At 51.9% G+C, this 230686-nt stretch carries 213 protein-coding genes, 1 tRNA gene, 2 pseudogenes and 1 riboswitch (1 of these 217 cut by a window edge); of the genes and pseudogenes, 106 read left to right on the top strand and 110 right to left on the bottom strand.

Annotated features, from left to right (window positions below):
• Positions 1-5: 5 nt before the first annotated feature.
• From R2K28_RS11525 to R2K28_RS11515, 3 genes are read left to right on the top strand one after another with little or no spacing between them, the layout of a single operon-like run.
• Positions 6-311: a PepSY domain-containing protein gene (locus tag R2K28_RS11525; RefSeq protein ID WP_316364476.1), complete on the top strand. Its 306-nt coding sequence runs from the start codon at positions 6-8 to the stop codon at positions 309-311.
• 2 nt (positions 312-313) lie between these two features.
• A complete protein-coding gene (locus R2K28_RS11520) occupies positions 314-982 on the top strand; it encodes a response regulator transcription factor (protein ID WP_316369727.1) in 669 nt (222 codons plus the stop codon).
• Positions 963-2303, top strand: coding sequence for a sensor histidine kinase (locus R2K28_RS11515; RefSeq protein ID WP_316364475.1), 1341 nt, complete (start codon positions 963-965; stop codon positions 2301-2303). Before R2K28_RS11520 ends, R2K28_RS11515 begins: the two co-directional genes overlap by 20 nt.
• 74 nt (positions 2304-2377) lie before the next feature.
• On the opposite strand, the gene R2K28_RS11510 is transcribed toward R2K28_RS11515, so the two are convergent.
• Together R2K28_RS11510 and R2K28_RS11505 are read right to left on the bottom strand one after the other, a co-directional pair.
• Entirely contained in the window at positions 2378-2926 is a 549-nt protein-coding gene (locus R2K28_RS11510) for a helix-turn-helix transcriptional regulator (protein WP_316364474.1), read from the bottom strand.
• A gap of 124 nt (positions 2927-3050) precedes the next feature.
• The gene (locus R2K28_RS11505; RefSeq protein ID WP_316364473.1) at positions 3051-4163 is read right to left on the bottom strand and encodes a hypothetical protein; all 1113 of its coding nucleotides are present in this window, start codon (positions 4161-4163) and stop codon (positions 3051-3053) included.
• A 422-nt stretch (positions 4164-4585) separates the two neighbouring features.
• On the opposite strand from R2K28_RS11505, the gene R2K28_RS11500 reads away from it, so the two are divergent.
• The 5 genes from R2K28_RS11500 to R2K28_RS11480 all read left to right on the top strand — a co-directional run bounded on the left by R2K28_RS11500 (position 4586) and on the right by R2K28_RS11480 (position 10952).
• Positions 4586-5728 (top strand): LbtU family siderophore porin, encoded by a 1143-nt coding sequence (locus tag R2K28_RS11500; RefSeq protein ID WP_316364472.1) that lies wholly within the window; start codon positions 4586-4588, stop codon positions 5726-5728.
• 210 nt (positions 5729-5938) lie between these two features.
• Positions 5939-8014: an EAL domain-containing protein gene (locus tag R2K28_RS11495; protein WP_316364471.1), complete on the top strand. Its 2076-nt coding sequence runs from the start codon at positions 5939-5941 to the stop codon at positions 8012-8014.
• A 186-nt stretch (positions 8015-8200) separates the two neighbouring features.
• Positions 8201-8785 (top strand): EF-hand domain-containing protein, encoded by a 585-nt coding sequence (locus R2K28_RS11490; protein ID WP_316364470.1) that lies wholly within the window; start codon positions 8201-8203, stop codon positions 8783-8785.
• A gap of 441 nt (positions 8786-9226) precedes the next feature.
• Positions 9227-9688, top strand: coding sequence for a protein YgfX (locus R2K28_RS11485; protein ID WP_316364469.1), 462 nt, complete (start codon positions 9227-9229; stop codon positions 9686-9688).
• Between the two features lie 112 nt (positions 9689-9800).
• The gene (locus tag R2K28_RS11480) at positions 9801-10952 is read left to right on the top strand and encodes a hypothetical protein (protein ID WP_316364468.1); all 1152 of its coding nucleotides are present in this window, start codon (positions 9801-9803) and stop codon (positions 10950-10952) included.
• 72 nt (positions 10953-11024) lie between these two features.
• Here R2K28_RS11480 and R2K28_RS11475 read toward each other — a convergent pair whose 3' ends face one another.
• The 5 genes from R2K28_RS11475 to queF form a co-directional block, all read right to left on the bottom strand.
• On the bottom strand, positions 11025-12431 hold the full coding sequence (locus R2K28_RS11475; RefSeq protein ID WP_316364466.1) for a phospholipase effector Tle1 domain-containing protein: 1407 nt from the start codon (positions 12429-12431) through the stop codon (positions 11025-11027).
• 21 nt (positions 12432-12452) lie between these two features.
• A complete protein-coding gene (locus R2K28_RS11470; protein WP_316364465.1) occupies positions 12453-14393 on the bottom strand; it encodes a CHAT domain-containing protein in 1941 nt (646 codons plus the stop codon).
• Positions 14390-15487 carry a ComEC/Rec2 family competence protein gene (locus R2K28_RS11465; RefSeq protein WP_316364464.1) on the bottom strand — a complete coding sequence of 366 codons (1098 nt, stop codon included), beginning with the start codon at positions 15485-15487 and terminating at the stop codon, positions 14390-14392. The genes R2K28_RS11470 and R2K28_RS11465 overlap by 4 nt, the downstream gene beginning before the upstream one ends.
• 492 nt (positions 15488-15979) lie before the next feature.
• Complete coding sequence (locus R2K28_RS11460) at positions 15980-17287, bottom strand: FGGY-family carbohydrate kinase (RefSeq protein WP_316364463.1); 1308 nt, start codon at positions 17285-17287, stop codon at positions 15980-15982.
• Positions 17288-17321: 34 nt separating this feature from the next.
• Complete coding sequence (gene queF / locus R2K28_RS11455; protein WP_316364462.1) at positions 17322-17711, bottom strand: preQ(1) synthase; 390 nt, start codon at positions 17709-17711, stop codon at positions 17322-17324.
• Positions 17712-17884: 173 nt separating this feature from the next.
• Between queF and smc the strand changes: the two genes are divergently transcribed.
• From smc to R2K28_RS11430, 5 genes are all read left to right on the top strand, one after another.
• Positions 17885-21394 (top strand): chromosome segregation protein SMC, encoded by a 3510-nt coding sequence (smc, locus tag R2K28_RS11450; RefSeq protein WP_316364461.1) that lies wholly within the window; start codon positions 17885-17887, stop codon positions 21392-21394.
• Positions 21395-21407: 13 nt separating this feature from the next.
• Entirely contained in the window at positions 21408-22247 is an 840-nt protein-coding gene (gene zipA, locus R2K28_RS11445; RefSeq protein ID WP_316364460.1) for a cell division protein ZipA, read from the top strand.
• Positions 22244-24271 (top strand): NAD-dependent DNA ligase LigA, encoded by a 2028-nt coding sequence (ligA, locus tag R2K28_RS11440; RefSeq protein ID WP_316364459.1) that lies wholly within the window; start codon positions 22244-22246, stop codon positions 24269-24271. Before zipA ends, ligA begins: the two co-directional genes overlap by 4 nt.
• Before the next feature lie 79 nt (positions 24272-24350).
• Positions 24351-24644, top strand: a complete 294-nt coding sequence (locus R2K28_RS11435) for a segregation and condensation protein A (protein ID WP_316364458.1) — start codon at positions 24351-24353, stop codon at positions 24642-24644.
• Positions 24645-25105: 461 nt separating this feature from the next.
• On the top strand, positions 25106-27001 hold the full coding sequence (locus R2K28_RS11430; RefSeq protein ID WP_316364456.1) for a hypothetical protein: 1896 nt from the start codon (positions 25106-25108) through the stop codon (positions 26999-27001).
• Between the two features lie 27 nt (positions 27002-27028).
• Here R2K28_RS11430 and R2K28_RS11425 read toward each other — a convergent pair whose 3' ends face one another.
• A complete protein-coding gene (locus R2K28_RS11425) occupies positions 27029-27622 on the bottom strand; it encodes a DUF3592 domain-containing protein (protein WP_316364455.1) in 594 nt (197 codons plus the stop codon).
• Between the two features lie 531 nt (positions 27623-28153).
• On the opposite strand from R2K28_RS11425, the gene R2K28_RS11420 reads away from it, so the two are divergent.
• The gene (locus tag R2K28_RS11420; RefSeq protein WP_316364454.1) at positions 28154-29011 is read left to right on the top strand and encodes a carbonic anhydrase; all 858 of its coding nucleotides are present in this window, start codon (positions 28154-28156) and stop codon (positions 29009-29011) included.
• 25 nt (positions 29012-29036) lie between these two features.
• Positions 29037-30716, top strand: coding sequence for a methyl-accepting chemotaxis protein (locus R2K28_RS11415; protein WP_316364453.1), 1680 nt, complete (start codon positions 29037-29039; stop codon positions 30714-30716).
• 64 nt (positions 30717-30780) lie between these two features.
• Here R2K28_RS11415 and R2K28_RS11410 read toward each other — a convergent pair whose 3' ends face one another.
• The 4 genes from R2K28_RS11410 to R2K28_RS11395 all read right to left on the bottom strand — a co-directional run bounded on the left by R2K28_RS11410 (position 30781) and on the right by R2K28_RS11395 (position 33771).
• Positions 30781-31131, bottom strand: a complete 351-nt coding sequence (locus tag R2K28_RS11410) for a glutaredoxin family protein (RefSeq protein WP_316364452.1) — start codon at positions 31129-31131, stop codon at positions 30781-30783.
• 28 nt (positions 31132-31159) lie between these two features.
• A complete protein-coding gene (locus R2K28_RS11405) occupies positions 31160-31696 on the bottom strand; it encodes a GNAT family N-acetyltransferase (RefSeq protein WP_316364450.1) in 537 nt (178 codons plus the stop codon).
• 349 nt (positions 31697-32045) lie between these two features.
• The gene (locus R2K28_RS11400; protein ID WP_316364449.1) at positions 32046-32315 is read right to left on the bottom strand and encodes a hypothetical protein; all 270 of its coding nucleotides are present in this window, start codon (positions 32313-32315) and stop codon (positions 32046-32048) included.
• A gap of 85 nt (positions 32316-32400) precedes the next feature.
• Entirely contained in the window at positions 32401-33771 is a 1371-nt protein-coding gene (locus R2K28_RS11395; protein WP_316364448.1) for a hypothetical protein, read from the bottom strand.
• Positions 33772-34096: 325 nt separating this feature from the next.
• Between R2K28_RS11395 and R2K28_RS11390 the strand changes: the two genes are divergently transcribed.
• Together R2K28_RS11390 and R2K28_RS20450 are read left to right on the top strand one after the other, a co-directional pair.
• Complete coding sequence (locus tag R2K28_RS11390; RefSeq protein ID WP_316364447.1) at positions 34097-34753, top strand: IS110 family transposase; 657 nt, start codon at positions 34097-34099, stop codon at positions 34751-34753.
• On the top strand, positions 34754-35047 hold the full coding sequence (locus tag R2K28_RS20450) for a transposase (RefSeq protein WP_442871395.1): 294 nt from the start codon (positions 34754-34756) through the stop codon (positions 35045-35047).
• Positions 35048-35080: 33 nt separating this feature from the next.
• On the opposite strand, the gene R2K28_RS11385 is transcribed toward R2K28_RS20450, so the two are convergent.
• The 6 genes from R2K28_RS11385 to R2K28_RS11360 all read right to left on the bottom strand — a co-directional run bounded on the left by R2K28_RS11385 (position 35081) and on the right by R2K28_RS11360 (position 40520).
• Positions 35081-36031, bottom strand: a complete 951-nt coding sequence (locus R2K28_RS11385) for an HNH endonuclease signature motif containing protein (protein WP_316364445.1) — start codon at positions 36029-36031, stop codon at positions 35081-35083.
• 122 nt (positions 36032-36153) lie between these two features.
• Positions 36154-37095 (bottom strand): hypothetical protein, encoded by a 942-nt coding sequence (locus tag R2K28_RS11380; protein WP_316364444.1) that lies wholly within the window; start codon positions 37093-37095, stop codon positions 36154-36156.
• Positions 37096-37603: 508 nt separating this feature from the next.
• On the bottom strand, positions 37604-38638 hold the full coding sequence (locus R2K28_RS11375) for a peptidylprolyl isomerase (protein ID WP_316364443.1): 1035 nt from the start codon (positions 38636-38638) through the stop codon (positions 37604-37606).
• A 55-nt stretch (positions 38639-38693) separates the two neighbouring features.
• Positions 38694-38996: a YciI family protein gene (locus tag R2K28_RS11370; RefSeq protein ID WP_116446950.1), complete on the bottom strand. Its 303-nt coding sequence runs from the start codon at positions 38994-38996 to the stop codon at positions 38694-38696.
• Positions 38997-38998: 2 nt separating this feature from the next.
• Positions 38999-39658 (bottom strand): septation protein A, encoded by a 660-nt coding sequence (locus R2K28_RS11365; RefSeq protein WP_316364442.1) that lies wholly within the window; start codon positions 39656-39658, stop codon positions 38999-39001.
• Positions 39659-39773: 115 nt separating this feature from the next.
• Positions 39774-40520, bottom strand: a complete 747-nt coding sequence (locus R2K28_RS11360; protein ID WP_316364441.1) for a hypothetical protein — start codon at positions 40518-40520, stop codon at positions 39774-39776.
• Positions 40521-40590: 70 nt separating this feature from the next.
• Between R2K28_RS11360 and R2K28_RS11355 the strand changes: the two genes are divergently transcribed.
• From R2K28_RS11355 to R2K28_RS11320, 8 genes and pseudogenes are all read left to right on the top strand, one after another.
• Positions 40591-41460 (top strand): PHP domain-containing protein, encoded by an 870-nt coding sequence (locus tag R2K28_RS11355; protein WP_316364440.1) that lies wholly within the window; start codon positions 40591-40593, stop codon positions 41458-41460.
• Between the two features lie 16 nt (positions 41461-41476).
• Positions 41477-42100, top strand: a complete 624-nt coding sequence (locus tag R2K28_RS11350; protein WP_316364439.1) for an L-threonylcarbamoyladenylate synthase — start codon at positions 41477-41479, stop codon at positions 42098-42100.
• 86 nt (positions 42101-42186) lie between these two features.
• Positions 42187-42879, top strand: a complete 693-nt coding sequence (locus tag R2K28_RS11345) for a site-2 protease family protein (protein ID WP_316364437.1) — start codon at positions 42187-42189, stop codon at positions 42877-42879.
• A gap of 41 nt (positions 42880-42920) precedes the next feature.
• Positions 42921-44105 carry a tryptophan--tRNA ligase gene (locus tag R2K28_RS11340; RefSeq protein WP_442871438.1) on the top strand — a complete coding sequence of 395 codons (1185 nt, stop codon included), beginning with the start codon at positions 42921-42923 and terminating at the stop codon, positions 44103-44105.
• Between the two features lie 70 nt (positions 44106-44175).
• Complete coding sequence (locus tag R2K28_RS11335; protein ID WP_316364436.1) at positions 44176-44994, top strand: segregation and condensation protein A; 819 nt, start codon at positions 44176-44178, stop codon at positions 44992-44994.
• A gap of 1 nt (position 44995) precedes the next feature.
• Positions 44996-45554, top strand: a pseudogene (scpB, locus tag R2K28_RS11330) (SMC-Scp complex subunit ScpB); the annotation flags it as partial.
• Between the two features lie 255 nt (positions 45555-45809).
• Positions 45810-46799, top strand: a complete 990-nt coding sequence (gene rluB, locus R2K28_RS11325) for a 23S rRNA pseudouridine(2605) synthase RluB (RefSeq protein WP_316364434.1) — start codon at positions 45810-45812, stop codon at positions 46797-46799.
• The gene (locus R2K28_RS11320; RefSeq protein WP_442871394.1) at positions 46760-47476 is read left to right on the top strand and encodes an endonuclease III domain-containing protein; all 717 of its coding nucleotides are present in this window, start codon (positions 46760-46762) and stop codon (positions 47474-47476) included. The genes rluB and R2K28_RS11320 overlap by 40 nt, the downstream gene beginning before the upstream one ends.
• Here the strand turns inward: R2K28_RS11320 and R2K28_RS11315 are convergent.
• Positions 47440-48363, bottom strand: coding sequence for a GGDEF domain-containing protein (locus R2K28_RS11315; RefSeq protein ID WP_316364433.1), 924 nt, complete (start codon positions 48361-48363; stop codon positions 47440-47442). The genes R2K28_RS11320 and R2K28_RS11315 overlap by 37 nt on opposite strands.
• Positions 48364-48641: 278 nt before the next feature.
• Here R2K28_RS11315 and R2K28_RS11310 point away from each other — a divergent pair, with 278 nt between their 5' ends.
• Both R2K28_RS11310 and R2K28_RS11305 read left to right on the top strand, forming a co-directional pair.
• Positions 48642-49682 carry a thioredoxin family protein gene (locus R2K28_RS11310; RefSeq protein WP_316364432.1) on the top strand — a complete coding sequence of 347 codons (1041 nt, stop codon included), beginning with the start codon at positions 48642-48644 and terminating at the stop codon, positions 49680-49682.
• A gap of 144 nt (positions 49683-49826) precedes the next feature.
• A tRNA-Lys gene (locus R2K28_RS11305) sits at positions 49827-49902 on the top strand.
• 388 nt (positions 49903-50290) lie between these two features.
• Here the strand turns inward: R2K28_RS11305 and R2K28_RS11300 are convergent.
• The 4 genes from R2K28_RS11300 to R2K28_RS11285 all read right to left on the bottom strand — a co-directional run bounded on the left by R2K28_RS11300 (position 50291) and on the right by R2K28_RS11285 (position 54104).
• Entirely contained in the window at positions 50291-50572 is a 282-nt protein-coding gene (locus R2K28_RS11300; protein ID WP_316364431.1) for a hypothetical protein, read from the bottom strand.
• A 539-nt stretch (positions 50573-51111) separates the two neighbouring features.
• Positions 51112-51918 carry a hypothetical protein gene (locus R2K28_RS11295; RefSeq protein ID WP_316364430.1) on the bottom strand — a complete coding sequence of 269 codons (807 nt, stop codon included), beginning with the start codon at positions 51916-51918 and terminating at the stop codon, positions 51112-51114.
• 169 nt (positions 51919-52087) lie between these two features.
• Positions 52088-53026 (bottom strand): HEPN domain-containing protein, encoded by a 939-nt coding sequence (locus R2K28_RS11290; RefSeq protein ID WP_316364429.1) that lies wholly within the window; start codon positions 53024-53026, stop codon positions 52088-52090.
• A 142-nt stretch (positions 53027-53168) separates the two neighbouring features.
• Complete coding sequence (locus R2K28_RS11285; protein ID WP_316364428.1) at positions 53169-54104, bottom strand: FRG domain-containing protein; 936 nt, start codon at positions 54102-54104, stop codon at positions 53169-53171.
• A gap of 796 nt (positions 54105-54900) precedes the next feature.
• Positions 54901-54989, top strand: a riboswitch (cyclic di-GMP riboswitch).
• Between the two features lie 108 nt (positions 54990-55097).
• Here R2K28_RS11285 and R2K28_RS11280 point away from each other — a divergent pair.
• Positions 55098-55484, top strand: a complete 387-nt coding sequence (locus R2K28_RS11280; RefSeq protein ID WP_316364426.1) for a hypothetical protein — start codon at positions 55098-55100, stop codon at positions 55482-55484.
• A 51-nt stretch (positions 55485-55535) separates the two neighbouring features.
• On the opposite strand, the gene R2K28_RS11275 is transcribed toward R2K28_RS11280, so the two are convergent.
• The 8 genes from R2K28_RS11275 to R2K28_RS11245 form a co-directional block, all read right to left on the bottom strand.
• On the bottom strand, positions 55536-56693 hold the full coding sequence (locus R2K28_RS11275; RefSeq protein WP_316364425.1) for a c-type cytochrome: 1158 nt from the start codon (positions 56691-56693) through the stop codon (positions 55536-55538).
• A 73-nt stretch (positions 56694-56766) separates the two neighbouring features.
• On the bottom strand, positions 56767-58560 hold the full coding sequence (locus R2K28_RS11270) for a cytochrome c3 family protein (protein WP_316364423.1): 1794 nt from the start codon (positions 58558-58560) through the stop codon (positions 56767-56769).
• Position 58561: 1 nt separating this feature from the next.
• Entirely contained in the window at positions 58562-59569 is a 1008-nt protein-coding gene (locus R2K28_RS11265) for a hypothetical protein (protein ID WP_316364422.1), read from the bottom strand.
• A complete protein-coding gene (locus R2K28_RS11260; protein ID WP_316364421.1) occupies positions 59566-61563 on the bottom strand; it encodes a hypothetical protein in 1998 nt (665 codons plus the stop codon). Before R2K28_RS11260 ends, R2K28_RS11265 begins: the two co-directional genes overlap by 4 nt.
• A gap of 22 nt (positions 61564-61585) precedes the next feature.
• A complete protein-coding gene (locus R2K28_RS20445; RefSeq protein WP_442871393.1) occupies positions 61586-61930 on the bottom strand; it encodes a c(7)-type cytochrome triheme domain-containing protein in 345 nt (114 codons plus the stop codon).
• Between the two features lie 52 nt (positions 61931-61982).
• On the bottom strand, positions 61983-62651 hold the full coding sequence (locus R2K28_RS11255) for a c(7)-type cytochrome triheme domain-containing protein (RefSeq protein ID WP_316364420.1): 669 nt from the start codon (positions 62649-62651) through the stop codon (positions 61983-61985).
• A gap of 47 nt (positions 62652-62698) precedes the next feature.
• Positions 62699-63325 carry a cytochrome c3 family protein gene (locus R2K28_RS11250; protein WP_316364419.1) on the bottom strand — a complete coding sequence of 209 codons (627 nt, stop codon included), beginning with the start codon at positions 63323-63325 and terminating at the stop codon, positions 62699-62701.
• A 453-nt stretch (positions 63326-63778) separates the two neighbouring features.
• Positions 63779-64870, bottom strand: coding sequence for a 6-bladed beta-propeller (locus R2K28_RS11245; RefSeq protein WP_316364418.1), 1092 nt, complete (start codon positions 64868-64870; stop codon positions 63779-63781).
• 289 nt (positions 64871-65159) lie between these two features.
• On the opposite strand from R2K28_RS11245, the gene R2K28_RS11240 reads away from it, so the two are divergent.
• Positions 65160-65909, top strand: a complete 750-nt coding sequence (locus R2K28_RS11240) for a hypothetical protein (RefSeq protein ID WP_316364417.1) — start codon at positions 65160-65162, stop codon at positions 65907-65909.
• Positions 65910-66369: 460 nt separating this feature from the next.
• On the opposite strand, the gene R2K28_RS11235 is transcribed toward R2K28_RS11240, so the two are convergent.
• Together R2K28_RS11235 and R2K28_RS11230 are read right to left on the bottom strand one after the other, a co-directional pair.
• Positions 66370-66687, bottom strand: coding sequence for a hypothetical protein (locus R2K28_RS11235; protein ID WP_116448199.1), 318 nt, complete (start codon positions 66685-66687; stop codon positions 66370-66372).
• Between the two features lie 1103 nt (positions 66688-67790).
• Complete coding sequence (locus R2K28_RS11230; protein WP_316364416.1) at positions 67791-68297, bottom strand: PEP-CTERM sorting domain-containing protein; 507 nt, start codon at positions 68295-68297, stop codon at positions 67791-67793.
• 271 nt (positions 68298-68568) lie between these two features.
• Here R2K28_RS11230 and R2K28_RS11225 point away from each other — a divergent pair, with 271 nt between their 5' ends.
• Positions 68569-71352: an SPOR domain-containing protein gene (locus R2K28_RS11225; protein WP_316364415.1), complete on the top strand. Its 2784-nt coding sequence runs from the start codon at positions 68569-68571 to the stop codon at positions 71350-71352.
• A gap of 299 nt (positions 71353-71651) precedes the next feature.
• Here the strand turns inward: R2K28_RS11225 and R2K28_RS11220 are convergent, their stop codons facing one another.
• Positions 71652-73298 (bottom strand): hypothetical protein, encoded by a 1647-nt coding sequence (locus R2K28_RS11220; protein WP_316364414.1) that lies wholly within the window; start codon positions 73296-73298, stop codon positions 71652-71654.
• Between the two features lie 442 nt (positions 73299-73740).
• On the opposite strand from R2K28_RS11220, the gene R2K28_RS11215 reads away from it, so the two are divergent.
• Positions 73741-74100, top strand: coding sequence for a GFA family protein (locus R2K28_RS11215; protein ID WP_316364413.1), 360 nt, complete (start codon positions 73741-73743; stop codon positions 74098-74100).
• A 32-nt stretch (positions 74101-74132) separates the two neighbouring features.
• Positions 74133-74867 (top strand): monofunctional biosynthetic peptidoglycan transglycosylase, encoded by a 735-nt coding sequence (gene mtgA / locus R2K28_RS11210; protein WP_316364412.1) that lies wholly within the window; start codon positions 74133-74135, stop codon positions 74865-74867.
• Between the two features lie 44 nt (positions 74868-74911).
• Here mtgA and R2K28_RS11205 read toward each other — a convergent pair whose 3' ends face one another.
• From R2K28_RS11205 to R2K28_RS11195, 3 genes are all read right to left on the bottom strand, one after another.
• Complete coding sequence (locus R2K28_RS11205) at positions 74912-76498, bottom strand: SulP family inorganic anion transporter (RefSeq protein WP_316364411.1); 1587 nt, start codon at positions 76496-76498, stop codon at positions 74912-74914.
• Positions 76499-76569: 71 nt separating this feature from the next.
• On the bottom strand, positions 76570-77415 hold the full coding sequence (locus tag R2K28_RS11200) for a c-type cytochrome (RefSeq protein WP_316364410.1): 846 nt from the start codon (positions 77413-77415) through the stop codon (positions 76570-76572).
• Between the two features lie 130 nt (positions 77416-77545).
• Positions 77546-77962 carry a DUF3617 domain-containing protein gene (locus R2K28_RS11195; protein WP_316364409.1) on the bottom strand — a complete coding sequence of 139 codons (417 nt, stop codon included), beginning with the start codon at positions 77960-77962 and terminating at the stop codon, positions 77546-77548.
• A 158-nt stretch (positions 77963-78120) separates the two neighbouring features.
• Between R2K28_RS11195 and R2K28_RS11190 the strand changes: the two genes are divergently transcribed.
• The 3 genes from R2K28_RS11190 (at position 78121) to R2K28_RS11180 (ending at position 81073) form a co-directional block, all read left to right on the top strand.
• A complete protein-coding gene (locus R2K28_RS11190; protein ID WP_316364408.1) occupies positions 78121-78939 on the top strand; it encodes a motility protein A in 819 nt (272 codons plus the stop codon).
• Positions 78940-78953: 14 nt separating this feature from the next.
• Positions 78954-79709 (top strand): OmpA/MotB family protein, encoded by a 756-nt coding sequence (locus tag R2K28_RS11185; RefSeq protein WP_316364407.1) that lies wholly within the window; start codon positions 78954-78956, stop codon positions 79707-79709.
• 209 nt (positions 79710-79918) lie between these two features.
• Positions 79919-81073, top strand: coding sequence for a cytochrome-c peroxidase (locus R2K28_RS11180; protein WP_316364406.1), 1155 nt, complete (start codon positions 79919-79921; stop codon positions 81071-81073).
• A gap of 12 nt (positions 81074-81085) precedes the next feature.
• On the opposite strand, the gene R2K28_RS11175 is transcribed toward R2K28_RS11180, so the two are convergent.
• The 4 genes from R2K28_RS11175 to R2K28_RS11160 form a co-directional block, all read right to left on the bottom strand.
• Positions 81086-81352, bottom strand: coding sequence for an RNA recognition motif domain-containing protein (locus tag R2K28_RS11175; RefSeq protein WP_116445404.1), 267 nt, complete (start codon positions 81350-81352; stop codon positions 81086-81088).
• Between the two features lie 118 nt (positions 81353-81470).
• Positions 81471-81680: a cold-shock protein gene (locus tag R2K28_RS11170; RefSeq protein WP_116445403.1), complete on the bottom strand. Its 210-nt coding sequence runs from the start codon at positions 81678-81680 to the stop codon at positions 81471-81473.
• A gap of 363 nt (positions 81681-82043) precedes the next feature.
• On the bottom strand, positions 82044-83468 hold the full coding sequence (locus R2K28_RS11165) for a DEAD/DEAH box helicase (protein ID WP_316364404.1): 1425 nt from the start codon (positions 83466-83468) through the stop codon (positions 82044-82046).
• Positions 83469-83683: 215 nt separating this feature from the next.
• On the bottom strand, positions 83684-85396 hold the full coding sequence (locus tag R2K28_RS11160; RefSeq protein WP_316364402.1) for a DEAD/DEAH box helicase: 1713 nt from the start codon (positions 85394-85396) through the stop codon (positions 83684-83686).
• Positions 85397-85517: 121 nt separating this feature from the next.
• On the opposite strand from R2K28_RS11160, the gene R2K28_RS11155 reads away from it, so the two are divergent.
• On the top strand, positions 85518-85967 hold the full coding sequence (locus R2K28_RS11155; RefSeq protein ID WP_316369722.1) for a YaiI/YqxD family protein: 450 nt from the start codon (positions 85518-85520) through the stop codon (positions 85965-85967).
• A gap of 37 nt (positions 85968-86004) precedes the next feature.
• Here the strand turns inward: R2K28_RS11155 and R2K28_RS11150 are convergent, their stop codons facing one another.
• On the bottom strand, positions 86005-86220 hold the full coding sequence (locus R2K28_RS11150; RefSeq protein WP_316364400.1) for a YgaP family membrane protein: 216 nt from the start codon (positions 86218-86220) through the stop codon (positions 86005-86007).
• 184 nt (positions 86221-86404) lie between these two features.
• On the opposite strand from R2K28_RS11150, the gene R2K28_RS11145 reads away from it, so the two are divergent.
• The 8 genes from R2K28_RS11145 (at position 86405) to R2K28_RS11110 (ending at position 94446) form a co-directional block, all read left to right on the top strand.
• On the top strand, positions 86405-87109 hold the full coding sequence (locus R2K28_RS11145) for a DNA alkylation repair protein (protein ID WP_316364399.1): 705 nt from the start codon (positions 86405-86407) through the stop codon (positions 87107-87109).
• Between the two features lie 75 nt (positions 87110-87184).
• Positions 87185-87628, top strand: a complete 444-nt coding sequence (locus tag R2K28_RS11140; RefSeq protein WP_316364397.1) for a hypothetical protein — start codon at positions 87185-87187, stop codon at positions 87626-87628.
• 28 nt (positions 87629-87656) lie between these two features.
• The gene (locus R2K28_RS11135; protein ID WP_116445397.1) at positions 87657-88298 is read left to right on the top strand and encodes an energy-coupling factor ABC transporter permease; all 642 of its coding nucleotides are present in this window, start codon (positions 87657-87659) and stop codon (positions 88296-88298) included.
• Positions 88295-88846 carry a hypothetical protein gene (locus tag R2K28_RS11130; RefSeq protein ID WP_316364396.1) on the top strand — a complete coding sequence of 184 codons (552 nt, stop codon included), beginning with the start codon at positions 88295-88297 and terminating at the stop codon, positions 88844-88846. The genes R2K28_RS11135 and R2K28_RS11130 overlap by 4 nt, the downstream gene beginning before the upstream one ends.
• Positions 88839-89615 carry an energy-coupling factor ABC transporter ATP-binding protein gene (locus R2K28_RS11125; RefSeq protein WP_316364395.1) on the top strand — a complete coding sequence of 259 codons (777 nt, stop codon included), beginning with the start codon at positions 88839-88841 and terminating at the stop codon, positions 89613-89615. Before R2K28_RS11130 ends, R2K28_RS11125 begins: the two co-directional genes overlap by 8 nt.
• Positions 89616-89623: 8 nt before the next feature.
• On the top strand, positions 89624-90046 hold the full coding sequence (gene nikR / locus R2K28_RS11120) for a nickel-responsive transcriptional regulator NikR (RefSeq protein ID WP_316364394.1): 423 nt from the start codon (positions 89624-89626) through the stop codon (positions 90044-90046).
• 211 nt (positions 90047-90257) lie between these two features.
• Positions 90258-93167: a proline dehydrogenase family protein gene (locus tag R2K28_RS11115; protein ID WP_316364393.1), complete on the top strand. Its 2910-nt coding sequence runs from the start codon at positions 90258-90260 to the stop codon at positions 93165-93167.
• Positions 93168-93414: 247 nt separating this feature from the next.
• Positions 93415-94446, top strand: coding sequence for a GGDEF domain-containing protein (locus R2K28_RS11110; protein ID WP_316364391.1), 1032 nt, complete (start codon positions 93415-93417; stop codon positions 94444-94446).
• Positions 94447-94498: 52 nt separating this feature from the next.
• Here R2K28_RS11110 and R2K28_RS11105 read toward each other — a convergent pair whose 3' ends face one another.
• The 3 genes from R2K28_RS11105 to R2K28_RS11095 are packed head-to-tail and all read right to left on the bottom strand — an operon-like array spanning position 94499 to position 97481.
• A complete protein-coding gene (locus R2K28_RS11105; protein ID WP_316364390.1) occupies positions 94499-95440 on the bottom strand; it encodes an aldo/keto reductase in 942 nt (313 codons plus the stop codon).
• On the bottom strand, positions 95424-96749 hold the full coding sequence (locus R2K28_RS11100; RefSeq protein ID WP_316364389.1) for an NTP/NDP exchange transporter: 1326 nt from the start codon (positions 96747-96749) through the stop codon (positions 95424-95426). The genes R2K28_RS11105 and R2K28_RS11100 overlap by 17 nt, the downstream gene beginning before the upstream one ends.
• Before the next feature lie 48 nt (positions 96750-96797).
• Positions 96798-97481 carry a hypothetical protein gene (locus R2K28_RS11095; RefSeq protein ID WP_316364387.1) on the bottom strand — a complete coding sequence of 228 codons (684 nt, stop codon included), beginning with the start codon at positions 97479-97481 and terminating at the stop codon, positions 96798-96800.
• Between the two features lie 182 nt (positions 97482-97663).
• Here R2K28_RS11095 and R2K28_RS11090 point away from each other — a divergent pair, with 182 nt between their 5' ends.
• Complete coding sequence (locus R2K28_RS11090) at positions 97664-98374, top strand: hypothetical protein (RefSeq protein ID WP_316364386.1); 711 nt, start codon at positions 97664-97666, stop codon at positions 98372-98374.
• A gap of 13 nt (positions 98375-98387) precedes the next feature.
• Here R2K28_RS11090 and R2K28_RS11085 read toward each other — a convergent pair whose 3' ends face one another.
• From R2K28_RS11085 to R2K28_RS11065, 5 genes are all read right to left on the bottom strand, one after another.
• Positions 98388-99110, bottom strand: coding sequence for a GDSL-type esterase/lipase family protein (locus R2K28_RS11085; protein ID WP_316364385.1), 723 nt, complete (start codon positions 99108-99110; stop codon positions 98388-98390).
• Positions 99111-99267: 157 nt separating this feature from the next.
• On the bottom strand, positions 99268-99921 hold the full coding sequence (locus R2K28_RS11080; RefSeq protein WP_316364384.1) for a glutathione S-transferase family protein: 654 nt from the start codon (positions 99919-99921) through the stop codon (positions 99268-99270).
• Positions 99922-100082: 161 nt separating this feature from the next.
• Positions 100083-100562: a rhodanese-like domain-containing protein gene (locus tag R2K28_RS11075; RefSeq protein ID WP_316364383.1), complete on the bottom strand. Its 480-nt coding sequence runs from the start codon at positions 100560-100562 to the stop codon at positions 100083-100085.
• 451 nt (positions 100563-101013) lie between these two features.
• Positions 101014-101997, bottom strand: a complete 984-nt coding sequence (locus R2K28_RS11070) for a toll/interleukin-1 receptor domain-containing protein (protein WP_316364381.1) — start codon at positions 101995-101997, stop codon at positions 101014-101016.
• Complete coding sequence (locus tag R2K28_RS11065; RefSeq protein WP_316364380.1) at positions 101990-103090, bottom strand: hypothetical protein; 1101 nt, start codon at positions 103088-103090, stop codon at positions 101990-101992. Before R2K28_RS11065 ends, R2K28_RS11070 begins: the two co-directional genes overlap by 8 nt.
• 168 nt (positions 103091-103258) lie before the next feature.
• Between R2K28_RS11065 and R2K28_RS11060 the strand changes: the two genes are divergently transcribed.
• Entirely contained in the window at positions 103259-104254 is a 996-nt protein-coding gene (locus R2K28_RS11060) for a transposase (protein WP_316364379.1), read from the top strand.
• A gap of 412 nt (positions 104255-104666) precedes the next feature.
• Here R2K28_RS11060 and R2K28_RS11055 read toward each other — a convergent pair whose 3' ends face one another.
• Positions 104667-105029: a hypothetical protein gene (locus R2K28_RS11055; protein WP_316364378.1), complete on the bottom strand. Its 363-nt coding sequence runs from the start codon at positions 105027-105029 to the stop codon at positions 104667-104669.
• Positions 105030-105879: 850 nt separating this feature from the next.
• On the opposite strand from R2K28_RS11055, the gene R2K28_RS11050 reads away from it, so the two are divergent.
• Positions 105880-106881: an integron integrase gene (locus tag R2K28_RS11050; RefSeq protein WP_316364377.1), complete on the top strand. Its 1002-nt coding sequence runs from the start codon at positions 105880-105882 to the stop codon at positions 106879-106881.
• Here the strand turns inward: R2K28_RS11050 and R2K28_RS11045 are convergent.
• The 12 genes from R2K28_RS11045 to R2K28_RS10990 all read right to left on the bottom strand — a co-directional run bounded on the left by R2K28_RS11045 (position 106878) and on the right by R2K28_RS10990 (position 118130).
• Complete coding sequence (locus R2K28_RS11045) at positions 106878-107501, bottom strand: V-type ATP synthase subunit D (RefSeq protein WP_316364376.1); 624 nt, start codon at positions 107499-107501, stop codon at positions 106878-106880. The genes R2K28_RS11050 and R2K28_RS11045 overlap by 4 nt on opposite strands.
• Entirely contained in the window at positions 107498-108877 is a 1380-nt protein-coding gene (locus tag R2K28_RS11040) for a V-type ATP synthase subunit B (RefSeq protein ID WP_316364374.1), read from the bottom strand. Before R2K28_RS11040 ends, R2K28_RS11045 begins: the two co-directional genes overlap by 4 nt.
• Positions 108874-110673, bottom strand: coding sequence for a V-type ATP synthase subunit A (locus tag R2K28_RS11035; RefSeq protein ID WP_316364373.1), 1800 nt, complete (start codon positions 110671-110673; stop codon positions 108874-108876). Before R2K28_RS11035 ends, R2K28_RS11040 begins: the two co-directional genes overlap by 4 nt.
• Before the next feature lie 2 nt (positions 110674-110675).
• Positions 110676-111308 (bottom strand): V-type ATP synthase subunit E, encoded by a 633-nt coding sequence (locus R2K28_RS11030; protein WP_316364372.1) that lies wholly within the window; start codon positions 111306-111308, stop codon positions 110676-110678.
• A 15-nt stretch (positions 111309-111323) separates the two neighbouring features.
• Positions 111324-111647, bottom strand: a complete 324-nt coding sequence (locus R2K28_RS11025; RefSeq protein ID WP_316364371.1) for a V-type ATP synthase subunit F — start codon at positions 111645-111647, stop codon at positions 111324-111326.
• Between the two features lie 2 nt (positions 111648-111649).
• Complete coding sequence (locus R2K28_RS11020) at positions 111650-112087, bottom strand: ATP synthase subunit C (protein WP_316364370.1); 438 nt, start codon at positions 112085-112087, stop codon at positions 111650-111652.
• A gap of 167 nt (positions 112088-112254) precedes the next feature.
• Positions 112255-114132, bottom strand: a complete 1878-nt coding sequence (locus R2K28_RS11015; RefSeq protein WP_316364369.1) for a V-type ATP synthase subunit I — start codon at positions 114130-114132, stop codon at positions 112255-112257.
• On the bottom strand, positions 114125-115186 hold the full coding sequence (locus tag R2K28_RS11010; RefSeq protein WP_316364368.1) for a V-type ATPase subunit: 1062 nt from the start codon (positions 115184-115186) through the stop codon (positions 114125-114127). The genes R2K28_RS11015 and R2K28_RS11010 overlap by 8 nt, the downstream gene beginning before the upstream one ends.
• A 9-nt stretch (positions 115187-115195) precedes the next feature.
• Complete coding sequence (locus R2K28_RS11005) at positions 115196-115522, bottom strand: ATPase (RefSeq protein WP_116444530.1); 327 nt, start codon at positions 115520-115522, stop codon at positions 115196-115198.
• 240 nt (positions 115523-115762) lie between these two features.
• Positions 115763-116149, bottom strand: coding sequence for a DUF971 domain-containing protein (locus tag R2K28_RS11000; protein ID WP_316364367.1), 387 nt, complete (start codon positions 116147-116149; stop codon positions 115763-115765).
• Between the two features lie 15 nt (positions 116150-116164).
• The gene (gene hemH, locus R2K28_RS10995; RefSeq protein WP_316364366.1) at positions 116165-117202 is read right to left on the bottom strand and encodes a ferrochelatase; all 1038 of its coding nucleotides are present in this window, start codon (positions 117200-117202) and stop codon (positions 116165-116167) included.
• A gap of 4 nt (positions 117203-117206) precedes the next feature.
• Positions 117207-118130, bottom strand: coding sequence for a hypothetical protein (locus R2K28_RS10990; RefSeq protein ID WP_316364365.1), 924 nt, complete (start codon positions 118128-118130; stop codon positions 117207-117209).
• A 108-nt stretch (positions 118131-118238) separates the two neighbouring features.
• On the opposite strand from R2K28_RS10990, the gene nth reads away from it, so the two are divergent.
• The 4 genes from nth to R2K28_RS10970 are packed head-to-tail and all read left to right on the top strand — an operon-like array spanning position 118239 to position 120033.
• Complete coding sequence (nth, locus tag R2K28_RS10985; protein WP_316364364.1) at positions 118239-118871, top strand: endonuclease III; 633 nt, start codon at positions 118239-118241, stop codon at positions 118869-118871.
• 54 nt (positions 118872-118925) lie between these two features.
• A complete protein-coding gene (locus tag R2K28_RS10980; protein ID WP_316364363.1) occupies positions 118926-119384 on the top strand; it encodes a DUF302 domain-containing protein in 459 nt (152 codons plus the stop codon).
• Positions 119385-119395: 11 nt separating this feature from the next.
• Positions 119396-119818: a DUF1841 family protein gene (locus R2K28_RS10975; RefSeq protein ID WP_442871392.1), complete on the top strand. Its 423-nt coding sequence runs from the start codon at positions 119396-119398 to the stop codon at positions 119816-119818.
• 5 nt (positions 119819-119823) lie between these two features.
• Positions 119824-120033: a hypothetical protein gene (locus R2K28_RS10970; protein WP_316364362.1), complete on the top strand. Its 210-nt coding sequence runs from the start codon at positions 119824-119826 to the stop codon at positions 120031-120033.
• A gap of 11 nt (positions 120034-120044) precedes the next feature.
• Here the strand turns inward: R2K28_RS10970 and R2K28_RS10965 are convergent, their stop codons facing one another.
• Positions 120045-120413 (bottom strand): PilZ domain-containing protein, encoded by a 369-nt coding sequence (locus tag R2K28_RS10965; protein ID WP_316364361.1) that lies wholly within the window; start codon positions 120411-120413, stop codon positions 120045-120047.
• A 28-nt stretch (positions 120414-120441) separates the two neighbouring features.
• Positions 120442-121074 (bottom strand): FHA domain-containing protein, encoded by a 633-nt coding sequence (locus R2K28_RS10960; RefSeq protein ID WP_316364360.1) that lies wholly within the window; start codon positions 121072-121074, stop codon positions 120442-120444.
• Between the two features lie 399 nt (positions 121075-121473).
• Between R2K28_RS10960 and R2K28_RS10955 the strand changes: the two genes are divergently transcribed.
• From R2K28_RS10955 to fliJ, 9 genes are all read left to right on the top strand, one after another.
• Positions 121474-122949: a sigma-54 dependent transcriptional regulator gene (locus R2K28_RS10955; RefSeq protein ID WP_316364359.1), complete on the top strand. Its 1476-nt coding sequence runs from the start codon at positions 121474-121476 to the stop codon at positions 122947-122949.
• A 114-nt stretch (positions 122950-123063) separates the two neighbouring features.
• Positions 123064-124296, top strand: coding sequence for a sensor histidine kinase (locus R2K28_RS10950; protein ID WP_316364358.1), 1233 nt, complete (start codon positions 123064-123066; stop codon positions 124294-124296).
• The gene (locus R2K28_RS10945) at positions 124293-125633 is read left to right on the top strand and encodes a sigma-54-dependent transcriptional regulator (RefSeq protein ID WP_316364357.1); all 1341 of its coding nucleotides are present in this window, start codon (positions 124293-124295) and stop codon (positions 125631-125633) included. The genes R2K28_RS10950 and R2K28_RS10945 overlap by 4 nt, the downstream gene beginning before the upstream one ends.
• Before the next feature lie 68 nt (positions 125634-125701).
• Entirely contained in the window at positions 125702-126010 is a 309-nt protein-coding gene (fliE, locus tag R2K28_RS10940; RefSeq protein WP_316364356.1) for a flagellar hook-basal body complex protein FliE, read from the top strand.
• A gap of 23 nt (positions 126011-126033) precedes the next feature.
• A complete protein-coding gene (gene fliF, locus R2K28_RS10935; RefSeq protein ID WP_316364355.1) occupies positions 126034-127713 on the top strand; it encodes a flagellar basal-body MS-ring/collar protein FliF in 1680 nt (559 codons plus the stop codon).
• A complete protein-coding gene (fliG, locus tag R2K28_RS10930) occupies positions 127700-128752 on the top strand; it encodes a flagellar motor switch protein FliG (protein ID WP_316364354.1) in 1053 nt (350 codons plus the stop codon). Before fliF ends, fliG begins: the two co-directional genes overlap by 14 nt.
• Positions 128736-129416 (top strand): flagellar assembly protein FliH, encoded by a 681-nt coding sequence (locus R2K28_RS10925; RefSeq protein WP_116476223.1) that lies wholly within the window; start codon positions 128736-128738, stop codon positions 129414-129416. The genes fliG and R2K28_RS10925 overlap by 17 nt, the downstream gene beginning before the upstream one ends.
• A gap of 6 nt (positions 129417-129422) precedes the next feature.
• Entirely contained in the window at positions 129423-130838 is a 1416-nt protein-coding gene (gene fliI / locus R2K28_RS10920; protein ID WP_316364353.1) for a flagellar protein export ATPase FliI, read from the top strand.
• Positions 130839-130854: 16 nt separating this feature from the next.
• Positions 130855-131283, top strand: a complete 429-nt coding sequence (gene fliJ / locus R2K28_RS10915; protein WP_316364352.1) for a flagellar export protein FliJ — start codon at positions 130855-130857, stop codon at positions 131281-131283.
• A 261-nt stretch (positions 131284-131544) separates the two neighbouring features.
• Here fliJ and R2K28_RS10910 read toward each other — a convergent pair whose 3' ends face one another.
• The 3 genes from R2K28_RS10910 to fliK form a co-directional block, all read right to left on the bottom strand.
• Positions 131545-131820, bottom strand: coding sequence for a hypothetical protein (locus R2K28_RS10910; RefSeq protein ID WP_316364351.1), 276 nt, complete (start codon positions 131818-131820; stop codon positions 131545-131547).
• 75 nt (positions 131821-131895) lie between these two features.
• A complete protein-coding gene (locus tag R2K28_RS10905; RefSeq protein ID WP_316364350.1) occupies positions 131896-132189 on the bottom strand; it encodes an EscU/YscU/HrcU family type III secretion system export apparatus switch protein in 294 nt (97 codons plus the stop codon).
• A complete protein-coding gene (gene fliK / locus R2K28_RS10900) occupies positions 132186-133346 on the bottom strand; it encodes a flagellar hook-length control protein FliK (RefSeq protein ID WP_316364349.1) in 1161 nt (386 codons plus the stop codon). Before fliK ends, R2K28_RS10905 begins: the two co-directional genes overlap by 4 nt.
• Positions 133347-133799: 453 nt before the next feature.
• Here fliK and R2K28_RS10895 point away from each other — a divergent pair, with 453 nt between their 5' ends.
• Complete coding sequence (locus R2K28_RS10895; protein WP_316364348.1) at positions 133800-134549, top strand: pentapeptide repeat-containing protein; 750 nt, start codon at positions 133800-133802, stop codon at positions 134547-134549.
• Positions 134550-134572: 23 nt separating this feature from the next.
• On the opposite strand, the gene amrA is transcribed toward R2K28_RS10895, so the two are convergent.
• Positions 134573-135160, bottom strand: coding sequence for an AmmeMemoRadiSam system protein A (amrA, locus tag R2K28_RS10890; protein WP_316364347.1), 588 nt, complete (start codon positions 135158-135160; stop codon positions 134573-134575).
• A gap of 183 nt (positions 135161-135343) precedes the next feature.
• On the opposite strand from amrA, the gene rdgC reads away from it, so the two are divergent.
• On the top strand, positions 135344-136258 hold the full coding sequence (gene rdgC, locus R2K28_RS10885; RefSeq protein WP_316364346.1) for a recombination-associated protein RdgC: 915 nt from the start codon (positions 135344-135346) through the stop codon (positions 136256-136258).
• 230 nt (positions 136259-136488) lie between these two features.
• On the opposite strand, the gene R2K28_RS10880 is transcribed toward rdgC, so the two are convergent.
• The 3 genes from R2K28_RS10880 to tviB all read right to left on the bottom strand — a co-directional run bounded on the left by R2K28_RS10880 (position 136489) and on the right by tviB (position 139914).
• Complete coding sequence (locus R2K28_RS10880) at positions 136489-137496, bottom strand: NAD-dependent epimerase (protein ID WP_316364345.1); 1008 nt, start codon at positions 137494-137496, stop codon at positions 136489-136491.
• Between the two features lie 112 nt (positions 137497-137608).
• Complete coding sequence (locus R2K28_RS10875) at positions 137609-138640, bottom strand: SDR family oxidoreductase (RefSeq protein ID WP_316364343.1); 1032 nt, start codon at positions 138638-138640, stop codon at positions 137609-137611.
• On the bottom strand, positions 138637-139914 hold the full coding sequence (gene tviB, locus R2K28_RS10870; protein ID WP_316364342.1) for a Vi polysaccharide biosynthesis UDP-N-acetylglucosamine C-6 dehydrogenase TviB: 1278 nt from the start codon (positions 139912-139914) through the stop codon (positions 138637-138639). Before tviB ends, R2K28_RS10875 begins: the two co-directional genes overlap by 4 nt.
• 301 nt (positions 139915-140215) lie before the next feature.
• On the opposite strand from tviB, the gene R2K28_RS10865 reads away from it, so the two are divergent.
• Entirely contained in the window at positions 140216-141892 is a 1677-nt protein-coding gene (locus tag R2K28_RS10865; RefSeq protein WP_316364341.1) for a B12-binding domain-containing radical SAM protein, read from the top strand.
• Positions 141893-141898: 6 nt separating this feature from the next.
• Here R2K28_RS10865 and R2K28_RS10860 read toward each other — a convergent pair whose 3' ends face one another.
• Positions 141899-144103: a tRNA(Met) cytidine acetyltransferase TmcA gene (locus R2K28_RS10860; protein WP_316364340.1), complete on the bottom strand. Its 2205-nt coding sequence runs from the start codon at positions 144101-144103 to the stop codon at positions 141899-141901.
• A 241-nt stretch (positions 144104-144344) separates the two neighbouring features.
• Between R2K28_RS10860 and hypF the strand changes: the two genes are divergently transcribed.
• From hypF to R2K28_RS10840, 4 genes are read left to right on the top strand one after another with little or no spacing between them, the layout of a single operon-like run.
• Entirely contained in the window at positions 144345-146693 is a 2349-nt protein-coding gene (hypF, locus tag R2K28_RS10855) for a carbamoyltransferase HypF (RefSeq protein ID WP_316364339.1), read from the top strand.
• A gap of 37 nt (positions 146694-146730) precedes the next feature.
• Positions 146731-147804: an AmmeMemoRadiSam system radical SAM enzyme gene (amrS, locus tag R2K28_RS10850; RefSeq protein ID WP_316364338.1), complete on the top strand. Its 1074-nt coding sequence runs from the start codon at positions 146731-146733 to the stop codon at positions 147802-147804.
• Between the two features lie 42 nt (positions 147805-147846).
• A complete protein-coding gene (amrB, locus tag R2K28_RS10845) occupies positions 147847-148647 on the top strand; it encodes an AmmeMemoRadiSam system protein B (protein ID WP_316364337.1) in 801 nt (266 codons plus the stop codon).
• Positions 148644-149333 carry a DNA-primase RepB domain-containing protein gene (locus R2K28_RS10840; RefSeq protein ID WP_316364336.1) on the top strand — a complete coding sequence of 230 codons (690 nt, stop codon included), beginning with the start codon at positions 148644-148646 and terminating at the stop codon, positions 149331-149333. The genes amrB and R2K28_RS10840 overlap by 4 nt, the downstream gene beginning before the upstream one ends.
• A gap of 34 nt (positions 149334-149367) precedes the next feature.
• On the opposite strand, the gene nadB is transcribed toward R2K28_RS10840, so the two are convergent.
• Positions 149368-150987, bottom strand: coding sequence for an L-aspartate oxidase (gene nadB / locus R2K28_RS10835; protein WP_316364335.1), 1620 nt, complete (start codon positions 150985-150987; stop codon positions 149368-149370).
• A 180-nt stretch (positions 150988-151167) separates the two neighbouring features.
• On the opposite strand from nadB, the gene rpoE reads away from it, so the two are divergent.
• From rpoE to pdxJ, 13 genes are all read left to right on the top strand, one after another.
• A complete protein-coding gene (gene rpoE / locus R2K28_RS10830) occupies positions 151168-151746 on the top strand; it encodes an RNA polymerase sigma factor RpoE (protein WP_116447274.1) in 579 nt (192 codons plus the stop codon).
• A 16-nt stretch (positions 151747-151762) separates the two neighbouring features.
• Positions 151763-152353, top strand: a complete 591-nt coding sequence (locus tag R2K28_RS10825; RefSeq protein WP_316364334.1) for a sigma-E factor negative regulatory protein — start codon at positions 151763-151765, stop codon at positions 152351-152353.
• A gap of 25 nt (positions 152354-152378) precedes the next feature.
• On the top strand, positions 152379-153380 hold the full coding sequence (locus R2K28_RS10820; RefSeq protein WP_316364333.1) for a MucB/RseB C-terminal domain-containing protein: 1002 nt from the start codon (positions 152379-152381) through the stop codon (positions 153378-153380).
• Entirely contained in the window at positions 153373-153858 is a 486-nt protein-coding gene (locus tag R2K28_RS10815) for a SoxR reducing system RseC family protein (protein WP_316364332.1), read from the top strand. Before R2K28_RS10820 ends, R2K28_RS10815 begins: the two co-directional genes overlap by 8 nt.
• Positions 153859-153937: 79 nt before the next feature.
• Complete coding sequence (locus tag R2K28_RS10810) at positions 153938-155374, top strand: DegQ family serine endoprotease (RefSeq protein ID WP_316364331.1); 1437 nt, start codon at positions 153938-153940, stop codon at positions 155372-155374.
• On the top strand, positions 155371-155613 hold the full coding sequence (locus R2K28_RS10805; protein ID WP_316364330.1) for a glutaredoxin family protein: 243 nt from the start codon (positions 155371-155373) through the stop codon (positions 155611-155613). Before R2K28_RS10810 ends, R2K28_RS10805 begins: the two co-directional genes overlap by 4 nt.
• 92 nt (positions 155614-155705) lie before the next feature.
• A complete protein-coding gene (gene lepA / locus R2K28_RS10800) occupies positions 155706-157511 on the top strand; it encodes a translation elongation factor 4 (protein ID WP_316364329.1) in 1806 nt (601 codons plus the stop codon).
• A gap of 26 nt (positions 157512-157537) precedes the next feature.
• Entirely contained in the window at positions 157538-158383 is an 846-nt protein-coding gene (lepB, locus tag R2K28_RS10795; protein WP_116444380.1) for a signal peptidase I, read from the top strand.
• An 80-nt stretch (positions 158384-158463) separates the two neighbouring features.
• Complete coding sequence (locus tag R2K28_RS10790; RefSeq protein ID WP_316364327.1) at positions 158464-158838, top strand: DUF4845 domain-containing protein; 375 nt, start codon at positions 158464-158466, stop codon at positions 158836-158838.
• Positions 158835-159512 (top strand): ribonuclease III, encoded by a 678-nt coding sequence (gene rnc / locus R2K28_RS10785; RefSeq protein WP_316364324.1) that lies wholly within the window; start codon positions 158835-158837, stop codon positions 159510-159512. The genes R2K28_RS10790 and rnc overlap by 4 nt, the downstream gene beginning before the upstream one ends.
• On the top strand, positions 159505-160407 hold the full coding sequence (era, locus tag R2K28_RS10780) for a GTPase Era (RefSeq protein WP_316364323.1): 903 nt from the start codon (positions 159505-159507) through the stop codon (positions 160405-160407). Before rnc ends, era begins: the two co-directional genes overlap by 8 nt.
• A 7-nt stretch (positions 160408-160414) precedes the next feature.
• A complete protein-coding gene (gene recO, locus R2K28_RS10775) occupies positions 160415-161116 on the top strand; it encodes a DNA repair protein RecO (protein WP_316364322.1) in 702 nt (233 codons plus the stop codon).
• Between the two features lie 43 nt (positions 161117-161159).
• Positions 161160-161900, top strand: coding sequence for a pyridoxine 5'-phosphate synthase (gene pdxJ, locus R2K28_RS10770; protein ID WP_316369719.1), 741 nt, complete (start codon positions 161160-161162; stop codon positions 161898-161900).
• A 13-nt stretch (positions 161901-161913) separates the two neighbouring features.
• Here pdxJ and R2K28_RS10765 read toward each other — a convergent pair whose 3' ends face one another.
• The 3 genes from R2K28_RS10765 to R2K28_RS10755 all read right to left on the bottom strand — a co-directional run bounded on the left by R2K28_RS10765 (position 161914) and on the right by R2K28_RS10755 (position 164604).
• Positions 161914-162897, bottom strand: a complete 984-nt coding sequence (locus tag R2K28_RS10765; protein ID WP_316364321.1) for a TIGR00341 family protein — start codon at positions 162895-162897, stop codon at positions 161914-161916.
• Between the two features lie 367 nt (positions 162898-163264).
• Positions 163265-164104 (bottom strand): methyltransferase, encoded by an 840-nt coding sequence (locus R2K28_RS10760; RefSeq protein WP_316364320.1) that lies wholly within the window; start codon positions 164102-164104, stop codon positions 163265-163267.
• A 71-nt stretch (positions 164105-164175) separates the two neighbouring features.
• On the bottom strand, positions 164176-164604 hold the full coding sequence (locus tag R2K28_RS10755; protein WP_316364319.1) for a CBS domain-containing protein: 429 nt from the start codon (positions 164602-164604) through the stop codon (positions 164176-164178).
• 141 nt (positions 164605-164745) lie between these two features.
• On the opposite strand from R2K28_RS10755, the gene cysM reads away from it, so the two are divergent.
• The 7 genes from cysM to R2K28_RS10720 are packed head-to-tail and all read left to right on the top strand — an operon-like array spanning position 164746 to position 171197.
• Entirely contained in the window at positions 164746-165639 is an 894-nt protein-coding gene (cysM, locus tag R2K28_RS10750; RefSeq protein WP_316364318.1) for a cysteine synthase CysM, read from the top strand.
• A gap of 1 nt (position 165640) precedes the next feature.
• Positions 165641-166975, top strand: a complete 1335-nt coding sequence (rlmD, locus tag R2K28_RS10745) for a 23S rRNA (uracil(1939)-C(5))-methyltransferase RlmD (RefSeq protein ID WP_316364317.1) — start codon at positions 165641-165643, stop codon at positions 166973-166975.
• Between the two features lie 33 nt (positions 166976-167008).
• Positions 167009-167476, top strand: a complete 468-nt coding sequence (locus R2K28_RS10740) for a CYTH domain-containing protein (RefSeq protein WP_316364316.1) — start codon at positions 167009-167011, stop codon at positions 167474-167476.
• An 8-nt stretch (positions 167477-167484) separates the two neighbouring features.
• Positions 167485-169014, top strand: coding sequence for an ABC transporter substrate-binding protein (locus tag R2K28_RS10735; RefSeq protein WP_316364315.1), 1530 nt, complete (start codon positions 167485-167487; stop codon positions 169012-169014).
• Positions 168989-169474: a L,D-transpeptidase gene (locus R2K28_RS10730; protein WP_316364314.1), complete on the top strand. Its 486-nt coding sequence runs from the start codon at positions 168989-168991 to the stop codon at positions 169472-169474. Before R2K28_RS10735 ends, R2K28_RS10730 begins: the two co-directional genes overlap by 26 nt.
• A 44-nt stretch (positions 169475-169518) precedes the next feature.
• Positions 169519-170403, top strand: coding sequence for a nickel ABC transporter permease (nikB, locus tag R2K28_RS10725; protein WP_316369717.1), 885 nt, complete (start codon positions 169519-169521; stop codon positions 170401-170403).
• Positions 170400-171197, top strand: a complete 798-nt coding sequence (locus R2K28_RS10720) for an ABC transporter permease (protein WP_316364313.1) — start codon at positions 170400-170402, stop codon at positions 171195-171197. The genes nikB and R2K28_RS10720 overlap by 4 nt, the downstream gene beginning before the upstream one ends.
• Here R2K28_RS10720 and R2K28_RS10715 read toward each other — a convergent pair.
• Positions 171191-171607, bottom strand: a complete 417-nt coding sequence (locus R2K28_RS10715; RefSeq protein ID WP_316364312.1) for a flagellar basal body-associated FliL family protein — start codon at positions 171605-171607, stop codon at positions 171191-171193. The genes R2K28_RS10720 and R2K28_RS10715 overlap by 7 nt on opposite strands.
• A gap of 216 nt (positions 171608-171823) precedes the next feature.
• Between R2K28_RS10715 and nagZ the strand changes: the two genes are divergently transcribed.
• The 5 genes from nagZ (at position 171824) to R2K28_RS10690 (ending at position 175268) form a co-directional block, all read left to right on the top strand.
• Positions 171824-172873: a beta-N-acetylhexosaminidase gene (nagZ, locus tag R2K28_RS10710; protein ID WP_316364311.1), complete on the top strand. Its 1050-nt coding sequence runs from the start codon at positions 171824-171826 to the stop codon at positions 172871-172873.
• Between the two features lie 54 nt (positions 172874-172927).
• On the top strand, positions 172928-173479 hold the full coding sequence (locus R2K28_RS10705) for a hypoxanthine-guanine phosphoribosyltransferase (RefSeq protein WP_316364310.1): 552 nt from the start codon (positions 172928-172930) through the stop codon (positions 173477-173479).
• A 227-nt stretch (positions 173480-173706) separates the two neighbouring features.
• Positions 173707-174147: a hemerythrin domain-containing protein gene (locus R2K28_RS10700; RefSeq protein ID WP_116446854.1), complete on the top strand. Its 441-nt coding sequence runs from the start codon at positions 173707-173709 to the stop codon at positions 174145-174147.
• Positions 174148-174320: 173 nt separating this feature from the next.
• The gene (locus R2K28_RS10695; RefSeq protein WP_316364309.1) at positions 174321-174518 is read left to right on the top strand and encodes a hypothetical protein; all 198 of its coding nucleotides are present in this window, start codon (positions 174321-174323) and stop codon (positions 174516-174518) included.
• Positions 174519-174521: 3 nt separating this feature from the next.
• Positions 174522-175268, top strand: a complete 747-nt coding sequence (locus tag R2K28_RS10690; protein WP_316364308.1) for an S-methyl-5'-thioinosine phosphorylase — start codon at positions 174522-174524, stop codon at positions 175266-175268.
• Between the two features lie 129 nt (positions 175269-175397).
• On the opposite strand, the gene R2K28_RS10685 is transcribed toward R2K28_RS10690, so the two are convergent.
• Entirely contained in the window at positions 175398-175547 is a 150-nt protein-coding gene (locus tag R2K28_RS10685) for a hypothetical protein (RefSeq protein ID WP_316364307.1), read from the bottom strand.
• Between the two features lie 84 nt (positions 175548-175631).
• Positions 175632-176117, bottom strand: coding sequence for a hypothetical protein (locus tag R2K28_RS10680; protein WP_316364306.1), 486 nt, complete (start codon positions 176115-176117; stop codon positions 175632-175634).
• Between R2K28_RS10680 and R2K28_RS10675 the strand changes: the two genes are divergently transcribed.
• Positions 176095-176682, top strand: a complete 588-nt coding sequence (locus R2K28_RS10675; protein WP_316364305.1) for a hypothetical protein — start codon at positions 176095-176097, stop codon at positions 176680-176682. The two genes, R2K28_RS10680 and R2K28_RS10675, sit on opposite strands and share 23 nt — an antisense overlap.
• A 66-nt stretch (positions 176683-176748) precedes the next feature.
• Here the strand turns inward: R2K28_RS10675 and tpx are convergent, their stop codons facing one another.
• Together tpx and R2K28_RS10665 are read right to left on the bottom strand one after the other, a co-directional pair.
• Positions 176749-177249 carry a thiol peroxidase gene (gene tpx, locus R2K28_RS10670; protein ID WP_116446850.1) on the bottom strand — a complete coding sequence of 167 codons (501 nt, stop codon included), beginning with the start codon at positions 177247-177249 and terminating at the stop codon, positions 176749-176751.
• 156 nt (positions 177250-177405) lie between these two features.
• Positions 177406-178197, bottom strand: a complete 792-nt coding sequence (locus R2K28_RS10665) for a hypothetical protein (RefSeq protein WP_316364304.1) — start codon at positions 178195-178197, stop codon at positions 177406-177408.
• Between the two features lie 223 nt (positions 178198-178420).
• Between R2K28_RS10665 and R2K28_RS10660 the strand changes: the two genes are divergently transcribed.
• The 3 genes from R2K28_RS10660 to R2K28_RS10650 all read left to right on the top strand — a co-directional run bounded on the left by R2K28_RS10660 (position 178421) and on the right by R2K28_RS10650 (position 182192).
• Positions 178421-180199, top strand: a complete 1779-nt coding sequence (locus tag R2K28_RS10660; protein ID WP_316364303.1) for a serine/threonine protein kinase — start codon at positions 178421-178423, stop codon at positions 180197-180199.
• Positions 180200-180297: 98 nt separating this feature from the next.
• Positions 180298-181272 (top strand): polysaccharide deacetylase family protein, encoded by a 975-nt coding sequence (locus R2K28_RS10655; RefSeq protein WP_316364302.1) that lies wholly within the window; start codon positions 180298-180300, stop codon positions 181270-181272.
• Positions 181269-182192, top strand: a complete 924-nt coding sequence (locus R2K28_RS10650; RefSeq protein ID WP_316364301.1) for a tetratricopeptide repeat protein — start codon at positions 181269-181271, stop codon at positions 182190-182192. Before R2K28_RS10655 ends, R2K28_RS10650 begins: the two co-directional genes overlap by 4 nt.
• A 1460-nt stretch (positions 182193-183652) precedes the next feature.
• Here the strand turns inward: R2K28_RS10650 and R2K28_RS10645 are convergent.
• A complete protein-coding gene (locus R2K28_RS10645) occupies positions 183653-183961 on the bottom strand; it encodes a ComEC/Rec2 family competence protein (RefSeq protein WP_316364300.1) in 309 nt (102 codons plus the stop codon).
• A 140-nt stretch (positions 183962-184101) separates the two neighbouring features.
• Between R2K28_RS10645 and R2K28_RS10640 the strand changes: the two genes are divergently transcribed.
• Positions 184102-184869: a fumarylacetoacetate hydrolase family protein gene (locus R2K28_RS10640; protein ID WP_316364298.1), complete on the top strand. Its 768-nt coding sequence runs from the start codon at positions 184102-184104 to the stop codon at positions 184867-184869.
• 15 nt (positions 184870-184884) lie between these two features.
• Here R2K28_RS10640 and R2K28_RS10635 read toward each other — a convergent pair whose 3' ends face one another.
• The 21 genes from R2K28_RS10635 to R2K28_RS10535 all read right to left on the bottom strand — a co-directional run bounded on the left by R2K28_RS10635 (position 184885) and on the right by R2K28_RS10535 (position 211822).
• On the bottom strand, positions 184885-185619 hold the full coding sequence (locus R2K28_RS10635) for a sulfite exporter TauE/SafE family protein (RefSeq protein ID WP_316364297.1): 735 nt from the start codon (positions 185617-185619) through the stop codon (positions 184885-184887).
• A 552-nt stretch (positions 185620-186171) separates the two neighbouring features.
• A complete protein-coding gene (locus R2K28_RS10630) occupies positions 186172-187044 on the bottom strand; it encodes a PA2778 family cysteine peptidase (RefSeq protein WP_316364296.1) in 873 nt (290 codons plus the stop codon).
• Positions 187045-187218: 174 nt separating this feature from the next.
• Entirely contained in the window at positions 187219-187602 is a 384-nt protein-coding gene (locus R2K28_RS10625; RefSeq protein WP_316364295.1) for a PA2779 family protein, read from the bottom strand.
• Between the two features lie 251 nt (positions 187603-187853).
• Entirely contained in the window at positions 187854-189215 is a 1362-nt protein-coding gene (locus tag R2K28_RS10620) for a LysM peptidoglycan-binding domain-containing protein (protein WP_316364294.1), read from the bottom strand.
• 78 nt (positions 189216-189293) lie between these two features.
• Positions 189294-190049 (bottom strand): PP2C family protein-serine/threonine phosphatase, encoded by a 756-nt coding sequence (locus tag R2K28_RS10615; RefSeq protein WP_316364293.1) that lies wholly within the window; start codon positions 190047-190049, stop codon positions 189294-189296.
• On the bottom strand, positions 190046-190846 hold the full coding sequence (tagF, locus tag R2K28_RS10610; protein WP_316364292.1) for a type VI secretion system-associated protein TagF: 801 nt from the start codon (positions 190844-190846) through the stop codon (positions 190046-190048). Before tagF ends, R2K28_RS10615 begins: the two co-directional genes overlap by 4 nt.
• Positions 190828-194397 carry a type VI secretion system membrane subunit TssM gene (gene tssM, locus R2K28_RS10605; protein ID WP_316364290.1) on the bottom strand — a complete coding sequence of 1190 codons (3570 nt, stop codon included), beginning with the start codon at positions 194395-194397 and terminating at the stop codon, positions 190828-190830. Before tssM ends, tagF begins: the two co-directional genes overlap by 19 nt.
• A gap of 27 nt (positions 194398-194424) precedes the next feature.
• Positions 194425-195747, bottom strand: coding sequence for a type IVB secretion system protein IcmH/DotU (icmH, locus tag R2K28_RS10600; RefSeq protein ID WP_316364289.1), 1323 nt, complete (start codon positions 195745-195747; stop codon positions 194425-194427).
• Positions 195748-195749: 2 nt separating this feature from the next.
• Positions 195750-197048: a type VI secretion system baseplate subunit TssK gene (tssK, locus tag R2K28_RS10595; protein ID WP_316364287.1), complete on the bottom strand. Its 1299-nt coding sequence runs from the start codon at positions 197046-197048 to the stop codon at positions 195750-195752.
• A 58-nt stretch (positions 197049-197106) separates the two neighbouring features.
• Positions 197107-197571: a type VI secretion system lipoprotein TssJ gene (gene tssJ, locus R2K28_RS10590; protein ID WP_116447304.1), complete on the bottom strand. Its 465-nt coding sequence runs from the start codon at positions 197569-197571 to the stop codon at positions 197107-197109.
• Between the two features lie 15 nt (positions 197572-197586).
• Entirely contained in the window at positions 197587-199098 is a 1512-nt protein-coding gene (gene tagH / locus R2K28_RS10585; RefSeq protein WP_316364285.1) for a type VI secretion system-associated FHA domain protein TagH, read from the bottom strand.
• 58 nt (positions 199099-199156) lie between these two features.
• Positions 199157-201919: a type VI secretion system ATPase TssH gene (tssH, locus tag R2K28_RS10580; RefSeq protein WP_316364284.1), complete on the bottom strand. Its 2763-nt coding sequence runs from the start codon at positions 201917-201919 to the stop codon at positions 199157-199159.
• Positions 201916-202956, bottom strand: coding sequence for a type VI secretion system baseplate subunit TssG (gene tssG, locus R2K28_RS10575; RefSeq protein ID WP_316364283.1), 1041 nt, complete (start codon positions 202954-202956; stop codon positions 201916-201918). Before tssG ends, tssH begins: the two co-directional genes overlap by 4 nt.
• The gene (tssF, locus tag R2K28_RS10570; protein ID WP_316364282.1) at positions 202920-204791 is read right to left on the bottom strand and encodes a type VI secretion system baseplate subunit TssF; all 1872 of its coding nucleotides are present in this window, start codon (positions 204789-204791) and stop codon (positions 202920-202922) included. Before tssF ends, tssG begins: the two co-directional genes overlap by 37 nt.
• A gap of 4 nt (positions 204792-204795) precedes the next feature.
• Complete coding sequence (gene tssE, locus R2K28_RS10565) at positions 204796-205311, bottom strand: type VI secretion system baseplate subunit TssE (RefSeq protein WP_116445325.1); 516 nt, start codon at positions 205309-205311, stop codon at positions 204796-204798.
• 67 nt (positions 205312-205378) lie between these two features.
• Positions 205379-206191, bottom strand: a complete 813-nt coding sequence (locus R2K28_RS10560; protein ID WP_316364281.1) for a type VI secretion system accessory protein TagJ — start codon at positions 206189-206191, stop codon at positions 205379-205381.
• Positions 206192-206472: 281 nt separating this feature from the next.
• A complete protein-coding gene (locus R2K28_RS10555) occupies positions 206473-206961 on the bottom strand; it encodes an Hcp family type VI secretion system effector (protein WP_316364280.1) in 489 nt (162 codons plus the stop codon).
• A gap of 29 nt (positions 206962-206990) precedes the next feature.
• On the bottom strand, positions 206991-208490 hold the full coding sequence (gene tssC, locus R2K28_RS10550) for a type VI secretion system contractile sheath large subunit (protein ID WP_316364279.1): 1500 nt from the start codon (positions 208488-208490) through the stop codon (positions 206991-206993).
• Between the two features lie 3 nt (positions 208491-208493).
• Positions 208494-209027 carry a type VI secretion system contractile sheath small subunit gene (gene tssB / locus R2K28_RS10545; protein WP_316364278.1) on the bottom strand — a complete coding sequence of 178 codons (534 nt, stop codon included), beginning with the start codon at positions 209025-209027 and terminating at the stop codon, positions 208494-208496.
• An 80-nt stretch (positions 209028-209107) separates the two neighbouring features.
• Complete coding sequence (gene tssA / locus R2K28_RS10540) at positions 209108-210130, bottom strand: type VI secretion system protein TssA (protein ID WP_316364277.1); 1023 nt, start codon at positions 210128-210130, stop codon at positions 209108-209110.
• A 279-nt stretch (positions 210131-210409) separates the two neighbouring features.
• The gene (locus R2K28_RS10535; protein WP_316364276.1) at positions 210410-211822 is read right to left on the bottom strand and encodes a type VI secretion system contractile sheath domain-containing protein; all 1413 of its coding nucleotides are present in this window, start codon (positions 211820-211822) and stop codon (positions 210410-210412) included.
• Between the two features lie 430 nt (positions 211823-212252).
• Here R2K28_RS10535 and R2K28_RS10530 point away from each other — a divergent pair, with 430 nt between their 5' ends.
• From R2K28_RS10530 to R2K28_RS10500, 7 genes are all read left to right on the top strand, one after another.
• On the top strand, positions 212253-214445 hold the full coding sequence (locus R2K28_RS10530; protein ID WP_316364275.1) for a type VI secretion system Vgr family protein: 2193 nt from the start codon (positions 212253-212255) through the stop codon (positions 214443-214445).
• Positions 214446-214507: 62 nt separating this feature from the next.
• A complete protein-coding gene (locus tag R2K28_RS10525) occupies positions 214508-215536 on the top strand; it encodes a PAAR domain-containing protein (protein WP_316364274.1) in 1029 nt (342 codons plus the stop codon).
• 80 nt (positions 215537-215616) lie between these two features.
• Positions 215617-216129, top strand: coding sequence for a hypothetical protein (locus R2K28_RS10520; RefSeq protein ID WP_316364273.1), 513 nt, complete (start codon positions 215617-215619; stop codon positions 216127-216129).
• A 26-nt stretch (positions 216130-216155) separates the two neighbouring features.
• The gene (locus R2K28_RS10515; RefSeq protein WP_316364272.1) at positions 216156-216659 is read left to right on the top strand and encodes a hypothetical protein; all 504 of its coding nucleotides are present in this window, start codon (positions 216156-216158) and stop codon (positions 216657-216659) included.
• 24 nt (positions 216660-216683) lie between these two features.
• Complete coding sequence (locus tag R2K28_RS10510) at positions 216684-217322, top strand: hypothetical protein (RefSeq protein ID WP_316364271.1); 639 nt, start codon at positions 216684-216686, stop codon at positions 217320-217322.
• An 88-nt stretch (positions 217323-217410) separates the two neighbouring features.
• Entirely contained in the window at positions 217411-218523 is a 1113-nt protein-coding gene (locus tag R2K28_RS10505; protein WP_316364269.1) for a DUF2169 family type VI secretion system accessory protein, read from the top strand.
• 6 nt (positions 218524-218529) lie between these two features.
• Positions 218530-218715, top strand: coding sequence for a hypothetical protein (locus R2K28_RS10500; protein WP_316364268.1), 186 nt, complete (start codon positions 218530-218532; stop codon positions 218713-218715).
• Here R2K28_RS10500 and R2K28_RS10495 read toward each other — a convergent pair.
• Entirely contained in the window at positions 218704-219189 is a 486-nt protein-coding gene (locus tag R2K28_RS10495) for a GNAT family N-acetyltransferase (RefSeq protein WP_316364267.1), read from the bottom strand. The genes R2K28_RS10500 and R2K28_RS10495 overlap by 12 nt on opposite strands.
• 187 nt (positions 219190-219376) lie before the next feature.
• On the opposite strand from R2K28_RS10495, the gene R2K28_RS10490 reads away from it, so the two are divergent.
• Positions 219377-219982, top strand: coding sequence for a YkgJ family cysteine cluster protein (locus R2K28_RS10490; RefSeq protein WP_316364266.1), 606 nt, complete (start codon positions 219377-219379; stop codon positions 219980-219982).
• On the opposite strand, the gene R2K28_RS10485 is transcribed toward R2K28_RS10490, so the two are convergent.
• The 4 genes and pseudogenes from R2K28_RS10485 to R2K28_RS10470 all read right to left on the bottom strand — a co-directional run bounded on the left by R2K28_RS10485 (position 219979) and on the right by R2K28_RS10470 (position 228521).
• Positions 219979-221601, bottom strand: a complete 1623-nt coding sequence (locus tag R2K28_RS10485) for an autotransporter domain-containing protein (RefSeq protein WP_316364265.1) — start codon at positions 221599-221601, stop codon at positions 219979-219981. The genes R2K28_RS10490 and R2K28_RS10485 overlap by 4 nt on opposite strands.
• Positions 221602-221652: 51 nt before the next feature.
• A pseudogene (locus R2K28_RS20440) lies at positions 221653-222327 on the bottom strand (choice-of-anchor D domain-containing protein); the annotation flags it as partial.
• A gap of 394 nt (positions 222328-222721) precedes the next feature.
• Entirely contained in the window at positions 222722-225391 is a 2670-nt protein-coding gene (locus R2K28_RS10475; RefSeq protein WP_316364263.1) for an autotransporter domain-containing protein, read from the bottom strand.
• 58 nt (positions 225392-225449) lie between these two features.
• Entirely contained in the window at positions 225450-228521 is a 3072-nt protein-coding gene (locus R2K28_RS10470) for a caspase family protein (RefSeq protein WP_316364262.1), read from the bottom strand.
• A gap of 104 nt (positions 228522-228625) precedes the next feature.
• Between R2K28_RS10470 and R2K28_RS10465 the strand changes: the two genes are divergently transcribed.
• The gene (locus tag R2K28_RS10465; protein WP_316364261.1) at positions 228626-229459 is read left to right on the top strand and encodes an alpha/beta hydrolase; all 834 of its coding nucleotides are present in this window, start codon (positions 228626-228628) and stop codon (positions 229457-229459) included.
• A gap of 34 nt (positions 229460-229493) precedes the next feature.
• Here R2K28_RS10465 and R2K28_RS10460 read toward each other — a convergent pair whose 3' ends face one another.
• Positions 229494-230686, bottom strand: the 3' portion of a protein-coding gene (locus R2K28_RS10460; RefSeq protein WP_316364260.1) for a serine/threonine-protein kinase. The gene runs 286 nt beyond the window's last position; the window shows 1193 of its 1479 coding nt (coding positions 287-1479); its start codon lies beyond the right edge, outside the window; its stop codon occupies positions 229494-229496.

The following is a 230686-nucleotide window of genomic DNA, read 5'->3' as shown; positions in this document are numbered from 1 at the left end:
AAAGCATGATTGGTAAAACCACAACAAACATATTGCTCATGATGGCGCTGGTGATATCCGGTCTATCTCTGGCCGAGGAGGGCTATGAAGAGGCGCGACGCCTGACCGAATCTGGTGCCATTCTTCCCCTTGAGGAGATTATCCCACTCATTCAGGCGAAACAGCCGGGTAGGATTCTGGAACTTGAGTTGGAACGTGAAAGAGGGCTATATCTATATGAGATAGAGATTCTCGATGGGAGGGGAGCGGTATGGGAGATCAAGGTCGATGCCGCCTCAGGGAAGATTCTGGAACATGAATTGGAGGATTGAAGTTGCGTCTGCTGCTGGTTGAAGATGACAATCTCCTCGCCACATCACTAAAGCACGACCTGGAACAGCAGGGGTATGCCGTTGATTGTGCCGAGGAGGGTATTGAAGCTGAGTTTATGGGCGATAACATGGCATATGATCTTATCGTCCTGGACCTGGGTCTACCTAACCGGTCCGGTCTGGAGGTGTTGAAGAACTGGCGCAAACGGGATAATCGTACTCCGGTGATCATATTGACCGCCCGGGATGCCTGGCATGAACGGGTTGAGGGGTTCAAGGCCGGTGCGGACGACTATCTGGGCAAACCGTTTCATATTGAAGAGCTGGTGGTACGCCTGCAGGCATTGGTGCGTCGCAGTCACGATCTGGTGGGGGCCAGCCTCAAGTCTGGTGGCCTGGAGCTCGACGAGGAGAGACAGCAGGTGATATTGCCCGATCAGCAGAGACTCGATCTCACCGGAACGGAATTTCGCCTGTTACGCTGCTTCATCCTCAACAAAGACAAGATACTCTCCAAAACCCGTTTAACGGAACATGTTTATGAACAGGATTTCGATCGTGACAGCAATCTGATTGAAGTCTATATTCGTCGTTTACGTGACAAGTTGGGCAAGCAGGTGATCGAGACACGCAGAGGACAAGGGTATATCTATGTCGGTGTTGAGAACTAACTCTCTCGAACATCGACTGCACCTGGGGTTGGCGCTCAGCCTGATCGTATTGATGGGATTGCTATGGTTATTCGGCGCACAATCCATTCAAGAGCTGACAGAAGATTTTATCGCATCCCGCCTGGAACATGACAGCGAGGCCTTGCTCGCAGCGATGGCCGTTAAACATCAGCAGTTCAAGGTTCGGCCCGCCCGCGTCAACCAAATCTATCGACGTCCCTATTCCGGACACTACTATCTTATTCGTCATCAAGACGGCACTGAGACCCACTCACGATCACTTTGGGACTTTAAACTCCATATTCCTATGCTGCCGGTCGGTGACAGCAGGCGTATGCATATGCTCGGTCCTGAAGCGCAGCAGCTGTTGGTTTATGTTGCCGGATTTAAAAAACAGGGGCGGGAACTTACCGTTGCAGTGGCGGAGGATCTGCAACCGATAAAACAGCAACGGGATCTGTTTCTACGTAATTTTGCATTGTTGGCGCTACTCGGCCTGGTCGCATTATTGTTGGTCCAGGGTATGGTTGTCAGGCACTCGTTCCGTCGTCTCGAACCCTTGCGCGATGATGTGAAGAGTCTGGCTACAGGGGATGAGAAACTGTTGTGCGAAGATGTCCCGGATGAGATGTCTCCCTTGGTCAAGGAGATCAATCACCTGTTGCAGCTCCTTACAAGAAGGAATAAACGATCGCGTAACGCCCTCGGTAATCTTGCCCATGCCTTGAAAGCGCCCATGAATCTGCTGATGCGCTACTTCGACACAACTGCCACGGCTGAAAATCAGATAGACCGGAGTTTGGCAGGACAACAGGTGGAAAGGGTCAGATTGTTAATCGACCGAGAACTCAAGCGTGCCCGTCTGGCGGGTAGTGGAACCATGAGTCAGAGATTTGATCCACACATCGATCTACAGGATCTGTTGAATGTATTGAAACAGATTTACCAGGATAAGCAGTTATCGATAGAGGCGGTCGTGGCAATGGACCAACCCCCCTTCGGTGACCGGGAGGATATTCTTGAGTTGTTGGGTAACCTCCTTGATAACGCATGTAAATGGGCGAACAAAAAGGTACGCTGCACGCTTTCCGGAGAGGATCGTTTGCAGATCCTTGTGGAAGATGATGGTGAGGGGTTGGGTGATGAAGACGTCTCCAGATTGACACGCCGTGGCAGTCGATTGGATGAGAATATGGAAGGACAGGGACTTGGGCTGGCGATCGTATCTGATGTCGTCACTCTCTATGAGGGAGAGTTGAAGTTTGACCGATCACCAGAGTTGCGTGGACTTCGTGTCAGTGTGGTTTTGAATCGTATCTGACTACACATTTAAATCCCAAGGTAAACCATGACAGCTCGGCAGCTGTAAACAATACCGACCAGGCATAAACCCTATCAGGTTTCATTGGAATTGTTCATCGCCGGCGGCAGTAGCAGGTCTTCCAGAAAAAAGGCGGAGAGAGCAGCCCGGCCACTCAATTTGGCCTTACGATAGATGGAATGGGCCTGTTGCCGGACAGTCTTTTCGCTGACATCACGCATCACAGCGATCTCCTTGTAGCTCATGCCTTTGAGTATCAGTAAGCCCACTTCCCGTTCTGCCGCGGTCAGGGACCATTCGCTGAATTGTCTTGCGATGCCATCGCTCAACCCTTTGATCAAGTCACTCATGCCACTTCGCCATTGCATACCCTCGACACGGGCTGTTTCCAAATCCCTGATCAACAGCATTTGTGTCTCATGTTGCATCTTGAACTGTTCAGTCAAACGTACCATCCCTACCGCGATAATGACGATTAAGGTGGGTTGAATCATTTCCAGGATTATTTCACCAAGGGTTAGGTCAGGGTCCTCGAGTATCTCAAGGGCAATGAGGAAGATACTACCCATGACTATCAACAAAATATTTCTCCAACTACCCATCTTTTTCATAAAACTGTTCATGATTAACCTGATTAAGTTGATGTCGTCCATACAATGAGCACGCTCATAGTGACCGCGCTCATTGCTTACTATTACCCTTTGTCAGACTTACAATTCAAAGCAGTTGTTTATGTTACCACCAGAATCAATCACAAAAGGCCTCTGCTGCGAGTTCACACAACTCCTCTAGCAACTCTTCGGGATCCTCGATCTCACAAGCCGGATCTTCCAGGATATCCAGGGAATCGCCGACACAGAGCAACTGCTCTGTCTCACCGGTGAATTCACCATCCTCCATCGCTTCAGCAAGCACAAATCCGATACCAGGACTATAGTACTTGAATTCAGAGGATTCAGGCTCCAGAGGTGCGAAGTCATAGGTCATCAGGCAACCACCGCTATCGGCACAGGGAAAGTTCTCGTTTTCGACTGATGGTATCCCTGCCAGATCTACGTATTGCACGATATCCTCGGCTTCACCCAGGGAGAATTCCTGACGATGGGCAATGCCTACCTCAGGCATTCCACTGATCAGAAGACCAGCTTTGGCAAACTCTCTTCCTGATTCGAATGATCCATCGAGATCAACCAGTGCGCCATCCTCGAAGTTGCGTGATATTTCACCGCAATAGTAGACATTGCCTTCGGTATCCTGGGCAAACCAGTCATCTGTAATTTCCACCGGTACATAATCTATCTCGCCGGTGGTTTCATCCTCTTCCACAACAACCACAGCATCAGTCACGACACGGCAGGGAACGCCCTGTATCTCACGGGATTCATCTGTCACATGCACCACCACTGTCTCTTCCCCTTCCTCGCCAGCACGCAGGACATAGGTGTGCCCCGACACAATAGAGACATAGGGATTGGCACTGGATTGATCCACATCGTCAGGATCGACAAAGGCGATGGTCGGATCGAGCAGGGGGTCTGAATCATAGCGATGCTCACCGAGCACTTCACAGGCATTGACCCGGGCATCGAGCTGATCTGTACAATAGTCTGCCTCCTCCATACGCACCATCTTCGCCTCATCACGACAGGCCACCCTTTCACTGCGGGTTGCCAGGTTTATACAGTTCGCCAGGGTGGTTTTGTAATCATCTTTGACGTCGGCGTGGCACGCCTGAAATATCTGCTTAGCGGTATTCTCACAGGGTGAGTGCCCATTATCTCCGGCCAGGAGTTCATAGGGTACGATCAGAAATGGCACAGAGAATAACAACGAGTACATCTTCAAGGATCTATTTTTCATAGGTTTCGCTCCCGATCTGTTTCTATTCTTTCAAAAGGGTTGTGGATAACTCCTCCTCACCAAGCGTTCATTACAATCGTTTTATCAAGTGCTTTGGAAATGTGGTGCGAGGTATTAAAAAGTTATGTACTAGCAAGCCAATGCACCATAGAATTGATGTCATACAACCTGTCGAATAATTTATAATAAACTGAATATAAAGGATTAATTGTGGATTTATCGACATGAATCAGACACGGATCGAGTGCCTTACCTGGGATATTTCGGAGACAATCTTGCGCCGATTGAGAGGGCAATGGGAACTGTCTGCCGTTTATAGGACATATGTCCTATAAAAATTTCCAGAATAGCCGCGATCCCGGCTTGCACTAAGCCAGGTACGGGGTTTCAATAATCTAGAATAAAATATGGAGTCTCTCGCCATGCCCCTGCGTTCCCAAAAGGTTTTGCTCAGTTTGGTCACACACTCTCTCTGTTTATTGCTGGCAGTTTCGCCAACTCTGGCGGCACAGGAGATGAGTGAGCCCGAGCAGGACGAAAAGTTCACGGCTGATGCAGTGGAGGAGAGTGGTCCCACAAGAATCTACCGTACCAGGGAAGAGCAAAGAGAGGCGGGATTGGAGACTGAGATCACCCCATGGCTTACCCTGTCAGGGCTCCTGGAGGGTGAGGTACTGACCGATCGTTTTATCCCTCAGGACAGGGATGGTGCCATCAAGGCGAGAGAGCGCAATGCGACCCTGCAGTTTGCGCTGACTGTCGATCTGTTTGGTCTGGCAGAGGGTGAAATGGTGGTTGAATACGATTCCGATCCAGACAAATTCTTCTCCGAAGAGGCCTTCATCACCTTTGAATACGAGCCAATGGAATTGAGTCTGGGGAAACAGTTCACCCCCCTTGGCCTCTACTTCAGCCGTTTTATAACCGGACCGATGCTGGAGTTCGGAGAGACAAGTGCCAGGCAGGCTGTACTTCTTACTTATGGGCCCAGCGACGAATTCGATCTTACCCTGGCGGCCTATCGAGGCCGGGTCAGTGAAGTGGGCGAGGATGAGGAGTGGGACTGGGCGATCGGATTTGAGGCATGGTCATCTGACCATTTTTCATTCGGCTTGAGTTATCAGTCCGATCTCGCAGACAGCGATGAAAGAGTGCTGGAAGATGATCATTCTATCAAGCGTGTACCTGCCATAAGTGCATATCTGCTGGGAATAACCGACAGCTTCGAGTTCTCTTTCGAGATTGTGGCCGCTTTGGATGATTTTCGCGAATTGGATAAAGAGATCAACAGGCCCATGGCTTGGAATGCGGAGGTCGCCTATTTTTTCCCGAGTTCCGACTTTGATCTGGCGTTGCGGATTGAAAGCAGTACCGAGTTGGAGGATGAGCCGGAATACAGGTACGGAGCTGCTATCACATGGTATATGGATAGGCGGGTTAATCTGTCCCTGGAGTATTTACGCGGACAGTTTAATACAGAGTCATTTGCCATAGAACGCAACGAAGATGAAGTTCTCATTCAACACGTCAATACCATGAGCGCAAAAATATCCATACTGTTTTAGGAACACTAAAATCAGCATGCGATTACCATTCCTAAACATATAAAAGCGCCATGTATTTAAAAATATTGCTTGTCACTCATAGCAGTATTTTATTTCACAGGATGAGGAAAATGGGAAGTAGCGTCTAAAGTTGTTGTTGCTTAGGTCGCCACTGGTTTGTATGTCAATTACCAACCGCTTTACTCTCATAACGTTGATGAAAGGAACGCTGTGAATAGGGTTCCCATACTCAACACCCAACGCGACGAAAAGCGATTGCAAATCCTTTTATGGATTGCTGCTGTTTCCTGGACACTGTTGGTTGTGGCATTGCTCTACTTGGCAATCAGTAATGAGAATTCCGATATGCTGGAATTGGCTCGCCAGGAGGCAGTGGCAAACTATCACAAGGATCAGGCCTTTCGTGTCTGGGGCACCAAGCATGGCGGCGTCTATGTGCCGGTCAGTGAACAGACACCGCGGAACCCCTATCTTGCGCACATCCCTGAACGTGATCTGGTTACCCCATCGGGACGTGAGCTGACCCTGATGAATCCAGCCTATATGCTGCGGCAGATGATGGGAGACTACAATGAACACTATGGGGTCAAAGGTAAGATCACCAGTCTGAATCCCATCAATCCCATCAATACGCCTGACGAGTGGGAGATTGCGGCCCTGAAGGGATTTGAAGCCGGTGAAACGGAGCGCATCGATGTTAGAGAGATAGATGGACACCCCTTTTTGCGTTTGATGCGTCCCATGATCATGAACGAAGGTTGCGTCAAGTGCCATGGCGAATATGGTTACCAGGTGGGTGATGTGCGTGGCGGGGTGGGTGTATCGGTACCGCTTGCAGGTTATATCGAAGTGACCAATGAGCATAAGCAAAATTTACTGGTCGGCCTCGGCTTGATATGGGTCATAGGCATGGTCAGCATCCAAGTGGTCGGCAGGAACAGTAAGCAACGGGTTAAGGAACGCAAGCAGTATGAAGAAAAAATCTGGCACCAGGCAAACTTCGACACCCTGACCGGTCTCTCCAACCGTAGCCTGTTTTTGGATCGACTGGAGCGCGCCCTGGCGTATGCACGGCGGCATGATTATAAACTGGCCCTGCTGTTTATCGATCTGGATGGTTTCAAGGATGTCAATGATACCCTGGGGCATGCCCATGGTGACCTGCTGTTGCAGGAGGCTGCAAAGCGCCTGCAGGCTTGCGTCAGGGAGATGGATACAGTCTCCCGCCTGGGGGGTGACGAATTTACCGTGATCCTGCCGGAACTGGCCGAGAGCATATCAGCGGCAACCGTTGCCGGTACTATCCTGACATCCTTGGCGCGCCCGTATGTGATCGAGGGGCATGAGACGCAGCTTACGGCCAGCATAGGTATCACAGTGTATCCGCAGGATGGTGATGATCCGGGCATGTTGTTGCAGAATGCGGATACCGCCATGTACAGGGCCAAGGCGGAGGGGCGCAACACCTTCCGCTATTTCACCTGGGAGATGAACAAGGAGGCGGGTGGGCGCGTGGCAATGGAGGCTTCGCTGCGCCGTGCCTTGAGGAATGGTGAGTTTGAACTCCACTACCAACCTATATTGAATGCCAGGGATGGTGGTCTGATCGGAGCTGAGGCGTTAATACGCTGGATTTCTCCTGAAAATGGAATAGTGGGGCCCAGTGAATTTATTCCCTTGGCGGAGAAGAGTGGCCTGATCATACCAATAGGTGAATGGGTAATGCGGCAGGCTGCATCGGATTTGGCGAAGTGGGATGCAATGGGACTGAAAATAGAGCATTTGTCAGTCAATGTATCGATGCTTCAGTTCCAGGCCATGGGGTTTACCAAAAAGATGCTGGAGTTCCTTGCCAGCCAGCCCCATTTGCAATCCCGTCTGTTGTTCGAGATTACCGAGAGTGTGTACATGGATGAAAGCAGAGATCCGGGGGCACGTCTGGATACTCTTCGCAAGGAGGGTGTCGGTATCGCTATTGACGATTTCGGTACCGGTTACTCCTCATTGGGCTATCTGAAGCGCTTTCCGGTGGACAAGATCAAGATCGATCGTTCGTTCATCCGCGATGTGATCAACGATCCGGATGATGCCTCGCTTTGCGAGGCAATTATCGCAATGGCCCACCATCTCAAGCTTCGGGTGGTTGCGGAAGGTGTGGAGACGGAACAGCAGCTACAGTTCTTGCAAGAGAGAGGTTGCGACTTCGCCCAGGGTTTCCTCTTCAGCAAGCCCATACCGAATGCACAATTTACTGACTATATGAAAAACAATCTGGAGATTAAATAGGCGACCAATGTGTAGAATTCATACCTGCCTCTCTAACCAGTTCCTGTTCCTATCGATCTGATTTTCAGCCTGAATTAATCTTGCCTGCCTAAACTGATAATAGAGGGTGGCATGGAGGCCGCGCTGGACTCGGATGCAAGGCATCGGGAGTGATGCCGAGGTACTGAATCAAAGAGGATTGCAGTCATGATGAAGTTGGAGAGATCGATACTAATGGGTTTGTTGTCAATAATCCCCGGGTTTCTGGTTGCGCAAACAGAGCTGACGGCAACAGGACCGATCCCATTTGCTGTGTTCGATAGCGATAACAACGGTTTTATCAGTCAACAGGAGTTCGCGTCGACCCATGCTCAAAGGAGGGTGTTGCGGACTCAAATGGGTTATCCCATGGGCAGGGCGGCGAATCCGGTATTTCGTAGCTTTGACAGCAATGATGATGGTCAACTGTCTGAAAAGGAGCTGCTTGCCGGTCAACACAAGAATCGCATGATGGGTGGAGGTGGACCAAGAGCTGGCAGGATGGGCATGGGTGGCCGAAATATGCCCGCATTCAGCGATTTCGATATGAACAAAGATGGTGTATTGGAACAGGATGAGTTTCAACAGGCGCGGGCAAAGCGGATCAGTGAAAGGGCCAGTCAGGGCTATATGATGAGGAATCTGGCGAATGCGCCCAGCTTCGCTTCAATCGATAGTGATGGCAATGGAGCTGTGACCCCGGAGGAGTTTCGGGCCGCACAGATTGCCCATCGTCAGCAGCGACTGCGCTAGTATCTCTGAGCTGAAGTAATCACCCTGGTTCGCTGGCCAGAATCGGCGGGTGGACCGGGGGCGGCAGGTTAATGTTAGACTAGGGCCTGTTAACACTAATCCAATGCACTCTGCTGGGACTGTTTTTGCGCCCAGCAAGGCAGAATGAGCGTGGTGTAGCCCGGCTACATGAGCGAATGATAACGCCGCTGGGCGCAAAAACAGCCCCAGCCCTTCGGGTTGCGCCCCGTAGGAAGTGCCCTTGGGGTGCGCCTGAAAAAGCGCCACTCAGCGTTGCTCGTCGTTCATTTGGAGTGACCAAACTTCTCTCCTCGCGCCCCGAAGGAAGTGCCCTTGGGGTGCGCCTTGATTGGCGTTTTTTCAGGCACAACAGAGTGCATTGGATTAGTGTTAACAGGCCCTAGCTGCCAGATGACCAAATCGCGCAAGGAGGCGTACACAATGTCAGGGACGCTCCAATCCATAACCCTGCAACCAAAGCCATCCAGACATCTCCATGCCTGGCGTGTGACTATCCATCTGTTGGCCCTGTTTACGACCCTCCTGGCGCCCCTGATCCTATGGCAGAAACTGTTACTGTTGTCGGCATTGGCGCTGCATGGCTATTTCTCATTTCAACAGGGTCGCAGGGGTAGAGGCAAAGCGATCATGAAAGTGATGCTTGCAGCTGGGGGCAGGGTAAGATTGATCATGGATGATGGCCGAAAACAGATGGCGCGCATTCGCAAGGATAGCCTGGTTACACCCTGGCTGGTTGTGATGCGCTTTGACCTTGATCGCGGGTGGTTGCCTATCTCCCTGGTTTTGACCTCTGAAACCATCAGTGAGGAGCAGATGCGACAATTGCGGGTTTTGCTAAGATTCAGTGAGATCAGGCACATCGATCCAAGCGTCAATCGCTAGCCGGGTTTATTATCCTCTGTGAGCGTGCAAGAGGTCCTGGCTAGTGATTGTGTCATCCACATCCACAGCAGCAGGACAGTGCTGGCGGGATAGAGTTAACAGGTGAATAACCATGGTCGGTAGCGTTCAAATAGAGAATGATTTCATCATCGGGGGTGGTGCAAATGCCCGCGTGACACCCAACTTCCGCCTCAAAGAGTTCTATCGCTCGAACCGGAAGGTGCGTGTGCATCGGGAGCTCGCGGCGGCCTTGCAGATTCTGCGCGAGAATCTTGCCGCATCCATCAAGATCGATCCCCGGCGGCCCGCCACAATACCCAAGCCGGCTGATGATGGCTTGTATGTTGTGATAGGGGCAGACGATCCGGAGCATCTCCGCAAACAGGCCATGAAACTCCTCCGGCAGGGCTACTTCAGTCGCTGTGAACCCCTCGATGATCAACTCTATGTGGAGATGCCCGATCCCGCGAAACTTCCACAGATATCACCCAAGACCGCATTCGACTGCGGGATGAAGGTGACCGCGGCCTTTGAGACCAGCGGTGATCCCTACCAACAGGTGACGGGCAATTTCGACAAGGCCGGTCTCTCCTTCGGACCCATCCAGTGCAATCTTAAAACCGGCACCCTGCAGGAGCTGTTCAGATACTTTCGTGGCGAGGATGAATCCCGATTACGGCGCTGTTTTGCTGATCCACAAGACTACATCGCCTTTTGGAAGGTGCTCGATGGCTCCAGAAGCAAGGCCGTGGCCTGGGCGGACGACCTCAGCCTGGGTTCCGGTAAACACGGTTTTGCCCAACCCTGGAAGGGCTATCTGCAAGCGGTTGGCCGAGAGCCGGTGTTCCGCCAGGTGATGTTGCGCTACGCCTATGACAAGTACGGCAAACTGCTGATGTCCGCACTCGCCTTTCTGCATGGCGTCTCTCCGGTGAAGATCCGCAACCTGCGCTGCCTCGCCGCCCTCTACGACATGGGCGTGCAGCAGGGGAGCCTGAAGAAAGCATACACCGCCATCAAGCGTCGTGTCGTCAGGGAGCAGCCAGAAGATGAGTTCGCCCTGACCCGGATTGCGGTGGAGGAGCGGGCGAAAAAGGCCAGCCCGCGCTGGCGTGCCGACTGTCTGAGTCGCCGCTTGTGCATTCTCGAACGGCAACCGGTTTCGGTCACCTTGAATGGGCAGCGGGCGCGGCGCAGCAATCGAAGTAGTTACCTGTTGAGGAATAGTTGGGTGAAGGGGTTGGATCGGTATTTAGTGGGTTGAAGTAGGAATGAAAAATGCTGATGCTGTAAAATCGGATTTATTTTAATTTCGTGTACTGTTCAACTCATCAATTCATATCTTTTTGAGGTTACTGGGTGAATAGTCAGACTGCTGTATTCTTTTCTCCACACTGGGATGCAAAATTGCACCTTTTGGAATCTTGCGAGGGTGGCTTGGGAAAAAACGCAATGCTCCGACTCTAGAATTATGCATCTTTGTTAATGGGTCGGGCTGAAGCCGTTCATACTGCTCTTGATCTATGAGCATGCCGGCGTCATTGGCTTTGTTCAACATCCATTGCAGTGGGATATCCGACAGACCTCTTTCACGATAGCCGCCACTTATGTCAGCGTGCACGCCAGCGAACCAAGTTTGCTCCAGAGTCTGGCCCTGAGCGGTAGTGTTGTCCCAGAGCACCGGCTGGAAGAACTTGCGGGTTTCATCGATGGCCAGCGCATGATAGCCAAACACAGTCTTGTCCGACAGCTGTGGATTGTTCCGACGCCGGCTAAAGGCTCCAATAACCCTTACACAGTCCCACATACCAATAAAGTATGGCGGGCACTCACGAGATAGGCTCGATTTGAACTCTTGTGCTTCAAGGTCAGTGACCCGGCCCATGCCATGGATCGCGTAAGGTACAACTATGGTCCCGGCCTTATCCAGAAGGCCGAATGTTTCGAGTATCTCCGCAAGTGCAATCGCCATCGGACCACCTGCGCTGCTTCCAAACAGGAATAGACGGTCGCCCTCTCGATAGTTATCCATCAAAAATTTATATGCGTACTCAACATGATCCGCTATGTCATGTCTTGTCCATACCCTTAGACCAGCCCTTAAGTTCTGCCGCAAGGCGGAAAGAAATCCTGCACCTTCACGCATCTGAACGCCTGGATCGTAGTAGACAATCTGGCGCTCCGACGCCGAGTAAGCCATGCGTGTCAGGTAATAAGCGTTGCTGTTTAACTCAAAGGTAGGAAATTGCTGAAAGTCAAAGCAGACAACCAGGTTCCGGCTGGAGGCCTGCCGTGGCGTCGCCATGGCAGCGCTTTCCATTTTAGTCGGTAGTATGGCAGTGCGAGGTTGATTGCTTAGTTCGGCATACAGCTTGGTGAATGCCTTATCGTAACTACTCTGGAAATCGACATATTCGATACGCCACAACCAGAACGGTAGACTGCAATCGTGGTAGAGCACGAGAAATATCGATTTACCATGGTCTAGAGCATAGCGTGTTTCATCGAGCACGTTTTTCGATTCAACGGCATGGGGTGAGAGTATCAGGATCAACCGTGAACATGACTCCAGAGCGGATTGGATCGAACGGGTCCAATCTTCACCAGCAGGGATACTGGTCTGGTCAAAAAAAACGTTATGAGCACGTTCGGACAGATCACCCGCCAATCGTCGGGCGAAATCCTGATCGTGCCGCGAATAGCTGATAAAGGAATAGTTATTCTTGTTGGATCGATCATTCATATCACTTTATTAAGATTCAATCTATTCCTGACAGCATAGAGGGATCAGCTCCCTGGCTTCATCGGCAAGCCCGGCATCATCGGCAAAGAATCCATTGGCCGGCAACCACCACTCCACATAACGGCGCAGCTGCAGTTCTGTGGATAGGAACGGGCTATCCGCCCCGGGATCTTCCGATTGCACGACAGCAAAGTTATCCTTCATCTCTTGCAGATAGGTTGCGGCTGGTTCATCCGTCGACTCGCCGATGAGTCTGCCCAACAGTGCGAGTTCCGTCAGTGAGCCCTGAGCCCAATATTCATTCGGTCGTACCCGGTCGACCTCAGCGGCGCGGTAGGCGGTCTTCCACTTTTTACGATCGAGTTTTCCAGTCATCACGGCCTGCAGGGCCAGGTACTGGACACCGCTCCAATGGTGCGAGGGATTGGCATCGAACGCTTCTTTATACCATTTGGAGGCGCGACTGAGTGCCTCACGGGAGGCTGCTTTGGCCCTGTCATCACCGATGTGCTTGAAGAGCAACTCCGCCAGTCTCTTTTCCGCGCTTCCCAGCAGGCCCCGATTCTCATCCAGGGCTCGCTTGTCTTTGGTCTGAGCGAGCAGTTTATTCAGCGCCTCGATCTCTCTTTTCAGATCAGCCCCGATGGTCTCAAACTCCTCTCGACTGGCGCCATTCTGTGCCAATGTCTCGGACCGATCCCGTAGGTTCTTCAGTGAATTGAGATGGGATTTCAGCCGAACCTCTTCGAGGAAATCGCTATAGCCCTCGGGTAGCTGCACATAACCCACCAGGCTGACCCAATCGTGCCCCGCATTGGACTGGTTGTCGTAGAGTTCCACCCTGGTATGGTGGAGTGCCTCGCGTACATCGAGACCGTTCAGCAGCTCCCCATAGAAACGCCGGGTAAAGATTTCTGAACCGAACATTGTCAACGGTAACTGGGATGCGATCACCACGGGGAAACCGCTGGTATGGAGTAGATGGGCCAGGCTTTTGTCGGGATTGATGACATCGGTCTCGTTACCCGCATCGCATGCGGCCAGGGTCACCACCACGGCGCTGGAGCGTATACCCGCCAAGGCCTTGCACAGGTCATCGGGAGTGATCACATCGGCACCCTCGATACGATGGTTCAAAGCAATACCGAATCGATGGTCATTTTTCTTGTCTATCTGCTGTCCGTGAGCCAACAGATGACAGTGGGTGAATCCATCCTCGTGGGTTATCTTTTCTATATCACTGTATTTCGCATTGCCGATCTCAACAAAGACCTTTTCTCTATTTTTTGGTGGTAGCCAGGGTTTAAGGGCATTCAGTAGTGCCTCCCTGTGTTTTTTGTGGGGGACGCTGCCACCGGCCGCGGACCAGATGAATAAAACCTTTGGCGTGGCAGGCCAGTGCGGTGAGGAATCTCTGAATACACCACGCACGCGGCGGGTAAGTACAACGCCTTTGCCGTTAAGAAACAGTGGTTTCTCATCATCGGCCATTGCGGCCTCGAAGGGGAGTGCCGAGAGTTCTGCGGCATTGGTTACAAGATCGATCTGTTGCAGTTCATTGTTATACTTTTTGATCTCTTCAAGCAGTGGACCCTCCTCAAGCAAACTCTCCTTATCGTGTTGTTGCAGCAGTTGAGCCACATGCTGTATCAAGGCCTCATTTCCCTCATCGTGGCTGGATTTGAGTCTATCAAGCAACTCACCTACATCCATATAGTCCTGGCGCCGCAGAAGATTGGTTACCAGTGAGGAGAGACTGTGAAAAGCATCATCGTATTCATGCCTATCCTTGTAGACATAGCGCAGGCTGTTCATCAACTGATTGAAAGGTCTCTGATCGATGGGAATACGAACCTGATGTACACGATGACTCGTGATGCTTCGCAAATAGTCGTCGCCATCCCGTAGAATCCCGGTCCCCAAATTCTTGAATCGAGCGAACTCGACCAATATCGATTTCATTCGTCAGTCCCTTTTACGAACAACAGTCCGGCCTGCTCATGTTTCGGATAATGGGTCTCAAAAGCGTAGGCCTTGCGCAGTTTTTCATCATCCCAGAGGAGGGATTCATCACTGCTATAGTTGAACCACAGTTTGGGCTTGTCACCACCATACTCGATCACCCGTGCAACCGCCTCCGGATGGGGGTGCTGAAATTGGTCGCCGTTGCTGGAGAAGATATAGTTTTCGCAATCCAGGTGTTGTATCAGTTCGCTGCTTACACTGCCCCTGCTGCCGTGGTGGGGGAGCTTGCATAGGTCGAGTTTGAGTTTCTGCTCGCCAAGTCGTTTGATCGATTCCACCAGGGTACTGGGATGGGAATCACCAGCAAGCAGTACCCGGTAATCACCATATTGAATGAGGAAAGCAATGCTGCTGCCATTGGCGGATGAATGATCCTCTGAATAATCCTCCCTCAGCAGCTGCTCGATGTCCGGGCGTTTTATTTCCGGCGGGGGCTCTTCATCCCCTAACAGGGCGAAGCGTCCCTCTGCTCTGGCTTCCTCCAGTTCTTGGGGGGTGATATTGATATCCCGGCACGACTTCTCCCAATCCTTTCGCAGATCAGCCAGCATTGGAATCGTGGGACCCATCAGGGTGATGGTCAGGCCGTCGTCGAACTCGATCCGGGGAAGTGCTCCGGATTCGGGAATGACCACCGCATCGCCATTGAAACCATGGCTGTTCCAGCTATGGCCATTCTTCAAGATGATGTCCGTGAGGAGTTCCCCATGCTTGCCGGCAAGCACTTTAGGGCCGGGGGGTTCGGGGAGGTGGCGATAGCCGTTAAACCAGATGTCCCTGGCCTTGAAGGGAAGCGTGTCGTCCTGGGCCAGTTCGATGATGCCGCGGATGTGGTCATAGTCCACATGGGTGACGACCAGCAATTCGAACTCACGCTCTGCATCCGTCAGCTGCTGCAGTCTGGGTTTGAGTGCTCTTTTATAGACACCGGGTGCGCCACCGTCGATCAACATCCGGCGTACCGGATTCGATCCATATTCGAGCCAGATACAATCACCGTAACGTGCCGGGAGGACTTCGAGTCTGAACATATTTAAGTTGTCTCTTCTCGTACCAACTCCATGGTTGGTTTTTTTAGTTTATTACACTGCTGTCCCGTTAACTTTCGTTTACTCCAGAATCAGTCGTAAACGCCCCTCTCCCTTGACGGGAGAGGGGTTGGGGAGAGGGTGTGCGTCAAGCGCTTGATAAAATTGAAGCGTAAACAGCATTCACCCATCAATACCTATGATGCTGATTATTGAAGCAGATGATGGTATTGATTATACCCCCTCTCCCCCGGCCCCTCTCCCGCCAGGGGGAGAGGGGTGTTACTTTCCCCGTGTGTTTCCCATCCTGATGTTTTTATGTTTTCTTCAGTCCATCATCTTGTCCTGCCTACTGTTTTTGATGTCTCAAACCTCACTCGATAAGAGAAATCAAGTAGGATTAACCTGTTAACACCATAATGGCCGAAGTTAACGGGACAGCATTGAGTTTATTATTCAATGCTCCTCTCTATATAGACCAGGGCCAGGCCATTGTCAGCCGTCTATTCCTCTCATCGCCAGCAGGGCAGTGCCGTAGGCGGCTTCCTGTTGTGGTGCCAGGATCACCGGTAGCGCCAACTGCTTTTGCCGTATTTGGCGCCAGACTTCATTGCGCGCCCCGCCACCGACGGAATAGACGCGGCTGGGTTTTGGCGCCCCCAGTGTTTGCAACAGCGCATAACCGCTTGCTTCGATCCTGGCGATTCCCTCCAACATGCCTTGAAAGAAGTGCCGGTTCTCCTCAGGGCGGGGCTGTAGACGGGGTGGGTAGTCGGGATCGTTGAGGGGGAAACGTTCGCCGGGTGAGAGCAGGGGATAGTAGTCGAGGCCGGTGGGTCGATCCGGTTGCAGATCCCTGCTCATGCGTGCCATCTCTTCCCTGCTGAAATAGTGGGCCAGCACCGCGCCGCCACTGTTTGAGGCGCCACTCACCAGCCAGCGCTCTCCCAGGTGATGGCTGTAGACGCCAAATTCGGCTGCGAAAATGGGTTTATCGGCGAGGACCTTGAGCACCAGGGTGCTGCCGAGGGAGCTTACCGCCTCACCGATCTGGTTGGCGCCGGTGGCTAGAAAGGCTGCATTGCCATCCGTTGTGCCGGCGATGATAGGTATCCCAGGGGAGAGGCCGGTGGCTTCAGCAACCTGTCGGCAGAGCTTACCCACGGGAGTGCCACAGGGAACCACATCGGGTAGCACAGCAGCAGGAAACGGCAGTCGCGCCAGCCAGGAAGGCCACTGACGCTGGATAGGGTCATAGCCCAGCTTCAAACCATTGTTTTCATCGCTATAGCGGTAGTCGTCACACAGCCTGCCGAGGATCCAGTCGGCCTGGTGACGGGCCAGGTAGCGATCGGTGGTGAGGTCTTGCGACAGATGGAGCAGCTTTGCCAGACTGGATGTGGCGCTCAACACAGGATTGCCATCCGGTGCGACGCTGCGCAACAGGGGCAGCTGCTCCAGGCTGCTACTGTCGTTGTACATCAGGGCGGGGGTCAGGGGTTTACCCTGTGGATCGCACAGCAGCAGGGTGGAGGAGGTACCATCCACGGCAATCCCTTTGACCCTGTCGTTGACACGGGACGTGGCGATCTCTGCCAGCACCTCCAGCAGGGTCCGCCACCAGATTTCCGGGTCTTGCCGGCTCTGTTGCGGTTGCTGTGTCTGCGGTCCCGGCAGGGGTCTGCTTGCGGATGCCTGGATGGTGCCTGTTGTATCGATGGCGATGGCCCGACAGCCGGAAGTACCCAGGTCGATGCCGATATAGAGATCCATTACTGACCGGTTTGGTGCAGACTCAGGCAATGGTTTATATCTGCGCAACAGCTGCTCGAGGCTATCAAGGGAGCTTTACCGCCGCAGGCGCGACCCAGCTCTCGGCCCGGTGCTCGGCCACAACCGTGGTGTAGATTCCGCCACGCACATTGAACTCCGCACTCAGGCGCATGAAGCGGGGCTGGGTGGCGCGTACAAGATCACTCAGAATCTCATTGGTGACTGCTTCGTGGAAGGCCCCCTGGTCACGGAAAGACCAGATATACATCTTCAGCGCCTTCAGCTCGACACAGAGTTTTTCGGGGACATACTCCAGGGTCATCTCGGCAAAGTCGGGCTGTCCGGTCTTGGGACAGAGGCAGGTGAACTCGGGGATATTGATACGGATCGTATAGTCTCTGTCCGGCTGGGGATTATCAAAGGTTTCAAGATCTTTGCTTGGTTGACTGGGCATGGTCTTCTTGTCTCAACGGTAAATTGGCAAAGAATTATACTCGAGCCGCAACCCAGTCAAAAGCATTCCTTCTATAAGCCATTTAAAACAATAAGTTATAGTAAATAGTTAATGTGTAAAAAATTGAACTGTACTCTGTAACAATCCCCCTCTTTGGTGTATCTTAGCCGCCCATGCGTCTGGAGAAAATCAAGCTCGCCGGGTTTAAATCATTCGTCGATCCAACCACTGTACCGATCCCTAGCAATCTGGTCGGAATCGTTGGGCCAAATGGATGTGGCAAATCCAATGTCATCGATGCCGTGCGTTGGGTCATGGGCGAAAGCTCGGCCAAGATGCTGCGCGGCGAGTCGATGGCGGATGTCATCTTCAACGGCTCGAGTGTGCGTAAGCCGGTAGGTGCCGCAACCATTGAGCTGCTGTTCGACAATGTGGATGGCAGGGCGGGCGGTCAATATGCCCAATACAATCAGATCTCGGTGAAACGTCAGGTCTCCCGAGACGGACAATCCCTCTACTTTTTGAATAGTGTGCGTTGCCGGCGCAGGGATATCACCGATCTGTTTCTCGGTACCGGCCTCGGACCGCGCAGCTACTCCATCATCGAACAGGGAATGATCTCGCGCCTCATCGAAGCACGGCCGGAAGATCTGCGCAGTTTCCTGGAAGAGGCGGCGGGCATCTCAAAATATAAGGAGCGGCGCCGCGAGACGGAGAACCGAATCCGCCATACCCGGGAGAACCTGGAACGTCTTACCGATCTCCGTGAAGAGGTGGCCAAACAGCTACAACATCTCAAACGTCAGGCCGCCACCGCGGAAAAGTATCAAGGGCTCAAACAAGAGGAGCGCCAGGTCAAGGCGGAGTTGCTGGCCCTGCGCTGGCGCAGTCTGCATCAGGATCTGGAACAGTGCCAGAGACATATCGCTGAATTGCAGAACAACCTGGAAGCGGCCATTGCGGAGCAGCGCAAGTTGGAATCGGTGATCGAATCGGACCGGGACAAACATACGGAAGTCAACGATCAGTTCAACGAGGTGCAGGGTAAATTCTACAGCCTGGGGGCAGAGATCAGCGGCTTGGAGCAGGCGATACAGTTCGCCCGGGATTCCCAACGTCAGCAGCAACAGGATCTGGATCAGGTTGAACAGGCCCTGCAAGAGTCTGAAGCCCATAAGTCCCAGGATGAGGCGCGCCTGTCTGAGCTCAATACCACACTGCAACAGGAGCAGCCAAAGCTGGATGAGGCGCAGGCAGAGGAAGCGCAGCATGCAGAGGCCTTACAGCAGGCCGAGCAGGCGATGCAGGCCTGGCAGCATGAGTGGGAGCAGTTCAATCAGAAGGCCGCGGAGCCGGCCCAGACCGCCCAGGTGGAGCGTACCCGGATCAACCATCTCGAGCAGCAGGGGGGCAACCTGGAACGGCGCCTGCAACGCCTGGATGAGGAGCTGGGACGCCTGGATGACAGCCAACTGCTGAGTGAAATCACCGCCCTCGAAGGGGATGAGAACCGGCAGAAGGGCGAGGCCGATACCCTGCATGTTCAGCTTGACCAGGCCGTGGAGCTGATCAATCAGCAGCGTGAGAAGAACAGTCAGACCGCCAACCGCCTGGATCAGGCGCGTGCCGATTTTCAATCGAACAAAGGTCGTCTGGCCTCCCTGGAGGCACTCCAGCAGGCAGCCCTGGGTCAACAGGGCAACCAAGGGGTGGAGTGGCTTGAGAAGAGCCAGCTGAGCGATGCCAAACGCCTGGCCCAGGCGATCGAGGTGGAGCCCCGTTGGCAGCAGGCGGTGGAGCTGGTGTTGGGATTTCATCTACAGGCCGTGTGCGTGGACGATATCGGTCAACTCCAGGAGCAGTTGCCTCAGCTGGAGAAGGGTGTGCTCAGCTTTTGGGATACCCGCACCCATGCGGTCGATGATTATCCCGTCGCAGCGGATAGCCTGCTTGAGCAGGTCAGATCGCCCTGGAATCTGGGATCCCTGCTCGGCGGGGTGAAGCTGGCAGACAACATCCACGATGCCCTCGCCCAGCGACAGGGGCTGAAGGCAGGCGAGACGCTGGTTACCCCGGATGGCTGTTGGCTCGGTCCCGACTGGTTGCGAGTGAGTCGTGAATCCGACGAAAACGCAGGTGTACTGGCCCGTGAAGAGGAGCTGCGCAGCCTGAAGCAGACCCTTGTGGAGCAGCAGCGCAATGTCTCTGAACTCGCGGCCACCCTCGAACAGGGCAGGGAGAGCCTCAAACAATCCGAACATAACAGGGAGCAGGCCCAATCCAGCTTCAATAAACTCAATCGAGTGCTCTCGGAGATACGCGCCAGCCTGAGCGGTAAACGCACCCGGGCCGATCACCTGCGGCAGCGCCGTGAGCAGCTGCAACACGAACAGCAGGAGATCGGTGAGCAGATCAGCAATGACAAGGAGTTGATGGAGGAGACCCGGTTGCGACTGCACGAGGCGTTGGAGTCGATCGAGAATCTGGGCAGCCGCCGTGAATCCCTGGTGAAGCAGCGGGATGAGTTACGTAATCAGGTTACACAGGCGAGAGAGCGCCTCAATCAACAGCGCGCCTCCACCCACGAGGTCGCACTGCGGGTCGAGTCGATGCGCACCGCCCATACCTCACTGACACAAAACCTGGAACGGGCGAGCAGCCAGCTGACTCAGCTGTCCCATCGGCGGGAGGAGTTGAAATCCACCCTGGATAACAGTGAGGCGCCCCTGCAACAACAGCTGGGGATGTTGAATCAGAAACTCTCGGAACGGACAGACATCGACAAGGCGTTGAACGAGGTGCGTCGCAATCTTGAGGACGTTGATGGCCATCTGCGCAAGAAGGAGCAGGAGCGCCATCTGGCCGAACAGCAGGTACAGGAGCGACGGGACAAGCTCAACCAGGCGCGTCTGCAAAGCCAGGAGGTGAATGTTCGCTGCATGACCCTGCAGGAACAGCTGCATGAGGGTGGACTGGATGCGGAGGAGTTGTTCAAGAGCATGGACGAGGATGCCAGCGAGGATGCATGGCAGCAGCAGGTGGAACGACTGGCGAATCGCATTCAACGCCTGGGGCCCATCAACCTGGCGGCGATCGATGAGTTTCAAGAGCAGTCGGAGCGTCTGAACTACCTGGATGAGCAACACGAGGATATTTCCCGCTCCCTGGAGACCTTGGAAAACGCAATCCGAAAAATCGACCGGGAGACCCGTACCCGCTTCAAGGAGACCTTCGATAAGGTCAACTCAGGGATTAAAGAGCTGTTTCCCCGGCTGTTCGGGGGTGGCCACGCCTATCTGGAATTGACCGGTGAGGATCTGCTGGATACCGGTGTGACGGTCATGGCGCGTCCCCCTGGCAAACGCAATACCAACATCCATCTCCTCTCCGGTGGGGAGAAGGCACTCACGGCCGTGGCCTTGGTGTTCGCAATCTTTCAGCTCAATCCGGCCCCATTCTGTATGCTCGACGAGGTGGATGCACCGTTGGATGATGCCAATGTCGGGCGATTTTGCGATATGGTGAGGGATATGTCAGACCAGATACAATTCATCTTTATCACCCACAACAAGATCACCATGGAGATAGCCAACCAGCTTTCGGGGGTCACCATGCATGAACCGGGTGTGTCACGCCTGGTCACCGTCGACGTGGAGGAGGCGGCTCAACTCGCCGCCATTTGATCTCATGGATGCCATGACACTGCGCATCGTGCTACTGGTACTCGGCTGTATCTTCCTGGCCGCGATCTACCTGTATGAGACCAAGCGGCGCAAGCGTGAGTCCGCCCAGGCGCGCAGACGCAGAGCCGAGTCGATAACCGTTGCGCGAGAGAGTGTAGCGGAGGAGGTTGTTGCGGATGAACCCCAAGCTCAGGATGAAACAACAGTCGCATCCCCGGAGGGTGACGATACCTGGGTCAACTGGGACGAGGACGATACCGAACTCCTGGGTCAGGAGTTGAACGAGATCGGCAGCGCGCAAGGTGAGGATGAGGAGACCCCCGAGCTTGGGCTGTCCGCCGATAGCGAATCGGCGACCGCGGAACCGGAGCAGCAGGATCTGTTCAGTTTCAGCGCCCAGGAGGAGTCTCCGGTGGATGTACCGGTGCTGATTATCCAGATCAATCTGCGTGCCCGCTCCAAGCCGTTTACCGGACCGGCGATCCAGAAGGCGATGCAGGAGACCGGGCTTATCCTGAGTGAACTGTCGATCTATCAACGCATCGCCGGCGACGGCAGCAATCAACCCCAGTTCAACCTGGCCAGCATGGTGGAGCCCGGGGTGTTTCCGAAGCAGGATGTGGAGGGGTTCTCCACCCCGGGGGTGACCCTGTTTACCCAGTTGCCCGGTCCTGGTGACAGCATGGCGATCTTTGCGGATATGCTGTTCACTGCGGAACGTCTGGCTGCCATACTGGATGGGGAGTTGCAGGACGAAACCCATAGCGCCCTGACCAAACAGACCATCGAGCACCTGCGCGGTCAGATCATGGAGCACCGGCGTCAGATCCAATTGGCCCGGAGCAAGGGTTGAACACAAAGCGCGATGCGGCGCAGCGTATCCAGACCCTGCGCAAGGAGATCAACTATCACAACCGGCAATACTATGTCTTCGACGAACCGAAGATAGCGGATGCCGCCTACGACCGCTTGCTGCGTGAATTGCAGCAGCTGGAGTCGGAATACCCCCAACTCATCACCCCCGACTCTCCCACCCAGCGGGTTGGGGAAAAGCCCCTGGAAGGTTTTGATGAGGTGGTCCATCGACTGCCCATGCTCTCCCTCGACAACGCCTTCGATGAGGCGGAGATGGGGGAGTTCGAACGCCGTATCCGGGATCGGCTGAAGCTGGATGGCGAGCAGGCCGTCCACTACCTGGCGGAACCCAAACTGGACGGTCTGGCGGTCAGTCTTCGCTATGAAAAGGGCAGGTTGGTGCAGGGCGCCACCCGGGGCGACGGTAGCCGGGGTGAAGATGTCACCAGCAATGTGCGCACCATCAAGGCCATCCCCCTGTCACTCGAGGGCGATGACTGGCCCGAGGTCCTTGAGGTAAGGGGTGAGGTCTTCATACCCCACGAGGGATTCGAGGCATTGAACAAGCGTGCCCGGGAAAAGGGTGAAAAGAGTTTCGTCAATCCCCGCAATGCCGCCGCCGGTTCACTGCGTCAACTCGATCCCCGCCTCACCGCCCAGCGTCCCCTCTCATTCTATGCCTATGGCTTTGGCGAGGTGGTACCTTCACCCATCGCCGAGAAGCAAAGTGCCAGCATTGGCAGATTGCAGCAATGGGGCTTGCCCGTATCGCCCTTGCATCAAGTGGTAACAGGTGTGGAAGGGTGTATCGACTATTTTCAGCGCATGCTGCAGCAGCGGGATGCATTGCCCTATGAGATCGATGGGGTGGTGTTCAAGGTCGATAACCTGGATCTGCAGCAGCAACTCGGTTCTGTGTCCCGGGCCCCACGCTGGGCGATCGCCTACAAATTTCCCGCCCAGGAGGAGATGACCCAGGTGGAAAGCATCGAGTTTCAAGTGGGCAGGACAGGCGCGATCACGCCGGTGGCGCGCTTGACCCCGGTGTTTGTCGGCGGGGTCACGGTGAGTAATGCCACCCTGCACAATATGGACGAGGTGATGCGTAAGGATGTGCGCCCCGGCGACACGGTGATCGTCAGGCGGGCGGGGGATGTGATCCCTGAAGTGGTGAGTGTGGTAGCGGATCGACGTCAGTCGCATGCGGACAGGGTCAAGCTGCCAAGCGCCTGCCCGGTGTGTGGATCTGACATCATCAAACCCGAGGGGGAGGCGGTGGCACGCTGTAGCGGCGGACTCTACTGTCCGGCGCAACGCAAGCAGGCACTTAAACATTTCGCCTCCCGCAAGGCGATGGATATCGAGGGATTGGGTGACAAGCTGGTGGACCAACTGGTGGAGCAGGCACTGGTGGATAACCCGGCTGACCTGTTCAAGCTGAGCCTGGAGCAGCTGAGCGGCTTGGAGCGGATGGCCGAAAAGTCGGCGCAGAATCTGTTGCAGGCCCTGGACAAGAGCAAGTCGACCACCCTTGACCGCTTTCTCTTTGCCTTGGGTATAAGAGAAGTAGGGGAGGCGACAGCGCAGTCCCTGGCCAGCCAATTCGCCACCCTGGAGGCCCTGGAACAGGCCGATGAAGAGGCGCTGCAAGAGACCCCGGATGTGGGTCCCATCGTCGCGGCGCATACCCATTCATTCTTTCGCCAGCCACACAACAGGGAAGTGATCGAGCAACTGATCGATGCAGGCATTCAATGGCCGGCGGTGGAGGTACAACCTGCCGTGCAGCAACCCTTGTCGGGTAAGACGGTGGTCATCACCGGCACATTGAGCAAACCACGGGATGAGATCAAACAGACCCTGCAGGCCCTCGGAGCGAAGGTGACCGGCAGTGTCTCGAAAAAGACCGACTACCTGTTGGCGGGGGAGGAGGCCGGATCGAAACTGGCCAAGGCGGAGAAGCTGGGTGTCGCTGTCCTCGACGAGGCGAGCCTGCAGGATCTGCTGGCGCAAAACCAATAACGCTTCCGCACACGCGTTTATTCAGCCCATCATTCGTGGTAGCTTCTACCGATTGATTTACAAGGTTGCAGGAAAAGCAATGAACGACGAAACCGCAAAAGAACGGGAAATCATGCTGGTGATGCGTAAGCTGCTAACCACCATCGTGCGCGAGGTGACACCGGAACACAAAAGCCTGAGACATCCGCTTTCAGAACAGACCATTCAAGATATCCGCGCCTGTCTGGGCCTGATCACCGCCCGGGAAAAGGAGCTGGCCGACGATGCGGGGCGAACCGCCCAGGAGCGCCCCTACTTCGTCGATGAACCCCCTGCCACGAAGGTGGTGTCGATCGCCGAAATCGCAAAACCCAAGCAGGACGAGGAGAAGTGAATTAACCGCGGACGATTAAATCCGCATCTAGCTACCGGATCCCTGTCCGCTCTACACCTTTTTATTGGATCCCCCGTCGATTCACCATTTGCCTTCCGGCAATTTTCCTGACGAAGATTGATTGATCACTGTGCCATCAGTGGCGTGATAGCTTTTGATAGGGCCGAGTTTATGGTGCGTTGCATGGAAAATACGACCATGGGTTGAAGAGCGATCCCAACAAGCCAGATGCTTTTTCACTAATTCATCAGTAGTTATGAGGTAAATAGGGTGGATTTCTTCCTATACTTTTTTAGAAGGACCCGAGAAGCGGCAAACAGAGTTGCTACAAGATTATAAAAACCACCCTTGACTCGGTCGATAAAAAAATGAAACCAAACGGGAATCCTCAAACCAAGACAATTTCATAACAGCATATCTGGATTGTTGAACCAGGTTTGCTGGAACCAACGGGGAAATTCATGATGACTGCATGGCTTAAGGCTGTTCTAGTAACCTGCATGGAGGTACTGGTTGTTTCACTGCTATTGTCGAATGCCTCTGCACAGGATTCAGAGCCATCAGTCGAACCTGCCGCGGTGGATGTATGGGAGGGGGAGTTGCCCGCCTACACAAGGATTGCCGTATCACCTGGTAAAGAGTGTGATTGGGTGGTCAAGGATCGCAACAGAATTGCCAGGGAGATGAACGATCTGGTTGGACGAGCAAGCGGATTGAAGCGGGATTCAGTGGATTTTGCCACAACCCTGGGTGACTGGAATGAGTTGCGTCAGGAGTTGCTGGTTGCAAACGGCCGTCTGCGCTACTGCCTTGGGGATCGGAAATCTGGGGGTGATTCCGATTCAGCGATCGATCAATATACCTGGAGTCTCAATTATGTGCTGTATTCTGAGTCACCGCCGCAGGTATGCCCAGAGTGCCAGGATTTGGTGAACAAATATTATGAACTGCGTAACAAGTATTATGAAACCCGCATCCCGGTGAACGAGATAGCGGATGAACTGGTTTCCATCGACAAGCAGATCAAAGGACTACCCAAAGAAGAGGCGCGGTCTAAACAGCAACGGGAAAAATACAACCAACTCAAGAAACGCAGTGAGGAGTTGGAGTCAGAGAAGAAAAAGATTTATAAAAAGTCTTTCGTTATCTGGGACAAGATAATTGCACTTAAGACCCAGTTGTACCTGTGTCTGTTTGAGCATTGCCCGGGATTCACTGGCATGCCTGCTGCAACGCTCGATCAACACATTGAGAATCAAACAAACGATGATGATTGGATGGCTGTTAAATTGCCATGGTTCTTTTTCGTCAGTACCTCATGCGATGATGCGCGTTGCAAACGAATGGCAAAGGAAATCAATGAATGGATAATCAAGGCCCGCAAGGTGATCAATAATAGCCTTGAAGATGCCTTTAAAGAGTTAGAGAGAAATGAGGCCTCCTGGATTAAGAATCGGGATCAGCTCAGTGAAGAACAGCTACAAAAGGCGCGTGGTGAGCTGGTATTTCCTTTGGCAGAAAAGTTGAGAAAACAGCGCGTGCAAGATTTTTTTACCGAACTCAAAAATCGCCGTGCGGAACTCAAGGCATGTGAGTTGAAGTATTGCGGGACATCCTCTGACTATTTGGCAATGAGTACAATGCCACCCCCCGTTGATGGCGTCGACATCTCAGGTGAGCAGCCGATGATGGAAAATGCCTCTACCGGGTGGCGGGTCGATGTCGGTCTCGAATTGGGGCAGCTTGGGTTTGGCAACCTTAATGAGAATGTGGAACAGGGCGGTTCCGATGCAATCGCCAGTGGTATTACCGCCAATGTCAGGACTGAAGCCGATGATAGCAGTAATATGACAGGAATCGATATTGGTGTTTCAAGAGAGCTATCGGGTGGCCAGATACGTTTCGGTATGCTGTATGCTGAGGCCGACACCATGGAGGGTAGTATTCAAGGTGATTTCACAACAGCCCCGGCCAGTTTTCTGATAACAGGAGAGTCGGACACTTCCCTGCTAGGTCTCGAAGTCAGCTGGACCCAGCCACTCTCCAGGGAGTTCGCGCTAAAGGGCAATTTTGGTATTGGCTATCTCTCCATGGATATAGATGACACCAGTACCACTTATCAGATAGACGCCACAGGTGGGAGAACACTGGTCAGCAGGGTCAAGGAGAGCGATTCGGATGAATCTGCCTATTGGAGTGCAGGTCTGACATACGACTTTCCTGGCATCAAAGCGGAAGCACATGGCATCAATATGCAACTGGGCGCGGGTTATCGGCGGACATTTGGCGGAATCGGGCCCAATGATGAACGCCTGGATAGTGCTTATGTAAGATTTGGTGTGCAGCTTATACGATAGTGACGATGTAAGGATGCTTGTTTCAGGTCACCTGAGTGGCAGGGTATAGTTTAAAACAACCAGGGTCAGCCATATCAGTCCTATCAGGATGCCACCCGTCAGCAGCGCAAGGTGATGAGAGCGACGCGCCTTTGTCATATCCTTCACCAGCACCGCCTCACTGTGATCCTGAGGATTGATGTAGACAGGAATATGGTCTCCCGGTTCGAACCACAACCACCAACGATCTGTTGCCGGAGTGGGGTCGCCCCAATGATTCACCTCGGGTACCCACAGATTCTCTTTTTCATGGGATAGGGTATGTCCGGTGTAGGATATGCCGTTGGCTGAATAGGCATATTCAATGACTGGATAGTAATACTTGAGTTTTGAGTATTGAGATACAGCAATCTCTTCCTCCTGCTCCTCACTGCTGAGTAATTTTGCCTCGCTCTCTATCCAGTTCCGCTGCGACTTGTATTTGAGGAGTGATCCGGCGCCAATAACAACCAGTGCCAAGGCTATCACCAGCAATAAGTGATGGGCGTATTGAGGGAAAAAAGCGAGGGTCAGGTAAGCGAAACAGAGAAAAGCGATAAGTTTCGCGGTGAATATTATTAATTTGGTTTGTCTGGGTTCCATTCAATGCTGCCTGAAGGAGTCATGGCATGGACAAGATGACCATGTCCGAGTCTGTTTGCGCTGCTGCCTTTGAGATACAAATTATAATGATTTTTCTGTGCCTTTCGTAATCCATGCAGATAATTATTGCTGAGTGATTCTCCATGCAAATAAAGGAACTAAATTCCTCGGGTGATGCCGGTTAAAAACCACAAAAAATGGCAACGCAGCAATTGAATATTGCACATGAAGTATTCGATAAATGGGTATCTTGCCAGCCCTGCCAATTCCTTGGTATTTCCCTTGGTAATCCACGACATAATCAAAGATTGTAATTGAGTAAAAAATATACAATTATTCTTAAAGATTGGTTTAGTCCAGCCGCTGTGAATACCAGATCACAGGAAAAATAGAGGAGATTGATCACAGGATTCAGATAGGATGTCGCCCCCTCATCACGCCAGTTTGTTAATTGAAATCAGGGTGATGGGTTGTGTTGTAAATGATCTTCGGATGTCCCGATGATTTCATTACACTTTTGAGGGCTCGGCAATGAGTACGAGTAAACATATTTTTTCTGGAATCATATTCCAGACCCTGCTGTTATTCGCCTTACCTTTCAGTGGCCTCATCGCCGCGACCAACCTGCACGCCGCAACTGGACACACCTCGCACTGGGGATATTCGGGGGCTACCGGTCCCGACGAGTGGGACAGCTTATCTAAGGAGTACGCTCTATGCGGCAGCGGTAAGCGCCAATCCCCGGTGGATATCTGGAATGAAACCCCATCAGACCTGTATCCTCTGCAGTTTCAATACCAGCCCATTCCCCTGCTTGTGTTGAACAATGGTCATACCCTGCAGGCCAACTACAACACTCTGGGTCAGGAAGAAAAGGTCACTATTGGCGGTAAGTCATACCCGGTACAACGCAAGCCCGTGCATAACAGCACATTGATGCTGGGTGATGTCCCCTACAAACTGCTTCAGTTCCATTTTCATACCCCCAGTGAGCATGCTCATGAGGGTGAGCGCTACGCAATGGAAGTCCATCTTGTGCACAAGAGTGCCGATGGCAACCTGGCTGTTATCGGTGTGTTGCTCAAAAGGGGTAAAGAGAATCCAACCCTTAGGAAAGTGCTCGATAATGTTTCGGGTAATATTAATGAGGTCAAATTAGCTCAAGGAGTCACGATCAACGCTGCCGATCTGCTCCCCGCCGATCGCCAGCTATTTCACTATAGTGGATCATTGACCACTCCCCCCTGCAGCGAAAACGTCAACTGGTTTGTAATGAAAACCCCGGTGGAAGTATCGGATGCGCAAGTCAAACAGTTCGCAAGACTTGTTGGTAAAAATGCCCGTCCGCTTCAGCCCATGCATTGGCGTTCAATGCTGACCTCCGATTAAGACTCAAGTCAATGAGAATATCACCATGAAAAATCTACTTAACAATATGTCGTTAAAAGCCAAGTTAATGGGCTTTGCCAGCATTCTGCTCGGCTTGCTGATTGTCAGTTCAGTGTATGCCATCTACTCCATGAACAGCATAGGCAAAGAGTTGGTCACCATTGCCGAAGAGGATATACCACTCACGGAAAAGATTGCCCAGATCACCGTTCATCAACTGGAACAGGCAGTGCAATTCGAACGCGCTTTGCACTATGGCAGTACCTTGAAAACAGAAGATACGGCTTTAGCTCGTTTTCGCGAGTCGATCAAGGCCTTTGATGAAGGCACAGAGGGAATAGAGGCTGAACTCCACGAAGCAGAGCAATTGGCCCAAGAGGCCATGGCGCATAGCTCAGGCGATGTTAAAAGTGAGTTTGCCGCCGTAAATAATCAGCTGAAAGCCATTGAAGCGGCGCACGTGGAGTTTGTAGGACATGCCCACGAGGTGTTTGTCGCCTACACAGAGGGAAAGGCGCATCATGCGGAAGAACTGGCCGAAAAAGTGGAACAAGAAGAGGAGAACCTGGACAAGTCCCTTGAAGCCCTCTTGGTGGAGATCGGACATTTCACCGAGGAGAGCGCCAAGCGTGCCGAGGCCCACGAACATACAGCCGTTGCTACCCTGACTGTTATCGCGTTGGTAAGCGTCGCCATTGGTTTCGTTGTCAGCACTATATTCGCTACATTCATCGTAAGCGCAATTCGCAAGGCGACGGTCATTGCATCCGGTGATCTGACTCAGGATCTCGAAGTTACCAGCCGTGATGAAATAGGTGAGTTGCTCACGGCAATCAACGGCATGCGCAGGAATCTGCTCGACATGCTGGCGGATATTTCTGAAACCACCGAACAGTTGTCAACCGCATCGGAAGAGATGTCGTCGATAACCACCCAGACCAGCGAGACCATTCATACTCAGCGTTCAGAGACTGAGCAGGTGGCAACCGCCATGAATGAAATGACCGCCACGGTTCAAGAGGTTGCAGTTAACATCAATCACACGGCCAGTGCCGCTGATGATGCCTTCGATCAGACCCGGCAAGGTTCCGAGATCGTGCAAAAAGCGGTCACCCAGATCAACAAGCTGGCCGACCAGGTGGAGAGCTCTTCCCAGACCATCAACGATCTGGAACACCACAGTGAAGCCATCAATACGGTGCTGGATGTGATTAAGGGTATCGCGGATCAAACCAACTTGTTGGCCCTGAATGCGGCAATAGAAGCGGCACGCGCCGGTGAGCAGGGGCGGGGGTTTGCCGTGGTCGCCGATGAAGTGCGCACCCTGGCTGGCCGCACACGCCAGTCGACCGACGAGATCAATGACATGATCGAAAAACTCCAATCGGGTTCCCGTCAGGCGGTGACAGTGATGGATCAGAGCCGGGAAGAGGCGCAATCAGCGGTTGAATTAGCCACCCAAACCGGCACCGCCTTGGCCACCATCACCCAGGCCGTGGAGAAGATCAACGAGATGTCCACCCAGATCGCCAGTGCCGCGGAAGAGCAGGGATCAGTGGCTGAAGAGATCAATCGCAATATCGTCAAGATCAATGACATGTCGACCCAGACTGCCGATGGCGCAGGCGAGACAGCGGAGGCGAGTCAGAACCTGGCCCATATGGCGACTGAACTGCAGGGATTGGTTGCGCGGTTTACTATCTGATGAGGTCAAAAGGCAAGGGTGAGGGCAGATTATAGAGCTGCCCTTGCCCTGCTTTCAATCACATTCACAGGGATGCCTGATATTCCGAAATAATCCCTCCACTATCTGGCCTGACACTTAACCTGCCATTCACATCAACCACCGGGAGATTATATCTCCTGGTGCTGATTCCCGACTGCTGCATCCTGGCATGGAGTAAATCAGCGACTTCCCGCTTATCCACAATATGATATTCATAGGGAATGTCAGAAGTCTTCAACTCTTTAAGCATCTTCTTGGTCCAGCCGCATGAATTACGCCCGTATACCGCAACATAGGGTGTTGCATAGAGTGGCTCGACACTCTCTTTGGTGAGGTAATTCCAACCTTTGTAGGCTGCAAAACAAAACAGGATAATAAGCAGATAATTTTTCATGATCTATTACTTCGATGACTGATATCTATTACCAATATTCAGGTTTATTGAGTGCTGTAACGCAAGTTGATTTACCCGCTATAGGCGCTGTTTCACCACCATCCAGGGATTGGCAAAGCCATCCTTCCGGTTGAGTTAATTCCAAAGGTGCTTTTACGATCTCTTCGGTAATGCTTCGGAACCCCACTTTTGAGTAGAAATTTGGATCGCCATAGGTAAATAGCAGTTTAACTCCCATATCCCTCATTTGTTCAATTCCATAATTAATCAATTGTTGCCCAACACCTTTTCCCTGTTGGTTTGTCCGGATCGCCACGGGTGACAGAATAAAAGCCTCAACAGGGGTATCAAAAATCAATCTTGTAAAGAAAATGGATCCAATGATTTGTTCCTGTTCAGTGACGACGAACCCAAAAATATCGTCAGGCTCGGTAGTGTTGATTAAATCAGCCACCAGGTTCCCGATCAGTACACCCTCCGGCTCTCCTTCAGCATCAGAGAATACCTCAGTAAATAGCTGCTTGATTTCCACTTCATCAGATTTATCGTAAGGCGTTAATTTCATATCTTCATCAAGGATGCGTAATCAAGGGGATTATCAGCTAACCTCGCTTTATCGGGGCCGTCCAGTAGGCAAGCAGGACAACGATGACGCAAGCAACCAGGAGACTTGATGCGAGACTCAGCCAACTGTTGGGCAGAAAATCGCCTAGCAGCTGGCCCCAGAAATAGCCACAGATGCCGCCGCCACCAATCAAAATCCCGAGTTTAGCGCTTCCCGACTGGGAGATGGAAGAGCCACATTTATCACAGATCAGTGCTGCACTCTCTTTTGCGAAAAGCCGTTGCTTGATAAGCGGTATAAAGCCTAATGGTTTAGTACAGTATGGGCAGTATTTGAGCATGATATCTTATTATATACTTTGTGATAGCCAAAGAATCAGCATGAGCATAAATATGACAAGTGCAACAAAAAAGAATACCTTGCCGAGCTGTTTATTACCTTGATGCTCACGTTTCCGCTTTTCAATTAGCGCTTCCAGCCCTTTTTGATCAAGGTGGTCACAATGGGGGCATCTCTTATCTTTTGTTGGGTCGTATAGCAGGCCACAGCGCTTACAGGGCCTTTTTTTCATTTGCTCTTTGAGCAATGCAGCTCTTGCTACGATACCGCCGATATTCATATCACTTGTTAATTTTATGAACGATTAAGGCCAGGCGCGCGGCTCTGCCGCGTCGGACTGGGCCGCATTGTATGGTTGCTATTCACTAAGACTCCAATCCAAGCGTCATTTGGTTATCATCGTTAAGCGCGGACTCTGCCTCGTCTAAAATACTGTCCGGATCGTTATGGTAACGGACTTGATCAAATGCGTTTTTCAATTGCTTGTGCGTAATTAGTATTGTCTTATATGATGCTAAATCTTCAGCGTGAGCCGCAATTTGATCTCTCGGAAGCCTACAAACGAGTACCGTTGCTATTGAGCTAGAATGCCCACTTTTTTCTAGCTCTTTAATTAACTTACCCCTTCTATCGACGAGCTTACCGACTTTCGCTGAGAAATCTGCGATTCGCAATGTGCACTCAATAAGAATAAGCCGGCCATTAGGCGTTTGAACAATTAAATCCGGAGAATCTGTTTCAAGTTGAACACAAGGAGAAAAACCTAAGATGAATAACAGAGCAGCTATCCCATTTTCGAATCTGGATGAATCCGGTGTTTCTAATACTGCATTTTTTATCATTTTCAGTTCACTATCAAAACTTTGAACTGCTAGCAATCGATTGTTTCTGGCCTTGCTTGGGTCTAAAAACCACTGCCTCCGGACAATTGAGTTTCCAATCATTAGCATGACAATAACACTGTCTGAATTACTTAACTCAACAGATGCTGTACCTAGAACCAGGTTATCTTCTCTCTGCTCCCATATTATCTCAGAGGCGATTTGAAGGCGTGTCTTTAAGTTGTCTCCAGGCGCGCCTCTAACTGCCACATGAAGAAGACTTGTATCGAACCCAGGAAGGGCATGTAATGCCAAGCTAAATGTGTCGTCAACTAGCGCGCACTTTTCGAAGAATAAATCGACGGGAGGACTAATTCTTAATTCTATTACCGAATTATTGTGGCCCTGAATCGCGCCACCCAGACCCAACCATGTAGCGGCATCGTAAATACCATCGAACGGAGGCGTGGAAAGACGCAAAATATTATCAATCTGCGCCAAGTCATGCCCTGATACTGGGTTATTGACACTCCCTCTCACAGACAGATGCAAGTCATAATACCAACGGTCTCTGTGGCTTGTCTCTGAGTAACAGCTGTAACCTGTTTCCGTAGCAAGCGTCACCACACCATCTGGGGTATCGATAACGCCGCGCATTGCTTTCTCAAAAATATCTAAACAATTTTGTTTTGTCGCTAGATTAAGATCTATTTGCCCGACAAGTATTTTTTCCGATTTTATTGAAAATGAATTATCTTCTTTAAGTAGCAGCGGCGTAAACCCTATCGCGGCTTCCCAAAGCCTAAAGCCCTCCACGTCAACTTCCGCAATAAATCTTACTCGTACTGAGTAGTTATCGCAGATCCACTCCCGGACGGACTCCAATAATGATTTTTCAACTTGATCGTTCGACAACCTACACGTTCCTTGCTTCGAGTAAATTTACGTGACTAATAGGGCAGAAAAGCAACCTAACGTTTAAGCTTAGCCGCGCCGCTTTTTGGCGTCGGCTGGAGTACCTTGTATGGTTGAATGTGGATATCAATAGCCGATCCTTGCCTTCATTAAGAAGTGTTAAAATGAAGCCCGTAACTTGCACCACCAAGTTACCGGTGGCCTAGCCCGATGAGCGATAGATCATTAAAGATCGTTAATAAGCATGGGCAGGTCGCCGACCCGATTTACTAACTCGAACAGTCGAATGGGCTTCTAAGCCCGAATTTAGCAAGGAAGAGTTCTTATGGCAACGATCCAAAAGCGAGTACCGGGCGTCAATATTGGTGTAAATGTAGGCAAGTACACATTAGATATACATATTTATGAGAGAGGGGTTTATTGGCAAGTTGATAATTCTACAGAGGGAATTCGCGCGGCACTCAATCGGATTGGCCGGTACAAGGTATCTCGGTTAGTGGTTGAAGCGACCGGTCGTTACGAATTTGACCTGGTCTATGCAGCCTACGACCGAGGCATTCCGGTCGTTATTGCCAAACCTTCTGCTGTTCGGCAGTTTGCTCGTGACACCGAGCAGTTAGCCAAGACCGATAAGATTGATGCACGCGTGATTGCTGAGTATGCGGCTACTGTAAAACCCAGAATTCGATCGAAGATATCGGAAAATATACGAAATCTTAAGGACCTATCGGTGCGACGGCGACAATTGATGGAGATGAGGACCAAAGAACTTAATCGCCAGGGCATTATGGGTATGAGGCGCTTGGGAGCCTCATATCGGCGACACCTGAAACAGCTGGACAAGGAAATCACCTGGGTTGATCAACAGATAGATAAGGCCATTGATAAAGAGTCAGAGTGGGCTGATCGCAAGGAGGTCCTATCAACAGTACCGGGTGTTGGAAACGTACTCATTTACACACTGCTTGGGGATCTACCCTAATTGGGTACATTGAACAACAAACAAATCGCTGCGCTGACTGGACTCGCCCCTATCAACAGAGATAGTGGTCGGACTAAAGGTAAGCGAAGGATACAGGGTGGTAGAAACACTATCCGAGTGATCCTCTATATGGCAACTGTGAGTGCGATTCAATGCAATCCAGTGATTAAGGCCCAGTACGATCTATTGGTAGCAAAAGGCAAGCATAAGAAAGTTGCTATTGTCGCTTGCATGCGAAAAATGATTACGATTTTGAATGCAATGGTGCGGGATAATTGCGTATGGGCTTACTAGGCTGGGTGATGCTATTGACACCACAGTCGCTTGTTAGATGGCCTGTATATCGTTCGCATCTCTAAATCCTACTCCTAGAGCGAGTGGCGTACAGTTCAGTAATATATCACCATCTTCGTTTTCTGATAATGACTTTACGAGTAGCAAAGCAGCACATGATTGGTGGCCTTGGAACGATACGGTCATTGATGTGGTTCCAAACATATCAATGGTGTCTACGTAGAATTCGACATGGACCTTATTTTTAAAAGTTTGGCACCTTCTATGGTTGTTTTCCTTTGTTTCGTTAATCGACTTAAAATAAATGCCCTTATTTAAGAAAATGAAGCTTCCAGGGCTTACTAAGCTTTTAATTCTTGTTTTTGTCCATGCAGATGGTTCTAAATGGATCACGTTTGTGTCTCGACCAACTTGATCAACCATCTCCGAGTATAATGCGTGTAACCGTTGGTCATCCCCGAAATCGAACCAATCATAAACACTATTGCTACTAAACGAACTGCTAGCCGATATGTTACTGGGCTTAATAATGATCGCATCATCATCAACCATGTTTTTATTGCGACAATAATCTAGGAATCCCAGCCCTTTGCTAGATAGCTTTTCTAAATGCGACATTTGCGCGACACGTTTGTGATTGATATAGCCCCAAGATACTCCTGAGGATAGCCACTCGTTCTCGGCAGTTTGAGTTTGACCTTCTAGTGTTGCGGCCAATGTTCGTGAATTTTGTACCTGTTCAGTCCACTCATTTTTAGCGTGGCGTAAAGCCCGTGCATCCAAATTATTCGACATTATCCGTGTTGTGTGAGCTTCATCGTGGTGAGCGGCGCACAGGACAATTAGATTCCCTTCGGAGTTGTTAGAATGGTCTTGATCAATATGGTGAATTTGGCATCCGCTTTTCTGGCATATAGCGCAGCAATACCGACTCTCATAGAGCAGTTTATTATTAAGTGCGGGTGCAATTGCTTTTCTTGCCATTAGAACTCACTACTTGAAAGATATATCGGTTGCTTTGGCCATCTAACGGCCAAAATCACTGGGAAAACAAAGCGGAAGGAGGAACGACTGTAGCTTTGTTTTTTCCGAGTGCATTTTTATTGTTATGCGTTTTTATCATTTTTAGAAACAGGTATTGCTTTACCAATATTTTCAATGGCACTAGTTAGTTTTTCTAAAGCAGTAACATCTAGATTTACCTCTGCAGGTTTCGTAAACGTATTTACTCCGGCAATATTCCAATGCTCAAATGCTTCCTTTATCTGCTCCCATTCTGCAGATGCGCCATAAGATTCTAAGTAGAATTTACCAAAATTTATTGCATGGCGCCTATCTGCATTTTTTAAAGCTTCTCGCATGTAAGAATTACTGAATATAAGGGAATATTTAGCTAGTGCAGCAAAAAGAATAACTACAATCAATCCTTTAAATACGGCAAATGTTATAAACTCCCATGTAACTGGATTTGGTATTAAGGAAAATGAAGTTATAGTTACATACCCAAAGAAAACTAACCCACAAACAATTGCTCCTGCGCCAATAGCTGCCCAAGATTTAGATCTAGTATGAAACTCAGACTCTTTTTTTCCAAGTAATTCTAATGCTTCAGAAACGTAGTCCTTAGAAGTGCGCTCAATTTTATTTCGACTTTCTTCGTTATAACGTTCTTTCTCTTTTTCTAAATTATTCCTTATTTTATGTAATTCTTTCTCCTTTTTTATTACCTCCATTTTAAGCTGATTCTTCAATTCTTCATTTTCCATCTGCTTAATTTGAACAGTCTCTTCGAACTTCCTTTGACGTTCTGCGAAACTTTTTTCCCGTTCAGAAAAGAACTGCTCTCTTTTGATTAGTTCATTTTGAAATTCTCTTTCACGATTTAACTGATCGTTTTTAAGTTTAGCCCTGTATTCATCAAGCTGTTTTTCCTGTTCCTCGATATGTTCTCGAAGCGAAAGCAGTTCCATCTCTCGCTGATTAATACGTTCTATTTCTTTAGGAGAGTATTGCTGCCTTTTTCGGCTTTCTTCCATTTTGTCTTGCATAATGTTGATCTCCTATTTACGCATAACAGCGGATTATGTGGACGTCACAAATAATGTCTTATGCCGCTAAAAGTACCCGAAAAGTTCTCTATTTTGTTGTCAAACTGCAAATAACACAAACAAAGAGGAATTCTGAGCATAAATATCACCCCAAGGATTCTAGAATTGGGTGTTTGCTTGAAGTGGGGACGGCGATGGAGGTCTGGCTCGACTTGATAAATAGCTTCCTTCGTATCCATGGTGACAGACATCCTTCTGATCGCGCCGAGACGTAATTAGCACCATTTTTAGAGTATTTGCTCAGGAAAGGCAAGCAATCAGGGAATTCACGGAGGGAGATAAATGGCTTTAGTATTTTTCTTCGTATTTTTAGTGGATTTGTATATCGGATATAAATGTTGGGAATACGGCAGCGTCTGATCGCTGATCAGCGCAGTTTCGTAAATCAGAGCGGCAGTGGATGGAAAGGGTGCCCGCCTGGAGCGACGGGCACCGTGCTACTAGTGGGTTACTCTTTGGCTTCCTTCGCTTCTTCTGCCGGTTGTTCCATGGCGGGCTTTTCTTCCATTGTCGTGCTCGCGGCATCAGCAGCTGGCGCCTCTGTGGCAGGTGCGTCAGCGGCGGGGGCCGCAGCATCGGCAGCCGGGGCGGGCTTGGCGTTCTTCTCATTGAAGACCAGCTTGCTGGAGTCGCGCAGACCCTGCATATAGTCGGAAAGGGCACTCTGCTTCAGCTTGTTGACGATCTTATCCTTGACGCTGTCCAGGGCCGGGGCCTCTGACTGACGGGAGTCTTCCAGCAGAATGACGTGCCAGCCAAACTGTGTCTCAACCGGGGCTGAGCTGTATTTGCTTTTCTCCATGGCGAGCAGGGCATCACCGAAAGGTTTTACCATCTGTGTTGCGTCGAACCAGCCCAGGTCGCCGCCATTCTTGCCGGTGGGGCCGGTTGAGTGCTCTTTGGCGAGTTCGGCGAAGTCGGCGCCGCCATCGAGTTTTTCAATCAGTGCGGTTGCCTCCTGCTGCTCTTTCACCAGGATATGTCTGGCCTTGAATTCGGTATTGGATTGCCCGGCATAATCCTCCTGGTAGGACTTCTGGATCTCCTCTTCGCTGGGCTCGTGGGAGCTGGCGAAATCCTGAATCGCGATCTGGGTCAGCAGCTTGGCCTTCAGCAGGTCGATGGAGGCCGAGACTTCAGGGCGATTCTGGATGCCTTTTTTCTCCGCGTCCTGCGCCACGATGATGATGTTGGATAGCTCGTTGAGCACACTCATCTGCATCTCTGGGGAGTTTTGCGCCTCGGGCACATTACGCATGCGATCCTGGAAGTAGAGGCTGTACATGGTGCGGGTGATGGCTTCGCCGTTGACGGTGAGCAGGGTCTCAACATCCATATCGGCGGAAGCGGGTTCGTTCATTTCAGGCACGGTGGCTGAACGTTCGCTATCCGTTTTGGCTGCGGTAGCCTCATCCGTAGTCTGGTTGCAAGCTGTCAGCAGTCCTGCGCTGCAAACCGCAGCTAAAAAGATCTTCATATTCATCGTTGAACTTACCTAGTTGTGATTGATTGGTTGAATGGCTATGGTACTGCCCCTGTCAGGCCGGCAGTACCTTCTTAAAGGGTTTTACATGCACTCGGGCATAGACGCCTGCCTCGATGTAGGGATCGGCATCCGCCCAGCCCTTGGCGCTTTCCAGGCTGTCGAATTCGGCCACTATAAGACTGCCGGAGAAACCGGCGGGACCTGGATCCTCGCTGTCGATCATCGGGTGGGGGCCGGCCAACAGGAGACGTCCTTCATTCTGCAGCTGTTTGAGTCTTGCCAGGTGATCGTCCCGCGCCTTGAGACGTTGCTCCAGGCTGTCATCCCGATCCTCTGCAATGATTGCGTAGTACACGATTACGCCCCCTCCAATTCGTTTTCAGTGATATGGCGCGCCAGATAGAAGGCCTGCAGGACGATGAATCCCAGGGTCAGCCCCATCATGCCGAACAGTTTGAAATTGACCCAGTCCTCTTCAAGGGTATGCGCAGTATTACACATCTCCAGCTCACTCCCCTGAAAATGCTGACCGCAGTTGTCGAAATCGATCTGCTGCAGGCCTGTGATTTCGATCAGCTGCTGTTCCGCGATGAAGAAATCGTTGGCCACATAGAGGTTGAGAAATCCCAGCAGGATAAAAAACAGGCTCCAGGTCAGGTTGAGCTTTCTCCAAACGGGATAGGGCACGGAGATGCTGCTCTCCATCATGCGTTGTACCAACGGTTTTTTTCCGATGTATTGGCTGGCCAGAAAGACGGCGCCGAACAACCAGTTGATCACGGAGGGCTTCCACATGATAAAGGTGCGATCCTGCAGCAGGATGGTCAGGCCGCCGAAAACCAGCAGGATGCCGAATGTAATCAGGTGCATCTTCTCCACGTGCCCCTTGCGCAGCCAGCCGTAGGCAACCTGAACCACGGAGGATGCGATGGCCACAGCCGTGGCGATATAGATGCCGTAGAGCTTGTAAGCTACGAAAAAGAGTATGACGGGGAAAAAATCAGCGAGAAATTTCATTATGTGATCAATATCTTACGATAAAAGCATAGTATCGATGGCAGGCTGCATAGTACACCATGTTTTCATCTGATTTAGTGACCGCCTATATAAAGATGGCTATTTATTCGGGCAATTAGTGAAGCGTCCTGGGCTGACCCCAAAGATTATAATACTTTTCAACAACTTCCTTGACTAGCTGTGGATAATTCTGGGCATCCATCTGTTCCATGCCTTCGCGAAAAAAATCGGGCGCCTGATCGGGAAGCAGGCGACACAGGGTCTCATAGGCCTGCTCAATCAGCTCGGGCTGATAACTGCGGGTGGCGATTATGGCCTGATTCATCACCAAAATGCTCCAGGGGTGGGCCAGTTCAATGCGCGTGGGTTCCTGTTGCATCAGGGGCTCCATGGCCTGGATCAACTCCACAGACAGGTCATAGAGTTGCTGTAGCTGGGAAGGTTCCCTGAATCTGTTGGCCAGGCGGGCAAGGGAGTTGATCACCGGTTCAAGGGTACGCAGCTCTCCCTGGTGGCGAACGATCCAGAGTGCCATGGGCAGGGTCAGGTCTTCCATCTCCTCACTCTCCCGGGGCATCTCCAGGCCAGCGGCGATAGTGGAGAAGTCGACCAGCAGCTTGATGCCGTAATCCCCCAGCTCGCTCAGCTCATCCAGCGAGGTATGAGTGGCCTCGTCGGCCGACTCGACCTGGTCAATCAGGATCTCCAGCAGTTCCATCAGCCGATGCATCGCCTGTTGCAGCGCCGTGGGTGAGTTGTCCGGGTCCTTGACTCCGGCCTGCATACCGGCCGACACCACCGCCGGAGCGATAGCGTCAAATCGTTGTCCAATATAACTGAGATCGAGGATCGGAAATAACATATGCGATATTGTATCAGCATATCAACACAAGCCTATCGGTTTGACCTCACTATGGGTACAATCCGCCCCCATGTTTTGCGAATACGATCTGCACAGTCACTCAACCGCTTCCGATGGAACCCTCGCGCCACGGGAGCTGGTCTGCCGTGCTGCGAATGCGGGGGTGCGGGTATTGGCCCTGACCGATCACGACACCACCGCCGGTATCGAGGAGGCGCAATCCGCCGCCGCCGACTGTGACCTGGTGTTGATACCCGGTGTGGAGATCTCGGTCACCTGGAACAAGCAGACGGTGCATATCGTCGGTCTGAATGTGGATCCCGAAAACCGGGCGCTGCAACAAGGATTGAGGGAGATGCGGGCGTTTCGCGATTGGCGTGCGCTAGCGATTGCCGAGAGACTGGAAAAGGCCGGTATCAGCGACGCCTATGAGGGCGCGCTCGCCCACTCCAACGGCACCCTGGTAAGCCGCACCCATTTCGCCCGCTATCTGGTTGAACAGGGCGTGGTGAGTGACGAGCGCAAGGTCTTCAAGCACTACCTGGTGAACGGAAAACCAGGATTCGTGCCTGGTCAATGGGCCGAATTGGCCCAGGCATTGGCATGGATACACGGCGCCGGGGGCGTGGCCGTGGTGGCCCATCCCGCCCGCTACAGAATGACCCGCTCCAAGCTGAGACGCCTGTTCAGGGAGTTTGTGGAACTCCAGGGTGAGGCGATCGAGGTGGTCTCCGGCAGCCATAGCCGTGACGACTACTTCACCATGGCCAGGCATGCCAGTGATTTCGGTTTGTTGGCTTCGGCGGGTTCCGATTTCCATTCCCCGGACAATCCCTGGATCGAGTTTGGACAGCTGCCCCTATTGCCCGACAGCTGCAGGCCCCTGTGGTCGGAGTGGGCAATCGATACAGCAAGGTCGAATATCCTCAAGGCCGTATAGTTGTCAGGCAATCCCGATGGCCCAGTTTCTCCAGATACATCCGGACAATCCCCAGCCGCGGCTGATCAGTCAGGCGGTGGAGATCATCCGCGAGGGCGGCCTGGTGGTCTACCCCACCGACTCCAGCTATGCCTTTGGCTGCCATATCGGTGACAAAGGGGCGATGGAGCGTATTCGGCGCATCCGCAAGGTGGAGCAGTCCCACAACTTCACTCTTGTATGCCGGGATCTGACCGAGATTTCCAACTACGCCAAGATCGATAATCGGGACTACCGTCTGTTGAAGGCCCTGACGCCGGGACCCTATACATTCATCCACAAGGCGACAAAACAGGTGCCCAGGCGACTGATGCATCCTCGACGCAAGACCATCGGCATCCGGGTGCCGGACAATGCCATCGTCAGTGCCCTGCTGGAGGAGCTGGCGGAACCGATCATGAGCACCACCCTGATCATGCCGGGAGAGGAGATGCCCCTGACCGATCCCTATGAGATGCGGGATCTGCTGGATCATGAGGTGGATCTGATCATCGATGGGGGTTATTGCGGCTTCGAACCCACCACCGTGGTGGTGATGACGGAAGAGCTGCCGGAGGTGGTGAGGGCCGGTAAGGGCGATACATCCATGTTCGAGGTATAATCCACGGTTTGCCTTATTCAAGTACCGTTACGACTGTCTCAACTCGTTGAGTCGGTAGTGAAATTCACTTTTTCAGGACACACTAAATGCAAGGGCTTACCCTGATTCAAAAGCTGGCAATCTTCATTCTGCCCTTGATTTTCGCGATTACGGTGCACGAAGCGGCCCATGGTTGGATGGCCAAGCGCCTGGGGGACAAGACCGCGCAGATGTTGGGGCGGGTCACCCTGAATCCTCTCAAACACATCGATCCGGTGGGTACCATCCTGGTGCCGTTGGGTCTCTATCTCCTGACCGGTTTTATGTTCGGTTGGGCCAAGCCGGTGCCGGTCAACTGGAACAATCTACGCAAGCCGAAGCGGGATATGGGACTGGTTGCCCTAGCGGGGCCGGGCGCCAACCTGATCATGGCCCTGATCTGGTCGATCCTGGTCTACGCCGGCGCCCTGGCACTGGAGGACTTCGCCTGGCTGGGGGTGCCGTTGGTATTGATGGGGGTTACCGGTGTGCTGATCAATGCCATCTTGATGGCGCTCAACATGATGCCGGTGCCGCCGCTGGATGGTGGGCGGGTGGTCTACTCCCTGTTACCGCCGAAACAGGCCCATGCCTACTCCAAGCTTGAGTCCTACGGCATCATTATCGTACTTGCTCTACTTATGACAGGACTATTGGGTTTCATCCTCGAGCCTATCGTTGCATTGACCATCATGATCCTGCCGGCCAGTGATATAGTTGCCAATCTTATACCTGTGATTCTCAGCCCTGCGAGGAGTTAATTTTGAATCAGTCGTCAAGCCCATCCCGCGTGCTCTCCGGCATGCGTCCCACAGGTCGGCTACATCTTGGCCACTACCATGGTGTGCTGAAGAACTGGGTGGAGCTGCAGCACCGGCATGAGTGTTTCTTCTTCGTCGCGGATTGGCACGCCCTGACCACCCATTATGACGACCCGAGTGTCATCCCGGAGAGTATCTGGGATATGGTCATCGACTGGCTGGCGGCCGGTGTCGACAGGGAAAAGGCGACCCTGTTCGTCCAGTCCCTGGTGCCTGAGCATGCGGAACTGCATCTGCTGCTCTCCATGATCACCCCCCTTGGCTGGTTGGAACGGGTTCCCAGCTATAAGGATCAGCAGGAGAAGCTGAAGGAAAAGGATCTCGCCACCTATGGCTTCCTTGGCTATCCGTTGCTGCAGTCAGCGGACATCCTGATCTATCGTGCCTCCCAGGTGCCGGTGGGTGAGGATCAGGTGGCCCACGTGGAGCTGACCCGGGAAGTGGCCCGCCGTTTCAACCATATCTACGGACGCGAGCCCGATTTCGAGGAGAAGGCTGAACAGGCGCGCAAGAAGATGGGTAAAAAGGCGGCCAAGCAGTTCACCCAACTGCAACGGGCCTATCAGGAGCAGGGCGATACGCAGGCCCTGGAAAGCGGTCGCGAACTGTTGCAGGCACAGCAGAATATCAACACCGAAGAGCGTGAACGTCTGCTCGGTTATCTGGAAGGCAGCGGACGTATGATTCTGGTGGAGCCACAACCGTTACTGACCAAGGCCTCGAAGATGCCGGGACTGGACGGGCAGAAGATGTCCAAGTCCTACCAGAACACGATCTCCCTGCGGGAGAAGCCGGAGGATGTGGAGGAGATGCTGAAGCGCATGCCCACCGACACCAACCGGGTCAGGCGCACCGACCCGGGGGATCCGCAGAAGTGCCCGGTGTGGCAGTTCCATCTGGTCTACTCCGATGAGGGCACAAAACAGTGGGTCGAGGAGGGGTGCCGTTCCGCTGGAATCGGTTGCCTCGACTGCAAGGGGCCGGTGATCGAGGCGGTACTCAACGAGCTGAAACCGATGCAGCAGCGGGCCGCCGAATTCGAGGCCCAGCCCGATCTGGTGCAACGCATTATCAGCGAGGGATCCGAAAAGGCCCGTGTCGTGGCCCAGGAGACCATGCGGGAAGTGCGTGAGGCGATGTCTTTGCGGGTTTCCAATCATGAGTGATGGTTTTTTTGTATGATGATGCAACACCACTGTTGCGCAACCCCTGTATCCACCTCCACTAGGATCTGACATGGAAGAAGCTGAACAACATCCGCACTACCATCCGGAGCAGGAGGAGATGCCATTCGCCATGGTCATGGGCGAGCCTCTGGCGACGCCCCCCACCGATCTCTACATCCCCCCCGATGCGCTGGAGGTCTTTCTCGATGCCTTCGAGGGGCCGTTGGATCTGCTGCTCTATCTCATCCGACGTCAGAATCTGGATATTCTCGATATCCCCATCTCGGACATCACCGATCAATATGTCCAATATATCGAGATGATGAAGGATCTGCGCCTCGAACTGGCGGCGGAGTATCTGGTGATGGCGGCCATGCTGGCGGAGATCAAGTCCCGCATGCTGCTGCCCAGGCCAACCAGCGAGGAGGAGGAGGGGGATGATCCCAGGGCCGAGCTGATCAGGCGTCTGCAGGAGTACGAGCGCTACAAGCAGGCGGCGGAAGACCTGGACGGCCTGGAACAGATGCATCGGGATACTTTCCAGGGGCATGCGGAGTTGGTGGAGCGGCATGTGGAGACCAAGGATCCCGATGTGGATCTGCGGGAGATCCTGCTGGCCCTGCAGGATGTCATGACCCGTGCGGATATGTTCAGCAGCCACCGGGTGGAGAGGGAAAAGCTCTCGGTCAGAGAACGGATGTCCCATGTCCTGCAGGTGGTGCATGGCAAGGATTTTCTTCCGTTTACTGAACTGTTCGATATTACCGAGGGTCGCCTGGGTGTGGTGGTGACCTTTCTTGCGGTGCTGGAGCTGTTGAAGGCCTCCCTGCTGGAACTGGTCCAGACGGATGACTTTGCCCCCATTCATGTGAAAGCGAAAACAGCCTGATATGACAGATGAAGATAGCTTAAAAAAGATAGTCGAAGCCGCCTTGCTGGCTGCGGGACGCCCCCTCAACCTGGATCAACTGCAGTCCCTGTTTCCCGAGCGCGAGGAGCCTGACAAGAAACAGCTGCGGCAGGTACTGGCCGAACTCACCGATGACTATCAGGGCAGGGGCATAGAGGTTACCGAGGTCGGCAGCGGCTTTCGTATCCAGGTGCGGGCGGAGTTCTCTCCCTGGGTCTCCAAGCTCTGGGCGGAGCGGCCGCCCAAATACTCCCGCGCCCTGTTGGAGACCCTGGCCCTGATCGCCTATCGCCAACCCCTGACCCGGGGCGAGATCGAGGATGTGCGCGGGGTTTCGGTCAGCACCAACATCATCAAGACCCTCACCGAACGGGAGTGGGTCAGGGTGGTCGGCCACCGGGACGTGCCCGGCAAACCGGCCCTATATGCCACCACCAAGGAGTTTCTCGACTACTTCAATCTCAAGAGTCTGAACGAGTTGCCGACCCTGGCCGAGATCCGCGATCTCGACTCCATCAATCGGGAACTGGAACTGGTCGACCCTGAAAAGCAGGACACCCAGGGAGAGGCGGAGGCAGAGGTAGAATCAGAGGCAGAGGTAGAATTAGAGGCAGAAGCAGAAGCAGAGCAGGATCTGGATGAAGACCCCGAAGGGCTTGCATCCGTGGAGGGTGAAGACACCATCCCCATTCATGATGAGCCGTCCGGTGTAGAGCCCGTGGAGGAGGATGCATCAGCGACTGCCAGGGACGAGACAGCACCAGAGGAGCGGATGAATCAGACCGATTCCGAGGATGAACCCCCGTCCAAGCCCGCTGCCCATGAAACAGAGTAGCGAGAGAACCGGCGAACGCCTGCAGAAGGTCCTGGCCAATGCGGGCATGGGTTCACGGCGTCAGATCGAAGGCTGGATCGTCGAGGGGCGGGTGGAAGTGAATGGTGTGGCTGCCGTATTGGGGCAGCGGGTGAGCCCGGACGATGTCATATTCGTGGATGGAAAACGGGTGGCTAAACGGCTGCTCGAGGCCCCGGTCAGGGAGGTCATTGTCTACAACAAGCCGGAAGGTGAGTTGGTGACACGCAAGGATCCCGAGGGTCGGCATACCGTCTTCGAACGCATGCCCAAGCTCAAGCACGGGCGCTGGATACCCGTGGGGCGTCTGGATATCAACTCCTCCGGCCTGCTGCTGCTCACCACCGATGGTGAACTGGCCAATCAACTCATGCATCCCAGCCGTCAGGTGGAGCGTGAATATGCGGTGAGGGTGATGGGCGAGGTCACGGAAGCCCAGTTGAAGGAACTCACCCATGGGGTGGAGCTGGAGGATGGACCGGCCCGTTTCGAGGAGATCGTCGAATCCGGCGGTGAAGGCATCAATCGTTGGTATCACGTGGTGATCATGGAGGGCCGCCAGCGGGAGGTCAGACGCATGTGGGAGGCGGTGGGCGCCCGGGTCAGTCGTCTCAAACGGGTGCGCTACGGCAGTGTGATACTGGAGAGCGCCCTGAAAGTGGGACGCTGGCGTTACCTGAGTGAGCAGGAGGTGAATGATCTGCTCAATATCATGGGGCATAGGGTGGCCAAGCAGAAAAAGCCCCAGCGGGCCAAACCCCCGCGTAGTGAAGCTAAGGGCCGTACCGTGGCCAAGCCGGAGAAGTCCCATCAGACCAGGGGCCAGAAAAAACCGGGGCCCGGGGGTAAAAAGCAGACCCGCAAATCATCCGACACTGCCACCGACACCATATGGAAAGGCAAGCGGGGCGGAACAAGACGCTCGCGCTGACACTCTCGACTGCCCGGCTGATGGCGGTCTATGGGCGTCTGTTCGATCGTTATGGACCCCAGCACTGGTGGCCGGCGGACACCCCGTTCGAGGTGATGGTGGGGGCGGTGCTGACCCAGAACACCGCCTGGTCGAATGTGGAAAAGGCGATCCATAATCTCAAAGCCGTAGAGGCACTCAAGCTCGAATCCCTGCTCGCCCTGCCAGGGGATAGATTGGCCATGCTGATCCGTCCGGCCGGCTACTACAATATCAAGCGCAAACGGCTCCAAAGTCTGTGCCGGTTTCTGCAACAGAATCCCGCCCTGGAGCAGCTGGATACCCAGGCGTTGCGCGAGCGGCTGCTGTCGGTTCACGGCATCGGGCCGGAGACGGCGGATGATATTTTACTCTATGCCTTCGAGCGGCCGGTGTTTGTCATCGATGCCTATACCCGGCGCCTGTTCGGCCGCTTGGGATGGATAGCGGATGATTGTGGTTATGAGACGTTGCGTGGGGGATTTGAAACGGCATTGGCGAGTGATGCCGCACTCTTCAACGAATACCATGCATTGATCGTGAAACATGTAAAGGTGCATTGCAGCAAGAGACCCCTTTGCGACAACTGCCCGCTGGTCGAATTATGCGCCTACCCGGATGATCAACTGGCCAGTGGGATCTCCGCGGTGAAGACCTGATTGCGTCCATTCTGTTTGGCCTGATAGAGTGCGGCGTCGGCACGTTCGAACAGGCCCTGGGGGGTGTCCTGCTCAAGCAGGGCGCTGACGCCCACGCTGAGGGTGATGCGCACGTCCTTCAATGACTTGATACGCAGATTTTCAACATTGTGACGGATACGCTTTGCCAACAGCTTGGCCCCGGCAATGTTGGTATCGTTCAATACCACCACGAACTCTTCACCGCCATAGCGGTAGAGGGCGTCACTGCTACGAATGGTCTGTTCCACTGAGGCGGCGATCTCCTTCAATACCATGTCACCCACCGCGTGACCATATTGGTCATTGATCTTCTTGAAAAAGTCGATATCCAATACCAGCAGCGACAGATCACTCTGTTTGCGACGATTGAATTCGATATCGCGACTGAAATTTTCATCGAAGGCACTGCGGTTCTTTACCCCGGTCAGTGAATCGATGAAGGCGCTCTGAATGGCGGCCCGGTAGAGCAGCGCATTACGTAGGGGGTAGAGCAGGGCGGCAAGCAGATTCTCGATCTGCTCAATCTCACTCTTCTTATAGCGCTTGGTGCGGCTGATGATGATGTGGCCGAGGGCGGTATCCAGTACATTCAGGTCATACTTGAGCCTGTTTCGGCCCGGATCCTCACCAAATTGGATATCGATATCCCCATCCTTGCTACGATATTCAAATGTGTCATAGTGAAATTGAGTCTGCACGGCATTGGCGAATAGCTCAATCACCGCATCCACCTCGAGGGTGGTCTGCAGCTTCCCGCTCAGTTGCAAAACCAGGCCCAGGGTGTTCTCCATCACCGATGATGACTGAGAGACCTGCATGGGATTGGCTGCAGATTGGTTTTGAGGTGTGCTATAGATGCCGCTCATTGTAAAAGCTCACTCAGGGTTAAATCCTACCCTTGTTTATGCTAAAGCTATGCCAATGTTAAAAAACATAACAAAAACAATAAGTAATAAATGTTAAATTGGGTGTGTGCCAAAATTACGACGCAGGATTCCGGGGTGTCTGCCAGGATTGGAGGTGATAATTCGACAAAATTTTGTCACCTGTCAGCCCCCTTATCCATACGGATATGAGGTGATCGGCACTCTCGGTGAAAATTAACCTCTATCTCTACATATCAGGTATACAAAGAGAACAACAGATGATGAAAGCCACCACACTATCGATTCTACTGCTGTTTGGCCTATCTCATTTGCATGCCGCAGAGAGTCAGGAGGGATTGGGCAAGGGGCTGGTGAATCCGGGATTTCATGACAAGCCGGCCTGGTTCAAAAACTCCTTTCTCGATCTTCAGGAGGATCTGCAGGAGGCGACGGATGAGGGTAAACGCCTGATTCTCTATTTCCATCAGGATGGCTGCCCCTATTGCGCCAAACTGCTGAATGAGAATTTTTCCATCAAGGAGATCGTGGATAAAACCCAGCAAGGCTTTCAACTGGTGGCGATCAACATATGGGGAGACAGGGAAGTCAGCGGATTGGATGGGGAGAGTATCACCGAAAAGGCGTTCGCCGCATCGATGAAGGTCATGTATACCCCCACGCTGCTGTTTCTCGATGAACAGGGGCGCAAGGTACTGCGTGTCAATGGCTACTACGCACCTCACCGCTTCATGGCCGCACTCGACTATGTGGCTGGCAGAGAGGAGCGCAAACTCTCCTTCCGGGATTATCTGGCGCGCATCCAGCCCGTGGCCTCGACAGGCAAATTGCATCGTCAGCCGGACTACCTGCAGCCACCCATGGATCTACGCCGCTCCGCAAAGGGTAACGATAAGCCCCTGCTGGTGCTGATGGAGATGAAGCAGTGTCCTCCCTGCGATGAACTGCATCAGGAGATCCTCTCCCAACCCGAGCTGCAGGCGAGCCTGGGAGGGTTCGATGTGGCACTGGTGGATATCTGGTCCGGCGAAGCATTGATCACTCCCGACGGTAAATCGATGAAGGCGACTGATTGGGCCGAGGGCCTGGGGGTCCAGTATGCACCGAGCATGCTGTTCTTCGATGCCCAGGGCAGGGAGGTATTCCGCTCCGAGGCCTATCTGCGCAGCTTCCATACCCAGGCCGCGATGGATTACGTAAGCTCGGGCAGTTACCGGGATCAGCCCAATTTTCAGCGTTTCGTCCAGGCCAGGGCGGAAGAGATGCGGGAGCGAGGAGAGGTCGTTGACCTGATGAAATAGCCCCCTGGGAAAATGGGCGGTTTTGATACAAGATGGGGTTCACTCGGGGATGATTCTAGGGTAGTATTGCGCGTTCGAATTTTCGGGTCATTGGCTCGATCGGTAGAGCATCTGACTTTTCATCAGGTGGTTATTCGAAATTTCGGGTCGTTAGCTCAGTCGGTAGAGCATCTGACTTTTAATCAGGTGGTCGCAGGTTCGATCCCTGCACGACCCACCATATAAAACAAAGGCTTAGGGTTAATTCTAAGCCTTTGATTCATCATTTACCGTCAATCATACCGTCAACATCACCCCCTAGTTCAGGCTTTTAATGATTTTCCAGTAAAAATGTTTAGCTGACTAGGAAAGACAATTCTTTTCTTTATGTTTTGCCTGGCATTGATTGCAAAGTTCACCATTTGTTGGCTTAGTTGCTCTTTCTACGTAGTTGTTCACAGGCCAATTTGAGCAGTTGTGGCACCAATGCCATGTATCACTGCCATTTCTCTTTCTATATGCCATGTTCCTTGTCTCCTTGGCTGATTGTGGATGTTCATGGGGCGCTTTCTAAATAATAGTAGAAAAAAAAGGGAAGCAGTTACAAGGCACTGATTATTTGAAGCAAATTACCTGATGTTGAATAACTTTTTAGGTCTCCGCCGATTATGTCGGCGTGTTACCTGCTTGCCAGACTGCATCAGTTGTTCTGTGGCGTCGTCGTCAGATTCCAGATCCGATGCGTGCTTGGCGCGGATGTCTTTGAATTGGAATGGTGTGCTGCCTGCTGCCTTAATTCGTGCTCTGAGCCGTTGCCAGGCTGTATTGAATGCGCTGTCGGTTATCCATTCATTGGGTGATCCTTGGCGCGGGAATAGCAGCAGGGTGTCACCTGCAGTCTCGATGGTCATTCGGAATTGTATCTGCCCTTAAAGCCCTGGTCGAATTTGACAATCGAAGTAATAAGAATAGCTGCTGTCTTAAATGTGGTCAGCCGAAATTCAAGGTAAGAAAAAAGTTTCTTGACTTTGCTACCACATACGGTTCACAGGAAGAGGAGTTCAAGAAACTTGCTGATCGTCTTTATAATCGCCGTTCTGGATTTGTCCATCATGGAAAATTGATGTCGGAAGATATTGCAGGACAATTGCTAACACCAAGGGAAGAAAGTCAGGACTTCTTAGAACTATTGACATTAAGTCAAGTCGGCCGTATATGCATTGTAAACTGATTGTAACATGATATAAGTCATTGAAACGAACAATGTCCGCTATGGGCCGGTTTCAGGTTGTCCATCTTAAACTACTCGAACGGCTGCTATCTAGGCAACTCGTGGAACTAAATCTGACATTGTCTGTACGATCGAGTCTGAGCTATTACAGATTAAAGTGCTCCGGTCGAAGTTAATGTAGATGTAGCTTTTTGAAAATGCTTATCTGAATTTGCATTGTCAATTACTATTTGATTGCTCTGGATCATTTTCTAATAGCTTATTATTTTTGTAGGTGAGTGTGTTCTGGATTGTAACCTTGTATTTGGATTTCATCTCATCTGCAATTTTCTTGTGAAGTTCTTTCAGCTCAATATCGGTGTCTGCCATTGTTTTCTCAAAAGCCTTTTTTATTGGCTTTATTCCTGGAATACTATCAAGTTGCTCCCATATCAAGTTACAGGTAAAGCTTTTTACGAACTCCCAGGAGGCCATAGTAGAGAAATAAGATGAAGATTTATTTTGCTCTAAAATGTCAATTAATTCTTTTAGTGAATTTATAGCTGTGATGCTGTCAATTTCACCGCTGCTTACCATTGTTTCGAGTGTGTTAATCAAGGTGTTGAAAAGCGTTTCTAAATCGCTTTCTTCCCTGTATTTTTGATATATCGAATCAAAGTTATAATGATGTTTTCCTTCCTGGGTAGAGAAATTCCAATTATGATTCAAAGCTGGCTTATATATTTCCATTAACGCTTGAAGTAGCGCCCAACTGCTACCTGAAACAATCGAATCATTATCTTTATGTTTTGAAGTAAACTCCTCTGTACGTACAATAATTTCATTTAGCCAGATTGGTCGATCTTGTGTAGCAAGGATATTCGCTAAGTCCATAGCAGACTCATGAAGAGTAGAGCTTTCGATAAGCTTCGCTTTATGATTGTTTTCGCTCAATGTTTTTAAGAGTGAAGGCAGCTGTGATTTTATAACGTTGTACTTTTCATTAACAAGATTAAATAACAAAGTAGCACTTATGTTTTGATTCATTTCTTTAATTACCCTCTTAATTACAATTGATATCGGCTAAGCTAAGTATTACAAACAGAATGCTGTATTGCGTTCATTAGTTAGAAATATTGCAGGTATATTTTTATAAAATACGCTAAAAAAAGTGTGGCGTATTATTCTGTCCAGTGAAGTCAATTGTTAACTGTATCTATTTGCCTACTATCTTGGTAACCATGTCTTTAAGATATGCTGAAAGATTTGCTGCAAGTAAGTTAATATCATATTCATCTTCTTGAACATAGCCTTTATGTACTAAATCGCATCTGGCCGTGTAACACTTAATAATAAATTTAGGCGCTTTTAAATCACTATAAGTATTATCAGGTAAGTGAATTTCTGCCATCTTCTTTAGGCTACGAGATATGGACTCATCGAGTAACCACTTAAGTGAATTAATTATTGAAGACTTTTCAGAATCCGGCAGTGTAGAGTTTTTTGTTAGATCTATTAATTGATTTACATGGGCTATAGACTCTCCGGTGCGACTGCATGGCTCAATCAGAGATTCAGTAGCCGATATCAGTGTTAAGAACTTTGATCTAGAGGACCTGTCGAAAAATGAAAATGAAAGTAATTCCATTGCTAATTTTACTTTAGCATTTATGCTCTTGTGTCTAGTGATTGTTCTGTTTAACTCATTTGAAAAGAATTCCATGTCTCGCGGATTTACTATACCTGCACCATGAACACTAAAGAAATAAGTGGGTACATCTTGAGGATAAACACACAAACCATGTATATCATCTAATATTCTTTCGCCTTTCTTTTTTAATATTTTATCTTTTATTTCCTCATTAAGGGAAGCGCTAGCTACATCTTTTCCGAGGTTTATGCCCATGGAGTTATCGACTGCATAATATAGTAGTGATTCTTTGGCTATTTCACCTTGTTTCATTGCTGTTGAGAAGTCTTTATATCCACAGGATCGCAATGAAAACCTTGATCCGGTAGCTATTGAATCTGTATCTTCTGATATGAGTCTTGCGTCATATCCATTAGCAAGCTTAAAGTTGAAATCCTTGTTTTCAGCATTAAGCTTTCCTTTGTGAGAGATATTGAATCGTATCCTAAAACAGTAGGTAGTCATTGAATTAATTCGCTTAATATTGCAAATCCATGGGTAAAATACCGAACTCCGATAAATCATTTGTTGCAAGCATGGGCTACTTTGTGAAGCATGGTAGTGATGCCCAGGTTGTCTATACTAACCCAATACTGGTAGGTTATTATCAGTAACTCCATCGATCTAGTAGGGTCTGTGTTATATTGTCCATTGATGGCATTAATGCAGCTTCGTTGATTCCCTCTCTATCGAGTAGGGTCATCAACCTTGGTACTTGCTCGATAGTGAGGCGTATTTGAATTAATAATGGCGATTCAGGTCTATGAATGTATTTTTCATCTAGTATGTCTTCGAGTGAAGGCCACTTACCATGAATCGAGTAGTATCCCTCTCCACCTCTAATTTCGGTGAACAGTCCTTGCTGTGCGTGTAAATAGTTATTTTTATATGAAGGCTGGTTGTGAATCTGAACTCTTCCGTGACTATCATTATTAATTGCTACGATTTTTTCGATATTTCTACAATGGAGTGCCCAAACGCAAATATTTGATGCTGTGTTATTACGATATCTTGGGGAGGCCGCAAAATATGCAGCAAATAATGGATTGTTTGTCCAGTCTAGTAGTCGTGTTGGAATACCGTGATGTTGCGCAAGCGGTGCGTTATAGATGTTGTGAATGATAACATCTCCATTCAACCCAAATAAATTACCCTCAAGAATCGGTGAACCTCCAATATCATCAATATGATGTCCGTTGCTGTTTGCTAAATGAGAGAATTGATATATTGCCTCACATTCAGCGTTCGCCCATAAAAAGGCATCTTTCCCGAACTGATTATTCATCCATGATTGGGGATTTTGAGGGTATTCTAATTTTTTTATTTGCTCCAAGAGTGGTAGAAGTTTATTCTTGTTTCCTGGGCGCCAAGCGGCAGGAAGTAATTTCCATGAATCTGCGTCTCCTACACCACGGAAAACCCAAGGTGAACTCCTAGTTTTATTGTCCCACCAATGGTCATTGGATCTTCTTAAAAATGAAAGAAACCGAGACGCATCAAATGGCCTATTATTGTCAGAATCAATGACTTTGAAGTATTGCATGAGAAATATGAAGTTGCTTCTTGATAGAAAGATTCATAAGGGTAAAAGATAATTGGTGCGGATTAAATGTGGAGCAGTGGATATGGGTAGATAGTTGCTTATGAGGGAATTATTACAGATATTTGCCTAAATTGTTGAAAAATATAGCTATCCCTCATAATTATGGAGTTCACACAGGCTTTCTTACTGGCTACGATTTAATCAGGTTGAGTTGTTTTTTGTGCAAAAGTTATTAGAAAACTTACCGTCAACATGGTTATAAGATGTTGTTTTATAAAGGTTTGAAACAACCAACTACCGTCAACATATCTTTGTAACCAATAGATTATGAATGGAAGTAATGGAGACTTTTAATCAGGTGGTCGCAGGTTCGATCCCTGCACGACCCACCAATCAAATCAAAGGGTTACGTTGTTTTTCCACCCCTTCATTTCAGCTTTCTGAAAACCTTTCCGAATAAAATTCTCGGAATTCGTACTAAGAAAGTTCTCCATTCATCGAGGATCTCTCCTCTTCGGTGTAGTGGTTACTGACAGCCATCCCCATCGCTGAGGCGTACTTTATCCGAGAGACATTATTCGACCCCTCTGAAGGCATCAGCGGTTTTGGCGGTACTGTAAGATGCTGCCGCCATTCCAAATAAGTAGATTAAAGATTATTTCACCATATACGACATTTAATCAGGTAGGCGAAGGTTTGATTCCTGAACAATCCACCATCTTCAACAATCGCTAAAGTTTACACAGAAGTGGGTCGCTACAGGCTATAGAAGCAAGTGATGACTTGTTTCTATACGTGTTCGAAAAGGCAAACCTGCTGAAAGGCAGGGACGCAAAATCACAGTCTAAGGGCAGCTCTACCGCCTATGACCGATGGATTACCGAAACCGTAATATGCACCAATTAAAAGGAATTGGTGACATATTCAGGCCGATATACCAAGTGTTGTGTGTCTTGTCGTTTCGAACTCCTATGGCAAGGTAGGAGATGTAAGATGCACAGGCCGTTCAAAGCGCAATTAATCCTCCACGGTTTGGCAGTGTTGCTTTTCACTATGGCATTCAATGCAATGGCGAGTGATCAGTATCTTACTGCAGTGAGTACCGGTGAGAACCAGAAGCAATGGGTATGCGATTACGCTAGAGCACATGACAATGTGTTGTATCTACGCTGTGAAGATCTGGCAAGCCTTTATAATGACCCTCTGATCATGGAAGGGGATTATGAGGAAAATTCCACAAAATTAATTCCTATCTGGCGCAGGCCCAGTAGTAATGAAGGCGCAGTGGCACTTGTCAAAGCGGTAATCTGTGATCAGAAGACTGAATGCAGTGTTCAGATGAAGTCCCTGTCTGATGCCAGGCGAATTGTTCAACGCTAATAAGGGATTGACAAACTGAATCCCACTTGGCGTCGTAAGTGGGATGGTCAGTTACTTGTTCAGCTTATAGATCCCAAACTCTTCAAATTCGTTATCACCCATGGGTTTTAATACAAGAAAATATCCATCCTTTAGCTGTTGAAAGGACAGGTCTTTGATATTAGATTCATGGGTAAAGATAACTAAATTGCCTTTTCCTTTATAGCTGCCGATGCGATGTTCCAGTTGTGTAGCATAGGAGTCTGTCTGTTCGTCAGAGAGCTTATCGTGAGATGCCAGATAATCAAATGTTTCAACACCCCCGAATGCGGATCGTGCGGTCTCATGTGCAAGGCAGTGGGGACTGGCTAAGACTTTGTCTATTGCGATACCCCTGGATTTGAATAGCTTTCCTAGTTTAACTGCCTCGGATTTGCCTTTTTCAGACAAGTTGACTTTGCCTGAACAGGATGAGTCACGCAGTAAAGGGTGCGCTGTGTTTTTATCGTTATCAACGGTTGGCGATTTCAGAATGACAACCAGTCCACCATCTTCCAAGTGTGCCCATACTTGGTAAAGCAGTCTGATATAACTTACTACGCCTTCGACCTCCTTTGCGGTGAGTATGCCTTCCCACGCCGGCATATAATCTCCCTTTCCTTCCAGAATCTCTTTGGCGAGAGATCTATTGCTTATACTATCTGTCTTATGCGGATTGCTAAGGTCGATAGGTTTAATACCGATGAGTTTGGTTAAAGCTCCATTACCGTCACCATCACGACCATGGCATACGGAGCAATAACGCTGAAAAACCTCATAACCGAGATCAGGGTCCCCGGGCAGTGTGTGTTTGGTAGTGCTGAGAAAACGTAGATAAGCGATCAAAGCGGTGATTTGGCTCTGTTTAAGAACATCCTTCCACTTTGGCATGTCTTCACTGATTTTACCGTGACCTGAACGTAAAGACTTAGGGGCTGTCTTGTTACCGGTAATTATTTTTTGCAGGGCGTAGTCGCTTTTAGATGGTACATAGCTAATGAGATCTTCCGGCTCGATCTTTAATTTCCTTGCTAAAGGTCCGTTGCCTTTTCCATCCAAACCATGACAGATCAAGCAGTGAGAGATATAGAGTTTTCTGCCTTCAAAAGCAGGGGAAGGGTTGGCCATACTGCTAAAATTAACAGATATGAGAAGTGTGAATAAAACCAGTGCCTGAGTGACAAGTTTCATAGGTTAACCCCAAGTAAAATTATGTGAGGATATAGTCACGTAATTTTTACAAACATGGTGTGAGATTAGATCATTAATAATCAAAACCATTATGTACTTCTCCATGACAAGTGAGCCAACAGCTACCGTTGTGTACTCCCGCATCTATCCAGGTAGGCTCGACATAGTCTCCAGCGCCAGTGATTACCCTGACCTGACCCGCGATGTTGGACGATGTAAGGAAGTTGATGAGGTGTGGACTGGATGCAGAACCATGTGGGTCATGGCAATTGATACAGCCAAGATTGTTATTTATCACATGTTCATTGTGAGGGAAGGATTGATCGGTGTACAAATTACCGGAGTCATGGCATTTAAAGCATAGATCGTTTGAGAGCGTTGTGGCATTCACCGGATCAAAGTCATATGCTTGTGCCAGGATGCCCTCATAGGTTGAACCATGTGGACCAGTAGGATCCACCCCGCCAGCAGCAGGAGATGAATTGCTACTGTGACAGTCGTTGCAATAGATCTGACCGCTGATGGTGGTCAGGGGAATGTCATTGCGGAGGCTGGGTACCTCACTATTGTTTAGCGGATTGTTGATCTCGATTGGATGATAGGAAACGAGAGATGGATTGCCTGAATTCACTTTATCACGAATGTTATAAATGCCGTCTGCCCGTACCATATTGTAACTGTTTGCCGTGGAGCAGCGCTGTGTGTCGCAAGCGCTTTTACCAGGTATGCCATGGCACTTGAAACAGACTTCATATTCATAGTCCGCCTCTGGTTTAAAACCGCCGTTAATGTCAATGCCTGTAACACCGGCCATACTGCCGTTGATAAAAGGTGCTGTTGAATGATTACCCCCAAGCGGATTGTTGGGATTGAATGAGATCATGGGTGGAGAGCTGAAACTGGCATGTGGGTTATGGCAATCTTCACACTCCACATGCAGTGACATTGTCAAAGGGTTTTCTATACGTGCGGAGTCATGATCTATATTAGGCGTCTGCTCTACAGGGTGGTGATAGAATTTCTGCTGCTCAGCCAATATATCAGCCTGACTAACAGTTCCATTATGGCAGAGGTAACAGGTATCTTCTTCGCTGTCTTTGATAAGTCGTTCAGGTGTTGTTGCATTGTGAGGCGCGTGACAATTCATACACGCGTTCTCCTGTACTGTCAGACCTGTCCACTCAGGTTTGCGCTCAGGCCAGGGATTCGTCCCTTGAGGTGTCGCGTTTGAAGTGGCATGTGAACTGCTAGTCCAGTTCCAGCCAGTGCCTGAGGGTAGATGACAGGTGGTGCACAATTCACCATTTAATGTGGATTTGTGAAGAAAGGGTGGGTGAATATTTTCATGTGCGTCATGACAGGATGAGCAGTGAAGTTCATTGTTTCTGAGTGGCAGATCAACGTTATTGGGATGAGCCAGGTCTGGATCCGTCGTTAAAAGACCCGGGTTATAAAAAATAGATACCGGATGATCATCGGACAAGTCGGTACCGACCAGTGAACGGCCAGTGATAAATGTGTTGCCAAGGTCGTTGGTCACGCCAGGATTGATCATATTGCCCAAGGCAATGGTCCCGTCATGGCAAGAGAGACACAACACCGAGGACGAACTCATTACACCAGCCTCTGCATCCTTGGTACTGCTTTGGTAGTCTATATATACACCGCTTGAGGATCTGTTCCATAGAGGGGAGTCCGGAGCAGATGCATGGGGTGTATGACAAAAAATACAGATTCGATCTTCCGTTTGACTTTTCACTAATCCTGGCCCTGATGTTGACAGGTTATGCAGTGTATCAGCCACTCCACCATGAACTGTATTGGAAGCCGTTACCAGTAATATAAAGAGAAGAAAGACCTTAGGCATGTCACTCATCCACCTTCAGGTACTTAAAAACCTGGATGCGTTGATTATAAGAGTCGGCAACAAAGATTTTGTCGTCCCAAACTGTTAATCCAGAGGGCATGTGAAATTCGCCAGGTTGATCGCCGGATTTACCGAACTCAAGCAAAAACTCGCCTCTCTGATTGAATATCTGAACGCGATTAGCCAAAGCGTCTGCAGCGTATATATGTCCGTCAGAGTCAACCGTAAGTCCTTTTGTTTGGGTGAAGTAACCGGAAGCATCGCCTTGCTTTCCAAAGGTCTGTAAATGACGACCATTGCTATCAAAGGCCTGAATTCTAAAATTCATGGTGTCATTGACAAGCAGCCGGTTATTCGAGAATGCTAAATGGCTCGGGTAATTGAATTGTGCTTTCTTATCCCCGCGCTTGCCTATTTTATATAAATAGTTTCCTGCATAATCATAGACATGTACTTCATGAGCTAAAGTGTCAGAGATATATAGGTGTTGCAGAATTGGATCAAAGGCCAGGCTGGTTGGCCGAGAAAAAATTTCCAGGACCTGCAGTACATCATAAGATTTATTTAAAACGAATACTTTATTCAATTTAGAATCAGCTATGAAGAGTCTGTCACCGTCAATAGCAACGCCAATTGGTGATTCAAAGTGGTAGTCACCGGCAGAATCTATGCTGCTATATGAGGGTTGATCTAATTCATAAACATGCACCATTGCTGCATCGGGGTCGGCAATAGCTATTCTGTTCTTATGAACAGCGACAGCGTAGGGACGTGACAGACTATGTTCAACACCACCTGTGAACAGCTCTATCAATTTTCGAAAAAATGATTTCTCGATGCCCAGGTCGGCAGCGTCACGAAATTCAGTGACGAACTCTATACGCGATCTCTCAGGAGCAGCCGGCCAAACCAGGCGGGGAGAATGGTCAGGTTTTTTTATAGCCACTGGACCGGTTGAGGAACAGGCAGATAACATCAGTAAAAGAGATAACATAAAATACCTGATCACAGGATTCTCCGTCTCAGGGTGAACATCAACCTTTTATCGGTCGTTTGGGTCGTTTCATTATTTTGTATACTGGTAACTTCACGACGGTCATGATGATAGTTGAAGTCAAGCTCAAGCTTTCGATATCGCCATTGAGCCCAAATGCCAGCAGTGGTGAATCGGTCGTCTCTGAATCCGCCTGTAATTGCACTCCCTCTATCCTTTCTTTTCCATCCACTTATCGTTGGGCGGATAGTTAAATTTCGACTGGCATGCCAGTTGGCAGTAAGATCGATGCGATAGAGATCTGTGTCGAGTGTGTCCTGCTCTATGAATGACTGGGTGGCATTTATATTCCAGGCAATAGCCCTTTTTCTCTTGCTCCATGATGATGTCCAATTAAAACGCTGACTGTATGTATGCGTGGTTGATTCGAACCCGCCAGAGAGGGTAAAACGACGTTCTGCGCCCAGTACAGTATCTACACCTAAGGGTTTGAAATGGAACTCAATATCGGTAAAGGTGTTACGGGTGTTTTGCAGAAAGCTTTCACTGGCGCCTGATATCAGTTTGTCATCTGACTTACTGTCGGAATGAGTGAATCGTATCCAATCGAAGTCAATTGAAAAATGATAATTGGTAAATGTCGTGGAAAACTCCTGTGACGGTAATTGCTGTGCCTGGTAAGTTACCAGTATGTTATCCCCGCTGTTGATTCTTCCGCCAGGAACAGTTTGCAGCTGTGTTAGATCGCCAGACAGCTGCAGGATTGTATAATCCGTATTTTCGTCATATACAACTACCCCGTTGCTATCAGTAACGATAATCGTATTGAGGATGATAAAACGCTGATCAAGTAAAATCGCGCCTGTCAGTGGTACTGTCTGACTCTCATCGATGATATCAATTGTGCTCAGGTTGGAGATGCGGTCGGTTTCCTGGTAGGAGGCACGGAGTCCGCCTCTGATATTTGCACCGAACAGTTTATTTTTCGAGTATTGCGTCTCTAAGCCAAACCGCCACCTGTCTTCATCCAGATCATCTGATTCGCGAGTGTTGATATTGACATGGGCAATCGTATCCAAATTCTTATGAAGTCTATGGTGCAGCTCAAAATCACCACCATGTTCTGTATTATCAATGGTCTGGGTTATGGACTGATAGTGATATGATGTCCGGCTATAGAGATTATCCAGGTGTTGAATTCTAGCAGTCTCATCGATGCTTATGCGTTCGTTGGCATTAAATCCTGTGCGATCATAATAGGTTACAACTGAATGCAGGTGACTATTACTACCCCAAAATAAATTGTGGGATAAGTTGCCTTTGTCCAGTTCGTAATCCTGGTTGCGGGTGGTGATTCTATCATCAAGATCACTGCGCTCCAGATACATGCTCAATTTGCTGCTACGCCCTTTTAACACCCAGCTCTTCAAAATTTCATCTCGCTCGATGACAGAACTGTTCAGGCTTGTGCGAAACTCCTCATCAAGCGCTCTCTCTTCATACGAGATACTTGTGGGAAAAGCAGGATTTTTCCAGTGTACAGTGGTGTTATATGTATCGATGACCGTATCGAAACGACTGCCCAGGGAACCGGTGTTGAGATTAGAACTTTTTTGAGCGGACAGATCCAGACCAAAGGGGCCAGGAGTACCCTGTAACAGATTGGTCTGGAATAAATAGTTCAAGAACTCCCCGTCGTTTTCCTGGCGACTCTCACTGGAGTCGAATTCTGTCCATGTGTAGACAGGTTCGATATCAATAAGAAACCAGACGATTTTCGGATCGAGCAGATACCCCATTTGTCCGATCCTCAGGCCCGCTTCCCACTCGGTTTCACGGGAGTCGCTGCCATTGCGCCTTTTGGTGCCATCATATTTCACGATTAAATCTAACTCTGTGGGATAAAGGCCAAGACTACCCCCGAGTTCGGCATACAGGCTGTCACTCCATAAATAGATGAATGCAATAAGTAAACCCCTATAGATAGGAGATATCATGTTTTTTGGCATGATCTCCCCCGGAAGCATACTCTTATTTCTCTTTGATCAGATGACAGCGATTACAATTCGCAAATCCATCGTCAAAAGCCTCAGTGCCATTGTGGCAAGTGGAACAGACTTTGCCTTCCTTCATTAGATCCTTATTTATTGATGTAGAGCCTGTCTTCATTTCAAATATTGTGTTGTGGCAGGCATCACAGCGGTAATTAATACGATGTATCCAGTGGGGAAAAATAGATGGAGGAAATGATTTCAGTTTTTCAGGATCTCCACCTTCACGAGTATATTGAATATCTCCGGGAGCCGCGGAAAGCGGTGAGCAAAACGTCAAATAAACTATTAACGTCGACAGCAAAAGACAACTGTACTTACACATAACTCCACCACTTTTTACCCCTGAAACACAAATGACAATCTGTTGTTGTTAATCATTCTTCGTCCTCTTCCTCCTCCTCTTCTTCATCATCGCTGTTTATATGACAGCGGTCGCATGCTTTGAGGGAGAAAGAGACTTTTTTTCTGCCATGACAGGCTCCACAAGATGCACCGCGTTTCATCTCTTTCATGGTTGCAGGGTTTCTTTTATAGGGATAGAGAGAGGGATTGTGACAATTCTTGCAACCAAGCCAGACAGTATGGGCGGAGTGGGGAAAGAATGCATCGTCCTCACGCTCCTCGGCTTTGATTATGAAATCCCATTGAAAGGCGGTGGCCCACAATGTCATGAGATCCTTACCTGGGCGAGGCCGAATCATTCCTTGCTCTAGCGCATATGACCAGTCAATATTCTTCTCATCGTCTTTCGGCAAAATTTTCTTTACCTTATCCCACTCCTTGATTGACTCAATATCTGGTCTTGGAGCATTGTCATCAGGGGGATAGAAAAATGCGCTACTCATATTTCCTGATTGATTCTCACTAAGATCCATTGCTTGAGATTTAATCAAGGCTGTCTGCCTATTCAATTCTTGTTCAGCCAGTTCCTTGGCTGTGGGGGGCTGAATATCAAAGAACAACTTTTTCGTTTCAGTGCTACATGCAGCAATCAAAATCGAGCACGAGATAACCAGGGTAATGGATATTACCCTGATTACCATGCTCGGCCTGTCCGCCATGCGGATCACGCGATGAAATCGCTTTGAGACTATTTAATGTGACAAGCCAGGCAAAGCGCACTGCCGGCATTACTCACTCGTAGAAAAGGCTCATTCGTATTGTCATGAACAGAGTGGCAGGTGCCGCACTCGACTTGATCCCCACCCGCACCGAACAGTTGCAAACCGTTGACTTGAGAACCTACTGGTGCAACAAAATCCGTATCTTGTGTCGAGTTATAGGTCAGGGAGATCGGGTGGTCATTACTAAGGTCAGTACCAAGACTGTCACCTAAGGTGAATACGCCTGGAGCAGGGGTAACACCGCTGGGAAAATTAATTAATTGGTCAGCAGCTACAGATCCATCATGACAACTCAGGCATGCAAGAGAGACACCTGACGGTGCGCCAGCAATGGTCATGTCAAGCGATGGACTGCTGTACATGGTGTATGTTGCTGTGGTGTCCTCATGATTCCACAACGGAGTTGTGCTGTTGGTAGTGCTGGCATTATGAGGGGTGTGACAGTAAGCGCAAATTTGAGTATTTCCAGCATTGGTTAACAATGTTGTCTGACTGGTAAGGTCGTGAGATGTACCAGTAATATCTGCAAATGATGATGTGGTAAAAAGGGTGAAAAGGGCAACTAGAAGTGACAGGATCGCTGTTTTTCTCATTCCAATCCTCCAGTAAGGCAAAGGATGATGCACCAGCTCCGTTTAGTGCAGAATATATATTATTTTACTGCTTGGGGTGCTTCTACTGCATCAATGCCTTGACTGCTTTTGTACATCAGCAGTTCTTAAGATTTCTTAAGGTTTGCTTAAGAAATGGGAAATATATCCCACATTTGAGTTTATATCCTATGCCAATATACGTAGTCCGTCAATGGTTTTAAGGAACTTAATGCTTGTTTAAGTCATTTAAAAAAATTATTTATGATCAGAGAGGAAGGTCTGAAATATAACGAACTTCTAGTTGGGTTATTCTATGAGATCTGTTGAGATAAACATTCATGTGAAATCATTATGTGTAGATATCCTTCGTCAATAGAAGTATTAAGAAAAAATTAAGAATAGTTAAGAAATAATTAAATTGTTATATGTAAAAAGTTACTGTTAAAGGATAAGTTATTTAGTATCGCCTAGATACTCAAACATCTGTATTCGCTGATTCAATTGGTCGGCAATAAAGATTCGATTGTTTCGATCGACGTGAGCGCCAGCAGGAAGATAAAATCCTCCAGGCCCTGTACCGGATTGACCCAGCGCCAACATAAGTTGGCCATCCTGATTGAAAATCTGCACATTGTTGAATGCTGCATCCACGGTATAGATGTAACCTTCACTATCGATTCCTATCCCTTTTAGACGGCTAAAATGGCCGCGTCCGTCACCAAGTTTGCCGAAGCTTTTGAGGTGTTTACCCGTCTGGTCGAATATCTGGACACGAAAATTCATCGTGTCAGCTATATAGAGCAGTCCACTCTGATCCAAGGCAATATTGGTGGGGAAATTAAAATTCCCATTCTCATCACCACGGCTTCCTATGGTGAAATCCACGCCACCATCTTGGTTAAAAACAATCACTTGGTGTTGTTTAGAGTCGACAACATATAGTTGTTGGGTACTATCATTGAATGCCAGGCCAACTGGTGAAGTAAGAACATCCTTGCCACCATATGCATTTAAAAACCGTCCCTCGTTATCAAAAATAACTACCCGATGATCAATCACATCGCTAACGTATACATTTCCTTGAGAATCGGTTGTTACACCTGTAGGTTTCTTAAGAGCACCTGGTCCGGAAGTGCCCCAATAGGCCAAGCTTTGTTTGTTGAGATCAAATACCACGAGCCCAGCAATACCGGTATCAGCCACATATACTCTGCCTAGTGAGTCGCTGTGTACACCATAAGGTTTTATTAGAGCAATTGATTCTTCTTCGTTTTTTCCAAGAAACCAGTCACGTAAGTTCAGTTTACCCCCCTCGTTCAGTGATTCTGAGGATTTGAGACTGCCAAGATAGCGGATTCGGGGTTTTGCCGGTGGTGCAGGCCAAACGAAGTTGTCTGCTTGATCATTTTCAGATGCGGATGAGGGGGTACGAGAGGCGCAGCCTGACATCAGAGCAATTATTGCTAATAGTGCAACTACCTGTACCATCATGAATATTGATTGATAACGGTTATTGGGGAAATTACTTATTGATTGAAGGCTCACGTTCATACTCCCGATGGGTAGAGTGTTAGCTGTTTTTTTGTATTAGAGGTGCTGATCGAGTACGCTTGAATGTATGGTAGCTTAACTCCTGTGTCTCAGGAAGCCTGTCTGAAATCGATTTCCAGTCTGCTGACTTTTCTGATAATAGAGAAGAAGAGAAATAACTTCGCATCCGTAAACACAGCTTTTTCGATGCTCATCAGTTTCATATTCTGCCTGAATCAAAAGCATGAGACTAACTAGGTTGCCTGTCGAAACTAACCTTACTCAATTATATCAAGAGACAAGAATGTATTACTTTAGACCGTTAGTGTTGGCAATTTGCCTGCTTACTGGATTGTCAGCATCTGCTGATGAGGTGGGTACTGGATCAGGCTCGGTTGCAGAGATTATCGATGTGGGGAGTTATACCTACATTCGGCTTAAAGATCAGAATAGGTGGATTGCAACCACTCGATTGATAATCGCTGCCGGGGATGAGGTCGAGTACAAGGGTGGTATGTTGATGAAGAATTTTTACAGCAAAGCATTGGATAGAACGTTCGACTCTATCATCTTTGTACAACGGGCAAATCGGGTGGGTGAGGGTTCCGTGGAAAGTTATCATAGTTCGATGATGGGGGAAGACGAGTCAATTGGCACAAGATCGACTCACCCTGCTTCCATACAGGCTCCCTTGTCTGGTGAGATATCACCTTTGTCAGGAGGTATGACAATAGCAGAGATTATCGCTAACGCATCCCGGTTAAACGACCAGAACGTAGCACTTAGGGCAATGGTTGTAAAAGTCAGCCTTAATATCATGGGAAAGAATTGGATCACATTGCAGGATGGTACAGGTATAAAACCTAACAACAGGCTGATCGTCACATCTGAGGAGATTGTATCACCAGGTGAGCTCGTCACTGTAAGCGGCACAATTCGGAATAATATAGATATCGGTTCTGGCTACAAGTACAAGGTTTTACTCGAGCAAGCCAACTTCACGCAAAGAGATAAAATCCCCTTGCAACCCGAGAGCGGCGATATGTCTAAGTGATCGTTCGACAAACATAACAGTTAATGGGTGTTCTGAACTTCCCTTATATCAACGGACACTCTAATAAAGCCTACTGCCTTACACGTCATGAACAATCACAGCGAAAAATCCACTATCACATCCCTGTTCGTCGGAAGTGTTGTTTCGCTCGTGCTGTCGCTAGTCTTGCCGCGTTTAATCGGTTGGTCAAACGATTTGGCAGGAGCTGCTGCCGCTACGCTCAGTTTCGCGGCTTTCTATATCCTGTCGCTCAGCCTGGCGTTCTATCTGCTAGGATTTACCCTAATAAATCTGAAGCGTTTGGGCCAGTGGCCACGTGTATTGGGTATAGCACCAATTTTACTTGTTATGATAGTTGGTGGACTGCTGCTTTCGTTAGTAAGGTGATTGTTGCCGGAAGTGAAGTGAGAGATGACCAAAGATATTAATGGATTATTTGTGTTTTTATATAACCACTGAATTATTTAACATTCGATTCTGTATATCTAGATAGAAGATAATCTGTATTGGAATCAACTGAGCTGGGCTCAAATATACTCGCCTTTCTAATTTCCAGGTCTATGTTTATGCGTAGCGTGCCATCTGTCTCGAGTATGCCCAAAGCATCTTCCGCTTTGTTTTTAAGGATTACAGAGGGATTGATATCATCCGATCTTCTGATGCATACCAGTTTCCAACCAAATTTTCTTAATATGGTTAAACCATGAACCTGATGTTTATTGATATAGAGTTCTGGAATGGGGGGAATAGGGCCTTCGCCAATGCGTCTGTTTTCCATGGGAAACACCTTCTGATTACTGTGCTACAGATCAGGCTGAATAGGGTAATTATGGGTTACTAGAGATTGCAGTACTGTTGCATGCATCATGTTGTAGCCTCAAGGAAAAATATGTCAACAAAAGTTGTCAAGTATCACAAAAGAGACCGGGCATCAGTGAGATTAACGACTACTGCAACTACAGTTATTCTATTTCAAAAACGTTTGTATAGGTAAATCATCCTGAAATCACGCTCAGTCGTTGGTGGGGTGTGTTCAGAAATCTTCTCGCAAAATACTTACAACGTTCTCTGTCAGAAACTATTAGCAGGTCCTTTCGATCCATGGTGCTTTGCCCGGAACTCATAATTTTAAGGCTAATTATACGGATAGTGCTATTGAAATAATGTAGGATGATTCCTACAAAATATTATTTTTTTTAGGGTATATCAGAAGAAGACAGGAAGATGTATATCAGATACAAAGGACCCTATCAAAATCTACTAATATTGAATGTCCTACATTTTGTGGAACCGAAGAGCCATACCGCGGCGGCTTAATCAATACATATGACGGCAATATCCCTCACTTTACAAAGTTGATATCCAAAACGTGAAATTTACCGGGCAGTGGTGTGCCCCCAATATCGCATAGTCTCCTGCCAGCAAAGTGACTCGAGAGTGCACTAACTAACAATTGCGATAGGTATTATTCACTATTTCGCGCTTTTTGTGGTTGAGATAATAGTGATCAAGAAAAACACACAGCGGAAGGAGCAGGAATATGATTGTTTATCGAAACCCCTCTAACGCTAAGATCAAAGAGCTGATTACCCGATCTAGCGAAGGCGCCGCCAGGTGGATTGAGGAGAAAGAGACTGGCGATGTATTCTACTGGCCCTCGGATACGGCGTACCACAAGCAGATAGCGGAGATTCTGCATATCGCAGAATATAAAAAAGGAATAGCGATCGAAGATAGATGTGAGTCCTGAGTCCAGGATCCTGTGTCTGTTCTCGAAGCCAAGCGGATGCCATGGCTGGAAGATAGGAATTCATCATTGATGATGATGAAAAACGGGAGACCGGGGTGGGGTCTCCCTATGATTCGATTCGCTGGGAATAATTACAAAGACTTGATCTTACGATAGTGGATTAATCCAAGTCCTATTAGACCCACGCCTAAGAGAAGGAAGGTCGAAGGTTCCGGTACATCCGGTGTCGGAGTCAGCGCCGGTGTGGGAGGGGATTCAGGTTCAGGTGAGGGAGGATTCACTACATCAACGACGAGGGGATAGGTAAATGCCTCGCTCGATTCATCACCATAAAAGGCAGATCCGGTTAATTCTGTTAGATCACTGCTATTGGAAAAAGTGAAAGAGAGCAGGTTGTCAGAATTGGTGTCAATAATTGAAAAATAATCGGAATAATTGATCCCGTAGTCGCTGCCGACAGCCGTCCCGCTGATACTATCCACATTCAGTCCGGCAAGACCGGTTGGCTCAGTGGTCCCATCGGCGCTTATGGTGTACAGACCCAAGCTATCCACACTGTGACTGAATATAGGTAGCGCGTTTGCTGTTCCAAAAAATCCTGTAATTCCCAGTATAAACAAACATTTAAGTTTATTCATGAACAAGCTCCCTTTGTTGAATATTATTTTAATAGGATTCTAAATCCTGGCGATAGGGTTTACAAGCAGAGGTTTATCGCACCCTCGTTTTCACAGTTTAATTATTCGCTCCTATTATCTATTCGTAACCTCTCACCAGGACCGGTTTTTATTTGAAAAAATCGATGCATGAGGTATCAACCTGAGCAAATCTATGCTAAAAATATAAGGATATTTCCTGATTTTTTATTGAGATAGAAACATTGTTTAAGATTATCTCTCAGCAAAGCCGGTGAAAAAGAAAAAGCTCAAGAAAAAAGAACTCGCGGTCAGAATAAAGCGATTGGTCGACCAATTCGCCGATCTGAACAACCGGCTCAATCGAGTTTCCCATGACAAACTCAATCAAGGCTTGCAACTGGATCAGTTGAGTAAGGCTGATTCGGCCTTGCAACAACGTCTGCAAGAGATGCAGACACAGATCCAACAACTGATCAATCAGGAAGAGGACCTCAGCAACCTGCTAGAGTCCCTACAGCTGCAAACGTCAGAGGGTGTTTCCGCCGAAGAAGCCAGCGCAGAACAACAACAGATTCAACGCCACATCGACCATTTGAATGAAGAGTTGGCATCACTCCATGAGCAGCATCAGGTGTTCAGGCAGGCGTTGGAGAGTGACAGTCAATCGGCCGACATGGTCGCGAATAATACTGATGATCTGCGCCGAGATGTGGCTGAAATGCTGTCCCATATCCGACGTCTCGAAGAGAGTGGCAGTGAGCTGCTGGTGAGTGATTCGAAGCATGAGGCGCAGATCCAGGGCTTACAAAACGATATCGCTGAACTCAGCCAGAAACTGGCACAGGATTTAATTGAGCGGGGAGGCCCGCAACAGGATGTCACGCAACTGCTACAGGAGAGCGCTCAACCCCTGCGCCACGAAATTGAGCATCTCAGGCACCAGGTCACCGAGAAGGGCGGCCAGCATAAAGAGTTGGAACGCCGCTTATTGGAACTCTCCAATCGTATTGGTGAGACTGGTGCCAGATTAGAGAGTCAACAGCAAGACAAGGCGCGCAAGAGTGAGGTCTTGGAGAATCGCCTATCCAAGTTAGAGACCCTGGTGAAGGATCTCGAACCGGTATCCAATGCCGATCACTCCCATCTGGAGAGCTTGGAGCAGAAGCTCGATAAGGTTGAACGGGATATGCAATCCCTGTTGACTGAAAAGAGCAGTGAGTTGGCAAGCCGCCTCGATTCCTTTGATGGCGCATTGAGCGAACATGCGGCCAAGAGTGAGTCTCTGTATAAACAGGTCGAGCTTCTAAACGACGATATGTCGGGTAATCGCCATGGTTTGGAAGAGCGGCTTGCGTCCATCGATCTTCGACTTTCCAGTTACATCGATCAGCAAGCGGACCTACCGGATCCATTGGCTTCAATCGCACCCGTCATAGAGGAGCAGAAAGAGAAGGTTGAGGAGACGGTTAAGCAGTTGAAACAGGAGATCGGCGAACTGCAAACCAAGCTGCAGGCGATCGATACGGATGAGCAAGAAGCAGCAGATTGGTTGGGCTCAATTGCCACCAACCTGGATCAACAAGCCGAGAATCGGGAACAACTACAGCAGGCTCTCGCCACCACTAACAGTGATATCAACCTCAGACTCGATGAAATCAAGGCGCGTTTGATAATCACAGAGCGCCAGTTAAAAGAACAGGATGAGGCTGTACAGGATCAGTTGCAAAAGTTGACCAATCTGGCCGAAGAGGTGGTGGAGCAGGGTAGGCATGGTGTGGATCTGAAGTTGACCACTGCTACCCTGCAAGAGGATACCAGTAGTCTGCAAGAGAGCAATATCAATCTTAGTGAGCGACTCGATAGGTTGCAGCAGGCGCTGCAACAAGAAGAACAGAGGCAGACAGAGCTCACACAGCAGTTGTCGACAGTCGAGCAAGAACAAAAGGAGATTCGCGAGCTAAGCGACTTGGGACTGGACTCTCTACAGGAACGGGTGAAAACAGCATTGGCTCAGCTGGCGGAACAATCCGGGTTGAATGACGGGCTGACCCAGCGACTTGATGACCTGGAAGTCTCCCTGCAAGAGCAGTTCGGCAATATTGAGTCCAAGCACAACAGGTTGCTGGAGACGGAATCCGAGAACCAGGAACGGCTGGCACTCCAGGAGCAAAGCAATCATACCCTCTCCGAGGTGGTTACGGAGCTCAGGACAGATCACCTGGGATTACTGGAACAGAATGACAAGCAGAAGACCTTCCTCGAGGCGATGACCTCTGAGTATGGTAAACGCCAGCAGGAGTCGGAACAGATGACTCAACGGCTTGGCCTGCTTGGTACTCAGGTAGAGGAAGCCCGCTCGAGCAGAACCTATCACAGTATGGCAATCGGCGGGCTGCTGGGACTGCTTCTGCTATCCGCAATATTAGGGTACCAGTACTTTTCCAACAAGCTCGGCGGCGTCGAGCGTGATGTCTCCCTGGAGTTGATGCAAGTCAGTGAAAACTATTTGACCCGGAACGAGATCGAGGAGCTGATGAACGCCTCTATTGCCGAGAGGGACAAAGACTATGATTTACTGGCAGTCGAGGAGTTGATAAACAAGCAGGAGGAGTTGGAACAGCGACTGGTTGAGTTAGAACAACTTGACGAACAGACGCCTGTGCAACCCGACAGCCAGGAAGAAACATCTGCAACAATCGACCAGGCAGCCTCTTCCCAACCGGTGCAGAAGAGTGATAATCAAGCCTTGGCACAGCAACAATCAGCGACTGATGCTTGGCGGGCGTTAAGAAGTCGCGGCGGTTACACCATTCAGTTGATTGGTGTTTCCAGCGAACCGGCAATCGCTGCATTTGCCAGCAAGCATGGTTTGCAGAATGAGCTGGCCTATATCACCGCCGAGCGTGAAGGCAAGGCATGGCATATCCTACTGTATGGTATGTATGACGCCTATACAGATGCCGCAAAAGCACTGGACAACCTGCCCGAAGGACTGAAATTACAACAGCCATGGATACGTAAAATGCCGCAAAAGGGGACCATCAATCGGCTTTAGGATACTAGGGCCTGTTAACACTAATCCAATGCACTCTGCTGGGACTGTTTTTTGCGCCCAGCAAGGCAGAATGAGCGTGGTGTAGCCCGGCTACATGAGCGAATGATAACGCCGCTGGGCGCAAAAACAGCCCCAGCCCTTCGGGTTGTGCCTGAAAAAGCGCCACTCAGCGTTGCTCGTCGTTCATTTGGGGTGACCAAACTTCTCTCCTCGCGCCCCGAAGGAAGTGCCCTTGGGGTGCGCCTTGATTGGCGTTTTTTCAGGCACAACAGAGTGCATTGGATTAGTGTTAACAGGCCCTAGGGGGCTTTTTCGCCAAACAGGGGAAATCCGCTTTTCCTTATCCGCGCTTTAGCCGCCTCGGTGAGGAGCATTACGGGCACATCCAGGTCGATCTGCTTGCAGTGCCTTGACAACACCTGCATGGCTTCCTGTTGGGTATAACGGGGACGGGTACAGATGCTGCCTGTTTCGTTGGTCAGGAACCACTTGTCCCAGTGCCGGGCAATATGCAGGTGCGGCTCTTTGGTGGAGATCCTGGTGCTATCGATTGATAGATCCAGTCCCTTGCAGAGCCGTCCAAACACTCTGGGTATCTCATTGTCATAGAGTCGTTTCACGGTGGACAGTTTTTTGAAATAGTGAGACTCCTGGATCTCTCCCCGTGTCCATGCGATGCCCTCTAAGTCATGTTCAGCGGCATGTATCAGGAGGAGTTTCAGCGCCAAACCAAGCCACTCCTTGCGAAAAGGGGCAGGTGTTATCCTGCCGGGCCAACGGTTTAGGTAGCCGTACATGGCGCCGGCCTGGTGCCAATCGCTCTGTATCTCCTCGATGAACAGCAGACGTCTGCCATGGGTGTCTATACGCTGTTTGGTACGAAAGTGTACAAGCAGGTTGCGGGCATAGTAGTGGCTGATGAAATGGGTAAGGGGATAATCGGGTAAGGTCAACAACCACTCCCGGTAGTCGCTACCGCCATATAGGCTTTTATGCTCATAACGGCCATAGTGGGTGTAGTCAACGGGTATGCCTAAATGTTGCAGTGCATGGCGACTGGCAGCGGAGAAGGCCTGCTCCTTGGTTGAATAGTGGTGTTGATTGGTATTTTCATCACCAATTGGATTACCCATTGAATCGAGCGCAAACCACTTTTGTGATGAGGTGGGGGTATCCCAGCTTTTCTGTTTTTTCAGATAGCCGATCTTGTAGTAGTGGACAGGGTCCACATAGCGAAGTACACAACACTCACTGGGTTCTTTTATTGTTCTGGGTGTGATTGAGTGGTTGATCAGTTTCGATGTGGGAGTTTCACTAAATTCAAGTCTGTTGACATGATCAGCGACCAGTTCGTTGGTCAGACTCAGGCGGATGATCGAGAAATCCAACTGTGCCAAGAGCTGTTCCCTGGTAAGGGTAGTGGTCTCCTTTTCCATACTCTCCAGAAATGGTATCAGGCCGGACCAGGTTATCTCTTCCTCGCGGATACCGGATCGGGTCATGTTCAACACTGTTCGCCGCCACTGTTCCGGCGAAGCACGATTCATCGATACTTGCTCTAGCTTTTGCTGCAAACAACTGTAGAGTCGTTTTGGGTAGTCGTACTCCCTCTCTGTCAATCTGAATTCATCACCGATAACGCGTTTTCGTACCTGCTCGATTTCCCTGATCTGCTGTTCCTGTTGTATCCATGCATCGAAGGCCTTGCGATCAGATGCTGACCAGAGGGTCTGGGGCAGGTCTGCAAGGGTATGACCGGAGAAGAGAAAAGAGGGCTGATAGGGTATGCTCTTCACACGCTCGGGCTTGACCACGATATCCACAAAACCATACAAATCACGATGAGTTGTATCGGTTCTGACCTCACGATTGAGTCGTATTGCGTGGTAACGCGCACGTATGTTGCTTATTCCGGCCACTTTTCCACTGGGTAATGGGATCATCACGCTTTCACTCTGTCTCTACCGCTTTGCATTTGCCTGATTTATAGCAGGGCAGGGTTTCGCATTTAACAGAGTGGATGTAAGGAAATGTGCCTGTTCAGATGGATATGCAGTGCAATCCATGAATCTATATAGGGTTACGGCCGCAAGTTTGTTATTAATCTGCAGAATTGTTGTGGTATTTCCCATTTCTACTCGATTTATGTTTTTTTAATTCCAGATGGGAATGCGGGGCTTTGACAGAGGTCCCTGAGGGTTCACTTCTGTTATCTTTTTACACTGATTTGTAACATAGGTTCCATACAGATAAAGGGGCTGTTCCCATTGGCACGAAAAAGTGATATCAAATGCTATATAAAAGGATAAAAAATTCAGGGACAGGGAGTTAAGCCTCCAGCAGTGACATGTGACATTATGAGATGTTTTGACATGGCCGGAAATCAATATGAGTGAACACTACCAAGGCAATTGCCATTGTGGAGCTGTCCGCTTCTCCTTCAATGGCGACAAGATTGAAAAGGGATTGCGTTGCAACTGTTCAATTTGTACCCGCAAGGGTGCAATGATGACAACCCAGGTGATTCCCCGGGACCAACTCGATATTCAGGCGGAAGAGGGTGCATTGGGCCTCTATCAGTTTGGCGCCAAGACGGCCAAGCACTACTTTTGTACTCGCTGCGGTATCTACACCTTTCATGAAACCGCCAGGTTTCCAGGACACTTCCGGGTTAATCTGGGCTGCATTGAGGGGGTCGATCCAATCTCAATGGAGTACGATCTGTTTGATGGCAAACATCTACTCTAGCCTTTCTGCCTTGAAACCAGAACAGATGCGGCATGGCCCGAAAACCTCGCAAAAAAGCTCGTCTCTCCCGCCTTTATAAGAGATTGTCAAGATGGATCTTTCTTCTATTCATCGCATTCTTTACCCTGCTATCGGCATTGCTGCTGACGCTCCGTTTCGTCGATCCACCAACATGGTCGTGGAAACTTCAGCGTGAATTCAATCCACCGCTCGACCACTCAATAGAATCGCTGCATGTTTGGTGGGATCTGGCGTATATACCAGCCGCCATGCAACTCGCGGTGATCGCCTCAGAAGACCAGAATTTTCCCAATCACAAGGGTATAGATTTCAATGCTGTTCAACAGGTACTGAGAGATGCGGAAAGGGGACGGACGTTACGTGGTGCCAGCACCCTGACTCAGCAGACGGTAAAAAATCTCTTCCTTTGGCAACGAAGGGATTGGAGCCGCAAGCTGTTGGAAGGGGGGCTCGCGTTTCTGCTTGAGCTGATGTGGAATAAGGAGAGGATTCTCGAAGTCTACTTGAATATAGTTGAATTCGGTCCGGGCGTTTATGGGGTGGCTGCTGCCAGCGAGTATTGGTACCAGCTGCCGTTGGATCGGTTGACGGTGAACCAGATGGCCAGATTGGCGGCGCTTCTACCCAATCCCTGGCATTATCGTGCAGAGCCCCCGACACCCTACATCATTGAGCGGGCCGGATGGATAGAACAGCAGATGGATCAGTTGGGATATGTCTGGTTGATACCTGTCACTGGCGAGTGACTGGCCTGATGTCGAGAGTAAAGCCTGTAGTTGATGGATATAGACTAGTTTGTCGGCTGGTAAACAAACTCCACTGGCATGCCATCCAATCGCTGCTCAAAATGGTCAAGCAGCTTGCGTGACGTGAGTACGATAACAAAGCTTGTCTCCCTGGTATCCCGGTATTGCAGATCCTTGGCCAAGGCCTCCGTGGCGGAAAGATCCATATAGGAGACAACACTCAAATCGAGAAGTACGTTGTCATCACGATGACGTTTTAACAGGCTGCTCAATTGATCGATTGAGGCGTAAAACAGATGGCCTTCAACCCGGATCTGAACCGACTCATCACCCTTCTCAATGCTTATATCGAGTTTTGAAGCGGATAGTACGAACAGGATTACCGATAAAATAAATGCAATGATCAGACCCGTCTGCAGGCCAAGGAAGACTATCCCGAACAAGGTTGTCACAAATACCGATAGCTCCCCGGTCCAGGAAAACAGACGGCTGATCTCGGCCGGTTTGATCATGCCGATTCCCACCAGCATCAGGGTACCGGCGATGACCGGCATCGGCATATAGGTGAGCAGAGCGCCAAACATCTCGATCAGGATAAACACCACGAATGCGGAGAGAATGCCGGCCAGGGGTGTTGCTGCACCTAATGAAAGATTCAATGCAGTGCGGTTAAAACTGCCTGAACCGGCAAAGCTTGAAAAGAATGGAGCAAGCGTATTGGCAATCGCCTGGGCGAATACCTCCTTGTCCACATTGATTGATTGATCGGTATCACTGCGTAGGCGCTTGACGATGACCATGGATTGGGCCATGCCAATAAGTGCAATGGTTATGGCATTGGGCAGCATGGCGAAACCCACCAGCAGATACTCGAGATCGATTTTCGGGCTGGAGAGGGGCAGGGCTTGAAAAGGAATATGTCCAAGCAACTCTATTTCCGTATCGACCTGAGTAAAGAGGCCCATCACGACCATGCCCGTGACATAGCCGACAGCCATGGCGATCAAAATTGCAAAACGGGGAAACCTGATTTTGGCGATGATGCCCGCGATGACGGTTGTTATACCGATGCAAAAGCTGTAGGGATTTATCAATGTCCGCCAATCATCAGCCAGGACAAAGAGTTTTTCGAAGAAGAATAGGGTACCCGAAGGGGTGAGTCCCAATATACCGTCAAGGGATGAGAGGATAAGAATGATTCCCACACCAACGGTGATCCCGGTTATCGCAGCCGGGCTTAGATATTGAAAATATTTTCCACCCCTGAGCATCCAGATGAACATTTGAATCAGTCCAACCATAAGGCTGAGCAGGATCACATAGTCGATATAGAGTGGGCTGCCCCGGCCTGCGAAAGGGACTACCGCGATACCGATCAATATGGCGACTGCCGTGTTTGGTCCGCCCAACATTGAACTTGAACCAAAGAGGCTGGCAAAGAGGGTAACGAAAATCGATGTATAGATGCCGTACTCAGGCGGTAGTCCGGCCAGATAGGCGAAGGTGATGCCCTGAGGTATAACCAATATGGCAGCGACAACAGCGGCAAATGCCTCTGTAGGTAGATTCAGCTTTCCTGCTCGGTCTGGCCTCCATGGAATAATCTCCGACAACAGTCGTATATATTTCATATCACTCTATCATTGGAATCGATCTACCTTGTTTCCATGGTCTAACCCTGTCTCTTTTCAAGTCGCTTGATCTAATCCACTAATCCGGAGATAGATTCGAAGAGTTTCAGCAGTTTGCTGCGCCGGGGGTCTCCCGGCCTGATCTGCATATTGATATATGCCGCCACATCCAGTGCAGCCTGATGGGTGAGGGTGCGTTCCTGGCCAAGGGGCATGTTCGCCCAAATGAAGCCCGCGGCCTTTTTGATATTCGCTATGCCGGCGCCTTTGTTGTAGGCGTCCATACCCCAAAGCGGGGGAATACCCGGTATGCCGTGACCGTCGTTTGCATGGCATTGGGCGCATTTCGTTTCATAGATCGCCTTGCCGCTGGCAGGATTTGGGTCATAGCCCGTGTCGGGCAAGGTCGGCACTCCTCTACCGGCTGGTGCCTCGCCAATCACTTCGCCATGAGAGATATAGGAGATATAGGCCGCCACAGCCAATACCTCCGGTGAGTCCTCGGGCGGCATGATGCCGTCGAGGCTGTACACGAAGCACTCCCGGATGCGCAATCCAATGCCATTGCGACGGCCGTTCTTACTGCGCCACTTCGGGTACATACCCGCCACATTGAGCGGAATGGCATCGGGTTTGCGTCCTGCATTGAGGTGGCAGTTGCTGCAGCGCAGCCGATTGCCTGAATAGCGGGCACCAAAGCGTTCGGTTTCAGTGACGATGCGGTAGCCGAACACCACATTGCTGTGGTAATCGTCCAGATAACTCCGCTTGAGTAACTCATCTATAGCGATGGGGGTGTCAGCAGCCACGCGCTCCATGGGCAGCAACCCCAACAAGAGAATGAAGGGGTAGAGAAATCGGCGATATCCAGCTGCCTGATGATCCTGTTTAGGTGAAATAGAGTCTGTGCTGTTCAATGTGCTCTGAGCACTCTAAATTGCATTGGCATGGTATGGTTAAGACCGGTGTCATTGAATCCTGCTAGTGGCAGCCCGCCCTTGAGTGGGAGGAATTTACCACACATAGTATGGTTTTTTCACCCTAATGTTACTGTTTACAAGGCCCTAAACGTTTACCTGTCGTCTTCGAGTTCATCAGAACACCCCCTAGATCGATGTTAATGACCCCCTCTGCAGTATCGCCGTAGTAGGTGATGCTTCCCTGGCTTGTGGTTACGCCAACCGAGCGTGTGCAGCTTATGTTCCAGGAAACCTTATCCCCTTCCGTAATGAGATCGATGGTTTCGCAGGCCTGTCCCAATTGACTGTCTTTGGGTACAAAGTCAGCCCTGGTGATGCAAGTGGTATAGGAGGTGGGTGGTAATAGCTGCATCGGCATGCCAGGCGTATTCAGCACTGCGGTCCAGTGCCACAATCCCGGATTCATATTGATCTCCGAGGCATAGACATCGTACGAGAGTAGCGCGAAAAGCGACAGCGAGGCAGGGATTGTTCTGTTTTTCATCAGGCACCGGTCCATGAAGATTAGTCAGCGGCAATCAATCTACCTGTTTTGGGGAGGCGATGACGCGATCTGACGCACAGGGTAACAAAGCTTCACAGCCATACTTGGCCTGCTATTTGCTGTTGATAGGTAAAGGCATATTCAATAGGAGAACAGCATTGGTCACACAGCTTTGGATTGGATTGCTATCACTCTCCGTACTGGTATCTGTGAGTATACAGCTGTTAGCCCCGGGTTCCGGGCTGATCGCGATCATTTCAGGTCTTTTACTGGTGGTAGGCGGTACCCTGCTGACAGCGATCATGAGTCATTCCCTCAACTCCGTGTTGATGCTTTGGCAGTTGGTCGCCGATTTTCGTCACCCGCCCGCCAACATGGATGACGATGAGGAGGGCTTTTCACGCTTTCTACAGGCGGCAAATTACTTCCGCCGCGGCGAGATTCGGCCGGCAGAAGCGGTAATACAGCAGATTTCAGAACCGCTGCTGCGCAGAGGCACCCAACTGGTGTTGGACGGTTTTCCCCGTGACCAGGTGACACTTACCCTGCAGCGCCAGATTGCAGAGGACAGGGATCATTTACGCCGACCCGCCGAGATGCTGCGTGCCATGAGTGGTTATGCCCCTGCGTTCGGCATGCTTGGGACACTACTCGGCCTGGTGCAGATGTTGTTTGGCCTGGGTTCCGGAAACCTGGCTTCAATCGGCGCCGCCATGGGTTTTGCCATGCTGACCACTGTGTATGGCCTGGTATTGGCCAACCTGGTGTTCAAACCCCTTGCCAGTAAGTTGGAGCAGCGCGGCAGACAACTGATCACACGCCGGGTCGCACATCTGCAGGCAGTCATGATGTTATGCGACAGGCAACATGCGGAGTTGATCAGGGAGATGATGAATGAGGTCAACGCCAGACAGGACATGCGCCAGGCAGCCCATGAATTACAACTTATTACCAGCCCTGACCAGAATGCCGCCTGAATAGGTGACAGCCCATGACAACCACGAGCGGGAAGAGAGAGATGCACCAAAAACCAGCTACGGGAGGGGAGCTCGATAGCAGTGCCTGGTATGCCTGGGAAGTTGAAGAGAATGATGGTGGTTGGCTGTTGACCTATGTGGATGTGTTGAGCGTGATACTGGCCATGCTGGTTGTGCTGCTGGGGCAGATGGCAGTGCAGCATCTGCAGACAACGGATGAGGATAGCAGGATGGCGGCCACCTATGAGGCTGTTCCCAGTGACGAGCCGACGCTTGAAGTGCAACAGCCACAAGCACCGGTTCAAGTGGATGAGGAGCCGAATCAGATTAGTGATGCCGAAGCCCGCCTGGTAGCAGCGATAGAGGATCGCTTTCAGGACGAGGTGACAGTGGTGCAAAAGGATAAAGGCATCTCATTGGAAATCGCCGATGTCATTCTTTTCGATTCAGGTAAGGCGGAGCTGCTTGACGAGGCTTTTCCCATACTGCAGAAGCTCGCAATGACTTTGCAGGAGATTGGTGAGGCGGACATCGCCGTAGAAGGTCATACCGATGACCGCCCCATACTGGGTGGCAGGTTTGAATCGAATTGGGAACTGGCCGCTGCTCGCGCCAATGCAGTGACGCGTTTTCTCCTGAGTCAGGGTTTTGCAGCAAAACATCTGCGTTCCGTAAGCTACGCGGATGCTCATCCGGTGGCTGATAACTCGGACCCGACCGGGCGTGCTGAAAACCGCCGTGTCAATCTTCGGGTGGAGTTTTTGCAGTAGCGCGCTCTTTTCACAGCATCCAATTCATGAATGGATGAGCAATCCTTAATTTCCTAAAATCTGTCGCCCGATGTGACAGACTCCCCATTTTGATCGCCCATCTACGCCACATTTACCAATTCTTGATCAAAATCAAGTCTCCTCTATCCATCTATGCTCAATTCTTATTGGGTATTCGATTTATACGCGATCTATGGAGTGGCTGAGTCATGGGATTACATAAGGTTGGTGTTGCTGCATTGATAGGGTGCTTGACTGTTTCGTGTGGAGGAGGTGGTGGCAGCAGCGATGACAGTGATAATACCAATACATCTACTGCATCTATGGCTGAGTTGGGAAAGAAACTGTTTTTCGATACCAATCTCTCCAGTGGCAGCAACCAGGCGTGCAGCTCTTGTCACGATCCCTCAAATGGTTTCGCCGATCCTCGTGTCAGTGTAACTGCTCCGGTTTCAGAGGGATCGGTTGGTGGTGCCTTCGGTGATCGAAATGCGCCAACTGCTGCCTATGCCGCGTTTGCACCTGCCTTCGGTGAGGTCGCGGATCAGGATCAGACACCGGAGACAGACTCAAAGTACCAGGGTGGACAGTTTCTGGATGGACGTGCCGTTGATCTGATTGAGCAGGCCAAGGGCCCCTTTATCAATCCGGTTGAAATGAATAACGCTTCCGAAGCCGAGGTTGTCGCAAAGGTGCAGAATGCTGAGTACGCAGCGGATTTCATTGCCATATTCGGTGCAGATGCTTTTAGTGACACAACCACCGCCTATCACAATATCGCAACCGCAATTGCAGTATTTGAAGCAACCTCTGAGGTCAACAGTTTTAGTTCGAAGTTTGATGCCTATCTGCTGGGCAACTACACATTGAACGCCTCGGAACAGCGAGGTTTTGATCTGTTCATGGATGCGGAGGTGACTAAATGTGCAAACTGCCACACGGTGGGGGATACACCAGAAACCTCTCTTTTCAGCAACTTTCGTTATTACAATATAGGTACACCGGTAAACGTGAATAATCCTGCTTATCTGGCAGACAATTCGTTTGTCGATGATGGTCTTGGCGCCAGCAGTGCGATAGCCGAGTCAGATAGAACAAGCGAACGGGGTAAGTTTAAGGTGCCAACCCTGCGTAACGTGGAGCTGACTGCGCCCTATATGCACAATGGGGTCTATGCAACCCTGGAAGAGACGGTGTTGCACTATGATATTCAGGTTGCGAACCTGTTCATCACTCCCGAAGTGAATGACGACAATATCGCGGCTGAAATGAACGCGGGCACATTTATTGGTTTAGGTTTGTCAGATCAGGATCGAGCCGATCTTGTCAATTTCATGCTGACCTTAACCGATGGCTATTTTTAAATATGGACCCATTCAGCGACGTTTTCTGGTCTTTCCCTTTCTCGGCCTGTCAGGACCTACACGAATTATGCTGCCGCTAAGGTCCCTGCCATCGAGTGCGGCAATAGCGGCTCGGGCTTCGTGACCCTCCATATCGATTGTAGCGAAACCTTTGCAGTCACCACTAAAGAGATCCTTGGCCATTTTAAGGGAACGCACAACGCCGTATTCTGTAAACAGCGCTGTCAGGCTCTCTTCTGTAGTTGATCGTGGAAGACCACGAACCGATAGGGTAATCATTGACCTGTTCCTGATAAGAGTGATGAAAGATCTATCCGTGCATCCCTGTACGGATATTGCCCGTTGGTTCGCGGAAATGACAGGATGCCAAAGTGAATGGCAACGGGTGAAAAAAGGTTTACAGGGGGACTACGTTGTCAGCCTGCGGACCTTTCTTACCCTCAACCTCAGTAAACTCCACCTTTTGACCGTCTTCTAAAGAACGGTGTCCTTCACCTGCGATGGCGCGAAAATGGACGAAAAGATCCTTGCCGTTCTCACGCTCGATAAAACCATAACCCTTACCGCTGTCGAACCATTTTACGGTTCCTGTCTGTCTTTCTGACATCTGTCAAATACCTCAATAAATTTCACTTACGTCCATCTCATAGGATAGACCTTATCCACGAATCTTAGCAGACGCTATGCTGCTCGATTCGGTGACATCTGTAAGGAGGCAGCGAATATGAGGCGCTATAGGCAGGGCATAGATCGCGGAGTGTGCCCACAATACTTCCCCCGCTAGCGAAATGCAAACGCTATCATATCCCTCTACTACTGGTACAACTGGCAAGTCAGCTTCGGGGTTTTCAAAGTAACCCTGCTTTCAACTATAACTCGTTAATAAATAAGAAAATTATTTATCAAGACCAGAACCGCACCGGGTCAGTGAAGGGGACTGCCAACCTGGTCAAACAGCTGCATGCGGAAGTCAGCCCCCAAGCAGTACAGCTACCTCCTTGCCCCGATTTTTCCGTGAACGCCGGTGTGTCGAGCGGGATTCACCCTCACTATGCTGACGCTGCTTATGTTTGTGCGATGCCTTTGTGTCCGACTGCTTCGCACTATTCTTGGAATTAGCCGACTGCGTGGTGTCGTTCGAGGGTCTTTTTTTACTTGTCTTGCCCCGGTTTTTTGTACCACTCATTGTTCTGTCGTGCTGCCCACGACGATTGTCGTTTCGTCTTTTCTGAATGGGTTCGGGCTTGATAGTCGGATCCGGTGCGTAACCGTCGATCACCACTTCAGGAATCTTGGTTTTTGTCAGCCGCTCAATATCCCTCAATAGTTTGACTTCATCCACGCAGACGAGAGAGATGGCTTCCCCTTCATTGCCGGCCCTGCCGGTGCGCCCGATACGGTGAACGTAATCCTCAGGGACATTCGGCAGTTCATAATTCACAACATGGGGAAGTTGGTCGATATCCAGACCGCGAGCGGCGATATCGGTGGCTACCAAAACACGGATATCACCGTTCTTAAAGCCGGCAAGTGCGCGCGTGCGGGCACCCTGGCTCTTGTTACCATGAATGGCCGAGGTGCTCAGGCCGTCGCGCTCCAACTGTTGCGCCAGGCGATTTGCGCCATGCTTGGTGCGGGTGAAGACCAGCACTTGACGCCAGTTTTGCGAGCCGATCATGTGACTCAGCATTTCACGCTTACGACCCTTGTCCACCGGATGTATCACCTGCTTAATGCGTTCCGCGGTGGTATTTCTGCGCGCGACTTCTATCAGTTCGGGATGATCCAGCAGGCGTCCAGCCAGTTTCTTGATATCGTTGGAGAAGGTGGCGGAAAAGAGCAGATTCTGGCGGGCGGTGTTGACCGGTAGCAGTGCCAGTATTTTGCGAATGTCGTGGATGAACCCCATGTCCAGCATGCGGTCAGCCTCATCGAGCACCAAAATCTCTATCTGTGAAAGGTCCACTGTCTTCTGACCCACATGGTCCAACAGTCTGCCGGGTGTGGCCACCAGGATATCGACACCTGCGCGGAGTTTTGCTATCTGTGGATTGATCTTGACGCCACCGAAGATCACGGCTGAATTTAACCCCGTGTGACGCCCATAGGTTTCCACGCTATCACCGACCTGTGCGGCCAGTTCCCGGGTAGGAGTCAGTACCAGCGCACGCACTGGGCGCCTACCGCCAGACAGGGGTCTGCTATCCAGCTGTTGCAGTAACGGCAGGGTGAAACCGGCGGTCTTTCCGGTACCGGTCTGGGCCGCGGCCATAATGTCTTTGCCGGCGAGAATGGCAGGTATCGCCTTGCGTTGAATGGGTGTGGGTTGGGTATAACCCTGCTCGCGAATGGCGCGCAGGAGTTCGGCCGACAGGCCGAGATTATCAAATGACATGGATTTGGCTCCGTAACCAGTCTTGCCCTCATTGCGGCAGCATCACTGTCGCAGGAGCCGGTTCAGGCTGAAAATAGTCTGTCTTTAAGCGGGAAGCATTGTCCCAGAAGCGGGAGAAGCGAACGGCTCAAGGTATTCTGACGACCCGAAGATCGTATTGGGCGCAAACCGACTAGGCACCCCAGCAGAGCGGCATCATAGCAGAATTTTCGCCATCAGGCAGATTTACTTCGCTTCTTGCCTTTACGCGGGGCTTTTTTTCGTTTATCCGCTTGTTGCACTCTAGCGATTTGCATCTGTTGACCGCATACCCACGCCCGCTTCAGGTCCTGGAAAATATCCTGCGGCATCCCGGCCGGCAGATCCACAAGAGTGAAATCATCATGGATATCGATATGCCCGATATGCTGGGCATCAAGACCGGCTTCGTTGGCAATGGCACCGACAATGTTGCCAGGTTTGACCTGGTGTTGATGGCCCACTTCGATGCGAAATCGTTCCATACCTTGCGCCGGGCGTGTCTTAGGGGGACGCTGTTGCCTCTCTCTGCCATCCTTGTTTTTTCTTGCGCTCCTGTCATGCGAGGCGGGTTTTTCCCGTTCCGGATCCAGCAGCAGCGGGCGATCACCCATGGATATCTTTGCCAGGGCGGCGGCTATCTCCAGTGCCGGTACATCGTGCTCCTGCTGAAACTGTTCGAGCAGACTCTGCATGAAATCCAGCTCCCCGACCGCAATGGTATCGCTGATGCGCTGTTTGAAATTGGCGATACGTTTATTGTTCACCATCTCATTGGTGGGCAGCTCAAGGGGTGTTATTTTCTGTCTGGTCGCCTTCTCGATGGCATTCAGCATGCGACGCTCACGGGGGGCCACAAACAGGATTGCATCACCCGTGCGTCCGGCACGACCGGTGCGGCCGATACGGTGGATATAGGCCTCGGTGTCATAGGGGATATCGTAATTGATGACATGGCTGATGCGTTCCACATCGAGGCCACGGGCGGCCACGTCGGTAGCCACCAGGATATCCAGCGAACCACGTTTCAGGCGTTCCACCATCTGCTCACGCTGTTTCTGCACCATATCCCCATTCAAGGCGGCAGCGGCATATCCCCTGGCCTCCAAGCGCTCGGCCAGTTCAGTGGTTGCGGTCTTGGTGCGTACAAACACGATAATGGCATCGAAGCTCTCCACCTCCAGGATGCGGGTCAAGGCATCCAGCTTGTGCAGTCCGCTGACCGGCCAATAGCGTTGACGAATGGTATCCGCCGTCGCAGTGCGTGTCTTGATCGCTATCTCACAAGGATTATCCAGGTGGCGCCGGGCAATCCGCTGGATCTCTTTGGGCATGGTTGCCGAGAACAGGGCGGTCTGATGCTTTTCCGGGATCTGTTCCAGGATCCACTGCACATCATCGATAAAGCCCATACGCAGCATCTCATCCGCCTCATCCAGGACCAGGGCCTGAATCGAGTCAAGCCTGAGCGTCCCCTTGCGCATGTGATCCATGACCCGCCCCGGGGTGCCCACAACCACATGCACTCCTCGCTTCAACTGGCGAATCTGGCCGGAATAGTCCTGACCGCCGTACACCGGCAGGACATGAAATCCCTTGATGTGGGACGCATAGCGTTGGAAGGCCTCGGCCACCTGGATAGCCAGCTCCCGGGTCGGCGTAAGGACCAGGACCTGAACATGCTGCCGTTTGGTATCGAGCCTGGATAGCAGGGGCAGGGCGAAAGCCGCGGTCTTGCCCGTGCCTGTAGGTGCATGCCCCAGCAGATCCCGGCCTTGCAACATATGGGGTATGGTCTGGGCCTGAATCGGCGAGGGGGTTTCGTAGCCGACCGCTTCTAGTGCCTTCAACAGGGATTTAGGCAGGTTAAAGTCGCTAAAGCTGGTGGGGAGGGGTTTGGTGTCGGACATCGGGGATTCCTGGTGAGGGCGAAGATGGGCGGCCATAGGCAAAGCCGGGCGGAGCAGTATAATGTTTCGCCTTGTGATTACAATAGCTTATTACAGTTTGCAGGATTAAATAGCGTAAATGATGAAGGTTAAGCAGATTTGGGTGGATGCGGACGCCTGTCCGAAGGTGATCAAGGAGATTCTCTATCGTGCCGCGGAGCGGGTTGAGATTGCCCTGATCCTGGTCGCAAACCAACCATTGCAGGTGCCGGGTTCCCGTTATATTCGCACGGTTCAGGTGGGGGCCGGTTTTGATATCGCCGATAACTACATCGTGCAGCAGATTGAGCCGGGAGATCTGGTGATTACGTCAGACATCCCTTTGGCTGCCGAGGTGATACCGAAAGGGTGCCTGGCGTTGAGTCCGCGGGGCGATCTCTTCACTGAGGAGAATATCCGCCAACGCCTGAACATGCGTGATTTCATGGATACATTACGTGGCAGTGGCATACAAACCGGCGGCCCAGCAGCCCTCAACCAGTCCGATAGGCAGGCATTCGCCAATCAACTCGATCGATTGCTGGCCCGCTGATCCGGTATCACTGTATGCTGGATTCAGCAATTCAAGACTATTTCAAGCCGACCTTTTCGCCGCTGGAGCGGGTATCGAGGCTAAGCACCGAATAGAGTGGGCAGATGGCGAATAGACCGGTCAGCAACAGAATGACCCCTATCCAACCGATCGGGCTCTGTATGCCATAGAAGATATTGCCGACCAGCAGAATGCCAACGATGATGCGCACGATACGGTCAGTTTTACCGACATTCTTTTTCAGTAAATCCATATCTCTTGCTCCTGGTTGCGAGTGCAAGAAAACTCTACCATATTTTACCTGGGGTTTTATTATTGTTGTGCAACCGATTCACAAATGTTTTCACAGCCAACTGAGACTATGGCCAATTGCAGAGTGGTGAGAGATAGGCTGTACGGCAGTCGATGAAGGCATACAACCAAACCAAGGTCGAGCTATGGATGCAAAACAGTTGCATCAACGGTTACGTGGGTTAGGGGATCCCGCTATAGCGGAGCATTCTCAACGCTTCTTCAAAACTGCCAAGGGTGAATATGCTGAAGGGGACCGCTTCTTGGGTATTCGGGTTCCCGTCCTCAGGCAGCAGGCCGGAGAGTACCTGCATATGCCCATCAAGCAGCTGCTTCGTTCGTTGCGCTCCGTCTATCATGAAGAGCGGCTCTGCGCGGTATTGATAATGGTATTGAAATATCAGCGCGGTAGCGATGTGGAGAGAGAAGCGATCTTTCAGCACTACTTGAGTAACACGCAATATATCAATAACTGGGATCTGGTAGACAGCAGTGCCTACCACATCCTAGGCCCACATCTCGAATATGGGGATAGACACCCGCTCTACAGACTGGCTCGGTCAGATAGCATATGGGAACGTCGTATGGCTATTATATCAACTCTATATTTCATTAAAAAACAACAATATGAAGATACATTAAAGATATCGCTTGAGCTTTTGAGCGACCCCCATGACTTGATACACAAGGCTGTTGGCTGGATGCTGCGGGAGGTCGGTAATCGAGATCTCAATGCCGAGCAGACATTCCTCGCCCGGCACTACCAAAAAATGCCCCGCACCATGCTCCGTTATGCCATTGAGAAATTTCCTGAAAAACAGCGTAAAGCCTATCTGCAGGGCCGGGTCTGATGGGCATATTTCATAGCTGTACTGTTTGAGTGAATATGTCATACTTGTTATGAAAAATATTATTTTCTTCATACCATGGCGACAAGCAATAAGATTCAATCCCTTTTCCTGCTTCTCCTGCTGAGCTATGCGCCCCTTGCCCTGTCCCATGGGGTGGGATTGGCGATGGCCCGTCAGGAGGCACAGGTCATCTGGCTCCAGCATGCCGATGACACCCCCCTGGCCGATGCGGATTATGAACTCTCCGTGGTCGGTGCGAACACGCCCTATCAGACCGGGCAGACCGATGCATTGGGCAGAGTGGTGTTTATTCCCGGGGATCTCCTGCGGTGGCGATTACGGGTCTTCAGTGAGGATGGGCATGGTGTGGATAAGACCTTCGAATTGACTGCCGCTGGGGCAATACACTCGCATGATGATCACGGATATTCCCATATCACGAAACTGATTTTGGGTATCGGTATTCTGCTCAGCGTTTTCGGCGTCGTGATGCTGTTTGTGAAAAGGAGTAAACATTGATGCGGTCTATGCATCCCAACTGTTGATTATGCATATTCCCGACGGCTTTATCGCACCACAGTTTTATCTGCCGGCCTATGCAGTCACAGGGGGATTCTGGGTATGGGCGGTACGCGGGCTTAAACAGAGACTGGATGAGGAGACCATACCCCGTTTGGCTGTGATCACGGCCCTCGCCTATGTCATTGGTATGGTCATGTTGCCGCTGCCGGGGGGCAGTACCGGGCACCTGGTGGGTATAGGCATGCTGGCGATGCTGTTTGGTGTCAGGCTCGCCTTTCTGGCCTACAGTCTGGTGTTGTTGTTGCAGGCGCTTCTGTTTGGTGCCGGGGGCATTACCGCACTGCCGGTGAATGCGCTCGCCGTCGGCCTGGTCGGCGCCATCACGATGACCCTTTTCATGGGTTGGCGAAGTGAGCGATATCAGTTGCCCTTCCTTGTTGCTGGTGCATTTCTGGCAGTGGTGATACCCGCATTGCTGATCGCATTGGTATTAGGGATTCAACCTGCCATCGCGCAACGAGATGATGGAACGCCGCTGTTCTTCCCTTTCGGTCCCGAGGTGGTGATTCCTGCCATCCTTTTGCCGCACCTGGTGATCGGCGGGTTAGAGGCGCTGCTTACCCTGGCCGTGTGGCGCTATGCCAAGACAAGGGGATGGCTGGCATGAGTGATCTGCGCTGGGTGCTGCTCTATCTGCTTGCCGTGGTGGTGGTAACGCTGATACATCAACCCCTCTATCTATGCATCGGCCTGATAGCCGTGGTGCTGTTATCAGGATCGCTTCGTTGGCGTCTGTTGCGTAAGGCCTTCTTCTCCATGCTACTGTTCAATCTAACCGTCTCCCTGGGCTATCTGGCGATTGCCCTGATCCGGGATGAGTTGCGTATGGATTATCTGTTGTTGATCAACAGCCGCGTATTGTTGCTGGTAATGCTGGGATTCTGGTTGAGTGCCAGGATCAATTTCGCCAATGCCTTGAGATTCTCACCCACGCTTGCATTTTTGACCACCTTGGCGGCGGGGCAGATTCGCCTGATGAGTCGGGTTATCAACGATTATCGGACGGCTTTCGAAAGCCGATGCCTGAAAAGACCGAATTGGCGTGAACGCACCCGGCTTGCCGTGGCTCAGACCGAAGCGGTGGTGGAGCAGTCCCATCATGCCGCAACCGAGATCAGCCAGGCGATGCGTTCCAGGGGTGTGTTCAATGATTGAGTTGGAGGGTATCGGATTCAGTTGGCCTGAAGGTCCCCCTGTCATCAGAGATCTGACCCTGCGGGTTGAGCCCGGTGAGAAACTGGTGGTGCTGGGTGCCAATGGCTGTGGCAAGACAACCCTGCTCAAGCTATTGAACGGTCTCCTGTTTGCCACATCGGGAAACTATCGCTACAGGGGAGATGCGGTATCCAGGCAACTTGTCCGCAGCGGCCCATGGGCGAATCGGTTTCGACGTGAAATGGTGCTGCTTTTCCAGCACCCGGAAGCTATGCTGTTCAATCCCACGGTCGCCGATGAGATTGGCTATGGCCCACGCCAACTGGGTCTGCCGGAAAGTGAAAAACTGATTCATGAATGGGCGCAACGTTTGGGTCTTCAATCACTGCTGGACAAAGCACCCTACAGTTTATCCGGCGGAGAGAAGAAGAAAGTGGCCCTGGCTGCAATACTCGCCCTTGAACCAAATTGTCTACTGCTTGATGAACCGATCGCCAACCTGGATCCACGCAGCAGTGGTTGGGTGGTCGATTATCTGCTTACTACGGAGGCGACGGTGATTATCACCACCCATAACCTGAGCATGGCCGCTGAATTGGGAGAGCGCTGTATTATCATGGATGAGCAGGGCAGGCTCTGTTTCGACGGCCAGGTCAAGCAGGCATTGGCTGATATGGATCTATTGCAGCGAGCCAACCTGGTGCATCGGCACCAGCATCGGCACGGTGCGATCAGCCATTCCCACCCGCATGTCCACGATTGGGAGTAGAAATAACCATGCCGGAAAACAATGAGCTTGCCCGTGTCACCGTTTCCCTGCCCGAAGGATTACTGCATGAACTGGACAAACGATTTATCGATCAGGGCTACGCTTCCCGTTCTGAACTGGTACGGGATATGATCAGGGAAAAACTGGTGGAGGAGCGCTGGGCCGATGAGCAGGAGGAGGTATTCGGTGTTTTGACCATCAGCTATGACCACCATCAACGGGGATTGACCGAGAAGATCAACCATATCCAGCACCATAGTTATATCAATGTCCTCTGTACCACCCATGTGCACCTCGATCACCACCATTGCCTGGAAACCATCATCGTGCGGGGCAAACCCGATGAAATCGAACAGCTGGTCACCAAGATAGGTGGTATGCGAGGGGTGAGATTCTCCAAATTGACCCGAGCCTCAATACCTTCAATGTGAAACGATCTATAACCTATCAAGCACAACCATGGGTGGGGTTTCATGAGAATCGTGGAAACCGCTGAATAGTTTTGAGTTGCCTGGGTCATACTGCTGCACTGGTTGATGAAAGAGGTTATCCAGGTAAACCATAACTCTTACTCCCGCCGGATATTTCTTCTATTGTTTTTACAAGGAGCAGTTGAATAGTTGCTATCGATGGGAGGCTCGGGTGAATAGGGAGCTGGAAGAAAGTATTCAAACCATTGGCCACCAGTTGTGGGCTGAGATGCAGTCGAGATCCGATACAGGTCCTCGAGGATGGATCGATCGATTGCTTGCACAATTACTCACTGACGATCACTTACGCCTGCAGGGGCTGCGCTTCGTCGATACTGTACCCCTGCTCACCGACGATACGCAGCTGGTGAACCATTTCAGGGAATATTTCTCCGCAATCGATGATCATCGATTACCGCCGCTTCTTGCGTGGGGGATCAGACGAAGCACGAAACTCGCACTGCCGGCAGTGATGGCACCGGTGATCCGCACTGCGGTACGCCAGGTCGCCCACCGCTTCATCGCCGGGGAGGATGCTGACGGCATACTCGGCTCCGTCGTCAAACTGCAAGGCAGAGGGGTTCGTACAAGCCTGGATATGTTGGGTGAGGCGACGGTGAGTGAGGCGGAGGCCCAAGGTTATCAGCAGGCCTATCTCGATCTGATTGCCAGGGTGTCCGAAAGCGGCAAATCGGCTGTTTTGGAGAGTGACTTGAACCTTTCTGTCAAGGTCTCCTCCCTCTATTCACAGATCTCGGCCGTGGATACCGAAGGCAGTATTCGTCAGTTGGCTGAGCGCCTTCGGCCGATCTGCAATGCCGCCATGGCAGCGGGATTCAGTGTTACCCTCGATATGGAGCAGTACGACTATAAAGCGATCATCCTGCAGCTCTTCAAACAGCTTGCCATGGAGGAGCCATTCCGCCAATGGGATGGCTTGGGGATAGTCATTCAGGCCTATTTATGCGACGCGGATAGTGATCTTGCCGATCTCATAGGGTGGGTTGAAATGCGGGGAACGCCCATCATGGTGCGCTTGGTGCGGGGCGCCTATTGGGATATGGAGACCGTGATAGCCCAGCAACAGGGTTGGCCGATTCCGGTATGGACCAATAAAGACGATACCGATGCCTGCTATGAACGCTGTCTGGTTCGACTGTTCGAGTCAGCGTTAATTCGGCCAGCGGTGGCTACCCATAACCTGCGCAGTATCGCCTGTGCCATGGCCCTGTCCCAGTCGACGGGAAGAGGTCCGGACGACTACGAGTTTCAGATGCTGTATGGCATGTCAGATGCCTTGGAACCACTGTTAACCGAGCGTGATTTGACATTGCGTCTCTATCTGCCTTTTGGTGAGCTGTTGCAGGGTATCGCCTACCTGGTGAGGCGCCTGTTGGAGAATTCTTCGGATCAATCGATTCTACCCTTGATGCCGAGCCTGGATATCGCTCAGATATTACAACCTCCCCAGCCAAGGGATGTTGATGAAACCCCGGTTGTGACTGGATTCGTCAATCAGCCCCTGCATCGCTTCACGCAACATGAAGAGCGTGAGAAATTCGCCGCCACGATAGCGTCCGTGGAGAAAGAACTGGGTAAAACCTACCCGCTGATGTTATCGGGCCACATTGCTTTGCAGGAGCAGGCCATCGACTCCACCAATCCCGCTGATCCGACACAATTGATTGGCAGGGTCGTCAGTGGCGGTGCCGATGATGCAGAAATGGCGCTCCGCCTGACCCTGTCGGCCACTCGCGACTGGCGTGAACTGAGTTTCAACCAGCGGGCAGACTACCTGGATCGTATTGCCGGGGCATTGGCGGATCAGCGTGACTGGTTTGCCGCATGGGAGGTTAAAGAAGCGGGTAAGGGTTGGGCCGAGGCGGATGCGGATGTGGCGGAGGCGATCGATTTTCTTCAATACTATGCACATCGCGCGCGAAAGTTGGATGGTGGCTACAGCCCATCCCTGCCAGGAGAGGAAAACCACCTAAACTACCAGCCTCTGGGCATCGGCGTGATACTTCCACCTTGGAATTTTCCCCTGGCGATCCCGGTGGGGATGCTCTCGGCCGCCATTGTCTGCGGCAATTGTGTGATTCTTAAACCAGCATCACAGACACCTGTGGTTGCCTGGCACTTTTGTCAGCTGTTGCAGGAAATAGGACTTCCTGAGGGCGTGGTGACCTGTCTACCCGGCAGCGGGGCAGAGATCGGTGAAGCCCTGGTGCGGGATCCACGCACCCATTTTGTCGCATTCACCGGCTCCAAGGAGGTGGGTCTGCATCTCCATAAACTGATGTCGGAGATCACTGACGGGCAGCGCCATATCAAGCGTCTGATCGCCGAGATGGGAGGCAAGAATGCGATTATTATCGATGCGGATGCCGATCTGGATGATGCGGTCACCGGTGTCATCGATTCCGCGTTTGGTTATCAGGGGCAGAAATGCAGCGCCTGTTCCAGGGTGATCTGTGTGGATTCGATTCACGACAGATTCGTATCACGCCTGACAGAGGCGACCCGAAGTCTGTGCATGGGGGATCCAAAGGAACCCGGTAGCAGGATTGGCCCGGTGATCAGTGAAGAGGCAAAACAGCGCATAATGCAGCATATCGAAGAGGCCAAAATCACGGCTAAACCACACTTCATCGGTGGTTGGGAGCCGAATCAGGCCCACTATATTGCACCTGTCATCTTCACCGATGTGGAGGAGGAGTCAGCGTTGTCGCAAGAGGAGATATTCGGGCCGGTACTGGCGGTGATGCGGGCAAAGGATTTCACGGATGCCCTGCGTATCGCCAACAGTACCGCCTACGCCCTCACCGGCGGGCTCTATTCCCGACTACCTTCCCACTTGGAGCAGGCGAAGCGGGAGTTTGCGGTTGGCAATCTCTACATCAACCGAAAAATTACTCGTGCGATGGTGTATCGACAACCGTTTGGCGGATTCAGATTAAGTGGTATGGGATTCAAGGCGGGTGGGCCAGACTATCTGCTGCAATTCCTGCAAGCCAGAAATGTAACTGAGAACACGTTGCGGAGAGGTTTTGCGCCCAGTAATCTTACCACTGGAGATTGATTACGCTTTGGCAACGATTGCAGACGAATAATTGCAGGATAAAACAACATCCTATGTATATAATGTTACATGAACTTACGAATAATATTCAGATAATTGCCAATACACAAGCTGATCAATGTATCCTACGACCTGAAATATAAACTTAATTTTATTATGGAAATTATAAGGGGATTATATTTAGTGTAGTTAGGTATACACAATAATATTAGAAGTAGATATGGAACAAACGCCAGATAAACAACTAATGAAGATGTACCCAGACTCGAAGGAAAAGGCCGGTGAGATATTCCGTCTGACAACCGCATATCTGGCAAAGCATGATCTAATTCTAAATCCAATCAACTTCAGCCTTGCATACCACTATGTCACTGGTGTGAATACCGCCTTCAACAAACGTATGGATGAACTGTTGGAGAACGAAGGAGGCTGGCAGGATGAAAGCGTCGGTAAACTCTTCAGGCACTATGTCTGCTCTTGTGATGAGGCGGTTCTCAGGGACCTGAGAGAGGAGCTGATGGACATAGTCGCCCATACATTGGGCACCATGATCGATCTAACCGGCAAAACCTCGTTAACCAATGAAAAGATAAAAAGGCATATCGACACATTGGCGGAGAGCGAGAAGATAGAAAATGTAATGCAGGCGGTCTCCTCGATCATTGCCGAGACTCGGTCATTGGTTACCGAGACTAATCAGTTCGAAACTCAACTGCTCAATTCCACTGACGAGGTTGAAAAACTCAAGGAGGAGTTGAGTTATGCCAGACAGGAAGCGATGTTGGATCCGCTGACAGGTGTGATGAATAGACGTGGATTCGATCAGACACTCGCAACGGTGATCAGCGAGGTGCTAGACCAGCAGCATGCCGCCAATTTTTGTCTGGTGCTCATCGATATAGATCGTTTCAAAGAGGTCAACGATAATCATGGCCATCTTCTGGGAGATAAAGTGCTTCGTGCAGTAGCCGAATTGTTGACCCGTCATACCAAAGGTAAGGATGCCTGTGCGCGCTTCGGTGGTGACGAGTTTGCTATCCTGCTTCCGGATATCGGTTCCAATAATGCAAAGAATCTGGCTGAGTATCTGCGCTCCACTATCGAGAAGATTGTCCTCAAACGGCCGAATACCGGTGCTGTAGTGGGTGGCATTTCAGTGTCGATCGGCGTAGCAGCATTCCGTATGGGTGAAACCATTGAAGACTTCCTTAACCGCTGTGATCAGGCGCTCTATCGCTCAAAATCACTAGGCAGAAATCGGGTGACGCTGGCCGATTAAGGATATGTCGTTGCTCAATGTCACTGGTATTCACTGCTAACCAAACAGTTGTTCACCCTCGCGAAAGTTGCTCGAAGGTCTTTTCCATCTCTTTGCGCGTTTCTTTATTGGGCAATTTCCCAAAGCCTGCACTCATGTTATCAAGCATATGATGGGTCTTTGAGGTTGCGGGTATGGTGCAGGTGACGGCTGGATGGGAGACGATATATTTAAGGAAGAACTGACCCCAGCTATTGCATTCGAACTCATCTACCCAATCCGGTAGCGGTTTTTCCTTGACCAGCCTGAACAGGTTGCCGCGTGCGAAGGGACGGTTGACAATCACAGCGATACCCCTGTCCCTGGCCAGGGGCAACAGCTTCTCTTCTACCGCCCGGTCTCTGATGTTGTAACTCATTTGCACGAAGTCGAAAGGGTGGGTGGATAGAGCCTGATACAACTCATCGTGATCACGGCCATGGGATGTGGTAATGCCGATGTAGCGGATCTTACCCTCCGCTTTCATCGCATTCAGTGTCTCAAGGTGGGTCTGCCAGTCTCTTAGGTTATGAATCTGCATGAGATCGAAACGCTCAATACCCCATAACTTCTTTGACATCGCCATCTGGGTAACGCCATGTTCCTTGCCGTCGGTCCAGACCTTGGTGGCAGCAAACAGGGATTCTGCTCGGATATCCTTTAGCAGCATACCCAGTACGTGTTCAGCGGAGCCGTACATGGGGGATGAATCAATCAGCGATCCTCCCATTTTAAAAAACTGTTCCAACACCTTGCCCAGGTTGGCTATCTTTTCCCTGTTTCCCGCCGAGTCGAAGGTGCGAGAGGTGCCCATGCCGATTACCGGTATTTCCTCATTACTGACAGGTATCGGTTTTTTAATCGGTGTTCGTTCGGCGGCTTGAATCAAGCCGGGTGAGATCCAATAACTGCCGGCCAAACCGGCTATCAGTTTGAGTAGCTCCCGGCGCCCGATTCGACTATCCGATCTGTTCATAGCGTCCTCCTCCGGAGTGAGAATGTGATCCATTTGCCAGAATAGTTTGCCGCCGACCCAGTCTGTATGCAATCCATGCCCATGCCAGGGAGAGAGGAACGGCGATCCAGGCGATGCTGGAGAGAGAGAGGCCGGCCGCTTTAAATCCAGCATAGACCCAGGAGCTGACAGCATCACCACCACGATAGACTACGGTGTCGATGAAATTCTTTGCCTTGTATTTCTCTTCCCGGCTAAGGACAACATATAGCATCTCACGGGCTGGCCGCATGATGGCATAATTACCCGCGCGTCTCAGTATTTGAACAGTGATCAGTGTCGCTAATGTGGGAAAGAGTCCAAGCATGATAAAACCCAAGGCAAGCAGCAGTGGGATCAATGCCAATGTAATACCCAGTCCCACTCCCTTGACCAGGTGCGAGGTAATAAAAATCTGCAGTAACAAGGTGAGCACATTAACGCTGAGATCAATGGTTGCAAAGATAGCAGTGCGGGTTTCAGAGTTTGAAAATGCCTCTTTTACGATCTGTGCCTGCTGAAAATAGAGGAAAGTGGAGAGCAGCGTAAACAACAGCATCATTAGGCATACTCCCAACAGGTAGGGGGAGGAGAGGGCAAGGCGTATACCGTCGAGGATTGCCCCTCCCATTGGCTCTTCAAGGAGTTGCCGGGTCTGTTCGACTCCATTCTGAGTCTGTTGCCAGGCAACCAGGCGATAAATACTGATCACCGATAGACCAAGCAATCCTGCCGATATCAACAGCATTGGTGCCTTACCCAAGGATTGAACCAGGAGGGCGGTCAAGAGAGGGCCTGTAATCGCACCGATTGTTCCTCCTGCGGCGATGATGGCGAATAACCGCTTGGCTTGTTCATCTTTGTAAAGATCGGTCATGAAACTCCAGAAAACCGAGACCACGAAAAGATTGAAGACGCTCAGCCAGACAAAAAAGATACGGGCGGTATAGACTTGTGAAAAACCGGATTCGAAAAGGAGATAGAAAATAAGAATATTACTGATAAAAAAATAGTAGACATAGGGTAGAAACTGTTTGCGCCGTAGCCGCGAAGTTACATAACCGAACAGTGGCACCACTAGCAACATGGCAAAAAAAGTGGCGGTAAAGAGCCAATGTAATTTCTCGACGCCGGCGATAACTCCCATCTCATCACGGATCGGTCGCAGTATGTAGTAACTGCTCAGCAAAGAGAAAAAGTAGACAAAGGACCAGACCACTGCACGACCTTCGCCCTGATTGATATTGACCATGCGCTGAGTCAGGTTATGGATGGTGAAGGGTTGATTCATGCAGACAGTTCCTTCCAGGAATTATGCTCGGTGCATGGTTGCCGACATTCAGGGATTCATGTGGTGGCGCATCCTTTCCAGTAGGGCATGTGCCTGATTGATGAACTCCGGAATCCGATCAGGTTCCAAGCGCTCATCCTTGTGGTAGAAGATTACTTGATCACCCTTGCTCTCGACCACCCAGCCAGGCTTGTTTCCAAGATGCGTAAGTAACTCATCATTGAAGAGTGATCTGAGCTTTGCCTCTTCCCGTGCCGCTAAACGATAGTTTTGAGAAAAGCCGGCAGCATCATCAAAGGCCACTGATCTGAAGTCTGTATTCAGGGTGCGTTTAGAGTTGTCATTCGGACTCAGGTCGAAATGGGGCAGGGGGGTGATTTCATGGAAGGCAACCACTGTCTGCATATGGGTCAGTATCACCCCTTCATCGGAATAATTGGGGATTTCACGTCTACCTTCAAACCCCTCTGTGGCATCGAATGAGTAGTTGAAGACTAATATACGATCACCATTTCGCCCACCTCGCATCATGTTCTGGATAAGTGGCTGTCCCTGGCTGAACAGATAGTAATCCGCTGTATCGATGAACTGTGGCAGACGCTGTTGACCCGGTTCGAGTGTTAGGCCGATACGCTTGGCAGCTCTATCGAGTCCGTCACGTCGTTGACTTTCGAAATACCAGGCGGCAGTGAATATGACAGCGACAATAAGCAGAAAAATCGTGATTTTCATTCTCCTTTCCCCCCTAAACTCCACTGGCAAGCCCGGAAAACCTGGTCCTGCATACCAAATCACGGCAACACAGCTAGAATCTCGAATCTTTGATTTAAGATTCTATCAGGGTTGATGCTAGGATTGCCGGTGGATTTAACAAAAATTTATTTTATAAGCGGATGGCGGACGGGTGCAAAACAGTGAGCGATTTACACATAGGCAAACAATTCGAGGGTGATCTCGATCTGCAAAAGGCACAAGATATCAAGTTACCTAAGACCCTGTTTGTTGCCGGTAATCTCAATCTATCCGCTAGCCATAATATTCGTTTGCCCAAGCGCTTACATGTCTCCGGGAATCTTGACTTGTCGGAAACGATGATCGAGGAGTTGCCTGGGAAGCTGCGGGTCGATGGTGACCTCAGCCTATTCAGTACCAGGGTCCGTAGTTTGCCGAAAGCTATACGACTTGGTGCCGGGCTTGATCTGCGGGCAAGCAGAATCATGAAGCTTCCCACGGGATTGGTGGTGCCGGGTGATCTCGAACTCTCCGGCACGCTGATTGAGAGACTACCGAAAAACCTTATTGTGGGTGGCGACCTCTATCTGGGCAACTCCGAGCTGACTGAACTTCCCGCACGACTCAAGGTGGGTGGGGGTTTGGATCTGTCAGCGACACCGATCAAGGAGCTGCCGAATGGCCTCAATGTTGGTGGCTGGCTGAATTTGGTCGGTACCTCGATAAAACGCCTTCCCAAAGGGCTAAAGGTAGGGAAGTGGTTGGACCTTCGGGCTCTTGATATCAAAAAGCTACCCAAGGATCTGCAAGTGACGGGTGACCTCTATCTGGCGGGTACGCGTATAAAGAGGATGCCCGGCACCATCAGGGTGGGAGGAGATATCGAGTTTTAAGGGCGTTTCCCGTTTAGTTACAGAGTCCGTGTTTTTCGATCAGCTGCTTTTCTAAAAAAGGTAGTGCAAAGGTTTGCAAATCCTGATAGGCCTGATCGGTTATATGAGATAAATCGTCTGTGTAATAGCCTTGCTTGCGATTTCCCTCTTCATTTGTCATCAGTTTCTGGATCTCCAACACCCCAATACCATGCTCGTTCGCATAGCTTCTGATCCACTCGTTGACCGCCAATACATTTGAACTGATATAATCTTGGAAACTGCGTTTTCCCAATACTGATCCTATGAATTGCATGACCGATGTAATTATGTCCGACTCAAGTCCAAAAGTGACCTCAGTCGCGACTATCGGAATGATTCCCTCATTTATTGTGCGGTCAATCATCTGTTTCAGGTTATCAATGGCTATCTGACGTGTTCGCATCTCCTGTTCCATAGGGGCATTGGAGAAATCGTTTATATGGCCCCATATGATGATAGCCGTTGGTTTGGAGGAGATGGCATCGGCAGCAAAACGTTCGCGAACCTGGGTAGAGGTTTCACCTGATACGCCTTTATTTACCACCGGGAGACATGCGACCTGGCTTAGTGGCCAGCCTTTTAAATAGGATGCGCCAATCATGACAATTTTCTCTGAGCCGCCAGGATCGTTCGCACTATCAGTCACTTCTATGTCTGCATTTGTCACGCTTGAGAATAGAAGAAGTGCTATACAAATAAGAATGAGCTGTTTCATGGATAGAAAATATCCTTACTGATTAAGTCAAAATAAGTTAAACGATTTGTAATATTCTATTCTGTCATTGATGTGTCAGTTTATATAAATGTTAAAAAATTTGTAAGGTCCGGTAGTCGCCCTTTATCTGTAGGATCCATTGCTTTAGATGTGGTATTCAAAGTTCACAGTCCTCGATGATCTCGGTCTCCAGCTTTCCGGCCTCGATCCACTCATTGATTTCAGGCTGTTGCATGACAGTGTCAACATATTCTTTCGCCACACCAATTAATTGAATATTGTAACCACTGAATCTCAGGGCAATTGGAGCAAACATTGCATCCGCTATCGAGTAATCACCGAAAAGCCATTTGCCGGTAAAGCCGAACTCGCGACGACATCTTTCCCACAGAGATTTAATTCTATCTATTTCTCTTTCAGCCTCATGGGAGAGCGATATGGAAGTAATCTGCTTGCGACAGTTCATTGGCAATTCATTCCTTACATGCATAAAGCTGGAGTGCATTTCAGCACTCACAGACCTGGCTACTGCGCGAGCCATCCGGTCATATGGCCAACCCTTGCCATTGAGATATACTTCTGAAACATATTCCAGTATCGAGAGCGAATCCCAAACAATCAAATCACTGTCTTGCAACACAGGTACTTTATGGTCTGAGTCATATTCGGCCAACTCCTGCTCAGTGGTCTCAACAAATAGTGAAATCCTCTTTTCTTCAAATTTCAGTTTGTTGTGACGTAGGAATATCCAGGGCCTCAATGACCAGGAAGAATAATTTTTGTTTCCAATTACCAAGGTTAAGTTGGTCATGATTGGGTACCTTATGGAGGTCAATACAGCAAATATATAATTCTTTTATTAAGCTTCAATTATCAGTCGACACAAAATGCGGAGTATTATTTGGTTGAATCAGCGTATTTTGCGTCGACTGAAAACACAACACAGACAAGAGTTACGCCTGTCTATAAGATCTATCCTTTTTCAAGTTTTTGGTAGGCCTGTTTTGTACCGTAATAAGTACTCAATGCCTGAAATCCACCTTTCAAAATATAGACATTGTCAAAGCCAATATGACGAAGCGCTGTGCCTACGGCAGTTGCCCTTGCGCCAGATTTACATACGATAATTACTGGCTTGTCTGTAGGTATACGATCGAGATTTTTCTGATTAAAAAGTTCGTGCACAGGAATAATCAGGCTATCGGGCATCGATAGGGTGAAAACCCCCGTTTCGGCAGGTGTCCTGACATCAATGGCGACTACCTCTTTGCCTTCTCTGATATCCTTGGCAAATGCGTCGGGCTTGACAAAGTGGAGGGCCTTACCGGCATCTGCCTCAACAACCGGGGCGAACAGTTTTGCATAGCCTTTGGCCATGTCCGTATCGTAAGACCATGCAAAAGAACTCAGTGTAAGTGATACGAATCCAGTGATTGCAATAATGTGCTTCATAATTTACTACTCCCTAATATACCCCAGATTAAATTTAATCAGGCAAAGAATGTGGGGCACTATCTTTACTGAACACCTTGAAAACCAGGTAATGTTTGCATTTTGGAATCTCATCTTGTGGCGGTGGCAGGAATTATACGGTTGGCCACTATTTAGTTATCAAGTATCCAATGACGCCAATCTTCCAAACTTTGGCAGGTACAGGGGAATTCACCGCCCAGCCAAGTGCGACGGACGTAGCGGGAGATGCTGTGGTAGGGGTGCGTAGCTTCCAGGCTGATTAGGGTTTTGCTGTCTTGTAACATCACAACCTCCCTGTCGTATTTTGTGGTGTCAAACCTATCTAACTCATGTGATGATTGCAAGATTTATGTGGGTGTTTCCAGTTAATTCGTAAGAATGGATCTCTGACCGGGTTATTGGATGTCTTTACTGATTTTGTTCGTAGCTGTCAGCTTGCCTCGAATGTATCGAGTACTTTACGGGTGATAGCCTTGAGCGCCTGGTTGCGTTTTGACTTGTTAAGACTGTCAAGCGGTTTGGCGATATCGTGGGATGCTTGCTTGGCGTCAAGGCCGATCAGCTCATAGTGGCTGTCGCTGACAAGGATCCAGAAAAGCGTTAGATCACCTCGGTTAGCTGCCTCTAGAATCTTGGGTACTTCATGGGTTCGGATAAAGTCTGATGCGACGAACTCTGGGGTCACCAGCATAATAGCGATTTTCGCACGATCCAGTGCGGATTGAATTCTTGGGAACCAGTCAGTTCCGACTGGAATGTCTTTATCACTCCAGACCTCGAGCCTGTCCCACAGTCCCACCAAATGAATCTCGAGGTGGCGAAACCATACAGGATTGGCATGGCTGTAACTGATAAACACGCGGTCTCGAGACACGGATGTCGGCGTGGCCGCCGGGGATGATGTCATTTCCGTCGAATCGGGAATAATTGCATCGACGTCCAGTAGATCACGCAGGCGTACTTCTCCATCTTCCAGGTAGTTGATGTCCGACCATGGAATGAGTTTTGCGTCGATACCGTCTTTATTTTTCCATACTTGGAAGACACGGCGTGCAGCGGGACTGGGAAGATCGAGTTGTGGCGAAACGAAGCGAACGGTCTTGCGGCGGAAACCATGGCGTAGCGCATCCAGGTCGCGAGCCTTGTCACCATCGCTGAGTATCCAGCGTGGAACTTCCAGGAATACGATTTCCCAATTGTCACCTCTGGCACATGAGTAGGTGCGTTTCAGCTGGATATCATAGAGGTCTTCAACCTGCTCATCAGTAAGATTGGCACCGATATTCTGCAGGTGATTTTCCATTAGTGTGCGCCGGCTGTGCAGATGCATATGACGTAGGGCTTCTCCTGGATCGACAGCGACCGGTTCGCGAGTCGCCGTGCCGAAGCTCAGAACGTCTAGACTATTATGCATGCGACGCTCCTACTGCCGGAATCAGTTCCTGCGCTAATGACTCCAGACCTGTCGTATCACCTTTCGCATTCAGCACCTTCTTGATTAGTGCTTCCGGCACATGAGCGACATCGAACTCCTCGATATCGGCGAAACGGCTAACACTGTCGTCAATCTTATCGCCCACAAGGATCAGCAGAGGGCGTAGGTGTGTCGGCCCGGACGGTTGAGTACCGAGCTTGTCTTCAAGGATATGCGCCGTGGTTTGCAGTCCGGAAGCCACCTTCCAGTCGACCTCTGCGGCAACGACTTCGATCAGCAGTGAATCACCGTTGCGGCGTGCGATGAAATCGATTTCGTCGGTAAACGGATCCACCTCCGGGTCTCCGCTTGCTTCGAGCTGTGACATACTCCATCCGCATGCGTCCAACAACAGCCGGGTAGCCTTGAGGCCCTGTTTTCTGCGTTTCTCACGTTCCTCGCCGGACTGGGCAATGGGAAATCCAGTGTAAAACAGTACCGCAGAGCAGGCGAAAATCCAGTACCACTGGTGGAGGTCGAGACCGATCATCAGGAGCAGAGCGAATATACCGGCAAGTACTGCGAGCAAGATCCAATTGCGGTTGGTGAGCCACAGTGCATAGTAGGGCGAGCGTATACCGGCGAGACGCGGGTAGAGTCGGCGTGGCAGTTCGGAAGCTGTTATCAGCGAGACTGCGTAAAGGGTTATTGCAAAAAAACCAGACACGGCCAAGCCTATAGTATCCGCCCAGGAGAGATCCAGCTGCACATTCAGCAGTCCCATCAGGAAGATAACCAGACGCGTTGCCCAATAAGCAATGGCATAGTAAATCAGGGAAAAGCTGATCATGGCGGCATATGCGACCAGGCTCCAGGCGGCTGTGATCCATTCTCCCGGACTTGGTTCGGAAGTGGCATTTGATCGCAGTTTGCGGGTTTTCACCCACAGCATTCCAGCGGCACCGATTGCCACCAGTGGTAGTATCCACAGGGCATCGATGAAAAACAGGTAGGGCGTCGCGCCGACGACAGCAGCAACACCGGCAAGCAATGCAAGAAGCGTGACATTGGGCTTGATTTTGTCAGTCTTCAAGCTCGTCTCCTAAGCAGTGAGTATTGAACTGGCGGGTGTTTTGTATCAATTATACATGGTTAATCTCTAACTCTCTCTACTCTCTAAACCGGACACCCATCGATAATTTGCCAAAATCAGATAACTCTGGCAATCTCTAACAATTCCCATCTATCAAGGAGTGATACGATGCCCAAGCCAAGGAAAGCCCTTGTTCTACTGGAAGAAACCCCCTATTACCACTGCGTCTCCCGCTGTGTGCGCCGCGCCTTCCTCTGCGGTGTGGACACCCATACCGGCAAAAGTTATGAACATCGGCGCCAATGGATCGTCGATCGTATGAAACTGCTGGCGGATGTTTTCGCCATCGACATCTGCGCCTATGCCGTGATGTCAAACCACTACCACGTCATCCTCCATGTGGATACTGAACGTGCCGCCGAGTGGAGCGAGCAAGAGGTAATCACGCGCTGGGAGCGTCTCTTCTCGCTGCCTGTACTCCTCCAACGTTATCTCTCTCAGGACACCATGACCCGTGCAGAGCAGGAAACGGTTTCGGAACTGCTGACAAAATGGCGCAAACGGCTGCACGACATCAGCTGGTTCATGCGCTGTCTCAACGAACCGATCGCCCGTCAGGCCAATCAAGAGGACGACTGCACCGGGCGCTACTGGGAGGGCCGCTACAAATCCCAGGCCCTGCTGGATGAAAAGGCCCTGATGGCCTGTATGGCCTATGTGGACCTCAATCCGGTCAGGGCAGGGGTGGCACAGACCCCGGAGGAATCCGACTACACCTCCATTGCAGAGCGGACAGATCAACTCAAACGCGTTCAGAAACCTCTCGACGATAATGAAACACTCTACGGCCTGGTGCCCTTCGTCGGCTACCCTCGCCAGGACATGCCCAAGGGCCTGCCGTTTCGGCTCACAGACTATCTTGAACTGATCGATTGGACAGGGCGTGCCATCCTGGACAACAAACGCGGCTATATAGCTGATAACCAACCGCCCATTCTCGAGCGGTTACAGATCGATACCAACCATTGGCTCTACATGACCCAAAACTTTGAGAGCCGCTTCAAGGGGCTGGTCGGCATGAGTCACAGGCTCACCGCAGCATGCCGAAGATTGAAGTATCGACGAACGCCCAATCTCGGGGCTGTGCGGCTACTGCTTACGTAAATAATATTCACCGAGCAAAAACTGACTTTATCAGCGTAAGTTGAGGCACAACCCTGTCTGACACTGTGCAAACACAGTCTAAAAATTATTATTCATCTCAAATTATCAAGCCGTTTCTCGCAAAAAAAACTGTATGACTTAAATATCAGTGACTAGATGGGGTAACCCTATTGTTCAGTTGATGCGCGCGGGCTGTTAGATTTTAGATTGGGTGTCTTGTTTATCTGCTATCTGCGGCTACTGCGGCTACTGCTTACGTAAATAATACTCACCCACCTAAAACCGACTGCATCAGCGTAAGTTGAGGCACAATCCTGTCTGACACTGTGCAAACACAGTTTAAAATTACTATTCATCTACGATTATCAAGCCGTTTCTCGCAAAAAAAGCTGTATGACTTAAATATCAATGACTAGATGGAGCAACCATCTTGCTCAGTGATGCGCGCGGGATTGTTAGATTTTAGGTTGGGTGTCTTGTTTATCGCGGGTTCGGCCTTTAGATTGTCAATGAGCCCGTCTTCAACAAATTTTATTAACGTTCCAATAATTTGGGCCTGGATGTCTTTTGTTTCTGGTGGAACGTAAACAGTATTTTGCGGTATTTCCTCTCCTCCGAATTCTGCTGGAAATAATAGTAGAGGTACGAGCTTCCCTTCCCCAACTAACTTTATAGCTTTCTCCCTTGAGTCCACATTTGTGAAGTCATGTGGATTTTCTGCAAATGACATGGTAGCCCCCAAAATTGCGAACCCTAGAACAAGTAAGTATTTCATCGATGATTCTCGTTGTACACGTAACGACCTGGGTATGGGGCGCGCAGCGAAGCGAAGTGTCCCAGTGAGCGACAGCGAACGAACATGACCCGCTTGTTAGCGATACCTAGCAGTATCTTAAGTGGCATAATAATAGCCCCACTGCAAAAGCAAGCCCATATTGAGCAGTAACAACAGCCCAACCAAATATACTAAACCAATGAGTCCTCTTGTTTTCAAAAAGTAGTACGGCATATATGGTAACCAAAACATTAGAATGAGAAAGCCAAAATCATATGGTTTATAAATATTTGTTTTTGATCTCCCATCTTCAACAACCCACATTACAAGTAAAAACAAAAAAATCGTTGAGCTAATTTTTAATAAGTATTCGTTTGGGTATATTTCAATTATATATGCGATGAACTCATATAAAGCCATAAGAATTGATATGACTACCAAACCGATTGTTAAACTCCCTCTCTTGGACATTTTTGTTCGCTAACATATATTCAAAGGCACATTGCCTTATATCCCGTCAATTCACCCACTTCAAAGTGCAATCTTCCCACTATCCCGTAATTTATGCTGGATAGCGGGCCAAATGAACCTGTTTAAACGGGCAAGTTGCCTTATATCTAAATAACGAGGGGTGGTGATCAAGAAGTGACTTAACCTCCCTGTTAACACCTTATTTATACCATAATTCATGATTTTACCAATCGTTTGACCTGAATGACTAAGACGAGTAAGCAGTGGTCATCGTACAATTCGGGAAATGTTCCTTATATCTAAGCATCTTTTCTCGATTGACTTCTTCCGGGAACTAAAATACTATTATTTTAAGGGAGAACATAAAGAGAAAGTAATCATGGATGGTACCTGCCAGAAATCACCTTTTCTTCAAGAAGTTATCAACCAGATACGTGTGCGTCACTACAGCAGGCGAACTGAAGATACCTATATTCATTGGATCAAACGTTTTATTTATTATCACAAAAAGCGTCATCCAAAGGATATGAGGGAACGAGAAGTCTCTCAATTTCTTACCCATTTGGCAGTCAATGGTAATGTTTCAGCAAGTACGCAAAATGTCGCACTGAATGCATTGGTCTTTATGTACCGTTATGTGCTGGAACGACCTCTGAATGAAATCGATGGTATTGTCCGCGCCAAAAGACCGAAAAGACTTCCAGTTGTTCTGAACAGGCAGGAAGTGGCGCGGATTCTCAATAACCTGAATGGACAACAATGGTTGATCGGCTGTCTGCAATACGGTTCGGGGCTCAGGTTGATTGAGAGTGTCAGGCTAAGGGTCATGGATCTCGATTTTGATCACCGTGCGATCTATGTGCGGAGTGGTAAAGGGGGTAAGGATCGTGTGGTGACCCTCGCGGATGAAGTTGTTGTACCCTTGAAGCGCCATCTTGAAATTGTACGTACTTTGCACGAGCGTGACCTGGCGGAAGGGTTCGGGTCGGTTTATCTGCCTTTTGCTCTGTCGAAGAAGTATCCCAACGCAGACCGGGAATGGAAATGGCAATATGTGTTTCCCGCCACCCAGCGCAGCATCGACCCACGCTCAGAGGTCACCCGTCGCCACCATCTCGATGAGAGCAGCGTAAGAAAAGCGGTGAAATGTGCGGTGCATGCAGCCGGTATAAATAAAAAGGCCAGTTGTCACACATTGCGTCACTCGTTTGCAACGCATCTCCTGGAGCGTGGTCAGGATATTCGGACGGTACAGGAGCAACTTGGACATAAGGATGTTCGCACAACTCAGATCTATACTCACGTGCTCAATCGTGGAGGGTCTGCCGTTCGCAGTCCTTTAGGGGAGGTCTTGCAAGGTGAAGAGAAGGCAGCGGGTTAAATCTTCTCCTGATCCCGCAACACCTTCACCTGAAACAACGCATTCCTCTCTTCCTCTTCAAGCGCATTCTCAATAAACCGAATCGTATTGCGATACTGGGGAATGATGTTATAGCGCAACGCATTCACCCTTTTCTGCGCCTTGCGCTGTTCCGCGATCAAGCGATTCAGACTCATGGAGACCTCACCCATCTTCGCCAGTTGCAGTGATGCTTCAGCAAAGTGCAGACGGGTTTCATCGAAGCTGGGATCGGTGCCGAGGAGGCCGACCGGGTTGAGGGGGAGCAGTTCGCCGGTGACCGACGGAAACTCCACGCCCAGGTTGCGGCGCGGCAGGATTTTCAGATCGAGCACCGGCTTAACTCCGATGGCCGCCTGGTTGAGGGCGCGGCTGCCCATTCGCAGCTGTAGCATGCTGAGCCAGTGATAGGCTTGCTTGGTCGCTTCATGGGCCTGATCCCTGATTTTGCGATACTCGCCGATGCGCTGATAGACCAGTCGGGTGAGCAGCTCCCGCTTGCGTTCCAGCAGGCTATGGCCCTCTTCCAGAAAATTCAGCTGCCGTTTCAGGTTCAGCAGGGTGTTCTTGGTCGGGGCCGCCTTGATGCGTTTGCCGGTCATGCGCTCTGCCGATGGTATTTGGCGATTTCGGTTTCGTTGACCCGGGTCAGGGCCTGAGGCGGGAAGCTGGAGAGCAGGTCCCAGGCCAGGTTGAGGGTCTCTTCGATACTGCGGTCCTCATCCTCCCCCTGTTGCACGAAGCGTTGTTCGAAGGCATCGGCGAACTCCAGGTAGCGGCGGTCACGGGCGGAGAGTTCGTCGGCGCCGATGATGGAGGCCAGGTTGCGGGTCTCCAGGGCCCGGGCATAGAGGGCGTAGAGCTGGTTGGAGACGTGGGGATGATCCTCACGGGTGAAGTCCTTGCCGATGCCGTCCTTCATCAGACGCGACAGGGAGGGTGAGATGTGCACCGGGGGATAGATACCCTGGTTGTGTAGCTCACGGCTGAGCACGATCTGTCCCTCGGTGATGTAACCGGTGAGGTCGGGGATCGGATGGGTGATGTCGTCACTGGGCATGCTCAGCACCGGCACCAGGGTAATGGAACCGTGGCGATCCTTGATGCGGCCGGAGCGCTCGTAGATCTCCGCCAGGTCGGAGTAGAGATAGCCGGGATAGCCCTTGCGTGCCGGCACATCGCCCTTGGCGGTGGCGACCTCACGCAGCGCCTCGGCATAGTGAGTCATGTCGGTCATCACCACCAGCACGTGGCGATCGAGATCGAAGGCCAGGTACTCCGCCGCCGTCAATGCCATGCGGGGCAGGGTGAGACGTTCCACCGGCGGGTCGTCGGCCATGTTGACGAACATCACCACGTTGCCCAGTACGCCTGATGAGGCAAACTCCTCCTGAAAGAAGCGGGCATCCGCATAGGAGACCCCCATGGCGGCGAAGACCACCGAGAAACGGCTGTCGTCATCGGGCAGTTTGGCCTGGCGTACGATCTGCGCGGCGAGGCGGTTATGGGGCAGGCCGGAGGCGGAGAAGATCGGCAGCTTCTGGCCCCGTACCAGGGAGTTGAGACCGTCGATGGTGGAGACACCGGTCTGGATGAACTCCCGGGGGTAGGTGCGGGCCGCCGGGTTGAAGGCGGCGGCACTGATGCTGCGTCTCAGGTTGGAGACGATGGGAGGACGGTAGTCCCGCGGCTCTCCCAGGCCGCTGAAGACGCGACCGAGGATTTCAGGGGAGAGGGCGATCTCCACCGGCTCATCCAGAAAACGCACCCAGGTGCTCTCCAGGTCGATCTCAGCGGTCCCCTCGAAGACCTGGATCAGCACCTCTTCGTTGGAGCTGCGGATCACCTGGCCGTTGCGGGTGTTGCCCTGCTGGTCGCGGATATGCACCCGGTCGCCAAAGGCGATATTCGGCACCCCGGCGACGGTCAACAGGCCGCCCCGGGCGGAGGAAGCGGTTCGATACTCCTTGGCACTCATGCTGTCTGTTCCCCCCGTTGTGCATATTCGGAATGGATCGCCTTGAAATCGCTCAGCGCCTCATCTCGAAAGGTCTTCAACTGATCGATCTGGGATGAGTCGTAGAGCTCCTTGCAGCGCCGCAGGCGGGCCAGGATGGGCATCTCGGCAAGCTCCTGCACAGGTACGCCGAGTTCGATCAGGGCGGCGCCTTCGTCATACACGGTAAGGATCAGGTCGAGCAGCATGAACTGCTTCTCCGGCGAGGAGAAGGTATCCACCGGATCCAGGGCGCTCTGCTGCAGCACACCCTCTTTGATCAGGGCGGAACCCTCCAACACCCAACGCTGGGCGGATGAGAGGGCCTCGGGGCCCACCAGGTTGACGATACGCGACAGTTCCGCGTCCCTTGCGAGCATGGCCAAGGCCTGGGCGCGGCGCTTCTCCCAGCTGCGGTCGATATTCTCGTGCCACCACTCGGCGGCGGTACCCACGTCGGCGGAGAAACTGTCGACCCAGTCGATGGCCGGGTAGTGGCGGGCGTCCGCCAGCTCCTTGGACAACGCCCAGAAGGTCTGGATGATCTCTTTGGTATGGCTGGTGACCGGCTCGGAGAAGTCGCCACCGGGGGGCGAGACGGCGCCGATCAGGGTCACCGAGCCCTTGCCACAATCCATGGTCTCGACCCGGCCGGCGCGTTCGTAGAAGGCCGCCAGGCGGGAGGCGAGGTAGGCGGGGTAGCCCTCTTCCACGGGCATCTGGCCAAGGCGGCCGGAGACCTCGCGCAGGGCCTCGGCCCAGCGGCTGGTGGAGTCGGCCAGCATGACCACGTCATAGCCCTGATCCCGATAGTACTCGGCGATGGTGATACCCACGTAGATCGACGCCTCACGGGCCACCACCGGCATGTTGGAGGTATTGGCGATGAGCAGGGTTCGGTCCATCAGAGGGCGGCCGGTATAGGGATCCTTCAGTTTGGGAAAGCTGTCGAGTACGTCCACCAACTCATTGCCACGCTCGCCGCAACCCACGTAGATGACGATGTCCGCATTGGCCCAGCGGGCGACCTGGTGCTGCACCACGGTCTTGCCTGCGCCAAAGGGACCGGGTACCGCGCATTTACTCCCTTTGAGCAGGGGGAAGAAGGTATCGAGGATGCGCTGTCCGGTGATCAGGGGTTCGACACCGTTGTCCCGGCTCTGATAGGGGCGGGGCTTGCGCACCGGCCAGCGGTGGTAGAGCTTGAGATGATGCACCCGGCCTTGACGGTCGCGTACCTGGGCGATGGTCTCTTCCAGGTTGTAGTCCCCCTCGGGGGCGAGTTCGATCAACTCTCCTTCGATGTTTGGCGGTACGACGATTCGATGTTCGACGGTCTCGGTCTCCTGCACCACCCCGAGACGGGCGCCGCCGATGATCGGCATGTTGGGTTCAAGGTTTTCGCTGGGGAGGAAGTGCCAGAGTTTCTCGCGATCCAGGGGCAGGGGGCTGAGGCCGCGGGGTATCTGATCACCGGCCTTGAGAAACATCTCCTCCAGGGGTCGCTGCACACCGTCGAATATACCGCCGATGAGACCCGGACCGAGTTCCACCGAGAGAGGATGGCCCAACCCTTCCGCCGGTTCACCCGGTCGCACCATTTCGGTGGATTCGTAGATCTGGGCCAGGGCCTCGTCACCCTCCAGGGAGATCACCTCACCATACAGGCCGAGACTGCCGATGCGCACCTGCTCACCGTTCTGCACCCCTGGAAGCCTGATCGTGACGATGGGGCCGTTGATATCTTGAATGGTGCCTTTCTTGTTTTCTTGTTTCATTGTCAAAGTGCCTGTCCATCACTGATCGGGGGTAGCAGCCTTTCCACCATTGCCTGGTGCACCTTGCGTTCCAGGCGGGCGAGTCGGCCCTCGAAGGTATGATCGATCTGTACGCGATTGTCGGCTGTGGTGATCAGGCAGCCTCCTATGGTTTCGATGCTCTCTTCCTGCAGCTCGAAGGTCTTACCCGCCACCAGATTCGAGGTGAGTTGATCCCATTTTGTTTTCAGACGGCGCAGGTCATTGGCGTTGACCGATACCAGCAGCTGTTTTTCTTCAATCTGTGCTGCCGCCTGTTGTAGAAATGCCGTTATCAACTCAAAATATTTTTCCTCGTCCTGGGTCAGGGCCTGCATCTTCTGCTGCAAGCGGTCGACCACCACCTGCACCAGGTTCCAGCGCATATGGTCCATCTTGCTGTGCAGTTTCAACTCATCGGCCTGAACCTTACGCAAATAGGCCCTGTCCGCCAGGGATTTGGCCAGCAGGGTCTCCTTCTCCTCGCGTAGGTGAAGACGTTCGCTGGCTTCTCGCAGGATATTCTTGCGTCCCGCTTCGGCTCGGCTATGACACTCGTTGGCCATCAGTTCGGCCCGTTCAAGGATCGCTTTTTCAAGCGCTTCAACCTGATTCAATGTCGCTCTCCTGTGTTATCCACCAGTCAGTTTTTTCAGTTGACCGTCCAGGTCGGAATGGAACTCTTCGGGATCGTGCAAAGATGGGACCTCGGACAGGACGATACGCCCGCCTTCACTGCGAATCTGATCCAGCAGTTTGGAGCCGAGCTGATTCATGGACTGCTCGATTATCAGCAGCGCCCGCTCCCTCTCCTGCAGCAGTTGGGACAGTAATTCATCCATTTTGCCGCTGTCCGGCTCGGTCAGGGTTTCAAAACCGATCAGACGGAAGCCGTCTGTCAGGGCATGACTGCCGACGAAGATCTTTCTGACCCTGTGTGCTGTTGTATCCGACACTTTCAGATCTTATCCAGCAACAGAATACTCATTACCAGGCCGTAGATGGCGATACCTTCCGCCAGGCCGAGATAGATCAGGGTGCGGCCGAAGATCTCCGGTTTCTCAGCCAATACGGCCAGCGATGCTGCACCGATGGGCCCCACTGCAATACCCGCGCCGATGGTACTGAGCGCAGTCGGTATGCCCACACCGATGATGCCGAGGCCGAGGCCTATGGATATCTCACCGCCCGCTTCGGCTACCTCTGTGGCGGCCATTACCTCGTTGGCCCCCATGAAGATCAGTGCCGCCTGGGCGGCGACAAAGACCAACAGGTTGATGCCGATGGTCGGCTTGAACCATGGCTTGCTCACCTTGGCCGGCTGCATCTCCATGATAACGCCGGTGATGATGATGCCGGCGATACCCAGGGTCATTACTGCGATAAGCCAATACATAACTTGCTCCTCTTTTTTGTTGAGTTTTAAGTTTTGAGTTTTTAGTTTTAAGTTGATGTGTTCGCTTCGCTCACGTCAGTTTGGATTAACTCACGATGCCCTGAACATGAAGCGTTACTGCAATCTGATAACTCAAAACTAAAAACTCATAACTCAAAACTTTTAACTCATAGAGTTAAAGGTTTAAACGCCTTCCCATCCCCCGAATAGAAACGTGAAAAGCCTTCATAGAATTCAAGACGCAGTACCTGGATGGCAACGATCAGGCCCTCCAGGACCAGGATAAATATATTACCCAGGATTACCGTGATCCAGTGGCCCATGTCACCCATCATGTTGGCCAGGGTGAAGACCGCGATCGCCAAGGCCACATGGTTCAGACTGAAGGCAGCGACACGCAGGAAGGAGAGGGTGTTGGACGCATACCCGGTAATTGTCTCGAAGGTCTCGATGAAGGCCACCAGGATTCGCTCGCCAATCGAGGCCTCCTGCTCCACCAGTTTGTGGGCAAAGATGCCGATCAGGGTAAGGATCGCCAGGGTGCCCCAAAAAGCAGAGACGCTGCCACTGCTGTAGAAGCTGTAGCCTGTTCCCAACAGACCGGTATAGAGTAGCAGTGAGAGCAGGCCGTTATCACCGAACAGGGCGCCGATGCGGTCACCTATCATCACGTGGTTGAAGATATTCAACAGGGTCACCAGGACGATAAAGCCAACTCCCCACAACAGTGCCACGGTAAGCATGTAGAGAGGATCGGTGAGGGGGGCTATCCAGAGTGCATGCAGGATATGCTCGTAGCCGAAGATACTGCCGTAGAGAAAGCCGAACAGGATCGATGAGAGACCGGCGACGACGCCAAAAGGCGTAAAGCTTCCGAGCTTGTGCCGCATCAGCAGGGAGACGGCGATAATCACTGCACCATGCCCCACATCGCCGAACATCATGCCGAACATAAGGGTATAGGTGAGGGCGAAAAGCTGGGTGGGATTGACCTCGCCATAGCGGGGAACACCATATTGCATCACCAATGAGGAGAAGGGTCTGAACAGCCGGTTATGCCGCATCACCGATGGTACCAGTCCGCGTTCCTCCGGTTTCGGATCGCGGCTCTCCAGGACGAAGGTATTGGGAAGCTTCTCCCTTAATGTGTTTTCCACCAGGGTTATATCCTCGGCGGGGACCCACCCCTGTAAACGGGAAAGGTTGCCACGGTGGCGGGCGGCCTCTCCAAGGGCTACATAGGGTGCGGCCAGGTGGAGGATGCGGGCCGCTTTCTGCAGCTCCTGGCCGGAGGATTCGCTCCAGGCGCTGATACTCTGTTCCAGGGTTTTCTGCGCCTCTTCCACCGCTGCCAAGCGTTGCATGAGACGGCTCTTGGCGGCTTCAGGATGGGCATGCAGCTCCGGTGGAATATCCAGGGGCCTGAATCCGGCAGTATCGAGTACCGATTTCAGTTTCGAGCCTTCACGACCTCCTATGCCGACGATGATCACATGACTCTCATTCTCGCTTTCATGAAAGGGAAAGAGCAGATAGTTGTCCAGTCCCAGGGCATCCTTAAGTTGGCTTACTTGGTTGCGGGGCACCATGCCAATGGTGGTTTCGAGAAACTGCTTGTCCCCTTGCAGCTGACCCAGGTCGATGTGCAGATTGTGAAAATTGGCCAGAGTGGTCTCCAGCTGATCGATGCTGCGTCGCTCCTCCAGTTGACGGCGGCGGGTCTCTTCAAAATCGGAGCAGCTCTCCCACGCCTTCCCCAGCCACTGATTTACCTGTTCCAGTTCCTGTTCGGTGATTGGCGTGGCTTCACCGAAATGCAGGGTGGGGGTGAATTCGACTTGGGATGCGATCTTATCCATGCGCGCCTTCGCCTGCGCATAACACTCCCGAAAGTGTTGGCCGGGAACATCCGGCAGTGCCTGTTCGGCATATGGACGGTTGTCCGGGCTGAAACTGTTGAGACCGGCCAGGATCATCGAGGCGCTGGGTAGATCCTCGGTGAGGACCTGCAGGCTGATATGCTTCATCGGCAAGGGGCTAAACATGACCTGCCTCAGTTACCTCGGTATGCATGGGATCGCTGGGTACCGCCTCATTTATGATCTCCGTATCCATCTGCAGCAGTTTTCCCTGGATAATGGCGTAGAGTTTCATCAGGTCCATGTCGCGAATGATCAAATAGCTCAGGGCGGAGACCACCGCATCCGGGCTGTAGTGCATCAACTTACGCAATTCGTCGGAGACGGTGTGGTCAAGGCGCTGGCGCACCTGGGTAATATTGTTGGCATCCGCAAGGATGGCCTTAAACGGGGCAGGCAGATGGTCGATGATTGTCTCCAGACCATCAAGATTGGCCAGTTCCATCAGCTTTTCACGCTGGATGCGTCCACCGTAGGGGATCAGCAGGTAGTAGGCCTCGCTGGGGACGAAGCGATAGACCAGCCGGTAGCGCAGTAGCCAGAGGATGTTCTGCCGATCGACCATCACCCCGATCACCTTTTTCAGGCCGCGTTTATCGATGCTGTCCGTGATGTTGGCATGGCGCAGCATGCCGGTGTAGTAGAGTCGATCGATGGCGGCGTCAAGGGAGAAGTTCTCGTGCTGCTCCTCGTACACACTGCGCGCCTGCCTGGCGATCAGGGCATAGGGTCCCTGGTCGAGTTGACGCAGCATCTCCAGGACATTCTCCGCCTGCAGCAGGGATTCGTGTGGCAGGCGGATGTTCTCGGGCATCTCGAACAGGTTGTCGCGAATCTCCTCCATCCCGAGACTGTTCAATTTACCCCTGATCAATGTTTTCAGGTTATAGAGTTCGAACTTCCTCGGCCAATACAGCATCAAGCCACGGGATCGACCGCTGAGCGGGCGCAGCAGGACCGAGAGTTCACGCATCAGCCGCTGCAACAAGGCCTGCTCAACCAGGCGGATCTTCTGCCGGTTGTCTATGGATTCCTCAAAGATCGGCTGCAGATCGAAGCTATCCCCCAGTTGTCGGAGTGACATCTGTTTCAGGCGTTCGATCTGCGCGTTGTCCAGCAGGCGTGCCGAGAGTACGCCGACACGGGTTTTCAGATAGGCTTGATCCCTATTCGAACTCATCAGCTAAGGTCAATCTTCATCAGCCGTGGGATCGATCAGTGCGCTGAAGGCCGCTTCCAATGCATCATCCTCGCGCGCTTCGGCATATTCGCGCAATTGGGAATGGCGTTCATTGAAGCGTTTCTTTAGCTCCGCGATGGTTTGTTCAGCGCGGGTTTCCGCCTTCTCCATGAAACTGTTGTGCAGTTCGGGAATGCGTGCCTCGAAATGCTCCTCTTTGGTCTTGGCCTCCTGTAAAGCCTCCTGAATCATGCGCTCGCGCATCTCTTCGGCTTTGCTGTGGATTGTTTGCGCCTTGGTTTCAGCCTCGAGCAGGCGTTGCAGTGACTCTTCCATTAACTCTAATCCCCCCAGTATTATGTTGGGTCGTTTGTTGTCTGAGGATCCATTGCAAGAGTAAGCATAGAAACCCTGCAATACATAGATAGATAGTGTAGCTAATTTAGCTATGGAGTGTATGACAACATTCCGAGTAGTGATTGAGCCAGATCATTAATCGAACATCTAATTCTTCGCATCCTGAAATTGTATCGCGCCCAGGTTGGATGCAGCTTGCGGCAGCTAATTTCTCGGATATCAGCTTGTGGGGGGGATCAAATCCGGGTCCTTGCGCTGATAACCGACAGCCTCGAGTTTCTCCAGGTAGGCTTGCCAGAGCTCGTCATGATGTTTGCCCAGATTGTAGAGATAGCGCCAGTCGTAGAGCCCTGAATTGTGTCCGTCATCGAAATGGATCTTGATCGCATATTGGCCGACAGGTTCTATCCGGGTAATCGAGACCATCTCTTTGCCCCTCTCCAGTTTTGCGCTTGCCGGACTGTGGCCCCGGGTCTCGGCAGAGGGTGAATATACCCGCAGGTATTCGCAGGGGAGCGAGAAATGGCTGCCGTCATCAAAGGCGATGTCCAGAAAGCGACTCTTCTGGTGTACCTTGATATCGACCGGGTGGGGGTAATCTGCCATCGGCGTATCTCTTGATTAAGTCGGTTCCGCTTCGGGCCAGCCCGAGACATGATTACAGACCAGGTCAGCAAGCAGCTGCATATGTTCCGGGTGGTCATTCAGGGCCGGTATATAGGTATAGCTTTTGCCGCCGGCCTGGAGAAAGGCATCACGATTCTCTTCGGCGATCTCTTCCAGGGTCTCCAGACAGTCGGCGGAGAAAGCGGGGCAGATCACCTGGACGCTCTCTATACCCTCGGCACCCCATTGTTTCAGGGTCTCCATGGTATAGGGTTTGACCCACTCCTGGGCGCCAAACCGGGATTGGAAGCTGAGATGCCACTGCTCCCTGTTCAGCCCCAGGTTCTCCACAACCCGGTTCGCCGTGGCGTGGCACTCATCGGGATAGGGGTCGCCGGCCTGGTAGTAGGGCTTGGGTATGCCATGAAAAGAGAACAGCAGTTTTTGTGCCTCCCCAGCCTGTTGACGGTAGGTGCGTATGCTCTCACTCAAGACCCGGATGTAGTCCGGCTGGTCATGGTAGCGTTGTATGAAACGGAGTTCAGGTATCCAGCGCCAGCGTTGCAGTTCCCCGGTCACCGCATCGAAAATGGAGGCAGTGGTGGTGGCTGAATATTGCGGATAGAGAGGAAACACCAGCAGGCGTTGCACATTCTTCTGACGTAGCTCCTGGAGTACGCTGGCAATGGATGGAGTGCCGTAGCGCATTGCCAATGCCACCTGGATATTCCCCTGCAGACGTGATTGCAATATCTCTTGCAGGGCCAGTTGTTGCCTTTTGGAAATGGCCAACAGCGGTGAACCATCCTCAGTCCAGATACGTTTATAGTCCTCAGCCTTACGTTTCGGCCTGACCCGCAATACGATGCCGTGGAGGATAATCTTCCAGATCAGTTTCGGGATCGCCACCACACGCGGATCACTGAGGAATTCCGCCAGATATCGACGCACAGCTGCCGCTGTCGGGGCATCAGGTGTCCCAAGGTTAATGATCACTATCCCAAGGCCGCCATCAGGCTGGTTCAGCTGATCGGATTGATTGATGTACTTCATAGACTCATTTCCGGTTTGCAGAGCGGATTTTTGCTTCAACCCGCGCACTATTCAACAGGTCATTATTGTGTATTTCCGGATAGAGACGCCACAGACGCTCGACAATTTCAGCCTGCATCACGGCAATGGGTTCAAGACGTTCTCGCGTTGCCGGAGTGAGTCCCTGCAATTGTAACAACTGGGGTGCTCTCCAGGCGATATAGTCGGCCACCAAGCCGGAATCCTCTTCATCCTCCCAATCCTCAGTGATGGGTAGCTCCGGAAAATCGCCTCTGGCCAGTGAGGGAGTATACTCATTGCAGATAAGGTACCTACCGTCCGGGAGATGTTTGAACCAGGCACTTCTATGCTGTTGACCGCCACGGTGTCGTACCGTTGCCTCCAGGATGGAGGCGTGCACCCGGGGATTATACCCATCGTTGTTGGGTTGATCCCTTTCCAATAGCCAGGGAGAGATGAAAGAGAAATCACCCCGTTCAGTGGCAATCCATTTCGGGTTGTGGCGACGCTGCATCTCATTCTCATTTCGACAGGTGTTTAAAAGCGCAACTGGTCTGAGACTCTGTTCGTCCAGCAACCAATGCTCATAGATGTCTGCCGGAGGGAATGGAAGATCGTCGATCAAAGGAGCCAGGGCAGCGATCAGTTGTTCTGCCGATGTGATCATGTCGCGGACATTAAATAGTGGATTTACAGGCACTTGTTGAAGACCTGAACCTGGAGTCCAACGTCCAAAGGTGTAGAACTGCTTGCCACTGAATGGCATATTGGCCCATAGGCCTTGTGGTGTGTCGCTCAACACCTGGATCTCCCAGACCACGCCACTACTGCTCAATGCGCGGGCATTTGCAGCGGAGAATATCTGCAAAACACCATTGAAAGGATTGAGTCGACGGATGCTGAATGCGCTTAATTCAGAATTAGCCATAGTGAGGAGCCTACATCAGCGGACTGGAACAAGCGAGTTTCGGCTTGGTATAGTCGGGGTGTGGTGGGTAATGTGTCAATCAGGCTCAAATGTTTGCGATAAAGTCATATGAATAGAGATAAACGCCGTGCCATCTTTGAGCGGCTGCAGACGCAGAATCCCAATCCCACCACTGAACTAAATTATAAAACACCATTCGAACTGCTTGTGGCGGTTATCCTGTCGGCACAGGCAACAGATAAAAGCGTGAATAAAGCGACGCAACAGCTTTTTCCCTTGGCCAACACACCAGAGAAGATTTTCGAGCTGGGCGAGGAGGGGTTGAAGCGCTATATCAGAACCATCGGCCTGTTCAACAGCAAAGCCAAGAATATTGTGCAAACCTGTCGTATTCTAATTCAGGAGTATGGGGGCGATGTGCCGGATAGACGCGAAGCACTGGAGGCCTTGCCTGGTGTGGGTAGAAAGACAGCCAATGTTGTATTGAATACTGCATTCGGTCAACCTACCATGGCGGTGGATACCCACATTTTTCGGGTTGCAAATCGAACCCGTCTGGCGCCGGGCAAGACACCGCTGCAAGTGGAACAAAAGCTGTTACGCTATATTCCCGTACCATTCCTGCAGGATGCGCATCACTGGCTGATATTACATGGACGCTATACGTGTATTGCACGCAAGCCTCGATGCGGGAGTTGTGTTATTGAAGATCTGTGCGAATATCGAGAAAAGACAGAGTAAAACCCGCCTGAGTTGCTGTTTATCCATGCTTCAGGCTTATCAAAGGAGATGACGATGAAAAAAACGACCTCTATCTTGGTAGTGTTAATGTTGTTGGCGAGTAGTTCCATAGCCATGGCGGATGCGGGATTGATCAATGTTCGGAGTCAGTTCGATGTGGAAAAGACCGCTGATCGTTTTGCCGCGGCAGCAACAGAGGCTGGATTGAAGGTGTTCAACCGTATCGATCATGCGGCCGGTGCGGCAAAGGTGGGAAAATCTCTGCGCCCCACCCATTTGATTATCTTCGGCAGCCCCAAAGTCGGTACGGCTCTGATGACGAGTGATCAGCGTGTCGGTATCGATCTGCCTTTGAAGGCATTGGTGTGGCAGGATGCGGAAGGCAAAGTCTGGTTGAGCTACAACAGCCCTGATTATGTGTTCAATCGCTTTGCAATCGATGACAGGCCGAAGGTCAAGGGCAAGGTCACTGGAGCGCTGGAAAAATTTGCAAAGCATGCCACGCAGCCGTAGAAGTTGAGTCTATGATCAGTGGTGACCGTAATCAAATGCGCCAGGTCTTTTTTGAGGCGTGGCGTAAGCACCAAGCAGGTGAGGCGATGGAGCCGCTGGAGAAGATGATCTCCAGCGTGATTACGCAACATCCTGAATACCATGCAATGTTGAACGATCGAGAGCGCTTTCTAGTACAGGAGTTTCATGCTGAGGGAGGTGAAAGTAATCCGTTTCTGCATATGGCCATGCACATCAGCCTGTTGGAACAGATTTCAACTGATCGACCGCTTGGCATCAGCGAGCTTTATCGAGACCTGTGTCGGCGTAGCGGAGAGACCCATACTGTGGAACATCAGCTGATGGAGTGTCTGGGACGTATGTTATGGGAGGCCCAGTCCGCCAATCGGATGCCGGATGAACAAGCCTATCTCGATTGTATCAAGGCGCTATAGAGCTGATGACATTGGTGGATAATCGCAATTGTACATTATGCCGGGTCATGCGGGGTTTGGCCTTTGGTGGGATAGGTGCCGCCATTGGCGGTTATGGGGCAATCTTTTTTGGCGCCGAACGTGGCGACGCTATCTACTACGCCCTGTTTGGTGCCCTGGCATTGACGGCGTTTCTGCAACGCAAGCGTGATAAGAAGGATGTAGGGGATGAGTAGGGAAGGATCGGCTAACCCAGGGCTTCTAAATCCCGTTGTAGCAGCTCTTCGTCCGCCACATTCAATTCGATCAGGCGGCGCAATAGTGTGATGCTGTGCATGTCGATCTCTTTACACAATATGCCGACATGCTGATTCTCTTCATGGGCGCAGACCGCATGCATGGATATAACCGCATCGGATTCATTGAGCATGACCTTGATGGTAACCTCGTCTCCCATTTCCCCCGCCCAGTCGACAGGTGTCTTGAAGAGTGCGCCTTTGAGTGAGATATCTATCAGGTTAGTGGTATAGGTGGTCTGTTTCCTGATGATTGTTGCCGGGGCATCGAAGAGTATGCGGTGGAAGCGCCGGCGTTCGTTAGAATCTGATTCAGACATATCGTCTACCCGGGCCTGTTAACAAGCCCTAGTTGTGGAACTGCATTTGGGTGCCACCCACATCGATAACATCGCCATCTGCTAACAACTGAGCTTGATTGCCGATCGGTTTGCGGTTGATGCGTGGCGGATTCTGACCTTCGAGAAAGGAGATGAAATAACCATTCTCCCTTCGCGCGATCATGGCACAATCACCGCCCGCATGGCCTATCCGGGTCATATTTCTATGCAAAGGGATGATGCGTCCGAAATTATCACCGTTAATAATTTGCAACACACCTGACTTGGGTGTCGACTCATCCTCTTCAGCCGGTTCTTTCTGCTCCTGGTGCTCACTATTGGGCTGGCCCAGATCAGCGCTGAGGTCCATTACGTCCTCTGCAAAGGATAGTGTATGCTTTCCGACCTGTATCACGTCGCCATGGTTTAGGGTGGTCGTCTCAGACTTCTCATGATTGACCAGGACGGGAAAGGCCTCGTCCTGTGCCTGGAGTCGATAGCTCTGATCATCACTACGGGTGATAACTGCCTGAACAGGTGCAATGGCAAGACTATCGATTGGGATGGTGCAATCCTCATTACGCCCTATCTGAGTCTTGTCGCTCTCAATATGGAATACATCGATTACACGACCTTTGAAGGAGAGGGTGAGTTTTGCCATGGAATTATATTTAGATTCAACCTGTATAAAGTAAAGTATATACGTAGATTTATTAGGAAAACATATCATGATTACTCATCTGCCCATAGGATTTTTACCGGCATATATAGATAAATCTGATAATGTGAGTTTTGTCTCTCAGGCTAGCGGAAATGAGAACAGATCAATTTGGAGGGCCTCATAAATAGGTAATGACATAAAAAAGAGGCTAGCTAAAATGGTAGAGTAATTTTCTATGATAAATGAAAAACCACAAGCTAACCTATAATAATTACAATACGTTAGTAAAAATATTTAACAAAAAACATTGGTACGACGAAATTTTGACATTTTGCATAAATACTGCTTAACTTCGCTCAAACCAAGTTGATTTCACACCCTGTCAAACGGATTTGATTTATGGGTCAAACGATAGTTACAGATGGTCCAGTGTTTCCAAATCTTTGCGTCTATTTAATCGATCAGAATTCTGAACGGCAGAACTACCTGGAGCATGTCATAGGATTTGTCGAAGGTAATCTGCGCGTTGTTTCGGAACTGTCTGAAATTGAACCGCCTTCACAGGATGAGGGTACTGTGTGTGTGGCGCTTTTTCTTGGGGTTGATATGGCACTGGACCAGCAGTTGGAGATTACGCGGAATCTGCAGGAAAAGTTTCCCGGCATGCCGGTTTTCCAACTCTACGATGAGCTTAGTGGCCTACCGGAAAAACTCGAGGGCTGTGACAATCTGATCGGTAGCATCAGGATCCCGAGTGTCTATGATGACCTGATGGCCTTGATACACAAGGCCCAGGTCTATCAAGAACTTAAAACATCGGATGTGCAGACTACTCGCCCGGTTGAACTCTTCCGCAGCTTATCGGGTAGCAGCAGGGCGACCAGACGGGTCAATAAAATGATAGAGCAGGTTGCCGACTCCGAGGCAACGGTATTGATTCTGGGTGAGTCGGGTACGGGTAAAGAGGTGGTGGCCCGCAAGCTCCATTTTCACTCCGTGAGGCGGGGTAAGCCTTTTGTCCCTGTCAATTGTGGCGCGATCCCGGCGGATCTCCTGGAAAGTGAATTGTTTGGTCATGAGAAAGGCGCCTTTACCGGTGCCATCAGCGCTCGTCAGGGACGCTTCGAGATGGCCGAGAACGGTACCCTGTTTCTGGATGAGATCGGGGACATGAGTATGCCGATGCAGGTTAAGTTGCTCCGGGTTCTGCAGGAGAGAACCTTCGAGCGGGTTGGCAGCAGCAAAACCATGGCCTGCAATGTGCGTATCATCGCGGCGACCCATCGAAATCTTGAAGAGGCAATCAAAAACGGCGACTTCCGTGAGGATCTCTTCTATCGATTGAATGTTTTTCCCATAGAAATGCCGCCCCTCAGGGATCGTGTTGAAGATATTCCGGTTCTGGTCAACGACCTTATTCACCGCATCGAAAATGAGAAACGGGGATCGGTAAGGTTGACCCCCGCGGCGATCGCCGCACTGAGTCACTATCGTTGGCCTGGCAATGTCAGGGAGTTGGCCAATCTCATTGAACGTCTTGCCATTTTGCATCCCTATGGGGTCGTTGATGTGAGTGATCTGCCCGACAAGTTCCGTCCCCTGGGCGATCTGCACGAGATGACCCAGCTACCCCAAGTCACTATCGAGGGAGAGGAGCCGGGCACGACGGTGAATGCCCCGCGTCTGCCCAATGATGGACTGGATCTGAAGGCGCATCTGAACTCACTCGAACAGAGTCTGATTCAACAGGCCCTGGATGAATCGGATGGAATTGTCGCCCATGCCGCCAAGCGGCTGCATATGCGGCGTACGACCCTGGTGGAGAAGTTACGTAAATATGGCCTCCAGCGTCAAACAGAGTCGCCGGGAATTTGACACACACTCTAAACACCCTTTCTAACTATCTGAAAGAAAAGAAATAATTATTTAGGCACGTTAGTTGCTTTGTCATTTGTGAGCTATCTCAATTGACTACAGAGGCCGAATGACGTGTCACCCAAACCATCTCTCGCCGACAGACAGCACGCCTTGGAATCTGCGTTCAAGCTGTTTAATCAGCTCTCTGAAGAGCTGACCGGCTCCTACCAACAGCTGCAGGATCAAGTGCTTGAGCTGAGTCAGGAACTTGCGGCCGCCCGCAGTGAACGTATGGTCCAGCTCGCTGAGAAGGAGCGGCTGGCGGATCGTCTGGAGAAACTGCTTAAAACCTTGCCGGCGGCGGTAATTGTGCTGGATGGGGAGGAGCGTGTTCGCGAATTCAATCCGGCTGCCATAAAGCTGCTCGGGAAGCTCCGTGAATATGATACCTGGCCAGAAGTCATGCGGGCCAACGTATTGACTGCAGATGTCTCCGGTAGTGAGCTCAGACTACGCAGTGGTCGCCTGCTTACCCTCTCATCCAGCCAGTTGGAACAGACACCGGGGCGTATCCTGGTGCTACTCGATGTGACTGAAACCCGGCGCCTCCAAGAGCGCCTGAACAGACGCGAGCGATTGAGCGCGATGGGTGAGATGTCGGCCCAATTGGCTCACCAGATGCGTACCCCTTTGAGTACGGCCTTGCTCTATATCTCGCATCTGGCGAGTGACGATCTGAACCCCCATAAGCGCCATCAGTTTACGGCGAAACTCCGCGACAGGTTGCAGCATATGGAGCGTCAAATACATGACATCCTACTCTTTGCACGGGGTGCGGATGCGGGTGATACCCGTCTTTCCCTGGGTAAGTTATTGAAATCCTTCGCTGCATCTGTGGAACCGGAACTTAGTGATGTGGATGTGCAGCTGTTGATAGACGATCAGAGTCAGGGACGCGCCATTATGATCGGTCGTGCAGATGCACTAGAGGGTTTATTGAACAATTTACTTGAAAATGCTGTTCAGCAGGGAGCCAGTCAGATTTGTCTTTCTCTGTGTGTCGGATCGGAAATCGAATTGGATGTGGCCGATAACGGCAGTGGCATCCCGGATGATCTACAGCAGAGTATCTTCGATCCGTTTTTTACTACACGCAATACAGGCACAGGTTTGGGATTGGCCGTGGTTCAGAATTTAGTCTTGAACCATGGTGGGGAAATCACCAGCGGCCGCTCCGATAGTGGCGGTGCCCTGTTTCATCTTCGCTTCCCATTGGCTTTAAGAAAGCTCGATTTAGTGCCGCGGACAACCGGCGAGCGAAGGTCAGTTTCAGAACACTTTGATGCGATGAGGAGCCTGTCATGAGTTTGGCGACGGTGCTGATTGTTGAAGACGATCCTTCACTCAGGGAAGCCCTGAGCGACACATTGGAACTTGCCGGTTACCCGGTTTGTGTCGCTGAGGAGGGCGGTGCTGCTTTGGGACTGCTGCAACAAAGATCTGTCGGTATGGTTATCAGCGATGTGCAGATGCAACCCATGGACGGCCACAGCCTGTTACGCCAGATCAGAGATCGTTACCCGGAATTACCCGTGCTGTTGATGACAGCTTACGGCAGCATCGAAAAGGCGGTTATGGCGATGCATGACGGCGCCGTCGACTACCTGGCAAAACCCTTTGAGGCGGAGGTGCTGGTGAGTAAGGTCGCGAGTCACATCCGCTCGGATGTTGAGCCTGTAATAGATGGGCCCATTGCGGAGGATTTACGCAGCCGTGAAGTGCTCGATCTTGCCCTGCGCGTCGCCAGGAGTGATGCCACGGTATTGCTGCATGGTGAGAGTGGCACCGGGAAAGAGGTGTTTGCCCGCTATATCCATCAGCACTCGAGCCGTGCTGAGGGGGCATTCGTCGCCATCAATTGTGCCGCCATTCCGGAAAATATGCTCGAAGCAGTGCTTTTTGGCTATGAGAAGGGTGCCTTTACCGGTGCCTATCAGGCTACTCCCGGTAAATTCGAACAGGCCCAGGGCGGTACCCTGTTACTGGATGAGATATCCGAGATGAGCCTGGCACTGCAGGCAAAGCTGCTGCGGGTGTTGCAAGAGAAGGAGCTTGAACGCCTGGGTGGGAGAAAATTGATAGAGCTGGATGTAAGGGTTCTGGCAACCACTAATCGTAAACTGCGGGAAGAGGTCTCTGCCGGTCGCTTCAGAGAGGACCTTTTCTATCGCTTGAATGTTTTTCCCCTGAGTCTGCCACCACTGCGCGAGCGCCAGCGGGATATTCTCCCCTTGGCCCGTCATCTTATCCAACACAATCACCGCACCGGACAGGCACTCCCGAGCTTGAGCGATGAGGCCAAGCAGCGCCTGCTGGCCCATGCCTGGCCGGGGAATGTGCGGGAACTCGACAACCTGATTCAACGGGCACTTATTCTCAATAACGATGGTGTGATTGGCGCGGATGAACTCTGTTTCGAGAGCGAGGGTGCAGAATCGAAACCTGCACCGACTCCACAGCGTTCCAATCCGGGTCGTCTGCCGGAAGACCTTCGCTCGGTGGAGGAGCAGATGATTCTGGATGCACTGGAAGAGGGTCAGAGCAGCCGCAAGGCCGTCGCCAGCCGGCTTGGCATCAGTGAACGGACATTGCGCTACAAGATCGCCCGCATGCGTGAGGCGGGTGTGGCCATTCCAGGTTGAGATGGTATGAAATCTGCGTGGTAAAGGTGAGTAGTTGAACAATCGGGAAGAGAACGATGAGTAACAGTATGAACATTGATCAAGTCCTGGCCCAGATGCGGGTGATGGCGGCCCAGGCCACCAATCAACCAACCCAGGCATCGGAGAGCTCCGGGGCAGATTTCGGTGAACTCCTGAAGCAGTCGATCGATCATGTCAATTCCGCGCAAAAGGAGGCCAGTGAGCTGCGCAGCGCCTTTGAGCGTGGCGAGGGAGATATGGATCTGGCCCAGGTGATGATTGCGGCGCAGAAGTCGAGTCTCTCCTTCGAGGCCATGGTGCAGGTACGTAATAAACTCGTCGAAGCATATAAAGACGTTATGAATATGCCAATCTAAGTATCTAATAAAGAAGGCAAAAAATGGCAACAACAGGATCCGAAACGAGCACTGAGATTCAGGTAGGGCAGAGACTCCAGGATAATCCCACTTTACGTGTGATCGCGGTGATGGTGGGGTTTGCCGCAAGTGTTGCATTGGGTGTGGCAGTGGTGTTGTGGACCCAGAAACCCAGTTACAGCCCACTCTACGGCAATCTCGCCCATAAGGATGCCGTCGAGATTGCCCAGGCGTTACAACAGGCCGGTATCAAATACGAGATCGATCAGGCCAACGGTATCGTCATGGTACCCTCCAGTGAGTTACAGAACGCACGGATGAAACTTGCCGGCCAGGGATTGCCGCAATCGGGCTCTGCCGGGTTCGAGTTGATGCAGGAAGATACCGGGTTTTCCACCAGTCGCCTGGTGGAATCGGCACGCTATCAACGTGCCATAGAGGGTGAACTGGCCCGCACCATCATGACCCTGACCAGTGTTGAGAGCGCCAGGGTTCATCTGGCGAATCCAAAACAGTCCGTATTCGTGCGGAAACGCAAATTCCCCAGTGCATCGGTGGTGTTAAAGCTCTATTCCGGACGCAACCTGGAGAAGGGCCAGGTGGAAGCCGTTACCCACCTGGTGGCATCCAGCGTGCCGGAGCTGGACGTCTCCAAGGTCACGGTGGTCGATCACAAGGGCCGACTCCTGAGCAGCAAGAATGACTCACACGAGATGGAGTTGAGCACAAGTCAGTTCGAATACACCCGGGAGTTGGAGAGTCACTATAAGCAGCGCATCGAGGATATCCTTGCGCCTATGCTGGGAAGGGAGAATCTGCGCGCGGAGGTTAACGCGGATGTGGATTTCACCTATGTGGAGAAGACCCAGGAGTATTTCAATCCCGATGCCACAGCCCTGCGATCGGAGCAGGTGAATGAGCAGCAATCCGTATTGGGTGAGGTTCAGGGCGTACCCGGGGCCTTATCCAATCAACCACCAGCCGCGGCAACCGCGCCTCAAGTGGCAGGCGGCGCCGGCGCTGATGGGGGTGGTACACCGGTCAACACCAGCAAGCGGGCGACCCGCAATTATGAATTGGATAAGACCATCAGTCATACTCGACTGCCTACCAGCCGTCTGCGCCGACTGTCCGTGGCCGTGGTTGTCAATCATCGCTATGCGAGCACAGAGGATGGGGCTGTCGAAACGATTGAGCGGACTGCCGAAGAGATTACCCGGATATCCAACCTGGTCAAGGAGGCCATCGGCTACGATCTGCAGCGGGGCGACAGTGTGCAGGTGATTGATGAAGCCTTTTATGTGCCTGCACCACCGGAACCGCTACCGGAAGTCCCCATCTGGGAGGAGGCGTGGTTTTGGGATACGGTACGACAGGTTGGTGGCGTTCTGCTCGCGCTGCTACTAATCTTTGGGGTATTGAAACCGGTAATGACCCGCCTCATCAAGCAGGTGTCTATCAGACATATGCCTGAAGGGGTCGCTGCCGCGGCAGGCGGTGCTACAGGCAGCCTTGAAGGTGGTATGCAGGGAGGCGGTGGGGGTGTCATGGGCGCCCTGGCCGAAGATGATGCATCTCTCCATCTGCCGGGGCCGCGCAGTTATGAGAAGACCCTGGATCAGGCCCGCAATATGATCGAGGAAGATCCGAAGCGGGTGGCACAGGTGGTTCGGAAGTGGATTGCAGAAGATGGCAAACAATAACCCAGTGGAAACCGAAGCGGTAGCAACCGAAGAAAATAGCGAAGTCGCTAAGCTTGGTGGCGTCTCACGGGCAGCCATTCTATTACTGGCGCTCGGGGAGAAGGATGCCGCGGAGCTGTTGCGCCATATGGGCCCGAAAGAGGTACAGGATGTGGGCCTCGCCATGGCGACTCTGACCGATGTCTCCACCGATCAGATGGAGGGCGTGATGCGCCACTTTGTCTCGACCCTGGAGAAGCAGACGGCGCTTGGGCTTGGCTCAGATGAATATATCCGCACCATGCTGAACAGCGCCCTGGGTGAAGACAAGGCCGGCGGGGTGATAGACAGGATACTGCTTGGTCGCAACAGCAAAGGCCTTGAACAGCTGAAGTGGATGGATCCCAGGGGCATCGCAGAGCTTATTCGTCTCGAGCATCCGCAAATCATCGCTATCGTGCTCTCGTTTCTGGAGTCGGATCAGGCGGCCCAGGTCGTCAGTCAGTTTCCTGACCGGGTGCGTACCGATGTGATCATGCGGATTGCAACCCTGGATGGTATTCAGCCTGCCGCACTGCAGGAACTGGATGAGATTCTTGAGAAACAGTTTTCCGGCGCCACCAATGTCAAATCCTCCAGTTTAGGTGGGGTTAAAACGGCCGCGGAAATTCTCAACATGCTCGATGGTGCCGTGGAGAGCAAGTTGATGGAAGAGATTATCGAGGTCGATAGCGACCTGGGACAAGAGCTTCAGGACAACATGTTCGTCTTCGAGAATCTCATCGATGTGGATGATCGCGGTATCCAGAGTCTGCTGCGCGAAGTCAGCACGGAACAGTTGCTGTTGGCCCTGCGTGGTGCCGATGAAGCACTGAAAGAGAAGATATTCAAGAATATGTCGAAACGTGCGGCTGAAATGTTGAAGGATGATCTTGAGGCTGCCGCGCCTGCCAAGCTGAGTGATGTGGAATCTGCCCAGAAAGAGATCCTGGTGGTTGCGCGCCGTCTGGCGGATGCCGGCGAGATAATGCTCGGAGGCGGCGGTGAAGAGTTCGTCTAAATCGGATAAGGACCCTGACCTTGAGCAGGTGATGCAGTGGCTGCCACCGGACATGAGTGATGGCAAGGTGGGTGGGCAACGTACCCTGCTGCCACCCGGCGCGCCTCCCACCGCTGGTGCCCTGGAACAGATTCAAAAGCAGGCCTATGAGGAGGGTTTTGAAAAGGGCAAACAAGAGGGATTCGAGTTCGGTCACAAGGAGGGATTGGCACAGGCACAGCGTGATCTGCAACACTATACCGCTCATCTCGACAAGCTGCTCGCCTATTTTGAACAGCCGTTGAGGGATCTGGATGACCGGGTTGAGAAAGAGCTGCTGAGCCTGGTTATCGCAATTGTCAAACAGCTATTACGGCGTGAGGTGAAGAGTGATCCGAACCTGATCGTCGGCGTGGTGCGTGAAGCGCTCTCCGTGTTGCCGGTATCTTCCAATAACGTGCGTCTGCTGCTCCATCCGGAGGATGCGGAGCTGATCCGGGAAGTCTATGCCCTGGGGGACAATGAAGTGGGTTGGAGCCTTATCGAGGATCCGGTCATCAATCGTGGCGGATGCAAGGTGGTGACCGACACCTCACAGATCGATGGCACCCTGGAATCCCGGCTCACTGCCCTGATTGCGCCGTTGTTGGCAGGTGCACGCTCGATAGATGATCAGAATGAGTAATCCTTTATGACAAAAGATTCCATTGGTCCCCAGCGTCAGGCGAATCTGGCAGAGAAGCTGCGTCAGTACCAGGATCGCCTGGGTGATGACCGTGGGCTGGTGGTGGAGGGGCGTCTGACTCGCATGGTCGGACTGACCCTGGAGGCGATCGGTTGTCGGGCCGCGATTGGTGGCCAGTGTGACGTGGTCAGCAGCAATGGCACCCACATCGAGGCGGAGGTTGTCGGGTTTGGCGAAGAGAACCTCTATCTGATGCCCACCGGAGACATCCAGGGTCTGGAGCAGGGGGCAAGAGTTATCCCTACAGGGCGTGTCTGTGAGGCAGTCGTCGGCGAACAACTTCTCGGGCGCGTGATTGATGGCGCCGGCAAGCCCCTGGATGGGCTCGGCACCATCCACAACGATGAGCGTCGCCCGCTCACCGGCACCTCATTCAATCCCTTGGCGAGAACCCCTATTCGGGAGCCGTTGGATGTGGGGGTGAGGGCGATCAATGCCCTGCTCAGCGTCGGGCGCGGTCAACGCCTGGGTCTGTTTGCCGGTTCCGGCGTGGGTAAGAGTATCTTGCTCGGAATGATGACCCGCTATACCAATGCGGATGTGACTGTAGTGGCACTGATCGGTGAACGTGGCCGGGAGGTAAAGGAGTTCGTCGAGAATATCCTGGGTAAGGAGGGGCTGAAACGGGCAGTGGTGGTGGCGGTACCCGCCGATAATCCACCCCTCAGGCGTATGCATGGGGCTATGCTGGCGACCAGTATCGCGGAAAGCTTCCGCGAGCAGGGGAAACATGTGTTGCTGCTTATGGATTCATTGACCCGGTTTGCCCAGGCACAACGGGAGATTGCCCTGGCGATCCATGAACCTCCGGCAACCAAGGGTTACCCGCCCTCTGTTTTCGCCAAGATGCCGCAGTTGGTGGAAAGAGCCGGAAACGGAGACAAAGGTGGTGGATCGATTACCGCCTTTTATACCGTACTCACCGAGGGCGATGATCAAAACGATCCCATTGCCGATGCTGCCCGGGCAATACTCGATGGACATTTCGTGTTATCCCGTCGCTTGGCCGACGCCGGTCACTATCCGGCGATTGATATCGAGGCCTCAATCAGTCGCGCAATGAATGATGTCACCAGCTACAGCCATCAAGATGCCGCTCGTTCGTTTAAACATCTATACTCTATCTATCAACAAAATCGTGATTTGATCAGTGTTGGCGCTTATGAAGCAGGTAGTGATGAGCAGATTGATATTGCTATCTCTGCAATGCCCGCCTTGAGCCAGTTCCTACGACAGGATATGAATACCAGGGTAACTCTCGAGCAGAGCATGGAGGACCTAGAAGCCCTGTTTCCTGCGGAAGATATGGATGATATAGAGATACCTGAGGGGCTTAATCTACCCCAACCAATCGAACAATAATTGGATGTCATAGAATATGTCCCCATCAAAACGGCTCAAACCGGTTCAACGATTTGCTCATACAAAGGAGCAGAAGGCAGCGCGGGTGATGGGACAGGCCAAGAAAAGCCTGCAACAGGAAGAAGCAAAGCTGGAGCAGCTAAAGCAATACCACCAGGAGTATCTGGATCGCTTCAAACAAATGGCAAGGGAGGGAATGAGCGCCACTCAGTTACAGGAGTACCGTGCATTTCTCGCCAAACTTGACCAGGCGATAAATCAGCAACAAGAGGTGGTGGCGGCAAGCATTGTCAATCACAGCAGTTCAAAGAGTGTCTGGAAGAAAAAACACAGTCGTACTCAAGCGCTAAACAAGGCCGTTGATCGCTTTCGTGAACAGGAAAAAAAGATTGCTGATACACGTGAACAGAAAGAGAGTGACGAACATTCACAACGAGAGAAGTAAACCTGTTCCTGAGCCGGTATGAATCGCCGTCGCCGCCAAAACACTGCGATTGGATGCAGTTAACATAAGTTAATATTTTAATCTCCCAAACAGTAACTAAATTACTGTCAAAACCACGCTTCTGATTTAGATATCTATCGTTTCTGTTAGAATTCGATAAAGGCGCGCTATGAGTAATGTTAGTAGTAACCAACAACTGGATTTACCGACTGGAATCAGCCGGGTTGGTCGACAACCGATTCTGGACCGGCAACCCGATATCTAGGGTATGACTACACCATGAATCGGACCGGATGGTGTATGGCAGATACAGTAATCCCCGACTTTTGCCGTACGGCCCATGGGGCAGATACCGGAGTAGATGGCGCATTTGCGGCTGAGTTGTCCGCTATTGGCGGGTTGGCTGCTGTATTGTTTGGTATGAGTTGTGGTCGTGGCGGCCTGCTTTTGCTGTTCAGTGTTACCATCTGCGGCATAGAGTTGCAGGGATGACAGCAGTGCCAGCAGGACTACAATTTTTAATATCGCACTTCTCATTGTTTGACTTCCTCTGTTTTCGGGCAGCATGGCTTGCGCATCAATTGTGAATCTCTACTGCAAGTGTTTGGTTGATTATAAAACATCCTCATAACCTGGTGGCATCTTACCAGAGAGCAGGTAGGCAAAGGCTATTACCTCCGCCACAGCCCGGTAGAGCGCTTCTGGAATTTCATCGCCCAAGGGAATTTGCGAGAGCAGGGCGGCCAGTTCTGCATCCTCGTGCAACGGTACAGCATGCTCATCCGCCAAGGCAAGAATCCTATTCGCCAGATCCCCACGACCCTTTGCGGTCAGGCGAGGCGCATTCTCCCCGTCGTATTTCAAGGCGATGGCGAGATCGGGATCTTTGGATTGATAATCAGTCATGCCTGCTCATTCAACAGTGATTGTTCGCTGGGCAGTTCATTCTCAATCTCGGCGATCCCCTGAAAGGCCTCCAGTTTCTTGACCTCCAGGCCGGTGGATTCGAGACCGGCGCGTAGTTTGTCAAGGTGTTGATTAACCAAATCTGCCGTATGTGTTTTTTCTGACCATATGATGGTTGAAATCGTTTCATCTAAGAGCGCCAACCTCACCCTCATTGGGCCCAGAGGCGGTAGATTCATATGCAAGGTCAGGCTCCACATGGGCGCTGCTTCGGCACCCTTGTTTACATCCTCGCGGCTGATTCTGAAATGAAACAGATCAACACTGTTTTCATGACGTATGGGGAGTTCAAATTGCCAAACCTGCCTTGTGGAATCCTCGCTCGGCAAGGAACTGAGCTGATTGGTTTGGATGCGAGCTATCGCACCATCCAAATGCTTGAACAAGTCGAGTAACAGCTTGGTGGTCGGGCTGGCATCATGAGCGGTGACCGGTGGATTGGCCGGGGCTGGTTGTGCCGGATTTAACACCTGCTGTTGTAATGAAAGCAGTTGATTGATTGGGTTTGAAGGATTGCTGATCAAGGGCTTAATAAGTCCGATAAGCTGTAGCAGGTTGAGTTTTAGATCACTATTGTTAACTTGTCTGTTGATCAGCCGGGCCTCAGTATGAGTGCCGCTCAGCTGCAATGCTTGCAAGAGCTGGGTCTTAAATCCGGGATCTTCTATGGGTACGATTCGCTGCAATACACTCTGCACGGCCTGCTTTACCGCTGGTGGTAGGGGAGTAGCGCGGTTTGAGTCGCCTGCAACCTGGGTGAGATGCTGAAACAGCTGGGGTAGAGGCTGTTGTCGTGGCAGCACCTGTTTCAGCGCGGCTGATTTGACCTGCTCCATGCTGGGGTGGGTAAGTACACGTAATTCGGGGAGATTGCCTGTTTTCTCCACCTGCAGGGTCAAGGCCTGGCCGGTAGGCACACTCAATGTGGTTTGAGCGATCAGCCGTGTGACACCGATCTGCAGCCGCATGCTGCCGTTTACGTTTTCGCTGAGCGCAGTACCCCGTACTATCTGCCCGGGCTGGAGCTGCTCTAACAGGGATTTGCCAGGCTCGATGGTCGGTAGTGGTAGTAGGATTTTAGTCCCGAATATCTCCATGGCTTGCGGAGATCCTAAACAAATACTTGATCATACCCTGCTTTTCCACAGGCGCTTGCTAACATTATATGCGAGCATGCAGGATGATGTTCATTTCTTTCCCATCGGGCCGATAGGGTAGGTGTTAGGGCCTGTTAACACTAATCCAATATGACCTGTTGTGCCTGAAAAAGCGCCAATCAAGGCGCGAGGAGTGTAGTTTGGTTATTCCAAATGAGCGACGAGCAACGCAGAGTGGCGCTTTTTCAGGCGCAACCCGAAGGGCTGGGTCTGTTTTTGCGCCCAGCGGCGTTATCATTCGCTCATGTAGCCGGGCTACACCACGCTCATTCTGCCTTGCTGGACACAAAAACAGTCCCAGCAGGGCATATTGGATTAGTGTTAACAGACCCTAGGTTGATAGATAAGGAAGTGATGGAAGATACAGGCCAAAATAAGCCACAGAGTTGGTTCGTGAAACACGATGATATGGTTATGGGGCCACTCACCAGTGCGAGAATCCGCCACCTCTTACTGGATGGTGAGCTTGCGTTGTCGGATCAGATCAGTCCCGATAAACAGTCATGGCAGGCAATCAGCCAAATACCCAGTGTGGTGCCACTCCAATTGAGGGCGGAGGAAGGTGATTCCGAGGCCCAGGCCAAGGTGGCTGCCCGTGAACGGGCTGATGCCAGAGATAACCGACAGGAGAGGCGATTTCCCCTGCTCGCATTGACAATCGCCCTATTGATCATCGGTGGGGTTGTCCTCTATTCGCTCAGGTATGGCATGCCGGAAGCGATCGATGACTCCACCTGCAGTGCGCCACCCGCTCCCGGGGTGAATTGGCGAAACTGCCTCATTCAAGATCTCGACGTGGGGGCGGCCAGCCTTGCCGGTGCCAATCTGAACAGTGCCGTGTTACGCCGGGCAAAATTGAGCACTACGGATTTGAGCAATGCGGATCTTCGCTACGCCAACCTGAGTCATGGGGATCTTCGCCATGCACAACTGCAGGGCGCTGCCATGGTGGGGGTGAATCTCCAATTTGCCGATCTTAGGGGTGCGGATTTGAGTAGTGCGGATCTTCGCTTTGCTGATCTCTCCAATAGCCGGATCGATGATGCCAGCTTGAACAAGGCAAGACTCGGGAATGCATTGTGGCTCGATGGCAGCAGTTGCGGAGAGAACTCTATTGGAAAATGCGACCCTGGAAGTGATTAGTTGAGCCGGTTATGAATTTGCTCTCAGGATGACCCATTGCTGAACGACTCTGTCTCGTAGCGATAGACCTCAAGGGTGCTTGACCAGTAGTTGGCGGGTAGACCCGCTTTCTGTTTAAGATGGCTGAGAAAATTGCGGGTCTCCGGAAGAGATTCCCACACCGAGGGAAGAAAGGTGCCCCGACGCTGACCCTCAACCAGGATAAGGCCATCTACAGCTGGCCTGATTTTCCCTATCAATTCCTGTTCCGACTCAAAGGCGATGGCCTCAGCCGGGGTTAAAACCGAGATATGTATTTCAAGGTTGTCTGCCTCACGCTCGGTTAACGGGGGGAATCTTGGATCACGGAAGGCGGCCGCATAGGCATTTTCCGCCACATCCTCAACAATGGGTGCTTGGGCTTCCAGGTGTCCGATGCATCCCCTCAGAGCGCCTCCCTGCGACAGGGTGACGAAACAGGCGCGATGTTGCTGCAAATCTGCAGGATAGTCCGATGCGGTTACCCGCAGGGGTGTGCCCTGTTCCAGTCCATGCTTGATGGAAGCGGCAGCGATCTCCAGCAAGGTGGCTCTTTCCGCTGTTGAATATTGTGCATGGGGGGTGAGGTTCATACTAGGGCATGTTAACACTAATCGAAATCGAGCAAATAGCAACCTATAAACCAGGTTGTTGGCAGAGCCACTGGGGATAGCCATTACTAACTGTGCCCAAATCGCTTTTTCACTCATGCAGGCTGGATTAGTCGTCCCCGGTTCGCCATAATCCGCCCCTCGTTTTACACAATGGTAACTCTAATGTGGTTTAAAAATCTCCGTATCTATCTGCTGCAACAACCCTTCAATCTAAGCCAGGAAGCGCTTGCCGCGAAGCTGGAGGGTAAGCGTTTTCAAGCTTGCGGAAGCCATGACCTGATTGGCACGGGGTGGGACGCGCCCCTGGGCCGCCAATCGGAGGTATTGGTGCATGAGGTCGGTGGCTGTCAAATGATTTGTGCCCGTCAGGAGGACAAACTACTGCCTGCAGCCGTTGTCAACGAGATCGTGGAGGAAAAGCTTGATCAGATCCAGCAGGAGGAGGGTCGAAAGGTGGCGCGCAGGGAGCGGAGTGAACTACGGGATGAGGTTTTTCATCAACTGTTACCCAAGGCGTTCAGCCGCTACACACGGCAATTTGCGATGATCGACAAACAGCAGGGTTGGATCCTGGTGGATGCAGCCAGTGCCAACAAGGCGGAAGCATTGATATCCCTGCTGCGTGAAAGCCTGGGCAGTCTGCCGGTAAAGCCGCTGGAGGTTGCCACATCCCCGCCCTATGTGATGACGGAGTGGTTGAAGCGACCTGACCAATTCGGCGATTTCACCCTGCTCGACAGCTGTGAACTACAGGACCGCAGCGAAGAGGGGAGTGTACTCCGATGTAAGGGGCAGGATCTCACCGCGGATGAAATATTGGCGCATATCGAGGCCGGTAAGGAGGTGGTCAAACTGGCTGTTGAATGGGATCAGCATATGTCCTTTGTCATCGATGCGGATATGTCTATCAAACGTTTGAAATTTCTTGATCTTATCCAGGAACAGGCAGCAGATTACCAGATTGAGAGTGAGGCCGATGCATTCGATGGCAGATTCACGCTGATGAGTTTGGAGTTTCGGCGCTTCTTACCCCGCCTGTTCGAAATCTTCGGCGGAACGGTTCAGTCCGAGGCTTAGCAACTATCGACAAACTATCCCGGGGATTTAAATTCCACCCCTGTTACAATTTACATAGCCAATAACCTGGTGTTAATCATGGTTTATTGACCTAAGTCAATGTTTGACTTGCCAAGAAACCTTACGCTCTCCCTACGCTCACGGTTGGTCGTTTCCGTGTTAAGCGCTAGTCTGGCGGGGACTGTGACCCATCTGCCTCCAAGGTCACTCCCCGCCTGCTTTTTTCCTGCTCAATAGTCGTAGTAATCCATAAACCATTGCGCGAAGTTGGCCACACCATCTTCAAGTTTGGTATCCGGTTTGTATCCCGTGTCTGCAATCAGATCAGAGACATCCGCATAGGTGGCAACCACATCCCCATCCTGCAGCGGTAGCATGTTGAGCTCGGCCTTCCTGCCAAGACTCGCTTCGAGTAGCTCGATATAACGCATCAACTCTTCAGGTTTGTTGTTGCCAATGTTATAGAGTCGATAGGGTGCAGTGCTGGTGGCCGAATCGGGGTGATCGCTATCCCAATCAGGATTGGGCTGGGGAATACGATCCAGCACCCGGATGACGCCTTCCACGATATCGTCGATATAGGTGAAGTCACGACGATGTTTGCCGTAGTTGTAGACGTCGATGGGTTCGCCGCGCATGATCTTGTGGGCAAATTTGAGCATTGCCATATCAGGCCTGCTCCATGGGCCATACACGGTAAAGAAGCGCAATCCGGTGGTGGGAATACGATACAGATGGCTGTAGGTGTGCGCCATCAACTCGTTGGCTTTCTTTGTGGCGGCATAGAGACTGACGGGATGATCCACGTTGTCGTGCACAGAGAAGGGCATGGAGGTGTTGGCGCCATATACCGAACTGCTCGAAGCGTAGACCAGGTGTTTCACATCATGATTGCGGCATCCCTCCAGAATATGGCCAAATCCCACCAGGTTGGAGTCCACATAGGCGAGGGGATTCTCAATCGAATAACGGACCCCGGCCTGGGCGGCGAGGTTTACCACCATCTCAGGTTTGTATTTGGAAAAGGCCTCGGCCATACCCTTGCGATCCTCAAGCTCAAGGCGTAGGTCGGTGAAATTTGGGTGATCCAGGGTTCGTGCAAGGCGGGCCTTTTTCAATGCCACATCGTAGTAGTCGTTGAGGCAGTCGATACTGATGACCTCATCGCCACGATCCAAAAGACGTATCGCCAAAGCTGAGCCGATGAAACCGGCTCCGCCGGTGATGAGTACTCGCATGATAAAAATTCCTATTTATCTAATTCATGATCGATTCCGACAGATCGGGCAACCCGGTTCAAGGATCGCCTGTCGTTGATCAATATTGCTTGCTAAATCGTCAATCGGCAGTTCAGCCGGTGAGGTCATCCACGTACCAGCTCATTGCCTCAGTCACGCCCTGATCGATGTTATGGGAAGGTTGATAACCGAGCAGGCGTCTGGCCTTGTCGATATCAGCCAGAGAGTGACGCACATCACCTGGACGAAAATCCCTGTATGAGGGCGAGATTTCACTTAGATAGGGGAAGTCATCCGCCAGGATGTCCCTGATCTTGGTGAACAGCTGATTCAGGGTAGTGCGATCACCCACCGCAATATTGTAAACCTGATCGGTTGCATCCGGATTATCCGTGGTGGCGGCGAGTAGGTTGGCCTGGATTGCATTGTCGATGTAACAGAAGTCTCGGCTGGTCTCGCCATCGCCGTTTATAAAGAGCTCATCCTTGGCAATCATGGCGGCCACCCACTTGGGTATGACGGCAGCATACGCGCCATTGGGATCCTGACGCCGGCCAAAGATGTTGAAATATCTCAAGCCAATGGTCTTGAAGTCGTAACAGCGGGCAAACACCTGGGCATAATGCTCGTTCACCAACTTGGTTACCGCGTAGGGTGAAAGCGGATTGCCGATTCGATCCTCAACCTTGGGTAGACCTGGATGGTCTCCATAGGTAGAGCTCGATGCTGCATAAACGAAACGTTTGACTTGCGCATCGCGGGCTGCAACCAGCATATTCAGGTAGCCGTTGATGTTGCTTTCGTTGGTGGTGATAGGATCGGCCAGGGAGCGAGGCACCGATCCCAGAGCCGCCTGATGCAGTACATAGTCGACACCTTTGCACGCCTGGTGGCAGCTGTCGATGCTGCGGATATCGCCTTCGACAAACGTATATTGATTCCACTGTTCCGGTGTGACGCTGTTTCTGACCTTTTCGAAGTTATAGGCGTGACCGGTTGCGAAGTTATCCAGGCCTATGACTTTCTGTCCAAGCGACAACAGGGTCTCGAGTAGGTTTGAACCGATGAAGCCGGCGACACCGGTTATGAGCCAGGTCGACTGCTCGGTTTGCAATCTATCCTTCAGGCTGTCATAGGCTGTCATAGTCTTGCATCGACCGTATCGGATGGGAGTATGTTCTTGACGTCGAAGAGAACCCCGTTCTCTTTACATAGGGCACGGATCTTTTCCGCTCCCATGTGTTGAAATTCACGGTGCGCGACAGCAAGAATAACCGCATCATACTCACCCTCATTGATCTCGCTGACAGGGCGCAGCCCATACTCTTGCTCAGCTTCCTGCTGTGAAACCCAGGGATCATAGACATCCACCTGGGCGCCGTAATCCTCGAATTCGGCCACAATGTCCACCACCCGAGTGTTCCTCAGATCGGGACAGTTCTCTTTGAATGTCAAACCCAGTACCAGCACCTTGCTGTTGTTGGATGCGATGCCCCTTTTCATCATCATTTTAACCACGCTGTGCACCACATAGGCGCCCATGCCATCATTGAGTCGACGCCCTGCGAGTATGATTTCCGGTTGATAGCCGATCGATTGGGCCTTGTGGGTGAGATAGTAGGGATCGACACCTATACAGTGGCCACCCACCAGGCCGGGCCTGAAGGGTAGAAAATTCCATTTACTGCCGGCAGCTTCAAGTACTTCCAGGGTATCGATATCGAGGCGGTTGAAGATCAATGCCAGTTCATTGATCAGTGCGATATTCACATCCCGTTGCGTGTTTTCAATCACCTTGGCGGCTTCCGCGATCTTGATGCTGCTCGCCTTATGGGTGCCGGCCGTGATGATCGAGCGGTAGAGTTCATCCACGAAGTCCGTTACCTCTGGGGTGGATCCGGAGGTGACCTTCTTGATGGTCGGCAGTCGATGCTCCTTGTCCCCCGGGTTGATACGTTCCGGACTGTAGCCGACATAAAAATCCTGATTGAATCTCAATCCGGAATCGGCCTCCATGATCGGTACGCAAACCTCTTCCGTCGCGCCTGGGTAGACGGTGGATTCGAATATGGCAATATCGCCCTTTTTCAGTACCTTTCCAAGGGCATGGCTGGCGCTGATCAAAGGTGACAGATCGGGTTGCTTGTGCTCGTTGATCGGCGTGGGAACTGTAACGATAAAAATGTTACATACTCTTATATCATCGAGACTGCTGGTGTAGCTCAGGTGGGGTACCTGTTGCAGCTCTTCCGGTTCCACTTCAAGGGAGCTGTCCTGTCCCGATTTAAGCTCAGCGACCCGGGCCTCGTTGATATCCAGCCCTATGGTCGGATACTTTTTGCCGAATTCCACTGCCAGCGGCAGTCCCACGTAACCAAGGCCGAGCACACCGATATGCACTTTCCCGAGATCAAACATACTTTTTCCTTGTTATTGAGAAAAATCTGGCTAAAGAGGTTGATTGTCAGTAGCCTGTAAAAGTGACAAATGATAACTTGGCATGTCAGACAAATCGAGGGATTTTTACTCCCGAAAAACCTGTAATTACACTGTAAAACAGTTGCTATGCCAGCTGCAGTCAGACACCGCCGGAAAGGCCCATCAAGCCCAATACATGTCAACCAGGTAGAGTTGGTTTGTAAGATTGAGCGTTGCGGGTTTGATGCAGCGAATTCCGTTCTTCCTGTCAGATCAATCCAAGATGGAATAAAAAACTGAAATGATTGCCTTGGTTGCACTGCATGCCGGCTACAGCCACAGCTCACTGGCGTTACAGTCAATCGCCGCCTATGCCAGGCCCGAGCCCTATTACGACAGGTTGCGGCTTTTTGAGGTGTTGGTCAACAGCAATCACCAGCCGCTTCTGGAGGCACTGGTCGATCTACAGCCTAGCATCGTCGGTTTTTCCACCTATTTGTGGAATATTGCTGCCGCCATTCACCTGTCAAAACTGCTCAAGCAGCTCCTCCCTGATGTGGTGGTTGTGTATGGCGGTCCGGAGGCCGGTCCAAGGGGTGAGGCCTTGCTGGCCCAGATCTCAAGCGTTGATTTTATCATTCAAGGCGAGGGGGAGGTGGCATTCAATGATCTGGTTAAATGTGTGCTCTATGGAGACGGGGAGTTGTGCAACATCTCCGGACTGATCTATAGAGACAAGGATGGGATTTTCAGCAACCCTGTGAAACTGGTTCCCGTGGATGAACTGCCGGCGCCGATTGCCCAAGGCATGGTGGATACAAGTCGACCACTTGTGTATTGGGAAACCTCCAGGGGCTGCCCCTACAAGTGTACCTTTTGCACCAGTGCCACAGATCGTTTGCGGCCCTTTTCCATGCAACGTATAGAGGCCGATCTGAAACAACTGGAGCGGCTTGAAGACAAGACCATCAAGCTCCTTGATCGCAGTTTTCATCTCGGTCAGGAGAGGAGCAGCCAACTGTTGCAAAGGTTTGCCGATACGGGATCGGGATTGCGCTTTCATCTTGAGCTGAATCCGGATCGCATCTCCCCCCAGGCGATGGCAATCTTTGCCCAGGCGGAACCCGGTAAATTTCAATTCGAGATCGGTCTGCAGACCCTTGACGAGGCGGTGTTGGATGGGATTCAGCGCCAGATGGATATTGCCAAATCACTGGATAATATCCGAAAACTGGTGGCGATGAGGCGCCATCCGGTCCATCTCGATTTGATCGTGGGTCTGCCTGGGGAGACGGCTGAGCAGTGTGCCGCATCACTTGATAGCACTTTTTCTCTCTATCCGGACCATCTGCAGCTGGGAACATTGAAACTGCTGCCCGGTACGCCGCTGCGGGATCAGGCCGACACGCTTGGTTATCGATGGGATCCGGATCCACCCTATGAGGTACTCTCCCACCCGCAACTCTCATTCGCCGGGATAGCCCGATTCAAGCGTTATGCCGAGTTATTGGAACGCTTGTGGAATAGCGGTCATCTGCGCACCTCCCTGGCGGGGGTGGTAGAGGGTTGTTTCGAGGGCTCGGTGAGTCGATGTTTCGACCAATTGATGCGGGTGAGTGGAGCGGGCCTGGCCCGGGACAACCTGCAACCGGATACCCTGTTTGAGCATATGACCGGATTCATCCAACCCTACCTGGAACGGCATCCGGTATTGGCGGAGGGGTTGTTGTGGGACTACAGCCACTTCAGCCTGGTGACTGGCAAGACACCGGCCTGGATCGCAGCACATCTAAGTGAAACCGCTAGATTTATTGTTGATGGGAAACCCAGGAGACTGCCGATCATAAGTCTGACAGAAGAGGGTGTTGAGCTGATACGACGATTTAGCAATAGGGTCGAAAGAGCCGGGCGCTATGGGGTGTGGCCGATGCAACATAAAAAGGGCAAACCGGTCGAGATTATATCCCTTGAAGAGTGAGTCAGGCTAGGGCTTTCCGGGACGCTTCAAGTCGGGGATCACTTCACTATTGCCTGCCTGGATGTTGTCAGCAAGCGCGAGAATCTCCCCATCCGCGTAGTGGCGGACCAATCTCGCGATCAGGTGGCGCATATGGGTTACCACTGCCCCGCGGCCAGCCAGTTCGCATGCCGATGCACATACTCCCCAGGGTTGTTTTTGCAGCACACGTTTGATCAGCAGCTTGGCATCCGCGCCCGTGACTATCCCCTCGGCAAGAGCGGCAAGGGCGATGGTTTCGATCCCGTGCAGACTGAGCTCATATCCCCGCTGGGCAAAGGCGAAGGCGATCAGGTCGAGCCAATCCTGGTGCTCAAGGGTTGCGGGAGTGGGGTGTTCCATATCCTCCAGTAGCGGGGCGGCCAAGCTGCTGGATAGCCGGTTCAAACCATCACCCAGCAGGGCGGGCAGCTGTCTGGCAAAGCGTTGTCTGGCCTCAATAACCATCTGCGTGCCGTATGTACTAATTGGCAGCAGAAACATCACAGATTGATGACTGCTGCTGGTGCCGGCGCGTAAACCGATGCGTACCGTTTGCAGACCGCATCGGCGCCAGAACCTGATCAATTCCGGTGTGGCGCCGAAGCTGGTTCCCAGGTAGTCAAAACCCGATTTTTCCGCCTTCTGTCGGACCGATTCCACCAGCAGTTTACCAAGGCCTCTGTGCTGTATGGCCGGATGGATCGCTATGCGTATGACCCGCATGCCTTTCAGGCGGGCTGCGGCTGGCAGTCCCAGATGCGCGCTGAGGGATTGGGCCAGCAGGTGCCCCCGGGGTCTGCGCCGGCCCAACCAGATCTGTTCCGCCATCTCCTTGGAGAAGCCGCCCTCGGCGGCCAGCAATGCCACGCCGACAATGAGGCCGCAATGACGTACCAGGACGATAGACAAGTTCGGGCCATCCAGGAGATGCCGGAGGTCCAGGGGGGTGGTGCGATAGTGGGCAATGACCAGCAGTCCGAACAGTTGTTTGAGATCCCTCTCACTCTCCAGAAACTGCTGTTGGTCGGGAAACTCAACCGACACTTGCTGGGGGTCAGCGCCTGCAATCTCGGTATCTGCTGCTGGCGAGGCATCCAGGGCCAGGAGTCTGAACACCAGCCTCTCGAGGGGATCATCCCGGGACCAGCGTATCGGTTCGGAGAGGGTGATCTCCCGCCACTGGGGTGTAGTGCGATCGAGGTGGCCTTTGAAGCGGATGTTAAATCCAAGGCCGGTGCCTTCATAACCATGCACCGTAGTGGCGAAGACGATGCGGGGGTAGTGGACGAGCAGCCCTTTGAGGAGGTTGGTCGGGATAGCGGCTGCCTCATCCACGAGCAGCAGATCCGCGGACTGGGGATTGGATAGGAGATGATCCGCTGCGTGGTAAGCTATGCAGGCCTCGCCACTCTGCACAGACGTGGCAGTGCTTTTGGCCCCTGGCAGCAAGTTAATCACCTGTTCGAAGAGGGCGGCAACCGCTCCTTGCCTCGGGGCCGTCACCAGGATGTTTTCGTACCCCTCTCCCATCAGCCGGGCAGCGGCGATCCCCAGGGCCGATGACTTGCCACGACCCCGGTCTGAGGTGAGCACCAAGGGTCTTTTTCGATGTCCCTTAACCACATGGATGATGCCTTCCACCGCCTTGAGTTGGTCCCGGGTGCGGCATTCAGGATGGGTGTACGGGTGATGTTGCAGGGGGGGAGTATGAATATGCACTGGCGCTGAGGATTCGGTGTCCGGAGTAACAACCACCGTGTCAGGATCATGCTCCAATATCTGTGCGATCCTTTGCAGGAATCGGCCCTGCAGATCAGCGGTGTCGTAGCCGGCAACCAGGATCCGTTCGGCTTGTGGATCAGGTTGGGTGTACCACTGGGCCAAAGGTGGGGTCAGTAACAACAGCAGACCGCCACCACGCAGGGTTCCGCTCAATGCACCGAAGGCGTCCGGATCGAATCCACTATGGGCGTTGTAGATAAGCAGTCCGCACTCCTGACCCAATTTGCTGAGCGCCTGCTCGTTGCTCAGGGTCGTTATGGTCTCTGGGGCCGCCTCACCGATCCAAAGGGAGTCGGAGCTGTTCAGCTGATGCTCTGCAACCCTCGCCTGGGTGATACACCAGGCGGCATCCCCAGCCATAACCAGCAGGAATCTGTGCCGTCGCTGTCTGGCTTCGGCGTGGAGCATGCTCAGGAGGTTGGTAAATGATGAATTAGTGTTAATAATAAAAAACTTACAATATCTTTATAATGTTTTACATTATATGTGGGCTTTACATTCCTCCACTTTCGAAGTAGAGAGAACGGATGGTCTCGATTGTTTCAGCGGGTTAACCCATCTATGGTCGTTAAACTCGTATCCGGCTTGGCTGTTATCCGATAACGGCGCACATAGCTCCCAATAGTAACAGTGTAAGGGTGTAATTATTATGTCTGGTGGCGTGGTGGCCGAACAGATCCGGGTGCAGGGCCTGGTGCAGGGTGTGGGTTTTCGCCCCACGGTCTGGCGTCTGGCGCGGGAGAATGGGCTTCGCGGTGCGGTATGGAATGACAGCCAGGGTGTGGAGATGCATATTTGCGGTGAACAGTCGCAGATCGATCGCTTTTGCCAACAACTGTTGTCTCAGCCTCCCCCCCTGGCGAAGATCGATTCCCTGACCCGTCATGCAACGGATCAGCTGCCGCAACAGGAAGAGTTCATCATTACCGAGAGTCGCTCGGGAGAGGTGCAGACCGGGATCGTGCCCGATGCAGCAACCTGCGATGCCTGTCTGCAGGATATAGCGGATGCGCAAAACCGGCGCTATCGATATCCCTTCACCAACTGTACCCATTGTGGACCGCGTCTGACCATCGTCGAGGGCATACCCTACGACCGGATCAATACCAGCATGCGCCATTTTCCCATGTGTGAAGCCTGCGAGGCGGAGTACCGCAATCCGGGGGATCGGCGCTTTCATGCCCAACCCAATGCCTGTCCGGTATGTGGCCCCAGGATCTGGCTGAGTGATCCGGCCGGCAGACCGGTGGAGGCAAGCGCGCCGGGAGAGGATACGATACAGGAGGCGCAACGGCGCCTGGCTGCAGGTGAGATTCTGGCAATCAAGGGTGTAGGTGGCTTTCATCTGGCCTGCGATGCCACCAATGACCAGGTGGTTGCCCGCCTGCGCGAGCGCAAGGGGCGCTATCACAAGCCCTTTGCCTTGATGGCCCGGGAGTGTCGTATTGTCCGCGACTATTGTCGGGTCAGCGAGGAGGAGGAGCGGCTGCTCCGGCATTCGGCGGCACCTATAGTCCTCCTTAGCCGAATTCCTGATGTGGCTCTCGCGGATAACCTTGCACCGCAGCAGACCACACTCGGATTCATGTTGCCCTATTCACCGCTGCACCATCTGTTGCTGGCCGGATTGGAGACACCCCTGGTGATGACGAGCGGTAACCGGGTAGAGGAGCCTCAATGTATCGACAATCAGGAAGCAGCCGAGCGGCTCCAGCCACTCGCCGATCTGTTTCTGTTACATGACAGGGAGATCACCAATCGGGTCGACGACTCAGTGGTGCGTATCATGGATGGGACCGCAAGGATGCTGCGGCGGGCACGGGGCTTTGCACCCGAACCCATACGACTGCCCAAGGGGTTCGATCAGGCCCCACGGCAGTTGGCCATGGGCGGTGAGCTGAAAAACACCTTCTGTCTGACCCGGCAGGGCGAGGCGGTTCTCTCCCAGCATATCGGGGATCTGGAAAACCTGATCTCCTATCAGGACTATCTCAGAAATATCGATCTCTATGGGAGGCTGTTTGAGCATCAACCCCGGCAGTTGGTCGCCGATCTGCATCCCAACTACCGTTCCACCCAACACGCCAGGGGTCTGGCTGATGAGTTGGGGCTGCCATTGATCCTGGTACAGCACCACCATGCCCATGTCGCCAGTGTCCTGGCAGAAAACGGCTGGCCGCTGCAGGGGGGCAAGGTGCTCGGAATTGCCCTGGATGGATCTGGCTATGGCGATGACGGCACCGTCTGGGGAGGGGAGTTCATGATCGCCGATTACCTTGGCTATCAACGGGTAGGCATGCTTACTCCAATGCCGCTGCCTGGCGGCACTCAGGCGATTCTGCAACCCTGGAGAAATACCTTCAGTCAGTTGAGTCGACAATTCGGGTGGCAACAGGTCCTGTCCCAGTGGGGCGATTTGGAGCCGATCGATTGGCTCAACCAACAATCGGTAGAGGTGCTCAGCAGGATGATCGAAGCGGGCGTCAACTCACCACTGAGCAGTTCCTGCGGACGCCTGTTCGATGCTGTGGCTGCGCTGTTGGGGATCTGCCGGGAATCGATCAGTTATGAAGGCCAGGCAGCGATCGAGCTCGAAGCGGCGGCATCGTTCCATTGCAGAGACGGTCTAACCCCCTATGAAATGCAGGCCCATGTGGAACATGGGAATTACCGGCTTGATAGCGCAACACTCTGGCCGGGCATGCTTGAAGATCTGCGCGCCGGTCGAGGCAAGGGTGAGATCGCGTGGCGTTTTCACCTTGGTCTGGCACAGAGCCTGTGTGGAGCGGCAGAGAAGATTGCGCGTCTGCATCAGCTTGATTCGATCGCGCTCACAGGGGGCGTTTTTCAAAACAAGACCTTGTTCGAGCTCGTCTCAAATCGCCTCCAAGATGCTGGTTTCAGGCTTTTGTCACAGCGGCGGGTGCCAGCCAATGATGGTGGTTTGGCGCTTGGACAGGCCGCAATCGGCGCTGCAAGAAGCCTGATGTCAGACTAAATTTACTTATAGGAGAACTCTATTTTTCGAGGTCGTCATGCAGACCCATTTCCCAACCAAATATTGGCATCAGATCGATAACGAGCGGATTCAATGCGATCTCTGTCCGCGCTATTGCCGACTCAAAGAGGGCAAACAGGGTTTTTGCTATGTCAGGGAAAACCATCAGGGTGCCATAGTCTTGAATACCTATGGCCGGTCGAGTGGGTTCTGCATCGATCCCATCGAAAAAAAACCCCTCAATCACTTTCTGCCCGGTACACCGGTATTTTCCTTTGGCACTGCCGGTTGCAACCTGGCCTGCAAGTTTTGCCAGAACTGGGATATCAGCAAGTCCCGGGAGACGCATACCCTGGCCGATGAAGCCTCCCCGGAAGCGATCGCGCAGACAGCCCATCGGTTGGGATGCCGGAGCGTCGCCTATACCTATAACGACCCGGTGATCTTTCACGAATATGCCATCGATGTGGCAAAGGCCTGTGCCGAATACTCCATCAAGTCAGTGGCCGTTACGGCGGGGTATGTATGTGCCGAGCCGCGACAAGAGTTCTATCGGCATATGCACGCCGCCAACGTCGATTTGAAGTCTTTCAACGAGAGTTTCTATCACAAGCTGACAGGCGCCCACCTGGAACCGGTTCTGGATACCTTGAAATATCTGAAGCACGAGAGCGGGATTTGGCTGGAGATAACCACACTCCTGATACCGGGAGAGAACGATTCAGATCAGGAGATCAACGACCTGAGTCAATGGGTGGTGGATAATCTGGGACCCGACGTGCCGCTCCATTTCACCGCCTTCCATCCCGACTGGAAGATGCGGGACTATCCACCCACCCCCCATGCCACTCTTAGTCGGGCGCGCAGGATCGCTGTCGAAACCGGCGTCCACTATGCCTACGTGGGTAACGTGCATGACAGCCGGGAGTCGAGTACCTGGTGTCACCATTGCGGCAAGCTCCTGATTCAGAGGGATTGGTATGAACTGGGGGAATGGCACCTGGATGAGCAAGGATGTTGTGATCAATGTGGCACCAGATTGGCGGGCCTATTCGACCCTCTCCCGGGGGTGTGGGGGAGTCGACGGCAGACGGTCAGGATGAGTGATTGAAAAGTAAACACTCAAAACTTATATAGCATCGAGGTGGTTGTTATGACAATGATCAGAAAGCCCGCAGTATCCGATCTTTTCTATCCTGCCGATAGGGATATTCTGCAACAGATGGTGACAGGTTACCTCGACTCGGCGACACCACATGGGGAGCCGCCTAAAGCGTTGATTGCCCCCCACGCAGGCTATATCTATTCGGGGCCAATTGCCGCCAGTGCCTATGCCAGTCTGGCCAGGGCAGCTGACCGCATCAGCCGTGTTGTGCTTTTAGGGCCGTCCCATCGCGTACCCTTCAACGGATTGGCGACCAGCGAAGCGGACTATTTTCGTACCCCCCTGGGGGATATTCCAGTGGATCGGCAGACCCTTCATGCCTTGCAGGAATTACCCCAGGTAGTTCAGCTTGAGGCGGCCCATGCCCAGGAACATTCGTTGGAAGTGCAGCTGCCATTCCTGCAGGTTATGTTGCGTGAATTCGATCTGCTTCCACTGGTAGTGGGTGATGCCACGGGTGATCAGGTGGCGGAGGTGCTGGCAAGGGTTTGGGGGGGGGAAGAGACCCTGATCGTGATCAGCTCCGATCTCAGCCACTATCACGATTATCTGACGGCGCAACGCATGGACCAGGCGACCAGCGATGCGATCACTTCCCTCCATCCTGAACGACTGGACTATGAGGATGCCTGCGGCAGGATCCCGGTTCAAGGCCTGTTGCTGGAGGCCAAACGCGTGGGTCTGCATGGGGAGTTGGTGGACTTGAGGAACTCGGGTGACACAGCGGGTAGCAAGGACCAGGTGGTTGGTTATGGCGCCTATACCTTTTCCGGATCAGAGGCGGCGTGAAGCGCCGCTACATTCGCGATCCCTGTATCAGCCACATCGCTCACTGGATCGAATCCCATGGGCAAGGATTAGAGCCGGATAGAGAGCAGGTGGCGCGTTTTCTCGGGCACCTGGACCCCCAGGCCGGCGAATTCTCATTTCGCACCTTTTCTGACACCGAATATACCCGTTCGGGTTCACAGGACCCCTTGGAAAAAGCGCTCCATGGCGCCCTGGACGCCTGCTGGGATCAGCTTGTGATGCTTAACCAGCGAGGGGCGGTTGTCACTGTCACCATCAACCGGACCAATGGCGTGGCCAGGGATGTTGCAGCTATTTGTCAGGTCAGGGCCCTGTTTGTGGATGCCGACAGGGGCGGTGATCCTGGAAGATTCCCTCTTAAACCCCACATCCATGTTGCAACATCACCTGGCCGCTACCACTACTATTGGTTGGTGCGGGACGTCCCACTGCAACACTTCTCAGTCTGCCAGCAACTACTGGCCAAGCGCTATCAAGGGGATACCCGGGTACAGGCCCTGAATCAGTCGATGCAACTGCCCGGTTTCTGGCGCAGAAAAATGATTACGCATCCTCGATTACCCCGGATAGCGGAGATCAATGATCATGATCCCTACCGATTCCACGAAATTGAAGAGCTCATTGCGATGGATATTGAGGTTATCGGTAAAACCGGGCCACACTAGCGATCCAGTGGCTTGGTGTGCGCCGAAGGGCCAATCAAAAGGGGGAGTAGTTATCGGGTATCAGTATCGTGGGTTTCTTCTGAACCCGATCGTCCAGGTAGGGAAAGTCGATGGTGTAGTGGAGGCCGCGGCTCTCCCGGCGGGATTGGGCCGAACGAATGATCATATCCGCCACATCGACCAGATTGCGCAGTTCCAGCAGGTCGATACTGACCCGGAAGTTACTGTAGTACTCGACGATCTCCCGACGTAACAGGTCGGTTCGCCGACATGCCCTCATCAAGCGCTTATTGCTGCGCACTATGCCCACATAGTCCCACATGAAATGGCGCAGTTCATCCCAGTTATGAGAGACCACGACCTCTTCATCCGGTTCGGTTACCCGGCTTTCATCCCAGGGTGATAGAACAGGGGGTTCAGGGGTCTCCGCATCCAGGGCGTGGATATCCTGGGCGGCGAGGTTGGCGAACACCAGGCACTCCAACAGGGAGTTGCTGGCCATACGATTCGCACCATGCAGGCCGGTATAGGCGCTTTCACCGATGACGTAGAGTCCGGCAACATCGGTTCGGGCATGCTCGTCTGCCATGATGCCACCGCAGGTGTAGTGGGCGGCGGGAACGACCGGTATCGGTTGTTGGGTGATATCGATGCCGAAATCGCGACAGCGATGATAGATGGTGGGGAAGTGTTCCTGAATGAAGTCGGCGGATTTGTGGCTGATATCCAGATAGAGACAATCAGCACCGATCCGCTTCATTTCGTGGTCGATGGCGCGGGCGACGATATCCCGGGGTGCCAACTCGCCTCGCTCGTCAAAACGATGCATAAAGCGGCTGCCGTCCGGGAGTTTCAACTGACCACCTTCGCCACGGACCGCCTCTGAAATCAGAAAGCTCTTGGCATCAGGGTGGTAGAGGCAGGTGGGGTGGAACTGGATGAACTCCATGTTGGCGACCCGACACCCGGCCCGCCAGGCCATGGCAATGCCGTCACCCGTGGCCACATCCGGATTGCTGGTGTATTGATAGACCTTGCTCGCGCCGCCGGTGGCCAGGACGACGAAGCGAGCGCGAAATGTCTCAACCTGGTTGTTTTCATGATCCAGTATATAGGCGCCGTAACAATGTTTTTGCCGCTTTTCCTCACTCCGTTCACTGGTGATCAGGTCAATCGCGATGTGGTGTTCAAAGACATCGATGTTGGGCTGAGCCAATACCTGTTCCTGGAGGGTGGTTTCCACCTCTTTGCCGGTGGCATCGGCAGCATGGATCACCCGCCGATGGGAGTGCCCCCCCTCCCGGGTCAGGTGGTAGCCGCTGCTGGACGTTGATGTGTCATCCCGGGTGAAATTGACACCCCCCTTGAGCAGCCAATCGATATTCATCGGTCCATGTTCCACCACCAACTGAACTATTTTTTCATTGCACAGTCCGACACCTGCGTTAAGGGTGTCTTTCACATGTGATGCAATACTGTCCGCTTCGTCCAACACCACGGAAATCCCGCCTTGTGCATAGTAGGTATTGGTCTCCTCAAGCTCGCGCTTGGAGATCAGGGCTATTTTCAGGTGTCCGCCCAAGTGCAGGGCCAAGCTCAAGCCGGCTGCGCCGCTGCCGATGATGAGGACGTCGTGCTGGTGATCAGTTGTCATATTTGCGGGGTAGAGTCGTTACGGTGATAATGCCCATCCATATGTAAAGCATCCTAGCTCAATTTGACTTTTCATTGAACTAGATCAATTCAAGCCGGGGATTGCGAGAACTAATCAACATTAAGACTGTCAATGGGACTGTGCACAGGATGTGCCCGTCACGAGGAGGTATCGGCCCGGATGGGCGAGCGGTTAATCGATCAGGAGCTCGTTACGCGAGTTCAACAGGGTGATAAAAGAGCGTTTGACCTGCTGGTGCTCAAATATCAGCAGAAGATCACCAATCTGATCTCCCGCTATATCCGGGATCCTCACGAGGTACTGGATGTGACCCAGGAAGCCTTCATCAAGGCTTACCGGGCCATTCCTAAGTTCCGTGGTGATAGTGCTTTTTACACCTGGCTCTACCGGATCGCTATCAATACGGCTAAGAATTACCTCGTGGCCCAGGGACGCCGCCCACCTTCTGATGACGTAGAGGCCGAAGTGGCTGAACAAATGGACGTCGGAACGCGTCTAAAGGAGACAGGTACACCGGAGAATCATGTGTTGACAGAAGAGATCAGCATGACGGTGCAGAAGGCAATCGATGATCTGCCCGAGGATCTCCGTACAGCTATAGTATTGCGTGAGCTCGAAGGTATGAGCTACGAGGAGATCGCCAATGCCATGTCCTGCCCGGTGGGGACGGTGAGATCGCGCATATTCAGGGCGCGTGAGGCGATCGACAAAAAACTGAGACCATTGTTAAAACCCTAATGTCAGGCATATTGAAATGACTGAGCAAGAGTTCGAAAGATTATCCGCACTGGTAGACGACGAAATTTCACAACCCGAAATTTCCGGTGAAATCAACAAGCTGAAGCATAATCAGGAGAGTCTGGATATCTGGTCACGCTACCATCTGATAGGGGATGCGATGCGTAACGAACTTGGCCAGCTGCACAATCCCGATTTAGCCCGCTACATCAGTGAGAAGCTTGAAAGTGAGCCGGTAGTGCTGGCGCCTGCTGCCATCAAGCGTCAGACCCCGAGCAAGAAACGGGCTTTGACGGGGCTGGCGGTGGCCGCATCATTGACGGCAGTGGCGGTTGTCATGGCGCCACAGTTGATCAATCCGGGGAGTTCCGAAGCACCAGATCAGCTTGTATCCAGCAATCAACTGCCGGTCGGCAAGCAAATGCCAAAGAGTAATATCATCGCTGTAGCCGAAGATGGTACTCGTTGGGAGTTGCTGAAAAAGCCCAAGGTCGAGTCACGGCTGAATGACTACCTGCTGAATCACCAGGACCTTTCACCATCCAGCAATATCAAGGGCATCATGCCCTATGCAACCTTTGTCAGCTACGATGAGAACAAGCAGTAGATGGCATCTGTAGAGAGCATACGGAATGAGTTCTGTGGCTGTGATTAATCTTCGCCTTGGTCAGACCTGTATGGTCTTCTGCCTCTTTCTGGCAATTTCCCACGCCGTAGCTGCCGCTGATGACCCTTCGCCGAAGGAGTGGCTCGAACGCATGATGGACGCGGTTCAGAAACTCAACTATCAGGGCACCTTCGTCTATCTGCACGACAACCAGCTCGAGAGTATGAAAATCGCGCATGCGGTGCAGGGCGATCGTGTGAGAGAGAGCCTGATGTCCCTGAATGGTACGCCTCGCGAGGTGATTCGTGATGAGGAGTCAGTGACCTGCGTATTACCAGATTCCAATGAGATTTCAGTCGATAGGCGAACCCCGAGCAGCAAATTCCTGAATATCCTGCCGCAGGACCTCGACCAGCTCGATAAACACTACAGTTTTCAGAATATGGGCAAGACCAGGATAGCCAACCGGGAGGCCCAGGTGGTGTTGATCGTACCCAATGACCGTCTTCGTTATGGCTACCGTTTCGCTCTCGATACCGATAGTGGTCTGCCACTGAAATCCGATCTGCTGAACGAACAAGGGGAGTTGGTCGAACAGACAATGTTCACCGAACTGCAGATAGGTGTTGCGGAAATCAGTGAACTCCATAACCGGGAGTCGCTGTTTACCTACCGATTGAAAAGCCACCCCGATGAGACAAATAAAATCCCCCTGTTGAACCCCAGCAAGTGGAAATTCATCGGCTTACCCAGCGGTTTCAGACTCAGCCTGCAGCATCAACTGACAGATATTCAGGGTAGCGATCCCATCGACCAGTATGTGTTCAGCGACGGCCTGAGTTCACTCTCGGTGTTTGTGGAACCGGAAACCAGGGAAGAGGCATTCAGCGGGGTATCACGCCTTGGCGCCATCAACGCCTGGGGTGGCCAGGTTGATGGCTACCAGGTGACGGCCGTGGGGGAGGTGCCTGCAGTGACTATTCTAGGCATTGTACAAGGTATGCAGCTCAAGCAGGCCGATGATTGAAGAACCTGCCACTGTCATCAGTGTTGATGATGGCTATGCAGTAGTAGAGACACAACAACGTGCAGCCTGCGGTGCCTGCGCCAGTGCCAGCAGCTGTAGCACCTCCGTTCTCAGCGGCCTGTTCAAACGCCGACACAATCGATTGCGAGTCTCCAACCCCATTCATGCCAAACCCGGTGCGCGTGTCATTATCGGGGTGGAGGAGAACGTATTTCTGAAAATCTCATTTCTAGTCTATCTGTTACCGCTCGTATGTATGATCGTTATGGCGATACTGATGCAGGCAGTGGCAACACATTTTATGTGGCTGACAGGGGAACTCCCGCAAGTCGTCGGTGGTCTATTGGGCCTGATTAGCGGATTTTTTCTGCTTAGGTTGTTTGCCGGACAGAATCAGGATCAACCAGGTTATCAAGCAGTCATATTGCGTTCGGCTGACACTGCCAGTGTGGATTTTTCCCGGGAGTATGTCGGTTAATCGCCCATCTGCAAACAACCGAAGTTTTTCGTAACTGATATCGGTGCACTTTCATTGAGTTTCTTCCAGGAGCTGTAGCATGAGACTAATTAATATCCCCGTACGCATCTTTACGGTAGTGATGCTGGGACTCATCCTTACTCTGCCTGTTCAGGCCAGAGAGCTGCCGAACTTTGCAGATTTGGCAGAAGAGAACGCACCCTCTGTGGTGAATATCAGTACCAAGCAGAAGGCCATGAGCCGTAATCTGCAACGTTTCAATATTCCCGAACTGGAAGATCTTCCCGAGGGCAGTCCGTTGGGAGAACTGATGAAGAAGTTTTTTGGAAACCATGGTTTTCAAATGCCTGATGAGGGGCCGGAAAAGCGCTCGTTGGGCTCCGGATTCATCATTTCTGATGATGGCTATATTCTTACCAACAACCATGTTGTGGATGCGGCGGACCAGATCCTGGTGCGCATGAATGACCGCAGAGAGTTTGTCGCCGAGGTGATCGGCAAAGACGAGCGTAGCGATATTGCCCTGATAAAGATCGATGCTGAGAATCTTCCGGTGGTGGAAATAGGGGATTCCAAACAGCTTAGGGTGGGTGAATGGGTATTGGCCATCGGATCGCCCTTTGGTTTCGATCATTCGGTCACCGCAGGGATAGTGAGCGCCAAGGGACGCAATCTTCCAAGTGAGAACTATGTGCCTTTCATCCAGACCGATGTGGCTATCAATCCAGGTAATTCCGGGGGGCCTCTGTTCAATCTCGATGGCAAGGTGGTTGGTATCAACTCGCAAATATACAGCCGTTCGGGCGGCTTTATGGGACTCTCATTCGCCATCCCCATTGAAATGGCAATCGATGTTGCCGAACAACTCAAGACCCGGGGGCGTGTCACCCGTGGTTGGCTTGGGGTATTGATCCAGGATGTGACCAACGATCTAGCCGATGGATTTGGTATGCAGCACCCTCGAGGCGCATTGATTGCACGGGTATTGCCTGACAGTCCTTCCGAACGGGCGGGATTACAGGTAGGCGACGTGATTCTGGAGTTCAACGGAACCCGGATTGCCACTTCTTCGGAGCTGCCGCCGTTGGTAGGCAGTAGTAATGTGGATAAGCCGGCATCGTTGAAGATTCTGCGCAACGGTAAAACCAAGGAGATCAAGGTCAATATTGGAGAACTGCCGGCGGAAGAGGAGATGGAGTTGGCCAGCAACCAGGCGCCGAAGGTCTCGGAAAACCGCCTCGGACTGATGGTCTCATCGGTCAGTCCTCAACTGCGAAAGCAGCTGCGTCTATCCAATCAGCGGGGTGTGGTGGTCGAATCGGTCACCGGACAGGCTGCCCGGGAAGCCGGTATTCAGCAGGGTGACATCATCATGATGATTAACAAGCAAGAGATTGAGGGTGTAGAACATTTTAATAGACTGGTCAAGGAGTTACCTGCGGATAAAACAGTACCTTTACTGGTGCATCGCAACACCGGGCCGATCTTTCTGGCGTTGCGCGTTCCTGAAGAGTGAGCTCACTTCGCTTCTACTACAGAGAGGGCTGCCATCTCTGCGATGACATGCTGCAGGAACTAGAGCGGTTGCAAACGGAGTGGAGGTTTGAGCTTATCGAGGTCGACATCGACCGCTATCCCGCCATACGGGAGAAGTATCACACCCGGATACCCTTGCTGGAAGATCACCAGGGAAGGTGTCTGAGTGAGTATTTTCTCGATCAGGCGACACTTCTAAGCTATTTGCAGGGCGCTTGATTTGCTATCATTGCCCGTTTGCGGCATCAAGCAACGATTGAAACGCCCCGAGAAGGGGCGTTTCTATTTTTCGATAAGATATTCAGGGCGCTATGGCTGATTTGCAACACATTCGTAATTTCTCGATCATTGCCCACATCGATCATGGAAAATCGACCATTGCGGATCGATTTATCCAGACGTGCGGGGGATTGGCTGATCGGGAAATGGCGGATCAGGTGTGTGACTCCATGGACCTGGAGCGTGAACGGGGCATCACCATAAAGGCCCAGAGCGTAACCCTCGATTATCGGGCTGAAAATGGTGAGACCTATCAGCTGAATTTTATCGATACCCCTGGCCACGTGGATTTCTCCTATGAAGTATCCCGTTCCCTCTCTGCCTGCGAGGGGGCGTTACTGGTGGTTGACGTCGCTCAGGGCGTGGAAGCGCAAAGTGTTGCCAACTGCTATACCGCCATCGAGCAGGGATTGGAAGTGCTGCCCGTGCTGAACAAGATCGATCTGCCTTCTGCGGAACCCGAGCGGGTTATCAACGAGATCGAGGAGATTATCGGGCTGGATGCAGAAAATGCGATTCGGGTCAGCGCCAAAACCGGCCTTGGCATCGATCAACTGCTAGAGCAGCTGGTAGCGACCATCCCACCCCCCTCCGGTGATGCAGAGGCACCTTTGCAGGCCCTGATCATCGATTCCTGGTTCGACTCCTATGTGGGTGTGATCTCGCTTATTCGTGTCATGAATGGCGTGATCAGGCCGAAGGACAAGATGCGCATCATGTCCACAGGGCGGGTTTTCCAGGTGGAAAAGGTGGGTGTGTTCACACCAAAGCAACTCGCCAAGGCACAACTTGGAAGCGGCGAGGTAGGATTTGTCATTGCGGGCATCAAGGAGGTCGATGGTGCCCCCGTCGGTGATACCATCACCCTCGAAAATCGCCAGGCAGCGGCTCCATTGCCTGGCTTCGAGGAGATGCACCCTCGGGTTTTCTCCGGTCTCTATCCTGTCAGCTCAGATGATTATGAGTCCTTGCGGGATGCCCTGCAGAAGCTGCGCCTCAATGATGCTGCGTTGCACTATGAGCCGGAGACCTCACAGGCCTTGGGATTTGGCTTCCGCTGTGGATTCCTCGGCATGCTGCATATGGAGATAGTCCAGGAGCGTCTGGAACGGGAATATGATCTCGATCTGATCACCACCGCACCTTCAGTGGTGTACGAGGTGTTGAAAAACAATGATGAACTGATTCATATCGAGAATCCTGCCGCTTTACCCGATCCGAGCATGATTGCAGAGGTTCGCGAACCCGTGATCATTGCAACGATTTTGGTGCCCCAGGACTATTTGGGCAATGTGATCACACTTTGTATTGAAAAGCGTGGTGCGCAGAAGAATATGCAGTATCTTGCAGGTCAGGTTCAGTTGAGTTACGAATTGCCGATGAATGAGGTGGTGCTGGATTTCTTCGACCGACTCAAGTCGGTCAGCCGGGGGTATGCATCGTTTGAATATGAATTCACCCATTTTCAGGCGGCCCCACTGGTGAAGCTGGATGTGCTGATTAATGGCGAACGGGTGGATGCCCTCTCTTTGATCGTACATAAAGATCAGGCTCAGGGACGCGGCCGTGAGCTGACATCGAAAATGAAAGAGATTATTCCGCGACAGATGTTTGAAGTTGCTATCCAGGCGGCAATCGGCAATAAGATCATCGCACGTACCACGGTCAAGGCGCTACGCAAGAATGTAACAGCCAAATGTTATGGGGGCGATATTACACGTAAGCGCAAACTGCTTGAGAAACAGAAAGCGGGGAAAAAGCGCATGAAACAGGTTGGCAAGGTCGAAATACCACAAGATGCCTTTCTTGCTGTGCTGCAGGTAGGTAAGGATAATTAGCTCTTCAGGAGAGGATTCAACAAAAAATGAATTTTGATTTTCCTACATTTCTTGTTGTCGCCAGTGCCCTGACAGGTGGCATTTGGTTATTGGACAGCATCTTTTTGGCACCGAAGCGCCGTCGCTTGGCGACTGATCAAGGTGTGGACACAGATGAAGTGCCAACTGTCAGAAAAGAGCCTCTGATAGTTGAGTACTCTCGTTCTTTCTTTCCTGTGATATTCGCCGTATTGATACTCCGCTCATTTCTGGTGGAACCGTTTCGTATTCCTTCGGGGTCAATGATGCCGACACTGCTGGTCGGTGATTTTATTCTGGTGAATAAATTCAGCTATGGTATCCGCTTGCCCGTGCTGAACAAGAAAATTATAGAACTTGGCGATCCGCAACGGGGTGATCCGGTTGTCTTCCGCTACCCGAAGCAGCCTTGGGTGGACTATATCAAGCGTGTGATCGCTGTGCCTGGAGATACCATCCATTACCGAAACAAGGTCCTGTATGTGAATGGCAAGACCATGTCTCAAACACCTGTTGGTCGTTATACGGGTGTTGGTAGCGGCGTACGCATGACCGGCGCTATCATGGCCGTGGAAGATCTTGATGGGACTGATCACTCGGTGCTGATCAATCCACTCGCGCCAGACCTGCCCATGGGGTGCCGGGTCTTGAGCCAGGGCCCGATAACGATTCCTGAAGGTCACTATTTCGTAATGGGAGATAATCGGGACAACAGTAACGACAGTCGCTGTTGGGGGCTGGTACCTGATGAGAATCTTGTGGGTAAGGCCTTCGGTATTTGGATGAACTGGGACTCGGAAATTGATGCATTCCCACCAATTGCATGGGAACGTATTGGAAAAGGTATTGAATAGTCATTTTTTAAATCAACTTGCTGAATAGTGTGATATCAGCTATTTGTGCGAATTATTCATGAATTATCGAGGTACCTCGAATGCAATCACTACAGAAACAAAAAGGACTCACTGCTATCAGCATACTGGTGATCCTGATCGTAGCGGGTTTTTTAGTCTATGTCGGGATCAAGATCGCACCTGTCTACATCGATCACTATGCGATTAAATCAACCCTCCAAACGGTGAAAAACGAGCCTTTAGCCGCGCGTAAATCGAAACGGGACATTCGCGATATGATTACCAAAAGGCTCTATATAAACAATATCCGTCATGTCAACCGGGATCACATAAAGATAGAACGCGCTGGTAAGACAACTAAAATTAACGTCGCTTACGAGGAGCGTCGCCACATTGCGTTTAACCTCGCTGTGGTAATGACCTTTGCAGAATCTGTTGAGCTAAGCGCCAATTGAAAGCTGATGTCAATAAGCTGTGTCGAGAACTGGGTTACCGTTTCAAAGATCCACAATTGCTAGAACAGGCACTGACTCACCGCAGTGCCGGCGGAAAAAACAACGAGCGTTTGGAATATCTCGGCGATGCGATTCTGGGCTTTATTATTGCCGACGAACTGTACAACCATTTTCGCGATGCAACCGAAGGCCAGTTGAGCAGATTGCGTTCAAGCCTGGTCAAACGCGACACCCTGGCCGAGGTGGCGCGTGACTTCAAGCTTGGCGACTACCTGCATTTGGGGCAGGGTGAACTGCGTAGCGGCGGACAAAGCAGAGACTCGATTCTGGCAGACGGTGTAGAGGCGATCTTCGCCTCGATCTACCTCGATGGGGGTTACGAGGCCTGTCGCGAGGTGATAGAGACAATTTTCCAGCCACGTTTTGGGAAGATGAACCTGGAGCATCATCGCAAGGACCCCAAGACTGAGTTGCAGGAGTATCTACAGGGGAAAAAGGTTGATTTGCCTGGATATGAGATAGTGAATATCAATGGTGACCCCCATAACCAACTCTTTACCGTCGACTGTGTCGTGACCGGCTTGGGAAAGAAAACTACCGGGCAAGGTTCCAGTAGGAGAAAAGCCGAGCAGGATGCCGCGTCGAGAATGCTGGCGCATTTGAAAGATGAGTAAATCTAAAAACCATTGTGGATATGCTGCAATCGTCGGTAGGCCCAATGTTGGCAAGTCGACGCTTCTGAATCGCCTCCTGGGCATCAGACTGGCCATTACTTCGCACAAGGCGCAAACCACTCGACATACGATCCTGGGCATCAACACCCTCCCTGCAGGGCAGGTGATCTATGTGGATACACCAGGCATCCATGCGCGCAGTGACAATGCCATGAACCGCTATCTCAACCGCACCGCCAAAACTGCGCTGGTGGATGTGGATCTACTGATTTTCGTGGTCGAGGCGTTGAGTTGGACCAGTGAGGATGAAAAGGTGTTGGCCTTGATAAAACAGATCGAAACCCCAACCATAATCGCTGTCAACAAGGTCGATCGTATCAAACAGAAAGAACGCTTATTGCCCTATCTCTCTGACATGGCTGAGCGACATTCCTTTGTTGACATTGTTCCGGTGTCGGCTAAAAATGGCAGAAATCTGGATACACTGCAAGAATTGGTGCTGCGGGCACTGCCGGAAGCTGATAACTTCTATCCAGAAGACCAGTTGACCGACAGACCCGAAAAATTCTTCGCGGCTGAGATGATACGGGAACAGATTACCAGGAGATATGCCAAGGAACTGCCCTACGTGGTGTCAGTTGAAATCGAACGTTTTGAGGAGCTGTCAGGGCTGTATCGAATCAATGCGGTGATCTGGGTTGAAAAGTCCGGGCAGAAGGGAATCCTCATCGGTAAAGATGGGCAGGCCCTCAAGGAAGTGGCTGTCCAGGCGAGAAAGGCGATGCAGCAGTTCTTCGCATGCAAGGTTCACTTGGAACTCTGGGTGAAGGTGAAAAAGAGTTGGTCCAGCGATGAGGCAGCATTAGTTCGTTTAGGTTACGGTGAAACTCAGTAGGGTCTTGATGAATGAATTGAGACCGGCATTTGTCATACATCGGAGAGACTATCGTAATACCAGCCTGTTATTAGAGCTCTATCTCGCCGATCAGGGGAGGTTGCCGGCGATAGCCCGCGGTGCCAAATCCGGTCGTTCCACACGTGCGATGTTATTGCAACCATTCTCCCCGTTGCGGGTTTCATTGAGTGGTAGGGGTGAGGTCAAGAGCCTTACCCAGGTAGAGCCGGATGGTCGCCCTTATCGATTGCAGGGAGAGAGGATCTATTGCGGTATCTACCTGAATGAGCTATTAACCCGACTATTGCAGCGAGGGGACCCCAATCCAACCCTGTATGTCAATTATCAATATACACTAGACAGACTTGCCTCCGGGGAGTCACCCGATCAATGTTTACGTGATTTCGAGGTCTGTCTCATAAAGGAATTGGGCTATGGCATGTTGTTGGATCGCACCGCAGATACGGATCAACCGATAGAGTCGGAGCAGACCTATGATTATCATATAGAACATGGCCCTGTGTTGGCCCAAGGTGGCGCTGAATCAGATGCTGGAATTCATGGGCGGACACTGATTTGTCTGCATCGTGGTGAGCGGCTGGATGAGCAGGGGAAGGCAGAAGCAAAACAGTTGATGCGACGGGTCATCAGCTATTATCTGGGGGACAGGCCCCTTAAAAGCAGAGAACTATTTCAATCCTTGAAATAGCCCTGGATTACCTTAAGACCTCTAGATGAAGGTTCTAACTGAGATGAACAAAGACGAGATTTTACTGGGTGTCAATATCGATCATGTTGCGACCTTGCGCCAGGCCCGCGGGACCCGCTATCCGGAACCTGTCCAAGCGGCACTGGTTGCTGAGCAGGCAGGTGCAGATGCCATCACCCTGCATTTACGGGAGGATCGCAGACATATCCAGGATAGGGATGTGGAGATTTTAAACGATATGCTACAAACTCGGATGAATCTTGAGATGGCTGCAACATCGGAGATGGCCGCCATCGCGACTCGATTCAGCCCTCATGATTGCTGTTTGGTGCCGGAAAAGCGTGAAGAGTTGACCACAGAGGGTGGTTTGGATGTGGCCGGCAATCTTGACTATATGACCGACTATTGCGGTGAACTCGATGATGCCGGCATCCGGGTATCACTCTTTATCGATGCTGATCACAAGCAGTTAGAGGCCGCCAGGGAGACCGGTGCGCCTGTGGTTGAAATACATACTGGCCACTATGCCGATGCGGTATCGGACCGAGCCAGACGCGCCGAACTGGAACGGATTATCAAAGCTGTAGAATATGGAAACAGCCTTGGATTACAGGTTAATGCCGGTCATGGGCTTGATTATCACAATGTCAAAGCCGTGGTGGACATCGCTGGCATAACAGAGCTGAATATTGGACATGCCATCATTTGTCGTGCACTTTTCTTTGGTCTGGATCGTGCGGTAAAAGAGATGAAGGCGCTATGCCGTACTATGACTGATGACTAGATTTGTCATTTGATCAGTTAGTGAGTTGTGTGCGCATCACAATTGCCAGGACTACCAGAACCAAGGTAGCAATCCAAACTGCAATGTAGATTCTCATGGCCCGCTTGGCCTTGGTCTTTTCGGCCCAGGTGCGGGGCTGGATTCCCTTGACCAAAAATACCAGTTTGGCAGCCAGATTGACGCACACGATATTGGCCACGAGTAAGAGCGCCGCTCCCATCGCCAAGTCCGCTCGCCAGTGACCCAGGGTCAGGCCAACCGCAGCGGCTGGCGGTAGCAGGGCGACCGCCACCATGACACCGACCAATACACTCGGAAGCCCGGTGGTGAGTGAGAGTGCCGCGGCTGCTCCCGAGGCAAGGGCAAGGGCGAGTGAGTCCATGCCGACCTCTGTACGTGCGAGTAGTTCAGGGCTGCCCAGGCCAAAGGGCCAAAGTACCCCAATGACAAAGGAAAAACCGATAGCGATAACGGTACCTGTGAGTAAGGATTTGAGGGAGTTCTTCATCAGGTGAACATCCCCCAATGCAGTGCCCAAACCAAAAGCAAGATTGGGACCCAATAGGGGGGCAATGACCATTGCGCCGATGATCACCGCAACATTGTCTTTCACCAGGCCGATTGCCGCGACTATGGTGGATAGGATGACGAGAATGACAAAGTTAGTGTCAAGGCGGGCATTTTTATCAACTGCAGCATACATGGCTTCCCGCGTCGAAGTGGCGGAGTCTTCCTCTCTCTCCTGGTCGGTCCTTGCCCTGGGCAGGGTGGCATCAACGGGAAATACGATGATGCGGGCGGTTGATTGAGCGCCAAGAATGTTCTGCAGTGCGTCGAGAACGGGTTGCACGTTCTCATCAGTGACCAGCATACGTATCGGTTGCCTGCCATCCTCTCCCTCCTGCCCAAGCCTGAAATCCCTTGCCTTGTACTTCTCCGCAATAATGGAAATCGTCGGTTGGCTGCTGGCTTTCGCGATAACCTCTATCAGTTTCATTTCTTGTGTTTACTCATATCAAAAGCGAAGAAAATGATTTAACCGCAAATGAACGCGAATTACCGCATAATTTACGCCAATGTGATTGTTTTTTACATACGGCATGCGCGCAACAGGAGATGGCCTGGATTGTCATTTGATGGTTTATTGATCTTTTACCGGTATCTCTATCAGCTCTGTGCAGATAGGCGCCAGGTCTAGTGGGCCAAGCGGGAAGTTCTGTAATTCTCAGAGCCCCGCAAAGGGATCAAGGCAAGGCGCGCTTCGCGGGGAATGGCAGGCCCTTTCCAAGAAGCGCAACGCTGAATTGATCCCTTTGCGGGGCTCCCCATGGGCCAGCCCACAAGCCAAGCTGACCGTGTTGTGCTCACTTGAATTGGCTACGGCCAGTCCTGCGCTCGCACGCCTTGTCACCTTGGCTTGTGGACTGGCTGAGAGTTACAGAACTTCCCGCTTGGCCCACTAGGCCTGTCGAGTTGCGCAAATGCGTGGCGCGTTGTTTCAAAGTGGCCAGGGTCGGGGGGCGCGATAGGCTGCAAAACAGGATCATGTTACTCATATCTGGCACGTCATATATCAAGATCCATGGAAAAGTCTTACGCATCCTGACTAGCACCTCAACCACTTCTGATTTTGATCTTGGCAGCAGATTGACAGCAAACACACCCTGTTTATTTAACCCACGAGCTGCATGCATTATAAAATCTGCGGAGAGATAAGAGCTGGCACTTTCCTGACCGGGATAGACGTCGGATATCAATATGTCAAAATTTTGCTGATTGACCTCGAGATAGTGCTGCGCCGGCATCTGCATGACCCTGTGGCTTGAGGGTATGTGGAAATGTTGTTTGGTGAGCTCAATCAATTTGGCGTCTATCTCGACTGAAACCAACTCCATCTCGGCAAATTGCGACAAAATAAATCTTTCAATCGATCCTGAACCCAAACCCAGGTTGAGGAGTTTATTTGGTCGCTGGGAAAACAGGAGTGAACAAATCAGCCCTTGAATGTAGCTTAGTAGCGGGTAAGCAGGCTCATCCAGCAGCATTACTGATTGAATCGAACCGTCAGCAAAGCGGATCCAGCGTAAGCCGTCATACTCATAAATCTCGTATCCAACTGGATTCACCGCTTGTGCCGTTACTTTTTTTGCGGGAACAGTGAGAAGCTGCTCAATGTTGATGCTGTATTGCACTGTCTTGAGCATGAGTCTCTCTACGGCGATGGGTATTGCGACTCCCTGAGGGAGGATGGGATTATAAAAACTATGTTGATTGGTTATCCATTGATGTAACTAACCAATTGTTCGATGACGAATTGCTGTTCTTCGATAATCGCTTTCACCAGATCGCCGATTGATATAATACCGATAAGCTCGTCATCCTGCATGACCGGCAGGTGACGGATACGTTTTTCTGTCATGATTGCCATGCACTCTTCAGGGGTCTGTCTAGGGTTGATCACTACAACCTGGCTGGTCATGATCTCCTTTACCTGGGTCTCTTTCGATGTGCGGCCCTTGAGAATGATATTGCGGGCATAATCACGCTCGGAAAAGAGCCCTGCGACCTTTTCGTTTTCTATAACGACCAGCGAACCGATACCTTTGTCAGCCATCAATTTCAAGGCATCGAATACTGACGCATTGGGTTCGATAGTTTCTACGCCATGCCCCTTTCGTTGTAAGAGTTGATTCACTGTTTGCATATCTCTGCCTCCTGTGGGTGTTTTTTTAGTTTGTCCCTGATCCCTTACTATCCTGGATTCCCCATAATAATAGATCATCAATCCCATGAAGAGGGAAATCAGTACTGCGTTCAGATGTTGAATCAGGGTAAAATCCCGGTTATGAGATACAAAACCATTGAAGAATTTGTCGGTAATACACCCCTGGTCAGACTACAGCGCCTGCCTGGTGAAAGCAGTAATACCCTGCTGGTAAAGCTGGAGGGGAATAATCCCGCCGGTTCGGTCAAGGATAGGCCTGCAGTCAGCATGATCAGTCATGCTGAGGCACGCGGAGATATCAAGCCCGGTGATACCCTGATCGAAGCCACCAGCGGTAACACGGGGATTGCCCTGGCAATGGCGGCTGCAATCAAGGGTTATCGGTTGATCCTGGTGATGCCGGAGCATATGAGTCTGGAGCGGCGCGCAGTGATGCGGGCATTCGGCGCTGAGTTGGAGCTGACCCCTAAGGAGGGCAGTATGGAGGCTGCCATCGACAAGGCAAGGGCGCTGGAGGCGGCCGGCAGGGGGTTGATTCTGGATCAGTTTTCCAACCAGGATAATCCCCAGGCCCATATAGAGGGCACCGGCCCCGAGATCTGGCGGGATACCAATGGTGAAGTGACTCACTTCGTCAGTGCCATGGGCACCACAGGCACGATAATGGGTACCTCAACCTATCTCAAACAGCAGAATGAAGCGATCGAAATCGTTGGCGTTCAGCCCATGGAGGGTTCAAATATACCTGGAATTCGCCGTTGGCCTGAGGCCTATCTGCCAAAGATCTTCGATGCCTCCAAGGTTGATCGCATTATCGATGTATCTCAGACGGATGCGGAAGAGATCACACGCCAGTTGGCGGCCAAGGAGGGGATTTTCGCCGGCATCTCGTCCGGTGGAGCCGTTGCCGCGGCACTGAAACTATCCACCATGGTGGAGAATGCGGTAATTGTTTCTATCATCTGCGACAGGGGAGACCGCTACCTCTCCACCGACGTTTTCCCCAGCAGCTGAAATGGGGCGTAGACGCAGACGTAAGCCACTCCCAACGGAGCCGGTTGAAGCAGAGATCGAATCCTTGACCCAAGATGGAAAAGGTGTGACCCACATAGAGGGAAAGGCGACCTTTGTGTATGGTTCGCTGCCTGGGGAACGGGTGCGTTTCCTCTATACCCGCCGGCAGCGCAAATACGATGAGGGCAGGGTGGTGGAAGTCATGCAGCCCTCATCACAGCGAGTCGAACCCCGTTGCAGTCAATTCGGTATTTGTGGGGGTTGCAGCCTGCAGCATCAAAAACCGGAGGCCCAGGTAGCGAGCAAGCAACAGGCCATGCTGGATGCCTTGAAGCATATCGGTAAGGTGGCGCCTGATGAGATACTCGCCCCGCTGCTTGGGGAGTCGGTCTGGGGCTATCGCCGCAAGGCCCGCTTGGGAGTGCGTTATGTGCCGAAGAAGGGTGGCACCCTGGTGGGATTTCGCGAACGGGGCTCCTCCTTCGTTGCCGATATCGATGAGTGCCATATCCTGCATCCCCGGGTCGGCGAGCTGTTGCCCCAGCTGAGTGCACTGATCGATCAGTTGTCGATACGTGATCAAATCCCCCAGATCGAAATGGCCATGGGTGATGAGGAGTGCATTCTGATCTTTCGCATGCTCTCGGCGCCCTCTGACGATGATCTTATGAAACTTGCCATATTCGGTCCGCAGCATCGGATAGCCGTCTATCTCCAGGAAGGCGGACCGGAGACCATCCGTCCATTGGATTTTGAACCCACAACCCTCAGCTATGGCCTGTCCGATTTTGATCTGCAACTAGATTTTCTGCCGAATGACTTTACCCAGGTGAATACGGATATCAATCGCCAGATGATAAAGCGGGCGATCGCATTGCTCGGGTTGCAGGCCGAAGACCGGGTGTTGGATCTGTTTTGCGGGCTTGGCAACTTCACCCTGCCGTTGGCGCGTTCTGCCGGGCATGTCACAGGTGTCGAGGGTGATAGCGGGCTGGTCACCCGGGCCAGAGAGAATGCATTACGCAACGGCATCGACAATGTTACCTTCTTTACTGCTAATCTTTACGGGGAATTGGATAATGAACCCTGGCTCATGCAGCAGTTCAATAAGGTGTTGCTTGACCCACCCCGGAGTGGTGCGGTGGAGATACTCGAGCACCTGCCCAAGCTGGGTGCTGAACGTATCGTCTATGTCTCCTGTTATCCGGGAACCCTGGCGCGGGATGCCGGTATACTGGTACATGATCTCGGTTATCGTCTGATGAGTGCTGGTGTGATGGATATGTTCCCGCACACCGCCCATGTGGAGTCTATCGCACTCTTTGAGAAGGGCTGATCCCGCTGTCGATGATTTCAAGGTGAATGATATATGGCTTTAGAAATTGAGCGTAAGTATCTGGTAATCAATGATAAATGGCGTGATAGTGTTGTCAGGGAGTCGGTCATGAAGCAGGGTTACCTGGCCAATGTTCCCAACGCCAGCGTACGCGTCAGGGTGGCGGATAATAAGGCTCGATTGACCATCAAAGGGAGAAGCGAGGGTATCAGCAGAAGTGAGTTTGAATACCCCATACCGCTGCAGGATGCACAGGAGATCCTGAATGGCCTGGTTGCCGGCGCATTGATCGAAAAGGTACGTTATCAGGTCAGGTGCGGTGAGCATGTATGGGATCTGGATGTCTTTGATGGGGCCAATCGTGGCTTGATTGTCGCCGAGGTGGAACTGGGCTCTGAGGAGGAGGCGTTTCAGATGCCGGAATGGGCGGGTGAGGAGGTCTCCTCGGATAGCCGCTACTACAATGCAAGCCTGGTCACTCATCCCTATTGCGATTGGTAGCGGATCAGATGTTGGCATGGCGTCAGCTTACAACCCTGCTGTTGATGCCACTCTTTCTCCATGCCTGCTCCACATCAGAGGTGGATGATTCGATACGCATGGGTCTGGCATCGGCGCCCATTACCCTGGATCCCCGCTATGCCACCGATGCCACGTCAGAACGGATTAACAGGCTCCTCTATCAACGCCTGGTGGGTTTCGATGAGCAGAGTATGCCAGTTCCGGATATCGCCGATTGGCAACGCTTGTCTTCACATCACTATCGCTTTCGTCTGAATCCCAAGGCCGGTCGTTTCTCCCATGGGCCAGCCTTGACTGCTGATGACGTAATCGCGACCTACCAGTCTGTCCTGGATGAAAACAATACATCACCGAAACGTTCGGCACTCACGCTGATCGAGAGCCTATCCAAGGTTGATGAATCGAGCGTCGATTTCAAACTATCGCGGGCAGACCCCCTGTTTCCCGCCTATCTGACCCTGGAAATTCTTCCCGCGGATCTGATCGCCGGCAATCATGACTTCACTCAACAACCGGTAGGCAGCGGTCCTTTCTCCTTGCATGCCTGGCCAGTGGCGGGAAAACTCGTGTTACAGCGAAGAGACGACAAGCAGATGTTTGAGTTCCTGGAGGTGAAAAACCCGACAGTAAGGGTTTTGAAGCTACTCAGGGGTGAGATAGATATGCTGCAGAACGATATCTCGCCGGAACTGATCGGATACCTGGAATCCCAACCGGCGATCCAAATAGCACGTCGCCATGGAAGTAACTTCACCTATATCGGCTTCAATCTCAGGGATCCCCATATCGGAGACTCCAGGGTGCGCCAGGCCATTGCCTATGCCATCGACCGGCAGGCAATCATCGAACATGTCATGCATGGCGCGGCGCGCCAGGCTGAAGCACTCTTGCCGCCTGAGCATTGGGCAGGTGCGGCCTCATTGATGGCGCATGGCCATGATCCCGGGAAGGCAGTCTCGTTACTGACCGAGGCAGGATATGGCGCTGAAAATCCGTTGCGCCTGGTCTACAAGACCTCCAGTGATCCCTATCGAATACGGCTTGCCACAGTGATTCAGAGTCAACTCAAGGCGGTTGGCATCGAGGTTGAGTTGCGAAGCTATGACTGGGGCACGTTTTTTGGTGATATCAAAGGAGGAAACTTCCAGCTCTACAGCCTGAGTTGGGTCGGCATCCGCACCCCGGATATCTTCAGATATATCTTTGCCAGTGACTCACTGCCCCCCGCGGGTGCCAATCGTGGGCGCTATTCCAGCCTGGCAGTCGACCGGTTGCTGCAGCAGGTTGAATCGGCTGGTACCCTGGAGAGGCAGGCGAATCTCTACCATCGGATACAGCAACAAATTCATCAGGATCTGCCCTATGTCCCACTCTGGTATGAGGCGCAGGTGTCGGCGTCGAATCCGAGGATCAGCGGCTATCGATTAATGGCGGATGGCAACTATGACGGACTTGGATTGGTAAGGCTCAGGCAGTCACAGGAAGCAAGAGATGCCCAGATTGCAGCTGCGTATTGATCTCTCCCGGCAACGTTTGGTCTGTTGCGAGGCTGAGCGGGTGGTTAAATCATATCCTGTCTCCACGGCGCTGAACGGCCCAGGCGAGATCTGCGGCAGTGGTTGTACGCCGCGGGGGAAACACCGCATCCGCTTAAAGATCGGAGAGGGCTGTCAGGAGAATACGGTGTTTGTTGCAAGACGCCCCACCGGGGAGTGTTTCAGCGATGCGCTGGCGGCCAGCGAGCCGGAGCGCGACTGGATCCTGACCCGCATTCTATGGCTGACCGGGATTGAAACGGGAAAAAACCGGGGAGGGGATGTGGATAGCTTGCGCAGATTCATCTACATCCACGGTACCCCGGAAGATCAACCGATGGGCATAGTCGCTTCTCACGGTTGTATCAGGATGCGCAACCAGGACCTGATCGATCTGTTCGATCGGGTTGAGAATGGCACCCTGGTGGAGATCGTCGAATAGTGGCCGGGTTCATCTTCTCGCGCCTTCTGAGCGCGCTCCTCGTCATGCTCGGCGTTGTGTGTCTGGTTTTCATGCTCATTCACCTGGTCCCGGGCGATCCCGTGGATGTGATGCTGGGCGAGTCGGCGATAGCGGCGGATCGTGAGGCGCTGCGCACTAGCCTGGGACTGGATCGGCCGCTGGCGGTTCAGTTGAGTGACTACCTGCAAGGGGTCGCGGTATTGGATCTGGGAAATTCACTGCATGCCAGGCAACCCGTGTCAGCGCTGCTGGCCAGCCGCATCCCGGCGACCCTGGAACTGGCCTTTGCGGCGCTCGTCGTCACCCTGGTGATTGCGCTACCTCTGGGTATTCTGGCTGCCGTGAATCGGGGAGGTATGGGGGATTGGGGGGCCATGGGTTTCTCCATGCTGGGTCTTTCGATCCCCAATTTCTGGCTTGGTCCGATGCTTATTCTCTGCTTCTCTTTATGGTTGGGTTGGACGCCGGTAAGCGGTAGAGAAGGTCTAAGCAGCCTGATTCTGCCTGCCCTGACCCTGGGTACGGCCTTTGCCGCGATTCTGGCGCGAATGGTGCGCAGCAGCCTGTTGGAGGTGTTGGGGGAGGATTTCATTCGTACCGCAAGGGCCAAGGGATTGGATGAGACCAGGGTCATCTGGCGCCATGCCATGGGGAACGCCTGGTTGCCGGTGATTACCCTGCTGGGCCTGCAACTTGGGGCTTTGTTGGGAGGGGCTGTGGTTACCGAGGTGGTGTTCGACTGGCCGGGTATCGGTTCCCTGATGATCGAATCCATTCAGAAGCGGGACTACCCGGTGGTACAGGGGTGTGTCTTGTTCATCAGCCTGGCCTATGTGCTGGTCAACACATTGACCGATATCCTGTATGGCCTGGTGGATCCGCGTATCCGCGCTGGCGGCGGCAGATGATTCGACGCTGGTTACCCTATCTGCTGATCTCACTCTGGGGCGTGGCCGCGTTTATCGGACCATGGTTCAATGAGTCTGCCAACCTGATCGATCTGGAAAAGATTCTGCAACCTCCCGCGCCATCCGGCCTGCTGGGATACGATGACCTGGGGCGACCCATCCTCATGCGCCTGGTGGCAGGTGCCCAGACATCCTTTCTTGTGGCAGTTGGCGTGGTGGGCCTCTCCGCCATTGTCGGCACCGCGATCGGCCTGTTGGCCGGCTATCATGGCGGCTGGCTCGATCTCCTGTTGGTGAGAGTGATCGATGTCTTTCTCGCCTTTCCCGGTATCTTGTTGGCGATTGCCCTGGCCGGTGTCATGGGGCCGGGCATAGACAACCTGATCATTGCCCTTTCGGCGGTGGGCTGGGTAGGGTATGCGCGTCTCAGTCGCGGTCAGGTGTTGTCGTTGAGGAATCGGGATCATGTTACGGCGGCAATCGCCCTTGGCAGTTCCCAATGGACAATCCTCACCAGACACCTGCTTCCCTTGTTGCTTGCTCCCTTGATTGTGGAAGCCACATTCGGCATGGCCGGGATGGTCATCGCCGAGGCGGGGCTATCCTTTCTTGGCTTGGGGGTTCAGCCGCCCTACGCCTCCTGGGGAAGCATGATTCGCGACGGCGCCAGCTACATGTTGATGGCGCCGCATATGGTGCTTGCGCCCGGGGTGGCGATTATGCTGGTGGTGTTGTCACTCAATCTGTTGGGGGATCGTCTGCGGGACTATCTGGATATTCGTCTCGGTTACTGAACCAAAAAAGTCGTGAAGAACAGGGCCTTCAGTTCATTCTTCCCACTCAGCTCCTGCATCAGTTTACCGATGGCCGAAAGGGCCTTTTTACGCAGCGCCTCCTTACCACTTGGGGTTTTGATACTCTTTCCATCCTGTTCAGACAGTAGCAGCAGCAAGCTATGGCGGATAGCCGGACCATGTAGATTGAGTTCCTCGAGAAAGAGCTCATCGTTGGTCATCAACTGGACATCGCAGCGAATATACTTTCCCCCACTCGCCAGGTTTGCGGTCAGGGAGGGTTTCACCTGATAGTAGCTGATGACCGGTGTCGCCTCTTCGGTCTCTTCCGCTTCCGCTTCCTCATCCTCTGCGAACAGCGGTGGAGTAACGAGCATCATCAATGCAAGTAGTATCTTGAATGAACGCATGTTTTTACCTACACACAATAGACTGGTTTCCTCTGCACCTATGTTTGCGGCATACTGCCAGAATTATTGAGTCCTGAGGGTCCTGGTTTAGGAGAAATGACAGACATTGTCACGACATAATCTGACTTTGGAGATGCCGATTTACTGCCTATTCCACAGAAATATTTCATCACTGGTTAGTGATCTGCAATCGATCCAGGTTGCAGGAGTGTGTAGATGAGTCTGGGGCCGGTGATGCTGGACCTGGAGGGGACATCCGTTGCGTCGGATGAGGAGCGGCTATTGGCCCATCCTGCGGTAGGAGGCGTGATTCTCTTCTCCCGCAACTACGACTCCCTGGGTCAGCTACAGGCACTCTGCGATCAGATTCACAGCTTAAGAAATCCCCACCTCCTGATTGCTGTGGATCAGGAAGGCGGACGTGTACAGCGTTTCAGAGAGGGGTTTACGTCGCTTCCACCGGCTGCCTGGTATGGTGAGCAGTATCAGAACAACACTCAACAGGGCCTGGAGTCGGCACAACTGGGCGGCTGGGTGATGGCCGCCGAGTTACGTGCCTGTGGCGTGGATTTCAGTTTCGCCCCGGTGCTCGATATAGGTTTTGGCATCAGTGATGTAATCGGTGATAGGGCATTCTCTTCAAAACCCGATATCGTCGCCCGCTTGGCAAAGGCGTGGATGCAGGGTGTCCATCATGCGGGTATGGCGGTCGTGGGTAAACATTTCCCCGGTCATGGTGGCGTGACAGCCGATTCCCACCTGGCCCTGCCAGTGGATCAACGCCGCTTCGAAGATCTTGAGATGGAGGATCTTCGTCCGTTTGAAAACATGATTCATGCCGGTATGGAGGCGATCATGCCGGCGCATGTCATCTACGCGCATATCGACCAACAGCTGGCGGGATTTTCATCATTCTGGCTACAGAGGGTGTTGCGTAGGCAGTTGGGGTTTCAGGGTGTGATCTTCAGCGATGATCTCAATATGGCCGCAGCCCAGGAGGCGGGTGGTTATGGGGATCGCGCTACGGCCGCCTTGTCGGCGGGTTGCGACATGGTCCTGGTATGCAACAATCGACCGGCGGCGATTGAGATATTGGATCGCCTGAAGGAATATGATGACCCGGCCGCCCATGTACGGTTGGTGAGAATGCATGGTCGAAAAAGTCAGACCATGCAGCAACTCCATCTGGATCCCCAATGGAGGCGTGCCGTTAATCGATTGTCAATGGCACCTGAAGAGATTAATCTGGATCTGGGACTGGAATAGACATACATCGCTATTGACGGTTGAACCGATTAGCTAATTGGAAGTGAATCCACAATGACTATCACTGCACAGCAGGCGGCCGACGTACTGGCTACTGCCGATAAGATCTACACACCCGCAGAGATCGAGCATACACTCGATCGCCTGGCGATGGAGATAACAGGGAAACTGTCGGGCGAGGATCCACTGGTGCTGTGTGTGTTGAATGGTGCGCTGATACCTACCGGGCATCTGTTGACGCGTCTCAATTTTCCTTTACGCCACGATTACATTCACGCCACCCGGTACCGGGGCAACACCAGCGGTGCTGAATTGGAGTGGATCGGACGGCCGAGCACCACCTTGGAAGGAGAAACTATCCTCGTGGTGGATGATATCCTGGATGAGGGCGTTACCCTCTCTGCCATTGTGGAGGCCTGTCATAAGGCTCGGGCAAAACAGGTGTATAGTGTTGTTTTAGTTGAAAAATTACATAATCGCGGGGTTGGCTTCATGGCTGATTTCGTCGGTATGACAGTGGAAGATCGATATGTTTTCGGCTTCGGTATGGACTACATGGGATACCACAGAAATCTGCCAGGGATCTATGCTGTAGCTAGTGGTTAGTGTTTACCCTAATGTGTTATGCTAAAAATTGAGGGTATTTCCGGGTGTTAATACCTCAGAAAAATCTTGTAAAATTAGGCATCTATTGCCATTTTGAATAAATGGTGAAAGCTTGTTAGTTGGTCGCTTAACCTGACAAAAGATCGGGTAGCGTAATCAGATTTTCGGGGTTACTTGTACCTGCAATTCAAAGTACAGGGGGCTACCGATACAAAGGAGAATGGAAAGTGACAACAATTGAAAACCTGAAGGGCAGTCATACTGATATTCAAGATATCATCAGTGATCTCAGGGCCATGATGACCAAGGAGCAGTTGAGCATACGTCCAAACGCGATGACAACCCACAAGATGATCTGTGATCTTGCGGAAAAGATGAAGCTGCATATGTCTGAACAGGATCGAGGCATCTACCCCGATTTATTGACCCACAATGATCCAAAATTGAAATCGATGGCCTGGGGATTTCTGAATGGCCAGAAACCGATGAGAAAGCAGTTTGAGCAGTACCACGGCCGCTGGCTGAAGAACTGCGACTTCAATTTTACTGATGAGTTCATTGCCGATACATTTGAGATCTTTGACATGATCGAAGACCGTATACAGCGCGAAGAGACGATCCTGATACCAACACTAGAAAAGTCAGGGGTCTTTGCCCAGGCAGTATAATTAATTCAGGATACTAGGAGGAGATTGTAGAGGGGGTGAAATATCACCCCTTTTTTTTTGTTTCAAACTCCAAATCATGTTAGCCACTCCTACTGTTAGTATTCCTTGCTGTATTTTGCGTAGCATCTGTTGCGCAGAAGCACTAATATACCTCCTCGAATCACCAGCGATTCATGTTTGTTCCAACAACCCATGTGGAGGTAACTAGTGGGCGGAATATCGACGAGATGTTGCGCATGACTGACGCACTGCAATTCAACGAGATCCATGGTGAGGTCTGTCCCGCCGGTTGGAAAGAGGGGGATGCAGGCATGCAGGGGACCCCTGAAGGCGTTGCTGACTATTTAGCGGGACATGCTGAAGGTTTGTAGATAATGACAAAGCTGGCCATCATTGGTGGAACCGGGCTGGATGAGATACCGGACCTTGAGATCACCCATCGTGAAGTCTGCCATACGCCATTCGGAGAACCGTCCGCGGCGTTGACCCATGGCAGCATTTCCGGACACGAGGTTGTGTTTCTACCCCGTCATGGCGCCTCCCACATGATCCCTCCTCACCTGGTGAACTACAGGGCAAACCTGTGGGCATTGCGGCATGTGGGCATTGAGACGATTCTTGGTGTTGCCGCCGTAGGAGGGATTGGATCGGAAATGGCCCCGGGTCGTATCGTCATACCCGATCAGATAATCGATTATACATTTGGCCGTGAGCACACGATATTCGATAGTGACCTGAGCCATGTGACCCATATCGATTTTACACGGCCCTATTGCGAGGAACTGCGTCAGGATTTGATAGAGGCGGGACGACTCAGTGGGATGAATCCAGTGGCAGGCGGGACCTATGGGGCAACCCAGGGACCAAGACTGGAGACGGCTGCGGAAATCATCCGCATGGAAAGGGATGGATGCGATATGGTTGGTATGACCGGGATGCCGGAAGCCGCCTTGGCCAGGGAGTTCAATCTTTGTTATGCGTCATGCGCCGTTATTTCGAACTGGGCGGCGGGCAAAATGGATCAATCCATCAGTATGAGCGATATTGAAAAGAACCTGATTCAGGGAATGGAACGGGTAAAATCTCTGCTCGTGGAGTTGCTCGGATTACGTGCCCGGTAATCATTGATTGAATGGCGTTATTATATAGAGTGCGGTTAGATATAATATATAAATCAAACAAAAACAATACGTAAAGTGTATTATCTTATCTTGATTCTATGTAATGGGCCGGTCGCCAAACGGGGATGACTAGGCACGGGTTAAGGGGTCACTGAAGACCACCGAGATGCCATGTTTACGTTGTTGGTCCTGGCCAAAAATGAAACAGCGCGGTAACGTGCCGGCAATCCTCAACCGAGTCAACGAGCGGTAGACGGAATCCTGGCTTGGAGATCGCATCAAGGACGCCGGGGAGAGGGGTAATCTGCAATCGGCTCCCGATGCCAATAAGTTGATAAATCTATTTTGAGACACCATCCTGGATTAGGTTAGAATGTGGTGGATATAATTTGCGTGCCGCAGAGGAATTAACATGGCTGACGAGACTAGCAAAACTGAAGAAAAAGCAGAGAAGGATCCGGTACCTGAGACAGTGACAGTCAAAAAGAAGGTTGCCAAAAAGAAGAGTGCTAAGAAGAAGGTCGCCAAGAAAAAAGCGACGACAAAGAAAAAAACTGTAGCTAAAAAGAAGGTGGAAGCTAAAAAAACAGCGCCCAAACAGAGTGCTAAATCAGCAACACCAACAGCCGTTGCAGCCGCCAGCGCAACAGCACCCAAACCGAGTGCATCCGCTGGCAGCAAGCCAGCTCCATCGAATGTCACTATTGTTTCTGAGCTGAAAAAAGATACCAAACCGGAGGATTCATCGATGACAACCGATTCAAAGAGCGCAAGTGGCTTTTGGCTAAAAGTCGTCTTCTGGCTCGTCATCATAATATTGGGTTTTATGTACATCAGATCGTTGGCCAATAATCCGCCATCCGAAACAACGGCCACAACCGAAGAACAAGAGGCAGTGGAGACATCAACCACAGCAGACTCATCTGCTGCAGACGAGGCTGCTGTTGAGGAGAGCGCCACCGCAGCTTCCGGCGGTGGTCTTGAATCCGGATACAGTGTCAGCGAATCTCAACAGCAGGCCATGGCTGAATCAGGCACGGCCGAGGTTGAGGAGCAGACTGCCGCTGCAAGCCAGACAAGCGCTGGGACTGATGCCACACAAGCGCCGGTTGCTGCTGCAGGAGACGAAGCGACAGCATCCGAAACCCCAGCGGCATCCACCGCACCTGAGCAGGAGACATTGCAGTCGATACGTGATCTGCACGCTGAGTCAGTGAGCAAAATACTCAAGGAGTTCGATGAACTTCGCGATGCCACCAGGGCAGAGATGGAGGCCATGCGGAACCGGATACAGGCAGAACGGGAGTTACAGGAAGCGATGGCACCGCCACCCGCATGGAGCAGGCGCGGATATACGCCTTATGGCGGCTATCCACCAGCACGGCAGGGCTATACACCCTACAACCAACGGTAGTAAAAAAAAACGGGCGCCTGGCGCCCGTTTTTACGTCTTGATGTAACTCGCTCTGGACGAGCGGAGTTAGTTGAGATGGGCCAACGCCGGATCGTAGTCAGGTTCCTGTACGATCTCAGGTACCAGCTGGGTATAGAGCACTTTGTTTTCTTCATCCAGCACCACCACGGCGCGGGCACAGATACCGGCCAGCGGTCCATCTGTTATCAGCACCCCGTAATCCTTGGCAAAGTTACGATTGCGCATCATCGACAGCGAGATGACGTTGTCGATGCCCTCCGCGCTGCAGAAACGGCCTTGAGCAAAGGGGAGGTCGGCGGAGATGACCAGTGCCACCGAGTTGCTCTTATCGCCCATCGCCTGATTGAATTTAACCGTCGATGCGGCACAGACGCCAGTATCGAGACTGGGAACGATGTTCAGCAGTTTCCGCTTGCCGGCATAGTTGCCGAGAGAGACATCCGCAAGATCGGCGCCCGCCAAAGAGAAATCTGGTGCCTCTGAGCCTACCGCCGGGAGATCGCCGTTGGTATTGATCTGGTTACCTTCTAAGGTGATTGTCGCCATTTTTCTATCCTATATTTTTGTCGATATGAAACTATGAGAATCTTAACACTTGGATTGTATTGTTATATGAGGAAGGGGAAAACCCTAAATTGATACAGTTACTTGCCGAAGGCCTCTCTTCGGGGCAGCCTTCAGCTCAAATCCACACCTGGTCATTCAATGGGATAGGATTTCTTTGTAAACAGCGGGTGTAACCTCTTGTGTGATTAAGAGGATGTTTTGTTGCAGGGGATCCGACAGCTTCCGGATATCATCAATGTTGATAATCTCTTCAAAAGATGGGATTCCGGATATCTCTGTATTTTGAATGATGATGTCGTCGGGAGGTAGAAGGGTTCTCAGGGGGCAGGAGATGATGATCACCGGCAGTTCCCCCAGCTCTTCATGATGGGTGGTTTCGAGGTTGAAACGAAGGCCTTGAAACACACTTACGAGCCCTGGGCGTTTCTCCAATACCAGGTTCAGCGTCAGGCACTGCAGCAGGGCATGGGATAGCTCACCCTTCAACTGATTTCGATTCCCCTGCAACATCTCCAGTAACCTCTTAGGTTCCTGTTCCGGATAAGAGAGGACCCATTTCAAGGGAGAGGTCACGGTGAGTGAGGCGGATTTGCCCTCCTGATTAGGCGTATAGGGGTACTCGACCGCAGTCAGTGTGGGCGTGGCTGCAAACACATCAAGCGGCGATGAGAGCTCGATCGGTAATGAATATGGCTTTTGTCCGGCGATGGCTTGATATTGGCTTTTCAATTCGCGAAAGGCCTTTTCGGCGCCCTTTAAAGGTGCTTTGGAACCGCCCCGCATGTACTCACCCAGGATAGGCGCGGGAGAAAACAGGGGCGCAAGCGTGGATAGATAGCCTTTCAGATCGGTTTCGATCTTATCCGATATTGACCTCGTCAGCTTGCGTAATTCAAGGATTCTTGGGATATCGAAGATTTCGTTCATCTGCTAGCCTGCTGTTATTTTATTGAGTCCAATTCATTCCCCTGACCAGATCAGCGTTTCAGGAACGTTAATCCAAGAATGGAGTAGGCGTCAATATCGATTTTATTTAATTGACCACCATTTGCTACACTTTATCAGGGTAAGCATAGACGAGACATAAGAATATGCATGCCTGGAGTGGGGCTGCTTATCCCAGATGAAGCGGTAACGGAGGAGAAGGGATTTGGACAATCAAAAGCCTATGCCTGACACGATTGGAAGATTCAACCTGATCGAAGAGATCGGTGAGGGGGCAATGTCGATTGTCTACAAGGCATTCGACCCGGAAATCAATCGTACCCTGGCAATCAAGCTCCTGCGCGGGGAGGTAGCGGCGGACCCTGAGTATCGTTACCGGTTTTTACAAGAAGCCAAGGCCGCAGGAAAGCTCACTCATCCCAATATTGTCACCATTTTCGATGTTGGTGAGGTTGAGCAGGGGCCCTATATCGCGATGGAGTTCCTCGAGGGGCGGACACTGGAAGAGATGATGGACTCCAATGCCCCGATTTCAGTCAGAGAAGCGGTGGTGTATGGCATCCAATTGGCGGAGGCACTGGATTATTCCCATAATCGCGGCATCGTACACCGGGATGTTAAACCGGGTAATATCATCTCCCCTGACGATGGCCACACGATCCGTATTACCGACTTTGGCATCGCGCATGTGGATTCGCCCAACAAGGAGCACCGTACCAGGATGGGGGCGGTCCTGGGAACACCACAATACATGTCACCCGAGCAGGTCGAGGGATTTCCTGTCGATGGACGATCAGATCTGTTTTCCCTCGGCGTCATTCTCTATCAGCTCATTACCGGGGAGAAACCTTTCGTTTCCGAGACCCTGACCTCCCTGCTGATGAAGATTGTGCAAGAGGAACCTCCGCCAATCGATGACAAGACAGGAGAGATTCCGCAAAGCCTGAAGAAGATTGTCGAGAAACTGCTTAACAAGAAACCTGAACAGCGTTTTCAGTCGGGTAAGGAACTCGCCGCGGAACTACGTACCGTGGTGCATGAGATTGATGAAAAGCAGCAGCACGTCAACGAGTCAAATATTCTGCCGCTGCGGATCAAGTGGACCGCGGTCATGGCGGCGGTAGTCTCAATTGCCATGATTCTGGGATCTTACCTGGTGTATCAAAAACAGGTGGATGCAATGATTGAATTAGCCCTCGATTCAGGGGGGTCACTAGCGGAATTCATTGCAGTGGAGAGTGCCGAATCCGTACTCATCCAGGACTGGGTCGCGCTGGAAACATTCGTTCATGAAATCAAACAGCGGCAACAGATCAGCTATCTCAGAATCCTCGATCATAAGAAGATCCTGCGCGCCAGCACTTCCATTCAAGAGGTGGGTAAGAAACTACAAGCGCCTGAAGCCATGCAAAAACTGCGTGAAGATGATGGCATCATTATTTCCGAGAGAGAACTGGACAATGAGATGGTGTTCGATTTTCAAGCGCCGCTGGTGTTTCAAAACAAACAAATCGGCAAGGTTCAGCTTGGCCTGTCTCAGACACCTCTGATCGCAGCCGCCGATCTCACTTTTTACACCATGCTGGGACTGCTGGTCGCGGTGGTGCTGACGGTTGTCATTGTCGCCTATTTACTGGCGACGGGTATTACCGTACCGATCAGGATTCTGAGGCGTGCCATCGCCCATGTGCATCATGGCAACCTGGGTTATAGGATCCGCAAAGAGCGGAACGATGAATTGGGATTGCTCTTTTCGGAATACAACAGAATGGCGGAGACACTGCTGAAACAGCGGGATGAGTATCAGCATCAACTACAGCAACAGACTGTCCCGCAAATTATCGATGGGGACGATGACTCTACGAACATCACTATTGAACAGGTGACCGAAGAGCCCCCGAATAAGGATGTGCAGGAGCTGGTTGCACCAGAACAAGAGTTCGATGACGCAACCAGAATCATGCCACCCAAGCAGAACAAGTAGTCGCCTTCAGGCATTATTCTCTGGGGAAACAGGAAGTGGTTACTACAGGAGGTATCGAACTGCAATGACCAAGGTATTTTAGCATGCGAATTTCGCCGATGAAATTTTCACAACTACTGATCTGCGTGTTGATACTTACCGGTTGCACCCCTTCCATACTTCGTTACAGCCCCAGTCAGATAATTGCCAAAGACAGAAATTTCATCGTATTGCGTGTTGGTAATGAAGATACACGCAGTCTGGCAAGGCGTTATCTTGGCGATGAGACACGCTATTGGGTGATCGAGGATGCCAATCAGCCGAATCCGATAAAAAAGGGCCAGGAGATAATTATTCCACTAAATGTGGAGAACCCGACCGGGATCGAATTTGCGGGTTATCAGACAGTGCCGATCCTCTGTTATCACCGATTCGGTGGGCGCAGTGATCGAATGGAGGTAACGCCGGCGGAATTCAGAAAGCAGATGGAGTATCTGAAGGAGAATGACTACCGGGTGATACCGCTGAAACATCTGCTGGGATTTCTCAAAGGTGAGCAGCAACTGCCGAGGCGTGCTGTCGTATTGACCATAGATGATGGTCACCGCTCCATCTTCAAGGAGGCCTTCCCGGTCCTGAAAGAGTATGGCTATCCTGCAACTGTCTTCGTGTATAGCGATTACATTAACAATGGCGGTCTAAAAACGGCAGAGATCAGCGCCATGAAGAAAAGCGGGCTGATCAGCATCCAGCCCCATTCCAAGAGCCATAGCAATCTGACGGTACGGCAGGCCGGAGAAAGCCGCAGACAGTATCAAAGACGGGTACGTCAAGAGATCTCTGTCCCGAATGAAAAACTGGTCAAGCACCTGGGTGAGAGGCCACGCTTCTACGCCTATCCATTCGGCGACAGCAATGACCTGGTGATCAAGGAACTGCAAGCCAACGGCATGCAGTTGGGATTAACCGTACAAAAGCAATCGAATGCTGCCTTTACCTACCCCTATCTGCTCCATCGCACCATGATCTTTGGAGACAGGGATATGCAGGCCTTCAAAAAGAGCCTGGTAACCTACAGGGCCCTGCGTAAATGATGCAGTCATCAGCGCTACTCTCGAGCCTGTTACTCTGTTTGCTTCTTGTACTGAACAGCGGTTGCTCATCTACCGGCTCAAGCAAGGGTGTGACATCGGGCAATTACGCCAATCCCGCTACATGGCTAAGCGCTGCCGAAGAGTCTGAGCGCAAAGGCGATCTGCAAAATGCACTGTTCAACCTCAAGGTGGCAAGAACCGTGTCGTCACGGGATGCAAAGATCAATGCGGACATCAAACGCATCGAAGCAAGGATCGCCACTCAAAACAAAAAAAGGATGAGCCAGGCCAAAAAAGCGGTTCGTCAAGGCAAGCTGACAAAGGCAAGGCGCTACTACCTGGAAGTCCTCAGCCTGAATCCGAAACATAAAGAAGCGCTTGCGGGGATGCGGAAACTCAACGAAAGGGCATCCAAGGCGTCGATGAAAAAAAAGGTCGCCCGTTCAAACAGCAACTATAACAACAGAACGAAAAAGAAAAAACTGGCCAAGGGGTTTCACGAAGAGGCCTATATCTATTCCCGTCAAGAGATACTTCAGGCAGAAGGCAAGCAAGCTAATCCCGATGAGCAAATCAAAGAAATCGAGACGCATTTAAAAAAATTCCCCAAGGATGCAGAGGTGCGCGAACTGCTATCTAAAACCCTCCTTAAGCAGGCGGCCACCACCTTTAAAGCAGAGAACTACAGCGATACCCTGCGCTATCTTGAAAAGGCTGAACATGCGTTCAACAGCGATACTAAAAGACTAGAGGCAATTCAAAAGCTGCGTAAGGGTTATGGTAAAGAGCTGTATGTCAGGGGGTTAAGAAGCTCACGCAGGGAGCCTGCGCAATCAATCAAGTATTGGGAGTATGCGCTCAAGTTCGATCCGGATGACAAGAAGAGTCGATTGAGGCTGCGGAATATTCAATCCATGTAGATTGCATACATCTCAGCTAAGCTGTCAGGAATGTTATTTAAGCTTATTCAGTAAATAGTTACTATAAGTGTAGTGGCATAGTCATTTTGGCCACAATTATCTGTGCTTTATAGTTTAAATATAAATACCATCGTTTCTTCGTAGACAACAGCTGCGTCCTTTTCAGCATTTTCCGATGTGTGGTCAGTTGTTACATGCATAATGACCAGATTGGCGCATCATCAACGCAATTCTGCTAGGAATACACAGCCAATCAATGCAATAAAAATCCAACTGCATTAGTCAACTGATTGCAGAATTCAACCAAACAAATAACCCCCAAACTGTCAACCAGAGATTGCACAGAAATACTCCTTTAAGCGTGCTGTTTGCCTATCCTATCTCATTAATTAGATTGTAAAAAACTGTAATCTGAAAACACTTGCAATTAACCTGTTCATCTGTCATTCTTCCCGCCTCGTTAAATCTGTCCAGGAGGGACTGTATGTTTAAGCTAGGGAAAGTGCATATCAATTTTGTCAACACAGCATCACTGTTATCTGCTTGGATTGCGCTGCCGTGAACGATATCTCACAGTGAGATCTGTTCATTGCTTCACGCTAAAGGCCATTGTGCTCTAAAAGTTTCAACCTAGAGCCTTTTAAGCTTTGCAGAGTTGGCGGCTCGCTTACAACCTCCGAAATACAACCATACGTATTCTAAAGCATTGACGGGCAATGTCCGATGTCTGTCTGTTGTGTTGGTGCCTGGTTTGAAATAAGTCGATGGCAGGAGTCTAAGGTGAAAGGATTCATGAAATTTCATAAAGTTGTCACAATTATTCAATTATTGATTATCAGTCTGTCGCTTTGCATAGCGTCATTAGGTCTGATGATAGAGCATCCCTTCATTACATATTTCTGGTATCTGGCTCTTTTAGGCATCGCAATGATGATGACCACATCTTTTTTGATTGGTGTCTGTCTTGTTATGTCACGTGTCTTTATGCCTCATGCATCAAAGCATGGGAAAAGGTGGTTTTCTCGGTCGAACCGCATCCGGGTTTAAATGGCTTGAAAGAATGGCTCGCATTTTAACCAGGCCGAGGGAAGCGTTATTCTGCTGGTGGCTAGCCATTTCGCCAGGCTGCTGACAGGCCGTGTTGCGCCTATGCTTAGTGGTTTACATACGATGAGGCAGTGATGATCGAAACAAGTAGTGTAACTCGCGAATTAAAGTAATGGGGACACTGAACCTTCTCCAGTCTAACAGCGACTTTTATTAAGCGACAATAGTCGCCATAGGAGTTTCCAGGACAGATGAATCCTAGCTAATCACTCAGATTGATCGAAATCCGAGGCTGGTGTATTGGCGGGTATCATGCGGTCATCAGCCACGCCCTGATCAGCCTTTACCGGTTTAGGCGCCAGCAGGTTGGTCATTTGGGTACAGCACCCTCAGATTCGCACGAAATCAAAAACTCAGTCGGGAATATCCCGGGTATTCCAACTGATCTTTAGTAACTTCAACGCGCCTAGGGGAAGCAGTAGAAGGGTGAGGAGCACAAACAATTCATACCAGGGCAGAGAGACCAGATTAGCGGAACCTGTATAGTGCTGCCACAGGTGGAAGGTGTAGACCATCAATGGAAAAAAGAGCGCACCGATAGTGAAGCTGGTCATGAATAGTTTGTAGGGCTGGGTCATCATGTTATCGGGTGAAGGAACAGGGTTCCTGCCTTGTTTGATTGAAGTTGCTGTTACTGTCTGAATGAAACCTATCTGTAACAATCTCAAAATCCTCTGATTGAATCTGCTAACGATCACTCTCTGTATTGGCATCAAAAATCTGTTCTTGAGTCAAAGGGCTTTAATTGCGGGCAATAGAGGAATAAGATTCATCAATTGGGAATTAGAGGAGATATTTGAGAATGGAACAGTGGCTTCGATATGAGCATCAGGGAACAACTGGCTTCGGTACCTTGAGCGATGACAGGATCAACGTCTATCAGGGAGACATGTACAATGGAGCCATGGCAACCGGGGAGACACTGGCCTTGGATGCAGTCAAGCTGTTGACCCCCTGCGAACCGACAACGATGATCGCGTTGTGGAACAACTTCCACTCCAGGGCTGAGAAAGAGGGCTGGTCCAGGCCGGAACATCCACTCTACTTCATGAAGGCTGAAACCTCTTTTTTGGACCCTGGGGGGGCGATAAAGCGACCAGAGACATATGATGGTCCGGTGGTTTACGAAGGTGAACTAGGCATAGTCATCGGCAAGCACTGCAAAAGTGTGAGCGAAGAGGATGCTGAGAATTACATCTTTGGCTATACCTGCGTCAATGATGTAACCGCTCGGGGTCTATTGAGGGAGGATCCCCTGTTTGTCCATTGGTCAAGGGCCAAGAGCTTTGACACCTTCAGTGCCGTTGGGCCGGTTATCGCGACGGGTCTGGATGCCACGACCCTGATAGTCAGGACCTTGGTGGACGGGGATGAACTGCAGAACTATCCGGTAACGGATATGTTTTTCAAGCCGCTTCAGATCGTCAGCCGCCTATCCCATGATATGACCCTCCGCCCGGGGGACATCATCGCTTGTGGCACCTCCATTGGCGCCGGGCCGATGCAACAGGGTTGTACCGTGGAGGTGCAAATCGATGGTATCGGGACCTTGGTCAACGACTTCGACTAGAGTCTGGCGGATCAACTATTTCAACAGCAGGGCCAAGCCGCTGAAGACCAGCAGCATGCTGATGGCGCGTTGGAAGGTTTGCTGTGACATATTGGTATGGATGTGGCCACCGATGAACATCCCGATGACCATCAATGGGATGGCCACAGCCATCATCAGCACCAGGTCCATACTGAAAAAACCCGAATAGATATATCCCGCGAGGCGCCCGGCGCCGTCAAGCAGGAAGATGGTTGCAAAGGTGGCCCTGAACTGGGTTTTCTCAATGTTGCGGAATTTCAAATACATGACATAAAAGGGGCCGCCGGTACCATACAGGGTGCCAATTATTCCCCCCATGCTGCCTGCAGGGACTGACCATAGTGATGAAATCAGGGTCTTGCCGGAAAAGGAAAACAGGGAATAGATCGCAAACAGGAGTACAAAACAGCCCAACCCCATCTTCAGTGCCTCCATATCGACCGACTGGAAGATAAAGAGTGCGGTCAACACACCGGCAATCGCAAAGGGCAACAGGGAGACGATCTCTTTCCACTGGATGGCCTCCCTGTGTTTAATACCGTGGCTGGCAGAGGCGATGTAATCGAGGAAGACGATCAGCGGAACCGCGATCGTCAACGGCATCATCAGCGCAAGCAGCGGTATGGCTATAAGACCCGATCCGAATCCGGCAATACCTCGCACCAGGTAAGCCACGCCGATGACGCCGGCAGCGAAACTCAAATGTAATATAGAAAGAGACTCAAGCACGTTCCATTCTCTGCTTTTTGTTCTTGTTGGCTATGAAATCTTTAAAATTGCAATATTGGATCATCTATCTCATCTGTGGCGATCTATTCAGGTGAACGCCAGGAAGCGATGCTGAAAGAATCAACTTGGATGACAGGGTAAGATTGATTGACGATAGATGAACGTCAGAAGGGACGCCCGATAATGTCCTTTGTAGTATTGTCTTTCCAGGCAATGTTAAAACTCCCTAAATTCCATTGTGGCGTCCAGTATCCATTATCTGCGCGACATAAGCGGCAGACAGCTGTCCAGACGGCAATAATAGGGTTAAGAATGGATTTCAATATCCAATGTACGACAACCCCGATGCCGATGATGATCCATCATCTTAGTGGTAAAAAACCCACAAAATAGTGCCAACTCAACTGTATGGCATAGAATCAGTATTATTCGCATGCAATATTACCGATCAATAGTAGTCGAGACAACCAATCCATCAAGTTTCTGTTGAATGATCCGCAATAAAATCGCAGGAATCCACTTGGTTTTTGCAGCTGGAAAAACAGGCGGAATCTAATCTATTGCAGTGCCTTTACAAGCGGATGTCTGGCTTATGTTTTCTGTTTCTCTTAACCCGATCTCCCGGCTCGTTTCAAGCAGATGCTGGTGTAATTCACCCGGGGTTTTCTGCAAGGCTCGATTTATCGTAACAACCGCCTCTTTATAGCAACCCCGATCGGCCAGAACTTCAGCCAAATTGTTATATGCAGCGATATGATCAGGATCTATGCCCAGCAATTTTCTATAGATCTGTTCAGCCGCTTTCAGCTCTCCCATGGTGTGTTTTGAGGCTGCAAGTCCGAAAAGTGCAATGGGACTATCCGGCCATTGGTTCAGAGCTGCCTGGTAAGCGGAAATCAGCGCCTCGCCAGGGACCAGGTGTTCCATCGCGGCGACCGCCTTCAAGTAGGGTGATTGTTCGGGCCTGGCGGGCAATTCCCCGGGTTTTAATAACACCATGGCCCAGCGGTTACTATGTTCCCAGGTGTGGAGAAATCGATGTGCGGAGAGGGTCTCACGCCGGGTGATACCCGATCGCAGAAATATAGCGTCCGCTTCTACCGAGTAACCGATTACCACCGCATAGTGCCAGACAGGCCACAGCTGTAAACCCAGATTCTGTAACACCAGCACCGGACGGCCTGCCTGCAGCTCATCGAACAGCGAGTTTAGGTCGGGATTGATCACATAGGGAATCCGGCCAAAACGACGGCTGGCAGCTATCATCTCAACCTGCAGGCTCCCCTTTTTCTCTGGCAGAAAGACATGGGGAATCAGCGATTCAGCAGTTATCGATACGCCTGATTGGTCGAGTAGGGTGGCTAGTGCGGCCGGCCCGCACTGGTACTGCTGTTGCGGATAGAAGGGTGTAGCCTCTAACTCCAACCCTGTTGCGGCTTTCTCCGAAGGGAGCAAAGATGGTAGGAGTGGCGGCTGAGTTGCACAACCGGTTAAAAGTAAAAATAGCAATAGGGCGAGGCAACGATTGCGCGCTTCGCCCGATTCGCAGAAGAAAGCGTCCAATGCGGAGATGGCTAAACAGGATTGTGAGTAAACCAGTTAGAGCTTGGTGAATACGTTGGTTACGCCGAGTAATTCCAAGACAATCAATACAAGCAGTACAGCGCCAAGCACACCCAAGGCACTACCGCCTGCTGGCAGCTCGTCCATTTGCTGATTAAGCATCACCAATTCAGCATCTGTTAGTGCATTCAGACGCAGTTCTGCCTGCACAGGATTGACACCCATTCCGATCAGTGTGCTGCGCACATCATCTCGGGCCATCGTGGAACGGATTCGGTCGATATGCGACGTCCTCTCATCCATTGTAATAACCGTCATGGTGTCGATTGGTGATGCCATGACAAAGGAGGGAAAACCGATGACTGCAATGTTGAGAACAAGGAAAGTTATTAATAGACGCTTAAACAGGGATTTGAGCACTGGGTTCCTCCTCGGATACGGAAAAAAAGCTCTGAAGCCAACCATAGGGTCTATATAGCCGTTTAGGCGAACGGAGGCAAATACAAATCTATACTGCTATATCTTTTTGTGACTTGAAGGCTGATCGCTGGACCCGGTGGGAATTAAAAGCCTATTGTTCTGTCTTTGATTTGAATCGACTGCTTTAGGCGAACAGACTTGATTACTTTATTAAGAAATGGTTATTTGCAGGCTGATCTATACGCTTCCTCTCATTGATCGATTTTCTGCAACTGCTGTTTCATCTCCAATGCGCGTGCCTTATATCCCGGTGCCAATGGATGGTTCGGATTCAGCTCCAGGATCTTGTTCCAGAATCCTATCGCCTCATCCAGCTCCTGCTTTCGGAAAAGCTGCATGGCGCTGCGGTGATAGCTGTCGGTCAGTTGATCTCTGACTACTACTTGGGCATCTTTGGCGGACTGATTATCCGGATCATAGGTCAACACTTGCGAATAGGTTTGATAGGCCTCTTCCAGACTTCCCGCAGTTTGCTGATCCTGAGCAGTTTGCATCAACTTCTGCGCCTCGATCCTGTCTTCAACCAGGATCAATTTGTTGATCGCCGCATCATTGGATGAGTCAAGGATAATCAGCTTTTCCAAAGTTGTCCTGGCATTGTCCAGGCTTCCTTGGTTGATCAGCAGATCGGCATGTTTGTCGTAGTAGCCGGCAAGCAGTTGCGGCAGCTCCTTTGCGTTCGGATGTTGGCTGATCTCATTTTCCAGCAGGTAGATCGCCGCACTGAGGTTGCCTTCCGCGTGCAGCCCCATCGCTGAGCTGAGTGCCTCTTCCGCAGTCATGGCTGCAGGCTCTGTCTCGCCAGGTAGTTCCGCCGGCTGCTGTGATGGTTCCTCGATCTCCACTTGCAATTGCTCGGGTTCTTCCGGTATGGAGATGGTCGACGCTTCAATCTGGCCGGTTTCCGCTGCAGGTTCAGGTGTTTCTGCCGGTTGATCGGTTGTCATGCCGGAGGATGCTGCCGGCTCAACGGGCTCCTGCACCATAGGTGCCGCTTCCGCTTCGGGTTGTGGTGGTTTCGGTTTGGGCTTGGGTTTCGGCCTCTTTCTCTCCGGCATGACACCGGGTACACGGATCCTCTGTCCCGGTGCAAGTTTGCTGGGATTCTCCAATTTATTGTAGCGTGCCAGAATTACAAACTTGAGTGGGTCGTTGAGAAATTTCTTGGCGATGATGGAGAGTGAGTCACCCGGCTCCACGTCGTAAAAGAAACTCTTCATGCCGAGATGGTCTATGGGATCGGCATCCATCTGTTGCAGAAGATTGGTGGCGATCTGCAGGGTTGGTTTCTCCTGCAATGCCCAGGTTAGTTGGAGTCGGGCATTTTCGTATTCGCCATGCTCCAGCTGCTCAAGCGCCTTACGTACCCGTTGCGATGGGGTTAGAGAGTCTGGCGGTGGCGGAATTACCTCTGCCTGCTCCTGGGGTTCCTCTTCCACTGGTTCGGGTTGCTGTTGCGGGCCCAGGGCCACACAGGCGGAGATGCTCAAGGCAAATAGGGTGATGATGAGGATTTTAAGGAAATCTTGAATGTTCCTAAGGAGATCTTTCACAACACTAATTCTCATGGTGACCATGTTCGATTCCAGCGTACTGCTGTCCTGTCAGTGACTCTGGGCCAATATAGCAGATCATCCCTGTTCCGGCGCGTTTGGCTGGGTTGATCTCGCCTGCGCCAGAACCAGGGTCACATTATCCCGTGCCCCTCGTTCCATAGCCAAGTCGAACAGCCGCTGGAGCGCCTCCTGGAAGGTGTGACTGCCAAGTATTTCGGCGATCTCCGCATCGCTGACCTCTTTATTCAAACCATCGCTGCAGAGCAGGAACAGGTCGCCGTCACAGGGTTCGAATATCTCCGCTTCCAGTTCCAGCTCCTCGTTGGCGCCCACTGCACGGGTGATATAATTGGCGATTGGGGACTGTTCCGCTTGATCGGAGGTGACGAGACCCTGTTCGATCAACTCCTCGACCTGGCTGTGGTCACGGCTGAGCTGTTTGAGTCTCTCGCGACGATAGAGATAGATGCGGCTGTCGCCTGCCCATTGATAGATACAGTAACCCTGATAGGTGAGCAGGGTGACCACCGTGGAGCCGATGATTTCACCGCCACGTCGTTGCGACTCCAGCAGCAGCTGTTGATTGACATACTGCAGGCGCTGTTCCACATCACTGGCCAGTGCTCCCAGGGAATCACCGGGGGTAATCGATTTGAGTTCGTTGATGATCATTTCGGAGGCGATGTCGCCGGCGGCGTGGCCACCCATGCCGTCCGCTACCACCCAGATGCCCAGATCAGACCGATCGAGATAAGCGTCTTCATTGATAGAGCGCACCTTACCCTTGTCGCTAATATGCGCTGAGACCCAGAAGAAGCTGTTGAGGCTCATTGCGGCTGCGAGGCTTCGATATTGACTGCGCTCCCCATGGAGTATGCTCCGGTCTCGATCTCCTCCCAGCCATGCTGGGTCCAGGCGCCGTCGATCAGGGCGCTGGCACCCTTGATCTGGGGAAGACCCTGACACAGCAGCAGTGAGGGTGAGATGCGCTCGGAACCCTGGGTCCACCAAAGGCTGTAGGCAAACAGCAGTTTTTTCATCAAATGGGGGAGAAACAGGGGATAGATGGTGCGCAAGGAGGACTGCTCATCAAGCTTGGCGTGCCAGGCGTTGCTCAATGCCGAGCTACCCATCTCCGGCAGTCCGGGGTGGGTGTCTCGATCAGCATTGGGTAAACCGACAGCACGAAGCTGTTGCTCGAATGACTCCATCTGGAAGTCGTCTTCAAGACAGGAGAGGGCGAGGCTCTCCATCCTTGCAAACCAGGCCTCTGACTCTTCCATGAAGAGGAACAGATTGGTCTTGGGGTCGAGTCTGGCCGCCATGGTGAAGGGGTAGTAGCGTCCTACCCGGTCCACGCTAGGCATCAGCACCCCGGCCCAGCCATGTTCACCGCAGATGCCCGGAGTGAGGGCGAATCGCCACAGGGGGCTGGTGAGGTAGTTATCCAGCCAGAAGTCTCCCAGCTGTTCCCTGCTGTTGGCTATGGCCTCCTGCATCCAGGTCTCCCAGGGTGCGATAAAACCCCTCGGCAGGCGCCGAGTGACGAAATCCCCGAGGGACGGGATTTTGCCGTAGAACCCCGGAGAGTCCTCAGGCATTGAGCTGTTCAGAGTCTGTTCGGACACCGGAAATCTGCCATTTCTCTAAGCTTGAATGGATTGAGGGCACCGCTGGCACGCATCATGAAACGGGATTTGCGTCCACCTACATCAAACTCAACCTTGATGGTTTCTGGTGAGTCGGTGGCCTCGGTTTTTGCCTGATCGATAATCCGGAACCAGCCCCACGGTCCATCCTCGGTGAGTCCCGAAGGCTTGTTGCCAGCTGGAGGAGCGAGCAGGATCTTGGTATCGCTGACACCGGAATCGTCGGGCCATGTCATGCGGTTCCAGCGTGCAGGCCCATGGTTATACCTGACACGCTGTTGATTGAGTAACAGGGTGATCTGAGTGATGGTGGTATCCATGCTCAGCGGTTTGATCTCGAAATTTATCTTCGGCTCCTGTGCCGAGCCGCTGAAAAAGGCGTCGCGAATCACTGCTGCCCGTTGGAACTGTCTGAGTGTCCCGGTCGGTATCCCCAGGGCGCGATTGCCAGCGGCGTTCCAGCGCCAGTTGCGGCGCGAGGTGTCGACAAAATCCTGCAGGTAGGTATTGAAGAAGTTATCCATCATGCCGCCGGGGCCGAAAAAGCGTCCGAAGTCGCCAATGGTCACTTCACGGCTGCTGGTGCGATCGAGGGGGTAACGACCTGTAAGGCTGCGTTGACAGAAGGGCAGGATCTGGCTCTTCCAAACCGAATTCAGATGTGACCTGACACCGGAGACTGTCAGATTGGAGCTTCCGTCGGCCAATGAGGTGAGCATCTCCGCCAGGGGGCCTGGTTGACGCTTGGCTTCCAGTTTGAGTCGACTTATGACGCTACCGCCTGCTGAGGGATCTCTGGCGACGTTGAATGCCTGGTTGGATTGGTTGCCGGCGGAAGCGATTGAATTCATATGGGCGTAGAGCTCGTTCAGCATCTCCATGGTCCTTTCAAGGGGCGCCTGTTCTCCCTCCTGGGCAGCGATCATCCTGTTCAGGCTGGCGAAATGCTGATCTACCGGTGTCGTCAACAGAGAATCCTGTGCGGTATCCTCCGACCCGTCCGGCGCCACCTGCAGTATGGAGGCGAGGCGACGGGTGATACCTGAGGTGTTTCTCTCCACCAGTTTGGCGGCCTGCTTGGCGCCACCGGGAAGACGTGAGAGGGTGGTCTGCTCCTGGATCAGCTTCAGGTAGCGCCGCAGGGGGGAACTTGGTCCTGAGATGATATTGAGTATATCAACCGCTTGCTGCATGCTGCTGAAAGGCTTGACCCGGATGTCGGCCAGCAGCTGATCCCAGGTGCGGATGTACTCCTCATAGTAAAGCTCTTTGACCCGTGCGCTGAGCCGTACCAGATCGGTTTTACCGACTATCTTCTCCAGGTCGGGGCCGAGTATCCACTTCTCTTCCAGCAGTTTGTTGGCTATATCAAGGTGGTCCTTGAGAAACAGTTTGTGATAACCCCCATAGCTGAAGAGGGCCGGGATCTCCTTGTCCAACGGCTCGCCGGAACGACGACTGAAGACCATTTCGGCATCCGCACCAATCACCTGGGAGAGCCGGATAGGGGGTATGGCGCCGCTTTCAGTGGTCCGTTTCATGCGGTTGTAGACCCGTTCGGCCAAGGGTACCCGCAACAGGTTGCCGCGTACGTGGGCGATCAGGTCCTGATCCAATGGCAGGGTCGGCGCCATTGGCAGCATCTCCAACAACGCATCGAGATGCCCCGCCAGGGCCTGCCTTGCCTGGGCATTTTCAGCACCGGGGAGATTCAACTGCCACTGCAGCAGCATCCAGGCCTTGACGGTGGCGGCATCGAAATGCTCACTGTCGTCGAACATCAGATAGACCTTGAGGGCCTCATAGAGATAATCGGGATTGTTTCCCGGTTGGTTGAGTTGATCCTCGAGGCTGAGAATGATGCGGGGCAGAAACAGGTTCTTCAGGCTGGTACGGTAGGCGCTCACAGCCTCGCTGCCAAGCTTGTCGCCCTGATAGAGCCCCAGACCCATCAGCCAGGGAATATCCGCCTCCTGATCCGCGTAACCGCCCTGGATCTGGCGTACTGAATCGAGTGCCGGAACTACATTGGTGAGGCTAAGATCGTCCGGTGCGACGGCGTTTACCTTCTCCTCAGAGGCATTTGCCTGTATCGCCACCTGATCGATGTAGCTCTGGTTGCGGCTGTAGCTGGTGAACCAGGCGATTCCAGCCAGCACTGCCAGAGAGATGGCACCGGCATAAGCCATGCGCTGCAGCCAGGCGCGGCGCTTTTCAACCCGGGTGTTGACACCGGCCAGATGGGCTTCGGGAAAGATCAGATCCTTGAACAGGCGATTGATGAAATAGCTGCGTCCAGTGCCGGAGAAGGCGGGTGCTATCTGTCGATTGAGACCGAACTCCTGGGCCATCGAACCGAGCAAGCGATCGATCGGGGTGCCCTCCTGGGTGCCACTGGTAAAATAGATGCCACGCACCAAGGGGGTCTCCTGGAACCGGTTGGCATTGAAGGCCTCATGCAGAAAGCCTTCCGCCGCTTCGCGCAGGGCGCTGAACTGCTGTGGAAACGAGTAGATCAATATACGGCGCTTGACGTCGTGCTCCTGTTCCATGCGATCCAGGAGACGCTCATCGATACGTTTTTCCAGGGCTCTGAACTCGTCCTGAAAATGGCTGATACCGCTATCCTGATCGGCCTTGTCGGTTAGGGGGAAGGTCATACCCCAGACCTGACCGCGCTCCTCACGCCCCATGTTTTCGAAGAATTCATTGAATCCGGCGAGAAGATCACATTTGGTGAACAACACGTAGATAGGGAAGCGAATCCCGAAGTGATCGATCAACTCCTTTACCCGCATACGGATTGCCTTGGCGTGGTTGAGACGCTCCAACTCCGTCAATTGCAGAATATCCTCGACACTGATCGCCACCAGCGCACCGTTGATCGGTCTGCGTTTACGATGCTTCTTCAACAGATCCAGAAAACCCATCCAGGCGGCCCGGTCGACCTCCTCGTAACTATCCTGTGTGGTGTAGCGGCCGGCAGTATCGAGCAAAACCGCGTCATCGGTGAACCACCAGTCGCAGTTGCGGGTGCCGCCTATTCCCTGAACCGCATCATTTCCCAGTTTGTCGGCCAACGGAAAGTGCAGACCTGAATTGAGCAGGGCGGTGGTTTTGCCACTGCCTGGCGGGCCGATAAACATATACCAGGGGAGTTGGTAGAGGAATTGACGATTGTTCTTACCGCTGACCTTCGACTCCTTGAGTATTCTGATCGCCTCATCGAGACGTTGGCCGAGAATCTGCACCTCCTCGTCGGATTCCCGCATAAAACTTTGCGGCTGATCCTTCTGCCCGACCACACTCTCCAACATCTGTTGATTTTTCTTGCGTGCAGTCAGAAAACGGCGTAGCTCCATAGCTACCCAGATCAGTATCACCAGGAGAATGGCGATCAGACGTGCAGTCACCGAGCCCAACGGCTCGATACCGGCTATAGCGATCAGCGGCCCGACCAACCAGATGATGACTGAGATTGCAATCAAGCCCAGGATGGCAACGAACCAGCGATTTTTTATGATGCTCATTATTGCGCGCATATGGGTAGCCGATGCCTAGGGTTTTATCAGGGTGATCTCAACGCGCCGGTTGCGCGCTCGACCCTCTTTATTGTCATTGGATGCAAGCGGCTCTGCCGAACCTCTGCCTATGCTTTGGATACGGCTCTGTTGGGTGAGGTCGCTGGCCATGATCTTAGCCACCGACTCGGCACGGGCACGGGAGAGGTGCCAGTTGGAGGGGAAACGCAGACTGCGAATCGGTACATTGTCAGTATGACCCTCAACCACGATCTCTCCCTGAAGCTGATTCATCGCCGCCGCGATACTGCTCAACAGGGGTAAAAACTGTGCTTTCACGGCGCCACTTCCAGAAGCGAACAGGCCGTCGCCGGCAATCCGTACACTGCCTTCCGCATGGTCCTCTTCAACATCGACGCTGCCCTGGTTGATCTCATTTGCCAACAGGGTGCGCAAGGTCAATTCAGGCTCCGGTGCCGGCGGCGGTTTGCGATCCACCACAGTCTTTACATTGCGTGCAATGTTGTGCAGCTCGGCATGTACCGGATCCGATTTCACGTTCAGGCTGAGATTGAAGCCTGAATACATCAAGAGCAGTATCACGCCGGAAACTGCCAAAACGACCCACAATGGGACATACTGAACCAGCGCGTTCTGCTTCAGATAGACACCCTGCCAATGTCCGGAGAGGTCGCGTTCATACTCCTCGTGATGATTACGGATGGTGCGATAGAGGTTGTCACGCAGCGTCTGCAACTGGGCATAACCATCCGGCAGCGGGCGATAGCGTCCCTCGAAGCCGAATGAGAGACAGATATACATCACCTCCAACAGTTCGATGTTCTTGGCAGGATTTTGCAGTAGTTTCTGCAGCAGCTGGAAAAATTTCTCCCCGCCCCAGGCTTCATTATGCAGGCTTACCAGCAGGCTTTGGTCGCGCCATAGGCTTTGATTGCCCCAGGGAGTGGTGAGTACCGTCTCGTCGATGGTCGTGCACAAAATATATCGCGTCCAGAAGATCGTCTCTTTGTCCACGCCAAGATCTTCTGCCCTGCGTTCAAATATCCTGAACTTTTCAATAATGCTGTTTTTCAGCGCCGCCGGATCGGGATGCGATGGTGTCTCCCGCAAACGGCCCAACAGGGAGAGCAGGGATGTGGCGGCAATCTCCAGTTTGTTCGCCCCTTGTCGAGTCGGCAGGTTTGGGGCCGCAGCTGAGCGTTGCGGCGGTGGCGCCGCTGGTGCCTGAGGTGTTGATGGGGGTTGAGAAGCGGGTCCCTTGCCTCCAGGTCTGGGACGGATGACGGTGCGGTCACCGACTTCGTTGGGCTTCATGCCAAATGGGTCGTCATGATCCATTGTCAACTACCTTTTATTGCCCAAAGTTCAAGTTCCAGACCGGGGAATTCTCCTCCTATATGTATGGCACATCCTCCTGAGGTTTCAAGCAGATTCCAGTATTCGTTGTTCTTGTCCAGTTCAAAGTAACTGAAGCCTGCGTTATAGGGTATTTGTCTTGGAGCAACCGACAGGATACGCAGCCCGATGCCGGGGAGTTGCAGGTTTACCAGATCGCGGATCTTTTCCACCGGTCCAATCTTGGTCTGACTGGGGAAACGGCGCTGTAGCAGATCAGCCGTCAGGTTGGCATTGACCGCCAATACAAATATCGCATCGCTCAATAGCGAGCGGTCGGATAAGACTGCAACACGGATGCCGTACTTGCGCTCTTCGAGGGGTATGGACACTGCTTTTTGTTCCAATACCATGCTCAACGAACGGCGCAGTTCCCGCATCAGCGGGATAAAGGTCTCCTGCAGTGCTTGATGCTGATAGATGGCAAAATCGGGTGGACGTTTGTTGCTACTTGTAAAGGTGGCCAATTCACCCGCCAACTGCAGGGATGTTTCATAAAAAGCAAGCGGGTGTAACGGCGTGGTCTCGCTGTAGTGGGTGTACAGGGGTTCGAAGCGGTTCACAACCTGCAACATCAGAAAGTCAGCAACCTCGGCTATTCCCTTGCCACCGTCAACCAGGCGCGAGGCGATGGCATCGGCGCGGTGGTGGAGTAAACCTTCGATCTCCTTTACGTAGCTGTCGAGTCGGGTGGAGACTTCGCAATCGAGACAGGGGGGAATGAAATCCTCATCCAATACCAGCATGTCATCGGAACGACGCTCGACGATTTTGGCCACTGCAAGGTGGGCAAACTCTTCCAGTTCAGAGGAACCGATCAATAGCCTCAATGTTGGTTGTGCCACTTGCAGGGTCGATGTGGCTGATGAGCCGGTAACGCCGTCCTTGGTTTCGATCTCGTCAACGACATAACGCTCCAAGCCCTCTTCCTGATCAGCATAGCGGACATTCGCGGTACCTGGGCGGGCCAGAGGGAGGGCAAGATAGATGATCTCACCTTTATACTCGGCAGCGATATCCAATGCCGGGGGTGGGTTGTCGTTGCCCGGTATATCGAAGGTTGTACCGTCTGGCAGCACGCCGCTACAGGACTCCACGGCCATTCTGCCCAGCGCCAGTGCTTGTCTGTCGATCTTCAGATGAGTAAAGCCCCAACTGAAAGGGGTCAGATCAGCACAGCGCGACTGAACCATATGTTCCAGGAAGCGCTCCTGTTGCTGAAAATGGTGCGGTCTGAGGAACATTCCCTCTGACCAGACTATCCTAGACATCCAAGACATTGTGTTCGGCTCTTTAAGTAAGTTATTTGCTTTTCTTCTGGAGTTTGATGCCGCTCTTCTCAAACTCTATCACAAAGGTTGTTTCATCGTGCAGGTCGATCTCGATCGAACGACGCCAGGCGGCATTTTCAATATCTCGATAGGCGCCGATTACACCCACATAGCGTGTATCCGGTTGCAGATCCCGCTCCAGCATCTTTACCTCACCGGGTTGAAAGTGGAGTTCATCCCGCATCAACAGTTCTCCACCCAACAGGGCGACATCCTGTTCAAACAAATTAAAGAAATCCGCACTATTGAAAACGCTCAATGACTTCAGTTCATAGATGCGGGCGACGATGGGCGAGGGGCGGTTGTTGATATCGGGATTGACGCCCGTATCAGCACTCATTGTCACAGTGATACTGGAGACACTGGAACACCCCATTACCATCCCCAGGTAGAGAAGTCCCAAGATATGCAGTAGGTTTTTTTTGCTTGCTTTCATCTGCGTGCCTTCCTATCAGTTGGGTGAACCGGGGTCGGATCGTTTGAGTGACTCCAGGCGACGAATCTGCTCTTCATAGGCTTGCGAGAAGGTGCGTCCGAAAAGCTGGTGAAAATCGTCCTCGGCTTCGTTAGCGATCTCTGTATAGAGCTCTGTGAAGAGTTCCCAGGTCTTGGCCTGTCTATAGAGAGGTAGTTTTTCCAACAGCGCCGGCTGTCCCAGGCGTTGTTCGAGAATCTCCGGTTTAAAGCGCTGCAAAACAGCCTGCAGAGCGGCCTGCATGCCCACCATTACCGCCAGCATATGCGCCTCTATATCCTCATGGGCCTCCTCGAATGCCGAGAGAGGGGAGAGGTATCCGCTGCTGGGGTTGGGATTGATGATATGGCGCAGTGCTTCCTCAAGATTGATGGAAAATTTAAGGGGATTGTTCTCGACCGGCTGAATCATGGTCTGGGACATGCGGAACTCACCCTTCATCTGTGCCCTGGCGCGAAGCATCGACATACTGCCACTGACACTGGTGCGCAATATCTTTCCCAGGTTCTGCAATAGGGTCGTCATCGGCAGGTCGGCAAAGTGCTCCTCGGATATACCCATGCTTTCAGCCAAGGTTCGACGCAAAGCCGCTTCGTCAGAAGACTGCCCGAGTGTTGCGGGTGTTGCCCTCTCCGTTGGGGGTTGCACCGGGGCGGTTGCCGGGATGCTCGTCTGCTGGCCCGGTGTGGGAATCGCTTCCTGTTTGGCCAGGGGAGGTGGCTCGTTTTCCTCAATCGGCTGTGTATCTGGTGCAAGAGAGGGCGGGGGAGCAGCGGGTATCGGTTCTTGATCGAGCGGAGGCAGGGGCTGCATGGGAGACAGACCCTGTGACTCATCCCTCTGATTACCGCTCTCATCATCTTGGTACCAATCTTCAGGGATCGGAGTCGGTTGATTGAAATGAGCATTCAAGTCAGGGGTATGGTCCGATTGGGAAGGCAGGCTCGATGTCCCACTTTCAAGGGATGACTCGTCCAACTCCAGGCTGGGTGTCTCCGGTTCGTCCAGGGAGTAGCCCTCATCGATGACCGGTTGTGACTGCGGCTGCTCTTCCAGTGGTGCGGAAAAGGCCCCATCCAGGTCCTGTCCTGCCTGTGCATCCAGCATGCGGGCAAAGGGGTCGTCCAGGCCATCGAAGCTGTTCGTCCCCAGGGTTTGGCTGACGGGCTTTTCTATTGCCACACCAATGTCATAATCACCGATGGTGAAGCTGTCACCATCCTGCAGGGCAGCACGGTTATTCTTACCCAAGGGTTGTGCGGAACGGTTTATGAACACGCCATTGGAGCTGAGATCGGTGATATGAAAGGAACCATCGCTGAAATCGACCAGTGCATGGCGTCCTGATATGAAACGTTCCGGATCGGGTAATACCCAGTCGTTCTCATCCCTGCGGCCGATACTGCCACCCTGCTCGTCGAGCGTCACTGTCATGGGTTGGGTCGGGGGAGCCCCGGCAACCTGATTGACTGTTAACGTAATTTTCATGGTGCCGCTATCTGAAAACATATTGACTGCTGGTTATCTCTGTCGCTTAACTTCAGGTTCAAGAAAAGTTATAGCTGAATTCATCATTCTCCACACTGATGTGGATTTTTCCAATCGGACGTGTCTCCATCTTTTCGATCAGAATATGTCTGCTGATCTCCGGCAACAGGGTGTTGGTGAGGATGGCATCCACCATTCGGGCGCCGCTCGCCACCTCGGTACAACGGCTGATGATCAGCTTTATAACACTATCGTCATGGCTGAGCGGTATGCCGTGGTTTGCTTGGATTCGGGTTTCGATCCGACCCAATTGCAGACGCACTACCTTGGCCAGGACCTCATCGCTCAGTGGATAGTAGGGAATCACCACCAGCCGGCCGAGCAGCGCTGCGGGAAAGACCTTCATCAGGGGATCGTGCAGTGAGCTGGCGATGGCATCGGGTTCCGGCATCAGTTCGGGATCCTTGCACATGTTGTCGATCATCTCCGTACCCACGTTGGAAGTGAGCAGGATCAGGGTGTTCTTGAAATCGATATGGCGGCCTTCGCCATCCTCCATCCAACCTTTGTCGAATACCTGAAAGAAGATTTCATGGACATCGGGATGGGCCTTCTCCACCTCATCCAGCAGCACCACGCTGTAGGGTTTGCGTCGCACCGCTTCAGTCAATATCCCGCCCTCGCCATAACCGACATAACCGGGAGGTGCGCCTTTCAGGGTGGAGACTGTGTGTGCTTCCTGAAACTCGCTCATGTTGATGGTGATGACATTCTGCTCACCCCCATATAATGATTCTGCCAGGGTTAGCCCGGTCTCGGTCTTGCCCACACCTGAGGGACCGCACAGCATAAACACGCCGATCGGTTTGTTGGGATTGTCCAGGTTGGCGCGTGAGGTCTGAATACGACGCGAGATCATCTGCAGGGCGTGATCCTGACCGATCACCCGTTTTGCCAGGGTATCACTGAGGTTGAGGATGGTTTCGATCTCATTTTTAACCATCCGTCCGACCGGTATTCCAGTCCAGTCACCCACCACCGTGGCGACCGCCTGGGCATCCACACTGGGCAGAATCAGCGGGCGTTCACCCTGGAGTTCGCTCAATTCCGATTTAAGTTCGGTCAGGCGCTGCATCATCTCCTCGGCCGAAGCCTCTGGTACGGATTCTGTCAGCGTATCATCCGCTTGATCGGCAGCTTCCGAATCAGCTTGCAGCTGGTTGTTATCCGTTGCTTCGTCTTCGGTATCGGTAACTTCATCAGTAGCGTTTAATCCCTTGAGTTGCTGTTGTATCTTCAACAGCTCTTCCACCAGTGTCTTTTCAGTCTCCCAGCGCTCGGATAGCTGTGCCAGGCGATTGCGTTCCTGGTCCAGTTTTTCGAGGACAGCGCCTTCCCGCTCCTCGGTATCCATGCCGATGGCCTTCTCCCGGCCGATAATAGCCAGCTCTGTTTCAAAGGCCTCGATGCGGCGTTGACTGTCATCCACCTCGGCGGGGACGGCGGCCTGGCTGATGGCCACCCTGGCACAGGTCGTATCCAGCAGACTGACCGATTTGTCGGGCAGTTGACGGGCAGGGATATAGCGATGAGAGAGTCGGACTGAGGCGTCCAGGGCCTCATCTAGGATCTGGACCTGATGGTGATCTTCCAGGGTCGATGCCACACCGCGCATCATGCGGATCGCCCGTTCTTCGCCCGGTTCATCCACCTGCACCACCTGAAAACGACGGGTTAGGGCCGGATCCTTTTCGATATATTTTTTATATTCCGCCCAGGTTGTGGCTGCCACTGTACGCAGGGTGCCGCGGGCGAGAGCGGGTTTCAGCAGGTTGGCCGCGTCCCCCGTGCCGGCACTGCCACCGGCTCCGATCAGGGTGTGGGCCTCGTCGATGAAGAGGATAATCGGCTTTTCGGAGGATTGAACCTCTTCGATTACCTGTTTGAGACGATTTTCGAACTCGCCCTTCATGCTGGCACCGGCCTGCAACAGGCCCACGTCGAGTACCCGCAGGTTGACATCTTTCAATGAAGGCGGTACGTCACCGCGGGCGATACGCAGGGCGAAGCCCTCTACCACAGCGGTCTTGCCCACACCGGCCTCACCAGTGAGGATTGGATTATTCTGACGCCTGCGCATCAGGATATCGACAATCTGACGAATCTCCTCATCACGCCCGACAATCGGATCGATCTCACCATTTCTGGCCCGTTCGGTCAGGTCTACGGAGAATTGATGCAGCGCCTGCTGCTTGCCCATTTGTGCCGGGGCGATGGCATCGCTGGCCTCGCCAGGCGCAGCGCCGCCACCAACTTGAAAACCGTCATTGGACCTCAGTGCCTGTTCCGGAGAGCCCTCGACCACTTCGTTGAAACGATCAGTGAGGGTATCGGTACTGATCTTGTCGAACTGGTCTGAAATCCGCATCAGGGCGTTGCGTAGACTATTGGTCTTCAGTATCCCAATGATCAGGTAACCGGTGCGTACCTGACTGTCACCAAACATCAGGGTACCGTAGACCCAGCCTCGTTCGGTGGCCTCTTCCACGTGGGATGAGAGGTCGGATATGGATGTTGAACCCCGGGGCAGTGTATCCAGGGTTTCGGTTATGTCTTTCGCCAGGCGGGAGGGATCTAGGTTGAATTGCTTGATGATACGGTGCAGATCTGAGTCCTGCAGTTGCAGTATCTGGTGAAACCAATGAACCAGCTCCACATAGGGATTTCCGCGCATTTTGCAGAATACGGTCGCACTCTCTATGGCCTTGTAGCCAAGGCTGTTCAATTTACCAAACAGTGCGGCACGGTTAATCTCGCTCATGTCTGAAGCCCTCTAAGTTCAAGCGGATGTAGGAACAGTTCGTCACCGTCCCGTCCCAGGGATTCCTCAGCAAGCCAGGTCGTCCAGCCGAGGCGGCTCTCGCCGTTGAGGCTAAGCTGAGGCACCTCTTGCTCTTGCAGGATCAGGTTCAACTCCCAGTCCTGTTCATCCCCGATATAGTTTTTTACGATAGCGATTAGTCGATTGAGACTCTCGCCACCGGGTAACATGCGTTGGTAGTCCGCATATTTGACGGCCCCCATCACAATGCGGAACTTCTGTTGTCCCTGCCAAATCCGATCTCCAATGATGATCGTTGCTCCCAGTGTACTGATATCCGTCGATGCGCCCAAGCGACAGCGACTGTCGTCCGGCAGATCGATCCAGGCGCCGACAAACTCATCGATGCGTACTGGGAGTTGGAAAAAGTCCTGCAGGATTGCCTCCAGACCTTCGGCATTGTGGGTATGGTCTGCGAGTCTTCCGGCATAGTGGAGTTTTGCCAGATCCGGCATCGCATCACGATCACGCAGATGGGGTGCGCCGATACCAAATACAGATCCGAGATAGTTACCGAACCGGTCTTGATCCGGTCGATCGAAACTGACGGTCGGTTGACTGTTCGCCCAAACCCGGTAGAAGAGAGTCAGCAAGCGATGATGGAAATGATCGACAAAAGCAACCTGGGTATTGTCATGTTCGTTATGAACACGATCGTGGACATACTCGGTGAGATGGAGAGGGAGAGGTCCGTTGGGACCGAACAGGCCGAAAAAGTAGACCCCGAGACGGGGTGGCAAACTCCCTTTACCCTGCCGAAAGGAGGAGAGGGTGGAGGGTTGAAACGCCATGGTCGGATCCTGACCGAGTCGAATATTGTCGCGTTTGGCATGCAGCGACTCACCCAGTCGGGACTGTTTCGGAAAAGCACACTCGATGCGCCGCATCGCCTGATAAAAATCAAAGCCATAGGGCGCCTGTTGCAGCCTGTCAAACAGACCTAGAGCGTTTGTCTCAGACCCAGCCTTACCGGCCATCGCATGATCTCTCCGCGTTGCAGGGTGACAATTACCGTCTCCGTGAAGGAGTTGATTGCTGTGTATTTACGAAAAAACTGCTCCATTATCGTACCGAACAGGAAAGCACCACTGCCTTCGAATGCCGCTTCATCCAGGGTCAGGGTAACCTCTATGCCACGACCAAAAGCAATAGGGCCAGGACTGGGCAGGCGCCTGTTGACCGGCTTAGAGGTGATCGAGACGACACCTTCCACCTGTTTTCGCATGGTTGGATCGCTGCTGTCGGCATACAGTTGCAAAAAGTCCTTCAGCACTGCAGTACTCTGCTCCTGATCCTCTCCAGAGAGTGACAGATAGTTGAGCGAGAGATGGTTGATCAGACGCCAGCTGACGCTTCCCTTTGCAGTGGATGGTTTCGGTTTCGTGGGAGAGCCGATACAGCGAATATTGTTCACCGGGGTACTGCTATCGAGGGTGAAACTCGATTCACCCTGACCCAGCGGAAGATGCATTGATAGATCACGGTTGGTACAGAGCGTCGTCACTGAAAGCTGGCGTAGATCACTTTGAAACGGCGCTTCATCCCCATCCACGATGGAGACAAAGACTTCGCTGCCCACATAGCTTGAACGGGCACCTTCACGTTGCTGTTTAGAGGAGAGCAGTCTCGGCATCCTGTGAATCGCATAATAGGCTCGAGGTTGATCGGTTGAGATGAAGTCATTACTGGCGTAGAAGGGATAGAAGGTCTGGCTCTGCTCGTTGTTACTGCCAAATCCCTTGATCTCAGTGATTTCATAAACCTCATAGTCCATGGGACGTGTCCGGTCCGGCAGAATGTGGTACTCCGCATCACTGTCGGTAAGATGGATACGGTCAGCCCGCTTCTGAAACAGGTTGATGCAGGGTGTACAGTTGAGCAGGAAATTCGACTCGTTCAGACTGTCCTCGAGGGCGGGATCACTCTCATCGAGCAGGATAAAGAGATCCAGTGTATTTCCCTCGCAACTGCTGATGACGCGCTGTAGATCAAACAGTTCGACGAACATGAAGCGCTCGGGAAGGGAATAGTATTCAGCCAGGAATCGATATCCCTGAAAGGATCGGGGACCGTATGGCAACAGGGATTCATCCTCTGCAAAACCCATGATGCGTACTGGCCGGGGTTGTATCGTTGTGCTGTGATCGTCTGAATCAGGATTTTTTCCGGCGATCCGCACAGTGTGGCCAGCCAGTGCCTCAAACGCACGCATGCCGGTTTCCCCACCAGTTAAAAGCAGTGGCAGCCTTTCAACATCGAGCTTGTTGAACGGAATCTCGCCGGTGGTGTTAAGCCTTACGCGTATGGCTGATTTGGCACTATCCTGCCGGCCGATACCCGCCAGGTTGATTGCGGCCGGGGATGGGAGGTAATCCACGCTTTGAATTTCTATCGGCCATAATGTGACATCTTGCGCGGTTCGATAGATACAGGCAGTGTGGCTCCCTTTGCCAAGGCGGCTGCGCAGGATCGAGTGGCGAGGTAACAGGAAGCCGTCTCCCAGGGAGGGCTCAAGCATGTCGGCCTGGAACTGTACCACCATCATCGAAGGAGTAGGGCAGAGATAGTGAGGAAAGACCCGCTCCATCAGATGTTGGGTAAAGCGCGGAAACTCCTCGTCGATCTTGAGTTGGATTCTGGCAGCGAGAAAACTGAAACCTTCAAGCAAACGCTCCACATAGGGATCGGCACATTCGAATTCATCGAGTGAAAGGCGGCTCGCAATCTTGGGATAGGATTTCGCAAATTCCGCGCCCATTTCCCGCATGAACTGCAATTCACGGTTGTAATACTTGAGTAACCTTGGGTCCATCGGATTACTCCATACCTGAGCTGAAGGCATCGGCCAGGGTCACGCCACCTTCCTCGAGGTCGATCTGGGTTTTGATCAGCAGATGAGAAGGTGTCGGTACCGCCCAAAGCTGACCCTCTATTTCAAACATCAAGCGGTTATGGCTCTCTTTGCCACTGTCTCTGATAGAGCGGACCCTGACGGTTTGCGGGATTATGCGTGGCTCATAATCCTGGACCGCCTGACGTACCAATCGTTCTAGCCGTCCAAGATCCATCCCCGTGACCAGATGTCCTGAGAGTTCCGTAAGCCCGTAGTTGAGCACTGAATGCTCTACCTCAGGGTAGGGATCAAGATCTTCTGTGGTCGAGAGATTGGTTGTGTTCAACAACCAGGCTAAATCACGCATCACCATTTGCCGCAGGCGTCGCATGGAGATAACCCGCTTATCCTGTGATTCACGCGTCTTGCCTGGCTCATCATCGGTCAGCCGATCCAGCAGGGACGGTTGTAGCTGATTTTGCTGTTTAGCGGTTTTCAACCTGGATACCCCGGATAACCGCCATCTGCTTGGAATGCTTGATATGCATATGATTGATTAGCTATGACTAGTCTGCATCACTGTCTGCTGAGGTGTTGAAATCAATCTGACGGGTACCCAACAGGGGGTACTCCTGCAGATCGGTCGCAAACATTTTTTGTCCAAGCCCGGTATAGAGTCCTTGGTAGGGTTCCTGCCACTCGGTTTTCCTGGAAAGCTTCAGCATCGAATCGCTCTCCTCCTCAGTGGCCGGGTAGCGTGCAGGGATCAGCGCAACACTCTGGCCCTCGTTCTCAAATGTCAAATGGGCAGGTGCCCACACCATATCTCTCAAATCCTCCGGGGCATCGAGGGTAACCTGCTTCAGACGTTGCATCGGAATCCAATAGTAGCGGCCATTGATGATCGCCTCCATCATCGGTCCAATGCGATTGTCGGCGTCAGAAATCCATTCAAAAGGTTGCTCATCGATAGTTCCGGCACTACCTGGTGCTAATTCAAAAGCCTGATTACGCAGTGTCTCGGATTGGGTGTATTCCCCAGCCCCGGCATGTTTCAGCGCTTCGATGAGAAAAGCTGTCCATTCAGGAGGATCACCGAAGATCAAGGGGGACTTCTCGCCTTTGAACACCTCTTTGCGAAACAGCTCGCAATGAATGGCCTCCCGATAGGTCTGGGCCATTGGCAGATTGAGCGAATCCATGTCGCCGGCCACGTCCAATTGACTCAATGCGCGTTCCCATGCGCCTATTACACAGAGTAATTGAAAGAGAAAGACCCGCAATTTTACATTCGATGGCTCTTTACGGATTGCCTGCTGCAGTGCCTGGAGGGCTTGGTCTAATTGACCTTGTTGTAAGAGTTCTTCTGCATCCATCATGGTGACCTTATATGCTCTCTGATCAGTATTGCTGGTTGTTGTTCCAGGGCCTGTTAACACTAATCCAATGCACACTGCTGGGCGAAAAAACAGCCCCAGCCCTTCAGGCACAACAGAGTGCATTGGATTAGTGTTAACAGGCCCTAGGATGGTGTGTTTGCTCCTGTAGCACAAATCCAAACCTAAAATGTGGCTTGGCTCAATACACACAAACACTCCCCTTGGGGAGTGATGGTGTCCTGTAATGAGTTAAAAATGAAGTCGACCTGTTACGAAGCACATTACTCCTGCTTATTGGTCTCGAGATTCCAGGTCCTGTCTGTGGCCGCACCAGGTTTGCCGGTATGATCGATTGGGGTGTACTCCCATTTGATCTTGCCGTAGGCGAACTCCACAGTCTCCACGGGTTTGCTTTCATCGCCGGCGCTACCACCGGGTATAACCGAGTTGACGATGACATCTTCCATGGTGTATTTCATGAAGGTGTGTTTGTCACCTGATGCCAGGCAGAGTTCGACTTCCACTTTTGGAATGTGCTCGCCTTTGGCACACTTGATATTGAGGTCAGGGGTACCGTTGTCTACCGTCTTCACAGCCATGAAAGGTGAGAAGTCGGCACGACCACCGGTTCGACCGCCGGTGCCGCTTGCCCCGGACACGGGTTGGGAAACCCCGTGACTGTAACTCAATAACTCGATCCATTTTGAATGGGCATCATCGGTGCTTTCACCATCAATCCCATCAATTTTCATAAACATATCAACTGCCATAATAATCTCCTGTTAGTGGTTTCGCGGTATTAGGCTGTCTTCTCGGAAGGTAGCTTGGATACCAGTCGTAGAGAAACCGTCAATCCTTCCAGCTGGTAATGCGGTCGCAGGAAAAACTTTGACGTATAGTAACCTGGGTTGCCTTCGACTTCGGAGACGACCACTTCGGCTGCTGCCAGTGGTTTACGTGCCTTGTCTTCTTCTGAGGCTGTTGAAGGATTGGGTTCAACATAATTCTGAATCCATTTGTTGAGCCACTTCTCCATGTCGTCACGCTCTTTGAAGGAGCCGATCTTATCGCGCACGATACACTTTAGATAGTGAGCGAATCGACAGCTGGCAAAGAGGTAGGGAAGGCGTGCCGCAAGATTGGCATTTGCGGTTGCGTCCGGGTCGTCATATTCAGATGGCTTTTGCAGCGACTGGGCACCGATAAAGGCGGCAAAGTCCGAATTTTTACGGTGCAGTAAAGGCATAAATCCATTTTTCGCCAACTCTGCTTCACGGCGATCTGAAATGGCGATCTCGGTTGGGCATTTCATATCCACACCGCCATCGTCGGTAGGGAAGGTATGGGTTGGAAGACTCTCCACCGCACCGCCCGATTCAACCCCGCGGATGCGTGTCGTCCATCCATACATTTTAAACGCCCGGTTGATGTTTACTGCCATTGCATAGGCAGAGTTTGACCAGGTGTATTTGTTATGTTGCGCACCCTCCGTATCCTCTTCGAAATCGAACTCCTCAACCGGGTCTGTCTTGGCGCCATAGGGAAGGCGTGACAGAAAACGCGGCATGGCCAGGCCGACGTAACGGGAGTCTTCTGATTCTCTGAGAGAGCGCCAGGAGGCGTATTCCGGGGTCTGGAAGATCTTGGTCAGATCCCGTGGATTTGCCAGCTCCTGCCAGGAGTCCATCTGCATCACGGTCGGTGCCGCGCCAGCAATGAAGGGAGCATGGGCCGATGCCGCCACCTTGGACATGTTAGTCAGTAGTTCCACATCGGGTGGCGTGTTGTCGAAATGGTAATCGCCAACAAGGCAACCGTAGGGTTCGCCACCGAACTGACCATACTCCTCCTCATAGACCTTTTTGAAGATCGGGCTCTGATCCCAGGCAGTACCCTTGAATTTCTTCAGGGTCTTGCCGAGCTCCTGTTTGGAGATATCCATCACCCTGACCTTCAGCATCTCGTCGGTTTCGGTATTGTTCACCAGATAGTGAAGTCCGCGCCAGGTGCCTTCCAGCTTTTGAAACTCCTCATGGTGCAGTATCAGGTTGACTTGTTCGGTAAGTTTTCTGTCGATCTCGGCAATGATGCCCTCTATGGTTTCGACAGCATCGTCGGACACGATACTGGTCTCTTTCAGTACCTGCTCAGCCAACGTCTGCACAGCGCTGGTAACCGCTTCCTTGGTTCGTTCGGTCTTGGGTTTGAACTCCTGTTGAAGCAGTGCTGAAAACTCGTCGGGTACTACACCGAGTGTCGATTCTTTGCCTTCGGCCTGTTGGGTATCTGTTTCAGCCATGCTTTACTCCTCTGCTGAGGACGAATCCTCAGATGATGCTTCGTCAGAATTGGGGGATGAGGCGAGGGTTTGGAGTAGTGTCGGGTCTTTCAAAGCCTTGGCAATCAGCTCCTCCGCCCCTGATTTACCATCCATATAAGTCAACAGGTTGGCCAATTGGGTACGGGCATCGAGCAGCTGTCGCAAAGCCCCGACCTTTTGCGCGACTGCCGCCGGTGAAAAGTCATCCATACTCTCAAAGGTGATATCCACATTGATATTACCTTCACCTGTCAGTGTGTTGGGTACTCTGAAGGCTGTTCGTGGTTTCATGGCCTTGAGACGTTCATCGAAATTATCGACATCGATCTCCAGCATCTTACGCTCGGCCACCGGGGCTAATGCCTCTTGCGGCTTACCTGAAAGATCCGCCATCACTCCCATGATGAAAGGTAGCTGGATCATCTTTTCAGCCCCGTAGAGTTCCACGTCGTACTCAATCTGGACCCTGGGTGCCCGGTTACGGGCTACGAACTTTTGGCTACTCTCTTTTGCCACGATCTACCTCTCTATTATCTCTAGTACCTAATCGGTATGTTGCCACTAAAAACGGATTCCGGCCGGGTGATTCCTTTGCCCTATCTATCCTCTTCCTTCCACAAAAAATCAAATTGAGACATACCATTTGGCGCCAAGTCCTGGACGATCTCATAAAAGTCCATCTTCACCAGCCGCTTTGCACGATCAAGTAGCAACGGGATTGGGCTGGATGGTTCATTTTTGCGGTAATATTGGTTGATCCTCTCCAAGGCGCTAATGACATCGTCACGGCTGTTGATGACTCCAGGAGAGGAAGCCTTCTGCTGTGTTGAAGCATCACCCGTATCCTGGTCCATTGCCTCGTCCCCGGTGTCAACACCGGCGCGGGTTGCCACCTCTTTTTGCAGCAGTTTCAATAACTCTGCCAAGGATTGAAGGTCGGGTGCCTGATCAAGACCTACCCGCTCATTGAGCTGACGCTCTATCGTATTCACCCACTCGATGGCATGCCCGATATGGGATAGGGTCTGTTGTGTCTGTTCGGCTGGGCACTCGCGAAAAGCGGCGTCGACTTGATCCAGTGCAATCTCCGGGTTTTCCCCGTCTGCCGGCTGCAGACTGCCTGAAGCGATTTGAATATCCCGGTAACTGTAAGTGCCCATTATGGTGGATGAAACCAGAGGGGCCTTGTTGACGGCGCCAAGGGCTTGGATCGGATCACACAGATTGATCAAGGTGTTGATCCTGATAGTGGGATCATTGTTGTCATCAGGATCGAGTTGAGGGTGCAGGCTATCCCAATACTGTTCAATATAGCCTTTGATGAGTTCGAGACCATCGGACAGACCGGCCAAGCCATCGGTATGGATTAATGCGAGTGTGAGGTGGATGGCTGCCCGCAGGTCCTTGCTCTGCTCCAGTACCTGTAGGGCTTTGGCTTTCAGTTCACGCCAGTCCGGGTCTTCAGCCGGAACGATTGTGTCTCCAAACTCCTGCTCTTCTTTACCCTCTGCTGCCCGTTCCATCTCACTGAATAGAGGGTCGTATTCTAAATCGGACCCTGCTGGGGCCTCATCTGAGACCGCGGTGAGAAGTTTTTCTAGGTCAATGGTAGCCGTCAATCCTGCGTCCCCCATGAAAGAGCATTAAAATGAGCTATTCGATTCTGCTTGATTTAACTGTTCTGTTTCTCTCTATCCAATGTCGATTTTGCATATCCCTTTTTATACCTAGGTTTAGCACAAAACCGTTGTAGTTGATACTAGAACAAATGCATATAAGTGGAAGTTAAATATTACCATTTTGGTCAATTACGTAACTTTTTAACACCCAATTCATGGCCGACTACGATCCTGGTTACTATTCAAATAATGGTGCAGATGTTCCCTATGCATAAACTGTCACGCGTTGCTGGACTGGCCCAGGCGTTGGAACCAAGGCAGCTGAATGGCGTTCCTGTTCCGGCTGCCGATGACCGGGATGATTCCAAGAGCGAGTAATTGGTTTATCTGTTGCTCATGCAATATGCGTTTAGTGCAGGGCTGAAGATGGTGTTCTCCTTCTCTTGGGTAAGAATAGGCAGGCAGATCAGTCAATATCGGTACCTGCTCCCGGTCACCCTGAACCGTCCACTGCCTGATCAACAATATTGCCAGTGCGTATGCGGGATTACCCCACAACAGATCTTCAATTGACCATTTTTCATCCAGCTCTTCGAATGCTTGAGATTGAATGGGATCGGTAGCTGAACCGTAAGGTAGCCTGAGCAACACCTGAGGATAGAGCAATGCTACGTTTGTTGCTGAGGGTTGTTTCCTGAAGTTCTGCCACTCATTGTAGAGCTCCCCGGTCCCGTTCTGATCATTCAGGAAACTCGAATTGGACCCGGCCAGCAGGGTGCCCGCAAATCCACCTGCCAAAGATCCCAACCAATTGAGCATTGCCACACTTTCCTGATCAGGCCCATATTCGTGATTATCTATAAGTATAAAACTGGATTCTAATAAATCATTGCGTTCGAAAGCATATCTTAGCCTGTGATAGAGGGCGGAGGATTTTGCGTCAACATGACTTGAACACTCCTGCTCCAACTCGGTGCGTGAGATATTCAATAGGTAGCAACGTATTGCCGGATCGGGCTCAATATTGTGCATGAGCCAATCCACAGAACGCCAGCCCGCTTCCAGCTTTTGGAAGGCATCATGGTGCAGCAGGCTTCTTAATAATATGGTTTTGTCTGTATCAGACCGCTTGGCAGCTGCTTGCGCATCAGCTGCCATAGGCAGATCCGGATCTGCAGCATTTTCAGCAAGTCGACGAACCACATCCGTAATCATCGATTGTTTCGCATCGGACAACGACGGGCCTGCTCCCCGGCGCTGTTCCGCAGACAGGGGGCGCGCTCCAAGCAAGCGCGACAGTGTCTCCTGTTGCGATTCAATCTCTTCTGATTTCGCATCAAAGGCCGGTACTTCATCTGTGCATTCATTAGAAATTTGATGATCAGCTAATTGCTCAAGCAGGCCATCCGGATGAAAATCATCGAGGGATTTGAAAGTAAGGGTTATGGATGGGATTGATTCATCATCCAGTGCGAATGATATCGAAGGTTGCAACTTTGTGATCAGTTCGTCGATTGTCTCGATTTCGATACTATGCAGTGAAAGGCTGGTTTCAGTGACTGGATTACCAGTACCGGTGCCTCCGCCAAAGGCCCCGAGTAAGACAATGGTATAGCCATTGGCAGGTTTCCTTGGGTGCTTCAAATCTTCCTTTCTACCGAGATCGACCGAGAAGTGCATTCGCTCCGACATGTATTTATCTCATCCTTATTATATACAATTAGTAACGGAACTATGTCACTCAACAAACCACAAGCGTAGCAGGTTGCAGCAACTGTTCAATGATTCCATGTGGTCTATCTTTAAGTATATGTCCATATTTTCATATTGTAACTGGTCAACAGAATCCTGGGCGATCATTTTTTACCCATTTGGATGAATGATAGGCTCGCTTAGGTGTAGAGTAAGATGACAGGTGGAATGGTTATTGTGCAGTGCATTGTAAATAGTGCCACACAGTGAGTGTGCAAAACTACCTACACGATAGCATTGACCGAAGCTATTCTGATACACATACTCTAATATAAAGCATGCTTATATATCATCTCACCATCTAGAGAACGTTTAGGCATGGGTTACAAAAAAAATATTCAATGCTTATTTAGACGCGCAGGAGTCTTGGATGGCTTTCACACAAAGTAACCGACAGCTACAGATCAAAACCCCACTGGGCCCTGATGAGCTCTTGATCCTCAAGCTGGAGGGGAGGGAGGAGTTGGGTCGGTTGTACGAATTTACCATTGACCTGCTGAGTGACAATGAGTCGGTAGCCCATGACGATCTGTTGGGCAAGAAGATGACGGTCGAGATGGATATGGTGAATACCACCAAGCGCTATTTCGATGGTTATGTGAGTCAGTTCACACAGGTTGGGCACATGGCCTATTTTGCCCATTATCGGGTCACGTTGCGGCCCTGGTTGTGGCTGCTGACCCAGACCTCGGACTGCCGCATCTTTCAGGCCATGACGGTACCAGACATCATCAAGGAGGTGTTTCGTGACAATGGTTTCAGTGATTTTGAGGATCACCTGACCGGCTCCTATCGGGAGTGGGAGTATTGTGTTCAGTACCGGGAGACCGATTTTAATTTTGTCAGCCGATTGCTGGAGCAGGAGGGCATCTACTATTTCTTCAAGCATGAGGCAGGCAAGCACACACTGATATTGTGTGATGATTACAGCTCTCACAGTGTGTTGGAGGCCTATTCGGATATTCCCTATTTGCCGCCCGCAGAGACCGGTTCCAGCCGTTTTCAGGATTATATTCATAGCTGGAAATTCACCAAAGCGGTACGGCCGGGCAAATATGCGCACACTGATTACGACTTCAAGAAACCGAAATCCGATCTTTCTACGAATGCGCTGATGCCGAGAAGTCATCCCTATTCGGACTATGAGATCTACGACTATCCGGGTGAGTACGAAGTGCCGCCGGATGGCGAGGGCTACGCCAGGCATCGGATACAGGAGCTGCAGGGGGGGCATGAGGTTCTGGAAGGGAAGGGGAATGCGCGCGGCATAACGACGGGCGGTCTGTTCACCATGACCGAGCATCCACGGGGGGATCAGAATCGGGAATATCTGGTCACCGGTGCGTATTATGCGCTTCAGGCTGATGCCTTCGAGTCGGTGCCAGAGATAGCCGAGGGGCCGTTATATGCGTGTGAGTTCAGTTGTATGGACACCAAAGAGGGATTTCGTCCAGCACGGATCACGCCGAAGCCGATGGTGCAGGGGCCACAGACAGCGGTGGTGGTCGGTCAGGCGGGAGAGGAGATCTACACCGACGAGTATGGGCGCGTGAAGCTGCAGTTTCATTGGGACCGTTATGGCAGCAGGGATGAAAACAGTTCCTGCTGGGTGCGGGTGGCGCAGGTATGGGCGGGCAAGAACTGGGGGGCCATGCATATACCACGCATTGGTCAGGAGGTGATTGTCGATTTTCTCGAGGGCGATCCCGACCGGCCGATCGTCACTGGGCGGGTCTATAACGCTGATCAGATGCCACCCTATGGACTGCCTTCCAATATGACCCAGAGTGGGATCAAGAGTCGCAGTACGAAGGGTGGTTCAGGGGATAATTTCAACGAAATCCGGTTTGAGGACAAAAAGGGATCCGAAGAGCTCTATATCCATGCCGAGAAAAACCACAAAAACATCACCGAGAGCAGCCGCACCGAACAGGTTGGTTACAATCGCTCGCTTAGCGTCGGTCACGACAAGACAGAGACGGTGAATAACGACAAGACCATAACCATCGCTAAAAATCATACCGAAACCATCGGTTTGAATATGTCCCACACGGTGGGTGTCGACCAGACAGAAACAATCGGTTCGAATAAATCGGAAACCGTCGGCATCAATAGCGCGGAAACAGTGGGTGTCGCAAAGGAGCTCACAATCGGTGGCCTGTATCAGGTCTCGGTCGGTGGTGCGATGAATGAGACGGTGGCGGGCGCAAAGGCAGAAGAGGTTGGTGGCGTCAAATTGGAGACCGTGGGCGGTGACAGGAAGACCAGTGTTGGTGGCGATTATGGAGCATCTGTCAGTGGCGAGCTGTCAGAAGAAGTGGATGGTGAGAAGAAATCCGCGATCAAAGGGGATTACAGCATCGACACCCAGGGTGAGTATAAATTAGAGGCCGCAACTAAGATTGAGTTGAAGACCGGTGCCGCAGCCATCAGCATGGAGCCGAGCGGTAAGATCGAGGTTTCCGGGACGGATGTGACCTTCAAAACCGCTGCAGGCAAGGTACATATCGATGCCGGGGGTATCATCACGATCAAGGGCACCATGGTCAAAATCAATACATGAACAAATTCATAAAGAGCATAGATGCATGGATATTGGTGTATTGTTAACGAGGGGAGCTCAACATGAGTGGTAAACCTGCCGCCCGGGTAGGCGATATGATCTTCTGTAGTTTACCTCAAGTAATTCCTGCCGTACCGCCGGTCCCTCACGCTCCACCGCCAGGGCTTCCCATCATACCGCCGGGAGCGCTCACTGTATTGATCGGTGGTAAGCCAGCAGCGCGGATGGGTGACATGAGTCTCTGCGTAACACCAGTACCCGTACCAAATCCTATCGTGCGCGGCGCCTTTCCCGTGCCTATCATGAATATGCCGGCCGCGAGGATGACTGATTCAGGCACCCATCCCGGCTCGGTGATCATGCCTCCTTGCTGCCCAACGGTACTGATCGGTCTCTCCGGCGTCACCGGCAATCCCCGCTTGGGCAATCAGGCCTGTCAAAGCATGGCGGCGGGAAGAAGTCCACCCCCAGGGTCCACCGATTCAGGTGGAAACCCTATTGCTTCCAATACCCCAGGGCAAAGCTATAACAATTGTGGTATTGAATCCTCGAGGCAGATCGTACAACAGGCTACTGGTGCAAACCCAGGTCAAGAGGCCATGATGAATACTGCCATTGCCAATAGCAATGCATCCCAAGCAGCCATCGGCAGTGCTGGAAGCGGTGGTACTGTGACGGCAGCAAATCAGGCCTGGTACAGCGGCGGCACCACGTCGGGGCAGCAGGCCTCGATACTTACCAACAACGGAGTGCCATCGAGCAGAGTGGCTCCCACTTCAACCGGTCTCCAACTCAGCCAGCTCGAGACTGCGCTTTCACAGGGAAGGGGGGTTATCGCCAACGGTGATGTATCGGGCCTTCCCGGCTGGGGGACGCAGACAGGTGCTCATGCTGTAACAGTTACAGGTTATGAATACGATGACGCTGGCAATATCACCCACGTCATCTATAACGATACCGGCATTGGTGCTTGCAATCAGCGGGCAACGGCCGCCCAGTTTCAAAATTTTCTCACTACGGGTGCGAATAATTCCATTGCAAATGGATTTGCACCCTCAGGTGCGGCTGTTACCAATAATCCGATTTGGTAGCAATTATGGATAAGAGGGTCTTCTGTTATGCCAAGCTACTTTGTTTGTTGTTATGCATTGATACAACAGGTGTTTATGCCATGTCCATGAAAGATGCGGTCCAGCAGATCGGACAGCACGCGAATATGATGCCGGTAGAACGCGGTATCACATTGCCGTTGGTGAAGATCGAGAATAACCGGATTATCGTACGGCGACTCATCTACTTTACACGTACGACCCCGGAGTATGGAACCGCGATTACAGAGCCTCAATACGTTGCAAGCTATGATCTTTCCAGTAACTCGTTCCTTACCATCAAGAAATTCGAAATGGATGTGCCAAACCTGAAGCCGCCGCCATGGATTCACAACAGGCCGGCGTTTGAGAAGCCTGAGGATATTATTCCCGAATTTGAACGCATATGGACCCTGTATGACATCCTGATTCCAGCATTTGTCAAAGGGGATGCTGCTGTCAGTATGGAAATCAAGCAGGCAGCCAAGCAGTATGTCCACTATTTCGACCGGCATGCCGAAAAGCCGTTGTCGCCCTATTACGATATGCTTGGCGGTGATTTTTTACGCTGGGTCGGGCATGTCGCCAATTCCTAGAGGTAGATTGTAAAGGTATCCATCCTATGTCTGATCAACTATCCACTTCGGTCGTCACTGCATCGGCAAGAAACCTCATCGCCCCGTCACTTCAGTTTGCCAACTATATGAGTTTGCCAATCCCGGTAGTTGGTGAAAACAGACTGTTTATTGCCTTTCTGGTGGGCAGAGGTGAAGCGGTGAATCCGGAGCTGGGATACCAGATATGGCCTCCCAGCCTGTTGGCTCTATTCGATGCGGAGAATGGGCAGTTGCATGAGTTGAGAGCTGTAACGCCCAAGTATTTTTCGGTCGATCAGTCGGCGGAGCAAGCAATGGGTAAAGGATTATCGCCACCGGAAAAAAACAGCATGGAATATTTGCAGAACGAACTCCATCTTTTTCAATGCGCTGATAATGTGCTAACCGCGATACGTACCAAACAGGCGCATCAAAGTGATCTCAAACAGTTCGACGACTATTACAGAGCCCTTACCGAAGAGGCCTTGTTACCCTACTATCAGAGATTGTGCCTGGCGAAGGTAGAGTAACAGGACAAGATCTACGAGGCGATTATGTGTGAAAACCCATCTCCTGCCCAAAGCAACCGTCCAGCACCTGCGGCCCCATCCCAGGATGTCGCCCATGCGGGTTTCAGGGCCGCCCAACCACAGGGTGCAGCAGCAGCGCCCGGGCAACCGGGTCCCACACTGACCGGTTGGCCCAGACAGTTGGCATGGAGTGATTTCAGAGACATCCAAAGTCGTCCCAGAGGTGAGTCCGAGGATGCCCGAATCTCTATGGGATTTAGGCCCGGCAGGGTCAGGGTTGTAGAAGAGGAATCAGAACACAGGTTGGGTGAGATGGAGTTCGCGATGGTTTTAAATCCCGCAGGGTCATGGGTCGTCGCCACCTCGAAAACCGCAGAGCTCCTTGCCCACGAACAGGGTCATTTCGATATTGTCGGTCTCTGCTATCGGGATCTTACAGTGGAGGCCAGGACAATACGGGGAAGTTCACGAAACAGACTGCTATTGGAAATGCGTCGGATCATGCGCGAGCATGATCAGCGCGCAGAGAGCTTAACCAGGGAATACGAGACTCAAACTGAACATGGTCGCAACCAAGCGAATCAGCAAGCATGGCAGCGCCAAATGGCGACAAGTCGTCAAAGTGGGTTACCTTTGACAGCACCACCGGTAGCTGCGGAGTAAATTTTGGTTCGCGGTCTGTTCCCAGGACAGTCGAATACTGGTTGAGCCATTTTCCATTCACCGCATAGTTCAATGAGAAAAAAGTAATATGGAATTGCTCAATGCCACACCAATGCAGACAGGGTATACCATGAGTATGCTGCCCGATGCTCACGAGCTGCTGGTGATCGTAGTGAAAGGCACTTTCAAGATACCGGAAAGAGGCGGGCAACCTGATTACATCGAGCCACAAAAACAGCTTGTGGAAGCCGATGTGTACACCGGTGAGCCTGGTTTCTCAGCACCGCTCTATGAGCTCGACTATGCACCCTTTAAACGACACTGTGATGTCCTCTTGGCTGGTAGTGCATATGCACCCAGAGACAAACCGACATCCAGGGTTGAAGTAACCCTGCGATTGGGGCCCCTGTTTAAATCATTCGCCGTTTGCGGCGATCGCTTCTGGGAGTCGGGTAACATTGCCATCCGTCCTGGCTACTCGGGTATCTTTGACAGAATGCCAATCAGCTATGATCGCGCCTTTGGTGGCATCGATAATTATCACGACAATGAAAATAAGCACAGCGCATTCATGAAAAACCCGGTAGGCAAGGGATACCATCAACAGCTTGGCAGGTCTTTCGTTAATGGATCACCGATGCCAAACACTGAGGAGTTGCAGCGACCAGTCAGCATGCCCAATGGGAACTATGCACCAATGTCATTCGGCCCGCTGGGAAGGTGCTGGCAGCCGCGGCTGCAACTGGCCGGAACCATCGATCAGGATTGGGTGGAGAATATCTATCCCTTACCACCTGCAGATTTTGATGCTGGCTATTTCCAGGCCGCACCCGTTGATCAACAGATTCCCTATCCTCAAGGCGGTGAGCGGGTCTTCCTGGGTAACTTGACTCCGGAAGGCCACACCAGTTTCACCTTGCCCGAGTTGGATGTGCCGGTTGTTTTCTTTTACAAAAAGGGCGAGAGCGTTAAAAAGAAAGCGGTGATGGATACCATTGTGCTGGAACCCGATCAGGGCCTGTTTACCATTACTTGGCGTGCCTTCACGCCGCTTAAAGAGAATATACTCGAGATACCCCAGGTGTTGGTTGGAAGAAAATCTCGCGGCTGGTGGCGTGCACGCGAGTTTGGAAAAACCTACTACCCATCACTGGATCATATGATGCGTGACAGAAAGAAACGCATAGATCCAGATGAGTAAGCCGTTATGTCACCACAATCTTGGATCCCCCTGCTGTTTTTGGCCATTGGCGTCTATCATGCGGTGACGGCTTGGCAAGAGTATCAGCGCATGGGTAAAAAAACGCATACACCGCTTTTCAAGGCGAAATCGCGAGTTGCTGGGATTTTTATTGTTCTGGCGCTGTTCTTGTTTGCCTATCTAGCCCTTTAACGCTAATGTCGATCGGTAGATTCCCGGGCTTGAGCCGGGGATCTCAACTGCATCTGCAATCTTGCGATAGAAATCCACTGTGCCCGCCATACCAACTATCGCATAACCATAACCTTTCATACGCATATCCATCAGGCATGATTGGGCCAATGAACGGCCGATACCATTGCCACGCGCTGATTCAATGACACCAAGGGGACCAAAAAAACCAAGTGCGGTAGCGTCATAACAGGCAATCCCAAGCAGTGATGAATCACGTTGCGCAATAAAACAAGAGCCAGGGGTATTGTTGAGTGCCTGTTGAATCTCCCCCAGCCAGGTCTGCGGAAAGTGCTTTTCCGCCCAAGCCAGAATAGCTCTCTGATCAGGACCGATCGGTTTACGGATGGTCACCTGTTGCTGCGCCTGACGTGAGATAAAACTCCAATCGATCTCCATGTCATAGAGCTTGATAAGCATGTCATTATTTGCCATCTTTACAGTCCTGTTAACGCTTAACAAAAGATCCTGGATTGTGACAGACATAACCCCTCAAACTGAGACAGTAGACGCAGAGCTTCGTATTGGCAACCACAGCATCCGATTCTCTGCTCAATTTACCAACGAAACGATTCATCTTCACGAACTGCTTCCATTTTTTCAGAATATTACAGATAAAGTAGTGGAAATCGCGATTGTAGAGGTGAGTGAGAACGGCAAACGGATATCTTGTCGCAGCGGTTGTGGTGCCTGTTGTTCTCAACTGGTCCCCGTCAGTAAGGCAGAAGCCACGACACTGCTGGATCTCGTGGAGTCCATGCCAGATGAGAGGCAGGCTGAGGTGAGGTCAAGGTTCGCAAAGAGTATGGCCGTATTGGATGAAACGGGTTTGCTGGGCGAGCTGGACAAGGCTGCTCTCGCTCATGACAAGGAGCGAATCAAGGCGATCGGCCTGGCCTATTTTGAACTCAACCTGCCATGCCCGTTTTTGCAAAATCAATCCTGTTCGATACATCCTCATCGACCCTTGAGTTGTCGGGAATTCCTGGTCGTTTCTGATCCTGCCTATTGTGCCAAGCCCGATCCGGCGGTGGTGGAAAATGTAGTATTGCCTAAAAGAGTCTCATCGATTCTTTACACCCTGAGCAGCAAGGACCCGGACATGGATGCGGGATTCATACCTTTGGTCAAGCTGCTGGCAGATGCAGCGTCGATTCGCATCGGACAACCGACTCCTGCACCTGCCATGGAATGGGTGAATCGCTTTCTACAGCGTCTCAGCAGCTAAAACTCCATGCGCATCCCGGCGCTGATGGTATGGGCGGTCCATTCGCTGTGGGAGAGGATGGTACCGAAATCGATGAAACCGACCACCCCATTCTGGAACTGCGCCGATGTGCCAAAGCGTAACCGCAGGTAATCCCGATCCGGATCGTCGGTCTGGATGTCAATACCCAAGCCGGCAGGATCCTCGACAAAATATGCGGTGATGATCTGGGAGTCATCCTCGAACTCATGCATCCAATCGAGCCTGGCATAGGGGATGAGGACGCCCCAGTCAGCGCTGTGGGTGTAGGAGACCTTGCCGCCCAGGTTGAGGGTCAGCCAGCGTTGATCGGTTCCATCCACCCGGGTGGCCCAACCGCCGCCATCAGCCGTGGGATCGGACACCTCTTCGGTAAACCCGTCGACATCGGACTTGATATACTCCAGATCGGCACGGGGCCCGAAGGACCAGGGGCCACGGTTGAAATCGTAGCCGGAGCCGACGAACAGGCTGATCGTGTCACCGTCGTAGTCCGCCTTGAGGTTCTGACTGACATCAGCCAGGCCGTCCAGGGTGTAGACGATACTGCGCTTCTGGTCAAAGTCATTGGCACCGACAGTGGCGGAGAAATCCACAAAGTAGTTCTGCGGGCTGTAGTAGGTACCGAACAGGCTCAGGCTGACGCCCTGGGTATCCAGGTCACCGGCATCGTTCTCCAGTTCGGCTTCGGTGTCGCTGAAACCGATCGCACCGCCGAGAATAAACTGGTTGGTGATCCTGTAGTCCGCACCGATAGTGATGCCTGCGGTATCGAAGTCGAGACCCGACTCGAGATCGGTCTCATCCCGCTCGCCGGTAGCGACATCACCGGTCACGAAGACCCCCAGCCTCGATGCCAGCAGCTGATTGTCGGCACTGGCGCCACCACCACGACGTCCTGCGTCCCGGTAGGCCTTTGCAATCATGTCAATGGATAGCGTCTGCTCATCGATCTGCAGGTCGAGCCCCTTGAAGGAGAGGCCCCTGGCACCGGCACGCAGGGCGGAGATACGTGTCCCCAGGTTGCGTATCTGGGTCTCACTGCCTTGACGGGAGGTGGTATTGGCCTTGATAGCGGTTTCGGGGTTGACTTGAAACAGCGCCAGCTGGGTATTGGTGTCACCATCAATGGCCGCACCCACCACCGCATTACAATCCTCCTGCAGGCGATCACTGAGTCTGCCGCTGGGACAGGCCTCGGCAATGACGTCAATCAGGGAGAGAATGTTGGGGTTGTTGCCACTGAAGGGTATGAGCAGATCGGCAACCGGATTGGTGCTGGTGGCAGCCTCGGCACTGCCCGAGAGGACGATTCTGGATATACCGGCACTGGTATCGATGTTCAGGGCGCCCGTGGCTGCGCCAGATGTCTGGGGTGTAAAGACAACCTGGATATCACAACTGGCGCCGGCAGCGATCCCGGTTCCGCAATCGTTGGTCTGGCTGAAGTCGCCCTCGGTGGTGATCGAGTTGACCGTGAGAGGGGTATTGCCCTGATTCGTCACCGTTACCACCTGAGGTTGGCTGGATGTGTCGACAGTGGTGTCAGGAAACGATAACGCTGTATCAGAGACGACGAGATCAGGTGCAGTGCCTGTCACGCTCAGGGTAATGTTTTCTACGATTGCTCCTTGTGGTCCCGTCGCGTCAACTGCCAACGATTCTGAAGCAGTTCCAGTCGTTGTAGGTGTCACACTAACCATGATCAAACAGCTGCTGTTCACGTCAAGATCTGAGGGGCAATCATTTGTTTGGGCGAAAGGTGCTGTGGTGGTGATTGTGTTGATACTCACCGATGCGTCACCGGTATTGGAGAGAGTCACTGGTACCGAACTACTGGTACTGCCTACTGTAACTGAGCCGAAATCCACACTGCCGGGAGAAAAAGAGAGGCTGCCAATCTGACTCGACTGCCCAATGCCCGATAGTGCCACAGTGGCTGTAAATGGAGTAATGCCATCAGACCCAACAAAGTCTAATTGACCAGTATTTGTGCCGGTAGTCTGGGGAGAAAACGCCACACTGACGGTACACGACTGACCATCCGATAAACTGAGGTCATTGATTATCATCGGGCAATTGTTGGTGATACTGAAATCCCCACTCGCCGCGATCGTATCAAAAGAAATAAGATCCGAAGTATTGTTGTTGGTGAATGTTACTGTCGTGACCCCACCGCTGGTACCGACCGTAACAGTGCCGAAATCAATAGAAGTTGGCGCCACAGTATATACTGCATAGGCGGTTACGGAGTTGAGTGCGAGTAGAAGGGCAGATAAATAAAGTAGTGATTTAGATATCAGCCTCGATGGTTGAGTGTCCTTCATGCAGTATACCATTGTCTATACTCCCTGATGTTATGTGCTGCTCTATGTTGCCGGTCAACAGGGCAATAAATTACCTACCCACCTGATACTCCATACGCCTGTTTGGCGAGGATGCTGGATTCTTTGGACAGCGAGGATGAAGCTGTCAGCTGAACGTTTCAGCCGGATTACAGAATGATGAATAATCCTCTAAATCCCATTGCATCAGCGCCCAATCATGCCATGCTCTAATTGATAAGGAAACATGATTTTGAGGGTGTGGCCGACCTCAATGCCAGATGTGGCGAGGCCCCGGCATGGATGCGGGATTCATACCTTTGGTCAAGCTGCTGGCAGATGCAGCGTCGGTTCGCATCGGACAACCGACTCCTGCACCTGCCATGGGTAGGGTGAGCTAAAACTCCATGCGCATCCCGGCGCTGATGGTATGGGCGGTCCATTCGCTGTGGGAGAGGATGGTACCGAAATCGATGAAACCGACCACCCCATTCTGGAACTGCGCCGATGTGCCAAAGCGTAACCGCAGGTAATCCCGATCCGGATCGTCGGTCTGGATGTCAATACCCAAGCCGGCAGGATCCTCGACAAAATATGCGGTGATGATCTGGGAGTCATCCTCGAACTCATGCATCCAATCGAGCCTGGCATAGGGGATGAGGACGCCCCAGTCAGCGCTGTGGGTGTAGGAGACCTTGCCGCCCAGGTTGAGGGTCAGCCAGCGTTGATCGGTTCCATCCACCCGGGTGGCCCAACCGCCGCCATCAGCCGTGGGATCGGACACCTCTTCGGTAAACCCGTCGACATCGGACTTGATATACTCCAGATCGGCACGGGGCCCGAAGGACCAGGGGCCACGGTTGAAATCGTAGCCGGAGCCGACGAACAGGCTGATCGTGTCACCGTCGTAGTCCGCCTTGAGGTTCTGACTGACATCAGCCAGGCCGTCCAGGGTGTAGACGATACTACGCTTCTGGTCAAAGTCATTGGCACCGACAGTGGCGGAGAAATCCACAAAGTAGTTCTGCGGGCTGTAGTAGGTACCGAACAGGCTCAGGCTGACGCCCTGGGTATCCAGGTCACCGGCATCGTTCTCCAGTTCGGCTTCGGTGTCGCTGAAACCGATCGCACCGCCGAGAATAAACTGGTTGGTGATCCTGTAGTCCGCACCGATAGTGATGCCTGCGGTATCGAAGTCGAGACCCGACTCGAGATCGGTCTCATCCCGCTCGCCGGTAGCGACATCACCGGTCACGAAGACCCCCAGCCTCGATGCCAGCAGCTGATTGTCGGCACTGGCGCCACCACCACGACGTCCTGCGTCCCGGTAGGCCTTTGCAATCATGTCAATGGATAGCGTCTGCTCATCGATCTGCAGGTCGAGCCCCTTGAAGGAGAGGCCCCTGGCACCGGCACGCAGGGCGGAGATACGTGTCCCCAGGTTGCGTATCTGGGTCTCACTGCCTTGACGGGAGGTGGTATTGGCCTTGATAGCGGTTTCGGGGTTGACTTGAAACAGCGCCAGCTGGGTATTGGTGTCACCATCAATGGCCGCACCCACCACCGCATTACAATCCTCCTGCAGGCGATCACTGAGTCTGCCGCTGGGACAGGCCTCGGCAATGACGTCAATCAGGGAGAGAATGTTGGGGTTGTTGCCACTGAAGGGTATGAGCAGATCGGCAACCGGATTGGTGCTGGTGGCAGCCTCGGCACTGCCCGAGAGGACGATTCTGGATATACCGGCACTGGTATCGATGTTCAGGGCGCCCGTGGCTGTGCCAGATGTCTGGGGTGTAAAGACAACCTGGATATCACAGCTGGCGCCGGCAGCGATCCCGGTTCCACAATCGTTGGTCTGGCTGAAGTCGCCCTCGGTGGTGATCGAGTTGACCGTGAGAGGGGCATTGCCCTGATTCGTCACCGTTACCACCTGAGGTTGGCTGGATGTGTCGACAGTGGCGTCAGGAAACGAGAGCTGGGTCTCGGATGTGGCCACGTCAGCAGTGGTGGCAGTCACACTGAGATCCACGCTACTGGTAACAGTCTGACCAGCATCGGTCGCACTGATTTCCAACGAACCCGTAAGGTCACCCGCCGTTGTAGGCGCCGCCATCACCGAGATTGTACAGCTCTGGTTAGCGGTGAGCGTGGTAGGGCAATCGTTGGATTGCGTGAATTCACCGACACTCGATACCAGTACATCCTGGAGCGATGCATTTCCCATATTCGTCAGTGTTACTGTTTGCGCGCTGCTGATCGTATCTACAGGCGTATCGGGGAAACTGAGCGTTGTTGTTGATGTGCTCATGACACCGCCTTGAGCATCTGCAGCCAGCGAGACAGTCTGGGTAGTCGTCCCTTGGGGGCCGGTACCACTTGCGGTCAGTGTCCCGGACTGTGGTCCCAGGGTTGTGGCAGTGACATTCACCATAATGGTGCAATTGGTGCCGGCAGCGAGGGATGCCGGACAATCGTTGGTCTGAGCAAATGGCCCTGTGGCGTCGATGGTGGAGATATTCACGGCGGCATTGCCGGAGTTTGAAAGTGAAACGGGTACTGATTGACTGGATATACCCACTGGTACCGCGCCTAGATCCACACCATTGCTGCCGATAACCAAGTCGCCTCTCAGGCCGGTGCCGGAGAGTGGAACACTTGCAGTGATTGGTAGAAAACTCATCCCGAGTACGATTGAGTGGTCAAACCCGTTAAACGTCAAGGTGCCGACTGCTGGACCTGAAGTAGTCGGGTTGAACATGACGTCGACGGTACAGCTCGTCAATTCATCAAGAATTACCGGACAGTTGTTGACTATTGAGAAATCCCCGGTTGCAGTGATTGAAGTAAAATCGATAACATCCGTGGAGTTATCGTTATTGAATGTCACTGTCAATACGCCGCTGCTGTTACCGACGCCTATGCCACCAAAGTCCAAGCTTGCAGGCGTTACGCTGTATATCGCGAATGCACTCATCGAGTACAACAGCAACAGGAGTGCGGAGCTATATCGCAATGAGGTGACAAAAAGCTTGCGTACTCGAGCGTTATTACCACAATCAGCCATTAGATATCCTCCCCGGATTTTTTTAATTTCTTTTTGTTGTCAGCCCTTGAGGAGCTGATCAACCCTGCGGTATGAAGAAGAACTCACCTGCTTCATGTCCCCCGTGTTTTATTGGCGCGTACTCAGGTATCTGGTCAATGCCAAATTTCGAAGCTGTCTGCTGAACCTCTTTTGCCAGATTACGGAACAATTTATAGGCTTCCAAAATAGATTCATTTTCAGCCAGAGTCCTGAGAAACGACTTGGCGAATACCGAGTGCTGCCCACCACCCTGATCGAGAACAGGTTTCAGGCCCCCAGAGGTCAATACCGTACGCGACCTTGTCTTTGCCATCACCTTTAGCCATTTGGTCTTGACCTCATCGGACATCCCGGACTCCAGTCGCGCCATGGATGAACGTGTAAGGGAGCCGGAATAACAGGAGTCGGCAACCACAAGGATATGCTTTGCCGACATCGCGTTCAGAATATCGGTGATGGCGATATTCGAGATCCAGTTGGCGGTGCTGTTTGGTTCGGCATCAACAGGTAACCAGTAGCCGCGAAGGTTTACTCTGTCCAGTTCACCATGACCTGCGTAATAGATCAGCAGATTGTCGTTTTCAGTCAGGGTCTCACGCAAGTTATTGAGTGCAGAAAGCATGTCATAACGAGTGGCATCAATCAGCGTGGTGGTCTGGAATCCATATTTTGTGCGCAATAATTCTGCGGTCTCCCGCGCATCGACACTGGCGCTCAGAAGGCTGGGGAAGTGACTATACTGATTGTTGCCGATCACCAGCGCATGATAGTTGCCGAAGTCCACTTGGCCGGCGATACGTCTGGTGGTTTTGCTGGTATCGCTGGAGGTATTCAGCTGCTCCTCTCCGCTAGAGGCATAGCGCAGTTTTGGAATGAGCAGAAATTCGAGACTGGTATGTTGCCCCTTTTTATCCACAGCGACCATTTTCACTGGGGTCTGCTCTTCCTCTACTTTGATAGTGGTTGAAAAGATACCCAGAGTGTCGGGTGATTCGGTTTTATCGTTAACCGTGAAAGAGAGCAGGCCAGCCGGCGCCACAACCCGGCCGGTAATTTTCCGTTCCTTCGCCACAGAGCGTAAACGGACACTTGGAATGCCGCGGGTAAGGGCAACCGGCGGGTCGATGATTTCTATAGTGGGGCCGGACACCAAACTTGCCTGTTGATTGGCGTGCAGATTGGCCAATTGGGCTCTGTATCGTAATGCTTCCGCCTGATAACGGTCTATTTTTATCTGTTGTTCTTGGATCTGATCCAGATAGGTCTGTTCGGATTTGCGCAAACGTGTGACCTCGGCTTCCTTGCGTGCGGCAGCTGTCTTGGTGGCAATAAGCTCTTTCTGCGTCTTGCGTAACAGCGATTGTTGGCGGGCAAGGTCAGGATTAATTTTTGCCAGTTGCGCCTGATTTGTATCGAGCTGCTGCTCTGTCTGCTGCAGTTTTTGGCGCAACTCCGCGATCTGGCGCTCCTGCTTCGCCACATCACCCTGTAATGTGGTTTGCTGGTTGATCTTTTCCTGTTCCAGTGAGAGCAGGCGCTGTTGGTAGCGATTCAGCTCTTCTCTGAGTTTTGTGACAGCTTCTCCCTGTTGGCCCATAGTGCTCTCACGACTACTCAGATCCTGTTGCAGGCGCACTACCTGCTGTTCGAGGCTGATACTGTTGCTGGTTGCCTCGTTCAATGATTTTTGTGCCAACTCCAGTTGCCGGCGCTGTTCGGCTAGCACCGGTTGATTCTTCTCGATATCCGCAATCGTCAGGTCAAGTTGAGACTGTGTCTGATCGAGTTTCTGTTTGAGTTGGCTGGCCTTGCCGGTTTGAACCTTCAACGCCTCTTGTAGCTGGGCCTTTTCCTGGGATGAGAGGCGCAGTGCCTCGTTCATCTTTGTCTGCTGAGTGGAGAGGGATGACTCCAGGTCGACGATCTTGCGCTGTTGTGTGAGTACCGCCTTCTCCTGTTCGGACAGTTGCGCCTGCAGTGTGGTGAGCGCTTCAGTCTGCGAGACTTTGGATAGTTTCTCTTTTCGGCTCAACTCTGAGCGCAGCGCCTCCAGCTCGGACTCGGTGGAGGCGAGTGATGCCTTTTTGTTCAGCAACTGCTGGTTGGTCTCATCCAGCTTGCGCTGCAGTATCGCAGCCTGCTTACGCTGTTGTTCGGTTTCCAGCTGAGACTGTTTGATTGCACTATCCATCTCACCCCGCTGCTCGCTGAGGGCCTTTTCCAGGGAGGCTATCTGGGTGCGCTGTTGCAGGGCCTGTTTTTCACTCACGACCAGTTTGGATTTGAGCTGTTTTAATTCCGGACCGGCAGTGTTGAGAGTGGGGGAGGTTGTCATTGTGGGTTGAATCACCGCTTCCGCCCTCAGCGTGGTCAGACGCTTCTCCGCTTTCGCCAGATTAACCCTTTCTGCTTTCAGCTGTTTGCTGGTGCTCTTGAGCTGCTTGCGCAGCTGTTCTGTTTCAGATTTCTGTTGTTGTCTCTCCTGTTTCAGAAGACGTAGCTCTTTTCGCTCCGCCTTGGAGATCTCCACCGCAGAAGAGAACTGCAGATTGTCATCCTCCAGACCGGAGGCTTGGCGATACCAATTGAGGGCCTGAGCCAGATCCTTCTTCACCCCAAAGCCCTTTTCATAGAGAAAGCCCAGATTGATGCGTGCCCGGGAGTTGCCCTGGTCTGCCGCTTTGAGGTACCAGGCGGCGGCAGTCTTATAATCAGGCTCGATTCCGAGACCCTTCTCATAGATCTCACCCACATAGTTCTGCGCTACAGGGTCTCCTTCTTTGGCCTGAGGCAGCCAGACGCGCAGGGAGGTCCGGTAGTCAGCCCGGTCAAAGGCCACATATTCGCCGCCTCGAATCTCACACTCGGAGGCAGTGGTTTTGACCGGCCGTCTGGGTGAAAGATAGGTCATGTTTGCGCCCAGCTTGCGTACCTGGCCAGGTAACAGGCAGTCGACAATCAGAAATTTGTCCGGATTGCCGCTGACAGGTGCTGCCGCATCATCGCTAATCTGCCTGGTACTCTGGGTCTGGCAGCCGGAAAGGGCTAACAGGGCAGTGAGCAGGGTGCTGACGATCAGCGGTACGGGTTTTATATTGGGTGTATTCATACTGGAACAACGATGTAACATGGTATATCCAAACCTAATAATATTGCTTCTCGATTAAGAATAGACAATTCAAATCCCTCTGGAAATGGTTTAATCGGGTATCTATGACATATTCACGTATTTGCTGCATTGCAATATGGGCCCTGCTCGCCGCCTGTACCACCCCCAGTGAACGCTTTGACGGAATGGCGCAGGAACAGGGTTTCCATAGAACAGAGGTGGAGGGAGGGGATTTTTCCCATGTCATCTACGATAACGGCAAACTGGGCACATCATCGACCCTGCATGTCTACCTGGGGGGAGACGGCACACCTTGGATTGGCGGATTCATCATCGCCAGCGATCCTACACCGAGAAGGCCTGTAACACTGAAATTGATGGCAATGGATAAATCACCCAGTCTTTTTCTTGGGCGACCCTGTTACCATGGCTATTCTGATCGTCACCCCTGCACCCCCGATTACTGGACTTCAGCACGCTACTCTGAGGATGTGATCGATAGCATGGCCAGGGTGCTGCGGAAGATCATGGCTGAGTACGGGCATACAAATCTCCATCTGGTGGGATTCAGTGGAGGAGGGGGCTTGGCCATGCTTATGGCTGAGAAATTTCCTGAGACTCAAAGCATCGTCACCATAGCCGGTAACCTGGACGTTGAGACCTGGGCTGATCTGCATGGCTACGATCCCTTGGAGGGGTCAAAGAACCCTAAGTCGATATCGCCTTTGCCCACAACAATCCGGCAGTATCATCTGGCGGGGGGCAAGGATAGTAATATACCTCCAGGGATAATTCGCGATGCTTTGATCAATCAACCTGACAGTCGCTACATACTGTTCGAGGATTTTACTCACATTTGCTGTTGGGAAGAGATATGGCAAGCTGTATTGGCTTGTGTGGCTGATCGATGTGAAGGGAGTCACCTGTCGCCGCGGTAACTACGATCTTGGCAGCGTCTGCGTAAAGGGTTTTTTATAAATCACTCTGTAACTTTTTTAATCCCTGATGCTCGGGCAGGGCATCAAGGCCTTTTTCCAGCAATGACTTACCCGCTTGAATCTCTTTTGACTCGATCAAGTCTCTCACCTGTTGTTCAAGAAGATCGCCTACTTGCTGTAGGCCTTCGGTGGCCTGCTTGTTGTGTTGATGCATGATCAATATCTGATGATAGGCATCATAGGCGCTGCTACCCGGCGGCTCCAGAAGTCGACCGACAAGCATATGCACCTCAGCGACCTCGAGAATATTCTCAATCCTCTCCCGCATCTCTGGTTCCAGTGATGATGTCTCCTCTAGTACAATTTCTGGTTGAAGATCTCCATTTTGCCCATTGAAGAGCAGCGAGCCGGTGGTGATGACAAGCAGCAGGACTATCGCTACAGCCGCCGGTATGGCCCATTTGGGAAGCGCACTGTCCCTCCCCGGGCGGGGGCCGGACATCTCTTTGAGGAACTCTGTCGCGTTACGGGTCCGTTTCTCCCGATCGAACTCCAATCCATGGATAATGGCATTCCAGATTTCCTTCGGCAGCTCCTTGGGGCGTTTAGGCTTGAGATTTAGATCCCGCGCATAAGTTGCCGGTTTACGATCGAAGGGATGGCTTCCTGCCAGCAGCTCATAGGCAACCACCGACAGGCCATAGACATCATCTCTCGGATCCGGCTCACCATACTCCAGCATTTCACAACTGGCATAGGTTGGGGTCAGGGCGCCGAGGGAGCCGGGATCGAAGATTGTGGCATCCTCTGCCGGGCGATCGGCTCTTTTGGCAGCCCGGGCGATGCCGAAATCCACCACTTTGACCACGCTTTTCGAGGTCAGAAACACATTGCCCGGCTTGAAGTCGGAGTGAACGATACTCTCGGAATGGGCGTAGGCAAGTGCGCGGGCCATCTGTTCGATAATCGAGAGGACCTGTTGGGTCGGCAGGGTGGCCGGACGAAGACGCCTGATCAGCTGATCGAGAGGTTCGCCCTCCAACAGCTCCATGGTCATGAACACATTGGGACCATCCCGGTCGAAATCGTAGACTGTCACGATATTGGGGTGTGCCAGCTGTTGCGCCTTCTTGCTCTCCCGCTGCAGGGCAATGAAAGAGTCCGGATTGGCCTGAAAATCCTTCGACAATACCTTGACTGCGATATAGGGGTCCCGGTCCATCGCCT

The sequence above is a fragment of the Candidatus Thiodiazotropha sp. CDECU1 genome, assembly GCF_963455295.1.
Lineage (GTDB): Bacteria > Pseudomonadota > Gammaproteobacteria > Chromatiales > Chromatiaceae > Thiodiazotropha.
The sequence above is the reverse complement of the archived record's forward strand: the minus strand, read 5'-3'. Positions and strand labels throughout refer to the sequence as shown.

Excerpts from the sequence above, each read along its gene's own strand:
- R2K28_RS11275 (WP_316364425.1), bottom strand. The coding sequence starts at position 56,693 with ATGAAACTTGTCACTCAGGCACTGGTTTTATTCACACTTCTCATATCT.
- R2K28_RS10880 (WP_316364345.1), bottom strand. The coding sequence starts at position 137,496 with ATGCGAGTACTCATCACCGGCGGAGCCGGTTTCATCGGCTCAGCTTTG.
- R2K28_RS11400 (WP_316364449.1), bottom strand. The coding sequence starts at position 32,315 with ATGAATATCGGCGGTATCGTAGCAAGAGCTGCATTGCTCAAAGAGCAA.
- R2K28_RS10520 (WP_316364273.1), top strand. The coding sequence starts at position 215,617 with ATGTCCATGAAAGATGCGGTCCAGCAGATCGGACAGCACGCGAATATG.
- R2K28_RS11160 (WP_316364402.1), bottom strand. The coding sequence starts at position 85,396 with ATGTCCGACACCAAACCCCTCCCCACCAGCTTTAGCGACTTTAACCTG.
- R2K28_RS10515 (WP_316364272.1), top strand. The coding sequence starts at position 216,156 with ATGTCTGATCAACTATCCACTTCGGTCGTCACTGCATCGGCAAGAAAC.
- hypF (WP_316364339.1), top strand. The coding sequence starts at position 144,345 with ATGTCTGGTGGCGTGGTGGCCGAACAGATCCGGGTGCAGGGCCTGGTG.
- R2K28_RS11490 (WP_316364470.1), top strand. The coding sequence starts at position 8,201 with ATGATGAAGTTGGAGAGATCGATACTAATGGGTTTGTTGTCAATAATC.
- R2K28_RS10945 (WP_316364357.1), top strand. The coding sequence starts at position 124,293 with ATGAGTTTGGCGACGGTGCTGATTGTTGAAGACGATCCTTCACTCAGG.
- R2K28_RS11150 (WP_316364400.1), bottom strand. The coding sequence starts at position 86,220 with ATGGATTTACTGAAAAAGAATGTCGGTAAAACTGACCGTATCGTGCGC.
- R2K28_RS11355 (WP_316364440.1), top strand. The coding sequence starts at position 40,591 with ATGTTTTGCGAATACGATCTGCACAGTCACTCAACCGCTTCCGATGGA.
- lepB (WP_116444380.1), top strand. The coding sequence starts at position 157,538 with ATGAATTTTGATTTTCCTACATTTCTTGTTGTCGCCAGTGCCCTGACA.
- R2K28_RS11075 (WP_316364383.1), bottom strand. The coding sequence starts at position 100,562 with ATGAAGCACATTATTGCAATCACTGGATTCGTATCACTTACACTGAGT.
- tssK (WP_316364287.1), bottom strand. The coding sequence starts at position 197,048 with ATGTTCCTCAGACCGCACCATTTTCAGCAACAGGAGCGCTTCCTGGAA.
- R2K28_RS11085 (WP_316364385.1), bottom strand. The coding sequence starts at position 99,110 with ATGAAACAGCTCATTCTTATTTGTATAGCACTTCTTCTATTCTCAAGC.
- R2K28_RS10755 (WP_316364319.1), bottom strand. The coding sequence starts at position 164,604 with ATGCAAACAGTGAATCAACTCTTACAACGAAAGGGGCATGGCGTAGAA.
- R2K28_RS11060 (WP_316364379.1), top strand. The coding sequence starts at position 103,259 with ATGCCCAAGCCAAGGAAAGCCCTTGTTCTACTGGAAGAAACCCCCTAT.
- R2K28_RS11055 (WP_316364378.1), bottom strand. The coding sequence starts at position 105,029 with ATGAAATACTTACTTGTTCTAGGGTTCGCAATTTTGGGGGCTACCATG.
- R2K28_RS11040 (WP_316364374.1), bottom strand. The coding sequence starts at position 108,877 with ATGAGTGCCAAGGAGTATCGAACCGCTTCCTCCGCCCGGGGCGGCCTG.
- tssJ (WP_116447304.1), bottom strand. The coding sequence starts at position 197,571 with ATGAAAGCAAGCAAAAAAAACCTACTGCATATCTTGGGACTTCTCTAC.
- R2K28_RS11505 (WP_316364473.1), bottom strand. The coding sequence starts at position 4,163 with ATGAAAAATAGATCCTTGAAGATGTACTCGTTGTTATTCTCTGTGCCA.
- era (WP_316364323.1), top strand. The coding sequence starts at position 159,505 with ATGAGTAAATCTAAAAACCATTGTGGATATGCTGCAATCGTCGGTAGG.
- R2K28_RS10815 (WP_316364332.1), top strand. The coding sequence starts at position 153,373 with ATGATTGAAGAACCTGCCACTGTCATCAGTGTTGATGATGGCTATGCA.
- R2K28_RS11010 (WP_316364368.1), bottom strand. The coding sequence starts at position 115,186 with ATGAGTTCGAATAGGGATCAAGCCTATCTGAAAACCCGTGTCGGCGTA.
- R2K28_RS10505 (WP_316364269.1), top strand. The coding sequence starts at position 217,411 with ATGGAATTGCTCAATGCCACACCAATGCAGACAGGGTATACCATGAGT.
- amrB (WP_316364337.1), top strand. The coding sequence starts at position 147,847 with ATGACAATGATCAGAAAGCCCGCAGTATCCGATCTTTTCTATCCTGCC.
- R2K28_RS11280 (WP_316364426.1), top strand. The coding sequence starts at position 55,098 with ATGCACAGGCCGTTCAAAGCGCAATTAATCCTCCACGGTTTGGCAGTG.
- R2K28_RS10500 (WP_316364268.1), top strand. The coding sequence starts at position 218,530 with ATGTCACCACAATCTTGGATCCCCCTGCTGTTTTTGGCCATTGGCGTC.
- R2K28_RS11110 (WP_316364391.1), top strand. The coding sequence starts at position 93,415 with ATGAAGATGTACCCAGACTCGAAGGAAAAGGCCGGTGAGATATTCCGT.
- R2K28_RS11070 (WP_316364381.1), bottom strand. The coding sequence starts at position 101,997 with ATGCATAATAGTCTAGACGTTCTGAGCTTCGGCACGGCGACTCGCGAA.
- R2K28_RS11270 (WP_316364423.1), bottom strand. The coding sequence starts at position 58,560 with ATGCCTAAGGTCTTTCTTCTCTTTATATTACTGGTAACGGCTTCCAAT.
- R2K28_RS11435 (WP_316364458.1), top strand. The coding sequence starts at position 24,351 with ATGAACGACGAAACCGCAAAAGAACGGGAAATCATGCTGGTGATGCGT.
- lepA (WP_316364329.1), top strand. The coding sequence starts at position 155,706 with ATGGCTGATTTGCAACACATTCGTAATTTCTCGATCATTGCCCACATC.
- tagH (WP_316364285.1), bottom strand. The coding sequence starts at position 199,098 with ATGAAAATTACGTTAACAGTCAATCAGGTTGCCGGGGCTCCCCCGACC.
- R2K28_RS10720 (WP_316364313.1), top strand. The coding sequence starts at position 170,400 with ATGATTCGACGCTGGTTACCCTATCTGCTGATCTCACTCTGGGGCGTG.
- amrS (WP_316364338.1), top strand. The coding sequence starts at position 146,731 with ATGCAGACCCATTTCCCAACCAAATATTGGCATCAGATCGATAACGAG.
- icmH (WP_316364289.1), bottom strand. The coding sequence starts at position 195,747 with ATGGATCATGACGACCCATTTGGCATGAAGCCCAACGAAGTCGGTGAC.
- R2K28_RS11430 (WP_316364456.1), top strand. The coding sequence starts at position 25,106 with ATGATGACTGCATGGCTTAAGGCTGTTCTAGTAACCTGCATGGAGGTA.
- R2K28_RS11350 (WP_316364439.1), top strand. The coding sequence starts at position 41,477 with ATGGCCCAGTTTCTCCAGATACATCCGGACAATCCCCAGCCGCGGCTG.
- R2K28_RS10820 (WP_316364333.1), top strand. The coding sequence starts at position 152,379 with ATGAGTTCTGTGGCTGTGATTAATCTTCGCCTTGGTCAGACCTGTATG.
- queF (WP_316364462.1), bottom strand. The coding sequence starts at position 17,711 with ATGCCCAGTCAACCAAGCAAAGATCTTGAAACCTTTGATAATCCCCAG.
- R2K28_RS11290 (WP_316364429.1), bottom strand. The coding sequence starts at position 53,026 with ATGACTACCTACTGTTTTAGGATACGATTCAATATCTCTCACAAAGGA.
- R2K28_RS10875 (WP_316364343.1), bottom strand. The coding sequence starts at position 138,640 with ATGACAGCCTATGACAGCCTGAAGGATAGATTGCAAACCGAGCAGTCG.
- R2K28_RS11100 (WP_316364389.1), bottom strand. The coding sequence starts at position 96,749 with ATGAATCAACCCTTCACCATCCATAACCTGACTCAGCGCATGGTCAAT.
- amrA (WP_316364347.1), bottom strand. The coding sequence starts at position 135,160 with ATGAACCTCACCCCCCATGCACAATATTCAACAGCGGAAAGAGCCACC.
- R2K28_RS10980 (WP_316364363.1), top strand. The coding sequence starts at position 118,926 with ATGAAAAAAACGACCTCTATCTTGGTAGTGTTAATGTTGTTGGCGAGT.
- tpx (WP_116446850.1), bottom strand. The coding sequence starts at position 177,249 with ATGGCGACAATCACCTTAGAAGGTAACCAGATCAATACCAACGGCGAT.
- tviB (WP_316364342.1), bottom strand. The coding sequence starts at position 139,914 with ATGTTTGATCTCGGGAAAGTGCATATCGGTGTGCTCGGCCTTGGTTAC.
- pdxJ (WP_316369719.1), top strand. The coding sequence starts at position 161,160 with ATGAACAAAGACGAGATTTTACTGGGTGTCAATATCGATCATGTTGCG.
- R2K28_RS10825 (WP_316364334.1), top strand. The coding sequence starts at position 151,763 with ATGACTGAGCAAGAGTTCGAAAGATTATCCGCACTGGTAGACGACGAA.
- R2K28_RS10730 (WP_316364314.1), top strand. The coding sequence starts at position 168,989 with ATGCCCAGATTGCAGCTGCGTATTGATCTCTCCCGGCAACGTTTGGTC.
- R2K28_RS10910 (WP_316364351.1), bottom strand. The coding sequence starts at position 131,820 with ATGAGAAGTGCGATATTAAAAATTGTAGTCCTGCTGGCACTGCTGTCA.
- R2K28_RS11515 (WP_316364475.1), top strand. The coding sequence starts at position 963 with ATGTCGGTGTTGAGAACTAACTCTCTCGAACATCGACTGCACCTGGGG.
- R2K28_RS10675 (WP_316364305.1), top strand. The coding sequence starts at position 176,095 with ATGTACATCAGATCGTTGGCCAATAATCCGCCATCCGAAACAACGGCC.
- R2K28_RS11420 (WP_316364454.1), top strand. The coding sequence starts at position 28,154 with ATGAGTACGAGTAAACATATTTTTTCTGGAATCATATTCCAGACCCTG.
- R2K28_RS10860 (WP_316364340.1), bottom strand. The coding sequence starts at position 144,103 with ATGCTCCACGCCGAAGCCAGACAGCGACGGCACAGATTCCTGCTGGTT.
- R2K28_RS11230 (WP_316364416.1), bottom strand. The coding sequence starts at position 68,297 with ATGAATAAACTTAAATGTTTGTTTATACTGGGAATTACAGGATTTTTT.
- hemH (WP_316364366.1), bottom strand. The coding sequence starts at position 117,202 with ATGAAGTACATCAATCAATCCGATCAGCTGAACCAGCCTGATGGCGGC.
- R2K28_RS10765 (WP_316364321.1), bottom strand. The coding sequence starts at position 162,897 with ATGAAACTGATAGAGGTTATCGCGAAAGCCAGCAGCCAACCGACGATT.
- R2K28_RS10615 (WP_316364293.1), bottom strand. The coding sequence starts at position 190,049 with ATGAGCCTCAACAGCTTCTTCTGGGTCTCAGCGCATATTAGCGACAAG.
- R2K28_RS10955 (WP_316364359.1), top strand. The coding sequence starts at position 121,474 with ATGGGTCAAACGATAGTTACAGATGGTCCAGTGTTTCCAAATCTTTGC.
- R2K28_RS11510 (WP_316364474.1), bottom strand. The coding sequence starts at position 2,926 with ATGAACAGTTTTATGAAAAAGATGGGTAGTTGGAGAAATATTTTGTTG.
- R2K28_RS10960 (WP_316364360.1), bottom strand. The coding sequence starts at position 121,074 with ATGGCAAAACTCACCCTCTCCTTCAAAGGTCGTGTAATCGATGTATTC.
- tssM (WP_316364290.1), bottom strand. The coding sequence starts at position 194,397 with ATGAGCATCATAAAAAATCGCTGGTTCGTTGCCATCCTGGGCTTGATT.
- R2K28_RS11125 (WP_316364395.1), top strand. The coding sequence starts at position 88,839 with ATGATTGAGTTGGAGGGTATCGGATTCAGTTGGCCTGAAGGTCCCCCT.
- rluB (WP_316364434.1), top strand. The coding sequence starts at position 45,810 with ATGAACCCCCGTCCAAGCCCGCTGCCCATGAAACAGAGTAGCGAGAGA.
- zipA (WP_316364460.1), top strand. The coding sequence starts at position 21,408 with ATGACACTGCGCATCGTGCTACTGGTACTCGGCTGTATCTTCCTGGCC.
- nth (WP_316364364.1), top strand. The coding sequence starts at position 118,239 with ATGAATAGAGATAAACGCCGTGCCATCTTTGAGCGGCTGCAGACGCAG.
- R2K28_RS10685 (WP_316364307.1), bottom strand. The coding sequence starts at position 175,547 with ATGCGATCTCCAAGCCAGGATTCCGTCTACCGCTCGTTGACTCGGTTG.
- R2K28_RS10690 (WP_316364308.1), top strand. The coding sequence starts at position 174,522 with ATGACAAAGCTGGCCATCATTGGTGGAACCGGGCTGGATGAGATACCG.
- R2K28_RS10665 (WP_316364304.1), bottom strand. The coding sequence starts at position 178,197 with ATGAACGAAATCTTCGATATCCCAAGAATCCTTGAATTACGCAAGCTG.
- R2K28_RS10905 (WP_316364350.1), bottom strand. The coding sequence starts at position 132,189 with ATGACTGATTATCAATCCAAAGATCCCGATCTCGCCATCGCCTTGAAA.
- R2K28_RS11465 (WP_316364464.1), bottom strand. The coding sequence starts at position 15,487 with ATGTTCAGACTCGAAGTCCTCCCGGCACGTTACGGTGATTGTATCTGG.
- R2K28_RS11145 (WP_316364399.1), top strand. The coding sequence starts at position 86,405 with ATGGATGCAAAACAGTTGCATCAACGGTTACGTGGGTTAGGGGATCCC.
- R2K28_RS10865 (WP_316364341.1), top strand. The coding sequence starts at position 140,216 with ATGATTGCCTTGGTTGCACTGCATGCCGGCTACAGCCACAGCTCACTG.
- R2K28_RS11035 (WP_316364373.1), bottom strand. The coding sequence starts at position 110,673 with ATGAAACAAGAAAACAAGAAAGGCACCATTCAAGATATCAACGGCCCC.
- R2K28_RS10740 (WP_316364316.1), top strand. The coding sequence starts at position 167,009 with ATGGCTTTAGAAATTGAGCGTAAGTATCTGGTAATCAATGATAAATGG.
- R2K28_RS10810 (WP_316364331.1), top strand. The coding sequence starts at position 153,938 with ATGAGACTAATTAATATCCCCGTACGCATCTTTACGGTAGTGATGCTG.
- R2K28_RS11315 (WP_316364433.1), bottom strand. The coding sequence starts at position 48,363 with ATGAGCGGCATCTATAGCACACCTCAAAACCAATCTGCAGCCAATCCC.
- R2K28_RS11385 (WP_316364445.1), bottom strand. The coding sequence starts at position 36,031 with ATGGCAAGAAAAGCAATTGCACCCGCACTTAATAATAAACTGCTCTAT.
- R2K28_RS11045 (WP_316364376.1), bottom strand. The coding sequence starts at position 107,501 with ATGACCGGCAAACGCATCAAGGCGGCCCCGACCAAGAACACCCTGCTG.
- R2K28_RS11215 (WP_316364413.1), top strand. The coding sequence starts at position 73,741 with ATGAGTGAACACTACCAAGGCAATTGCCATTGTGGAGCTGTCCGCTTC.
- R2K28_RS11390 (WP_316364447.1), top strand. The coding sequence starts at position 34,097 with ATGGCAACGATCCAAAAGCGAGTACCGGGCGTCAATATTGGTGTAAAT.
- R2K28_RS11360 (WP_316364441.1), bottom strand. The coding sequence starts at position 40,520 with ATGTTATTTCCGATCCTCGATCTCAGTTATATTGGACAACGATTTGAC.
- fliJ (WP_316364352.1), top strand. The coding sequence starts at position 130,855 with ATGTCCCCATCAAAACGGCTCAAACCGGTTCAACGATTTGCTCATACA.
- R2K28_RS10735 (WP_316364315.1), top strand. The coding sequence starts at position 167,485 with ATGTTGGCATGGCGTCAGCTTACAACCCTGCTGTTGATGCCACTCTTT.
- R2K28_RS10975 (WP_442871392.1), top strand. The coding sequence starts at position 119,396 with ATGATCAGTGGTGACCGTAATCAAATGCGCCAGGTCTTTTTTGAGGCG.
- R2K28_RS11380 (WP_316364444.1), bottom strand. The coding sequence starts at position 37,095 with ATGCAAGACAAAATGGAAGAAAGCCGAAAAAGGCAGCAATACTCTCCT.
- R2K28_RS11365 (WP_316364442.1), bottom strand. The coding sequence starts at position 39,658 with ATGAAATTTCTCGCTGATTTTTTCCCCGTCATACTCTTTTTCGTAGCT.
- R2K28_RS10655 (WP_316364302.1), top strand. The coding sequence starts at position 180,298 with ATGAAATTTTCACAACTACTGATCTGCGTGTTGATACTTACCGGTTGC.
- R2K28_RS10530 (WP_316364275.1), top strand. The coding sequence starts at position 212,253 with ATGGCTTTCACACAAAGTAACCGACAGCTACAGATCAAAACCCCACTG.
- R2K28_RS11295 (WP_316364430.1), bottom strand. The coding sequence starts at position 51,918 with ATGAATCAAAACATAAGTGCTACTTTGTTATTTAATCTTGTTAATGAA.
- R2K28_RS11405 (WP_316364450.1), bottom strand. The coding sequence starts at position 31,696 with ATGAAATTAACGCCTTACGATAAATCTGATGAAGTGGAAATCAAGCAG.
- R2K28_RS11015 (WP_316364369.1), bottom strand. The coding sequence starts at position 114,132 with ATGTTTAGCCCCTTGCCGATGAAGCATATCAGCCTGCAGGTCCTCACC.
- tssC (WP_316364279.1), bottom strand. The coding sequence starts at position 208,490 with ATGGCTGAAACAGATACCCAACAGGCCGAAGGCAAAGAATCGACACTC.
- R2K28_RS11415 (WP_316364453.1), top strand. The coding sequence starts at position 29,037 with ATGAAAAATCTACTTAACAATATGTCGTTAAAAGCCAAGTTAATGGGC.
- R2K28_RS11155 (WP_316369722.1), top strand. The coding sequence starts at position 85,518 with ATGAAGGTTAAGCAGATTTGGGTGGATGCGGACGCCTGTCCGAAGGTG.
- R2K28_RS10535 (WP_316364276.1), bottom strand. The coding sequence starts at position 211,822 with ATGTCGGAGCGAATGCACTTCTCGGTCGATCTCGGTAGAAAGGAAGAT.
- R2K28_RS11105 (WP_316364390.1), bottom strand. The coding sequence starts at position 95,440 with ATGAACAGATCGGATAGTCGAATCGGGCGCCGGGAGCTACTCAAACTG.
- R2K28_RS11195 (WP_316364409.1), bottom strand. The coding sequence starts at position 77,962 with ATGAAAAACAGAACAATCCCTGCCTCGCTGTCGCTTTTCGCGCTACTC.
- R2K28_RS11345 (WP_316364437.1), top strand. The coding sequence starts at position 42,187 with ATGCAAGGGCTTACCCTGATTCAAAAGCTGGCAATCTTCATTCTGCCC.
- rpoE (WP_116447274.1), top strand. The coding sequence starts at position 151,168 with ATGGGCGAGCGGTTAATCGATCAGGAGCTCGTTACGCGAGTTCAACAG.
- R2K28_RS10715 (WP_316364312.1), bottom strand. The coding sequence starts at position 171,607 with ATGCGTTCATTCAAGATACTACTTGCATTGATGATGCTCGTTACTCCA.
- R2K28_RS10965 (WP_316364361.1), bottom strand. The coding sequence starts at position 120,413 with ATGTCTGAATCAGATTCTAACGAACGCCGGCGCTTCCACCGCATACTC.
- R2K28_RS10695 (WP_316364309.1), top strand. The coding sequence starts at position 174,321 with ATGTTTGTTCCAACAACCCATGTGGAGGTAACTAGTGGGCGGAATATC.
- R2K28_RS11525 (WP_316364476.1), top strand. The coding sequence starts at position 6 with ATGATTGGTAAAACCACAACAAACATATTGCTCATGATGGCGCTGGTG.
- R2K28_RS10760 (WP_316364320.1), bottom strand. The coding sequence starts at position 164,104 with ATGCTCAAGACAGTGCAATACAGCATCAACATTGAGCAGCTTCTCACT.
- R2K28_RS11475 (WP_316364466.1), bottom strand. The coding sequence starts at position 12,431 with ATGAATGATCGATCCAACAAGAATAACTATTCCTTTATCAGCTATTCG.
- nikR (WP_316364394.1), top strand. The coding sequence starts at position 89,624 with ATGCCGGAAAACAATGAGCTTGCCCGTGTCACCGTTTCCCTGCCCGAA.
- R2K28_RS11165 (WP_316364404.1), bottom strand. The coding sequence starts at position 83,468 with ATGTCATTTGATAATCTCGGCCTGTCGGCCGAACTCCTGCGCGCCATT.
- fliI (WP_316364353.1), top strand. The coding sequence starts at position 129,423 with ATGACAAAAGATTCCATTGGTCCCCAGCGTCAGGCGAATCTGGCAGAG.
- R2K28_RS10475 (WP_316364263.1), bottom strand. The coding sequence starts at position 225,391 with ATGGCTGATTGTGGTAATAACGCTCGAGTACGCAAGCTTTTTGTCACC.
- tssF (WP_316364282.1), bottom strand. The coding sequence starts at position 204,791 with ATGGACCCAAGGTTACTCAAGTATTACAACCGTGAATTGCAGTTCATG.
- mtgA (WP_316364412.1), top strand. The coding sequence starts at position 74,133 with ATGGCCCGAAAACCTCGCAAAAAAGCTCGTCTCTCCCGCCTTTATAAG.
- R2K28_RS10650 (WP_316364301.1), top strand. The coding sequence starts at position 181,269 with ATGATGCAGTCATCAGCGCTACTCTCGAGCCTGTTACTCTGTTTGCTT.
- R2K28_RS11320 (WP_442871394.1), top strand. The coding sequence starts at position 46,760 with ATGGAAAGGCAAGCGGGGCGGAACAAGACGCTCGCGCTGACACTCTCG.
- R2K28_RS10560 (WP_316364281.1), bottom strand. The coding sequence starts at position 206,191 with ATGATGGATGCAGAAGAACTCTTACAACAAGGTCAATTAGACCAAGCC.
- R2K28_RS11170 (WP_116445403.1), bottom strand. The coding sequence starts at position 81,680 with ATGTCAGAAAGACAGACAGGAACCGTAAAATGGTTCGACAGCGGTAAG.
- R2K28_RS11255 (WP_316364420.1), bottom strand. The coding sequence starts at position 62,651 with ATGGTAATCAGGGTAATATCCATTACCCTGGTTATCTCGTGCTCGATT.
- R2K28_RS11410 (WP_316364452.1), bottom strand. The coding sequence starts at position 31,131 with ATGAAAAATTATCTGCTTATTATCCTGTTTTGTTTTGCAGCCTACAAA.
- R2K28_RS10465 (WP_316364261.1), top strand. The coding sequence starts at position 228,626 with ATGACATATTCACGTATTTGCTGCATTGCAATATGGGCCCTGCTCGCC.
- R2K28_RS11250 (WP_316364419.1), bottom strand. The coding sequence starts at position 63,325 with ATGAGAAAAACAGCGATCCTGTCACTTCTAGTTGCCCTTTTCACCCTT.
- R2K28_RS11375 (WP_316364443.1), bottom strand. The coding sequence starts at position 38,638 with ATGAATATGAAGATCTTTTTAGCTGCGGTTTGCAGCGCAGGACTGCTG.
- nagZ (WP_316364311.1), top strand. The coding sequence starts at position 171,824 with ATGAGTCTGGGGCCGGTGATGCTGGACCTGGAGGGGACATCCGTTGCG.
- tssG (WP_316364283.1), bottom strand. The coding sequence starts at position 202,956 with ATGGCCGGTAAGGCTGGGTCTGAGACAAACGCTCTAGGTCTGTTTGAC.
- R2K28_RS11235 (WP_116448199.1), bottom strand. The coding sequence starts at position 66,687 with ATGGAAAACAGACGCATTGGCGAAGGCCCTATTCCCCCCATTCCAGAA.
- R2K28_RS10970 (WP_316364362.1), top strand. The coding sequence starts at position 119,824 with ATGACATTGGTGGATAATCGCAATTGTACATTATGCCGGGTCATGCGG.
- nikB (WP_316369717.1), top strand. The coding sequence starts at position 169,519 with ATGCTCGGCGTTGTGTGTCTGGTTTTCATGCTCATTCACCTGGTCCCG.
- R2K28_RS11470 (WP_316364465.1), bottom strand. The coding sequence starts at position 14,393 with ATGAAATCGATATTGGTCGAGTTCGCTCGATTCAAGAATTTGGGGACC.
- R2K28_RS11205 (WP_316364411.1), bottom strand. The coding sequence starts at position 76,498 with ATGAAATATATACGACTGTTGTCGGAGATTATTCCATGGAGGCCAGAC.
- R2K28_RS11130 (WP_316364396.1), top strand. The coding sequence starts at position 88,295 with ATGAGTGATCTGCGCTGGGTGCTGCTCTATCTGCTTGCCGTGGTGGTG.
- fliG (WP_316364354.1), top strand. The coding sequence starts at position 127,700 with ATGGCAAACAATAACCCAGTGGAAACCGAAGCGGTAGCAACCGAAGAA.
- R2K28_RS11335 (WP_316364436.1), top strand. The coding sequence starts at position 44,176 with ATGGAAGAAGCTGAACAACATCCGCACTACCATCCGGAGCAGGAGGAG.
- R2K28_RS10790 (WP_316364327.1), top strand. The coding sequence starts at position 158,464 with ATGCAATCACTACAGAAACAAAAAGGACTCACTGCTATCAGCATACTG.
- fliF (WP_316364355.1), top strand. The coding sequence starts at position 126,034 with ATGGCAACAACAGGATCCGAAACGAGCACTGAGATTCAGGTAGGGCAG.
- R2K28_RS11000 (WP_316364367.1), bottom strand. The coding sequence starts at position 116,149 with ATGGCAGATTACCCCCACCCGGTCGATATCAAGGTACACCAGAAGAGT.
- R2K28_RS10470 (WP_316364262.1), bottom strand. The coding sequence starts at position 228,521 with ATGAATACACCCAATATAAAACCCGTACCGCTGATCGTCAGCACCCTG.
- R2K28_RS10555 (WP_316364280.1), bottom strand. The coding sequence starts at position 206,961 with ATGGCAGTTGATATGTTTATGAAAATTGATGGGATTGATGGTGAAAGC.
- R2K28_RS11300 (WP_316364431.1), bottom strand. The coding sequence starts at position 50,572 with ATGACCATCGAGACTGCAGGTGACACCCTGCTGCTATTCCCGCGCCAA.
- R2K28_RS11485 (WP_316364469.1), top strand. The coding sequence starts at position 9,227 with ATGTCAGGGACGCTCCAATCCATAACCCTGCAACCAAAGCCATCCAGA.
- fliE (WP_316364356.1), top strand. The coding sequence starts at position 125,702 with ATGAACATTGATCAAGTCCTGGCCCAGATGCGGGTGATGGCGGCCCAG.
- R2K28_RS11285 (WP_316364428.1), bottom strand. The coding sequence starts at position 54,104 with ATGCAATACTTCAAAGTCATTGATTCTGACAATAATAGGCCATTTGAT.
- nadB (WP_316364335.1), bottom strand. The coding sequence starts at position 150,987 with ATGACAACTGATCACCAGCACGACGTCCTCATCATCGGCAGCGGCGCA.
- R2K28_RS11095 (WP_316364387.1), bottom strand. The coding sequence starts at position 97,481 with ATGAAAATCACGATTTTTCTGCTTATTGTCGCTGTCATATTCACTGCC.
- recO (WP_316364322.1), top strand. The coding sequence starts at position 160,415 with ATGAATGAATTGAGACCGGCATTTGTCATACATCGGAGAGACTATCGT.
- R2K28_RS11180 (WP_316364406.1), top strand. The coding sequence starts at position 79,919 with ATGGGATTACATAAGGTTGGTGTTGCTGCATTGATAGGGTGCTTGACT.
- tssH (WP_316364284.1), bottom strand. The coding sequence starts at position 201,919 with ATGAGCGAGATTAACCGTGCCGCACTGTTTGGTAAATTGAACAGCCTT.
- R2K28_RS11425 (WP_316364455.1), bottom strand. The coding sequence starts at position 27,622 with ATGGAACCCAGACAAACCAAATTAATAATATTCACCGCGAAACTTATC.
- cysM (WP_316364318.1), top strand. The coding sequence starts at position 164,746 with ATGAGATACAAAACCATTGAAGAATTTGTCGGTAATACACCCCTGGTC.
- R2K28_RS11480 (WP_316364468.1), top strand. The coding sequence starts at position 9,801 with ATGGTCGGTAGCGTTCAAATAGAGAATGATTTCATCATCGGGGGTGGT.
- R2K28_RS10705 (WP_316364310.1), top strand. The coding sequence starts at position 172,928 with ATGACTATCACTGCACAGCAGGCGGCCGACGTACTGGCTACTGCCGAT.
- rlmD (WP_316364317.1), top strand. The coding sequence starts at position 165,641 with ATGGGGCGTAGACGCAGACGTAAGCCACTCCCAACGGAGCCGGTTGAA.
- R2K28_RS11185 (WP_316364407.1), top strand. The coding sequence starts at position 78,954 with ATGACAACCACGAGCGGGAAGAGAGAGATGCACCAAAAACCAGCTACG.
- R2K28_RS11080 (WP_316364384.1), bottom strand. The coding sequence starts at position 99,921 with ATGACCAACTTAACCTTGGTAATTGGAAACAAAAATTATTCTTCCTGG.
- fliK (WP_316364349.1), bottom strand. The coding sequence starts at position 133,346 with ATGGAGATATTCGGGACTAAAATCCTACTACCACTACCGACCATCGAG.
- R2K28_RS11140 (WP_316364397.1), top strand. The coding sequence starts at position 87,185 with ATGGCGACAAGCAATAAGATTCAATCCCTTTTCCTGCTTCTCCTGCTG.
- R2K28_RS11020 (WP_316364370.1), bottom strand. The coding sequence starts at position 112,087 with ATGTATTGGCTTATCGCAGTAATGACCCTGGGTATCGCCGGCATCATC.
- R2K28_RS11340 (WP_442871438.1), top strand. The coding sequence starts at position 42,921 with ATGCGTCCCACAGGTCGGCTACATCTTGGCCACTACCATGGTGTGCTG.
- R2K28_RS11135 (WP_116445397.1), top strand. The coding sequence starts at position 87,657 with ATGCATATTCCCGACGGCTTTATCGCACCACAGTTTTATCTGCCGGCC.
- R2K28_RS11050 (WP_316364377.1), top strand. The coding sequence starts at position 105,880 with ATGGATGGTACCTGCCAGAAATCACCTTTTCTTCAAGAAGTTATCAAC.
- R2K28_RS10990 (WP_316364365.1), bottom strand. The coding sequence starts at position 118,130 with ATGGCTAATTCTGAATTAAGCGCATTCAGCATCCGTCGACTCAATCCT.
- R2K28_RS11175 (WP_116445404.1), bottom strand. The coding sequence starts at position 81,352 with ATGATTACCCTATCGGTTCGTGGTCTTCCACGATCAACTACAGAAGAG.
- smc (WP_316364461.1), top strand. The coding sequence starts at position 17,885 with ATGCGTCTGGAGAAAATCAAGCTCGCCGGGTTTAAATCATTCGTCGAT.
- R2K28_RS11500 (WP_316364472.1), top strand. The coding sequence starts at position 4,586 with ATGCCCCTGCGTTCCCAAAAGGTTTTGCTCAGTTTGGTCACACACTCT.
- R2K28_RS10640 (WP_316364298.1), top strand. The coding sequence starts at position 184,102 with ATGGAACAGTGGCTTCGATATGAGCATCAGGGAACAACTGGCTTCGGT.
- R2K28_RS10525 (WP_316364274.1), top strand. The coding sequence starts at position 214,508 with ATGAGTGGTAAACCTGCCGCCCGGGTAGGCGATATGATCTTCTGTAGT.
- R2K28_RS11240 (WP_316364417.1), top strand. The coding sequence starts at position 65,160 with ATGTATTACTTTAGACCGTTAGTGTTGGCAATTTGCCTGCTTACTGGA.
- R2K28_RS10495 (WP_316364267.1), bottom strand. The coding sequence starts at position 219,189 with ATGGCAAATAATGACATGCTTATCAAGCTCTATGACATGGAGATCGAT.
- R2K28_RS11260 (WP_316364421.1), bottom strand. The coding sequence starts at position 61,563 with ATGCCAAAAAACATGATATCTCCTATCTATAGGGGTTTACTTATTGCA.
- R2K28_RS11310 (WP_316364432.1), top strand. The coding sequence starts at position 48,642 with ATGATGAAAGCCACCACACTATCGATTCTACTGCTGTTTGGCCTATCT.
- R2K28_RS20445 (WP_442871393.1), bottom strand. The coding sequence starts at position 61,930 with ATGTGTAAGTACAGTTGTCTTTTGCTGTCGACGTTAATAGTTTATTTG.
- R2K28_RS11005 (WP_116444530.1), bottom strand. The coding sequence starts at position 115,522 with ATGGAAGAGTCACTGCAACGCCTGCTCGAGGCTGAAACCAAGGCGCAA.
- rdgC (WP_316364346.1), top strand. The coding sequence starts at position 135,344 with ATGTGGTTTAAAAATCTCCGTATCTATCTGCTGCAACAACCCTTCAAT.
- R2K28_RS10510 (WP_316364271.1), top strand. The coding sequence starts at position 216,684 with ATGTGTGAAAACCCATCTCCTGCCCAAAGCAACCGTCCAGCACCTGCG.